This window comes from Actinoallomurus bryophytorum, from assembly GCF_006716425.1.
Classification (GTDB): Bacteria; Actinomycetota; Actinomycetes; order Streptosporangiales; family Streptosporangiaceae; genus Actinoallomurus; species Actinoallomurus bryophytorum.
Genome location: NZ_VFOZ01000001.1, coordinates 2,790,864 through 3,021,549, shown reverse-complemented (window position 1 = coordinate 3,021,549; position 230,686 = coordinate 2,790,864). Strand labels below are relative to the sequence as shown.

General features: G+C 70.6%; 176 protein-coding genes and 1 riboswitch (2 of these 177 only partly in view). Of the genes, 99 read left to right on the top strand and 77 right to left on the bottom strand.

Annotated elements, in window-relative coordinates; translation table 11 throughout:
* Nucleotides 1–331: the beginning of a CTP synthase C-terminal region-related (seleno)protein gene (locus tag FB559_RS13940; protein ID WP_141956013.1), read on the bottom strand. The gene continues 431 nt to the left of window position 1, outside the view; only the first 331 of its 762 coding nucleotides appear in the window; the start codon lies at nt 329–331; the stop codon falls past the left edge of the window.
* 76 nt (nt 332–407) lie between these two features.
* Here FB559_RS13940 and FB559_RS13935 point away from each other — a divergent pair, with 76 nt between their 5' ends.
* Nucleotides 408–1,286 (top strand): LysR family transcriptional regulator, encoded by an 879-nt coding sequence (locus FB559_RS13935; RefSeq protein WP_221640018.1) that lies wholly within the window; start codon nt 408–410, stop codon nt 1,284–1,286.
* Between the two features lie 45 nt (nt 1,287–1,331).
* On the opposite strand, the gene FB559_RS13930 is transcribed toward FB559_RS13935, so the two are convergent.
* A complete protein-coding gene (locus FB559_RS13930) occupies nt 1,332–4,091 on the bottom strand; it encodes a helix-turn-helix transcriptional regulator (RefSeq protein ID WP_141956011.1) in 2,760 nt (919 codons plus the stop codon).
* Nucleotides 4,092–4,376: 285 nt separating this feature from the next.
* Between FB559_RS13930 and FB559_RS13925 the strand changes: the two genes are divergently transcribed.
* Nucleotides 4,377–6,056 carry a PucR family transcriptional regulator gene (locus FB559_RS13925; RefSeq protein WP_141956010.1) on the top strand — a complete coding sequence of 560 codons (1,680 nt, stop codon included), beginning with the start codon at nt 4,377–4,379 and terminating at the stop codon, nt 6,054–6,056.
* A 79-nt stretch (nt 6,057–6,135) separates the two neighbouring features.
* Here the strand turns inward: FB559_RS13925 and FB559_RS13920 are convergent, their stop codons facing one another.
* Nucleotides 6,136–7,419 carry a CU044_5270 family protein gene (locus FB559_RS13920; RefSeq protein ID WP_185792195.1) on the bottom strand — a complete coding sequence of 428 codons (1,284 nt, stop codon included), beginning with the start codon at nt 7,417–7,419 and terminating at the stop codon, nt 6,136–6,138.
* Nucleotides 7,420–7,465: 46 nt separating this feature from the next.
* Between FB559_RS13920 and FB559_RS13915 the strand changes: the two genes are divergently transcribed.
* Nucleotides 7,466–8,431, top strand: coding sequence for a helix-turn-helix transcriptional regulator (locus FB559_RS13915; protein ID WP_141956008.1), 966 nt, complete (start codon nt 7,466–7,468; stop codon nt 8,429–8,431).
* Here the strand turns inward: FB559_RS13915 and FB559_RS13910 are convergent.
* Nucleotides 8,422–9,330, bottom strand: coding sequence for an SDR family oxidoreductase (locus FB559_RS13910; RefSeq protein WP_141956007.1), 909 nt, complete (start codon nt 9,328–9,330; stop codon nt 8,422–8,424). The genes FB559_RS13915 and FB559_RS13910 overlap by 10 nt on opposite strands.
* Nucleotides 9,331–9,373: 43 nt before the next feature.
* A complete protein-coding gene (locus tag FB559_RS13905; protein ID WP_141956006.1) occupies nt 9,374–10,477 on the bottom strand; it encodes a PP2C family protein-serine/threonine phosphatase in 1,104 nt (367 codons plus the stop codon).
* 297 nt (nt 10,478–10,774) lie between these two features.
* Here FB559_RS13905 and FB559_RS13900 point away from each other — a divergent pair, with 297 nt between their 5' ends.
* The 5 genes from FB559_RS13900 to FB559_RS13880 are packed head-to-tail and all read left to right on the top strand — an operon-like array spanning nt 10,775 to nt 14,987.
* The gene (locus tag FB559_RS13900; protein ID WP_141956005.1) at nt 10,775–12,229 is read left to right on the top strand and encodes an ATP-binding protein; all 1,455 of its coding nucleotides are present in this window, start codon (nt 10,775–10,777) and stop codon (nt 12,227–12,229) included.
* Nucleotides 12,226–12,639 (top strand): roadblock/LC7 domain-containing protein, encoded by a 414-nt coding sequence (locus FB559_RS13895; RefSeq protein WP_141956004.1) that lies wholly within the window; start codon nt 12,226–12,228, stop codon nt 12,637–12,639. Before FB559_RS13900 ends, FB559_RS13895 begins: the two co-directional genes overlap by 4 nt.
* Nucleotides 12,636–12,989, top strand: a complete 354-nt coding sequence (locus tag FB559_RS13890; RefSeq protein ID WP_141956003.1) for a DUF742 domain-containing protein — start codon at nt 12,636–12,638, stop codon at nt 12,987–12,989. The genes FB559_RS13895 and FB559_RS13890 overlap by 4 nt, the downstream gene beginning before the upstream one ends.
* Nucleotides 12,967–13,566: a GTP-binding protein gene (locus FB559_RS13885; protein ID WP_141956002.1), complete on the top strand. Its 600-nt coding sequence runs from the start codon at nt 12,967–12,969 to the stop codon at nt 13,564–13,566. Before FB559_RS13890 ends, FB559_RS13885 begins: the two co-directional genes overlap by 23 nt.
* Nucleotides 13,563–14,987: a cytochrome P450 gene (locus tag FB559_RS13880; RefSeq protein ID WP_141956001.1), complete on the top strand. Its 1,425-nt coding sequence runs from the start codon at nt 13,563–13,565 to the stop codon at nt 14,985–14,987. The genes FB559_RS13885 and FB559_RS13880 overlap by 4 nt, the downstream gene beginning before the upstream one ends.
* A 15-nt stretch (nt 14,988–15,002) precedes the next feature.
* Here FB559_RS13880 and FB559_RS13875 read toward each other — a convergent pair whose 3' ends face one another.
* Complete coding sequence (locus FB559_RS13875; RefSeq protein WP_141956000.1) at nt 15,003–15,773, bottom strand: crotonase/enoyl-CoA hydratase family protein; 771 nt, start codon at nt 15,771–15,773, stop codon at nt 15,003–15,005.
* On the bottom strand, nt 15,770–17,305 hold the full coding sequence (locus tag FB559_RS13870) for an AMP-binding protein (protein WP_141955999.1): 1,536 nt from the start codon (nt 17,303–17,305) through the stop codon (nt 15,770–15,772). The genes FB559_RS13875 and FB559_RS13870 overlap by 4 nt, the downstream gene beginning before the upstream one ends.
* Nucleotides 17,306–17,706: 401 nt before the next feature.
* On the opposite strand from FB559_RS13870, the gene FB559_RS13865 reads away from it, so the two are divergent.
* The 4 genes from FB559_RS13865 to FB559_RS13850 all read left to right on the top strand — a co-directional run bounded on the left by FB559_RS13865 (nt 17,707) and on the right by FB559_RS13850 (nt 21,890).
* Nucleotides 17,707–18,708 carry a hypothetical protein gene (locus FB559_RS13865; RefSeq protein WP_141955998.1) on the top strand — a complete coding sequence of 334 codons (1,002 nt, stop codon included), beginning with the start codon at nt 17,707–17,709 and terminating at the stop codon, nt 18,706–18,708.
* 106 nt (nt 18,709–18,814) lie between these two features.
* Complete coding sequence (locus tag FB559_RS13860) at nt 18,815–19,342, top strand: PadR family transcriptional regulator (protein WP_141955997.1); 528 nt, start codon at nt 18,815–18,817, stop codon at nt 19,340–19,342.
* Nucleotides 19,339–20,076, top strand: a complete 738-nt coding sequence (locus tag FB559_RS13855) for an ABC transporter ATP-binding protein (RefSeq protein WP_425455063.1) — start codon at nt 19,339–19,341, stop codon at nt 20,074–20,076. The genes FB559_RS13860 and FB559_RS13855 overlap by 4 nt, the downstream gene beginning before the upstream one ends.
* 5 nt (nt 20,077–20,081) lie before the next feature.
* A complete protein-coding gene (locus FB559_RS13850) occupies nt 20,082–21,890 on the top strand; it encodes an FtsX-like permease family protein (protein ID WP_141955995.1) in 1,809 nt (602 codons plus the stop codon).
* Nucleotides 21,891–21,916: 26 nt separating this feature from the next.
* On the opposite strand, the gene FB559_RS13845 is transcribed toward FB559_RS13850, so the two are convergent.
* Nucleotides 21,917–22,369 carry a DUF5990 family protein gene (locus tag FB559_RS13845; protein ID WP_141955994.1) on the bottom strand — a complete coding sequence of 151 codons (453 nt, stop codon included), beginning with the start codon at nt 22,367–22,369 and terminating at the stop codon, nt 21,917–21,919.
* Between the two features lie 270 nt (nt 22,370–22,639).
* Here FB559_RS13845 and FB559_RS13840 point away from each other — a divergent pair, with 270 nt between their 5' ends.
* The gene (locus FB559_RS13840; RefSeq protein WP_141955993.1) at nt 22,640–23,089 is read left to right on the top strand and encodes a universal stress protein; all 450 of its coding nucleotides are present in this window, start codon (nt 22,640–22,642) and stop codon (nt 23,087–23,089) included.
* A 216-nt stretch (nt 23,090–23,305) separates the two neighbouring features.
* Nucleotides 23,306–23,974, top strand: a complete 669-nt coding sequence (locus FB559_RS13835) for a toxin glutamine deamidase domain-containing protein (protein ID WP_141955992.1) — start codon at nt 23,306–23,308, stop codon at nt 23,972–23,974.
* A gap of 75 nt (nt 23,975–24,049) precedes the next feature.
* Here FB559_RS13835 and FB559_RS13830 read toward each other — a convergent pair whose 3' ends face one another.
* Complete coding sequence (locus FB559_RS13830) at nt 24,050–25,021, bottom strand: aldo/keto reductase (RefSeq protein ID WP_141955991.1); 972 nt, start codon at nt 25,019–25,021, stop codon at nt 24,050–24,052.
* Nucleotides 25,022–25,138: 117 nt separating this feature from the next.
* Nucleotides 25,139–25,999, bottom strand: coding sequence for an aldo/keto reductase (locus tag FB559_RS13825; protein WP_141955990.1), 861 nt, complete (start codon nt 25,997–25,999; stop codon nt 25,139–25,141).
* Nucleotides 26,000–26,235: 236 nt separating this feature from the next.
* Here FB559_RS13825 and FB559_RS13820 point away from each other — a divergent pair, with 236 nt between their 5' ends.
* Nucleotides 26,236–27,159, top strand: a complete 924-nt coding sequence (locus FB559_RS13820; protein ID WP_141955989.1) for a LysR family transcriptional regulator — start codon at nt 26,236–26,238, stop codon at nt 27,157–27,159.
* A gap of 28 nt (nt 27,160–27,187) precedes the next feature.
* Here FB559_RS13820 and FB559_RS13815 read toward each other — a convergent pair whose 3' ends face one another.
* Nucleotides 27,188–27,514 (bottom strand): CGNR zinc finger domain-containing protein, encoded by a 327-nt coding sequence (locus FB559_RS13815; protein WP_281286327.1) that lies wholly within the window; start codon nt 27,512–27,514, stop codon nt 27,188–27,190.
* 47 nt (nt 27,515–27,561) lie between these two features.
* Between FB559_RS13815 and FB559_RS13810 the strand changes: the two genes are divergently transcribed.
* The 4 genes from FB559_RS13810 to FB559_RS13795 all read left to right on the top strand — a co-directional run bounded on the left by FB559_RS13810 (nt 27,562) and on the right by FB559_RS13795 (nt 31,374).
* On the top strand, nt 27,562–28,953 hold the full coding sequence (locus tag FB559_RS13810) for an MFS transporter (protein ID WP_221640017.1): 1,392 nt from the start codon (nt 27,562–27,564) through the stop codon (nt 28,951–28,953).
* Nucleotides 28,854–29,276, top strand: coding sequence for an SRPBCC family protein (locus tag FB559_RS13805; protein ID WP_141955988.1), 423 nt, complete (start codon nt 28,854–28,856; stop codon nt 29,274–29,276). The genes FB559_RS13810 and FB559_RS13805 overlap by 100 nt, the downstream gene beginning before the upstream one ends.
* Before the next feature lie 83 nt (nt 29,277–29,359).
* Complete coding sequence (locus FB559_RS13800; protein WP_141955987.1) at nt 29,360–30,496, top strand: glycosyltransferase; 1,137 nt, start codon at nt 29,360–29,362, stop codon at nt 30,494–30,496.
* Nucleotides 30,493–31,374: an SGNH/GDSL hydrolase family protein gene (locus tag FB559_RS13795; RefSeq protein ID WP_141955986.1), complete on the top strand. Its 882-nt coding sequence runs from the start codon at nt 30,493–30,495 to the stop codon at nt 31,372–31,374. Before FB559_RS13800 ends, FB559_RS13795 begins: the two co-directional genes overlap by 4 nt.
* Here FB559_RS13795 and FB559_RS13790 read toward each other — a convergent pair.
* From FB559_RS13790 to FB559_RS13780, 3 genes are all read right to left on the bottom strand, one after another.
* Nucleotides 31,339–33,063: a class I adenylate-forming enzyme family protein gene (locus FB559_RS13790; protein ID WP_141955985.1), complete on the bottom strand. Its 1,725-nt coding sequence runs from the start codon at nt 33,061–33,063 to the stop codon at nt 31,339–31,341. The genes FB559_RS13795 and FB559_RS13790 overlap by 36 nt on opposite strands.
* Before the next feature lie 317 nt (nt 33,064–33,380).
* Entirely contained in the window at nt 33,381–34,334 is a 954-nt protein-coding gene (locus FB559_RS13785) for a winged helix-turn-helix transcriptional regulator (RefSeq protein WP_185792192.1), read from the bottom strand.
* A 132-nt stretch (nt 34,335–34,466) separates the two neighbouring features.
* Nucleotides 34,467–35,963, bottom strand: a complete 1,497-nt coding sequence (locus FB559_RS13780; RefSeq protein ID WP_141955983.1) for a glycosyltransferase family 39 protein — start codon at nt 35,961–35,963, stop codon at nt 34,467–34,469.
* Nucleotides 35,964–36,091: 128 nt separating this feature from the next.
* On the opposite strand from FB559_RS13780, the gene FB559_RS13775 reads away from it, so the two are divergent.
* Complete coding sequence (locus FB559_RS13775; protein ID WP_141955982.1) at nt 36,092–36,373, top strand: hypothetical protein; 282 nt, start codon at nt 36,092–36,094, stop codon at nt 36,371–36,373.
* Here FB559_RS13775 and FB559_RS13770 read toward each other — a convergent pair.
* The 7 genes from FB559_RS13770 to FB559_RS13740 form a co-directional block, all read right to left on the bottom strand.
* Nucleotides 36,370–36,564, bottom strand: coding sequence for a ferredoxin (locus FB559_RS13770; RefSeq protein ID WP_141955981.1), 195 nt, complete (start codon nt 36,562–36,564; stop codon nt 36,370–36,372). The genes FB559_RS13775 and FB559_RS13770 overlap by 4 nt on opposite strands.
* 12 nt (nt 36,565–36,576) lie before the next feature.
* Nucleotides 36,577–37,770 carry a cytochrome P450 gene (locus FB559_RS13765; RefSeq protein WP_221640016.1) on the bottom strand — a complete coding sequence of 398 codons (1,194 nt, stop codon included), beginning with the start codon at nt 37,768–37,770 and terminating at the stop codon, nt 36,577–36,579.
* A gap of 137 nt (nt 37,771–37,907) precedes the next feature.
* Entirely contained in the window at nt 37,908–38,537 is a 630-nt protein-coding gene (locus tag FB559_RS13760; protein ID WP_246121568.1) for a TetR/AcrR family transcriptional regulator, read from the bottom strand.
* Between the two features lie 72 nt (nt 38,538–38,609).
* On the bottom strand, nt 38,610–41,588 hold the full coding sequence (locus FB559_RS13755; protein WP_141955979.1) for an AfsR/SARP family transcriptional regulator: 2,979 nt from the start codon (nt 41,586–41,588) through the stop codon (nt 38,610–38,612).
* Nucleotides 41,589–41,696: 108 nt separating this feature from the next.
* Nucleotides 41,697–42,302 carry a response regulator transcription factor gene (locus tag FB559_RS13750; protein ID WP_141955978.1) on the bottom strand — a complete coding sequence of 202 codons (606 nt, stop codon included), beginning with the start codon at nt 42,300–42,302 and terminating at the stop codon, nt 41,697–41,699.
* Nucleotides 42,299–43,465, bottom strand: a complete 1,167-nt coding sequence (locus FB559_RS13745) for a sensor histidine kinase (protein ID WP_141955977.1) — start codon at nt 43,463–43,465, stop codon at nt 42,299–42,301. The genes FB559_RS13750 and FB559_RS13745 overlap by 4 nt, the downstream gene beginning before the upstream one ends.
* The gene (locus FB559_RS13740) at nt 43,462–44,403 is read right to left on the bottom strand and encodes a histidine kinase dimerization/phosphoacceptor domain-containing protein (RefSeq protein WP_141955976.1); all 942 of its coding nucleotides are present in this window, start codon (nt 44,401–44,403) and stop codon (nt 43,462–43,464) included. Before FB559_RS13740 ends, FB559_RS13745 begins: the two co-directional genes overlap by 4 nt.
* A 450-nt stretch (nt 44,404–44,853) precedes the next feature.
* Between FB559_RS13740 and FB559_RS13735 the strand changes: the two genes are divergently transcribed.
* The 8 genes from FB559_RS13735 (at nt 44,854) to FB559_RS13700 (ending at nt 56,014) form a co-directional block, all read left to right on the top strand.
* Nucleotides 44,854–46,203, top strand: a complete 1,350-nt coding sequence (locus tag FB559_RS13735) for an FAD-binding oxidoreductase (protein WP_141955975.1) — start codon at nt 44,854–44,856, stop codon at nt 46,201–46,203.
* Nucleotides 46,204–46,229: 26 nt separating this feature from the next.
* The gene (locus tag FB559_RS13730; protein WP_141955974.1) at nt 46,230–46,784 is read left to right on the top strand and encodes a dihydrofolate reductase family protein; all 555 of its coding nucleotides are present in this window, start codon (nt 46,230–46,232) and stop codon (nt 46,782–46,784) included.
* Nucleotides 46,785–47,072: 288 nt separating this feature from the next.
* Nucleotides 47,073–48,296: an MFS transporter gene (locus FB559_RS13725; RefSeq protein ID WP_221640015.1), complete on the top strand. Its 1,224-nt coding sequence runs from the start codon at nt 47,073–47,075 to the stop codon at nt 48,294–48,296.
* A 3-nt stretch (nt 48,297–48,299) separates the two neighbouring features.
* Nucleotides 48,300–49,289 carry a dipeptidase gene (locus tag FB559_RS13720; protein ID WP_221640014.1) on the top strand — a complete coding sequence of 330 codons (990 nt, stop codon included), beginning with the start codon at nt 48,300–48,302 and terminating at the stop codon, nt 49,287–49,289.
* A gap of 92 nt (nt 49,290–49,381) precedes the next feature.
* The gene (locus FB559_RS13715; protein ID WP_141955973.1) at nt 49,382–51,325 is read left to right on the top strand and encodes a potassium transporter Kup; all 1,944 of its coding nucleotides are present in this window, start codon (nt 49,382–49,384) and stop codon (nt 51,323–51,325) included.
* Between the two features lie 24 nt (nt 51,326–51,349).
* Nucleotides 51,350–52,219: an AraC family transcriptional regulator gene (locus tag FB559_RS13710; RefSeq protein ID WP_141955972.1), complete on the top strand. Its 870-nt coding sequence runs from the start codon at nt 51,350–51,352 to the stop codon at nt 52,217–52,219.
* Between the two features lie 111 nt (nt 52,220–52,330).
* Nucleotides 52,331–54,262: a maleylacetate reductase and hydroxyquinol 1,2-dioxygenase domain-containing protein gene (locus FB559_RS45510; RefSeq protein WP_246121566.1), complete on the top strand. Its 1,932-nt coding sequence runs from the start codon at nt 52,331–52,333 to the stop codon at nt 54,260–54,262.
* 3 nt (nt 54,263–54,265) lie between these two features.
* Nucleotides 54,266–56,014 (top strand): FAD-dependent oxidoreductase, encoded by a 1,749-nt coding sequence (locus FB559_RS13700; RefSeq protein WP_141955971.1) that lies wholly within the window; start codon nt 54,266–54,268, stop codon nt 56,012–56,014.
* On the opposite strand, the gene FB559_RS13695 is transcribed toward FB559_RS13700, so the two are convergent.
* The 5 genes from FB559_RS13695 to FB559_RS13675 all read right to left on the bottom strand — a co-directional run bounded on the left by FB559_RS13695 (nt 55,933) and on the right by FB559_RS13675 (nt 59,847).
* Nucleotides 55,933–56,292 (bottom strand): hypothetical protein, encoded by a 360-nt coding sequence (locus tag FB559_RS13695; protein WP_141955970.1) that lies wholly within the window; start codon nt 56,290–56,292, stop codon nt 55,933–55,935. The two genes, FB559_RS13700 and FB559_RS13695, sit on opposite strands and share 82 nt — an antisense overlap.
* A gap of 423 nt (nt 56,293–56,715) precedes the next feature.
* Nucleotides 56,716–57,225, bottom strand: coding sequence for a hypothetical protein (locus FB559_RS13690; RefSeq protein ID WP_141955969.1), 510 nt, complete (start codon nt 57,223–57,225; stop codon nt 56,716–56,718).
* A gap of 30 nt (nt 57,226–57,255) precedes the next feature.
* Nucleotides 57,256–57,810, bottom strand: a complete 555-nt coding sequence (locus FB559_RS13685; RefSeq protein ID WP_141955968.1) for an EF-hand domain-containing protein — start codon at nt 57,808–57,810, stop codon at nt 57,256–57,258.
* A gap of 125 nt (nt 57,811–57,935) precedes the next feature.
* The gene (locus FB559_RS13680; RefSeq protein WP_141955967.1) at nt 57,936–59,234 is read right to left on the bottom strand and encodes an alpha-amylase family glycosyl hydrolase; all 1,299 of its coding nucleotides are present in this window, start codon (nt 59,232–59,234) and stop codon (nt 57,936–57,938) included.
* A gap of 79 nt (nt 59,235–59,313) precedes the next feature.
* The gene (locus FB559_RS13675; protein ID WP_141955966.1) at nt 59,314–59,847 is read right to left on the bottom strand and encodes a hypothetical protein; all 534 of its coding nucleotides are present in this window, start codon (nt 59,845–59,847) and stop codon (nt 59,314–59,316) included.
* A 211-nt stretch (nt 59,848–60,058) separates the two neighbouring features.
* Between FB559_RS13675 and FB559_RS13670 the strand changes: the two genes are divergently transcribed.
* Both FB559_RS13670 and FB559_RS13665 read left to right on the top strand, forming a co-directional pair.
* A complete protein-coding gene (locus tag FB559_RS13670) occupies nt 60,059–61,168 on the top strand; it encodes a carboxylate-amine ligase (RefSeq protein WP_141955965.1) in 1,110 nt (369 codons plus the stop codon).
* Between the two features lie 35 nt (nt 61,169–61,203).
* Nucleotides 61,204–62,241 (top strand): iron-containing redox enzyme family protein, encoded by a 1,038-nt coding sequence (locus FB559_RS13665; RefSeq protein WP_246121564.1) that lies wholly within the window; start codon nt 61,204–61,206, stop codon nt 62,239–62,241.
* A 5-nt stretch (nt 62,242–62,246) separates the two neighbouring features.
* On the opposite strand, the gene FB559_RS13660 is transcribed toward FB559_RS13665, so the two are convergent.
* The 3 genes from FB559_RS13660 to FB559_RS13650 all read right to left on the bottom strand — a co-directional run bounded on the left by FB559_RS13660 (nt 62,247) and on the right by FB559_RS13650 (nt 63,902).
* Nucleotides 62,247–62,465: a CDGSH iron-sulfur domain-containing protein gene (locus tag FB559_RS13660; protein WP_141955964.1), complete on the bottom strand. Its 219-nt coding sequence runs from the start codon at nt 62,463–62,465 to the stop codon at nt 62,247–62,249.
* Nucleotides 62,449–63,093 carry a HemK2/MTQ2 family protein methyltransferase gene (locus FB559_RS13655; protein ID WP_141955963.1) on the bottom strand — a complete coding sequence of 215 codons (645 nt, stop codon included), beginning with the start codon at nt 63,091–63,093 and terminating at the stop codon, nt 62,449–62,451. The genes FB559_RS13660 and FB559_RS13655 overlap by 17 nt, the downstream gene beginning before the upstream one ends.
* Nucleotides 63,094–63,167: 74 nt before the next feature.
* A complete protein-coding gene (locus FB559_RS13650; RefSeq protein WP_141955962.1) occupies nt 63,168–63,902 on the bottom strand; it encodes an ANTAR domain-containing response regulator in 735 nt (244 codons plus the stop codon).
* 137 nt (nt 63,903–64,039) lie between these two features.
* Between FB559_RS13650 and FB559_RS13645 the strand changes: the two genes are divergently transcribed.
* The 3 genes from FB559_RS13645 to FB559_RS13635 all read left to right on the top strand — a co-directional run bounded on the left by FB559_RS13645 (nt 64,040) and on the right by FB559_RS13635 (nt 66,338).
* Nucleotides 64,040–64,753 (top strand): GAF and ANTAR domain-containing protein, encoded by a 714-nt coding sequence (locus tag FB559_RS13645; protein ID WP_141955961.1) that lies wholly within the window; start codon nt 64,040–64,042, stop codon nt 64,751–64,753.
* A 48-nt stretch (nt 64,754–64,801) separates the two neighbouring features.
* Nucleotides 64,802–65,554, top strand: coding sequence for a GAF and ANTAR domain-containing protein (locus tag FB559_RS13640; RefSeq protein WP_246122456.1), 753 nt, complete (start codon nt 64,802–64,804; stop codon nt 65,552–65,554).
* A gap of 133 nt (nt 65,555–65,687) precedes the next feature.
* Nucleotides 65,688–66,338, top strand: a complete 651-nt coding sequence (locus FB559_RS13635; protein WP_185792191.1) for a GAF and ANTAR domain-containing protein — start codon at nt 65,688–65,690, stop codon at nt 66,336–66,338.
* 10 nt (nt 66,339–66,348) lie between these two features.
* On the opposite strand, the gene FB559_RS13630 is transcribed toward FB559_RS13635, so the two are convergent.
* Nucleotides 66,349–67,209: a GNAT family N-acetyltransferase gene (locus FB559_RS13630; RefSeq protein ID WP_141955958.1), complete on the bottom strand. Its 861-nt coding sequence runs from the start codon at nt 67,207–67,209 to the stop codon at nt 66,349–66,351.
* 146 nt (nt 67,210–67,355) lie between these two features.
* Here FB559_RS13630 and mug point away from each other — a divergent pair, with 146 nt between their 5' ends.
* The 3 genes from mug (at nt 67,356) to FB559_RS46195 (ending at nt 69,185) form a co-directional block, all read left to right on the top strand.
* Complete coding sequence (gene mug / locus FB559_RS13625) at nt 67,356–68,000, top strand: G/U mismatch-specific DNA glycosylase (RefSeq protein WP_141955957.1); 645 nt, start codon at nt 67,356–67,358, stop codon at nt 67,998–68,000.
* A 139-nt stretch (nt 68,001–68,139) separates the two neighbouring features.
* Nucleotides 68,140–68,778 carry a CorA family divalent cation transporter gene (locus tag FB559_RS46200; RefSeq protein ID WP_221640013.1) on the top strand — a complete coding sequence of 213 codons (639 nt, stop codon included), beginning with the start codon at nt 68,140–68,142 and terminating at the stop codon, nt 68,776–68,778.
* The gene (locus tag FB559_RS46195) at nt 68,742–69,185 is read left to right on the top strand and encodes a CorA family divalent cation transporter (protein WP_281286263.1); all 444 of its coding nucleotides are present in this window, start codon (nt 68,742–68,744) and stop codon (nt 69,183–69,185) included. Before FB559_RS46200 ends, FB559_RS46195 begins: the two co-directional genes overlap by 37 nt.
* On the opposite strand, the gene FB559_RS46685 is transcribed toward FB559_RS46195, so the two are convergent.
* A complete protein-coding gene (locus FB559_RS46685) occupies nt 69,152–69,385 on the bottom strand; it encodes an STAS domain-containing protein (protein WP_425455113.1) in 234 nt (77 codons plus the stop codon). The two genes, FB559_RS46195 and FB559_RS46685, sit on opposite strands and share 34 nt — an antisense overlap.
* A 118-nt stretch (nt 69,386–69,503) precedes the next feature.
* Nucleotides 69,504–70,121, bottom strand: coding sequence for a TetR/AcrR family transcriptional regulator (locus FB559_RS13615; protein WP_141955956.1), 618 nt, complete (start codon nt 70,119–70,121; stop codon nt 69,504–69,506).
* Between the two features lie 57 nt (nt 70,122–70,178).
* Here FB559_RS13615 and FB559_RS13610 point away from each other — a divergent pair, with 57 nt between their 5' ends.
* Nucleotides 70,179–70,823, top strand: coding sequence for an O-methyltransferase (locus tag FB559_RS13610; protein WP_141955955.1), 645 nt, complete (start codon nt 70,179–70,181; stop codon nt 70,821–70,823).
* Nucleotides 70,824–70,901: 78 nt separating this feature from the next.
* Here FB559_RS13610 and FB559_RS13605 read toward each other — a convergent pair whose 3' ends face one another.
* Nucleotides 70,902–71,522, bottom strand: a complete 621-nt coding sequence (locus FB559_RS13605) for an NlpC/P60 family protein (RefSeq protein ID WP_141955954.1) — start codon at nt 71,520–71,522, stop codon at nt 70,902–70,904.
* Nucleotides 71,523–71,925: 403 nt separating this feature from the next.
* Between FB559_RS13605 and FB559_RS13600 the strand changes: the two genes are divergently transcribed.
* Entirely contained in the window at nt 71,926–73,020 is a 1,095-nt protein-coding gene (locus FB559_RS13600) for a helix-turn-helix domain-containing protein (RefSeq protein WP_141955953.1), read from the top strand.
* Nucleotides 73,021–73,086: 66 nt separating this feature from the next.
* Here FB559_RS13600 and FB559_RS13595 read toward each other — a convergent pair whose 3' ends face one another.
* Nucleotides 73,087–73,587 carry a GtrA family protein gene (locus FB559_RS13595; RefSeq protein WP_221640012.1) on the bottom strand — a complete coding sequence of 167 codons (501 nt, stop codon included), beginning with the start codon at nt 73,585–73,587 and terminating at the stop codon, nt 73,087–73,089.
* Between the two features lie 184 nt (nt 73,588–73,771).
* Complete coding sequence (locus FB559_RS13590; protein ID WP_141955952.1) at nt 73,772–73,990, bottom strand: hypothetical protein; 219 nt, start codon at nt 73,988–73,990, stop codon at nt 73,772–73,774.
* 178 nt (nt 73,991–74,168) lie between these two features.
* Between FB559_RS13590 and FB559_RS13585 the strand changes: the two genes are divergently transcribed.
* Nucleotides 74,169–76,877 (top strand): ATP-binding protein, encoded by a 2,709-nt coding sequence (locus FB559_RS13585; RefSeq protein ID WP_185792190.1) that lies wholly within the window; start codon nt 74,169–74,171, stop codon nt 76,875–76,877.
* A gap of 18 nt (nt 76,878–76,895) precedes the next feature.
* Here FB559_RS13585 and FB559_RS13580 read toward each other — a convergent pair whose 3' ends face one another.
* Both FB559_RS13580 and FB559_RS13575 read right to left on the bottom strand, forming a co-directional pair.
* On the bottom strand, nt 76,896–77,585 hold the full coding sequence (locus tag FB559_RS13580) for a hypothetical protein (protein ID WP_141955950.1): 690 nt from the start codon (nt 77,583–77,585) through the stop codon (nt 76,896–76,898).
* Nucleotides 77,586–77,591: 6 nt separating this feature from the next.
* Complete coding sequence (locus FB559_RS13575; protein ID WP_141955949.1) at nt 77,592–79,043, bottom strand: MFS transporter; 1,452 nt, start codon at nt 79,041–79,043, stop codon at nt 77,592–77,594.
* A gap of 78 nt (nt 79,044–79,121) precedes the next feature.
* Here FB559_RS13575 and FB559_RS13570 point away from each other — a divergent pair, with 78 nt between their 5' ends.
* The 4 genes from FB559_RS13570 to FB559_RS13555 all read left to right on the top strand — a co-directional run bounded on the left by FB559_RS13570 (nt 79,122) and on the right by FB559_RS13555 (nt 82,699).
* Complete coding sequence (locus FB559_RS13570; RefSeq protein ID WP_141955948.1) at nt 79,122–79,760, top strand: TetR/AcrR family transcriptional regulator; 639 nt, start codon at nt 79,122–79,124, stop codon at nt 79,758–79,760.
* Between the two features lie 32 nt (nt 79,761–79,792).
* On the top strand, nt 79,793–80,446 hold the full coding sequence (locus FB559_RS13565) for a sulfotransferase family protein (protein ID WP_221640011.1): 654 nt from the start codon (nt 79,793–79,795) through the stop codon (nt 80,444–80,446).
* Between the two features lie 145 nt (nt 80,447–80,591).
* Nucleotides 80,592–81,881 carry a VWA domain-containing protein gene (locus FB559_RS13560; RefSeq protein ID WP_221640010.1) on the top strand — a complete coding sequence of 430 codons (1,290 nt, stop codon included), beginning with the start codon at nt 80,592–80,594 and terminating at the stop codon, nt 81,879–81,881.
* 2 nt (nt 81,882–81,883) lie between these two features.
* Entirely contained in the window at nt 81,884–82,699 is an 816-nt protein-coding gene (locus FB559_RS13555) for a peptidase (protein ID WP_141955947.1), read from the top strand.
* 43 nt (nt 82,700–82,742) lie between these two features.
* Here FB559_RS13555 and FB559_RS13550 read toward each other — a convergent pair whose 3' ends face one another.
* The 8 genes from FB559_RS13550 to FB559_RS43830 all read right to left on the bottom strand — a co-directional run bounded on the left by FB559_RS13550 (nt 82,743) and on the right by FB559_RS43830 (nt 90,306).
* The gene (locus tag FB559_RS13550; protein ID WP_185792189.1) at nt 82,743–83,981 is read right to left on the bottom strand and encodes an MFS transporter; all 1,239 of its coding nucleotides are present in this window, start codon (nt 83,979–83,981) and stop codon (nt 82,743–82,745) included.
* A gap of 81 nt (nt 83,982–84,062) precedes the next feature.
* A complete protein-coding gene (locus FB559_RS13545) occupies nt 84,063–84,323 on the bottom strand; it encodes a hypothetical protein (protein WP_141955945.1) in 261 nt (86 codons plus the stop codon).
* Nucleotides 84,324–84,462: 139 nt separating this feature from the next.
* Complete coding sequence (locus tag FB559_RS13540) at nt 84,463–85,578, bottom strand: fatty acid desaturase family protein (RefSeq protein WP_141955944.1); 1,116 nt, start codon at nt 85,576–85,578, stop codon at nt 84,463–84,465.
* Nucleotides 85,579–85,592: 14 nt separating this feature from the next.
* Complete coding sequence (locus FB559_RS13535) at nt 85,593–86,684, bottom strand: ferredoxin reductase (protein WP_185792188.1); 1,092 nt, start codon at nt 86,682–86,684, stop codon at nt 85,593–85,595.
* Nucleotides 86,685–86,834: 150 nt separating this feature from the next.
* The gene (locus tag FB559_RS13530; protein WP_141955943.1) at nt 86,835–87,290 is read right to left on the bottom strand and encodes a universal stress protein; all 456 of its coding nucleotides are present in this window, start codon (nt 87,288–87,290) and stop codon (nt 86,835–86,837) included.
* A gap of 47 nt (nt 87,291–87,337) precedes the next feature.
* Nucleotides 87,338–87,796 carry a DUF5994 family protein gene (locus FB559_RS13525; protein ID WP_141955942.1) on the bottom strand — a complete coding sequence of 153 codons (459 nt, stop codon included), beginning with the start codon at nt 87,794–87,796 and terminating at the stop codon, nt 87,338–87,340.
* A gap of 238 nt (nt 87,797–88,034) precedes the next feature.
* Nucleotides 88,035–90,005 carry an ATP-dependent zinc metalloprotease FtsH gene (gene ftsH, locus FB559_RS13520; RefSeq protein ID WP_141955941.1) on the bottom strand — a complete coding sequence of 657 codons (1,971 nt, stop codon included), beginning with the start codon at nt 90,003–90,005 and terminating at the stop codon, nt 88,035–88,037.
* 133 nt (nt 90,006–90,138) lie between these two features.
* Nucleotides 90,139–90,306 (bottom strand): RGCVC family protein, encoded by a 168-nt coding sequence (locus tag FB559_RS43830; protein ID WP_185792187.1) that lies wholly within the window; start codon nt 90,304–90,306, stop codon nt 90,139–90,141.
* A 279-nt stretch (nt 90,307–90,585) separates the two neighbouring features.
* Here FB559_RS43830 and FB559_RS13515 point away from each other — a divergent pair, with 279 nt between their 5' ends.
* The gene (locus FB559_RS13515) at nt 90,586–91,500 is read left to right on the top strand and encodes a LysR family transcriptional regulator (protein WP_141955940.1); all 915 of its coding nucleotides are present in this window, start codon (nt 90,586–90,588) and stop codon (nt 91,498–91,500) included.
* A gap of 55 nt (nt 91,501–91,555) precedes the next feature.
* On the opposite strand, the gene FB559_RS13510 is transcribed toward FB559_RS13515, so the two are convergent.
* On the bottom strand, nt 91,556–91,963 hold the full coding sequence (locus FB559_RS13510; protein WP_246121562.1) for an STAS domain-containing protein: 408 nt from the start codon (nt 91,961–91,963) through the stop codon (nt 91,556–91,558).
* A 444-nt stretch (nt 91,964–92,407) separates the two neighbouring features.
* Between FB559_RS13510 and FB559_RS13505 the strand changes: the two genes are divergently transcribed.
* Nucleotides 92,408–93,271 (top strand): slipin family protein, encoded by an 864-nt coding sequence (locus FB559_RS13505; RefSeq protein WP_141955939.1) that lies wholly within the window; start codon nt 92,408–92,410, stop codon nt 93,269–93,271.
* Nucleotides 93,272–93,334: 63 nt separating this feature from the next.
* Here the strand turns inward: FB559_RS13505 and FB559_RS13500 are convergent, their stop codons facing one another.
* Nucleotides 93,335–94,144, bottom strand: coding sequence for an ice-binding family protein (locus tag FB559_RS13500; protein ID WP_221640009.1), 810 nt, complete (start codon nt 94,142–94,144; stop codon nt 93,335–93,337).
* A 416-nt stretch (nt 94,145–94,560) separates the two neighbouring features.
* Complete coding sequence (locus FB559_RS13495) at nt 94,561–94,812, bottom strand: hypothetical protein (protein ID WP_141955937.1); 252 nt, start codon at nt 94,810–94,812, stop codon at nt 94,561–94,563.
* 301 nt (nt 94,813–95,113) lie between these two features.
* On the opposite strand from FB559_RS13495, the gene FB559_RS13490 reads away from it, so the two are divergent.
* Together FB559_RS13490 and FB559_RS13485 are read left to right on the top strand one after the other, a co-directional pair.
* Nucleotides 95,114–96,469, top strand: coding sequence for a PP2C family protein-serine/threonine phosphatase (locus tag FB559_RS13490; RefSeq protein ID WP_185792186.1), 1,356 nt, complete (start codon nt 95,114–95,116; stop codon nt 96,467–96,469).
* Between the two features lie 140 nt (nt 96,470–96,609).
* Nucleotides 96,610–97,377: a hypothetical protein gene (locus FB559_RS13485; RefSeq protein WP_141955935.1), complete on the top strand. Its 768-nt coding sequence runs from the start codon at nt 96,610–96,612 to the stop codon at nt 97,375–97,377.
* 3 nt (nt 97,378–97,380) lie between these two features.
* Here FB559_RS13485 and FB559_RS13480 read toward each other — a convergent pair whose 3' ends face one another.
* Complete coding sequence (locus FB559_RS13480; protein WP_185792185.1) at nt 97,381–97,797, bottom strand: nuclear transport factor 2 family protein; 417 nt, start codon at nt 97,795–97,797, stop codon at nt 97,381–97,383.
* Between the two features lie 49 nt (nt 97,798–97,846).
* On the opposite strand from FB559_RS13480, the gene FB559_RS13475 reads away from it, so the two are divergent.
* Entirely contained in the window at nt 97,847–98,449 is a 603-nt protein-coding gene (locus FB559_RS13475) for a TetR/AcrR family transcriptional regulator (protein ID WP_141955933.1), read from the top strand.
* Nucleotides 98,450–98,483: 34 nt separating this feature from the next.
* Here the strand turns inward: FB559_RS13475 and FB559_RS13470 are convergent, their stop codons facing one another.
* From FB559_RS13470 to FB559_RS13445, 6 genes are all read right to left on the bottom strand, one after another.
* Complete coding sequence (locus FB559_RS13470) at nt 98,484–99,377, bottom strand: LLM class flavin-dependent oxidoreductase (protein WP_141955932.1); 894 nt, start codon at nt 99,375–99,377, stop codon at nt 98,484–98,486.
* A 236-nt stretch (nt 99,378–99,613) separates the two neighbouring features.
* On the bottom strand, nt 99,614–100,405 hold the full coding sequence (locus tag FB559_RS13465) for an ABC transporter permease (protein WP_141955931.1): 792 nt from the start codon (nt 100,403–100,405) through the stop codon (nt 99,614–99,616).
* On the bottom strand, nt 100,402–101,346 hold the full coding sequence (locus FB559_RS13460; protein WP_141955930.1) for an ATP-binding cassette domain-containing protein: 945 nt from the start codon (nt 101,344–101,346) through the stop codon (nt 100,402–100,404). The genes FB559_RS13465 and FB559_RS13460 overlap by 4 nt, the downstream gene beginning before the upstream one ends.
* 40 nt (nt 101,347–101,386) lie before the next feature.
* Nucleotides 101,387–102,229: a DUF4097 family beta strand repeat-containing protein gene (locus FB559_RS13455; protein WP_141955929.1), complete on the bottom strand. Its 843-nt coding sequence runs from the start codon at nt 102,227–102,229 to the stop codon at nt 101,387–101,389.
* A 64-nt stretch (nt 102,230–102,293) separates the two neighbouring features.
* Entirely contained in the window at nt 102,294–102,851 is a 558-nt protein-coding gene (locus FB559_RS13450; RefSeq protein WP_141955928.1) for a hypothetical protein, read from the bottom strand.
* 220 nt (nt 102,852–103,071) lie between these two features.
* The gene (locus FB559_RS13445) at nt 103,072–104,370 is read right to left on the bottom strand and encodes a S8 family serine peptidase (protein WP_141955927.1); all 1,299 of its coding nucleotides are present in this window, start codon (nt 104,368–104,370) and stop codon (nt 103,072–103,074) included.
* Nucleotides 104,371–104,546: 176 nt separating this feature from the next.
* On the opposite strand from FB559_RS13445, the gene FB559_RS13440 reads away from it, so the two are divergent.
* Nucleotides 104,547–107,867, top strand: coding sequence for a right-handed parallel beta-helix repeat-containing protein (locus tag FB559_RS13440; protein WP_141955926.1), 3,321 nt, complete (start codon nt 104,547–104,549; stop codon nt 107,865–107,867).
* Between the two features lie 148 nt (nt 107,868–108,015).
* Nucleotides 108,016–108,639 (top strand): sigma-70 family RNA polymerase sigma factor, encoded by a 624-nt coding sequence (locus tag FB559_RS13435; RefSeq protein ID WP_141955925.1) that lies wholly within the window; start codon nt 108,016–108,018, stop codon nt 108,637–108,639.
* 16 nt (nt 108,640–108,655) lie between these two features.
* Here FB559_RS13435 and FB559_RS13430 read toward each other — a convergent pair whose 3' ends face one another.
* Nucleotides 108,656–109,591: an EamA family transporter gene (locus tag FB559_RS13430; RefSeq protein WP_141955924.1), complete on the bottom strand. Its 936-nt coding sequence runs from the start codon at nt 109,589–109,591 to the stop codon at nt 108,656–108,658.
* Between the two features lie 107 nt (nt 109,592–109,698).
* Between FB559_RS13430 and FB559_RS13425 the strand changes: the two genes are divergently transcribed.
* A complete protein-coding gene (locus FB559_RS13425; RefSeq protein ID WP_141955923.1) occupies nt 109,699–110,199 on the top strand; it encodes a MarR family winged helix-turn-helix transcriptional regulator in 501 nt (166 codons plus the stop codon).
* 21 nt (nt 110,200–110,220) lie between these two features.
* Here the strand turns inward: FB559_RS13425 and eccCa are convergent, their stop codons facing one another.
* The gene (eccCa, locus tag FB559_RS13420) at nt 110,221–114,168 is read right to left on the bottom strand and encodes a type VII secretion protein EccCa (RefSeq protein ID WP_221640008.1); all 3,948 of its coding nucleotides are present in this window, start codon (nt 114,166–114,168) and stop codon (nt 110,221–110,223) included.
* A 345-nt stretch (nt 114,169–114,513) separates the two neighbouring features.
* Here eccCa and eccD point away from each other — a divergent pair, with 345 nt between their 5' ends.
* From eccD to FB559_RS13350, 14 genes are all read left to right on the top strand, one after another.
* Nucleotides 114,514–115,911, top strand: coding sequence for a type VII secretion integral membrane protein EccD (gene eccD, locus FB559_RS13415; protein ID WP_141955922.1), 1,398 nt, complete (start codon nt 114,514–114,516; stop codon nt 115,909–115,911).
* Between the two features lie 30 nt (nt 115,912–115,941).
* A complete protein-coding gene (eccB, locus tag FB559_RS13410; protein ID WP_141955921.1) occupies nt 115,942–117,432 on the top strand; it encodes a type VII secretion protein EccB in 1,491 nt (496 codons plus the stop codon).
* A gap of 111 nt (nt 117,433–117,543) precedes the next feature.
* A complete protein-coding gene (locus tag FB559_RS13405; RefSeq protein ID WP_141955920.1) occupies nt 117,544–117,885 on the top strand; it encodes a hypothetical protein in 342 nt (113 codons plus the stop codon).
* Between the two features lie 45 nt (nt 117,886–117,930).
* Entirely contained in the window at nt 117,931–118,251 is a 321-nt protein-coding gene (locus tag FB559_RS13400; RefSeq protein ID WP_141955919.1) for a WXG100 family type VII secretion target, read from the top strand.
* 120 nt (nt 118,252–118,371) lie between these two features.
* Complete coding sequence (locus FB559_RS13395) at nt 118,372–118,824, top strand: type VII secretion system-associated protein (protein ID WP_141955918.1); 453 nt, start codon at nt 118,372–118,374, stop codon at nt 118,822–118,824.
* A gap of 53 nt (nt 118,825–118,877) precedes the next feature.
* Nucleotides 118,878–121,895, top strand: coding sequence for an AAWKG family protein (locus FB559_RS43825; protein ID WP_185792184.1), 3,018 nt, complete (start codon nt 118,878–118,880; stop codon nt 121,893–121,895).
* 42 nt (nt 121,896–121,937) lie between these two features.
* The gene (locus FB559_RS13385) at nt 121,938–122,420 is read left to right on the top strand and encodes a YbaB/EbfC family nucleoid-associated protein (protein WP_141955917.1); all 483 of its coding nucleotides are present in this window, start codon (nt 121,938–121,940) and stop codon (nt 122,418–122,420) included.
* 37 nt (nt 122,421–122,457) lie between these two features.
* Nucleotides 122,458–122,775 (top strand): hypothetical protein, encoded by a 318-nt coding sequence (locus tag FB559_RS13380; RefSeq protein ID WP_221640007.1) that lies wholly within the window; start codon nt 122,458–122,460, stop codon nt 122,773–122,775.
* A 16-nt stretch (nt 122,776–122,791) separates the two neighbouring features.
* Nucleotides 122,792–169,114 carry a toxin glutamine deamidase domain-containing protein gene (locus tag FB559_RS13375; RefSeq protein ID WP_141955915.1) on the top strand — a complete coding sequence of 15,441 codons (46,323 nt, stop codon included), beginning with the start codon at nt 122,792–122,794 and terminating at the stop codon, nt 169,112–169,114.
* 257 nt (nt 169,115–169,371) lie between these two features.
* Complete coding sequence (locus FB559_RS13370; protein WP_221640006.1) at nt 169,372–170,094, top strand: type VII secretion system-associated protein; 723 nt, start codon at nt 169,372–169,374, stop codon at nt 170,092–170,094.
* A 233-nt stretch (nt 170,095–170,327) separates the two neighbouring features.
* A complete protein-coding gene (locus FB559_RS13365; RefSeq protein ID WP_141955913.1) occupies nt 170,328–173,099 on the top strand; it encodes a hypothetical protein in 2,772 nt (923 codons plus the stop codon).
* Between the two features lie 70 nt (nt 173,100–173,169).
* The gene (locus FB559_RS13360; protein ID WP_141955912.1) at nt 173,170–174,177 is read left to right on the top strand and encodes a hypothetical protein; all 1,008 of its coding nucleotides are present in this window, start codon (nt 173,170–173,172) and stop codon (nt 174,175–174,177) included.
* A gap of 48 nt (nt 174,178–174,225) precedes the next feature.
* Nucleotides 174,226–175,338 carry an RICIN domain-containing protein gene (locus tag FB559_RS13355; RefSeq protein WP_141955911.1) on the top strand — a complete coding sequence of 371 codons (1,113 nt, stop codon included), beginning with the start codon at nt 174,226–174,228 and terminating at the stop codon, nt 175,336–175,338.
* Between the two features lie 59 nt (nt 175,339–175,397).
* Nucleotides 175,398–176,486: an RICIN domain-containing protein gene (locus FB559_RS13350; protein WP_141955910.1), complete on the top strand. Its 1,089-nt coding sequence runs from the start codon at nt 175,398–175,400 to the stop codon at nt 176,484–176,486.
* A 28-nt stretch (nt 176,487–176,514) separates the two neighbouring features.
* On the opposite strand, the gene FB559_RS13345 is transcribed toward FB559_RS13350, so the two are convergent.
* Complete coding sequence (locus FB559_RS13345; RefSeq protein WP_185792183.1) at nt 176,515–178,713, bottom strand: ATP-binding protein; 2,199 nt, start codon at nt 178,711–178,713, stop codon at nt 176,515–176,517.
* A 304-nt stretch (nt 178,714–179,017) separates the two neighbouring features.
* Here FB559_RS13345 and FB559_RS13340 point away from each other — a divergent pair, with 304 nt between their 5' ends.
* From FB559_RS13340 to FB559_RS13320, 5 genes are all read left to right on the top strand, one after another.
* Nucleotides 179,018–181,048, top strand: coding sequence for an AAA family ATPase (locus FB559_RS13340; RefSeq protein WP_141955908.1), 2,031 nt, complete (start codon nt 179,018–179,020; stop codon nt 181,046–181,048).
* A 197-nt stretch (nt 181,049–181,245) separates the two neighbouring features.
* Nucleotides 181,246–181,830: an RNA polymerase sigma factor gene (locus FB559_RS13335; RefSeq protein WP_141955907.1), complete on the top strand. Its 585-nt coding sequence runs from the start codon at nt 181,246–181,248 to the stop codon at nt 181,828–181,830.
* An 11-nt stretch (nt 181,831–181,841) separates the two neighbouring features.
* On the top strand, nt 181,842–182,885 hold the full coding sequence (locus tag FB559_RS13330) for a CU044_5270 family protein (protein ID WP_141955906.1): 1,044 nt from the start codon (nt 181,842–181,844) through the stop codon (nt 182,883–182,885).
* Nucleotides 182,886–182,950: 65 nt separating this feature from the next.
* The gene (locus FB559_RS13325) at nt 182,951–184,243 is read left to right on the top strand and encodes a M18 family aminopeptidase (protein ID WP_141955905.1); all 1,293 of its coding nucleotides are present in this window, start codon (nt 182,951–182,953) and stop codon (nt 184,241–184,243) included.
* 133 nt (nt 184,244–184,376) lie between these two features.
* Nucleotides 184,377–185,282: an AraC family transcriptional regulator gene (locus FB559_RS13320; RefSeq protein ID WP_141955904.1), complete on the top strand. Its 906-nt coding sequence runs from the start codon at nt 184,377–184,379 to the stop codon at nt 185,280–185,282.
* 109 nt (nt 185,283–185,391) lie between these two features.
* Here the strand turns inward: FB559_RS13320 and FB559_RS13315 are convergent, their stop codons facing one another.
* The gene (locus FB559_RS13315; protein ID WP_246121561.1) at nt 185,392–185,994 is read right to left on the bottom strand and encodes a TetR/AcrR family transcriptional regulator; all 603 of its coding nucleotides are present in this window, start codon (nt 185,992–185,994) and stop codon (nt 185,392–185,394) included.
* Nucleotides 185,995–186,038: 44 nt separating this feature from the next.
* Between FB559_RS13315 and FB559_RS13310 the strand changes: the two genes are divergently transcribed.
* From FB559_RS13310 to FB559_RS13285, 6 genes are all read left to right on the top strand, one after another.
* Complete coding sequence (locus tag FB559_RS13310) at nt 186,039–186,416, top strand: Rossmann-fold NAD(P)-binding domain-containing protein (RefSeq protein ID WP_221640005.1); 378 nt, start codon at nt 186,039–186,041, stop codon at nt 186,414–186,416.
* Between the two features lie 99 nt (nt 186,417–186,515).
* The gene (gene hemE / locus FB559_RS13305) at nt 186,516–187,649 is read left to right on the top strand and encodes a uroporphyrinogen decarboxylase (protein ID WP_141955902.1); all 1,134 of its coding nucleotides are present in this window, start codon (nt 186,516–186,518) and stop codon (nt 187,647–187,649) included.
* Between the two features lie 182 nt (nt 187,650–187,831).
* Nucleotides 187,832–188,047 (top strand): CbtB domain-containing protein, encoded by a 216-nt coding sequence (locus FB559_RS13300; protein WP_221640004.1) that lies wholly within the window; start codon nt 187,832–187,834, stop codon nt 188,045–188,047.
* Nucleotides 188,048–188,072: 25 nt separating this feature from the next.
* Nucleotides 188,073–188,930 (top strand): CbtA family protein, encoded by an 858-nt coding sequence (locus FB559_RS13295; protein ID WP_141955901.1) that lies wholly within the window; start codon nt 188,073–188,075, stop codon nt 188,928–188,930.
* A 124-nt stretch (nt 188,931–189,054) separates the two neighbouring features.
* Nucleotides 189,055–189,270, top strand: a riboswitch (cobalamin riboswitch).
* Nucleotides 189,271–189,367: 97 nt separating this feature from the next.
* Nucleotides 189,368–191,629, top strand: a complete 2,262-nt coding sequence (locus FB559_RS13290; RefSeq protein WP_141955900.1) for a ribonucleoside-diphosphate reductase subunit alpha — start codon at nt 189,368–189,370, stop codon at nt 191,627–191,629.
* A complete protein-coding gene (locus FB559_RS13285; RefSeq protein ID WP_141955899.1) occupies nt 191,626–192,624 on the top strand; it encodes a ribonucleotide-diphosphate reductase subunit beta in 999 nt (332 codons plus the stop codon). The genes FB559_RS13290 and FB559_RS13285 overlap by 4 nt, the downstream gene beginning before the upstream one ends.
* Before the next feature lie 23 nt (nt 192,625–192,647).
* Here the strand turns inward: FB559_RS13285 and FB559_RS13280 are convergent, their stop codons facing one another.
* Entirely contained in the window at nt 192,648–193,910 is a 1,263-nt protein-coding gene (locus FB559_RS13280) for a GAF domain-containing sensor histidine kinase (RefSeq protein WP_185792182.1), read from the bottom strand.
* Between the two features lie 174 nt (nt 193,911–194,084).
* Between FB559_RS13280 and FB559_RS13275 the strand changes: the two genes are divergently transcribed.
* On the top strand, nt 194,085–194,633 hold the full coding sequence (locus tag FB559_RS13275; protein WP_185792181.1) for an RNA polymerase sigma factor: 549 nt from the start codon (nt 194,085–194,087) through the stop codon (nt 194,631–194,633).
* Nucleotides 194,633–195,892: a hypothetical protein gene (locus tag FB559_RS13270; protein WP_141955896.1), complete on the top strand. Its 1,260-nt coding sequence runs from the start codon at nt 194,633–194,635 to the stop codon at nt 195,890–195,892. The genes FB559_RS13275 and FB559_RS13270 overlap by 1 nt, the downstream gene beginning before the upstream one ends.
* 54 nt (nt 195,893–195,946) lie before the next feature.
* On the opposite strand, the gene FB559_RS13265 is transcribed toward FB559_RS13270, so the two are convergent.
* The 5 genes from FB559_RS13265 to FB559_RS13250 all read right to left on the bottom strand — a co-directional run bounded on the left by FB559_RS13265 (nt 195,947) and on the right by FB559_RS13250 (nt 198,932).
* Nucleotides 195,947–196,135, bottom strand: a complete 189-nt coding sequence (locus FB559_RS13265; protein WP_246122454.1) for a response regulator transcription factor — start codon at nt 196,133–196,135, stop codon at nt 195,947–195,949.
* A 125-nt stretch (nt 196,136–196,260) separates the two neighbouring features.
* A complete protein-coding gene (locus FB559_RS13260) occupies nt 196,261–197,985 on the bottom strand; it encodes a DUF4132 domain-containing protein (RefSeq protein WP_141955895.1) in 1,725 nt (574 codons plus the stop codon).
* Nucleotides 197,986–198,094: 109 nt separating this feature from the next.
* On the bottom strand, nt 198,095–198,253 hold the full coding sequence (locus FB559_RS13255; RefSeq protein ID WP_246121559.1) for a TetR-like C-terminal domain-containing protein: 159 nt from the start codon (nt 198,251–198,253) through the stop codon (nt 198,095–198,097).
* Nucleotides 198,208–198,306: a TetR/AcrR family transcriptional regulator gene (locus FB559_RS46445; protein WP_342781022.1), complete on the bottom strand. Its 99-nt coding sequence runs from the start codon at nt 198,304–198,306 to the stop codon at nt 198,208–198,210. The genes FB559_RS13255 and FB559_RS46445 overlap by 46 nt, the downstream gene beginning before the upstream one ends.
* A gap of 95 nt (nt 198,307–198,401) precedes the next feature.
* On the bottom strand, nt 198,402–198,932 hold the full coding sequence (locus tag FB559_RS13250) for a hypothetical protein (protein ID WP_141955894.1): 531 nt from the start codon (nt 198,930–198,932) through the stop codon (nt 198,402–198,404).
* A gap of 132 nt (nt 198,933–199,064) precedes the next feature.
* Between FB559_RS13250 and FB559_RS13245 the strand changes: the two genes are divergently transcribed.
* The 6 genes from FB559_RS13245 (at nt 199,065) to FB559_RS13220 (ending at nt 206,476) form a co-directional block, all read left to right on the top strand.
* Nucleotides 199,065–200,090, top strand: a complete 1,026-nt coding sequence (locus FB559_RS13245) for a helix-turn-helix transcriptional regulator (protein ID WP_141955893.1) — start codon at nt 199,065–199,067, stop codon at nt 200,088–200,090.
* A 215-nt stretch (nt 200,091–200,305) separates the two neighbouring features.
* Complete coding sequence (locus tag FB559_RS13240; RefSeq protein WP_185792180.1) at nt 200,306–200,695, top strand: STAS domain-containing protein; 390 nt, start codon at nt 200,306–200,308, stop codon at nt 200,693–200,695.
* A complete protein-coding gene (locus tag FB559_RS13235; RefSeq protein WP_141955891.1) occupies nt 200,692–201,960 on the top strand; it encodes a PP2C family protein-serine/threonine phosphatase in 1,269 nt (422 codons plus the stop codon). Before FB559_RS13240 ends, FB559_RS13235 begins: the two co-directional genes overlap by 4 nt.
* A gap of 143 nt (nt 201,961–202,103) precedes the next feature.
* Entirely contained in the window at nt 202,104–204,194 is a 2,091-nt protein-coding gene (locus tag FB559_RS13230; RefSeq protein ID WP_141955890.1) for a catalase, read from the top strand.
* Nucleotides 204,195–204,477: 283 nt separating this feature from the next.
* A complete protein-coding gene (locus FB559_RS13225; RefSeq protein WP_141955889.1) occupies nt 204,478–205,251 on the top strand; it encodes a SigB/SigF/SigG family RNA polymerase sigma factor in 774 nt (257 codons plus the stop codon).
* A gap of 202 nt (nt 205,252–205,453) precedes the next feature.
* On the top strand, nt 205,454–206,476 hold the full coding sequence (locus FB559_RS13220; RefSeq protein ID WP_141955888.1) for a DUF4331 family protein: 1,023 nt from the start codon (nt 205,454–205,456) through the stop codon (nt 206,474–206,476).
* A gap of 22 nt (nt 206,477–206,498) precedes the next feature.
* On the opposite strand, the gene FB559_RS13215 is transcribed toward FB559_RS13220, so the two are convergent.
* Nucleotides 206,499–206,852, bottom strand: coding sequence for a VOC family protein (locus tag FB559_RS13215; RefSeq protein WP_141955887.1), 354 nt, complete (start codon nt 206,850–206,852; stop codon nt 206,499–206,501).
* A 45-nt stretch (nt 206,853–206,897) separates the two neighbouring features.
* Nucleotides 206,898–207,779 (bottom strand): helix-turn-helix domain-containing protein, encoded by an 882-nt coding sequence (locus FB559_RS13210; protein ID WP_141955886.1) that lies wholly within the window; start codon nt 207,777–207,779, stop codon nt 206,898–206,900.
* A 140-nt stretch (nt 207,780–207,919) separates the two neighbouring features.
* Between FB559_RS13210 and FB559_RS13205 the strand changes: the two genes are divergently transcribed.
* The 7 genes from FB559_RS13205 to FB559_RS13175 all read left to right on the top strand — a co-directional run bounded on the left by FB559_RS13205 (nt 207,920) and on the right by FB559_RS13175 (nt 214,248).
* Nucleotides 207,920–208,738 carry a phytanoyl-CoA dioxygenase family protein gene (locus FB559_RS13205; protein WP_141955885.1) on the top strand — a complete coding sequence of 273 codons (819 nt, stop codon included), beginning with the start codon at nt 207,920–207,922 and terminating at the stop codon, nt 208,736–208,738.
* A 91-nt stretch (nt 208,739–208,829) separates the two neighbouring features.
* A complete protein-coding gene (locus tag FB559_RS13200) occupies nt 208,830–209,483 on the top strand; it encodes a response regulator transcription factor (RefSeq protein ID WP_141955884.1) in 654 nt (217 codons plus the stop codon).
* Nucleotides 209,484–209,501: 18 nt separating this feature from the next.
* Nucleotides 209,502–210,650: a sensor histidine kinase gene (locus FB559_RS13195; protein ID WP_221640003.1), complete on the top strand. Its 1,149-nt coding sequence runs from the start codon at nt 209,502–209,504 to the stop codon at nt 210,648–210,650.
* Between the two features lie 25 nt (nt 210,651–210,675).
* On the top strand, nt 210,676–211,194 hold the full coding sequence (locus tag FB559_RS13190) for a hypothetical protein (RefSeq protein ID WP_141955883.1): 519 nt from the start codon (nt 210,676–210,678) through the stop codon (nt 211,192–211,194).
* Nucleotides 211,194–212,306, top strand: a complete 1,113-nt coding sequence (locus FB559_RS13185; protein WP_141955882.1) for a peptidoglycan-binding protein — start codon at nt 211,194–211,196, stop codon at nt 212,304–212,306. Before FB559_RS13190 ends, FB559_RS13185 begins: the two co-directional genes overlap by 1 nt.
* Nucleotides 212,303–213,049 carry an ABC transporter ATP-binding protein gene (locus FB559_RS13180; RefSeq protein ID WP_141955881.1) on the top strand — a complete coding sequence of 249 codons (747 nt, stop codon included), beginning with the start codon at nt 212,303–212,305 and terminating at the stop codon, nt 213,047–213,049. The genes FB559_RS13185 and FB559_RS13180 overlap by 4 nt, the downstream gene beginning before the upstream one ends.
* On the top strand, nt 213,046–214,248 hold the full coding sequence (locus FB559_RS13175; RefSeq protein ID WP_141955880.1) for an ABC transporter permease: 1,203 nt from the start codon (nt 213,046–213,048) through the stop codon (nt 214,246–214,248). Before FB559_RS13180 ends, FB559_RS13175 begins: the two co-directional genes overlap by 4 nt.
* A gap of 70 nt (nt 214,249–214,318) precedes the next feature.
* On the opposite strand, the gene FB559_RS13170 is transcribed toward FB559_RS13175, so the two are convergent.
* Genes FB559_RS13170 through FB559_RS13160 form a run of 3 tightly spaced genes read right to left on the bottom strand, consistent with a single transcriptional unit; the run spans nt 214,319 to nt 216,184 of the window.
* Nucleotides 214,319–215,581, bottom strand: coding sequence for a caspase family protein (locus FB559_RS13170; RefSeq protein ID WP_141955879.1), 1,263 nt, complete (start codon nt 215,579–215,581; stop codon nt 214,319–214,321).
* Nucleotides 215,578–215,913, bottom strand: coding sequence for an effector-associated constant component EACC1 (locus FB559_RS13165; protein WP_141955878.1), 336 nt, complete (start codon nt 215,911–215,913; stop codon nt 215,578–215,580). The genes FB559_RS13170 and FB559_RS13165 overlap by 4 nt, the downstream gene beginning before the upstream one ends.
* A 43-nt stretch (nt 215,914–215,956) precedes the next feature.
* Nucleotides 215,957–216,184 carry a hypothetical protein gene (locus FB559_RS13160; RefSeq protein WP_141955877.1) on the bottom strand — a complete coding sequence of 76 codons (228 nt, stop codon included), beginning with the start codon at nt 216,182–216,184 and terminating at the stop codon, nt 215,957–215,959.
* Between the two features lie 160 nt (nt 216,185–216,344).
* Between FB559_RS13160 and FB559_RS13155 the strand changes: the two genes are divergently transcribed.
* From FB559_RS13155 to FB559_RS13130, 6 genes are all read left to right on the top strand, one after another.
* Nucleotides 216,345–217,019: a response regulator transcription factor gene (locus FB559_RS13155; RefSeq protein WP_141955876.1), complete on the top strand. Its 675-nt coding sequence runs from the start codon at nt 216,345–216,347 to the stop codon at nt 217,017–217,019.
* The gene (locus FB559_RS13150; RefSeq protein ID WP_141955875.1) at nt 217,012–218,127 is read left to right on the top strand and encodes a sensor histidine kinase; all 1,116 of its coding nucleotides are present in this window, start codon (nt 217,012–217,014) and stop codon (nt 218,125–218,127) included. Before FB559_RS13155 ends, FB559_RS13150 begins: the two co-directional genes overlap by 8 nt.
* Nucleotides 218,128–218,267: 140 nt before the next feature.
* Nucleotides 218,268–218,765, top strand: coding sequence for a hypothetical protein (locus FB559_RS13145; RefSeq protein WP_141955874.1), 498 nt, complete (start codon nt 218,268–218,270; stop codon nt 218,763–218,765).
* Nucleotides 218,755–219,918 (top strand): peptidoglycan-binding protein, encoded by a 1,164-nt coding sequence (locus tag FB559_RS13140; RefSeq protein ID WP_141955873.1) that lies wholly within the window; start codon nt 218,755–218,757, stop codon nt 219,916–219,918. Before FB559_RS13145 ends, FB559_RS13140 begins: the two co-directional genes overlap by 11 nt.
* Nucleotides 219,915–220,619: an ABC transporter ATP-binding protein gene (locus FB559_RS13135; RefSeq protein ID WP_141955872.1), complete on the top strand. Its 705-nt coding sequence runs from the start codon at nt 219,915–219,917 to the stop codon at nt 220,617–220,619. The genes FB559_RS13140 and FB559_RS13135 overlap by 4 nt, the downstream gene beginning before the upstream one ends.
* The gene (locus FB559_RS13130; RefSeq protein ID WP_141955871.1) at nt 220,616–221,818 is read left to right on the top strand and encodes an ABC transporter permease; all 1,203 of its coding nucleotides are present in this window, start codon (nt 220,616–220,618) and stop codon (nt 221,816–221,818) included. The genes FB559_RS13135 and FB559_RS13130 overlap by 4 nt, the downstream gene beginning before the upstream one ends.
* 76 nt (nt 221,819–221,894) lie before the next feature.
* Here FB559_RS13130 and FB559_RS13125 read toward each other — a convergent pair whose 3' ends face one another.
* The 5 genes from FB559_RS13125 to FB559_RS13105 all read right to left on the bottom strand — a co-directional run bounded on the left by FB559_RS13125 (nt 221,895) and on the right by FB559_RS13105 (nt 227,184).
* Nucleotides 221,895–222,326, bottom strand: a complete 432-nt coding sequence (locus tag FB559_RS13125; protein ID WP_141955870.1) for a roadblock/LC7 domain-containing protein — start codon at nt 222,324–222,326, stop codon at nt 221,895–221,897.
* Nucleotides 222,327–222,342: 16 nt separating this feature from the next.
* Nucleotides 222,343–223,290, bottom strand: coding sequence for an SAM-dependent methyltransferase (locus FB559_RS13120; RefSeq protein WP_141955869.1), 948 nt, complete (start codon nt 223,288–223,290; stop codon nt 222,343–222,345).
* Between the two features lie 79 nt (nt 223,291–223,369).
* Nucleotides 223,370–225,244, bottom strand: coding sequence for a PucR family transcriptional regulator (locus tag FB559_RS13115; protein WP_141955868.1), 1,875 nt, complete (start codon nt 225,242–225,244; stop codon nt 223,370–223,372).
* A gap of 168 nt (nt 225,245–225,412) precedes the next feature.
* The gene (locus tag FB559_RS13110; protein ID WP_141955867.1) at nt 225,413–226,420 is read right to left on the bottom strand and encodes a DUF4331 family protein; all 1,008 of its coding nucleotides are present in this window, start codon (nt 226,418–226,420) and stop codon (nt 225,413–225,415) included.
* 179 nt (nt 226,421–226,599) lie between these two features.
* A complete protein-coding gene (locus FB559_RS13105) occupies nt 226,600–227,184 on the bottom strand; it encodes a GAF domain-containing protein (protein ID WP_141955866.1) in 585 nt (194 codons plus the stop codon).
* Between the two features lie 800 nt (nt 227,185–227,984).
* On the opposite strand from FB559_RS13105, the gene FB559_RS13100 reads away from it, so the two are divergent.
* Both FB559_RS13100 and FB559_RS13095 read left to right on the top strand, forming a co-directional pair.
* The gene (locus FB559_RS13100; protein ID WP_141955865.1) at nt 227,985–229,313 is read left to right on the top strand and encodes an MFS transporter; all 1,329 of its coding nucleotides are present in this window, start codon (nt 227,985–227,987) and stop codon (nt 229,311–229,313) included.
* Entirely contained in the window at nt 229,274–230,113 is an 840-nt protein-coding gene (locus tag FB559_RS13095) for a methyltransferase domain-containing protein (RefSeq protein ID WP_141955864.1), read from the top strand. The genes FB559_RS13100 and FB559_RS13095 overlap by 40 nt, the downstream gene beginning before the upstream one ends.
* Here FB559_RS13095 and FB559_RS13090 read toward each other — a convergent pair.
* Together FB559_RS13090 and FB559_RS13085 are read right to left on the bottom strand one after the other, a co-directional pair.
* The gene (locus tag FB559_RS13090; RefSeq protein ID WP_185792179.1) at nt 230,083–230,382 is read right to left on the bottom strand and encodes a YceI family protein; all 300 of its coding nucleotides are present in this window, start codon (nt 230,380–230,382) and stop codon (nt 230,083–230,085) included. The genes FB559_RS13095 and FB559_RS13090 overlap by 31 nt on opposite strands.
* A 277-nt stretch (nt 230,383–230,659) precedes the next feature.
* Nucleotides 230,660–230,686: the end of a zinc-binding dehydrogenase gene (locus FB559_RS13085; protein ID WP_185792178.1), read on the bottom strand. The gene runs 117 nt beyond the window's last position; 27 of the gene's 144 nt are visible here — the last part of the coding sequence; the start codon falls outside the window, past its right edge; the stop codon is at nt 230,660–230,662.

Below are 230,686 nucleotides of genomic sequence, written 5' to 3'. Positions count from 1 at the left end.
GCCCGCACACGTTCCTCGCGTACTCCAGAAGGGCGTGCTGGAAACCGCCGCAGGTCCCGAGAAACGGGATCCCCCGCTCGCGTGCGGTACGCGCCGCCGTGAGTGCCCCGGCCTCGCTCCGGTACGGACTTCCCGGCACCAGCCAGATCGCGTCGAACCCGGCCAGGGACTCCTCGGACCCCTCGGCCTCCTCGGTCGGGATCCAGTAGGCGTCGAGGACCAGACGCTCACGTTCCGCGAGCGCGGTGAGCAGCGCCGGAATCCGCGTGTGGGCGCGGACGTTCGGTGAGCGGTCGCCGACCAGGGCGACGCGGGGCGCGAAGGAGTTCATGGAGGCATCCTCATGCGGCCGCCGAGTTCAGGTCCAACGATGATTCCTGGCACTTGTATTAGCGATACTTATGGGCGTGGACCCGCATCTGCTCCGTACGTTCGTGGCGGTGGCCCGGTGCGCCTCGTTCTCCGCCGCGGCCGATGAGCTGGGCTACACCCAGTCGGCCGTCTCCCAGCACATCGCCGCGCTCGAAGCCGACCTGCGGACGCCCCTGCTGCACCGCCGGCCGGTCACTCCCACCGAGGCCGGTGCCCGCCTGCTCGAACACGCCGAACCACTGCTGCTGCGCCTCGCCGCCGCGCGCGCCGACGTCACCCGCCTCGCGGAGGTGCCCACCGCCCGCCTTGCCGTGGGCACCTCCGCGCCGGCGGCGCCCGTACTCGCCGCGAAGCTCGCCGACGTTCGCGCGGCACGGCCGCTCGCCTCGGTGACCGTGCGGGTCCTGGAGCGCGAGTCCGTCGTCAGGCAGGTCGCCGACGGCACGCTCGACCTCGGCCTGGTGGACGGCGTCGCGGCCCCGACCGACCCGCTCCGCCTGCCTGACGCCGGGCCGCTGACGACCCACGCGGTGGCCGTGGAGCCACTCGTGGTGCTCCTTCCCACCGGGCACCCGCTTACGGGCAGGGCCGGGCTGGGCCTGGCCGACCTGGCGGACGCACGCTGGATCGACGCACCCGAGACCGCGATGCCCCTGGACCGGCTGCGCGCCGCGACCGGGATCGAGGGCTACCGGCCGTGTCTGCGCTACGAGGGCACCGACGTCCGTGGCCTGATCGCCCTCGCCACGGCCGGGCATGGGCTCGCGCTACTGCCGGAGTCCGCGCTCCACGGCGTCTCGTCCGGGGTCGCGGTGCCGATCATCGCGCCGCGCCTGACCCACCGCACCGAACTCCTGCACCGCGGCCTTCTCGACGGCCCCGCCGCCCTGCTCGCCGCCGCCCTCACCGCTTGACCAGGCTTCGAGCAGGCAGCACGCGACGACGGGCGGGCTCCGTGATCACGCACTCCGCTGCAGGATGAGGCGGGTCAGCTCCACGCGTGAGCCGATCTCCAGCTTGCGGAAGACATGGCGCAGGTGGAACGCGACCGTATGCGCGCTCATGAACAGCTGGTCGGCCACCTGCCGGTTGGTCAGCCCCTGGGCGACCAGCTCGGACACGGCGCGTTCGGTGTCGGTAAGGCTGGCCCAGCCCGACACGGGCCGGTCCGTGTGCGTCCAGTGCCGGCGGCGCACGCCCAGGCGCCGCAGCCGCCGCCGTACCCGTGCCGCGTCGCGGGTGGCGCCCATCGCCTCGTAGGCCGCGAGGGCGGCGTCGAAGGTGGCGACCGTACGCCGCCGCGCGCCGGCGTCCCCGTACGTGACGAGCAGCAGCGCCAGATCCTCGGTGGCCGAAGCGCGCGGCCAGGGGCCGGTGTGGGCGCCGGCGGCGTGTTCCAGCGATCCCGGTGAGCCGTCCAGCAGGCCACGAGCGTGCGCCGCGGCGGCGTGGGCCGCCGGAAAGTCCGGATTGTCCTTGGCGAGGAGCTCCACCGCGGCGACCGTCCTCTCGGCCGACGGCCGGTCGCCCAGGGCACGTGCGGTGCGGACGAGCCATGCCGCGGCGGCCGGGTCGGCGACCAGTGTCCAGCGGTGCCGCAGCACCTCCGCGCACAACGGGCCGAACGTCTCCGCCAGGCTCCGCGCGCCCTCACGCGCCTCGTTGACCTGGGCCGCCACCAGCGCGAACCCCGCCTGCGCATAGGCCGACGCGCGCCTCTCGGTCCCGTCCGCGATCTGATGCGCGGCGTTCACGTCCCCGGTCCGCAGCGTCGCGGCGGCCAGTACCGACGACCCGGACGAGGCGAGCAGTTGTGGCCCCGGTCCGCTGCCGGCCGCCAGACCGGCCTCGGCCTCGGTGGCCGCGTCGCGGAAACGGCCCGCCGCCAGGTGCGCGCGGGCACTCAGGATGGCGGGCGCCCCGGCCCACGCCGGGTGCCCGAGCAGGTCGTCCCCCGCGCTCGCCAGCACCGAACGGGCCGCGCCGTGCCGCTGCGCGTCGGTGAGCAGCATCGCGAGGACCAGCCGCGGACGAACGCGCCGTGCCTCCGCCGAGACCGCGTGGCGTACGGCCTCCCCGGCGAGCGCCAGGCCCTTTCCCAGCCGGCCCGCCTCCCACGCGGCCAGCGCGAGGGCGACGAAGGCCCCCGTGACCAGGGCGTCGCCGTGATCATCGGCGGTCGAGACGATCGCCTCAGCCCGGTCACGTACCCCCGCGCCGATGCCCGTACGAGAGGCCAGGAGTGCCAGCTCGGCGTCGTCGCGGAGCCCGCCGGGCAGGCACGGCTCCGCCAGCGCCTCCGACGCCTCCTCGGCCGCCTCCTCCAGGTCTCCCCGCAGGTAGAGGATCTCCGAGAGCAGACAGCGCAGCCGCGCGCAGGACAGCGCCGGCATCGGCCGGGAGAAGGCGGCACGCGCGAGGCGGGCGGCCTCGTCCGTGCGTCCGGCAGCGCTCAGAGCCCGTACCGCGGTGAGCGTACGCTCCGTGCGGTCGGGCTCGGCCGCTCCGGTGAGCTCCAGAGCGTGCATCGCCAGCTTCGCCGCGCTCGGCGGCGACCTCGGCAGGACCGCCGCGATCACCTGGTCCAGCCGGGCCAGGGCGCGGCCGTCGCCCGCACGGACGCCGTGCACGAGATGGGAGACGGCCGAGGCGATCGCGTCCTGCCGGGTGATCAGCAGCTCGCCGATCTGCCGGTGCAGCGCCTGGCGTACGGGCGCGGGCACCGAGCCGACGATCACCCGCCAGATCAGCTCGTGCCGGAAGTGGATCGCGTCCGGCGTGTCGGCGAGTACCCCCGCCGCCAGGGCCTCGTCCAGGCCGGGCACGATCGTGGCCGGCGGCACGCCCAGGACGTCGGCGGCGTCCTGTGGTGCGAAGGAACGCCCCAGGACGGCGCTCACTGTCAGCAGGTGGCGCGCCCTGGGGCTGAGTCCGTCGAGCCGGTGATCCACGCCGGCGCGGACTCGTTCCGGCAGCCGCGCGGAGGAGAGGCGCGCGCGGCCGCCGGAGATCCTGACCGCACCTTCGTCGCGAAGGCCGGCCAGGAGTTCGGTGAGCAGGTACGGGTTGCCGCCCGCGCCGGCCGCGAGCGCGACCAGGCCGGGATCGGGCATGGCCCCGAGCATGTCGATGGCGATCTCGATCAGCGCGTCATCGCCCAGAGGGCCCAGGGGACAGCGCTCCGCGCCATCGTGTTCCATCAGGTCGAACAGGCGTCCGGCCACATCACCGCGTCCGGTCACGCGACGGGTCAGCAGCCAGGCGACCGGGTGGCGGCCGAGCCCTCCTGACAGGGCCTGCACCGCGGCGAGCGTCGCGTGGTCGGCCCAGTGGAGATCGTCCAGGCACACCAGCACCGGCCCGGCGCCGGCCCGCCTCTCCAGGTTCGAACCCATCCTCTCGACGATCCACGGCCGCTGGGACGCATCGGCCGGTGGCGGTTCTCCGAGGGCGGACAGGAGCGGCTCGGCCGGTGTCAGGCTGAGTTCCCGCGCCCGGCCGGACACGAGTGTCAGGCCACGGGCGGCCGCCGCTCGTGCGGCCTCCTCGATCAGCAGGCTCTTCCCCGTGCCCTGCTCTCCCTCGACCAGCAGGACACGCGGCCGCCCGGTCTCCGCCGCCTTCAGCAGGCCGAGCACGGTGTCCCATTCACGCTCACGGCCGCGCATCGCCCTCGCCGCCGGGGCTGGTTCGCCGGGGCGCGGCACGATTGCGGTCATGCCCCCAAGCGTCCGGCGCCTCCGCCTGCCGGAACAGGTCACCACGGGGCCAAAAGCGCGCTCTCCGGCGGTCCGTGCCCTGTCCGGGCGGACAGCAGGGCCGTACGCGGGTGTCCTGCGGGGCGGAGTCGATCGCCGGATCTGGTCCTGTGAGCCCTAGCCCTCAGATCTGGGTACGTATGCTGGTAAGAGGGGGGAAATGGCTGGTCATCGCGGTTTTTTGGGTCTGCGGCCACGGAGACGGCGGCCGTCCGCGCGGCGTACGGGAGGACCACGCCCGCCCCGATGCCGATTATCCCGGAGTCGCCGCCCGATCCGGCCCTGCGGGACCAACTGTCCGGCATGAGGTCGCTGCTCGCGCTGTCGATGGTGATGGGCGAGAGCGACGACCAGGCCCACATCCTCGATCTCGCGGCGACGGCCGTGCCCTCGCTCGGGTGCTGCCGGCTCGAGGGCGTTCATCTCGGCGACACCGGCTGGCAGGCGGTACAGGGGGGTCACGCGGCGGCCGACGCCCGTAACGACCTCGAAGCGCAGTTCGCGGTGCTGAGCGTGGCCGGGGGACCGGTCGCGGTGCTCGGTCAGGTCTGGGCCTGGGCGTTTCCGCTGCGGAGCCTTGATGGCCATCTGGGTTATCTGGTGGCCAGCGCGGACGGTGAACCACCGTCCTCCGAGCAGTTCCTGCTGCGGGTGCTGGCGCAGCAGGCGGGCATCGCGATCGCCGGCGCGCGCCAGCGGGCCTGTCAGCGGGCGGACGCCGAGCGGTTGCGTGCCGCCAACGTGGCGCTGTCCGAGACGGTCGCCGAGCTGGAGTTCAGCAGCGACGTCCACGAACGGCTCACGCGTGTCGCGGTGGCCGGTGCGGGGCCCGAGGGCATCGCGGCGGCGATGCACGAGCTCACCGGCTATCCCATCGCGATCGAGGACCGGTACGGGAACCTGCGGGCGTGGGCGGGCCCCGGCCGCCCGGAGCCCTATCCCAAGGAGCCGTGGGAGTCACGGGAGAAGATGCTGAACGAGATGTCGCACGAGCCCGGGCCGATCCGCGGGCATGGACGGCTCGTCGTTCCGGCGGGCCCGCGGGAGGACATCCTCGGCGTGCTCGCCCTCATCGACCCGGGCGAGTCGGCGGGCCGCCCGGAACAGCTCGCGCTCGGGCATGCCGCGACCGTCCTCGCCCTGGAGCTCGCCCACCTGCACAATCTCGCCGAGGCCGAGCTTCGCCTCGGCCGCGACCTGGTCGAGGAACTGCTCTCCGGTGCCGCCGAGGAGACCATGCTGGCACGCGCCGACGCGCTCGGGTACGACCTGCGGCGTCCGCACCGGATCGTGGTCGTGATGGGGCCCGGCCACGACGGGTTCGGCCGCGCCGTGGGAAACGCCGTGCGCGAGACCGGGATCGGCACGCTGTTCGCCGTGCGTGGCCGCGAGGTCGTCGTGCTCTCCGACGCCGACCGGCCCTGGTCGCGGTTCTGCACGGCGGTACGCCGCGAGCTGGGGGGTGGCCTGTGCCGGGTGGGCGTCGGCGGTGCGTACGACCGGCCGCTGGACCTGCCACGTTCCTACCACGAGGCACGGCTCGCGCTGCGTCTCCAGACCGCCGTCACGGGTGACCACCAGGCGACGGAGTTCGACCGGCTCGGCGTGTACCGGCTGCTGGCCGACGTGGGAGAGCCCGGCACCGTCGAGCAGTTCGTCCGTGAGTGGCTCGGCGACCTGCTCGACTACGACGCGGCGAAGGGCTCGGGGCTGGTCGACACCCTGAGCCGCTACCTCGAGTGCGGCCGCAGCTACGAGGCGGCCACCTCCGCGCTCGCGATCCACCGCAGCACGCTCAAGTACCGGCTGCGGCGGATCAGGGAGATCTCAGGACACGACCTGGGCGACCCGGACACCTACTTCAACCTCCAGCTGGCCTCCCGCGCCTGGAACACCCTTCTCGCGCTGCGCGCCGACCGTCGTTGACGGGGCAGGAACCGATCACCCCAGGGCGAGTTCCGGGACTGCGCTGGTCCGCAAGATCGCGGCGGCGGGCGAAGAGCGGTCAGGAGGTGCGCTGTCCCGGTTCGCTGACGATCCCGGCGGCGGTGCGCACCGTCAGGTTCTGCAGGATGCCTTTCTTCACGTACTCGGGCATCGCCGTGGGGTTGTCGCCGACCCCCCGGAACGTGTGGCCCTTGATCGAGATGGCTCTTTCCCCCAGGTAGGCGTAGGACTTCGGGTCGAGCAGTACCTCCTCGTGGAGCCGGCCCTCGGTCGTCCGGCCGAGCGCGATGGCCGGTCGGCCGGCGGCGTCTGCGGCGTTGTCCACCAGGGTCACGCCCGGGATCGTCTTCATGGTCCGGAAGATCGCCGCTTCCGTCCGCGGAGGCAGGAGGTTCTCCCTGAGGACCACGTTCAAGGTCTGGAAGGCCATCTCGTACTGCCTCTGCGAGACCGGCGTCGCGCCGCGGCCCTTACCGCCGACAGCACCGGGGCCGGAGTCGTTCTGCGCGTAGACCCACCGGAGCAGCGCGTGAGGGTCGGTAGGAAGCGCCGCCAGCGACGGATAGTCCTCCGGCGGACTCGTCCTGCCGAACTCGTCGAAGACCCTCACCCGACCGCTCACGATCTCCGCGCTCTTCTTACCGTCACCCCGCTCCCAGTGGCGCCGGACGTAGGTCTTGTACGGGCCGCCGGTCACCCCACCGGCCGGCTTGGCGGACGTGCGGATGCGGAGCTCGGTGTAGATCCACTGATCGGGCCGGGGTGGAGTGAACGTGCGGGCGTCGGCGGCCGCGGCGGCCCGGTCCAGCGCCTGCTCCGCGTTGGCGACCGGCCCGGCGGGGATGCCGGGCAGCACCGGGCGCGGCCGCCCCGCCTCCTCGCCGCTCAACCCGGCCCAGGCGACGAGCAAAAGCACGTCCCGGTCTTTGGCGGGGAGCGCCGCCGCCGGCAGTCCTCGGGTGGACTCGGCGTCCACACGTCCCTCGATCTGATCCACATGCCCGTCGGTGGCCTCGTCGACGCCGACCCGAGCGAGCGCTTTGTACTTGCGGGTCTCGGCCCGGTGGTGGCGGGAGACGAGGTTGGAGGCGATTCCGTACAGCCAGGGCCGGGCGAATGGGTGCGCCACGTCGTACCGGTCCCGCCGGTCGAAGGCGATGAGAAAGGTCTCCGCCGCCACATCGTCCGCGAGGCCCGGCCCGAGCCGCCGCGCGACGTAACCGTAAATCTCGGCGTAGTAACGATCGAAGATCTCGGCGAACAGTTCCGGTTCTCGCGCCGAACGCCGGATGATCTCGGCGTCCGTCACTTCGGTGCCGGTTTCGCGGGCGATTCGCGTCACGGCCGCTTTCTGGCGCATTCGGTTCCCATCCCTTGATGATGGGCGGGTGCGGGCGTCCCGGCTGATCTCCCTGATCCTGTTGCTGCAGTCGCGCGGGACGATGACCGCCGGCGAGCTGGCGCGCGAGCTCGAGGTGTCCGAGCGGACCGTCTACCGCGACGTGGTGGCGCTGTCGGCGGCGGGGATACCCGTCTACGCCGACCACGGCCGCCGGGGCGGATACCGGCTGGTCGGCGGCTACCGTACGGGCCTGACCGGGCTGAGCAGGCCCGAGGCGGAGGCGCTGTTCCTGACCGGGCTGCCGGGGCCCGCGGGGCAGCTCGGCCTGGCCGACGAGGTGGCCGCCGCACGGCTCAAGGTGCTCGCCGCGCTGCCGCCGTCGCTGCGGGACGCCTCGGCGCGTACGGGCCGGCGGTTCCATCTCGACGTGCCCGGCTGGTTCGCGAAGGCCGACCCGCCGCCGCTGCTGACCGAGCTGGCCCGCGCGATCTGGGCGGACCAGGTGATCGAGCTGCGGTACCGGAAGGACCGGGAGGTCTCGCGGACCGCCGAGCCGTACGGCCTCGTGCTCAAGGCGGGCACCTGGTACCTCGTGGGCCGGGTCGGCGGCGACCACCGGACCTACCGGGTGGACCGGATCCTGGCCGCCGAGCCCACCGGCGCGACGTTCGAGCGGGACGAGGAGTTCGACCTGCCGGCGTTCTGGGCGGACCGTACGACGCGGTTCGTCGAGTCGCTGTTCACCGAGGAGGTCACCGTACGGCTGAGCCCGGCGGGCATGCACACGCTGTGGACCGCCGTCGAGCCACCGGCGCTCCGCCGGGCGCGCGAGGCGGCCGGCGAGCCCGACGCGGAAGGCTGGGTGGTCACCCGCCTGCCCGTCGAGTCACTGACGATCGGCTTCGCCGTGCTGCTGCGGCTCGGCCCGGAGGTGGAGGTCCTCGGCCCGCCGGAGCTGCGGGAGCGAATGGCCGAGTCGGCCATCCGCCTCGCGGCGCTGTATCAGCGGTAACCGGTCACGTCGGCGGGACGGCCGGCGTCCTGGACCTCGACCACATAGCGCCAGGCGTCGGGCCGGCTGCCGTCGACATCGGTGAAGCCGTACTCCTGGGCGAGCCCTCCGCTGGACAGCGATCGGCCGTTCCAGCGGCTCACCTCCGGGTCGCCGGCCAGCGCCACCACCGCGCGGCCCGTGTAGAAGGGCGTCTCGGAGATGGCGAAGTGCGGTTGTGCCGCCAGGGCGTCGCGCCAGTCGGCCTCGGTGACGCCGAAGTTGTCCAGCATGATCTCCGAGCGGAGCCAGCCCGGCGTCAGGGAGACCGCGGTCCCGCCGAACGGGGCCAGCTCCTCGGCCTGCGCGAACGCCATGCGCGTGACCGACGTCTTGGCGAGGTCGTAGAAGAAGGAGACGCGGTATTTGCCCGCGTTGTAGTCCGCGGTGCCGTCGGTCACCTCGACCACCAGCCCGCCCGGCCGCCTGATCAGGAGCGGGAGCGCGTAGTGGCTGGTGATGATGTGGGTGTCGATCGCCAGCCGCAGGATGCGCAGGCCCGTCTCCAGAGAGTGCTCCCACAGCCGGTCGGTCCAGCTGAACAGGAGCTCGCCGCCCCAGATGTCGTTGACGAGCACGTCGAGCCGTCCCTGCTCCCGGTCGATCCGCTCGACCAGCGCCTCGACCTGCTCGGGTTCGAGGTGGTCGACCCGCACCGGGATGCCACGGCCGCCGGCGGCGGTGACCATCTCGGCGGTCTCCTCGATCGTTTCCGGCCGGTCCATCTCCGAGCGCCGCTCCCGTGTGCTGCGCCCGGTGACGTACACCGTGGCTCCCGTGGCGCCCAGCTCCACGGCGATGCCACGGCCCGCGCCACGCGTCGCCCCCGCCACCAATGCGACCTTCGTCTCCTCGCTCATGGCTTCGATGCTCGCAAGGATGGGTGACACCTTGTGTCAGCCTTTACGCCTGGCGTTCGACCGCCACGATCGCGGCGTCGTCGGGCAGGCGGCCACCGACGTGGGCGAGCAGGTCGTCGCGGATCCAGCGGACGAGCGCGTCGGGGTCCGAGCCCCTCCAGGCCGGCAGCCGCTCGGCGAGCGGGTAGAAGGCGCCGGACCGGTCGCGCGCCTCGATCACCCCGTCGGTGTAGAGGACGAGCCGGTCGCCGGTCGCGAACGGGAAGGTCTCCATGACGTGGCCGGCGGTGGCGACCTCGCCCATGCCCAGTGGCGGTGCGGGGGCGGCGACCTGCAGGGTGAGCACCTGGCCGTCGCGCAGCAACAGCGGCGGCGGATGCCCGCAGGAGACCAGGTGCACCACCGGTTCGTCGTCGGGGACCTCGGCCAGGGCGGCGGTGACGAAGAACTCCGCGGCGTCCTGCTCGGTCTGAGCCCACTCTGCGGCCTCGCGGGCCATGCTGGCCTCGAGACGGCGGGCGAGACCGGGCAGGCCGCTGCGCCGGTGCGCCGCCTCGCGGAAGGCACAGAGCAGTACGGCGGCGTCGCTGATGGCCGCCAGCCCCTTTCCGCGTACGTCGCCGATCAGCAGGCGGGTGGAGCGGTCGATGCGCGCGGCGGCGTACAGGTCGCCGCCGATGCCGGCCCCGGCCGCCGCGGCGAGGTACACCGACGCGAGCCGTAGCGGGCCGATCCGGGGCGGTACCGGGCGGAGCACGACCCGCTGCGCGGCCTCCGCGACCGACCGCACCTGCGCGAGCTGGCGCTGGCCACGCTCGCGCAGGAGGCAGAAGACCACCACGAAGACCGTGATCGCCACGAGTGAGACGATCTGCACCTCGCGGTTGAGCGTGGCCAGCCCACCGCGCAGGCGGCCGGCGAGGACCAGCGCCAGCAGGGCGAGGATCCCGATCGCGGCCGTCATGCGAGGGCCCGCGAACAGCGCCGCGATGGCGGGCGTCACGGCCAGGAGCGGCCCGAGGTGCACGCTGTCCGGCAGGAGGCTGTCGGCGACCATGATCGACGCGATGAGGACCACGACCGGGATCAGCCACAGCGCTTGGCCCTGTCGCCACGGAGGGCGGGAGAGCGGCTCCCGTTGCTGCATTGGGTCTACCTACCCGCCTGGGCCGCCGTGGACCGCCATGGGTGGCCCGGCCGTTTCCGCAGGCCGAGCCCGGTAGGTCCAGAATGCCGCTGATCTCGGCCTGATCCATCTGCGACGGATACGCCCTATGTCGTCCGCAGGCGTCGTAGGATCACGCGGATGTATCACCTCCGTACTTTCCGTTCCGATCAGCTGACCGAGAGTGGGCATGCGCGGCCTGCCACCGGGCCGCCGGGTCCATCACCTGGCACGTGACCTGACAGCCGTCCTATCAATCCCACCCCCCGCGAGGATCTGATGGAGCAAATAATCTTGGCGGTGGCGGTCTGTTGCCTGGCCGTGGCCGCATTCGCCGTCCTGGTCATGCTGTTGCGGCAGCGGCGGATCACCGCCCGCCTGCGCAGCCGGGTCGCCACACTCGAAGGCGGCCAGAGACTCCGTGACGACGAGCTGGCGCATCTGGTCACGACGCGCCTCCCCGTCCTGGTCGAATCGCTGTACGGACGTCCGGTCGACGTGCCCGGTCCGCTCCAGCCACGGCTGAACGAGTTCCCCTACGGGCGCCACCTGGAAAAGGTCACGGAGATGTTCGGCGAGTCCGCCGGCCGGGCCAAGATCCGCGCCGACGAGTCGGCCAAGGCCACGCTGAAGTCCATGATGCGCGGCGTCCAGAGCCTGGCCAACGAGCAGCAGCTCGCGATCTCGCGAATGCAGCTCCGCCACGACGACCCCGACGTGCTCGAGGGTCTCCTCAAGATCGACCACATGAACGCCCAGCTCGGCCGGCGGGCACAGGTCAGCGCCGTGCTCTGCGGGTCCTGGCCGGGCCTGCAGCGTTCGGCCTCACCGCTCACCGACGTCGTACGCGGCGGGACGTCACGGATCCGGGACTACCTGCGCGTCCAGCTCCACTCCCAGGTCAGCGACGCCGTCGTCAGCCGCGCGGTGGAACCCGTCGTCCTCGCGGTCGCTGAGCTGCTCGACAACGCGGCGCGGCACTCGCAGCCGAACACCCCGGTCGAGGTCAACTTCCAGCCGGGGCACAACGGGATGGCCATCGTCATCGACGACGCGGGCGTCGCGATGAACGCCGAGGAGCTGAAGCGCGCCGAGCGCCTCCTCGGCGGGCAGGACGAGGTGGACATCAACCGGCTGGGCGACCCGCCGCAGGTCGGCTTCGCCGTCATCGGCGTGCTCGCGGCGCGGTACGGCTTCAGCGTGTCGGTGGACTCGCGCTCGCCGTACGGCGGAGTGCGGGCCGTGGTCTTCCTGCCCTCCGCACTGCTGACGCGAGCGGACGACCGCGCCAAGGCGGACCGCGCCAAGAGCGAGCGTGCCAAGGCCGAGCGCGCCAAGACCGAGCGGCCCAAGGCCGACCGCGCCGAGACCGCACGCCCGCCCGCGGAGCCGTCCACGGAACCCGCCGAACCCGCGGCAGCCAGTGCGGGGAAGAAGCCGCCACTGACCGCCGGAGGGCTGCCGCGACGCCGCCGCGTCTCGGCGGAGGCCGGTCAGCCGCAGCCCGCGGTCCGCTCCGAGCCGGCCACGCCGCCGGCGGCATCCTCGTCCCCGGCATCCTCGTCCCCGGCGGCCTCGAACACCGAGTTCGACCAGCAGTACCCGGCGGCCCAGGCCGGCGAGGCGGGCAGGTCGGCCCGGCAGACCGCCGGCGACCTCGGAGCCTGGCAGCGGGGTACCCGATCCGGCCGTGCCACCGTCCCGACCGAATCCGAAGGGAAATCGCAGGCATGAACGATGCCGTGACCAACAAGCTCGGCTGGATGCTCGACGATGCCCTGAAGATGCCAGAGACGCGGCACGCCATCCTGCTGTCCGCCGACGGACTGCTCATGGCCCACTCCGAGCGGATCAGCGTGGACGACGCCGAGCGGCACGCCGCCGGGATGTCCGGACTGCAGTCGCTCGCCCGCAGCACGGCCGAGTTCTGCGGTGACCCGCGGACCACGTGGCGGCAGACCGTGAGCGAGTTCGACGACGGATACGTCTTCCTCGTCGCCGCCGGGCCGGGCGCGTACCTGGCCGTGTCGGCCACCGAGAACGTCGACATGGAGGCGGTGTCCTTCCGGCTGCAGGAGCTCGTCCAGCGGCTGGGCAAGGAGCTCAGCACCCCGCCCCGTACCGGTCTGGGTGGCGTGCGGTGAGCCCGAAGCGGCCGGAACGCGCGCTCGTACGGCCTCACGTCGTCACCGGAGGCCGTGCCCATCCGACTCGCAACATCTTCGATCTGGTCACTCTCGTGAGCGCCAGCCGTACGACGGTCACCGGGCTGAACCCGGAGAAACGCCGGGTGATGGAGCTGTGCCGGGGCGGCGCCCTGTCCGTCGCCGAGGTGGCCGCGCATCTGTCGCTGCCCGTCGGCATCGTGAAGGTGCTGCTGTCCGATCTCGTGGACAGCGGGCACATCGTGACCCGCGCGTCCGTTTCCGAGGCCGATCAATCCGAGAATCGGCTGCTCCGGGAGGTGCTGGATGGGCTTCGCGCTCGCCTCTGACCAGATGTACCTGCGGGACACCGTACGCACATCGGTAAAACTCCTGATCGTCGGGCACTTCGCGGTAGGGAAGACCACTCTGGTCGGTGCGCTGTCGGAGATCCGTCCGCTGCGCACCGAGGAACTCATGACGCAGGCCGGGGAGAGCGTGGACGACCTGGCCGGAGTGCCGGCCAAGACCACGACCACCGTCGCGATGGACTTCGGCCGGCTGACCCTCAGCGACGACATGGTGCTGTACCTGTTCGGCGCGCCGGGGCAGGAGCGCTTCACCCCGCTGTGGCACGACCTGGCGCGCGGTGCCCTCGGCGCGCTGGTGCTCGCCGACACCCGGCGCATCGAGGAGTCCTTCGACGTGATGACGCTGCTGGAGGAGCGCGGACTGCGCTACGCGGTGGCCATCAACCAGTTCGACGACGCGCCGGTCTTCCCCGAGGAGGAGTTGCGCGAGGCTCTCGACCTGCTCCCGACCACTCCTCTCATCACCTGTGACGCGCGTGATCGTGGCTCCGCCACCCGTGCGCTGATCGCGCTCGTGGAGTACCTCATCGACAGCCACGACCAGGAGCACGCGTGACCGCCGACCACACCGAGACGGCACCGCCGTCCGAACCACCGGCGGGCTGTCCGGCCCACGGGGACCGTTTCCCGTTGTACGGGCCGGAGCTCGCCATCGACCCGGCCGGCGCCTACGCACGGCTGCGTGAGCACGGGCCGCTCGCTCCGGTCGAGCTGTCCCCTGGCGTGCCCGCCACGCTCGTCACCGGGTACGCGGCCGCCCTCGGCGTGCTGCGCGACCCGAACACCTTCCCCAAGGACCCGCGGGGGTGGCAGCGCACCGTGGCCGCGGACTGCCCGGTGCTGCCGATGATGATGTACCGGCCGAACTGCCGGCACGCCGATGGCTCCGCGCACAGCCGGCTGCGGATGGCGGTGACCGACAGCCTCGCCCGTGTGGACCTGTTCGCGCTGCGCGGCTATGTCGAGGCCAGCGCCGACACGCTCATCGCCCGGTTCGCCGGCAAGGGCGCGGCCGACCTGGTCGCCGACTACGCCAGGGTCCTGCCGCTGCTGGTCTTCAACGAGCTCTTCGGTTGCCCGCCGGACCTCGGCGACAGCCTCGTCATGGGCATGAGCGGCATCTTCGACACGGTCAACGCCAAGCAGTCGAACGAGATCATGCGGGCGGCCGTCCTGGACCTGGTCCAGCTCAAGCGCAGGGATCCCGGGCACGACGTGACGTCGTGGCTCGCGGAGCACCCCGTACGGCTCACGGACGAGGAGATGATGCACCAGATCCTCACCCTCCTCGGCGCCGGCACCGAGCCCACGCAGAACCTCATCGTGAACGGCCTGCGGCTGCTGCTGTCCGACGACCGGTTCGGCGGCGACCTGTCGGGCGGCAACCTGCAGGTCGAGGACGCGATCGACGAGGTCCTGTGGACCGACCCGCCGCTGGCCAACTTCGCGATGACCTACCCCACGCACGACGTGGAGTACGAAGGCGTGGTGCTGCCCAAGGACCAGCCGGTCGTCATCAGCCTCGCCGCCGCGAACACCGACCCGATGCTGACCGCCGAGCACCGGGAGGGCAACCGCGCCCACCTCGCCTGGAGCGCCGGCGCGCACACCTGTCCCGCACAGGGACAGGCGCGGCTCATCACCTCGGTCGCGATCGAGAAGGTCCTGGACGCTCTGCCCGAGATGGAGCTCGCCGTACCGGTCCGCCTGCTGAAGTGGCGGCCGGGTCCGTTCCACCGCGCGCTGACGGCGTTGCCCGTCAACTTCCCGCCGGTGACCGGGCGGATGGCGGGGGACGCCTGGCGTGACAGGCCCGACACCGACACCCGGCCCGATCTGAGGATGCCACCGCAACGTGGTGCCGAGCGGGCGGACGGCCTGGCCGCCGTGCTGTCGGCGGCGCGGGCCCGGCCGGTGCGCAAGAACAGGTACAGGCAGTGGCGCGACTCGGTGCTAAGGCGGCTCCGCCGGCCCTGAGCTTCAGGGGCCGGCTCAGATCACGTCGAAGTCGCCGTGCCGCCCGCCGCCCTTCGCGAACCGCGCCGCGCCACTCTGCGCCTCGGTGTCCAGTGCGACCTCGCCATGCCGCCATTCGTTGTCCATCGCCGCCGTGAGGGACAGGCCGTCCTGCTCGAGCGCCGACAGCCGGTCATGCCGCATGCACAGCTGGGGGAACCTGGCGATCTCGGCGGCCAGCTCCTCCGCCTCACGCCGCGCCTGGCCGGATGGCACGACCCGGTTGGCCAGCCCGAGCCGCGCCGCCTCCTCGGCACCGACCGGACGGCCGGTCAGGATCATGTCCATGGCCGGGCTCAGGCCGATGAGGCGCGGCAGGCGTACGGTCCCGCCGTCGACCAGGGGTACGCCCCACCGCCGGCAGAAGACCCCGAACACCGCGTCCTCCTCGGCGACGCGCAGGTCACACCAGAGCGCCAGCTCCAGGCCCCCCGCCACCGCGTGACCGGCCACGGCGGCGACCACCGGTTTGGACAGCCGCAGCCGCGTCGGGCCCATCGGGCCGAGGTCGGACTCATCCGGCGGGGCGACGTCGAACCCGCCGGCGGAGACCGCCTTCAGGTCGGCACCGGCGCAGAACGTCCCACCCTCGCCGTACAGCACGGCGACGCGCGCCTCGGGGTCCGCGTCGAAGGCGGTGAACGCCTCGTGCAGCCGGGCCGCGTGCTCGGGGTCGACGGCGTTGCGCACCTCGGGCCGGTCGATCACGACGGTGGTTATCGGCCCCGCTCGCTCGACGCGGATCATCGGGCACGCCCCGCGCCGGCCCAGAGCGGATCGCGCAGCTCCCGGCGCAGGATCTTGCCCACCCCGCTCTTGGGGATCGCCGGCACGAACTCCACCCGTTTGGGGACCTTGTAGCCCGCGAGCCGGACGCGTACGTGCTCGGCCAGCTCGGTCCCGGTCACCGCGGCCCCGGGCCGGCGGACCACGAAGGCGACGACGGCCTCCACCCAGCGTTCGTCCGGGGCGCCGACCACGGCGCACTCCGCCACCGCCGGATGTGTGTGCAGCGCGTCCTCGACCTCGCGCGGGTAGACGTTGTACGCCCCGCTCACGATCATGTCCGAGGTGCGGTCGACGAGGTAGAGGAAACCCCGCTCGTCCATGCGCGCGACGTCGCGGGTGCGCAGCCAGCCGTCGCCCAGGAACGTGGCGGCGTTCAGCTCGGGCGCGTCCAGGTACCCCGCCATCGCGAACGGCGCGCGCACCGTCACCTCGCCGGGCTGCCCGGGTGCGACCTCGGCCCCGCGCTCGTCGACCAGCCGGATCTCCGCGTCCACGGACGGCTGCCCGCACGAGCCCAGCGGCGCGTCCGGGCCGACGTGGTCCTCGGCCGCCAGGACCGACAGGCACAGTGGCGCCTCGGTCTGGCCGTAGTACTGGGTGAAGATCGGGCCCCAGGCCCGCATGGCCTTCTCGATCACCGGGCGCGGCATCGGCGAGGCCCCGTAGATCACCGAACGCAGGCGGCCGGGCCGTTCACGTGCGCCACCGGTCGCCAGGAGCATCTGCAGCATGGTCGGCACGAGGTTCGCGTGCGTCACGCCGTAACGGGAGATCGCCGCGAGATAGGTCTCCGGGTCGAAGCCGTCGAGCACCGCGGCCTGCGCGCCGCGTAGCCAGAACGGCAGCACGAACGTGCCGCTCGCATGGATCAGCGGCGCGGCGTGCAGCATCACGTCGTCGCGGCCCGGGCTGAGCAGGTTGGTCAGGATGTTGGACACGATCGCGGCGTAGCTCGCCTGGGTGTGCTGGGCCGCCTTGAGCGTTCCGGTCGTGCCGGAGGTGTACAGGGCGAGGATCACGTCGTCGGGCCGCGCGGGCAGCCGGGGGTCGGCCACCGACGCCGAACGCGCCCGCTCCAGCAGGTCGGGGTCGCCGGTGCGCGCGCCGCCGAGCCCGATCGCGCGTAGACCGTCGAGCCGCTCGGCGAGCTCGGCCGCACGCCCGGCGAGGGCCGACTCGTAGACCAGGGTGCGCACTCCGGCATCGGCCAGCATCCGCGCGTGCTCGTCCGCGGACAGCCGCGCGTTCAGCGGCACGCGGCACGCCCGCGCCTTGAGACAGGCGAAGTCCAGGGGGACCGTCCACGGCCCGTTGCCGATCAGGAGGCCGACGCGCTCACCTGCCTCGACACCGCTTCCTATCAGGGCGTTCGCCAGGCGATTGGCCAGCTCGTCGACCTGGCGGAACGTCAGCGACTGGTCCCGGTACCGGATCGCGACGCGGTCCCGGTGCCGGCGTGCCCCGGCCCTCACCATGTCGACGGTCAGCATCAAGCCCTCCTCAGGCGTCGGGTCGATCTCACATATATCGCCCACGCGTCACGCGTGACACGGCGCCTCCCACCTCTTGACGGAAGTTGTCCGATCTCGCCAAATTAACCGGTTGATCACCGCGGACAAAGGGGCGGTGACCGATTCGGGCGCCCGGGATTGAATTTCGCCATTTGTGGAGCCCCGGTGATCACCTCTGTTGCCGAACCAGGGTCTCCGGATCGCTTCCGGGGTACGTGAGCTGTAGAAACAGCAGGTGAGAGCGCCGTGGGGGCCGGCGAGAGCCGGTCCGCGATGGCCATGCGCCGGAGGTACGTGCCCGGGAGAATCAGATGTCGGAAGCCGCGAACAGGATGATCCTGCGTGTGTCCCGGCCTGTCAGGAGGGTCATATTCCTCTCCGTGCTGGCCGGTGCGGCGGTCAGCGGCCTGTACGCGGCCATGGCGCTGATGAGCTACGGCCTCCGGCTGCTGACACCCGTACTCATCGTCGCGGCGGTCCTGGCGGGCCGGCCGCTGCTCGTGCTCTGTGGCCGTACGTTCGTCGGTGCGGACCGGATCCTCGTGCGGCGGGTACCGATCGGACGGATCGACGTGCCGTTGTCCGAAGTCGGCCTGGTCGAGATCCGCCGTGGGCTCCTCATGGAGTGGCCGGTCCTCTACCTGCGGGACGGCCGCGTGGTCGAGCTCGCCGCGCCGATGCGGTTCTGGTTCCGCCCCGACCTGGACTACGAACGGGACCTGGGCGAGCTGCGCGCCCAGATCCGGCACCCGGTCGCCGGAATCCACCCCCAGTGGAACCTGCTCAGACTGGTCGCCGGGCCCGTGCTCACCCTGACCGCGATCATTCTCATCCTCATCGACCCGCCCTGGGCCAGCGACGTCTGGCCGTTGCGCCCGCACGCGAAACGCCTGCCCGACGCGTGCACGATGCTCGACGCGAAGGCACGCCGGCTGCTCCCAGGCGCGCAGGTGGACCACCTGTTCAGCCGCAACGACGACGCCGACACGCACGTCATGCGGCACACCTGCCAGTGGAACGCCACCCGCCCCGCCCCGGACGGAGCGACGCTGATCGACGTCGGAAGGCTGAGCATCGTGGTCGAGCTCGACCACGGGATCGGCCCGACCAGCGACGCCGACGAGGCTCACCGGGCGTTCCTGCGGGAGACCAAGATCGACATCGGCGGGAACGAGGCGAGGGTTCCCCACATGGGAGACGAGGCGGACCTGATCGTGGAGCATCCCGGGTCGGGTTTCGCCTGGGTCGCGGTCGCCGTGCGCAAGGCCAACGTCGAGGAGAAGATCGACCTCATCTACCAGGGCAGAGCCAGGGAACGCGAGGCGGCGCTGGCCGCGGTCGGCCTGGCGAAACTGGGCATCTCCGAGATCAAGTTCGGCTGACGGGCCGACGGGGTTCGTGTGTTCTCGCCGTGCGGGTCCTGTTCGCCGGACTGGTGCTCCGTGGGGGCTAACCGTTATATTCAGCTAACGGTTAGCTGGGAGGATCATGCAGCAGGAAGTAGTGCTGGCGATGCTGGCCAAGGAGCCCTCGCACGGGTACCAGCTGCGCGCACGGCTACGCGACGCGCTCGGCCCTCTCGGGGACGCGATGAACGCCGGGCACGTCTACGTCACACTGACCCGGCTGGAGAAGGCCGGCCTGCTGGCGGTCGAGAGGTCCGCCGACGGCGCCGACCGGTCGGATCGCAAGGTGTACGCGCTCACCCCCGACGGCCAGCGGCGGGTCGCCGAGTGGATCGCCGAGGTGCGCTGGCCACGACCCGACCTCGCGGAGTTCCATCTCAAGTTGATCGCCGCGGCGGCGGCCGGGCTGGCCGACCCGCTCACCATCGTCGACACGCAGCGCCGCGAGTTGCTGCGCCGGCTGCGTGACGCCCAGCGCGCCGCCATGGCCGAGCCGGCCCGCTCGGACGCGGCCCTGTTGCTGGAGGGCATCGTGCTCCGGCTTCAGGCGGATCTGCGCTGGCTCGAGGCCTGTGAGCAGAACTGGACCCACCGAAGGAGTGGATCGTGAGCAACGCCGCAGTGCTGTGCGTCCGCGGATTGCGAAAGGAGTACGGCAGGGGGGACGGCTTGGTACGCGCCGTCGACGGCGTCGATCTCGACATCGGCGCGGGAGAGACGGTGGCGGTGATGGGGCCCAGCGGCTGCGGGAAGTCCACACTGCTGCACCTGCTCGGGGGGCTGGACCGGCCCTCGGCCGGTGAGGTGTCGCTGAACGGCCGCCGCATCGACGACATCGGTGAGAAGGCCCTGGCGCGGATGCGGCGCACCGACGTCGGCTTCGTCTTCCAGGCCTTCCACCTGATGGAGGAGCTCACCGCCGTCGAGAACGTCGAGCTCCCCGCGCTACTGGCCGGACGCTCGCCGCGGGCGGCCAGACGGCGAGCCGTGGACCTGCTGGAACAGGTCGGGCTCGCCGACCGGGCACGTTTCCTGCCCTCCGCGCTCTCCGGTGGCCAGCGGCAGCGGGTCGCGGTCGCCCGGGCGTTGAGCAACGAACCGCTGGTCGTTCTCGCCGACGAGCCGACCGGAAACCTGGACAGTGCCGCCACCCTGGACGTCCTCCAGCTCTTCGACAGGCTGCACGAGTCCGGGCAGACGCTGGTCATCGTCACCCACGACGCGCGTATCGCGGCCACCGTGGACCGGATGATCTCCATGCGCGACGGTGCGTTCGTGGACGAGACCCGGTTGTCCGGTGGCAGCACCGGGCAGCTCGGCGCCTTCGTCGGGCTGGAGGACTGAGGACGGTGGGCCGAATCCTGCTCGTGGGCCGCCTCGCCGTGCGTGACCTGCGCAGGCACCGCATCGAGGCCGCGCTTCTGCTGCTTGCCATCATGGCGGCCACCACGACGCTGACGCTCGGGCTCGTCCTGCGCGATGCGGCCGCCGACCCGTACCAGAGCACCCGTGCGGCGACCAGGGGACCCGACGTGGTCGCCGGCGCCGCGCGTCCCGCGGGGCTTGCCGGCCTCGAGAAACTGGCCGGCGCTCCCGGCGTCGTCGGCCACAGCGGACCGTACCCGGTCATCCCGGCGAAACTTCAGGTGTCCGGTCGAACGTCAGACGTGCAGGCCGTGGGGCGCGACGCCGCGCCCGCGTCGGTCGACCAGCCCAAGGTGATACAGGGCAGCTGGGTCCGCGGTGGGGGCGTGGTGGTCGAGGCGGCCTTCGCCGGCGCGCTCGGCGTGCGCGTCGGTGATCCGGTCACCCTGGCCGGCCGGTCGTTCGAGGTCGTCGGCGTCGCGGTCACCGCCGCCATGCCGCCGTATCCGGGGTCGTCCTGCATCGTGCCCGCCGGCTGCGTCAGCGGCGCCATCTCCGGCGATCTGGCCGCCCGGCTGCCTCGGGGGTTGTTGCACGATCCCGGCCTGGTCTGGCTCGCCCAGGCGGATGTGCGGAGCCTCGCCACGCCGGCCTATGTGATGAACCTGAAGCTGGCCGACCCGGACAAGGCCCAGGCGTTCGCCGACGCGAACCACGGCGCCATGACCATGCAGCCCTGGGAGAACATCCTCCACGATGCCACCGAGCTGGCCGGAGACTCCCAGATCCTGCTGCTGATCGGAGCCTGGCTGCTCGGCCTGCTCGCCGTGGCCGGCCTTTCGGTGCTGGTCGGCGGCCGGATGGCCGACCAGACCAGACGCGTCGGACTCCTCAAGGCGGTCGGCGGCACACCGAGCCTGGTCGCCGCCGTGCTGCTCGCGGAGTACATCCTCGTGGCGACCGTCGCGGCCGTGGCCGGGTTGGCGGTCGGATCGCTGACCGCTCCGTTGCTCACCGAGTCCAGTGCCGGCCTCGTCGGCAGCGCGGGCACGCCGTCGGTGACCCTGTCCACGGTCGGCGTGGTGACCGCCGTGGCACTCGGAGTCGCGGTCGTCGCGACCGCCGTCCCGGCCGTGCGCGCCGCCCGCTCGAGCACCATCGCGGCGCTGGCCGACTCGCCACGCCCACCCCGCCGCACCGGTTGGCTGATCGCGATCTCCGCACGACTGCCCGTACCGCTGCTTCTCGCCCTGCGGGTCGCCGCCCGCAGACCGCGCCGCGTCGTGCTGGGCGTGGTCAGTATCGCGATCACGGTCAGCGGGATCTACGTCCTCCTGGTACTCAACGCCTTCCTCACCACCCAGCCACTCGCCGGCGGATATGACGATGCCCAGGTGCGGGTGCTGCGCCACGTGCTCCTCGTCTGGACGGTCATTCTGCTGTCCCTGGCGGCGGTCAACGCGCTCGTCATCACCTGGGCGACGGTGCTCGACAACCGGCATTCGTCGGCGCTGGCGCGTGCCCTCGGCGCGACCCCTCGTGAAGTGAGCGCGGCACTGGCCGTCGCCCAGGTGCTCCCCGCGCTCGCCGGCGCCGTCTTGGGCGTCTTCCCCGGAGGCTTCGCCCTGTTCGCCGCCATCAACGCGATCACCGGCGGCGACAGCGACAGGGCCACACTTCCCTCGCTCTGGCAGCTGCTCGCCGTGGTGCCGGCGACCGTGCTCGTGGTGGCGGCGCTCACCGCGGTCCCCGCCCGCCTCGGCGGCCGCCGTCCCGTGACCGAGACGCTCTGAGCCGGACCTGCCGATGTTCGCGGCGGCTAGGCGGCGGACCACTCCACGTACGGTGGCCGCACCCGGGCGCAGAGGGGCTCTCCCTTCGGGTCGGTGAGGCGGACCCGCGCCAGGAGCCGGCCGGAGCGCGCGGCGGCGCCGGCGACGTCCGGGTCGACCGCGTCGAGCATGAGCTTGGCCCGCCGGAACATCGTGAAGGCGCCGTCGTCGCCCACGGTGCCCCAGGACAGGTAGATGAACCGGTCTCCCGGGCGGCCCTGGACGTACCTGCCGGTGATGTCGATGCCGCCCGCGGTGGCGGCGGTGGCGCATTCCAGCGTCCAGGCGGCCGACGCCGCGTCACCCGGATGCAGGTCGAGCAGCTCACCGGGGCGCTCGCGTCGCTGCACGCCGACGTGAACGTTGTCGTGGCGCGGATGGTCGGAGCCGGGCGGGCAGGTACGACCCGGCAGCTCGGTGGCCTCGATACGGATGCGCACGTTCCCATCCTTGCCGGGCCGGACCCGGCCCGCCACCGGGTGACCGCCCGTGTTCCCGGTCTCGTGTCCGCGAAGGTGACCGCCGAGGACTGAAGGCAGTGTCCCCGCAGGACAGGGCGATGCGGCGGGCCCGCCACTCTCTTGCGAAGTGACCGGCCCGCGACGGCGGAACCGGCTACTCCTAGTAGTCGGTGGACGGTCGTCAATTCGGTAGCGGGTCCGCCGGAAGGGGACGGGAAATGCCGGGTACGCCTGCCGGGCCGTACTGAGATGCGTGACGGTGGGGTGGTGCTGGCCGGGGTGGACGGCACCGACTCGGGGCGCGCGGCGTTGCGGACGGCGGCCGATGAGGCGGTGGCGGGCGGCCTCCGGCTCGTGGCGCTGCACGTACGGCGTGTTCCGCGACCGCTGGAGCTGATGGCGTGGGAGGCCTATCCGTTCGCCGAGCAGTGGCGCGACGAACTCGAACTCGAAGCGTGGCTGCAGTGCACCCTCCTGCTCACCGAGCTGCCGGTGGAGTGGGAGTACACCGTCGTGGACGGTGACCCCGTCCACGCCCTGCGGTCCTGCGCGGCGGCGCGCTCGGCGTGCGTGGTCTACGTCGGCTCGCGCATCCGTACGCGCTGGGCGGCGCGTCTGCACCGTTGCCCGGCCGCCGAGCTCGAACGCTGCTCACCGTGCAGGGTACGGGTGGTCCGCTTCCCTGACCTCCCACAATGACGCGGCGCCTCCAGGGCCCGACTCGAAGTCCTCAGGCTGGAGCCCACCCGCCGGAGTGTGCGAGGGACTTGAGTGATCTCGCTGTCCACGGGCGCTCACGCCGGCCTAATGCGCGGCTTTACGCCGCGCCTTTAATTTGATTGTACCGCCATGCTGCTTTCTCGCCCTATGATGGCGGAATGATCGTGCATTACCGGACGAGGGGCGCGAGCGAAAGTGAGTGGCGGCGAGCTTCTGACGGACCTTGGCGTCTTCAGGTCAGCTGCGATGCTATTTCGCGGCGCCCGAACAGGACTGTCAGTGCCAGGTCGAGAATTCCGGCCAACGGGAGTCGAGAATCTGGTCAGCGGAAAGCTCAGTAAACAACAAATACAGGTTCTACAGAAAAGCCGTGCGGAAATTCAGGCCACACTGGAGAGAATGCCGGGAGGCGTTCCGCGCAGCGCTGCCGATGTCGGTAGTCTGCTGCCACATATCAATCCGCTGCGCTTCGAAAACAATTGTCACGAATGCACATTGGCAGTGGATGACGTACTGGCAGGCCGTGCCGCAGTGGCGGGAAATTCGAGGCCCGCAAATGGCTTCGCCCATCTTGGTGTCGGATCGGAGCTCACCGGAAGTGATCCGGACAGTATCGAAAGGGAACTCCTCCAGTCCGGTGATGGCGCCCGCGGTATCGTGTTGATGACTACCAAAGATGGGGATGCGCATTCGGGTAATATTGCCAATCTGCAGGGGAAGGTCTATTGGATGGACGGGCAAATCTCCAACCTCGCCGCGAACCCAGATCGCATACCCATCATCGTTGATAAATATCCCTATTATAAGTTGAAGCCAGGCGTTGAATCTAACGCACTTATTCGTACGGACGGTAGAAGGCCATAATCGGCAAGACCGACTCACGCTTCCATCATGATCAACCGAGGTCCCACCAACGAACCACAAGGTAAAAAGACCAAGCTAGGCGGCGTGAGGACTGGCCGGGCCCTCTCCGGCGCCGGTGCTCTCGATCGCGGCCGCGATCTCCTTCAGGTCGTCCGGCGTCAGTTCGAGGCCGGCGGCCGGCAGCCAGCCGTCGATCTGGTCCGGGCGCCGCGCGCCGACGATGGCGCCGGTCACGCCGTCCCAGGCCAGGGCCCAGGCGACCGCCACCGCGGCGGGACGTACCTCGTGGCGTCGCGCGACGGGCACGAGTGCGTGCGCGAGGGCGAGGTTGGACTCCAGGTTCGTCGTGAAGTCGCGGTGCTTCTTGCGCCAGTCGTTGTCCGGCAGCCGCCCGACCCGGTCGCGGGAGAACGTACCGGTCAGCAGCCCCGCCTGCATCGGCGAATAGACGATCACGCCGGTGTCGTGGGCGGCGCACCAGCCGATCTCGGTGGCGGCCTCACGATGGATCGCGGAGAACGGCGGCTGCAGCGAGTCGACGTGCCCCAGCTTCTCGGCGGCCTCCAACCGGCTCAGGTCGTGGTTGGACAGGCCCGCCGCCCGGATCTTGCCCTCCGCCCTGAGGTCGAGCAGGGCCTGCCAGTACTCCTCCATTGGTGTGCCGTCCTCGGCCGGCCAGTGCACCTGGTAGAGGTCGATGCGCTCGACGCGGAGGCGTCGCAGCGACTCCTCCACCTGGCGCCGGATGCTGTCCGGCGCCCCGACACGGCGCGGCTTCGCGGCGCGGTCCGACGGATCCCAGACGAGGCCGCACTTGGTGAAGACGTAGGGCCGATCGCCGTCGGGGATGCCCTTGAGCGCCCGCCCGACGATCTCTTCTGAGTGCCCGAGGCCGTACGCGGCGGCCGTGTCGACCCAGTTGACGCCCTGCTCGAGCGAGTACCGGATCGCCGCGACCGACTGGGCGTCCTCCTGGTCCCCCCAGCCGAACGCCCAGTCACCGCCGCCGATCGCCCAGGCGCCGAAGCCGACTCTCGTGATGTCCATTCCGGTCGTTCCGAGCGGTCGTGTCGGCAGTGCCATGGGCCGGCCCCTTTCAGGTCGTTTCCGTACGTCCATCCCCACAGACGGACCGCCGAACCTGCCGGCCGGGGACCACGATCCCTAGGCGGCGTCGAGCTGGGCGAACTCCGCCTCGGTGAGCTCGAGGTCGACGGCCTTGGCCGAGTCACGTGCCGTCTCGGGCCGGCTCGATCCGGGGATCGGGATGACGATCGGGGACTTGGCGAGCTGCCAGGCCAGGGCGACCTGCTGCGGGCTGACACCATGCGCCTCCGCGACCTGCGCGAAGGCCGAGTGGGAGGAGCCCAGCTCGCCGGCCTTGGAGCTCCCGCCGAGCGGGCTCCAGGGCAGGAAGGCGATGCCGAGCACGTCGCACAGACGGAGCTCGGTCTCACTGGAGCGGTACGCCGGTGAGAACTGGTTCTGCACCGATGCCAGCCGCCCGCCCAGGATGTCGTTGGCCTCGCGGATCTGCTCCGGGTTCGCGTTGGAGATGCCCGCCATGCGGATCTTCCCCTCGTCCAGCAGGTCGCGGAGCGCGCCCACGGAGTCGCTGTAGGGGACGGTCGGGTCCGGCCGGTGGAACTGGTAGAGGCCGATGGCCTCGACGCCGAGGCGCTTGAGCGACGCCTCGCACGCCTGCTTGAGGTGGGACGGCGAGCCGTCGAGCGTCCACGAGCCGTCGCCGGGACGGATGTGGCCGCCCTTGGTCGCGACGAGTACGTCGGAGGTGTCTCCGCCGTATGTGGCCAGCGCCCTGGCGATGAGCGACTCGTTGTGGCCCTCGTCATCGGCGTACAGGTGGTAGGCGTCCGCGGTGTCGATCAGTGTCACACCCGACTCGAGCGCCGCGTGCACCGCGGCGATGGAACGACTTTCTTCGGGGCGCCCCTCGATCGACATGGGCATGCCCCCCAGCCCGATCGCGCTGACCTGGACGTCACCGATCCGGCGAGTACGCATGAAGTAAGACCTCCGAGATATACGACGTTGGGTCGGGCGGCGAACCGTCCGAAGGGCGGCCACCGCCGGCACGGGTGAGCTCCCCGGCAAACGGGCCTCGAAACGTTGCCGCGGGCCATCGAGGGTCCCGCGCATCCGTCGGCCCGAGGTCGGCGGCCGCTTTCCAGCCTGTATCCGGAGGGCGGTGATGTCCAACAGAAAAAAGCGATGGAATCAAGAAGCTAGGGTGATGAATCGTGGAATTGCGTCATCTGGAGTACTTCATCGCCGTCGCCGAGGAAGAGCACTTCACCCGGGCGGCCGAACGTCTGCACGTCGCCCAGTCGGGCCTGTCGGCGTCGATCCGCGCGCTGGAACGGGAGCTCGGGGCACCGCTGTTCGTCCGCAGTACGCGCCATGTCGGCCTCACCGAGGCGGGCCGCGCGCTCCTCACCGAGGCCCGCCGCACGCTCGCCAGCGTCGCCGCCGCGCGTAACGCGGTCGCCGCCGTGCAGGGGCTGCTGCGCGGCACCGTGTCCATCGGTACCGAGCAGTGCCTGGGCGTGATCGACCTGCCCACGGTCCTGTCGCGGTTCCGTGCGGTGCACCCCGGCGTCGAGATCCGGCTGCGGCAGGCCGGCTCGTCCGGACTGGTGGAGGAGGTCCGTACGGGCGGCCTCGACCTGGCCTTCGTGGCTCTGGCCGGGAGCCGGGCCCCGGCCGGGGTGAGCCTGACGCCGCTGACGACCGAGCCGATGATGCTCGTCTGCCATCCGGACCACCCGCTCGGCCCGCACGAGGCGGTCGACTGGTCCCAGCTGGAGAACGAGATCTTCGTGGACTTCCATCCCGACTGGGGTGCACGTCAGGTCACCGACCGGGCGTTCGGCGCCGCCGGCCTGGACCGTCAGGTGGCCCTGGAGGTGAACGACGTGCACAGCCTGCTCGACTTCGTGGCCGAGGACCTCGGGGTCGCGCTGGTGCCACGGCCGATCGCCCACAAGAAGAACAAGAACATCCGTGCCGTGCCGCTGCGCGCGACGGCCCCCTTCTGGGTGGTCTCGGTCGCGGTGTCGGCGAACGGCCCGGCGAACCCGGCCACCCAGGCCCTGCTGAACATCGTGGAGCAGTCCGCCGCCACTCCGGAGTCCCTGGTGAACGGCGCGGGGGCGCTCGGCTGAGCCCCCGCCAGGGGTCGCGCTCAGACGGTCAGCCGGTGGCGGTCTGGTGCCGTCGCCGGTACGCGGCGGACTTGGACCTGTTCCCGCAGGCGGCCATGCCGCACCAGCGGCGCCGTCCGGCGTGTGAGGCGTCAAGGTAGAGACGGCTGCAGTCCGGATGCGCGCACTCGCGGATCCGCCCCGCGTACGGGCCGTCCACCAGGTCGATCGCGTCACGCGCGACGGTGGACAGCGCCTGGCCCAGGTCGCCTTCGTGGCGCACGCCTCCGCCGGTCAGCCGGGGCACCATCGGCGGCCGTACGGCCGTCGCGTTCAGCAGGCCGAGGTCTCGATGGGCGGGCGCCGATGGGGCGATGGCAAGGTTGCATCACCGGTTGATCTGGTGACGTTGGGGGAGTGACGGTGGCGACCACCGATGGCACCGAGCGGCGGGCCCGGCACGCCGCCGGCGGGCTGGCCCGGTACGTGACGGCGGCGGCCCTGGTCCGTGGCGCGGACTCCGGCGCGGTCGTGGGACTGATCCTGCTGGCCGTCGACCCGGGTTCGCACCTGCGGAACGGCGCCGCGGCGGGCGGTCTGCTGGCGGCCGCACTGAGCGCGCCCCACCTGGTGGGCCCGTTGACGGCGCACCGGCTCGACCGCGCACGTGACACGCGGCGTGCCCTCGCCGTGGCCTACCTCGTCTACGCGGCCGCGCTCGCGGCCGGCGCCACCCTGGTCGGCCGGGTCCCGATCGCCGGTGCCGTCGGGGCGGTGGCCCTGGCCGGCTGCTGTGGCCCGTTGCTGACCGGAGGTCTGAGCAGCCGGCTCGCCGCGATCGCGCGGCCCGGTGATCGCGCACAGCGGCGCGCGCAGGGCTGGGACGCCCTGACCTACAGTGTGGGCGGGACCGCCGGGCCGGCGGTGGTCGCGGGGCTCGCCGCGCTGTTCGGCCCGCTGACGGCCGTCCTCGGTCTCAGCGCCGCGGCGGCGGCCGGCGCCGTGCTGACGCTCACGCTCCCGCCGGACGACTCCCGGGCCGACCTCGACCTCCCCTCGCCCGGCCGCGCGGCGGGCCACCGGAACGCAAGGGCGCCGGGGGTGTGGGACGGGCTGGTGCGGCTCGTCGCGCATCCCTCGCTGCGGCGGGTCACCACGATGACGATGCTGTCCGCGCTGGAGCTCGGCGCCCTTCCCGTCATCGCCGTGATCTTCGGGGCGCGGCTGACCGGCCGGCCCGGTGCGGGTGCGGTGCTGACCGTCGCGTTCGGCGTGGGTGGCCTGGTGGGCGCGCTGCTCGTCACCGTCTTCCCGCTGCGTGGAGAGCCCGAACGGCTGGCGCTGCGCCTCTTCGCCGCGGTGGCGGCGGCGACCGGGCTGTGCGCGTTCGCCCCGGCGTACGGGTTCGCGCTCGCCGGGTTCGCGGTCATCGGCCTCGTCAACGCGGCGGCGTTCACCGCGACTCTGGCGGCGCGCACCAAGTACGCGCCGCCGTACGCACGCGCCCAGGTCTTCGTCACCAGCGCCGGGGTGAAGGTCGCGCTGGCCTCCGTCGGCGCCGCGGTGACCGGAATGGCGGCCGGCCTGGGCGGACGCGTCCTGCTCCTGCTGGCCGCCGGCATCACCATCGCGTCCGTGGTCGCCGCCATCGCGGACCGGATGATCACCGGACAGGACGCGGATGCTGAGAAAGAGGATCCCCTGGGAGGCGACGCATGCACTTCACCACCTCCGTCGACATCGACGCGGACCCCGAGCGCGTGTGGAACGCCCTCGTGGACGTCGAGCGCTGGCCACAGTGGACCGCCTCGATGAGGTCCGTGACCCGCCTCGGCACGGAGCCGTTCGGCCCGGACGGCCGGGTACGGATCGAGCAGCCACGCTTGCCACCCATGATCTGGCAGGTCACGCGGTTCGAGCCGGGGGTCTCGTTCACGTGGGTGAGCGAACGCGGCGGCGTACGCACCGAGGCGTTCCACCGGCTCGTCCAGGGCACGGACGGCCTGAGCGTCGAGCTCGGCACCGCGCAGACCGGCCCGCTCGCCTGGCTGATCGGGATCCTGTACGGACGCCTCACCCGCCGCTACATCGGCATGGAGGCCCAGGGACTCAAGCGGTTCTGCGAGTCACCCGGCTGACGCCGTACGCCCGTCGATGAAGGTTCGCGCGCCGGTCACACGGGGTTGCGGCGCCGGCCGGGCGGTCACGTGATCGTGATCGCGTGGGAGGCGTCAGAGTGGTGCGGCTGGCCAACGCCATCGCACCGCATTCCGGTGGCCTGCGAACGGCCCTGCGCGAGCTCGGCGCGGGCTACGCACGTGCCGGACATGATCCGGTGCTCATCATGCCCGGGCTCAGGGCGACCGACGAGCGGACCGAACAGGGGCGGGTCATCACGGTTCCCGGGCCGCTGGTGCCCGGCACCGGCGGATACCGTGTGATCACGGCGCGGCGCTCGCTGCGGCGGCTGCTGGAGGACCTGGAGCCGGACCGGCTGGAGGTCTCGGACCGTACGACTCTGCGGTGGACGGGAGTCTGGGCGGCCGAGAACGGGGTCCGGTCGATGATGGTCTCCCATGAGGGCCTCGCCGGGCTGCTGCAGCTGTTCGGCCCGCCGGGGCTGCCCTCACAGCGGCTCGCCGACCGGATGAACCGCGCGAGCGCGGACTCCTACGACGTCGTGGTCTGCACGACACAGTGGGCCGCGGCGGAGTTCCGGCGGCTGGGAGTGCCCAACCTGGTACGCGTGCCGCTCGGCGTCGACCTCACCACGTTCTCGCCCGGCCGGTACGACGCGAAGCTGCGGGCCACCCTGGCGGAGTCCGGCGGGCCGCTCCTCGTGCACTGCAGCAGGCTGTCCCCGGAGAAACGCCCCGACCGGCCCATCGAAGCCCTGGCCGAACTGCGCCGCAGGGGCGTTCGGGCCACGCTCGTCGTGGCCGGGGACGGGCCGCGGCGGCGGTCCCTGGAGGCCAAGGCCGAAGGGCTGCCCGTACGGTTCCTCGGCCACGTCGCCGACCGCGGGCTGCTCGCCCGGCTGCTGGCCACCGCCGACGTCGCCATCGCGCCGGGACCGGTCGAGACCTTCGGCCTCGCCGCGCTGGAGGCTCTGGCCAGCGGTACGCCGGTCGTCGTGTGCCGGGAGAGCGCGCTGCCCGAGGTGATCGGATGCGCCGGGCTCGCGGCCGATGACGACGCGGTCTCGTACGCCGACGCGGTGGAGCGGCTCCTCGACCGCGACACCGAGCGGCGCCGGCAGGCCGCACGCGAACAGGCGACCCGGTTCGACTGGCAGACGGCGGTCGACGGCTTCCTGCGGGCGCATGGCACCTCGGCGACCGGAGGGCACCCGCGATGAGCGTCGGCCCGGTGCGCTTCGCCGCGCTCGGCGACTCCGTGACGGTCGGCCTGGGCGACCCGCTGCCGCAGGGCGGTTGGCGCGGCTGGGCGGCGCTGCTGGCCGAGGCGATGGCGCCGGCGGGCAGCCTGGAGCTGGGCAACTTCGCCCGGTCCGGCGCCCTGGTCGAGGACGTCGTCAGCGAGCAACTGCCCCGCGCGCTGGCGCAGCGACCTTCCCACGCCTCCGTCCTGGTCGGCGTCAACGACACGTTGCGCGGCGACTTCGAGCTCGCGCCGATCGCCGCGAGGCTGGAGGAGACCGTCGTCGCGCTGCGGCGGTCCGGGGCGATGGTCCTGACCGCGAACCTGCCCGACCCCGGCCGGATGCTGAAGGTTCCTGCGATCGTCTGCCGTCCGCTGGCGCGGCGGGTCCAGGCGATCAACGCGGTCTTCGACCACCTCGCCGCCGTGCACGGAACGGTCCACCTCGACCTGGCCGGGCATCCGGCCGTCTACGACCCCGAGCTGTGGGGCGTCGACCGCATCCACCCGAGCGAACGCGGGCACCGATTCCTGGCCGGCCTGTTCGCGGCCGGGCTCGCCGAGCGCGGAGTGCCGCTGTGGAGCCGGCCGGACCCGCTGCCGTCCAACCCGCCCCCGAGCGCGTGGGCGCAGGCGTACTGGCTGGCCACGAAGGGGACGGGCTGGGTGTTCCGCCGGTCGCTGGACCTGCTGCCCGGGCTGACCCGGCTGGTGCTCGCCGAGGCGTGGCACGAGATCCGCGACCAGACCGCACGGCTCGACGACCGGCTCCGCTCGGAACTGGCCCAGGTCCTGCCGTGTGGGCAGGCCGAACGGCACTCAGGCGAACTCTGCGGCGAGCCCGTCGGTACGTAGCCGTTCGGACAGCGAGCGCTTGGTGACCTTGCCGACCGGGTTACGGGGCAGGCGGTCGACGAAGACGAAACGTTCGGGCAGCTTGTACGGCGCGATCCGGAATCGGCGCAGATGGTCGAGCAGCTCTTCCGCGTCGACCTCCACCCCGGGACGCACCACGACGACGGCGCAGGCCTTCTCACCGAGCACGGGATCGGGGTAGCCGACCACCGCGGACTCGGCGACCCCGGGATGGCGGGCGAGGAGGCACTCGACCTCCAACGGGGCGACGGTCATGCCGTCGCGGCTGATGAGGTCCTTGCGGCGGTCGACGTAACGGAGATACTGCCGCCGGTCCCCGGCGATCTCGAAGACGTCGCCTGTACGGAGGTATCCCTGGTCGTCGAAGGGCACGTCGTCGGTGGTGCCCGGTAGATAGCCGGCGAACACGGTAGGCCCGTCGACGCGCAGCTCTCCCGGCCGCCCCGGCTCGGTGATCTCCTCTTCCGTCTCGAGATCGACCAGCCGCAGGGACAGCTGGTTCCCGACGCGCGTGGACCAGGTGGCGCCGTCGTGACCGTAGCGCGGGAAGAACCGCGCGCGTACCTCAGGATCGGGGAAGTCGGCCGGCGCGCTCATGAGGCAGACGCCCTCGTTGGAGCCGAACATGTTGATCACGGCGATGCCGAGGCGTTCCTGCCAGCCGCGCACCATCGACGGGACGAGCGGAGCCGACCCGGACGCGATGGCGCGCAGCGAGCGCAGGTCGACGTCTCGCAGCAGCTCCTCGTTGTGCAGCAGCAGGGCGAGCACCGGGGGCGGCGCGACCGTGTAGGTGACCTGCTCTTCGGCGATCTGCCGGACCAGGGTCGGCAGGGTGAACGGGTGGTGCAGCACGTAGGTGGCGCCGACGCGGAGCCACGGAAGCATGGTGCCCGCGATCGATTCGACGTTGACGAGCGGGAACGGGTTGAGGATGACGTCGTCCGCGGTCAGCTCCGGACCGTCCTGTGGCGCCTGCGAGATCGCGAGCCAGTCGTAGTGGCAGCGCGGCACGGCCTTGGGGGCGCTCTCGGTGCCGGAGGTCCAGCAGATGGTCACGCACTCGTTGGGGTCGGTCCGACGGGGCCACTCGGCGACCAGGGCCCGGTCGGCGGGCGTCGCGGGGGCACCGTCCAGGTGGACCACCCCTACCGGCGCGCCGGCGCCGAAGGCGAAGACCGGAAGGTCGGGGAGCACCTCGGCGACGACCAGCGCGTTCTGCCGGTCACGGATGCGCGAGGTGGTGACGAACGCGTCGAACCCGGCCAGCCGGGCGAGCATCTCGAGCTCGTGCTCGCGGTACTGCACGGGAAGCGGCGAGACGACGCCGCCGATCCGGATCACCGCGAGGTACGTCGCGACGAGCTCGGCGATGTTGGGCAGTTGCACGCCGACCACGTCACCGGCCCTGATCCCGGTACGCAGCAGCGAGGCGGCCAAGCGCTCCACCAGCGCGTCCAGCGCGGCCCAGCTGAGCCGGTGCGGAGCGAGCCCGCACAGCGCGGTCTTGCCGCGGGAGTCCACGAGGGCTAGATCATCGGGCCGGCGTGCGACCTGGTCGCGGAAGATCTGGTCGATCGTCTCGTCGGTCCAGTAGCCCAGATCGCGATAGCGAGCGACCTTCTCTGACGGGTGCAAAGTGCGTGCTCGAGCAGCGAAGACAGCCATCGTCTTCCTCCAGGCCGTGGTGGTGCGCCGAAGCTATGGTAAGAGAAGTCAGCAAGTCAACGCAGGCGGCCGACTCTGGCCTAGAGGTGATCGAATCGGGCACGAGCGGTCAATACCTCGGCGTTGTGGTCGTGGACCCGGTGTCAGCAGTGGACATGAAAGTGCCTTCTTTCGAGAACCGTGACCGGTTCACGTACCGACTCAAAACGTGAGAAGTTTTCATATGTTTACGCCGTCTGTGGAGCATCTGGCAACCCGGGCGGCCTCACCGGCCGGCGGCCCGCCTCGATCGCCGAGTCCCTCGCCGCCGGTCTGGTCTAACCGGGCGAAGGGAGGATGCGCACGGAGCCGTCGGGGCTGTCGAAGTGGACGCCGGACCTGGTGAGGCGCTCATGGCAGGAGCGGCAGCGGAGGAACGGGACCAGCGGCCTGCCGCAGCCCTGGTGGGTGATGAGCAGCGTGCTGTCCGGCGGCCCGGTGTACCAGCGCTGTGCCCACTCGACGAGGAACGCGAAGACGCCGAAGAACGCCAGGCCCTTGCCGGTCAGCCGGTACTCGCGGCGACCGGCCGGTCCGTCGACCGGCTTGAGCACCTTCAGCTCGGTGAACCGCCGGAGCCGGTCCGCCAGGATCGACGGTGCCACGCCCAGCTCGGCCTGCAGGTCCGCGAACCTCCGGATCCGCAGGAACGACGCCGCCAGGATCGCCGTGCTCCACCGGTCGCCCAGCAGCTCCAAGGTCTCGGGAAAGTGCGACAGCGGGTCGCGGGGGACCCGGTCGCGTACCGTCCGGCGGTGATGGCGCGGGACGGCGACCTGCGCGAACGTGGCGCTCTGCCCGCGCTCGGCCTCGGTCTCGCGCGCGGTGATCGGAGCCTCGCCGCACGCCGAGCAGCCGACATCGACGCCGGCGTGCTCACCGCACGCGTCGTGGATCAGCACCGGCATGTCCGGGCGGTGAATCCATTCGTACTCCCAGGCCCAGATCACCACCAGCATCGGCCACAGCTCGAGCGCGCGGTCCGTCAGGAGGTACTCGGTGCGGCCGCGGCCCTCCTCGCGGTACGGGCTGGGGCGCAGCAGGTCACCGGCGACCATCTCCTTGAGGCGGCCGGCCAGCACGGACTCGGACATGCCGAGCTGGTCGCGCCAGCCCGCGAAGCGGCGCGTGCGGGTGAGGAACGCCCGCTGGAGCATCAGCAGCGTCCATTGGTCACCGAGCGCCAGCAGTGCCTGCCCGATCGCACTCGGGTGCCGTTCGCTCTTGGCCACCCGGCCTCCTCCTTCCGCACGGCGAGCCCACATGTTACGGCCCATCTAGCTTCGCCTATAGAAGGATCTGCACGCGGAGGAGGTGCGGAGATGGCGACAGACGCCGCTGTTCGACGGTCTGGTGCGCCCTCGTCAGTAGTAGTGGCGCAGGCTCGGCCACAGCGCGGACCACGGCCTGGTCGTCCCCGAACAGAGCGTGACCGGCGCGCCCTGCTCCTGGTTGTCCACGCCCCGCCCGGTGTCGACGTGGCCCACGACGCGGCAGCCCGTGAAGAATCGCCCGATGCTCTGGTCGCCTTCCTGGGCCACCACCACGACCGGCCCGTTGGACGAGTCCGGCGGAGGGCCCCAGTCGGCGTTGCTCATGTGCCCGGAGTACGGCTCGGGCAGGCCGCGGTTCGGCCCGTACCGTGCGATCGCGCCCGCCTCACCGTAGTTCTCGGCGAAGATCACGGCGCGGGACCGCTGCGCGGCAGGGACGGCGGACCACCCCGCCGCCACCGCCGCGGTGAGCCGCTGCCAGCCGATCTGCTCGCCCTGCTCCTCGTTGATCGCGTTGGGTACGGACAGCGAGTCCGCCGGCAGCACGGGCAAGGTGATCACGGCGGACGTGGCGGCCGCGACCAGGCCCGCGACGACCACCGTCGCGACCCGCCACCGGCCCCGCGCCCACCGGACCAGCGGTTCGCAGCCCGCGGCCGTCAGCACGAGGAGCAGTGGAAGCGCGTAGTACGGCTTGCCGCCCGAGGCCAGCACCAGTACGCACAGCACGGGGTACGCGACCGCCATCGACCGCGCCCACCGCAGGCCGGGGTCGCGCCACAGCCGGCGGATGCCCGCGATCCAGACCGGGACGAGCAGCGGCGACAGGAACGCGATCTGCATCGGGACGAACAGCACGCGGTTCTCGGTCCCGTCGTCGGCGCTGATCCCGCCGGCGACGGTCAGCTGTGGCCAGCCGTGCGTGGCCTGCCACCACAGGTTGGGCGCGGCGAGGACGACCGCGATGACCACTCCGGCGACGAGCCACCGGCCGCGCAGCACGTCGCGCGGGCCGACCGCGAGGACGGCGACGACCAGGGCGACCACCAACAGCCCGACCAGGTACTTGTTGAGCGTGCCGACGCCGACGGCGGCTCCCATCGCGAGCCACCAGCGGCCGTCGCCGGTGCGCAGCAGACGCAGCGCCAGCCAGGCGATCAGTACCCAGGCGAGCAGGTCGAACGTCGCGGTGGAGACCATGTGCCCGACCGCGAGGACGAACCCCGACACCGCGGCGGAGAGCGCGGCCAGCACCTGGGCCCCGCGTCCGCCGCCGAGCTCCCTGGCCACCAGTGCGACCACGATGATGGTCGCCGCAGCGGCGAGCGTCGCGGGCACCCGCAGACCGGTGGGAGTGTTCCCGAAGAGCGCGGTGGCCGCCCTCGCCACGATCGGGGTCAGCGGCGGCTGGTCCACATAACCCCAGGCGGGATGGGCGCCGGCGGCCATGAAGTACAGCTCGTCACGGTGGAAGCCGTAGCGGGAGGAGAGCGCGAACAGCGTCACGGCGATCCCGGCGGCGATGATTCCGACCGGTACGGCCGCGAACGCTGGTCGGCCGCCGGTGACCGGCCGTTCGGGGTTCATTGCGCGATCTTCCCAACGCGCTTCTCGCGACGCCACCCTTAATCAGGGTTTACCCGGATTGTCCGCTCGCGGGCCGCATGGTGTCCTCGTAGAGAGAGGGGCAGTGCCGCTGATTCTGGGGAATCGTCATGAGGAGACTCAACGTCGTCACGCGTCTGATCCAACGTGAGCCCGTCGCCTTCCAGGGGTGTGTCCAGGCGACCCTGGCCGCGCTCGTGGGGTTCGGCGTGGTCGACTGGAGCACCGAACAGGTCGGGTTGATGCTGGGCGTGGTCGCGGCCTTCCTCGCCCTGTACACCCGGGCGGTGGTCAGCCCCACGAGCACCCCCGGCACGCAGGCGCCCGCGAGCGCTGTCCCGCGCGAGGACGCGCCGGACGCCCCTGTGCGCGTGGCCGGACGGGTTCCCTAGTCGCCGACGTCGATGGCCAGGCCCGGGCAGACGTGGGCGGCCTCGGTCACGTCGTCGTCCAGCTCGGCGGGCGGGTCGGCGTCCTTGAGCACGACGATGCCGTCCTCGTCGCGCTGGTCGAACACCTCCGGGGCGAGCAGTACGCACTGTCCGGAGCCGATGCACCTGTCCTGATCAACACTGACCTTCATCGTGAGTCCTCCTCACCAGGAGACGGGGAGCTCGTGCACGCCGTACACGAGCATGTCGTGCTTGAACCTGATTTCCTCCAGTGGAACGGCCAGGCGCAGTGTCGGGATGCGGCGGTACAGGGTGCCGTAGACGACCTGGAGCTCGACGCGCGCGAGCGGCTGGCCCAGGCACTGGTGGACGCCGTAGCCGAAGGCCACGTGATGGCGGGCCTGGCGGTGGATGTCCAGGACGTCCGGGTCGGGAAAGGCGCTCGCGTCCCGGTTGCCCGTGTCGGTCGTCACGATCACGCCCTCGCCCGCACGGATCAGCCGGCCGCCGACCTCGACGTCCTCGGTGGCCACCCGGCGCCGTCCGCTGTGCACGATGTTGAGGTAGCGCAGCAGCTCCTCGACGGCGCCCGCGACCACTTTCGGGTCCTCGGTCTCGCGCAGCTCGGCGAGCTGATCGGGATGCCGCAGCAGCGTCAGCGTGCCGAGCCCGATCATGTTCGCGGTGGTCTCGTGCCCGGCGACGAGCAGCAGCAGGGCCATGTCGGCGAGCTGAGAGCGGGTCAGGGTGCCGGACTGTTCGGCGACCAGCCTGCTGAGCAGGTCGTCGGCGGGTTCGGCGCTCTTGCGTTCGAGCAGGCGGGAGAGGTAGTCCTTCAGCTCGTCGGCGGCCGTGGTCGCCTCCAGGGGCGTCGACCTGGTGGAGACGAGGATCCGGCTGCACCGCTGGAAGAAGTCGTGGTCGGCGTACGGGACGCCGAGCAGCTCACAGATCACGAGCGAGGGCACCGGCAGCGCGAAGTTCGCGACGAGATCGGCCGGGGAAGTGCCGGCGAGCAGGGTGTCGATGAGGTCGTCGACGATCCGCTGGATCCTGGGCCGTAGCGCCTCCACCCTCTTGATCATGAAGGTGCCGGTCAGCATCTTGCGGTACATGCCGTGCTCGGGCTCGTCCATGGAGATGAACGCCCGTGAGCGTTTGCGGCGCGCCGCCGAGGCCGCGGTGACATGCGGATAGCCGGGTCTGGTCACGTCGGCACTGAACCGGTGGTCGGCCAGCACCGCGCGCTGGTCGTCATATCCCGTGACCAGCCAGGGGTGGCTGCCGTCCCAGAGTCGCACTCGGGAGACCGGGCATTCGGCACGGATCCGGCTCAGCTCGGGCGGCGGATCGAACGGACAGTCGCGCTCCATGGGGAAGGCGGGTACGTCCGGCATCGGAGCCTCCTCCTAACCACGAACCGTCACCGAACGATCGTTCGGTGACCTGACCAGCATATGTCAGGAGACTTTTCTCGTGGATAGCACGACGATGAGGCGTATGTCACGTTTTACCTGGTTAACCGGTGTTTGTTCTAGTCAAAGACGAGCGAGATCAGCTCGTCGACGAAGGCCAGGATCCGGTCCGCCTCGTCCCCTCCGGGCGCCGAGTGGTAGAGCGCGACCCGGCCGTGGGTGCCGACGAACACCATGACCGCGGCGCGTTCGCTGGGCAGCCGCAGGCGTTCACCGGCGCGGTCGCAGCGCTCGAAGGCCTCGATGACCGCCTCGACGATCGACAGCAGGGGGCCCTGGGGCCGCTGTCCGGGTGTCCGCCCGCTGATGCGGCGGTTCCCCAGCATCAGCCGGTAGTGACCGGGGTTGGCGATGGCGAACCGGCAGTACGCGTGCATCTGCGCCCGCACCCGGCCCACCACGTCGTCCTCGTCGACGCTCTCATCCGCCTCGTGCATGATCGCCGAGAGCCGCTCGTAGTCGTGGTCCACCACACCGCGTACGAGCGCCGCCTTGTCGGCGAAGTGCTGGTAGATGCTGGCCGGCGCGATCCCGGCCGCCCGCGCGACACCGCGGATGGTCAGCGCCTCCTCGCCGTCGAGCTCGGAGAAGAGCCGTACGGCCGCGTCCAGGATCTCGGTACGCAGCCGCTCGCCCTGCCCCCATGGGTTCGGGACGCGCGGCGCCGCCAGATCCCCCTCATCCGCCACCCCACCATCATCCCGCGCCGCCGGCATCAAGGGGCGTCACGGCGGGCTCCGATGTCGCGGGCACCGCCCAGATCATCCGCCGGCTCGCGTGACCGAGGTGTCCTTGACGGTGACCGGCCGCTCTTCGGAGCCGGTGGCCGCCGTGCCTTCCTGGCGGGCGCCGGCCATGCGCAGCGCCCGCAGTGCGCGGCTCTGCCAGAGTGGCGCGTCGAGCCGCCGGAACAGGGCGAGGCTCCGCCGGAGATTGATCGTGGCGGCGTGGGTGTCGCCGGTGGCCGTATACATCTTGCCCAGGCCGAGCAGGGCCCGCGCCTCCAGTGTCACCTGGCCGCAGTGCTCGGCAAGATCCAGAGCCTCGCGCAGACACGACCGGGCGTCCTCGGACCGGCCCTGACCGGCGAGCGCCTCGCCGAGAGCGAGCAGGGCGTGGGTCTCTCCGATGACGTCCAGGTCTTCCCGGACGACGCGGAGAAGCCGCTCGATGACCCGCTCGGCCGAGGTGAAGTCCGACGTGCGCAGATGACATTCGGCGAGCGCGTGCAGGATGAACGCCTCGGCACGGTGGCTCCCTGTCGCCGTCACCGCCGCCAGCCCCGCGTCGACGCATGTACGCGCGGTCTCGTACTCGCCGCGGTCGAGATGTATCAGCGCCATTCCGCGGAGTGCGTAGATCTCCTCGAAACGGTCACCCACGTCGCGGAACACCTGGCAGGCGTTCTGGTAGTGGCCGATCGCCGAGTCCGGGTGTCCGGTCATGTTCTCGACGTAGGCCAGGCGGCACTCGGCGAGTGCCTGACCATGGCGGTCGTGCGCCTCGGCGAACAACCTGCCGGCGCTCTCGCAGAGGGCACGCGCCTCATCGTAGAAGTGCTGGTGATGAAGCAGCCGGCCGGCGAGCGAGAGCATCATGGCCGCCTCGCCTCTGCGGTTGCCCGCCTTGCGGACCGCGGTGAGCGCCTGCTCGTGCGAGGTGCGCCATTCCTCGCCGTAGTTGCGGTGCTCGAACAGCGTCACCGCCGTCCACGCCAGGTCCCAGCAGAGTTCGTCCATGCCGAGCGAGGCACTCTGCCGGATGGTCGCCAGGATCGCGAACCGCTCGCCGTCCAGCCAGGCGAGCGGCCGGTCCCCGACCAGCCGGTCCAGCGCCTCATCGGCGGGCTGCCACCGGTCGGCGTCGCCGTGCACGATGCTGTAGTCGCCGCCGTAGATCGCCTGGTGGGCGTGCTCGGCCAGCCGCAGCCAGCAGCCGAGGGTCCGGGCCAGCGCCGCGTCTCGTACGAGGGCGGTCTCATCGGCCATCGCGCGTTCCCACGCGTAGACCCGGACCAGATCGTGGAACCGGTAACGGAGCGATCCGGCAGCACCACCATCGACGATGTCGAGCAGCCGGGCGTCCACCAGCACCTCGAAGAGGTCCTCGGCCTCCTCGACGCCGATGTCGAGGAGTGCCGCTCCGACCCAGGACGCGAAGTCCGGCGCATCGAGCAGGGCGAGGCGTACGAGCAGGCACTTCTCCTTCGTGCGCAGCCCGTCGTAGCTGAGCGCCATGGTGGCGCGGAGGTCGAGGTCGCCATGGCTGAGCTCGTTGAGCCGCCGCCGGGTGTCGGCGAGCCGCTGCGCGAGCACCTCGACGTTCCAGTGTGGCCGGGCCGCGAGCCGTGCTCCGGCGATACGCAACGCCAGCGGCAGGCCGCCGCAGCGACGGACGATCGACTGCGCGTGCCCTTGTTCGGCCATGAGGCGCTCGTGGCCGACGACGCGCCCGAGCAGGTCCATCGCGTGGTCGTCATCGAAGACGTCGAGATCGATCAATCGCGTGATCGCGAGAGAGGTCAGGCGGGTGCGGCTGGTCACGATCACCGCGCAGCCGGGCCCACCGGGGAGCAACGGCCGTACCTGCCCCTCGCCGGCCGCGTTGTCGAGCAGCACCACCATCCGGCGTTCGGCGACCAGTGACCGGTACAGAGCGGCCTGCTCCTCCATGTTGTCCGGGACGGCGCTGCCGGGCACTCCGAGCGCACGCAGGAACCCCGCGAGCGCGGCGGCGGGATCGACCGGGTGAGCGCCGGCGCCGCGCAGGTCCACGTACAGCTGGCCGCCCCCACGGCCGGTGATGAGCAGGCGGGCGCAGTGAACGGCCAGTGCCGTCTTCCCGATCCCACCCTGGCCGGCCAGCACCACGACCGGAGCGTCACCGGCCTCGAGCACCGCGAGGATCCCGGCGACTTCGGCCTCACGACCGGTGAAGTCGGCGATATCCGGCGGCAGCTGACGCGGAACGACCGTCCTGGTGGACGGTCTCCGCTCGCCCGCTCCGAGCACGTCGGGATCGGCGCGCAGAATGCCCAGATGAAGCTGCTGGAGCGCCTGGCTCGGCTCGATGCCGAGATCCTCGGCCAGGCCGGTGCGCAACACGTCGTACCAGGACAGCGCATCGGCCCGGCGCCCGGCACGTGACAGGGCGGTCATCAACTGGCCGACCAGCCGCTCACGGAACGGATGGGCTCCGATCAGCCCCGGCAGCCTTTCGATGACCGGCGTGAACCGGTCGAGCCGCAGGCACAGGTCCGCCCAGGTCTCGACCGCCGCGAGATGGCGTTCCGTCAGCCGCGGCACGACATCCTGGCTCAGGACGGGCGAATCGAGGTTGCCCAGCAGGGGCTCCCGCCACAGAGCGAGCGCCTCGTCCATCGCGGCGACGGCCCGGTCCGGCGCGTCATCGGCGGCCGCCGCGACCAGCCGATCGAAACGCAGCAGGTCCAGGTGGTCGGCGTCACTGCGGAGCCGGTACGCACCCGGAAGTGTCTCCAGCGCACCGGGGCCCAGCAGACGGCGCAACCGCGACACGGCGTTGTGCAGAGCCGCACGGGGATGCTCCGGCAGGTCCTCGCCCCAGACCAGGTCGGCCAGGCCGTCGACGGTCACCGCCCGGCCTTCGGCCAGGAGCAGCCCGGTGAGGACGGACAGCAGCACGCCCCGGCCGACCACCACCGGACGGCCGTCACGCGACACCTCGACCGGGCCAAGGACGCGAAACTCAAGACCGCTCATGCTCACCCGCCCTCGAGGGAATCGGCGCGAGAACCCTAGTCACCGCATGGCCGCCGGACGGCCGATCTCCGCAAACGTTGAAGTGTCGCCGGGCCGGGCCCACGAGGCTCAGATCCAGCCGGCGTTGCGGGCGATGCGGATGGTGTCGATGCGGTTGCGCCCGCCGACCTTGGTGATCGCGTTCGACAGGTAGTTGCGCACGGTGGTCGGAGACAGCCGCAGCAGGGCACCGATCTGTTCGGTGGAGATGCCGTCGGCCGCCGCACGGAGCACGTCGGACTCCCGGGGAGTGAGCGGGCTGCTGCCGGTCTCCAGGGCGGCGGCGACCAGGTCCGGGTCGACCACCCGCTCGCCTCTGGCGACCCGGCGAATCCCATCGGCAAGGGTCGCCGCGGGCGCGTCCTTGACGATGAACCCGCGTACGTGGACCCGGAGGGCTCGCAGCAGGTTGCCGGGCTGGCTGAGCCCGGTGAGGATGAGCGTCTGGCATTGCGGTACCTGCTCGTGAAGCCGCTCGGCGGCAGTGAGTCCGTCGAGTCCGGGCAGGTCGATGTCGAGCACGGCGACGTCAGGGCGAGTGCGCAGGGCGGTGGGCACGATCTGGTCGCCCCGGTCGAGCTCGGCGACCACCTCGATCCCCTCCTCGAGCGTGAGCAGCGCGACGAGCGCACCGCGGATCATGCCCATGTCCTCGGCGATCAGGACGCGAATCATGACAGGCCCCCCTCCGGCAGCTCGACGCGCAACCGGAACTCGCCGCCGCCGAGGTACTCCCCGGCCGCCGAACCGTTCCGAGCATGGGCCCTCTGCGCCAGACCGGTCAGCCCGCTGCCCGTACTCACCGGCTCTCGCGCTCCGTCGTTGACGATCTCCAGCCGCACGAGTCCCGCTCGCCGTGCCGCGGTGATCGAGCAGGTCGTGGCCTCGCTGTGCCGCATGATGTTGGTGGCACCCTCACGTACCGCCCAGGCTAGGACGGCGTCGAGGGCGGGGGACAGACAGGGCAGCTCCACGGCCACGTGCGTGCGCACGCCCGCCGCGTCGAGGACCGCCGCGGCCGAGTCGATCTCCAGGACCAGCGACACATCGTGCTCGTCCCGCGTGACGGCCCGCATGTCGCGTAGTGCCGAGCGGGCCACACTCGTGAGGTCTTCGATCTCTCGGTGGGCCGCGCCCGGATCAGAGGACAGCAGGCGCATCGCCAGGTCTCCTTTGAGTGACACCGCCGACAGACTCTGACCGAGAAGATCGTGCAGGTCACGGGACACGCGGAACCGTTCTGTGGCCAGAGCCTGCTCGGCGATCTCGGTACGGGCCGCGAACAGGTCGTCGAGGATCCCGACCAGACGCGCCGATCCGTACAGCGCGGTGCTGCCCATGACCATGATCGCCAGGTAGTAGCACATCAAGGTGAGCGTCTTCGGCCAGCTGAACCCGAGCCCGTGCTCGTACAGGCCCTGGACCACGGGAGTGGCGATGAGCAGCGTGACCATGAGGGGCACGGCAGGCCGGCGCGGGAGCAGCATGGCCGCCGATGCGATGACGAACCACTGGACCAGGAGCGCCCAGTCATAGGAAGACCACCACCAGAACGGCACATACGCCAGACCGAGGATCGCGGCGAAGGTCAGCGGCCAGCCGCGTGGCCGTTCGCCACGCGCGGCGGCGAGGCTGTGCCGGAGTTGCAGTCCACCCGCCGCCACACCGACCAGGCCGATGAGCACCACCTCGGGCACGGACGTACCGGGGCGTCGGGTGATCACCACGAAGGGAGGGAAGACGACGAAGGGCAGATGGCTGGCGACCAGGAACCACACCGCTCGTCTGACGGGCCAGCGGGGGAAGACGGCGGGCATGGTGAGCGTCGCGTCGTTCATGATGCCGAGACCACCATCGAGGCCAGATGCCTGTCGTTGAGGTGGATCCGCAGCCGTACCAGCCCGTCGGCGGAGGTGACCGCGATCAGGCACGTACGTGCGGCGTCGTCGCGGAGCAGTCGTGCCGTGATCGAACGCAGCTCGGCCCGGAACTCCGCGCTGATGACGCCCGGGGGTTCACCGGCCGGGAGGGCCAGCCGCGTCTCGACGCCCGCGGCGGCCAGCAGGCCCGCCGCCGTCTCGAGCTCGGCCCACAGCGAGGGCCGGTGGAATCCGCTGAGCAACCGCCGGGTGTCGGCGAGCGCGCCGCGTGAGGTCTCGACCAGAGCCGCCAGTTCCGGCGAGGCCGCGCCAGGATCGCGTTCGAGCAGCGTCGCGGACCTCTGCCCGCGGGCGACGATGGAGGCCAGGGCGGTTCCCACGGTGTTCCGCAGCTCGGACTCGATGCGCAGTCTCGTCCGCAGGACCGCGTCCTCGGCCAGCTCACGCCGTGCCGTCTCCAACTGGCGGACGGCGCCGACCAGCCACAGCGGGAAGAACACGGCCGACGTCCGCCACAGCAACGTGAGCGTGAAGTAGGCGGGCGCCGACGCGATGTCCGATGACAGGGCCAGGGCGAGCGGCACCTGGGCCACGGCCAGGCCGGCCACCGATGGCAGCGACCAGCGCCACGGCAACACGATGAGCGCGGTGACCGCGAGGACGAAGAACGCCGGCAGCCAGTAGGCGCCGGAGAACGGAAGTGCGCCGGTGATGACGACGGTCATCGCCGCGAACGTCCAGCCGGCCGCCGGGGGCCTGACCCCGCGAAGGTAGTAGCGGACGTGGCGGGCGAACAACGGGGTATAGGCCACTGTCGCCGTCAGGGCCCAGAGCGTCGGTCCGATGCCGTCCTCGTCGGCCGCGACCACACCGACCTGGACGACCGGAAAGACCAAGCAGTACGCGACGACCCCCGTGGTGCTGAGCCGCAGGAGCAGGCTGGAGCGCGCACTGTCAGTCAGGCGGACCGCCGAAGAAGAGCAGGGGATCGAAGTTTCGCCACCGTATGGTCCGAAATGGGGCTCGCGCAACCGCCGCCGGCGCTGACCTTCGCTCTCACCGGCCTCCCGGGGCCTGAGTACCTCCGGCGAGGCCGTCATACGCACCCCCTCGGTCTCCGGACCGGCCGGCACCCGCCGGCGCGGCTCATTTACGTGACTCTCGCCGTCGTGGTCCTTTCTCGCCAGATGCCGATGTCGCCACCTCCGGATGACATTTGTCATTTGCCCACCGGACGCAAATGCCATCACGGAGTGAGGACATCGGCATCTGGTGACGCGAGTGCCCGGACCGCAACCCTGTGGACATGGCGCGATCTCGGCATTCGATCGTGAAAGGAGACCGCGATGACGGATTCATCGAACGTCACGGCGATCCACGAACGGCTCGACGGGCGACTGGTCCTGCCGGGCGAGGCGGGCTACGACGAGGCGCGGTCGGTCTGGAACGCGATGGTGGACCGGCGGCCCCGTATGGTCGTCCGCTGCGCGAGCGTCGGCGACGTGGTGGCCGCGGTGCGTACGGCGCGTGAGCTGGATCTGGAGCTCGGCGTACGCTGCGGCGGCCACAGCATCGTCGGGCTGGCCGTCCCCGAGGAGGGTCTGATGGTCGATCTGAGGCCGATGGGCGGGGTGCGGGTCGATCCGGTGCGGCGCCGGGCGTGGGTTCAGGGCGGTGCGCTGCTGGGCGCGCTGGACCGTGAGGTGCAGCGGTACGGCCTGGCGACGACGGCGGGCAACGTCTCCCATACCGGAGTCGGCGGCCTCACTCTGGGTGGCGGCATGGGGTGGCTTGCCCGGCAGTACGGCCTCACCTGCGACAACGTGGTGTCGTTCACCATGGTGACCGCGGACGGCGACGTGGTGCGCGCGAGCCGTACCGAGAACCCGGAGTTGTTCTGGGGGCTGCGCGGCGGAGGCGGCAACTTCGGCATCGTCACCGAGTTCGAGTTCCGGCTGCACCCCGTCGGAACGCGTGCCCTCGTCGCCGAGTACACCTTCCCGCTCGACCGGGCACTGCCCGCGCTGCGCGCGTGGCGGGACCTGAACGCACGGGCGCCACGACAGGCCACCTTCACCGCCTCCGTCGGCGGCGACGGTCTTGTCAGGGCCGGTTTCGTCTGGGTGGGCGACCCCGGACAGGGGCGGCTGCTGTTGCCGGAGATGCGCGCCCTCGGCCGTCCGGTGTCCGAGCGCGTCGCGGAACCGTCCTATCTGGAGCTGCAGCGCGTCGACGACAGCGTCCAGGGCCACACCAGCCGCCGGTACTGGAAGGGGCACTATCTGGGCGGGTTCCCCGACGCGGCGATCGAGGCCTTCCTGCGGCGGGGGGTCGCGGCGGGGGACGCCGGCCTGCCGAGCGTTTCACTCCAGGCCTATGGCGGCGCCATCGCGGACGTGCCCGACCAGGACGCCGCGTTCAGCCACCGGAACACGCTGTTCGAGTACGTATGTGCGGCCAGGTGGAGCGAGCCCGCCGAGGACCGGACGCGCATGGGAGCGGCGCGGCGCGCCGCCGCGGAGCTCGAGCCGTACGCCACCGGCGCCTACGTCAACGTCCTCAGCGACGAAGGAGCCGAGGGGGTCCGCCGCGCGTACCCGCCCGGCAAGCTCGCCCGGCTGACGGTGCTCAAGAACGCCTTCGACCCGCACAACGTGTTCCACCTGAACCACAACATCAGACCCGGCCGCGCATAGCGGACCACCGCACGAGGAGAAACGACATGCGACGCGTTATCAACTCGACCTTCGTCAGTCTCGATGGAGTCATCAACCACATGGAGGCATGGCATTTCAAGTACGTCGATGGCGAAACGGACCGGATCGCCACCGAACAACTGCTCGCGAGTGGCGCCATGCTGATGGGCCGCGGGACCTACGAGGGCTACGCGAACGCGTGGTCCAAGCGCGACGGCACGTACGCCGAGAAGATCAACAGCATGCCGAAATACGTCGTCTCATCCACTCTGGACAAGGCCGAGTGGACCAATTCACAGATCATCGACGGCGACCTGCTGGAGGAGGTCATCAGGCTCAAGAAGGAGCCCGGCGGCGACATCCTGATGCACGGGTTCGGCCCGGTCGCGCGGACCCTGCTGAAGTACGGCCTGCTCGACGAGCTCCACCTGTGGGTGCACCCTGCCTTCGCCGGCGTCGGGACCACCGCGGACATGCTGTTCGGCCAGGGTGAGAGCGCCGAGCTGCGGCTGCTGGACACCCGGGTGCTCGACTCGGGCGTCGTCATCCTCTCCTACCAGCCGGTGGTCCCGGCCGTGTGACAGCGGCCTGACATCGAGGCAACAACATCGCGTGGCAGCGACTCGGTCCGGGCGAGTACTGCGCGGTCGCATGGCAGAGCGGGATGGGCGGTTACACCAACATCGGCGAGCCGTGCGAGTACGTGTACTGAGTTCCATCGCCGGAGTCGAAGGGCACTGAGTCCGGCGAGCTGTGGACGGCCGGCCGCCCCGCCGCTGCGGCCGGCCGGGAGTGTCTCCGAATCGGTCCGCTCGACCGTGCCGAGATTGGACCTCAGCACAGGTCCACCTGGGGCTTACGGTCACAGCATGACCGCATGCATGGACATCACAGCCGACGCGCCGGCGAGCGTCGCGCCCCGGCCACGACTTCTGACACTGCCGCTGGTCCTGGTGTTCCTCACCAACTTCGGCGCGATGACCGGCTTCTACCTCCTGCTCTCCGTGGTGCCGCTGTTCGCCACGTCGATCGGTGTCGGCGGTGTCGGGGCCGGGATGTCCACCGGTGCGCTGATGCTGTCCACGGTGGCCGCTGAGCTGGTCACGCCGGCCCTGGTCGCCCGGTACGGCCGGCGACCGGTGCTGACCACCGGTCTCGTCCTCCTCGGGGCCCCGGCTCTGGCACTGCCGGGCGCCTCGGGCCTGACCGCGATCCTGGTCGTCTGCGTCGTACGCGGCGTGGGTTTCGCGATCATGGTCGTGACCGTCGGCGCACTGGTCGCCGAGCTGGTCCCGGCGTCGCGTCGCGGGGAGGGGCTCGGCCTGTCCGGGGTCGTGGCGACCGTACCGGCGGTGGTCGCGCTTCCCCTGGGCGTCTGGCTCGCGAACCGGGTCGGCTACACGCCGGTCTTCGTCGCGGGAGCCGTGACCACACTGGCCGGCGTCGTCGCGGTGCTCTGCCTGCCACGCGGAGAGGCGAGGCAGGAGCCGGGACGGTCACTCGGGGTCCTCGCAGGGCTGCGGACCCCGGCCCTCGCCCGGCCCTCGGTCGTCTTCTCCGCCACCGCGATGGCGGCCGGAATCGTCACCACGTTCGTCCCCGCCGCGGTGGGCGGTGCCACCGGTGACGTCGCCGTGCTCGCCCTGCTCGTCCAGGCCGTGGCGGCGACCGCGTCCCGCTGGTGGGCCGGCCGGTACGGCGACCGCCACGGCGCGGCCCGGCTGCTGGCGCCCGCCGTACTCGTCGCGGCCGTGGGGATGCTCGCGCTGGTCCTGGTGAGGAACCCGGCCGCGGTGATGGTCGGCATGGTGCTCTTCGGCGCCGGCTTCGGCGCCGCGCAGAGCGCGAGCCTGGCGGCGATGTTCGACCGGGTGCGCCCGACGGGCTACGGCGCGGTGAGTGCCGTGTGGAACATCGCCTACGACTCCGGGTACGGGCTGGGCTCCATCGGCTTCGGCTTGCTCGCGGTCCACACCGGCTACCCCGGCGCCTTCGCGCTGACCGCCCTCGCGACGATCAGCGTCCTCCCGCTCACGCGTGGCGGGGCGCGCGCGGGGAAGAGATCATTCGAATCCGCCCCCTCGGAGGTATGACCGGTGACGCGACCAGACCCCGCCCCCGACCTGCCACCGCTGCTGTGGGACCAGCACTGCGCCCTGCCGCTGACACCCGATGCCGACGTCGGGCGGTTGCTGCGCTTCCGCGACGCCGGGGCGAGCTTCGTCTCGGTCAACGTCGGCTACCGGCCGAACGACACGGACTCGACGCTCCGGGTGCTGGACTCGTTCCGGCGGCAGGTCGCCGCGGACGAGCGTCTTTCGCTCGCGAGCTCGGCGGACGACGTGGACGCGGCGCGTGCGTCCGGCCGGCTGGCCGTGGCCTTCGACCTGGAAGACGCGAACCCGCTGGAGGGGCGTCTCGAACTCGTCGAGCGCTACCACCGCCTCGGAGTGCGGACGCTCCTGCCCACCTACAACTACCGGAACGAGGCGGGCTCGGGGTGTATGGACACCGCCGACGGCGGCCTCACCGCGTACGGACGCGCGCTGGTGCGGGAGATGAACCAGGTCGGCATGGTCGCCGACGGCTCGCACTGCAGCGCGCGTACCGGACTGGACCTGTGTGAGGTCTCCACCCGCCCGGTCATCTACAGCCACACCTGCATGCGGTCGGTGTGGGAGCACGAGCGCAACATCACTGACGAACAGGCGAGGGCCTGCGCCGCGACCGGCGGGGTGATCGGCATCACCGGTGTGGGGATCTTCCTCGGGCCCAACGACGTCAGCGTCGACGCGGTGATCCGCCACATCGACCACGCGGTGGAGATCGTGGGACCGGAGCATGTCGGGATCGGCACCGACTACCCCTTCGATCTCGCCGACTTCAACCAGGAGCTCAGCGACAACCCGGAGCTGTTCCCCGAAAGCTACCGGCGCTGGGGACCGATCCGCTTCGTCGAACCGGAGGCGCTCCCACCCGTCGCGGCCGCTCTCGCCGATCGCGGATACCCCGATGAGGCCATCGCCGGCATCCTCGGCGGTAACTTTCTCAGGATCGCTCGCCAGGGCTGGGACACGGACACCTAGAGCCCGTCCCGTGATCACGTGGCGGGGTCCGAACGGGCGGTCACCGGCCCCGATGTTGGTCGTTGGGGTGCTGTTCCGGTAGGCATGCCGGTATGACAGAGCCCGATGCCGAGACCTCGGCCTCCTCCTCGAGCCCGTCCGCCGGCCGGTCGGCGAGTCTGGCGCTGTTGCTGGGGGCGCTCGGCGTCGTCTACGGCGACATCGGCACCAGCCCGCTGTACGCGCTGCAGACGGTGTTCTCGATCGACAACGGCGCGGTCCGCCCGACGAGCGGTGACGTGTACGGCGTCATCTCGACGGTCTTCTGGACGATCACGCTGGTCGTGTCGGTGAAGTACGTCCTGTTCATCCTGCGCGCCGACAACGACGGTGAGGGTGGCGTGATGGCGCTGGCCGCCCTGGTGCGCAGGGTGCTGGGCGACGTACGCGGCAGGGCGGTCGCGCTGATGGCGCTCGGGGTGTTCGGCGCCTCGCTGTTCTACGGCGACAGCGTGATCACGCCGGCGATCTCGGTGCTGTCCGCGGTGGAAGGACTCAAGGTCGCCGCGCCCAGCCTCTCCCATGTGGTCGTCCCCGTCGCCGCGACGATCCTGACCCTGCTGTTCGTCGCGCAGCGGTGGGGCACGCACCGGGTCGGGAGCCTGTTCGGGCCGGTGATGGTGGTTTGGTTCGCGGCACTCGCAGCCGGGGGACTGAACGAGGTCGTCCGGCAGCCGCGCATCCTGGCCGGGCTGTCACCCACGTACGTCGGCGCCTTCGTGTTCGACCATCCCTACATCGCGTTCATCGCGATGGGCGCGGTCGTGCTGGCGATCACCGGTGCCGAGGCCCTGTACGCCGACATGGGTCACTTCGGCCGCAAGCCCATCCGGCGCGCCTGGTTCGCGGTCGTCTTCCCCGCGCTGACGCTGAACTACCTCGGCCAGGGCGCGCTGATCCTGCGTCACCCGGCGAACCACACGTCACCGTTCTTCCTGCTGTTCCCCGGCTGGGCGCGCCTCCCGATGGTGGTGCTGGCGACGGTCGCGACCGTGATCGCCTCGCAGGCGGTGATCACCGGGGCCTTCTCGGTGTCACGGCAGGCGGTACGCCTGGGATTCCTGCCGTACCTGCGGATCCGGCACACCTCACCGCACGAGGTCGGCCAGGTGTACGTACCCGCCGTCAACTGGATCCTGTACGTCGGCGTGCTGGTGCTGATGCTGGGGTTCCGTTCGTCCGAACGCCTGGCCACGGCGTACGGCGTGGCGGTCACCGGCACGTTCCTCATCACCACCACCCTGTTCCTGACCGTGGCGCGGGTGCACTGGAAGTGGGCCATGTGGAAGGTCGTGCTGGCCGCGGTCGTGATCGGGGGCGCCGAGCTCACCTACTTCGCGGCGAACCTCACCAAGGTCCTGCACGGCGGCTGGCTGCCGTTGCTGATCGCGGTCTCGGTGTTCACGATCATGAAGACCTGGGAGCGGGGCCGTCAGATCGTCACGGCCCGGCGGACGGAGCGCGAAGGGCCGCTGCCGGCGTTCGTGGAGAAGCTGCGCGAGACGAAGGTCACCCGTGTGCCCGGGACCGCGGTCTTCCCCCACCCGACGAAGGAGACCACTCCGCTGGCGCTGCGCGCGAACGTCGAGCACAACCACGTCGTGCACGAGCACGTCGTGATCGTCTCGGCACTCGCGCAGAACGTGCCGCACATCCCGGAGGCGGACCGCATCTCCGTCGACGACCTCGGCTACCGCGACGACGGCATCCTCCACCTCACCGTCCGGTACGGCTTCCAGGACGAGCAGAACCTCGCGTCGGCACTGCGCCAGGCGGCCGCGGCACGGGGAGAGCTCGGTGGCGAGCTCGACCTCGACCCGGACCAGGCCTCCTACTTCGTGTCCCGGGTGACCCTGCGCCTCACCCACGCTCCCGGCATGCGCATGTGGCGCAAGCGGCTGTTCCTCGCGCTGGCCAACAACGCGGCGAGCCCGGCGGAGTACTTCGGCCTTCCTGAGCCGCGTACCGTCGTCATGGGACAGCAGGTCGACATCTGACCGGCGTGGAAGGGGGTCGGAGCGATGGCAGAGCTGGGCCTCCGTGACACGGGCGGCATCCTCCGCCAGCCCTGGATCCATCCGGAGCGGACCAGCGCGGGACTCGGCTGGCAGCAGATGTACGTCTCGACCCAGCACGAGCTTCCGTACCGGGCCGCGTTCGACGCGGCGAGCAGCCATCTGCTGATCCTGCATCTCACCGGGCCGGTCACCGTACGGCGCGGGCGGTACGGCCTGACACGCTCGCGGCGGATTCCCTCCGGCGGGATGTTCGTGCACCCCGCCGGCAAGGACCTGACCGTGGAGCTCGGCGGCGAGCTGGACACCGTCCACGTCTACGTCAGTGACGCGGCCGTGCAGGAGGCGAGCGGCGCGGGCCGTCCCGTCGAGCTCGGCGAGGAGTTCGGGGCCTCCGATCCGCTGCTCGAACAGCTCGTGCTGTCCCTCGACGGGGCTCTGCGCGGCTGGGAGCCCTCCGCGCTGACCTACGTCGACCAGCTCCGCTGCATGCTCGCCGCGCAGCTGGCGCGCCGCTGCTCCGTGGAGCAACGGGAGCCGCCCTCGCCGGCGGGCCTGACCGGGCAGGGGTTCGCCGCGGTACGCGAGTTGCTCGAGGCGCGTCTGGCCGAGCCGATACCGCTGGCGGACATGGCCGCGGTCGCCGGGCTGAGCGTCAGCCAGTTCTCCCGGCGGTTCAAGGCGACGACCGGCCTCAGCCCCCACCGGTTCCTCCTGCGGCTCCGGGTCGAACAGGCCGGGCGGATGCTGCGCACCGGCACGCTGCCCATCGCCGACGTCGCGATCGCGTGCGGTTTCTCGCACCAGGAACACCTGACGCGCGTGATGCGCGCCCACCTCGGCACGACGCCGGCCGCGCTGCGCCGCACCGGCTGACCCCTGCGCCGCGTGCGGGTTTCGTGCAGCCGCGGCAGCACGGACGTGCAGGAAATCCATCCGGGCCGGTCCGATACTTGCCGCAACGGCGTTCCGGCAACAGGACGGGCGATGCGGATGCGGTCCTTCGTCTACACCTCCCACCCGTCACGGGTGGTCTTCGGGGCCGGCACGGCCGGTCAGGTCCGCGACGAGGTCGCGCGGCTGGGCCGTTCACGCGCGCTGGTGCTCAGCGGCCCGCGGCTGGCGGCGGCGGCCGGGCGCGTACGCGAGGCGCTCGGGCCGATGGCCGTGGCCGGGTTCGACGGCGCGGCGATGCACACCCCGGTCGAGGCGACCGAGCGTGCGCTGCGCGTCGCACAGGAGCACGCGGCGGACTGCCTGGTGGCCGTCGGCGGCGGCTCGACCACGGGCCTGGCCAAGGCGCTGGCGCTCCGCACCGATCTCCCGCAGATCGTCCTGCCCACGACGTACGCGGGATCGGAGGTCACCCCGGTCGTCGGGCAGACGGCCGACGGTCGCAAGACCACCCGGTCCTCGCCCTCGGTGCTGCCCGAGACCGTCATCTACGACGTCGACCTGACGCTGGACCTGCCCGTGGCCCTGTCGGTCACCAGCGGCGTCAACGCGCTCGCGCACGCGGTGGAGGCGCTGTACTCACCCCAGGCGGGCCCGCTCACCGACGAGATGGCCGTGGACGCGATCGCCCGGATGGCGCGCGCCCTTCCCCGTATCGCCGCCGATCCGGCGGACCGTGAGGCGCGCGCCGACGCGTTGCAGGCGGCCTGGCAGGCGGGCGTCTGTCTCGGAACGGTGGGCTCGGGGTTGCACCACAAGCTGTGCCACACGCTGGGCGGCTCGTTCGGCCTGCCGCACTCCGAGACGCACACGGTCGTGCTGCCGCACGTCATGGCCTACAACGCGCCCGCGGTCCCGGAGGTCATGGACCGCATCGCCGCCGCGCTCGGCGTCACCGACGCGCCGACCGGGATGTTCGACCTGGTCACCCGGCTGAACGGGCCGACCGCACTGCGGTCACTGGGCATGGCGGAGGCGGACCTGCCCCGCGCGGCCGAACTCGCCACGCCGTACGCGGGCCCACGCGAGGCGACGGCCGAGGAGGTCACGGGCCTGCTGCGCGACGCCTGGGCCGGGCGCCGCCCCGAGCCACGGCGCCCGTCCGGGCTCACCGAACAGGTCGTGGCCACCTTCGACCACGCGCCGGACCCGAGGACCGGGCGGCTGCTGGCCGATCTCGTACGGCACCTGCACCACTTCGTGACCGCCAATGACGTCACCGAGGACGAGTGGCGCCACGCCATCGACTTCCTCACCCGTACCGGCCAGATCTCCAGCGCCACGCGGCAGGAGTTCGTGCTGCTGTCGGACGTCCTGGGCGTGTCCAGCATGGTCGACCAGCTGACCAACTCCCGTACCCCCGACACGACACCGTCGGCGGTGCTCGGGCCGTTCTACGTCGAGGGTCCGCCCGAGATGGCGCAGGGCGCGGACATCTCCGGCGGGCTGCACGGGACGCCGCTGTGGGCCGACATCCGGATCACCGACCTGGACGGAGCCCCGGTCCCGGGTGCCGTGGTCGACGTGTGGCAGTCCAACGAGGACGGCTTCTACGACGTCCAGCTGCCCGACCTGGACGGTCCCGTACTGCGCGCCCGGCTGCGCGGCGACGCCGACGGGCGGCTGAGGTTCTGGTCGATCCTGCCCTCGGAGTACCCGATTCCCGTCGACGGCCCGGTCGGCCGGCTGCTCGAGGCGGCGGGCCGGCACGAGTACCGGGCGCCGCACCTCCACTTCATGATCACGGCGCCCGGCTTCCAGCGGCTGGTCACCCAGCTGTTCGTCGCCGGAGGCGCGTACCTGGACTCCGACGCCGTGTTCGGCGTCAAGGAGGCCCTGGTGGTCGACTACGTCCCGCGGAACGGGCCGGCACCCGACGGGCGCCGCGTGGACGGCGAGTGGCGCTCGCTGGAGTTCACGTTCCGCCTCGCCGGGCACCGTCCGGCGGTGCACACCGAGGAGTGAGCGATGGACGTCGAGACGGATGTTCTGATCGTGGGCAGCGGCCCGGCGGGCGGCGCGGCGGCGCTGCTCCTGAGCACGTACGGCGTCGACAACATCGTCGTCACCAAGTACGGGCGGCTGGCCGACACGCCGCGGGCGCACATCACCAACCAGCGCACGATGGAGGTGCTGCGCGACGCCGGGGTCGAGGACGAGGTCATCGCGCAGGCCACGCCGCAGGAACTGATGGGCGACACGGTGTTCTGCGCGAGCCTGGCCGGTGAGGAGCTCGGCCGGCTGCGGACGTGGTACACCCATCCCGAGCGGCTCGCCGAGCACGTTCTCGCGTCCCCCACGCGGATCTGTGACATGCCCCAGCACCTGATGGAACCCGTGCTCGTGGACAACGCGGTCGCCCGTGGCACGAAGTTCCGGTTCGACACCGAGTACGTGTCGCTGGACCAGGACGACGACGGGGTGACCGCGACGGTACGCGACCGGCTGCGCGGCGACACGTACCGCATCCGGGCGAAGTACCTCATCGGCGCGGACGGCGGCCGCAGCCAGGTGGCCGACGACATCGGCCTGCCGCTGGTCGGCCAGATGGGCGTCGCGGGCAGCATCAACATCGTCTTCGAGGCCGACCTGTCGCACCTGGTGGCCCACCGGCCGAGCATTCTCTACTGGGTGCTGCAGACCGGCTCGGAGGTCGGCGGGATCGGCATGGGCCTGGTCAGGTGCGTACGGCCCTGGCACGAATGGCTGATCGTGTGGGGCTACGACATCAACGGCGACCCGCCCGACCTGACCGAGGAGTACGCGCGGCAGATCGCACACCACCTCATCGGCGACGACACGATCCCGGTCACCATCAAGTCCTCCTCGGCGTGGACGGTCAACCACCTGTACGCCGAGCACTACCAGCGCGGGCGGGTGTTCTGCGCCGGCGACGCCGTACACCGCCATCCGCCGTCCAACGGGCTGGGCTCCAACACCTCGATCCAGGACGCCTACAACCTCGCGTGGAAGCTGGCGCTCGTTCTGAAGGGCACCGCGGGCCCCGCGCTGCTGGAGACCTACTCCACCGAGCGTGCGCCGGTCGGCCGCCAGATCGTCGACCGCGCCAACAAGAGCATCGCCGACACCGCACGGATCTTCGAGGCGCTCGGCCTGCTGTCGACCGAGGACCCGGACCAGATGCGCGCGAACATGGCCGCGCGCAAAGAGGCGACGCCGGAGGCGGAGAAGCAGCGGCAGGCGCTGCGCGATGCCATCGAGTACAAGAACTATGAGTTCAACACCCTCGGCGTGGAGCTGAACCAGCGGTACACCTCGGCGGCGATCGTCGCCGACGGCTCTCCGGATCCCGGGTACGAACGCGACGCCGAGCTGTACCACCAGGCCACCACGCGCCCGGGCGCCAAGCTCCCGCACGCCTGGGTCGGCCGGGACGGTCACCGCGTCTCCACGCTCGACCTGGGCGGTCACGGGCACTTCACCCTGTTCACCGGCATCGGTGGAGACGCCTGGGTGTCGGCCGCGCGTCGTGTCGGCGCCGGGCTCGGCGTCGAGATCACCCCCGTGGTCATCGGGCCCGGCCAGGAGTACGAGGACCTGTACGACGACTGGGCACGTCTTCGGGAAACGGCCGACGCGGGCTGTGTTCTCACCCGGCCCGACAACCACGTCTGCTACCGCCACCAGGACCTGGCCGACGATCCCGCCGGCGCGCTCGAAGAGGCGATGCGCCGGATTCTGGCCCCCATGACGTGACTGATCGCCGTGACCGCCTTCCCGGCGACGGCTTGGGGGACCGTCCCGGCTCGCAGAGCGTCGATCGAGACACCGAACGCCCGGAGCGCCGCATCAGGGGGCGGGAGCGCCAGCACGGGGATCGCCTCGTTCAGTTCGGTGGCGACCTCGGCTGTGGCCTCGGTCTTCACCGCCTTGAGGATCGTCTCGGTCAGCTGCTCGGCGGAGTCGCGTATCCGGCCGGGCGGAGGGCTGTCGGCTCCCCACTCCTCGACCTCGCGAACACTGCCCGACTTCACGAGCTTCCGTCAGGTCGAGCGGTCGCCGGCCATCGCGGCATACGAGGGCGGTTCGGGGGACTCCTGCCTTGGGACTCGCCATCCTTCTGACCTGGGCCTCTCGTCTTGATCGGTGGTCGTCTCGCTCACGATCGGGCCGAGAGACACCGTTTCAGGCTGAGAGAATTCTTCGTCCACCACCGCGGCCAGCGCACCGAAGTCCCCCACGTACCGGCGGATCCTCTGCCGAGGGCTTGTCAGGCACAAATTCGGCCTCGCCCTCCGAAAGGCTCCCATCCTCGGGGAGTAGAGCCTCCTGTACGGGGAGCCCGAAGGGGCCGCGGGCCTGCGCCATCATCTCCTTGTAGCCTTCGGGTTCGGGGACACTCTCGGCAGGGGACTGGCTGTTGTCGTCGCCCGTCTCTATCCCGCGCATATCGTCCTTCAAGAGCCGTGGAGGGCCAGTGAGCCGGTCATCGGGCCGGCGACGAAGCCCTTGATCGCCGCTTCGTCGCAACCGGTCGCGGTTCGGGCGGCGTAGGTCAGAAAGCGGCCGGAGAACGTGCCGTGGCCGGTCGCGCCCGTGAAGGTGCCGCCGGCGCCGGTGACGTTCCAGGTGCCCGCGAGTCCTCCGTGCTGGGTGCAGGTTCTGGGATCCAGTGTGAAAGGCCAGGTGTCGAACGCGCCGTTGAACGACAGGGTGAGGGTTCCGCCGCCGATGACGGCCAGGTCCGTCTCGCGGTAGGTCCGGTCGGAGGGTCGGTAGTCGACCGTCTGGGCCGTCAGGGGTCCGACTCCGTTGATCACGCCGCTCGCGAAGAGCGTGAGTGACGGCGCCTCGACCTGGCCGGACAGCACGAAGCTCTGGTCGTGGGTGGACGACGCACGGGCGGTGCCCGCGGCGGCCGGTAGCGCCAGCAGCGGGCCGAGCAGGACACCGGCGACCTTCTTCACGGCCGTCCCCTTTCTTCGGGCGCTGCGGGATCAGGCCGGTGGAAGGGGCGCCAGCCAGTTTCCCGGCGCCTCCGGATCCTCGCTGTAATAGAACTCCTCGAGGTTCGCCATCCATTCCGCCTTGGAGATGGCCCCGTTGGTGTTCCGGTCGAGGTGCCGAAATGCCTCTCTAGCCTGATCTTCGGAGTGGTTCCAGGCACGGAAATGCATGATCAATTCGTTTTCACCGACACGCCCGTCGCGATCTTGGTCCGCCAGGGCGTAGAAGGCGTCGACCAGCACGTCCATGCTGTTCATAAAAGCGTCTCGCTGATCCAGGAACGCGGCGAAACCCGCGACGTACTCCTCGAGGGTCACCTCGCCGTCGCCGGAGGAGTCGAACTGCTTGAGCTGCGCCCAAACGTCCCTGGTCCGCTGGGCGAGGGCCTCGTACTCGGGCGTGCCCTCGGCGTATCCGTACGCAGTGCCGTGGTTCTTGATGAGGGACTCGATGTCATCGTTGCCGACGCGACCGTCCCCGTCGACGTCCAGTTCGTTGAAACCGGCCGAGAGTTTTCTATGGCGAAATGCGGACAACATGGTCATATCCCCTTCTTGGTACGGACGGACACATGCGGCCTGTGCGGATTTCGTCGGCGCTGGGCATCGTAAGCATGTGTCGGGCGGCCGGTCCAGAAGTAATTCAGGAATTGTTGTCACATAAACGCGCGCTAGCCGGGTTCGGCGATGAGCCAGCCGTTCGCGGGGATCGCGTTGCCGTTGTCCGCGGGCTCCGAGCGGCCGATGACCGTGGCGGAGTCCAGTGAACGGTGGGTGAGTTCGGAGTCGCTCAGGTTGAGCGCCACGATCAGCCGGTCGTCGCCGTCGGCGCTCTCGTAGACCAGGTGCTCGTTCGCCAGGTCGACGACGCGTGTCCGCGCCCGGTGCAGCCAGGGGTGACGGCGGCGCAGGCCGATGAGGTCCTGGTGCAGCCGGAAGGTGGCCGAACCGTCCTCGGGGAGCTGTGCCGGGTCGTCGGGGTAGGCCGGGCGAATGGCGTCGTCCCCGCCGGCGCGTTCCTCCTTGACCCCGCGGAAGGCGTACTCGTCGCCGTAGTAGATCGACGGGGTGCCGCCGGTGGTGAGCAGCACGACCAGGGCGTGGCCGAGGTGGCGTTCGTCGGTGAGCCTGCTGGCCAGACGGGTCACGTCGTGGTTCCCGACGAACGTCTGCGGCGTGAACACGTCCAGGTAGGCGTTGTGGCGCTCGAACGCCCAGGCGAGCTCGAACAGGTTCCGGTCGCTCAGCGAGCTCCAGATGGCCTTCCAGAGTTCGTACTGCGTGACGGAGTCCAGCCCGCTCTCGGCCACGATCGCGCCGTAGTCACCGTGGATGACCTCGCCGACCAGGTACGCCTCGGGATGGGCCTGGCGGACCCGGGGGAGCACGGTGGCCCAGAACTCCGCGGGTACGGCGTAGGCGGCGTCCAGCCGCCAGCCGTCCACGCCGCGTGCCAGCCAGTGGCCCATGACATCGGTGACGTAGTCGGCCACGGCGGGGTTCGCGTGGTCGAGCGTGACCAGCCCCGGGTGGCCCTCGAACGTGTCATAGCGCGCTTCCGGCGCGCCCCAGGAGAAGCGGAACCAGTCCGCCTCCGGGGCGTTCGGACCGTAGCGGAGTGCGCGCTGGAAGGCGGGGAAGTCCCGGCCGACGTGGTTGAAGACGCCGTCCAGCAACACCCGGAGGCCACGGGCGTGCGCGGCGGCCACGAGATCGTCGAAGTCCTTGTCGTCGCCCAGCCGCGGGTCGATCCGCCGATGGTCGATCGTGTCGTAGCCGTGCGTGGAGGAGGTGAAGATCGGGCCGAGTGCCAGGCCGGAGGCGCCGAGCCGTACGGCGTGGTCCAGCCACTTCTCCAGCCGCGGCAGCCGGTGGGTGAGCCCGCGATCGGTGCCGGTGGTGTCGGCCCCGGTGAAACCCAGCGGGTAGACGTGCCACCAGATCGCGTACTGCACCCATTGCGGCTCCATGCCCGCCCACGCTAGCCGGGTGGGCCGGAGGGGAGCGACCCGGCCGGGCCCGGCGGCCTCTCGCCCGGTCGTGCCGGGGCTACAGGGCGCCCGTGAGCTCGGCGGTGACCTCGATCCGCAGATCCTCGAGCGTCTCCGCCTGTTCGTCCGCCCGGCGCAGCAGCTCGTCGAGCCGCTCCCGGTCGAGGCGGTCGTCCCGGTCGGCCAGCACGAGGAGCGTCCGCCAGCAGGCGGCCTTGCCCTCCACACCCAGCCGCATCATCTCGACCTCTTCCAGGCTGCTCAGCGGTGAACGAGCGAGCAGCCGGCCGTTGGGCTTGAACCTGCCGGCCTTCTCCGCCACCCAGCCCAGCACGATCTTGTACTGCCGTACGGGTACGTCCAGGGCCGTCATCAGCTCCATCAGCGCGGCGCGATCTTCGGCGATCTCGTTCGCGAGCCGTTCGAACGTGGCACTCTCCTCCGACTCGCGGTGCGCCCCGGCCAGCCGGAAGGCCAGCTCGGTCCCCAGGGTCGCGCCGGCCAGATGGTCGTTGAGATAGATGCCGAGCAGCGCCAGGCCCGATCGGCCGACGTGCCCTGTGGCGACAGTGCCGCCGCCGTACTGGCCCATGGCTCTCCCTCGGTCTCGTCGCCCGCGAGCTGCGGCGACATACTTCCGGACCTACCCCGGCGCCCCGGCCCAAACTCGGGGCCGGTGGCCGCCACCTCCGCGCGGACCGGCCGAGTCTCGGTATGGGGTCACTGTTCGGCGGGAATGCCCAGGTCAGGGCAGATGACGTTCTGGGGCGGGAGCCGGGGGGCGGTCCGCGAGAGGTGCGCGCATGGTGAGCGTCGGCGCTCTGACGGTGGGGGTCGAAGAGGAGTTCCTCCTCGTCGACGCCGCCACCCGGATCACCTCGCCTCGCGCCGCGGCGGTACTCACCCGGCTCGCGGAGGTTTCTCTGCCGGCGGAGGGGATGAGCTTTCAGGCGGAGCTGGCGGCCACCCAGATCGAGGCGGCCACCGGGGTCTGTCTCGACCTCACGAGCCTGCGGGGCCAGCTGTGGGACGGACGGGCCTGCCTGGCGGCGGCCGCCGAGGCCGAGGGCATGCGGCTGGTCTCGACGGGCAATCCGGTGCTGACCGAGCACCCGGTGCCGTTCATGCCGGGTGACCACTACGCACGGGTGACCGAGATCCTGGCGGGCGCGGTGGCCGGCTATGAGTCGTGCGGATGCCACGTGCACGTCGGAGTGGCCGACCGGGAACTGGCCGTGGGGGTCTCGAACCATCTGCGCCCGTGGCTGCCGACGCTGCTCGCGCTGTCGGTCAACTCCCCGTTCGACCGAGGCCGGGACTCCGGGTACGCGAGCTGGCGCATCCAGGCACAGGCGCGGTTTCCCGGAGCCGGAATACCTCCGTGGTTCCCCTCCGCCGCGGCGTACGACCGGCGGCTCCACCGGCTGGTCGAGCTCGGTGCCCTGGCGGACAGCGGTACGACGTACTGGCTGGCCAGACCCTCGCCATGGCTGCCGACGATCGAGGTCAGGGCGGCGGACGCGGCATCCACGGTCGACGAGGCGGTCCTCCAGGCCGCCATGGTCCGCGCGCTCGTCCAGACCGCGCTCACCGAGCTCGCCGTGGGGAGAGAGGCTCTTCCGGTCGACGATCAGCTGTGTGCGGCCGCTCTGTGGTCGGCGGCCCGCTACGGCCTCGCCGGACCGGGTATTCATCCAGTAAAGGAGCTCCGGGTGGACGCCACGGTCCTGCTGGAGGAACTGCTCCGTCGCGTACGGCCGGCGCTTGAGGAGACCGGCGATCTGGCGACGGTGCGCCGGTCGATCCGCAGGCTCGGTCCCTGCGGCACGGGCGCCGCCCGCCAGCGTGAGGCCGCCGTACACGGCCTGCCGAACGTCGTGGACATGCTCGTTCGCCAGACAGGACGACGCTGATCACCTGGGCGGCCTGTCCTACGGGAGGAAACGCTGTGATCTCGAACATCGACGAAAGGACGGTCGCGCCGGCGTTGCCCGGAACACGCGGCCCGCTGTCGGAGGCGATCATCACCGCCCTGAGAACTGGATCGCTCGATCCACTCTCCGGTGTCGGCCCGGCCCAGGCCGACCCGTTCGGCGAGGACCTGCAGCTCGGCCTGTACGTCTGTTACGAGCTGCACTACCGCGGATTCGACGAGGTCGACTCCGGCTGGGAGTGGGAGCCGGAGCTCCTGCGGGTGCGGCGGCTGCTGGAGAGGCGTTTCCTGTCGGCGATGCGTGCGGCGACCTCTGGCGGGGACGACGCGGACGCCGCCCTGGACCGGGTGGTGCTCGAGACGAGCGATGCCGGTGGGGTGAGCGGTTACCTGAGGGACGAGGGTGAATGGTGGGAGCTGAGGGAGTTCCTGGCGCACCGGTCGCTCTACCACCTCAAGGAGGCCGACCCGCATGCCTGGGTGATACCGCGGCTACACGGCCGGGCGAAGGCCTCGCTGGTGGCCGTGGAGTTCGACGAGTTCGGCGGCGGCCGGGCCGACCGCATGCACTCGCGGCTCTTCGCGGAGCTGATGGACGGGGTCGGGCTCGACCCCGGTTACGGCCGCTACCTGGACGTGGTGCCCGCGGTGACGCTGGCGACGGTGAACATGATGTCCCTGTTCGGCCTGCACCGGGCGCTGCGCGGGGCGCTGGTCGGCCACTTCGCCGCGGCCGAGATCAGTACCCCGCCCAGTGCCCAGCGGATGGTCGAGGCACTGGACCGGATGGGAGCAGACCCTCGCTGCGACGAGTTCTTCACCGAGCACATCGAGGCCGACGCGGTCCACGAGCAGGTGTTGCGCCACGACGTGGTCGGCGATCTCATCGCCCATGAGCCGGACCTGGCGGCCGACGTCGTCCTGGGAGTCCAGGTGACCGAGATGCTGGAGGGACGGCTGGGACGCCATCTGCTGGCCCAATGGTCCGCGGGCCGGTCATCGCTCCGTTCCGCGCTGCCTTCCGCGCGTGCGCCGGGCCCGCGCGACTCCTGACACTCTCAGCCGCGCCGGCGTGGCCGCCTCCGGTGACTGGTGTCGCACAGCGGGAAACGGCGGCTGCGATGGCAGAGGCAGATGGCGACCATGAAACGGTCGGAAACGACCGTCGAGCCGTCGGTGAGCATGATCTCCACGGGCCCCTCGACCAGAGCCGGGCCCCCCGGGACCAGGAAGACGCGGCGCCGGTCCCTGCGACGGCTCTCACCACCGCTCGGCACGGATCACCACCAGGTCCTCGTAGCGCTGCTCGGGACCGATCAGCCCACATCTCTCCAGCTGGGCGGCCCTGGCCCGCATCACCGGGCCGAAGGGCTCCTGACGGCGCGCGACCACCGCCACCCTCAGCCGCTGCGAGCGCAGCCGTTCGACGGTGGTCTGGATCCCGCACAGGGCCGACTGCAGGAGCAGCAGCATTCCCCCGGGCGCCAGCAACGGCGGAGCCGCGGCACAGAGCCGGTCCAGGACCGCGCGTCCGTCGAGGCCCCCGTCCCAGACGTGCGCCGACCTGCCCGCAGAGGAAAGGCCGTCCGAGCACACATAGGGCGGATTGGCGACGATCACGTCGAAGACCTCTCCGGCCACCGCCTCGAACAGATCGCTGTGAACCACACGTACCGGCAGCCTGCGCAGCAACGCGTTGACCCGCGCGGTGAAGACGGCGCGAGCGCAGCTGTCGACCGCGATCACCTGGGCGGCGCCACCGCGGGCGGCGGCCAGGGCGAGCACGCCGGTGCCCGTACCGACGTCGAGCACCCTCGCCCCGACACGCGCGGTACGCAGCGTCTCGGCGAGCAGCCGGGTGTCCCCCTGAGGCCGGTAGACACCTGGCGGTCTGAACAGGAGCACAGAGTGCTCATACCGCAACCAGAGGGATAAGACACCCGTGTGACCTGCTGATCGTGTGGGGCGAGGCTCCGGCCTCAGGTGGGCGGACGGAGAGGAGCGGCCGAATCCAGTATGGAGCGGGCTACATCGCGCAGCTTGGCGTTGGTGTTCTGTGACTGCTGCGACAGCATCGCGAACGCCTCGTCCGCGGTGATCGAGTGCTGGGCCATCAGCAGGCCTTTGGCCTGTTCGATCTGGGCTCGAGAGGTCAGCGCGATCTTCAGGTGATCGGCGAGCTCACGCGCTCGCCGGTAGCGCCGGGAGTTCACGATCGTCGCCGAGGCGGCCACGGTGAACACCTCGATCAGTGCCTCGTCGACGGGCTCGAACGCGTCCGGGAGCCGGGAGTAGAGGGTCAGCGTGCCGAGTACCGGCTCGTCACCCAGCAGCAGCGGCACCGACAGGTACGACCTCAGTCCGGCCTCCCCGGCCGCCCCGGCGAACTCCGGCCAGCGGCCACGGAACCCGTCGATGTCGCCGCAGACCGTACGCCGCGTGCGCGCCGCCTCCAGCCACGGTCCCCGGCCCGCGGCGTACTGATCGCCGTCGAACTCCGTCGATGATCGGCCGGTGGCCGTCGCGGTCCAGCTGGTCCGTCCGTCCTCGGTGAGTACGGTCGCAGTGGCCATGGCGGCCGCAGGGACCGCACGCTCGGCCGTCTCGGCCAGCCATACGAGGGCCTGGTCCCGTTGACCCTCCTCCTCAAGCAGCGTCTGAAGATCCTTCAGCGTGGCCGCGACATCACGTAACCGCACCGTCAAATTGTCCATGCCGTCTCCGCCGCGCGCGCTTATTTGGCCCAGAAGACCGTATGCCCGAAAACAAGCTGCTTAGTCGGCGCCGGTACGGAATAGGTCAGGGACGAATGTCGAGCTCCTGGGCACGCGCGAGTAGAGTTCTGAGGCCCATGGACATTAGCCGCAGGGTTCACGTCTGGAACCTCCTGGCGGATGAGGCGGGCAAGCGCAGAGAGCCCATCTCGATCGCTGTGGCGTGTCACACCGCCGTACGGGTCCTGGCGGTCGACGGGGTCACGGTCGCGGCCATGGGTCACGACGACGTTCACCTCCCGGTCTTTGCCACCAGTGAACTCGGACGACGGCTGGAGGACCTGGAGTTCGCTCTCGGCGAAGGACCCGGCACGCAGGCGCATTCCGATGGCGCGGCGGTCCTGACGTCCGATCTCGAGCGGTGCAGCGCAGGCTGGCCGCTGTTCGGGTCGGACGCGCTCGAAATGGGCATACGGGGGATCTTCGCCTTTCCTCTGCGGTCGGGCACGGTACCGGTCGGCGTATTTCGGGCGTATCGGGCTAATCCCGGTGAATTGACGGCCAGTCAGCTCGGAGACGCACTTGTGCTGGCGGACATCATGTCGGTACTGCTCCTGGGGCCTGAGGGCCAAAGTGGTCAAGGCTTCGTTCAGGACGCGATTTCCTCCGATCACCATGTCGAGGTCTATCAGGCCACGGGCATGGTGTCGGTCCACCTCGGGGTGAGCCTCGCCGATGCGCTCGCTCGGCTGCGCGGCCACGCCTTCGCGCACGGTCAACCTATTTCCGCAGTGGCACGCGAAGTCGTGCAGGGGCGACTGCGTCTTGACGAAGGAGACACCGATGACTGAGACAGCGGATGCACCGGACCGGCCGGTGCGGCAGGAGTCGGTGTGAGCATGCCAGGGGACCAGCGCGGCCTTCCCGATGTCTTCGCCCAGATCATCGGCGCGATCATCGACGGCGATCATGTGGCACGCGTGCTGGAGCTGCTGACCCGTCGAAGCGTCGAGCTGTTCGACGTCACGTCGGCGGGCATCATCGTCGTCGACCCTCGTGGGGGATACCGTGTCGTGGCGGCCTCCGACGAACGCGCGGACCTCGCCGAGCTCTTCCAGTCCTTCGAGGAGGAAGGGCCCGCGCTGGACGTCCTGGCCTCACGCGAGCCACTGACCGTCGACCTCGCCTGCGCCGACGCGCGCTGGCCCGCGTTCGCTCCGGCGGCGCGTGACGTGGACATCCGCTGGGTCCACGCGCTGCCCATCCGGCTCGGCTCGGAGGTCGTCGGCGCCCTCAACCTGTTCCGGTCCGAGGCCGGCGGGGAGGTTCCCGACCCCGGACTCGGCCAGGCGATGTGCGGCCTGGTGTCGATCGCACTGGCCCAGGAACGCCCGGCCCGGCGTACGGAGCGCCTCTCCGAGCACATCCAGCAGATTCTCAACGACCGGGGCCGGGTCGAGCAGGTCAGCGGCATCCTGGCCGCGCACATGGGCATCAGCCCCGGCGACGCCCATGAGGTGCTCGCTCATCACGCCCGCACCAGCGGGGTCACCGTGGTGAAAGTGGCCAACGACGTGATCAACGGCGACGCCGACCCGCGGGCGATCGCCGCCACGTGGCGGCGGGGCACCGAGCCGGACACCGTGCCCTAGGTCTAAAACCGAGCGGGTGGCCGGTATACGTTGAAGACACCGAGAACACCTCGTGAGCCTGGGTCGCCCATGCTCCGTTCCCGGCGTTCGACTACCACCGTCCGGGCCTGGCCCGCTCGGTATGAGGGGCGCCGTGGTCGTGGCCGATACGCCGTCCGACCTCCTCACGCGCATGACCCGCCTGATCTGCCGTACGGTCGACGGGGTCGAAGACTGCGGGATCGCGGTGATGCACCACGGGCGGGCCGTGACCGTGGCGTGCTCCTCGGACCTGGCGGCCCTCAACGACGAGATCCAGTACGCCGCCGAGGCCGGGCCCTGCCTGCAGACGCTGGAGAGCGGCTCGGCCGTGCAGAGCGAGGACCTCACCGACGAGTCCCGCTGGGGCCGCTATCCGGCGGCGGCCGCGGGCGGAGGGATGCGTTCGGTGCTCTCGCTGCCCATTGACGCCGCCGAGGCCGGGCGCGGCGCGCTCAATCTCTACTCCCAGGTCGCCCACGCGTTCGACGAGAACGATCGGCTGGCCTGCACGGAGTTCGCCGGCATCATCGCGGGCGTCGTCGTCGCCACCGCGCACATCGAGGCGAATCCGACGCTGGCCGGGCGATTCCGGCAGACGCTGGTCCACCGCAGTGAGGTGGCCCAGGCCGTCGGCGTCCTGATGGCACGTCACCGGTGCGGGCCGGAACAGGCATTCCCGCTGCTCCTCGCCGGGCGCGAGCGCGGTGAGGATCTCTACGCCGCCGCGGCGCGGATCGGCGCGAGCGCCAGGCCGCAGAGCTGAGACCACGCCGTCACTGGAGCAGCTGCCGGTGGGGTGTCGTGAAGGACAGGACGAGGTAGTCGTCGAGGGGCTGGTAGCCGATTCGCTGGTGAATGACGTTGGTGGCGGGGTTGGCCAGGTCGCTGAAGACGACGACCTCCTGTGCCCCGGCGTCGATGGCGAACTGGCTGACCGCGGCGGTGGCGGCGGCTCCGTATCCGTGGCGCCGGTGTTCCGGCGGGGTGTAGACGGGGGCGATTCGCACCATTCCGGCGACCATGCGGCTCTGGCCGGCGAGGGCGACCGGTACGCCGTCTCTCTCCCACAGCGTGACGCCGCCGTAGCCGATCCGGTCGTCGATCGCGGCACTGTGGTCACCGGGACGTTCGCGTATCTCCTTTTCGGCGGCGTCGTACCAGGAGAGGAGCAGGTCCCGGTCGGAGGGCCCGGCCGCCCGGGCCTGGCCGGGTGCCGCGGGCCGTCGTACCTGGACGAGCCGGAAGAGCCTCCGGCGCTCCCAGACGGTGAAGTCGGCACCGGCCACCATGCGCCAGCGGGCGGCGAAGGCCTCGGCGATCTCGCGGCGCGCTGTGACGCCGGGTGGACGCAGGTCGTGGGCCATCAGTGCCGCCGTAAGCTCCTCGACGGCCTGCTCGGGCATGGTGCTGAGCAGCATGGGGAAGGGCGGCGTGTGCACGAACGCGCCGGCGGCGCAGCCTCCGACGGTCCACGAGCCCAGGATCGCTGGAGCGTTCCCATACGCTGTCAGCCCCCGGGCCTGTAGCGATTCCAGGACCGTCACGAGCACGGTGTTCTCGACCGGCCGCGATCTCAGGAAGTCACCTGCGGCCGTGTCGAATGCGGCGATATCCCCCGTAATGACCCAGCTCATTGGCTCATAGTGCCCACGATCATCGGCGTTTCGCACGGGAGTTGGGAAATATGATCAACTTACGGGTGGTTCAGGGCACTTATGTACGCACTCTCCCGCCGTGGGCGACTCACCCGCAGGACGTGCCCCGGGAAGGTCCGAGGCTGATGGCCCGGACGTCACAGCGCCGTACGGACGACCCCACGTCCGGCACCCCGCGGCGCCGCCGGACGCGTGCCGAGCTGGACACCGCACGCGGCGCGCGGCTGCCGGACCTGATCGCCGATGACCTGGCCGTACTTCTCGTGGGCATCAACCCGGGGCTCTCGTCGGCGGCGGACGGACGTCACTTCGCCACCCCCGGGAACCGCCTGTGGCCCGCCCTCTACCGGGCGGGGTTCACCCCCCGGCTCCTGCGGGCCGAGCAGGGGGATCACCTGCTGGAGTACGGGATCGGCATCACCAGCATCGTGGACAGGCCCACGGTCCGCGCCGCCGAACTGACCAGGAGCGAGTACGCCGAGGGCGGCGTACAGCTGCGCCGCCGCGTGCTCGCCCGCCGCCCGGCCTGGCTCGCGCTGCTGGGCGTGACCGGCTACCGCGCGGCGTTCGACGCGCCCGGCGCCTCGGTCGGCCTTCAGCGGCAGACCATCGGAGAGACGCGCATCTGGGTGCTGCCCAACCCCAGCGGCCTCAACGCGCACTACCCGCCGGCCCTCCTCGCGAGGGAGTTCGCGCGACTGCGGATCGCCGCGGGACTGCCCGACCGCTCCGGCGTCCTGGGCGCCGTCGAGCCACCCGAGCCGGAATAGGAGCCCCTCGCGCCCTTTTCGCGCGGGCTCTGTCGCCTCAACCGCGGCGCTCGGGGCACGATGGAGGGGGACGTGGGGATACTTCAGGCGCCGGGCAGAGCCTGGTCGGAGCTGCCCATAGCCGGTTCGGGGGAGCCGGATGGATGTTCGCCTGGTCACCGATGGGGCGGTCGAGGACCGTTCCGCCGGTGAGCTGGCCGCGCTGCTCGGCCGTGCGGCCGGTTTCGTCTGGGTGGACATCCCGTTCTGTGACGCGGACGCCGAGCGGGTGCTGTCGCAGGTGTTCGGTTTTCATCCGATGGCGGTACGGGACTGCGTGGAGCGCAACCGCGTTCCCAAGGTGCACGCGTACGCGGACCACGTGTTCGTCGTCCTGCACGCTCCGGAGCAAGGGGAGCGCGGGCACGTGCACTACATCGAGCTCGACCAGTTCATCGGGCGGAACTATCTGGTCACCGTCCACGGGCCGGTCAACCCGGTGGTCGAGGCGGGGGGGGCCCAGCGCGAGACCCAGGCGGTGCTCGCGCGGCTCAGGGCGGGCCGCCTGCGCCCGGCGACACCGTTCGAACTGTCCTACGCGATCGTCTCGGCCCTGATCCGCAGCCAGGAGGCGTATGTGGAGACGGTGACGAGTGACGTGTGGCGGCTCGAACAGCGGGTCACCGGTGGGGCATCGGGGATCCGGAGGAGTTCCTCGACGAACTGTTCCGCGCCCGCCACGAGCTCCTGGCCGTACGCACCATGGGCGCGCTGGGCGCGGCGATCTACGGGCGGATGACCACCCTCCCCCGCGTCTCACCTGACGGCCGCCGGTTCGTGGCCGACATCGCGGACCGGCTCGACCGGGTCCGCAGCATCGCGGAGGGCGAAAAGGAGTACCTGCAGGGAGTGATCGAGTTTTACCAGACCACGCTGACCATCAACGCCGCGATCATCGGCCACGCGCAGAACGAGGAGGTCAAGCGACTGACGGAGGCCAGCTACGCCCAGAACGAGGAGATCAAGAAGATCTCCGCCTGGGCAGCGATCTTCTTCGCTCCCACGCTCATCGGCACGGTGTACGGGATGAACTTCACCCACATGCCGGAGCTGCACTGGGTCGTCGGCTACCCGGCCGCGCTGATCTTGATGGTGCTGGCGTCCGTCGCGCTCTACCTGGTCTTCAAGCACCGAGGATGGCTGTGAGCACTGGCCCGGAGGGCCTCCTCGGTCGTGTCGTGGAACGCGAGGTCGTGGGTGAGACAGGCGACATGCAAGATCTTCCGGATCGGCGCTGGCACGCCCGCCAGATCCAGCCGGCCGCCGTGGTCGCGCACCCGCCACCAGGCCCCGATCAGCACGGCCGGCGCGGTGGAGTCCAGGCAGGTGACCCGCTCCATGTTCACCACGAAATGAAGGGACACATCGGGCGGAGGTGAACGGGGCCTTCACGGCCCGGTCCCCATCCTTGACGACGCGTTGACGCGGCCCGGGTGCCGCCTGGTCCGGCCGGCCACCCTCTCGTCAGTCGCGCCGCGTGAGGAACCGGTCGACGAGGGCGTCGGTGAACGCGGGTGGTACGGGCTGGCCGGTGACCAGCACGCGGTAGTAGATGGGGCCGACGAGCTGATCGACGGCGAGGTCGAGATCCAGGTCCGCGGGCAGGTCGCCTCGTTCGACGGCACGCCGTAGCGGCAGGCTGTCCAGGACGCGCTGCTGACTCAGGCACTCGGCGCGGAAGCGGGCGGCCATGTCCGGGTCGTGCTGGGCCTGGCCCGCCAGCGCGCGGAATACGGCACCCGGATCGGTCCTGGTCAGGAAGTCGGCCAGCCGGCTCAGGTGGGTCCGTAGCTCGCTCTCCAGATCGCCCTGGTCGGGCGGGGTCAGATGCTGGGCCATGTCATCGACGAACGCGTCCATCAGGATGTCGACCTTGGAGGGCCACCAGCGGTAGATGGTCTGCTTGGCGACCCCGGCCCTGGCGGCGATCCCCTCGATGGTCACGCCGGCGAACCCGCGCTCGACGAGGAGGTCGTCGACCGCCTCGAGTACGGCCTGACGGGCTCGTTGGCTCCGGCCGTGCCGGTTTCCGTGATGCCCAGTCCGGGGGACGACGACGCCGCCGTCGGAACCTTCACCCATGCCGGACAGCCTAGCGAAGGCTAGACAAGACTCAACGTTGCGTCTAGTTTGGCCCCCATGCCCATTTCTCTGCACGCCCCGCCGGTCCGCGCCACGCTCGACCGGCTGTTCGCCGCGGCGACCCTCGACGACCAGCGGCCGGTACGCACGACCACCGGCACGCCGCAGGAGCTCGCCGACGCGCGGGAGAGCCTCTACCTGCCGATCTCCGCGCGGGGCGGGGAGCTGCTCTACGCGCTGGTCCGGGCATGCCGCCCCGAAACGGTCGTGGAGTTCGGCACCTCGTTCGGCATCTCGACCATCTACCTCGCCGCCGCGGTCACGGACAACGGCACCGGCCGGGTCTTCGGCACCGAGATGAGTACGGCCAAGATCGCTGCGGCGGAGGCCAATCTCGGCGAGGCCGGCCTCGCCGACGTGGTGACCATCCTTGCCGGTGACGCACGGGACACTCTCGCCGATGTTCCCGGGCCGATCGGCCTCGTACTGCTGGATGGATGGAAGGACCTGTGCCTGCCGGTCCTGCGGTCGCTGGAACCCCGGCTCGCCCCTGGCGCGCTGGTCGTGGCGGACGACATCACCATGGCCACCATGGCCGGCTACCTCGACTACGTACGCGACCCGGCGCACGGGTACGTCAGCGTCGCCTTCCCGGTGGAGGACGGCATGGAGGTCAGCTGCCGCGCCGACGCGACGAAGTAGAGGCGTACGGCTCCGGATCCACGCACAAGAGAAGAGGGCGGGGGTGACCCCCGCCCTCTTCGCCGATGAGCCGCCGGATCAGACGAGCTTCTTCGGGTGGTAGGCGTGGTACTGACTGCCGCTGGCCAGGCCGTACGTGCGCGTGCGGTGGTCGGTGCCGTAGGACCCGCGCTGCTCGTACTCCCAGTACGAGCTGTGCGCGCTGTTGGCCCACTTCTCGAAGATGACGACGTGGCGGGTGTTACTCGTGCCGGTGGCGTCGATGATGAGGTCGCCGGGCTTCAGTGCCGACATCGCGATGCGCTTGGTGGTCGCCGAACCGGCCAGGCCGACGGTGTTCAGCCCGGGCTTGCCCAGGGCGAGGGCCATCGAGGCGTAGCCCGAGCAGTCGGTGCGGTATCCGTTGTGCGTCTTCGCCTGGCTGTACGGCACGCGCTGGGCGGTGTGCGGGTGCCAGGTCTTGGCGTTGGCCAGCACCTTGGCCCTGGTGATGGTGGCGAGGGCGGTGACGGTTCCCTGGGCGGCGGCGGCCTTCTGCGGGAGGGCCTTCTGCTGAGCGGCCGCCTGCACGGCGACGTCGGCCTGACGCGTCTGTGAGGGGTGGGCGGAGGGGGTCGCGGTGAATCCGTAGACGGCTGCCGCGGCGCCGGACAGTGCCAGGGCGCCTGCGCCGATACGAACTGCGAGTTGCGTGCGCATGAGACTTCTCCATCTGATCTCGGGGATGCGATATTCCGTCGGGTTGTCGGTATGCCGCAAAGACCGAACGGTGAATAACGTAGATAGACGAGTCCTTCATTGCTAGAGGATTCGCAGGTCCCGGGACGAAAACTTCACCCCTCGCGCGTTCGAACAGGGCATACTCCGGCGACGTGGGACGTCGATGGGACAATGGACTATCTCCTGACCAGCATCAAGGTGTCAGGGAAACCCGCTGGCCGGTGGCTCGACCATTATGACTACTCCGAGTATTCGTCATGGTCGAGATCCGTGAAAACGGACTACCGGGGCACCCGGTCTGGACTAGAAACGTCGCAACGGCAAGCATCGCAAACAGCCTGATCCAGCAATATTGGAGATGTAATAGCGGAAAGGTAGAGAGGTGAGCCGAAGCCGACAACTGAGTCCGCTGCCGGACGACCTTCCCCAGGCGGTTCGAACACTGCTGGGAGAACTCCGTCTCCTGAAGGACCGATCCGGCTACGACCTGCGCGCCCTGGCGATGAAGACCCACGCCAGCCGCTCCTCCTGGGGCCGCTGGCTCTCCGGGGAGACCTGGATTCCGCGTGAGGCCGTGGTGAACATGGCCGAGCTGTGCGCGGGGGACTCCGGCCACCTGAACGCCCTGTGGCAGCGGGCCGAAGACGAGCGGCGGGCACGGCAGTTCGCCGATCCTCCCGATCCGGCAGGGCCATTAGACGCGGCCGGCCCGCCCCACCCGGCCGGCCCGCCCCACCCGGCCGACCACGCGACCAACGGCCACGCGACCAACGGCCACGCGACCAACGGCGAGGCGACCAACGGCGATCCCGCGAGCGCGGCCCGCCCGGCAGGCACGGCCGGCCCCGGCGCCCACGAGCCCCCGGTCCACCCCGGCGGTCCACGCCCGGCCCGGTCGCGACGGGGCCGGACCATCTTCGTGGGAACCCTTCTGGGCTGCGCCATCGCCGCCGGGGCCGCCGGCCTCGTCATCGGGCTCTCGCTCCGCACGACCCCGGCCGAGCCGATACAACCCTCCGCCAAGTGGCTGACCAGGGAGGAGATCCTCGCCCGTGTACGGACGTGGCACCCGCACACCGACCTGCGGATCCCCTACAGCCAGAGCCGCTTCTACCAGGGGTACCGCACGGACGGCTCCGGCTACGCCTCGATGGCCGTCGGACTCCCCACGCCCGGCCCGAACTCCCCGGACCTCGCATCGGGCCAGTACACCCGCAGGATCGCGCCCACCGAGCTCCTGCCCGGTGACCTGGTCATCAACCCGACCGGCGACGCCGGGACCCGCCAGGTCGCGGTGTTCGACCGGTGGGCGGACGCAGCGCACACGCGGTACTGGGTGTACCAGCAACGACGTGGATACGGCACGGATCACCTCGTCCTGGCCTACGCCCTGGACGCTCCCAGCCCGTACCACGCGTACCGTCCGCTGAACATCCACGAGATCGGCACGCTCACGCCTCCCGAGGTGACGCCCTGAACAGGCGACGACCGACCGGCCGCCGCGGTGTGGGCCGGGGCGGTTGCCGTGGCTCACCGAGGCGTCCTACCGGCCGGGCGTCTCCCGCTCCGCGCGGAACACGACCCAGCGCAGCACGCAGTACATGTAGACCGCCTCACACAGGCCGGCGGTGACACGGGCGAGGTGGTACTCCAGGCCCAGCGCGGCCAGCCCTCCGCCGACACCGAGGATGCACACGACGTAGTTGACGCCGATCGCCACCGCGTACGTCGCGGCCTGCGGCCCGACGGGTGCGTGCGAGCGGAAGTTGAACCTGCGGTTCAACAGGAAACTCAGCCCGAACGCCAGCAGGTAGGCGACCGTGATGGCCGGCGGCAACGGCCAGCCCAGGCCACCGCGGAACACCGTCAGCAGCCCGAGGTCGACGGCGAAAGTGAACCCGTTGATGAGGCCGAAGCCCAGGAGACTGGGCGCGACGACACGGGAAAGGCCAAAGGGCAGCCGGCGCACGACCTCGGCCGTGAACGCGTGGAACCGCTCCCGGCGTACCGCCGGGGCCGGGACGGCGACGTCCTCGCCGATCACGTGACCGGCCTGCCCTGCCCGGCAGGCCGGTTCACGGTGGAGACGGTGTCGCTCACGAGGAGGCTCCCTGCCGCAGGCCCTGATGTCCTGTAAGACGGTAGGGGCTGTGGTCCGGCGGCGTGTGACCGGGCCGGTGTCTCGCGCTGACCGCCGTCCCCGGCGGTTCGGCCGGCGCGGGGCGCGGCTACTCCCAGATCTGGAGCAGGTAGACACCACCCGAATAGGGCAGGCAACGGTACGGCCAGCCCTCACGCTCGTACTGCTGGCCGGCGTCGACGCAGAGCTTCTTGCTGCCGTACGCGGGAGTGATCGAGTGCCAGGCCGCGGCGTGTGCCGGGACGGCGAGTCCGCCGACCATCAGGGTGGCCAGTCCGGTTCCGGCGAGTGCGGTACGCAAGCGCATGTGTCTTCCTCTCGTGAACCAGCGGCCCGAGGCTCGTACATCGCAATGCGATGACCTCGGGGAATTCGGCCCGAGCACAACACGCGCGGTGTCGGAGAGGACAGCGTCAAATGACTTAATACTGTTACGCAGAGGGCTACGCGACGTTCACGGGAGGGCCGCGGCGTACGATCAAGGAGTGTTGCTGGGGAGAGGCCCGGAGCTTGAACTCATCGACCAGCTTGTGGACGGAGTAACGCACGGCAAAGGCCGGGCGCTCGTGGTGACGGGCGAGCCGGGAATTGGCAAGACCACGCTGCTACAGCAGGCGACAGAACGCGCCTCACGGGACCTTCGCCTTTTGCAGGTGACGGGCGTCGAGAACGAGGCCGACCTGCCTTATGCCACCCTGCACCTGCTGTTGAGTCCCGTCATCGACCAGATCGGGCTGCTCCCCGCCCCCCAGGCCGCCGCGCTGCACAGCGCCTTCGGCCGCGGGCCCGCGGCGGGCGCCGACCGGTTCCTTGTCGGGCTCGCCACGCTCACGTTGCTGTCCGAGCTGGCCACCGAGACACCGGTGCTGTGCCTGGTCGATGACGGCCAGTGGGTGGACACGGCATCCGTCGAGGCGCTGCGTTTCGTCGGGCGCCGTCTCCGCCACGACCCGGTGGGGCTGGTCGTGGCCGTACGTGAGGAAGGGCGCACGTCCGGGGGGACCCCGCCGTACGCCGACCTGCCGGTCCTGCGGCTCGGTGGCCTCCAGCGGGACGCGGCCGTCGCGCTCCTCGCGGGACGATCGCCCGCACTGCCCCCATGGCTCCAGGACAGGGTGCTGGCCGCGGCGGACGGCAACCCGCTGGCGCTGCAGGAGCTCCCCAAGTCACTCGGTGAGGACGACTCGGCCGCCGGCGATCTCCTGCCGATCACGGACCGGCTGCAACGGGCCTTCGCGGGACAGATCGACCGGCTGGACGAGGCGTGCCGGACGCTCGTTCTGGTGATCGCCGCGGAGGGCACCGGTGACCTCGGCACCGTCCTGCAGGCGGCCGACCGGCTCGGCGTGCCGGCGACCGCCCTGGCCGAGGCCGAGCGAGCGGGACTCGTGGTCGTCTCCGCCGGTTCGGTGCGGTTCCGCCATCCCCTCGTACGGACCGCGGCCTACCAGGGAGCGCTGTTCACCCAGCGGCAGGCCGTTCACCAGGCCCTCGCCGAGACTCTCAAAGGCAGCGATCCGCACCGGTGGCCGTGGCATCTGGCCGCTGCGGCGTTCGGCCCGGACGAGAAGGTGGCCGCTGCCCTCGAACGCGCGGCCGACAGAGCCGTCGAGCGCGACGGCCAGGCCGCGGCGGTGGCGGCGTACGAACGCGCGGCGCGGCTCAGCGAGGACGCGACGGCGCGGGGGCGCCGGCTCGCGGCGGCCGCCGTGGCGGCGGTCGAGCTCGGCCGGTTCCAGCGCGCCGGCGAACTCTGCGCCGCGGCGGAGCCCCTGACCGACGATCCGGCGATTCGATCCAGGCTGGCGGTGACCCGAGCCAGGCTGGAGTTCGAGGGTGGCCACCCACGTGCCGCCGCGCGCACCATGATCGACAGCGCGGCGGAGATCGCCACCGCGATGCCGGCGACCGCCGCCGAGACGCTGGTCCTGGCGGCGTACTACGCCGGGCACGGTGTGGACCTTCCGCTGGCCGGCGAGGCGGTGGCGCTTCTGGAGACGCTGGAGCTGCCCCCCGGCCACGCGCTCCAGCCGTGGGTGCGGTCGACGGTCGAGTACAACCGGCTCATCAGGGGCGAGGTCACGAGCGATGCCCTGCTCAGCGGCCGCAGCCCCGACTCGGTGTGGGAGCAGAGCTGGTCGGCGCGTTCGCTGAACGTCGCCGGGCACGCCTCGGCGGCGCTGGAGACGTCGGAGGCCATGGTCGCCGGCAGCCGGGAGGCCGGGCTCATGGGCCATCTGGCCAACGCGCTGTTCCACCGGGCGTGTGCGCAGGTTCTGCTCGGCCGGCACCGGGCGGCGAGCGTGTCGGCGGAGGAGGCCCTCGCGGTCGCGGTCGACACCCGTCAGGGTTCGGTCGCGACCTATCTGCGCGGGCTGCTGGCCTGGCTGGCGGCACTCGACGGCGACGACGAGCGATGCCGGACGTTCGCCGACGAGGCCATCCAGTACGCCGGCGACCACCGGACCCCGCCGAGTGCGGCGGACGCGACCTGGGCGCTGGCCCTGCTCGACTTCGGAAACGGCCGTTACGAGGCCGCGCTGGGCCGCATGGAGGACCGGTGGAGGTCGTGGCCGCACAGCAGTGCGTGGATCCGGAGCACCGCCGACCACATCGAGGTCGCGGTACGCGCGGGGGAGCCCGGCATCGCGCTCCGGCTGCTCGGCGAGCTGGAGGAGCACGCCGAACAGCTCCTCGACCCGTACGCACCCTCGATCATCGCCCGCTGCCGGGCCCTGGCCGGGGAGGCGGACGAGGCCGAGGAGTACTTCACCGCGGCCCTGGGGCCCGTGCCGAGTGACGACCGCCCGTTCGAACGTGCACGCACCCTGCTCGCGTACGGTCAGTGGCTCCGCCGCGAGCACCGCAAGGCCGAGGCTCGTGTCCGGCTGAGGGCGGCACTGGACATCTTCTCCGGCTCCGGTGCGAAACTCTGGGCGAGCCGCGCCCAGGAGGAGCTACGGGCCACCGGCGACCGATCGGCGGCCCCCGACCCGGGTCCGGGCCCGGCCGCCCGGCTGACCCCGCAGGAGCTCAGGGTCGTGCGGCTCGCCGCCACCGGGGCCACCAACCGGGACATCGCCGCGCAGATGTTCCTCAGCCCGCGTACGGTGGCCCAGCATCTCTACCGCGCGTTCCCCAAGCTCGGCATCGCCACACGCACCGAACTCGCCGCGCTGAACCTCGACCTGTAGACGACCGCGCCTCACCACTCAGCCGGCGGCCTCCGTCGCTTGGACCGTATCGGTCGGCGATCGGCCCAGAAGGATGAAGCCGAGCGCGTACAGCGTGGCGCCACCGACTTCGAAGACCTGGATGAGCGGAAACCGCGGCCCCGAGCTGAAGATGAACAGGCCGCCGAGGGTGTAGAGGACGGCACCCACACTGAGCAGCAAGGGCACCCACGTCATGCCGTGCCGGCGCAGCATCAGCGCCAAAAGCACATAGCCGATCGGAAAAACGAGCAGGCCCGGGAACACGATGATCGCTGCGCCCGCGTCGATGTCGCCCGAGGTGTGCACGAGACTGGGCTCATAGTGCGCACGCACTGGATTGTGGGCGCCGTCGAAGATGATGAGGGCGAACCACAACAGGGTGCCGATCAGGCCGGCGTACCAGCCCACAAGGTCTCGTCGAGAGTGGACTAGGGTGCCCAGCGCGAGCATGCCGGCCAGGCTGAGCGCCTGGAGCAGCAGGCCGGCGGCCTGGATGTCGTGGGTCACCCCGTAGAGCTGCCCGGCCTTCGCCATTCCCCAGCCGTCGCGTGCGGGGTGCAGCACCGTCCCGAGCAGGAACAGCGGCCCTCCGACAGATGCCGTGGTCTTCGCGATCATTCGCAGTCGCCGGCGCGTACCGCTCGTTCGCGCGGTGGCCGCGTCCAGTGGGGTTCCTCGATCACTCATCGCGTGTCACTTCCTCTCGGACAGCCCGCTCGGGGCAGGGGACTCGACGGGGCGGTCCGTCGCCACCGTCCGGATGACCAGAAGGGTCAGGGCCACGCCGAGCAGCGCGACGCCGGCGGCCGTCGCGAAGGCGACTCTCAGGCCGGTGTTGTAGACCGCGAGGTGGGGTCCGGCGTGGTGAGCGGTCCAGGCGGCGATCACGGCGGTGGCTCCTGTCGCTCCGAGCGCGCTGCCGACCCGCTGTGCGGTCTGCACGATTCCTGAGACGACCCCGACGTCGGCCGCGGGCACGGACCTCACCGCGGGGATGGTCGAACCCGCGAACGAGGCGGGCAGCCCGGCGGCGAGCAGGAGGCCGAAGGGCAGGACGTCCCGCAGGTACGAACCGTGCAGGGGCAGCCGGGCGAACCCGGCCAGCGCGCCGGCCAGCAGCAGCATCCCGGCCGCCAGCACCGTACGGGGTCCGTAACGCGCGAGGGCCCGGGGCAGCAGCGTACGTGCGAAGACCAGCGCGCCGGCCGCGACGGGCAGTACGGCGAATCCCGACGCGGTGGGTGCGTATCCCCGTACCTGCTGCAGGTAGAGAGCGAGCAGGAAGAACGCCGGCACGTGGGCGACGCCGATCATGAAGTTGGCCAGCGCCGAGCCGGTCACGTTGCGGACTCGCAACAGGCCCAGCGCCAGCACCGGGGACGCGGTGCGCGCCTCGATGCGGAAGAACACCACGCCCAGGACCAGCCCGGTCGTGGCCGCGGTGAACGCGACGGCGTCCGGCCCCCGTTGGGCGGACGCCGTGATCGCGTACACGATCAGCAGCAACGCGGTGGTGCCCGTCACCACCCCCGGCAGATCCAGCCCGCGCCACCGCGTGCCCGCGGCCGGCTCGAGCTCGTCGGCGGGCAGCAGCCGGCCGCAGAGCAGTAGTGACACCGCTCCGATCGGCAGGTTGACCAGAAAGATCGACTGCCAGCCGAACGCCTGGGTGAGGATTCCGCCGAGCGAGGTCCCGATCGCCGCTCCCGCCGCCCCCATCGCCGACCAGATCCCGAACGCCTTCGCGTGCGCCTTCGGGTCGGTGAAGGTGACGGCGAGCAGCGCGATCTCGGCCGGCACCAACAGTGCCGCGCCGACCCCCTGCAGGGCACGCGCGGCCGGCAACAGCCACGCCCACCGGGCCACCCCGGCCAGCAGCGACGCCACGGTGAACACCGTCAGCCCGGTGACGAACATCCTGCGGCGGCCCAGCAGGTCGGCCGCCCGCCCCCCGACGAGCTGAAACCCGCCGAACGTGAGCTGGTACGCGCCCGTGACCCACGCGAGCCCCGTGACGGACAGCCCCAGCCCGGCCCCGATCGACGGAAGGGCCACGTTCACCACCGAGGTGTCGAGGAAGACCAGCAGCTCGACCACGGTCAGCAACGCCAGCACGGCCCCGGGCCTGCTCCTGGTGCGTGCCATCCCACTCCCCGTTCACTAGAGTCAGCCACTAGAGAGAACCACTAGTGACGTACTCTAGTCAACTGGTACGGTGGTGAGATGAGCGCGACAGCGAAGCGGCCGAACGCCCGAGCCGACAAGGCACGGGCCAACCGGCGCCGGATGCGCGACGCGGCCCTGTCCCTCTTCGTCGACCAGGGATACGTCGCGACGTCCATGCAGGCCATCGCCGACGAAGCGGGAGTCGCGGTGCAGACCCTCTACTTCACCTTCGGCACCAAGCGAAGCCTGCTTTCGGAGATCCTGGACGTCGCGGTGGCCGGCGACGACGAGCCCATCCCGACGCTCGAACGCCCGGCCGTCCTCGCCGCGCTCGCCGACCCGGACCCGAGGCGGCAGCTGCGCACACAGGTGCGGCTCGCACGCGAGATCTACGAGCGCGTCGCACCCGTCCTGCAGGTCGTCGCCGGCGCCGCCTCGGCCGATCCCGACATCGCCGAGCTCTGGGAGATCAACAACACCCAGCGCGCCACCGCCCAGGAACGGCTCATCACCGCGCTCGCGGCCAAGACCCCTCTCCGTGAGGGACTCGACATCGCCACGGCGGTCGACATCACGCTCGCCCTGCAGACCCCCGAGATCTACCAGTACCTCACCCGCCGCCGTGGCTGGAGTCCCGAGCGATGGGAACACTGGACCGCAGACGCCGTGATCGGCGAGCTCCTGCCCGGCCGGTAGAGGGCCATCCGCCCACACGCGCACAGGGAGGGATGATCTTGATGGATGTCATCGGAGTGGGATTCGGGCGTACGGGGACCCTGTCGTTGAAATCGGCGCTCGAACGCGTCGGGTTCGGCCCCTGCCATCACATGGTCGAGCTCATCGGCGACACCGAGCAGATCTTGCTGTGGAAGCGGGTCGCGGACGGCGAGACGCCGGACTGGGACGCGGTCTACCGCGGCTACCGCTCGACGGCCGACTGGCCGGGCGTGCGCTTCTGGCGTCAGATCACCGATCACTTCTCGCAGGCCAAGGTGGTCCTCACGGTCCGCGATCCGCGGCGCTGGTACGACAGCGCGGCCCAGAGCATCCACCTGGCGGCCTGCGGCCCGCCGCCGGCGGACCCGGTCGTGGCACGGATGCGGGAGGTCGTACGCGGCGTGCTGTGGGACGGCGAGTTCGGCGGCCGTTTCGACGACATGGACCACGCCATCAAGGTGTTCAACGAACACAACGAGGCCGTACGCCGCGAGATCTCCCTGGACCGGCTGCTGGTCTTCGAGGTCGGTCAGGGCTGGGGACCGCTGTGCGCGTTCCTCGGCGTGCCCGTCCCGGACGAGCCGTTCCCGCACGCCAATGACCGCCAGGAGTTCGCCCGGCGAGTCCGGTCGAGGAGTCGTGAGCGCGACCACGACTGGCGGTAGAGCGGCGCGTTCGCCGCGCTCACGCGGGAACGGCGGGGGCCGTGTTCCGCCGGGGACGGATCCGTCGCCGACGTGGTCTCGGCGGTAGCGGGAAGGGGCGAACGGCCGGTTAGGCAGTCCAACTCAAGATCATTAAGATCCACGGGTGATCATCAGGAACGGGCCGAAAATCGGTCTGCTCGTCGGCGTGCTGGCCGCTTTGGCGACGCTGAGCGCGCCGCCCGCCTCCGCCGGCGGATCGTCGGACCAGGAGGCCCCGAAGGTCGAGCTGGTGCTGGATTCCAGCGGCTCGATGCGCGCCACCGACATCGACGGCCGCAGCCGTATGTCGGTCGCCCAGCAGTCCTTCGGCGCGGTGGTGGACTCCCTACCCGACGAGACCCAGCTGGGCATCCGGGTCCTGGGCTCCCGTGTCTCCGCCTCCAGCAGCCAGGCCCTCGGCTGCCGGGACACGCAGCAGATCAGCCCCGTCGGCCCGGTCGACAAGGTCAGGGCCAAGGCCGCGATCGCCAGGTTGCGTCCCACCGGCTGGACCCCGATCGGCCTCGCCCTCCGCGGGGCCGCGGCCGACCTGGGCACCGGCGAGACCACCCGGCGGATCGTCCTCATCACCGACGGCGAGGACACCTGCGGGGTGCCCGGCCCCTGTGACGTGGCCAGGGAGCTCGCCGCCCGCGGCACCCACCTCGTGGTGGACACGCTCGGGCTCACCCTGGACGACAAGGTACGACGGCAGCTGACCTGCATCGCCGACGCCACCGGCGGCACCTACACCGCCGTCCAGCACCAGGCCGAGCTCACCGACCGTCTCGACCAGCTGGTCCACCGGGCACACGACACGTACCGCAGGACCCCGCGCCAGGTCGGCGGCAGCGACCGGTGCGCCAACGCTCCCATCCTGGCTCCCGGGGTCTACACCGACCGCGAACGCTTCGCCGAGCACCGCTGGTACCGGGTGGCGGTGTCGCCGGGGCAGGAACTGCGCGCCTCGGTGAGCGTCGCGCTCGACCGGAGCCTGAACCCGGACTACGGGGTGCTGCTGCGCGCGATCTCATCGAGCGGCCAGGAGATGGTGCGCGGAACCGACGCCGGCAGCGGGCGTACCGACGTGCTGTCCACCGGGCTGCGCTGGTCGGACCAGCAGCCGTCGGCATCACCCGAACCCTCGGCGTCGCCGGCGGCGGACGAGTCCGGTACGGGCCTGGTCTGCCTGGTGGTCAGCAACTCCTTCTCCATCCCCGCGGGCGTACGGACCACGCCCGGCATGCCCCTGGAGCTGACCGTCGGCGTGGTGCCCTCCTCGCCTGCGCCGGGCGGCCCGTCGCTGGGACGCGGCTGGTTGCTGTTGCTCGTACTCGCCGGAGCCGGCCTGCTCGGCGGCCTGGTCACCGGCTGGCTGGCCCGCTGGCGGATCGCCATCTGGAAGGACAACTGATCATGCGTGGCATTCTGCTCGCCGGCCTGCCCTTCACCGTGCTGTCCCTGGCCGCGGCGGCTCCGGCCGCCGCGGACGAGACCCCCTCACCGAGTCCCAGCAGTACGGTCAGCACCGCCGGTACGTCCTTCCTGACGGCGACCGCGGTGGAGCCCGGACAGCCCGTACGGGTGTCGGGGTCCACCGGCGACTACCTGTACTGGTCGTTCGACGCGGCGGCCGGCGAGACCGACCGGCTCGCCTTCACCATCACCCTGCCGCCCAGCGGGAGCCGGCACGGCCCGGCCACCTGGACCGTCGACGTCTTCGACGGACTGCGCCGGCGCCAGGCATGCGTGGCGGGCTCGCAGACGGCCACCGCGGCGGCCGGCGACGCGGCGGTCAAGCTCCACTGCCTGCTGCGCCAGGTCCGCTCCTGGGCCGACCCGTGGTCCGACGAGCCCCTGCCGGGCACCTACTACGTACGGCTGTCGGCGACCGGCCTGCCGGAGCAGGACCTCGGCCTGGCGGTCCGGACGGACCTGGCCATCACCGCGCGCAAGGGCGACCCCCAGCCGGACAACGCGAACCTCAAGGCCCCGCTGTCCCCGGCGGTCGATCCCGGAACCACGGTGGCGCCGCAGGCCGCCGGCCCGTCGTCGGATCCCTCGTCCGGCCCGTCGTCGGAGGCGGGGCCGTTGGAGCGGGCGAGTGGCTGGTTCTCCTGGCCGTCCACCCGGTGGTGGTGGACCATCGGCGGCGGCGCACTCGCCGCCGCCATGGGCGTCGCCGGCTACAGCCTGACCCGTCACCCCCGCCGCTGGTTCTCCTCACGCTGACCCGGCACGGCGGGAAGAGCCGCCTCCGGATCTGGCCGCGGTGTCATTCCTTCGCCGGGTCCGGCGCGGCCGAGTACTCGCGTACGTCGCGTACCGCCAGTGGTGCGAGGCTGACCGTCAGGTTCGCGAGCCCGGCGGCCAGCAGGGTGCCGCGCAGCCCCAAGTGCGCCGAGACCGGTCCGGCGAACATCAGCCCGAGGGGTTGTCCGAGGTAGGAACCGAACCACTCGTACGCACTGACCTTGGACAATGCGGTGGCCGGGACCTCTCGCTGAAGCACGGTCTCCCACAGGGGGTCGAAGACCATCAGGCCGACGCCGCCGAGGAACGCGCCCGCGGCGATGGGCACGACGGATGACGCCTGCGACATCACCAGTGAGGGGAGCGCGAACAGCGCTCCCACCAGTACCGCGAACCGCAGGGGCCGGTTCGGCCGCACGTTGAGGGCCACGACGCCGCCGGTGACGGCGCCGGCTCCGAACGCCGTGAGTACCACTCCCCACGCGCTGGCACCCCCGGCCAGGTAGCGCTCGCTGACCACCGGTCCGAGGACGGTGAAGGTCGTGGAGAGCATGTTGCTCACCGACGCCGCCAGGATGAGGCTCCAGGCCCAGGTACGTGCCGTCAGCTCACTCCAGCCCTCCCGCAGGTCCCGTACCAGGTGGAGGACCTCGCGTGGGCCGCGGGAGTCCGATAGCCGCAGCCGCGACAGGCATGCCGCGCTGAGGCCGAAGGTCGCGGCATCGGCCGCGATGGCCCAGGCCGAGCCCACGCTCAGGATCAGCAGCGTCGACACCAGCGGGCCCGCGACCATCGTCGCCGACTGCGACATGCCGCGCAGCGCGTTGGCGGCCTGCCGCAGCTCAGGCGGAGTGGTCTGCTGGACGAGCCCGGACACGGCGGGGGTGAACATCGCGCTCGCCGTGCCGTTCACGACTTGCAGGCACATGAGCTGCCAGACCTGGGAGTGTCCGCCCAGCAGCAGGATCGCCGTGGCGCCCTGACCCGTCAGCCGGGCCAGATCCGCGCCGATCATCACTCGATCGCGGGGCAGCCAGTCGGCGATCACGCCGCCGAGCAGCATGAACACCACGATGGGAACACTCCGCGCGCCCAGGACCAGCCCGATGTCACTCGCCGAGCCGGTCCGGTCGAGCACCGCGATGGAGACTGCGGGTAACGCCAGGTAGTCGCCGAAGGTCGAGAGGGTCTGCCCGGTGAAGAACCAGCGGAAGTCGCGCAGACGCAGGACTCGGAGTCGCGCGGCCGACGCGTCCTTCACCCTGGGGGACGTACGGCGTCTGTTCACCGGTTCAAGGGCGTGGTCCAGACAGTGGGTAATGACAAACGCCGAAATTATAGGTCAGAGATATTGGCCCGTCGCGGTGCCGTCGGTCTTCGACACGCGCATCGAGACGACGTTGGCCAGGTTGACGACGACGCCGTTCTCCTCGGGCTCGCGTTCGTACCTCGCCTCGTTCAGGACAAGGCTGCGGTGCTCGTCGATGGCATGGGCGACGGCTTCCAGCGCCTCGCGCTCCTCGCTGAAGTCTCTGCTCAGCACTGAGACGTCCTCACCGCCCACCGGGTGAAAACGCAAGATCAGTACGGTCTTGTCAGGCACGGCCGGTCCCTCCCTCAGCGGATCCAGGACGGTGCCCGCCGGGCCGGCCTCTGGGACCTGTCCGTGCTGCGTCGCTGTGGACCCGGACACTCCCCAGTCTGCCCCTGACCAGGGTTTCTGGACCAGGCCCGGGGGTGCCTCAGCCGACCGCGTGAAGGTCTGGGGCGGGTGGTGCCGCGCTTTCGGGCCGGTGGCGTCCTGTGCCGGGGAGGGCCAGGCGCAGGATGCGTTTGTAGACCGAGCTCGTCTGGCGGGCCAGTGTGCCGGAGTTGTACGGGAGTTCGAATCGTTCGCACAGGGCACGGACCCGTGAGGCGATCTCGGCGTAGCGGTTGCTCGGCAGGTCGGGGAACAGGTGGTGTTCGATCTGGTGGCTGAGGTTGCCGCTCATGAGATGGAGGAGCCGGCTCCCGTCGATGTTGCAGGAGCCGAGCAACTGGCGGACGTACCACTCGCCGCGGGTCTCGCCGGCGAGCTGGTCCTCGGTGAAGACCTCGGCGCCTTCGGGGAAGTGGCCGCAGAAGATGATCGTGTGCGCCCAGAGGTTGCGGGTCAGGTTCGCGGTGAGGTTGCCGGCCAGGACGGGCAGAAAGGCGGGACCGGCCAGCAGCGGAAACGCGAGGTAGTCCTTGACGATCTGGCGACGCACCTTGCCGGCGATGGCACGCAGCTGGGTCAGGGCCTCTGCCACGCTCTTGTCTCCGGACGGTATGCGTTCGACCTCCAGGTCGTACAGGGCGATGCCGTATTCGAAGGTCAGGGCGAGCAGCAGGTTGTAGATCGGCTGGAGAAGATAAACGGGGTGCCAGCGTTGCTCGGGGCTGACGCGCAGGAGCGAGTAGCCGATGTCGCGGTCCTTGCCGAGCACGTTCGTCCAGGTATGGTGGATGAAGTTGTGCGAGTGCTTCCACTGGTCGGCCGGGGAGGCGGTGTCCCACTCCCACGTCGTGGAGTGGATCTTCGGGTCGCGCATCCAGTCCCACTGCCCGTGCAGGACGTTGTGGCCGATCTCCATGTTCTCGAGGATCTTCGCGGCGGCGAGCGCCGCGGTCCCGGCGGCCCATGCGGGCGGTAGCCAGGAGGCGAACAGCAGCGCGCGGCCGCCCAGCTCCAGCTTCCGCTGGGCCGCGATTACGCCACGGATGTAGGCCGCGTCCCTGTCCCCGAGGCTCGCGGTGATCTCATCGCGGATTCTGTCCAGCTCACGCCCGAACTCCTCGACGTCGGCCCGGCTGGCAAGCGCGGTGGTCGACATGATCCTCCTCTGCGTCAAAGCTCGATCTGGACCGGGCCGGTGGCGGACGACACACAGGTCTGGACAAGGTCCCCCGCATCGCCGTGAACCTGACCGGTGCGCAGGTCACGAACCCTTCCCGCGGCGAGCCGCGCCACGCAGCTGTGGCAGATTCCCATCCGGCAGCCGCTCGGCATGACGACCCCCGCCTCCTCTCCGGCGACCAGCAGCGGCACGCCGCCGCCGGCGTCGGTCTCCCGGCCGCTCTTGGTGAACCGGACCCGGCCGCCGTCGCCCGGTGCCTCCGGTACGGCCGGACGAAAACGCTCGATGTGCAGCCGGTCTTCCAGGCCGGCCCACTGCTTCTGGACCTCCTCGAGCATTCCCGCAGGCCCGCAGACCCATGCCGTACGGTCGGCCCAGTCCGGGCACAAAGCGGGCAGGTCGGCAGGTCTGAGGCGCCCCTCGGCCCGCGTGTGGCGTTCGTACAGCCGCAGACTCGAGAATCGCGCCGCCAGGGCCCGGAGCTCCTCGCCGAAGATGGCCTCACCCGGTGCCGGTGCGGAGTGCAGGAGGACCACATCGGGCAGCGCGCCCTTCGCGGCCCCGCCGGTGAAGAGGGCGTGCAGCATCGCCCGTACGGGGGTGATGCCGCTGCCCGCCGTCAGGAACAGCAGGCGCGGCGGAGGCCGCTTGGGCAGCACGAACTCGCCGTCGGGCCCGGCCAGGCCGACGATCGTGCCAGGCGTGGCCCGGCGTACCAGGTAGCGCGAGACGAGCCCGCCGGGGACCGCCTTGACGGTGATCGTGATCCGCCCGTCGGGCCGCCCCGGCGGACAGGACAGCGAGTACGCCCGCCAGTGGCGTACCCCCTCGATGTCGACGCCGATCCCGGCCCACTGCCCCGGCCGGTGCCCGGCCCATGCGTGGCCGGGACGGATCACCAGCGTCGCCGCGTCCGGGGTCTCCGGGTGGATCGCCTCGATCCGGCCGCGCAGCTCCCGGCCGCACCAGAGCGGATTCACCAGCGCGAGATAGTCATCGGGCAGTAACGGCGTCGTCAACCGTTCGAAGGCGCCCGACAGTCCGCGCAGGACGGTCGTCCGGAGAGCGGAGGGCCCCGTCACCGGGCCGTCCTCCCGCGAAACGCCCGTGACCTGGGCCTCGACCGCCCACGTTCCGAGTCGCTCGGACCAGCCCCCATGATCCGGTGATACCCAGCCCGGAGTCCGCGCACGCGGTTCTCCGCGTGGCGGCGGCGGCCCGGGGCCTGCGTGTCAGGGCACGATGAGGACGGGGCACCTGGCGTGACGGGATACCTCGTCGGCGACGTTGGACCGGAAGAGCACCGACGGTGGGCCATCGCTACGTGAACCCAGGACGACCAGGTCCGCGTCCATCTCCCGTGCCTGGTCCAGTACGGCTCGTGGCACCGATCCCGGAGTGCTCTGCAGAAGGAGGCCCTCGGCGCGTACGCCCGCCGTGGTCAGGACCGCGGTGGCGTCGTCGACCATCCGCCGCGCCACGCTGCTCGCTTCGTTGCCCGCCGGTTCGCCGGCCAGTGCCTGGCTCGCGAGAACGCCCAGTATCGACGGCAGGGACGGGAAGTCCGCGGCCCGCACGTGCACGACGACGACCGCCGCGCCGGTCAGCGACGCCAGTTGCCGGGTCTGGTCCAGCACGTCCTCCGAGCTCGGCGTCCAGTCGATCGCGGCGAGGATTCGCTTGTACACAGGGGGGCCTTTCTCCTCGGACCTCGCGCCGCTCGGGCGTCAGCCGGTCAGTTCGGCAGCTCGATGCCGGCGGCGGCCAGGATCTCTTCGGGCGTGCCGCCGTGCGCGCCGGACGCCGCCCTCGCCAGCGCGGACTTCGCCTCGGCGGTTGATGCCTGGGGTGGCACGACCAGGAGCATGATGTGGTCCTGGGGGCCGCGGGTCGCGATGATCTTGTGGTTCACGTCGGCGAACCGGCCTATCCGCACCACGTGCCCATCGACCGCGATGCGGTGGGGGAGGTCGTCCCAGTCGCGGGCGTCGACGCCGAGCCGTACGATCACGCCGACCCGCGCGTTCAGCAGGGAGAGGAGGACCGGGAGCTCCGTCTCGGCGTCGCGGGAGCTCGGCCACCAGCCGCCGTCGACCACCCCTCGGCGCTTGAGCGTCGGATCCAGGCTGAGCCTCGACGCCGGCGGCAGGGCGGGAGAATGAACGTCCGTCTGAACGGTGACTACTGGTGCCATGACGTCGGCCCCGTCCTCGGCCCGGATAAGGGAACCGAATTTCATGCGCCCAGGACGACGTCAACTTGATCGTTGGCGTGCGAAATATCCTCAGTAATTCCCAGGATACATCAAAAAAGGTGTATTGATGGAGAATCCATTTGCCGCCCTGCCTGCGAGAACGCCTTGATCAATACGTCTATTTACCGCTCAGTGGCAAATGGGCGAAGACTATCCGTAAAACGACGACATCCCCATATCAGTTGCGGATGTTGCCGGTGCCGTCGGTTTCTGTGCGGGTGCTCGTCATCGCCGCGGCTCGCGGCGTACTCGGTCGTTCGTAGCCGTCGACGTGACCCGGGACTCCGATGGCCGTGGCCAGGTCCGAGCCGTCGATCGTCTCGCGTTCGAGGAGCAGGTCGATGACCCGGTGGAGCGCGTCGAGATGCTCGCTGATCAGCCTCGTGGCCGTGGCCTCCGCCTCCCGTAGCAGCCGGGCCACCTCCTGGTCGATGGAGCGTTGGGTCTCCTCGGCGTAGGGGCGGCCGGCGAAGGGGTTGTCGCGGCTCGGACCTTCCGGCCCGTAGCTGATGGGGCCGACCGCGGCCGAGAATCCCCACTCTCGCACCATGCGCGTCGCGAGTTCGGTGGCGGACAGGAGGTCGTTGGCCGCGCCGGTCGACGGCTCGGTGAGAACGACGATCTCCGCGGCGCGGCCACCCAGGCGTATGGCGAGTGAGTCGGTGAGGTGGCTCTCGGGATAGAGGTGGCGCTCGGACTCGGGAAGCTGTTCGGTCACGCCCAGGGCGGCACCGCGGGGGAGGATCGTGACCTTCGCGACGGGATCGGCGCGTGGCGAGAGTACGGCCACGAGCGCGTGGCCGGCCTCGTGGACGGCCACGGCGTGCTTCTCCTCGGGCAGCAACGCGTTGGAGGCGTCACGGCGGCCGATGAGGAGACGATCGCGGGCGGCGTCGAAGTCGGCGGCGCTGAGAACGCTCCGATCGTCTCGTACGGCGTTGATCGCCGCTTCGTTCACGAGGTTGGCGAGGTCGGCACCGGAGAACCCGGGCGTGCCACGGGAGATCACGTCGAGATCGACGTCGGGAGCGAGCGTCTTGCCCTTGCCATGTATGGCGAGGATCGCCGTGCGTTCGACGCGGTTGGGGAGGGGAATCTCCACCGTACGGTCGAAGCGCCCCGGCCGCAGCAGGGCCGCGTCGAGGATCTCGGCCCTGTTGGTCGCCGCCATGACCACGACGCTGGCGCCCGGCTCGAAGCCGTCCATGTCCGACAGCAGTTGGTTGAGGGTCTGCTCGCGTTCGTCGTTCGAGCCGAACCCGCCGGGGCCTCGCCGGCCTCCGATGGCGTCGATCTCGTCGATGAAGATGATCGCCGGGGCGCGTTTGCGTGCCTCGGCGAAGAGGTCGCGGACCCGGGAGGCGCCGACGCCGACGAACATCTCGACGAAGCTGGAGCCGCTGAGGGCGAAGAACGGGACACCGGCCTCGCCGGCGACGGCCCTGGCCAGCAGGGTCTTTCCGGTCCCGGGCGGTCCGACCATGAGCACGCCCTTCGGGCCGACCGCTCCGGCGCGCGCGTACCGCTTCGGATGCTTCAGGAAGTCCACGACCTCCATGACCTCGGCCTTGGAGCCCTCGTAACCGGCGATGTCCGCGAAATGCGTCGAGGGCCGCTCCTCGTCGTACACCTTGGCCTTCGACTTGCCGACGCCCATGATCCCGCCGATTCCGCCCATCTGCCGGGCGCCGCGGCGGCCGATCCAGACGAAGACACCGATGATGAAAAGGAAGGGCAGCAGCGAGAGAAGCACGCTCAGCACCGAGGATTTGGCGGGGCCGGTGCCCCTCACCTGAACCTTGTGCTGAACAAGGAGCGCGGACAGGGCGTCGTCGCCGAGCGCGGTCGGGATCTGGGACGTGTAGGCGACGCCGCCGCGGAGCTTGCCGCTCACCGAGCCCGTGGAGGTGATCGTCGCCGTTGAGACCTTGTCCGTCGTCACCTCGGTGACGAAGGCGGTGTAGGAGAAGTTCTGCGCGGACGTCTTCTTCGTGAGCGGGTTGAAGAAGAGTATGGCCACGAACGCCAGCGCGACCCCGAGCGGCAGGATCCACCTCCGCCAGCCTGGAGGCGAGGGCGGCGCGGGCGGCGGGACGGGTTCCTTCGGGGGACCGGGCCGTGCCGAGGCCGTGCGGTGAGCGACGCTCACGAGCGGTACCTGCTTCCTGGTCGGCCGACTGCCGTGAACGCTGGTTCTGTTGTTCGCCGTGAGGACAGGCTCCGGCGGCGGACCGCGGTGGTCACGTCCCCCGCCGCCGCGCGGTCTCCCTCGGCCGAGACCGTCAACGGGGCGGCGGCCCGGAGGTCACGACGCAGATGCAGCCCCGTTCCAGGTCACTCGAGGCGGTCGCCCGGCAGTAGCGGGCGGCGACAGGGTCGTGTTCGTCCATGGGATGCCCGCATGTGCACAGGGTGGTCAGCGGGGTCTCGAAGCGAGATTCCAATGTCATGAGGTCACCTGTCCAAACGGTCCATGCCCGAGACGCCAGGCGACGCCGCCGAAGATCATCTGCCGGTGGCAGGAGGGCAGGCGCGCACGAAGGTACATGTCAACAGCCAATCGCGATGTGACGCGAACGGAAACCACGAACCTGGTCAAGCCTCATCACGTGGGCTGATGACCGGAGAGACCGGCCGGCCGGCCCGAGAGTACGCAGGCCCTGAGGGTGCCGAACGCGGACCACGGTGGTATACGTGATTCTGGGCGGCGAGAGCGGGGGGTGGTGGGCGTGGAGCTTCGTCAGCTTCGCTACTTCGTGACCCTGGCCGAAGAACTCCACTTCGGCCGCGCGTCCGCGCGCGAGCACATCGTGCAGTCCGCGCTGAGCCAGCAACTACAGCGCCTCGAACGCGAGCTGGGCGTGCGCCTGCTCGAACGCAGCACCCACCACGTCGGCCTGACCACCGCCGGAGCGGCGTTCCTCGTCGAGGCCCGGCAGATCATCGCCCACGTCGACCGCGCCGCACGCGTGGCCCGAAGCGCCGCCGGCACCGCCCCCAGCCTGCGCGTCGGCATCATCGACGCCAGCTACGACTCGATGCCCCTGATCCTGCACGAGGTCCAGGCCCGCTATCCCGATCTGGTCATCCACCAGATCGAGGCCAGCGTCCCCGAGCAGTACCAGCGACTCCTCGACGGCCGCCTCGACGTCGGCATCGGACGAGCCGCACTCGCCCCCGCCGGCGTGGCCTCCCACCTGTTCCGCGATGACCCACTCGGCGTACTCGTCCCCGACGGCCATCGCTTCGCGTCCCTGGACGGCGTACCCGTCGCCACGCTCGCCGAAGAACCCCTCCTGCTCGCCGAAGACGCTCAAGCACCAGAATTCAACCAATTCGTCGTTGAAATGTGCCGGACCGCCGGATTCACCCCTGCCGTCTACGAAGGCACCGTCGAAAGCATCCGCGCCGCCGCCGCCCTCGTCGCCGCAGGACGATGCCTGTACTGCGTGCCCTCCTCCTGCATCTCCGCCCTCCCCGGAACCCTCTGGCGTCCCCTCATCGACCCGCCCTCCCACTACCCCTGGTCGATCCTGTGGCGAGCCACCGACACCACCGACCACGTACGCGCCATCACCACGTGCGCTCGAGCGATGTCACGCCGCCTGGGCTGGCTCGCGACCCCGGACCGGACGGCGGACTGAACGCGGCGGCCGTGGTCGACGGCAGGGAGCGGCGCACGCGGAGTCCCTCGTGTCGCTACCGGCAGGCTCGTACACGTGGCTGCGGCCGCCTGTCACGCGCACCGTGCCAGGTCAGCGGCGCGGGGTAGATCGACAGGACCCGATCCATCCCGTTGATGTAGACCAGCCTGGCGACCCGGGGACGGAGAGCGGTCAGACGGAGGGTGACGCCGAGCGTCGTCGCGTGGCGGTGGCTGCCGACCAGCATGCCCAGTCCTGACGCGTCGCAGAACGGGACGCCGGACAGATCGAGGATGACCAGAGCCGAGCCGCGTCGCAGCAGGCCGAACAGGCGTTCGCGCAGTCCGGGAGCGGTGGCGACGTCGATCTCACCGCGCAGCTTGACGAGTGTGTGGGCCGATCCGTAGAAGACGGACAGCTCCACGTCATCCCGGGAGCCAGTGGGTTCCTCGGTGGTACGCACGGCGGTGATCTCCGATCCTCGATCGTCACCTGATACTCACCGTGCCGTCGCGGCTCCGGCCGTCGGGCCGGAGAAGCCAAGGGGAGCGACCACCCGCGAGGTGCGGGCGCCGGGCTCGGTTGCGGTCACCTATGACCCAACATTCTCCGTGCCGAGGCGGAAACAGCCGATCTGGGAAGGGCCGATCACCATAACCGATAGCCGCCTCGGACCGGCTCGAGGCGCCTGCCTCGCCGGACGCGAGACGGTGATCGGCTGCGGTGATCGGTTCAGCGCGGATCGCCTGTTTCCCCGAGTGGCCCGACAGGGGTTGTCTCAGGGTGCACGAGTACGACGGCTTGGTGCTCCGTTGGGGGGACGGACCTGCGGCGGGCCGGTCCGTGTGGCCGGCCCGCCGCAGGTCCGGTACCGCGCACTCATTCACACGTCGATCGGAGCGTTCCGGTGAAGGTCCTGATAGTTGTCGTCATCATCGCGGCGGTGGTCCTGCTGCTGGTGCTCGCGCTGGCGGTGCGCATCGTCAAGCAGTACGAGCAGGGGGTGTTGTTCCGGCTCGGCCGGGTGCGGGGGGCACGAGAACCCGGTCTGCGGCTGATCATCCCGCTGGTCGACGTCATGCGCCGGGTCTCGATGCGGATCGTCACGATGCCGATCCAGTCCCAGGGGATCATCACCCGCGACAACGTCAGCGTCGACGTGTCCGCGGTGGCCTACTTCCGGGTGGTCGACTCCGTGAAGTCGGTCGTGGCGATCGAGAACGTCCGCGCCGCCATCGACCAGATCGCCCAGACCACCCTGCGGAAGGTGGTCGGTCAGCACACCTTGGACCAGACTCTGTCCGAGACCGACCGCATCAACCTGGACATCCGCGAGATCCTCGACGTGACCACGGTCGGCTGGGGCATCGAGGTCAGCCTGGTGGAGCTGAAGGACATTCAGCTGCCCGAGAGCATGAAGCGCGCCATGGCCCGCCAGGCCGAGGCCGAACGCGAGAAGCGCGCCAAGATCATCAGTGCCGAGGGCGAGTCGATGGCCGCCGCGGCGCTGGGCGACGCCTCGGACACGATGATGGCGCACCCGCTGGCGCTGCAACTGCGCAACCTGCAGAGCCTGGTCGAGATCGGCGTGGACAAGAACACCACGGTGGTCTTCCCCGCGCCGCTGATGACCACGATCGCCGAACTCGGAACCTTCCTGGCTCGCGAGCAGACCGCTGCGGCCCCCTTGATCACGCCCAACGGTGACGGTCCGGGCAACGCGATGCCATCGGCGGACGGACCGCCTCACGCCTCGCCGAACGGTACTTAGCAGCGAAACGCCTCCGTCCGGAACGGGGACGGAGGCGTTCGCGCCGTGAGCGTTGTCAGCCGGTCATCGGATGAACGCGTGCGTCCGGCCGAGCGGCAGGCGCGCGAGCCTGTCGTAGCTGCTGGTGATGTCGCTCGTGTGTCCGTCACTGTTCTGGTTGAGGTTGACGTTCGTGCCGTTGTCCTGGTGGCTGAACGCCTGCTGGTCCTCGTCCTCGTTGTTCGCGACGTTGGCCGTGTTCGTCGGACTCGGTGTGGGGCCGGGCGCGCAGTCCGGCGACCTCGTGATGGTGTCGGTGTCGAGCGTGACCGCCCCGTTGCGGGCCAGCGTCCGTCCGTCGACCGTCACTCCGGTCGTCACGGTGATGGACGTCAGGGCGAGAATGTTGCCGGCGAAGCTGGAGCCGGTGCCCAGAGTGGCGGAGCTCCCGATCTGCCAGAACACGTTGCAGGACCTGGCCCCGTTGATGAGGTTGACGACGCTGCCCGACGCGGTGGTGAGCGCGGAGCCCACCTGGAAGATGAAGACGGCGTTGGGATCACCTTGGGCGTCGAGAGTGACGGTGCCGGTGAGACCAACAGCGGCTGCGGCGTTGTAGACGCCCGGCGTGAACGTCAGCCCGCCGATCGCGGCCGGAAGGGCCCCGGTCGGGGTACGGCCGGCCGCGTCGTTGTAGGCCGCGGTCAGGTCGAGCTGGGCCTGGGCCGCGGTGGCATCTGCCGCGTGAATGGTCCCGATCACCACGCCGGGAGGGAACCCGGTGACCGCACTGCCCGGACTCACCCCCAGGTCCCCGGTCACGACGGTGGGCCCGGTATTGGTGACCGTCGTGCCGGCCAGGACCGCGAAGGCGGCGGCCGTTCCGAGGTTCACCGGCGCCGTTGCGGCACGTGCGGTGGATTGCCTGACGGCAAAGACGGACATTACAGCTATGAGTGCGATAGTAGTCGCAATACCTACCGCAAAAAGTGAATAGCGGACAGTCTTGTTGAAGTCGTTAATGATATTAGATCGCATATCAAGTCTTTTCGTGGTTGTGGCGTCTGTCTGGCTGGTGGTGCCTGGTGATGCTGTTTTGCCCGGCGCGAGGCAGAGACGAATCTCGGGCATTGGCAAAGAACACCGGCTCCGTACACACAGACCGGATTGAGCGCATTCCGCACGTTTAATGCTGACCGATACCGCGATGGGTCACTGGGGATTTGAAACGGCCTTTGGCGAGCCTTTCGCGCACGACGGCGTCTCGGCGATCGGCCGTTGTATCGCCTGAACCGCCTGCACGTCGTCCGTTATTCGTTGCGCAGGGAAATTCCGTCGGTCTCGGCGATGCTGTTCGCCTCGATGGCCCGTAGGCCTTCGCCGAGGCGTTCGCGGGCCTGGCGCAAAAGCATGAGCGAGTTGGTGGACGTGCTCTGCTCGGCAGCGCGTTCCGGGTCGGCCCCATGCTCCTCAACGAGATGTGCCTGCAGGGCCGCGGCGACCTCGTCGACCGCCTTGAGCGCCTGGTAGATGGCTCGTTCCCGCGCACTGTCGTTGACCATGCGGCAAGTATCCCGTGAGCCGGCCGTATCTCCCAGCCCATCCACCCGGTATTCGAACCTCCCGTACCGGGCCGGGCTCACGAGGACCTGGGGTCGCTCGGGTATTTTTCGTGAATACGCCCAGGTCGCGTGACATAGTCGACATTTTCGACACTCACTGTCTGCATGAGAGAGTCTGTGTCGGGCGTTTCACCGCCGCGTGGCGGTCGTCACCGCCTGGCTGTCGCTGAGGCGATCGCCTCGAAAGATCGGGGGCCGCCGTATGGCGGACGGGACGCAACGACATACGTTCATATCCCAGGTGTCGACGGCGATCGGCAGCAGTCTGGACGCGGACAAGGCGTTGCGCCGGCTGGTGCGGCTCATGGTGCCGGCACTGGCGGACTGGTGCGCGGCCGACCTGCTGGAGGGCGGGACCGTACGCCGGGTGAGCGCGGCCGGCCGGAAGGCCGGCCAACCGGCCACCGATCTGCCCTGGGCGCTACCGGTCACGTCGCACGCCCGACTGGCGCGGGTGTTACTGGGGGCCGGTCCGATGCTGCTCACCGGGCTCACCGCTCGCGGCCGGGCAAGGGACGCGACGCATCGGCGGGAGCTCGAGGAGTTCGAGCGGCTGGGTGCCCACACCGCGATCATGGCCTCCGTACGCGCTCGTGGGAACGTGCTGGGGGCGCTGACCCTGGTGACCAATACCCCAGATCGGTCGTTGACCGAGGAGGACCTGCCGTGGGTCGAAGACCTGGCCCATCGCGTGGGTCTCGCGATCGACAACGCGCGTTTGTATCTTCTGCAGAAGCAGATGGCGCAGCGGATGCAGCTGTCGCTCCTTCCCCGGCTGCCCGACATCGCCCCCCTGGGTGTGGCGGCACGGTACGCGCCGGCGCGTGAGTCCTCAGAGGTCGGCGGTGACTGGTACGACTGCTTCCGGCTCGCCGACGGTGCCCCGGCGCTGGTGATCGGGGACATCGCGGGCCACGACCTCAAGGCCGCGGTGCAGATGAGCCAGGTCCGCAACATGACGCGCGCGCTCGCCTGGGACCGGGAGGGGCCGCCGAGCGAGATCGTCGGCAGGCTGGACCAGGCCCTGGACGGGGTCGGCGAGGGCGTGGTGGCGACGATGGTGCTGGCCCGCGTGGAGGTCTCCGCACCGGGTCACTGGCGGCTGCGCTGGACCAACGCCGGTCACCCACCGCCCTTGCTGGTCACCAGAGCCGGCGAGGCCAGGTTCCTCAAGGACGGACACGACCACTTACTCGGCGTCGACGTCGAACGTGCCAGGCCCGACGCCTGCGAACCGCTGCCGCCGGAGTCGACGGTGCTGTTCTACACCGACGGCCTGATCGAACGCCGTACCGAGTCGCTCGACCGGGGGATGACCCGGCTTCGTCAGCAGACCATCGCGCTGTCCGACCTCGACATCGACACCTTCTGCGACAAACTGCTCAGCATGGCCCGCGCGGACCACGAGGACGACATCGCCGTGATCGCCCTACGGCTGCCCCCGGCCACGGCGACGGCGAGGTTCCGGAACGCGCGGCGACCAGGTGGTGCCTGCCGGGAGGCCGTCAACCTCCGGCGGGCCGGTAGTGACGGATGCGGTCGATCATCGCGTCGAGCGCGGCCTCGAGGGCGGCCGAATCTCCCCGAGCCTGGCTGAGCAGCAGACCGCCCCGGATCGCGGCGTGAGCGTCCGGGTCCTATCCCGGCGCCGAACGCCCATGAGCGCGCGTACGGGAGGGCCGCACGCGCCTGGCGTCTGAGACACTCCTCCGGGATCGAGGCGGCTGGGGGGTCATCGTGAGCGAACCGGCGGACCTGTCCTGGTCGCCGGCCCGGGTGCTCCACCCAGGCCGCAGCGAAGGACCGCCTCTCGCGGCCGACCCGCGCCGCCTGTTCCGCGCATCTCACCTGGTGCCCTGCCCGAGGTGCCGTGGCACGGGCACGGTCGGCGGGTACACGGGCGACGACCCTCCCGAATGGGAGGAGGGCGCGTGGACCTGCGGAAACTGCGGCACGTACCGTTCCGTGCCCGCGGACATGCCGATCGTCGACCGGCCGCCGGTGCCCGGACTGCTCTCCGCCGACCCCGAGGGAGTGCTGAGGGCCGAGGCTGCGGCCCGCACGGGTGTCGAGCGCCTCGCTCCCTGGGGAGTCCCCGCCACCGACCGCGTCGTGTGGCGTGTGGGCGGCCCGCCGGCGGAACCGATGAGGGCCACGATGCCCCATCCCCGTGCCGAGGTACTCCGCCGCCTGTTCTTCCACCAGTGGCGCTCCGCGCTGGGCACGGTGCCGCATACCCATGTTCCCGGGCTGGACCTCGTCAGCCTGTTCGCCCGCCGGGCGGCCTGGCACGCGCGGCTGGACCGGGCCTGGCGCCTCGCCGCCGGCCGCGGGCTCGTCGTGCCCTCCTCGGCGGACCGCCCGCAGGCGGCCGGGCGGAGCATGGCCGACCTGGCCAACCCGTTCGCCGCGATCATCGAGGTCTGGGCCACGGGCTATGCCTTCGCGGACGTCACCGGTGACGCGATCCACCTCATCGCCCCGGCTGACGAGGCAGGCGGCTGACCATCAGCTGCCGTCTTCCGCCCAGCCATCGAGGAAGACGCGCGAGTCGAAGAAGTAGTCGCGCGACCAGGTGATCTTGCCGTCCTCCACACGGAAGATCGCCATCAGGTCGAGGTCCGTCAGGACGTCACCGTTCTTGTCCAGCACCTTGTCCGTCCGCTGCATCAGGACGATGTTGCCGTTCGCGGCGATGTGGTGGAGCTCGATGCCGAATCCCTCCGCGCCCATGCCGCTGCGCGCACGTTCGAGATCCGCCAGCAGCTGATCCCGGCTCTCAACCGGATCGCCGGCGGACGTGATGGCCTCCCAGTGCACGTCTTCATGGACCAGCCTTTGACAGGTCGTCACGGCGTCCTCGTACGTGGGTCCGAAGTTCGCGCAGAAATCCCTGGCCACTGCCTCGGGCGAAATGTCACTCATTGAAGAACTCCCTATGTCCACGGCTGTGGACATAACGTAGACTTCCGCCATGAGTCCGCGCAACCCCGCGTCGGGAGCGCCGCCCGCCAGGCGCCGTAACGCCGCCGCGACCAAGGAGGCGCTCAAGCGCGCCGCGCTGGAGGCCTTCACGCGGTCGGGATACGACGGGGTCGGCCTGCGGGAGATCGCCACGGCGGCGGGAGTGGACCCGCGGCTGGTCGGACGCTACTTCGGGTCCAAGGCCGAGCTCTTCGCCGAGACGCTGGAGCTCACCACGGAGTCACGGCCCATGGTCCCGCCGGTCACGGACGACGCGGCGGCGGAGCTGCTCACCCGCCCACGGGCCGAGAATTACCTCAATGGCTATCTCATGACCATCCGGTCGACGTCCAATCCGGAGGCCACGGCGATTCTGAGAGAGGTCATCGAACGCAGTGGTACGCAATCGGTCGCCGCGCGACTCTCCGGCCCTCACCGTGACGGCCGGGCGGCTCTCCTCATCGCCATCAACATGGGAATTCTTCTCATGCGCGACATCCTCGGCACGGCCGCGCTGACGGACGAAGAGGCGGAGGAGCTTGTCCCCTACCTCGAAGCCGCGTACGAGGCGATCGCCGGACCACAGGAAGCGGGCACAGAATCCAACGACTGACCGTCCACCCCGATCAGCCGGGCCTCGTCGTACGTCAGCGTGACCGCTCGGCGGCGACCGTTTCGCGTACCGCAGGCGCGACGTCCTCGGCGAACTCTTTGATCACGTCGGCGGAGCTCACCCGGTAGAGGATGAAGGCGCTGATGCCGTGGACGAGAGCGAGTTCGGTGAGCTGCTCCACCCACACGGCAGGTGGCCCCTGAAGGAAGCCCGCGCCGGTGCCGGAGAAGTTCCCTTCGATGTTGTACCCACGGCGTACGGCCGCGGGGGAGCGACCGGCCTCGGTGGCCGCCTCGTCGATGAGCTTGCCGGCGGCGGCGAGACCCTCCGGGGGCATGGCCGAGGAGCTGGGAAGCCAGCCGTCGGCCGTCCGCCCGGTCCGGCGCAGCATGCGCGGCTGGTAGGCACCGAGCCAGATGGCGATGTCGTGCACTGGTGCGGGGCACGGTTTGGCGCCGCGGAGGTGGTAGTGCTTCCCCTCGAAAGTCACGTCCGCGTCGGAGGCCCACAGCGCGCGGATGATCTGCACGGCTTCCTCGAGCGCCTCGATCGACTCCGCCGCGCTCCTGGCGGGCCCGCCCTCCGCGACGATGGAGTCCCACAGTTGCTGCGCGCCGGTCGCCACGCCGAGGTCGAACCGCCCGTCGCTGAGAATGTCCAGCGTCGTCGCCATGCGGGCCAGCATCGCCGGCGGGCGCAGAGGCAGGTTCATCAGATTCGGCATGACCCGCACCCTGGTGGTCCGCGCCACGATCGCGGACAGCAGCGCGACGGTGTCCAGGCGCTCCGGCCAGTACGGATGGTCGGACAGGGTCACGAGATCGAGACCGACCTGATCGCACAGCTCGGCGAGCTCCACGACATCGTGCGCCCGCTCTGGGGGTTCGAGCAACGTACCGAAGACGAGATCGTGACCGTGGTCAGCCATGTGGACTCCGTTGGGGTGTGCGACGGCCGCGACCCTTTCACGGGTCCATCCGGTCATCGGTGGATGAACGGGTATCCCCGTATCGCGGGTCGACTCTCGCGCACCTCGCGGACGGTGACCAGGGGCAGAGTTTGCCCCGGTTGAGCTCCCGGGCTTCCACGGCCATGGCCCACCGGCCACAGACGCCCGGGTGATGTCACCGCGGTGTGCCTGCCGGTGGGCCTGGTGGCGGGTGTTCAGCGCGAAGGGTCGCGATTGAACAGTTTCTTCGACCAGAGGTAGCCGACCAGGGTGATGGCGGCGCACCAGGCGGTCGCGAGGATGGCGCTGTTGCCGATCGAGGTGCCCAGGAGCAGTCCTCGCAGCGTGTCGATGACGGGAGTGAAGGGCTGGTACTCGGCGAACCAGCGGAGGCCGGTCGGCATGGAGTCGGTGGGGACGAACCCGCTGCCGAGGAACGGCAGGAGCATCAGCGGCATGGGTGCGTTGCTGGCGGACTCGACGGTCTTGCTCACCAGGCCGAGCGCGACCGACAGCCAGGTGAGCGACAGGACGAGCAGAGTGAGCATGCCCGTGGCCTCGACCCACTCCACGGGCCCCGCGGTGGGCCGGAACCCGATCAGCAGGGCGACGCCGACGACGATCGCCATGCTGAGGAGCGTCTGGATCACGCTGCCGACGACGTGCCCGGTCAGCACCGAGGCCCGGGAGATCGCCATGGTGCGGAACCGGCCGACGATCCCTTCGGTCATGTCCATGGCCACCGACACGGCCGTTCCGGTGGCGGCGCCGGCGATGGTCATCAGGACGATTCCGGGAGTCACGTAGTTGACGTACTCGGCGCGGCCGCCCGAAACACCGCCGAGGCCGGCGCCCAGGGTGCCGCCGAAGACGTAGACGAATATCAGCAGGAAGACCACGGGCATGCCGGCGAGCATGAGTGTCATGGACGGGTAGCGCAGCATGTGCCGGAGGTTGCGGCGCAGCATCGTCGCCGAGTCGCGCGTGGCAAAGGAGATGGTGCTCATCGAACGCGTTCCTTCTCGGGTTGGCCGGTGAGGGTGAGGAAGACGTCGTCGAGGTCGGGGGTGTGGACCGACATCTCTTCGACCTCGATCGACTGGTCGTCGAGCTGGGCGAGCAGGGCCCGCAGCGACCGGACGCTGCCGTCGCTGGGGACCTGGAGGGTGAGTTCGTCGTCGTCGCGGGACACCTCGCCGAGAGCGTGGACGGCCGATCGAAGTCCTTCGGCGTCGGTGAACCGCAGGCGGATGTGACCGCCGGGGATCATGCGCTTGAGCTCGTCCGCGGTGCCCTCGGCGATCAGCCTTCCGTGGTCGAGGAGCGCGATGCGGTCGGCGAGCTGGTCGGCCTCGTCCAGGTACTGCGTGGTGAGGAAGATCGTGACCCCGTTCGCGGCAAGGTCGCGGATGATCTGCCACATGGTGCGACGGCTGCGTGGGTCCAGGCCGGTGGTCGGCTCGTCGAGGTAGATGATGCGCGGGTCCCCGACCAGGGTCATCGCGAGATCGAGCCGGCGCCGCATGCCGCCGGAGTAGGTGGCGGCCGTCTTCTTGGCCGCCTCGACCAGGTCGAACCGCTCGAGCAGCGCGGCCGCGCGGCGCCGGCCCTCGGCCCGGCCGAGGTGGTGCAGGTCCGCCATGAGGATGAGGTTCTCCTCGCCGGTGAGGAGCTTGTCGACCGCGGAGTACTGGCCGGTGACGCCGATCGCGGCGCGTACCGCGTCGGGATCGCGCGCCATGTCATGGCCCGCGACACGTATCTCGCCGCCGTCGGCGCCGATGAGCGTGGACAGGATCTGGACCATGGTGGTCTTACCGGCGCCGTTGGGACCGAGCAGCGAGAAGATCGTTCCCTCGGCGACCTCCAGATCGATGCCGTCGAGCACGACCTTGTCGCCGTAGGACTTGCGCAGCCCGGTCGCCACGATCGCTGGGGGGGTGGTCATGTTCCCTCTTTTCGCGCGGTTGGAAGGAGCCGTCCGTTTGTCAGGGGCGGCGGATCACGATGTCGCCGTAGCCGGTGCGAGCACGCACCTCAACGGTGTCGTCGGACGCCGCGGGGTTGTCGCTGGCCTGGAGATCGCTGCGTATGCTGCCGTGCTTGGAGTTGACGTCCAGCCAGGCGGCGGTGCCCTCCCTGACTCCGAGCTCCAGCTCTCCGAAGCTGGTCTCGAGCACGATCGTGCCGCGGACGACCTCGCCGATCCGGACACTGCCGTACGCGGTCTTGGCGCTGACGGCGGCCAGGGCACGGTGGACGCTGATGTCGCCGTTCGCGGTATTGAGCCGCACGTCGTCGGTCACCTCGCCGACGATGATGTCGCCGTTGGCGGTCTTGACCACCGCGCCGCCGTCGACCTCGCCGATCCAGATCTTGCCGGAGGAGGTGCTCACGTCGATGTGACCGCTCGAGCGGCCGACCGAGACGTTGCCCGCGGCGGTGCGCAGCTTCAGCCCGCCGGTCTCCTCGAGGCGGATGGAGCCTGCGGCGGTGTCGAAGGAGGACTCGCCGATGCGGCCCTCGCTGCGGTAGTCCGCCCAGCCCTTCGCGTCGACCCGTGAGTCACTCGGCAGCTCGATCGTCAGCTCGATGGACGGATACCGGCCGAGGAGTGAGCGGAGCTTGTTCTTGGGTGCTCTCACCGAGAGCTGGCCGTTGGAGTACTCGACCTGGGTCTGTTCGGCGGCGTGGACGTCGGCTTCTCTGGTCTCGTCGCGAGGGCGTACCTCCACGACCGTGTCGGCGCGGTCGCTCGCCTTGATCTCAACCCGGCCGGCTGTGATCTCGATGACGGCGGTGATCGGCTCGGGGGTGTCGAAAATCGGCATGGCGATGCCCTCTCAGTGGCTTCGGGTGTCCTGACCTGGTACGGGGTGATGGGGGCGGCTGCGGTCAGCGGACCCAGCCGGTGTAGCTCTGTCCGAGCCGCTGTCCCTGGCTCTGATCGGAGCGGCCACTCTGGTCGCCGGCGTCGAGGGCGGCGGACACCGCGCGGACGAGCCAGGCGTTGACCGAAAGCCCCATGCGGGACGCCGCCTCGTCGATGCGCGGCTTCAGGTGCTCGGGGAGGCGCAGCGTGATCCGCGAGGTGCCGCTGCTCTCGTCGGCGTCCGGAGCCGGCGGCCGTACGCCCATCGTGACCTCGATCGCGCCGGCCAGGGCACTCCGCAGGCTGCCCGCGGGAGCCTCCCCGGGCGCCGGCTCGACCGGCGGTGGTGTCACGACGAAGTCGGGGTCGCGCCCGCGCAGGCGTACCTCGACCGAGCCCGGCGCGAGGTCAGTGGTGATCTCGTCCGCGGCGGCCGACAGCGCCTCCAGCAGGGCGAGCCGCGCGGCCGAGTCGAGGGCGGCGCTGAGCCGCTCGGCCAGTGCGCGAGCGTCATCGCCGCCGGCCTCGGCGGCGACCGCCAGCTCCCGGCGAAGGTTGTCGATGTACGGCGTGAGGTCCATGACGTCATGATGACATCATCGCGACGTCAAACGCAAGCACGAATCCGGTTGATCTGACGTCACGTGGACGCAGCGGCACGTGTACGGGCGTGTGAAATCGCGGTAATGGCCATCTGACCTGGGGTACTTCAGAGTGACGTCAGGCCTGCGTCTGATCGGCCTGATATGAAGTCACTGCGACGTCGTGGTCGACGGCGAGCGGGTCGGCGACCCGGGACGCTCAGTCCGTCTTGCCCCCGGCGGGGCGCCAGCGCCTGGCACGGCCGAGCGGGATGACCACCGCCGCGCCCGCCACCAAAGCCACGATCCCGCCGCCCACGGCGGCGATGGCCAGGGCACGGGTACGCGGGCCGGAGGTCGCGTGCCCGGTCATCCGTACGGGGTCGGCCGGTCCCGGTGCGCCGCCCGCCTCGATGGAGGGCACCGCGGCCACGGCCGCGTACGGGTCCAGGACCGGAATGGCCGCGGGATAGGCGGAGACGACAAGGTCACGCTGGATCTGCGCGGGCGTCAGGTGCGGGTGGTAGGCGAGGACCAGAGCCGCGGTCCCGGCGACGTTGGCCGCCGCCAGGGACGAGCCGGAGCCGATGAAGTTGCCGGTGCCCTTCGGGCCGATGCTCACCACGGCGTCGCCCGGTGCGGCCAGGTCGGCCGCGAAGATGTCCGGCGCGTCCTTGGGACGGCTGCCGTCCGCCCCGAAGTCCTCGACCGAGACCACCTGGGGGATGAACGCGGGAAAGTACGGCCGCGCGGTCGGGTCGAGCGTGTTGCCGCCGGCGACGCTGGGGGCGCTGGGGGCGTTGCCTCCCGCGGCGGGGGGCACGGTGCCGGAGGCCGGCGGCGTGGCGGTGGAGGCGGCGGGCGCGACGTCGGGGGCCGCGGGCGCGACGACCAGGACGTTCTTCTGCGTGGCGTAGGCGACCGCGGCGGTGAGCTCGTCTCTCCCGGTCGTCAGGGCCGCGCCGACGTAGACGACTCCGGCTCCCCGGTCCACGGCGGCGCGGATGCCGGCCGCGACCTTGCCGGGAGTGGCGGTCCCGCGCGCGTCGGTCGCGCGTACGGCGAGGATCCGCGCCTCGGGTGCTACGCCGCCACCGCCGGTGTCGTCGACGGCGGCGGCGATCAGGCCGGCCGCGAAACTGCCGTGTCCCACGCAGTCCTGGCCGGAGCCTGCCGTGGCGGTCACCCGGCCGGCCAGTGCCGGGGCGCTCGTGCCCACCCCGGTATCCACCACGGCGACGGTGATCCCGGCGCCCTGGGTGAGCTGCCGGGCACGGGAGAGGCCCAGGGCCCGCACGGTCCAGGGCTGCGCGTGGGCCTGCGTGGGCGACGTGTCCGTGCACGACCGGCCGGGGGCCAGGGTCGAGGAGATGACGGGCAGGCTGACGGGTCCCGGATCGTCGGCGGACGGGGCACCGGCCATCGTGGCGGCGGCTCCGGGAAGAGCGGAGCACAGCACCGGGATTGTGGCGACGGCCACCGACACTGCGGCGCGCAGGGGACGAGATACACGTCGCATGCGAAGAGGCTACGACGCACGTCTTGTCGTTCTCTTGTCGCGTACGGCAAACGTCGGTGCTGGTCAGAGCCATTGCACGGAAGGGTGCCAAGTGAGACGCGCGCGCGGCATGATGGATGCTGCGACCCCTGCCCCGGCCGTCCCCCGAAATCGGCCCCCCTCAAGGAGAGTCCAGCGTGTCACGGCAGTTGCTCACGGTCTCCCCGGACGAGCCCGGTGGTTTCCGGACGATCGAGGAGGCGCTGGCCGCGGCGCGTACGGGGTCGGTGATCCGTATTCGGCCCGGCCGGTACGCCGAGAGCCTCGTCATCCGGACCCGGGTGACGATCGTCGCCGAGGGCGACCGGGGCAGCGTGGAGATCTGCCCGCGGAGCGGCACCGCGGTGATGCTCCTGACCGACGCCGTGATGCTCACGGACCTCACGCTGCGTGGCGGAGGCGACGACGTTCCGGTGGTGGACGCCGCGCACGGCCAGGTCGCGATGGAGGGCTGCACCGTGGCCGGTTCCGGCTGGACGGCCGTACTCTCCCGCGGATCCGGCTCGCTCGCGATGCGGGGATGCCGGATCACGAACGCCGAGGGCGCGGGGATCGTCGACACCGCCGAGACGGTCAGCGTCATCGAGGACTGCCTGATCGAGAACCTCGGCACGTCCGCCGTCGTCCTCGGCGAGAAGGCGCGGCCCACGATCCGCGGCTGCCGGATGCGGGACGCGCGTGGCAACGGAGTACTCGCCAACGGCGAGGCGCAGGGCACGGTCGAGGACTGCGAGATCACCACGACCTCCAAGCCGGCCATCGCCCTCGAAGGGGACAGCGCCACCCGGATCGCGCGCACCAGCGTGCGCGACTGCGCGGTGGGCGTCTACGTGACCAGCGGGTCGCGCCCGATGCTGGAGGAGGTCTCGGTCACCGACATCACCGCGGGTCCCGGGATCGTGCTGGCCGGCGGTGCGGATCCGCTGCTGCGGCGCTGCCGTACCGCGCGGACCAAGGAGAACGGCCTGGCCGTCACCGAGCGCTCCCGCGGCACGTTCGAGAGCTGTGAGTTCAGCGGCTCGGACGGGCCGGCGATCAGGATCGTGGGGTCAAGCTCGCCGTCGCTCAGTGCGACGAAGGTGCGCGAGTGCGCCGACGCGTCCGCGTCCGTGCTGCTGGCCGAGGACTCCGTGGCGGAGTTCGACCGGCTGGAGGTGGTGGACGTCGCGGGTGCCGCGATCGTCATCCGGTCCGGCGCCAACCCGCTTCTGCGGCACGCGACCGTCACCGCGGCCGGCGGCACCGGAATCGAGATCGCCGAAGACGGGCGCGGGCGGCTGGAGCACTGCGTCGTCGAGCGGGCCGCCGGCGCCGCGGTGCGCATCGGAGCCGGGGCCAACGTCACCCTCCGCGACTGCGACCTGCGCTCGGCGGGTGAGGCGGGCATCGCCGTCGACGCCGCCGGCATGGGCGTGGCCTCGGACTGTGCGGTGTCCGGCAGCGGTGCCTCGGGTGTGGTGGTGCGCGATGGTGGCGACCTGACGCTGACCCGGGCACGGGTCAGCGGCTCGGGCGCCCACGGCGTGCTCCTGTCGGCCGGTGCGCGTGCCACCCTCGACGCCTGCGAACTGACCGGGAGCCTCGGCGACGGCATCCGGGTCGACACCACGGAGGCGGTCTCCGTCCTCGGCTGCACCGTACGCGACAACCGGGGAGCCGGCCTGCGGCAGCCACGCCCCGGCGGGCGGCTGAACGTGCGTGACCTGGAGAGCTCCGGCAACGCCGCGCCCGACTCGTGGGGCGTCGAGGCGGGAGACGAATCCACCTCCGGAGAGCCGGACGAGTCCGCCAAGACCCGCGCGCCCGCGCCCAAGGGACCGATGGAGGAGCTGGACGCCCTCGTCGGCCTCGAGGGGGTCAAACGGCAGGTGCGCACGCTGGTCAACCTCAACCAGATGTCGCAGCGCCGTGCCCGGCTCGGTATGCCCGTGCCGCCGATGAGCCGGCACCTGATCTTCGCCGGCCCTCCCGGCACCGGCAAGACCACGGTCGCCCGGTTGTACGGCGGAATTCTCACCGAGCTCGGCGTGCTGCGCAGCGGGCACCTGGTCGAGGTGTCACGCGCCGACCTGGTCGCCCAGTACGTCGGCGCGACGGCCATCAAGACCACGGAGGCGTTCAACGAGGCGCTGGGCGGCGTGCTGTTCATCGACGAGGCCTACACCCTGGTCTCCGAAAGCAAGGGCGGCAGCGACTTCGGCCGTGAGGCCATCGACACGCTGGTGAAGCTCATGGAGGACCACCGCGACGACGTCGTAGTGGTGGCCGCCGGCTACACCGTCGAGATGCAGTCGTTCCTGTCGGCCAACCCCGGCATGGCCTCGCGGTTCAGCCGGACCATCGAGTTCACCAACTACACGGTCGAGGACCTGGTGACGATCACCGAGGGCATGTGCCGCAACCACCGGTACGAGCTGGGCCCCCTCACCCGGCAGGCGCTCGCCGCGCACTACGAGCGCATGCCGCGCGACGCCACGTTCGGCAACGGCCGCGCGGCGCGCCTCGTTTTCGAGGAGATGGTCGACCGCCAGGCGTTCCGGCTGGCAGCGATGACCGACCCGGCCGAGAGCGACCTGTCCCTGCTCCTGCCCGAGGACGTCAGCGACGAGGCCGCGCAGGTGACGGAGATTTCCGCGGACCGTGAGACGCTGCTGGGCCGCCTCTCCGGCATGATCGGCCTCGGCGCCGTGAAGCGCGAGGTGAGGGACATGGTCGACCTGCTGGCCGCGGCGAAGCAGCGGGAGGCGGCCGGGCTGCCCGCGCCCAACATCAGCCGTCACCTGGTCTTCACCGGCTCGCCCGGCACCGGCAAGACCACCGTGGCACGGCTCTACGCCGAGCTGCTGCGCGCCCTCGGCGTGCTGCGCCGCGGGCAGCTCGTGGAAGTGGCGCGTGCGGACCTGGTCGGCCGGTTCGTCGGCCACACCGCGCAGCTCACCAGAGAGGTGTTCCAGAGTGCGCTGGGCGGCGTGCTGTTCATCGACGAGGCGTACACCCTCACTCCGGAGGGCTCCTCGAACGACTTCGGCCACGAGGCGGTGGAGACGCTCCTGAAGCTGATGGAGGACCATCGCGACGAGGTCGTCGTCATCGTCGCCGGCTACACCGAGGAGATGCGGCGTTTCCTGGGTTCCAACCCGGGCCTGGCCTCGCGGTTCTCCCGGCATGTGGAGTTCGAGGACTACACCACCGACGAGCTGGTCGAGATCATGGGCACCCAGGCCGCCGCCAACGGGTACGAATACCCCCCCGAGACGGTCGAGGCGCTGCGGACGTACGTGGGCGCAATTCCGCGTGACCGCGCCTTCGGCAACGGGCGGCTGGCCCGGCAGCTGCTGGAGAGCATGATGACCCGCCAGGCCCGGCGGCTCGGCGGCATGACTTCGCCTGATGTGTCGGACATGCGCCGGCTGCTGCCCGGGGACCTCCCGACCGCGAACACCCCAAGCACACACTGAACTGCGCGGACGCGGCCCGCGTCATGTCGGCAAGTCGGCGGCAAGCACGCACCAAGAGCACCGCTCGATCATGGAGCCCCCGCGATGACAGCGGCCGCGTCCGTAACCGTCGCGGCCGGTTCCGGACGAGCAGATGAGGTCGCCTCCCATGACGCACAGCCAGGTGCTGGACCGGCCACTGAATCGGACTGCCGTCGTCGCCCGGCCGGTGCCCGTGCCGCGGCACCTCGACGTGCCGGAGCGTACGGTGCCGCGGCCCGACGCCGTACGGGACGACGCGTTCTCCCGCACGCTCTACGAGCGGCATGGCACGGTCCTGCTCAGCTTCGCCGTCCAGCTCTGCGACGGCGACCGGCACCGGGCCGAGGACGTCGTCCAGGAGACCGCCGTACGCGCCTGGCAGCACCAGGGCATCCTGGACCCGACCACCGACGGGGTACGGACGTGGCTGTTCACCGTCGCGCACCGCATCGCCATCGACCACCACCGCGCCCGGCAGGCCCGGCCGAAGGAGGTCAGCGAGGAAGAGCCCGCCGACTCGGCCGCGCCCGACCCCGCCGACCGCGTCGTCACGCTGCGGGTGGTGCTGGAGGCCATGGCCGAGCTCACCGAGGGGCAGCGCGAGGTGCTGATCTACACCCACTACCTCGGCCACAGCGTGGAGCAGACGGCGCGGACGCTCGGCCTCGCGCCCGGCACCGTCAAGTCCCGCGCCCACTACGCCATCCGCGCGCTACGTGAGGAGCTGCGAGACCGCGCGATGATGGACTGAGGAACCGCGCGCCACATCAGCACGCGCGGGCCGGAGCCGGAGCCGGAGCTGGAGCTGGAGCCGGTACGGGCTCGGGCAGCCGACGGGTGCCCGTCCGGACCTGGCCGAGCAGCGTGCCGCCGAAGGCGATCGCCATGCCGAGCACCTGGAGCGGCGTGAGCGCCTGGCCGAGCGCGACCCAGCCGATCACGGCGGCCGACAGCGGGCTCAGCAGGGTGAGGAACGCGACCGAGGCGGCGGGCAGCAGCGCCACGCCGCGGAACCACAGCCAGTACCCGGCGGCCGTGCCGATGACGCCGAGGTAGAGGTAGCCGGCCACCGCGCGGCCGTCGAGTACGGGCGGTGCGCCCTCCGCGAGCAGGCTGACGGGGAGGAGCAGGAACCCGCCGGCGGTGAGCTGCCAGCCGGTGAAGGTGAGCGCGCCGACGCCCGCAGGACGTCCCCAGCGCTTGGTGAGCACCGTGCCGGCCGACATCGCCGCGGCTCCGGCCAGCCCGGCGAGTATGCCGACGGTGTCGAGCCGCGCGCCGGAGCGCAGGACGACCAGGCTCACGCCCAGGACCCCGGCCAGCCCGGCGAGCAGGCGATGTGCGGTCGGACGCTCGGCGAGCAGCATGGCCGCGAAGGCCAGCGCGAAGAGCGGTCCCACCGAGCCCAGCACGGCCGCCACACCGCCTGGCAGCCGATACGCCGCCAGGAACAGCAGGGGGAAGAAAGCGCCGATATTCAGCACACCCAGCACCGCCGCCCGCCAGAACCACGCGCCGCGGGGCAGCGTACGCGTGAGTGCCAGCAGGACCAGCCCGGCCGGCAGCGCCCTCGTCAGCGCGGTGAACAGCGGCCGTCCGGGTGGCAGGAACTCCGTGGTGATCGCGTAGGTCGAGCCCCAGACGATCGGGGTGAGCCCGGTCAGGGCGAGATCACGTGCGGTCGGTGAACCTGAAGGCGTCATGTCGATCTCTCCACATTGATAATCTCAACGTTGAGATAACTGTGAACCCGAAAGAGCTTCAACGTCAAGTAGATGAACGTCAAGATTGTTGGCATGGAGAGGATCACATGAGCGACGCGGTGGACCTGGTGCTGGCCCAGTGGGGGCGGGAACGTCCCGACGTCGACGCGTGGCCGATGGGGATCGTCGGGCGGGTCTCCCGCCTCTCCCGGTTGCTGGACCTCCGGCTGAAGGACTTCTTCGCCGAGCACGGGCTGGAGCGATGGGAGTTCGACGTCCTGGCGACTCTGCGCCGGTCAGGCCCTCCGTACGAGCTGACGGCCGGTGCCCTCAACCGCGCGGCGATGATCACCTCCGGTGCGATCACCAACCGCATCGACCGGATGGCGAAGCGGGGACTCGTCGAACGCCTGCCCGACGAGGAGGACCGCCGCTCCGTGCGCGTACGGCTGACCGAGCACGGCTGGGAGACCATCGAGGGGCTGATCGGTCCCCATACCGAGAACGAGGCGCTTCTCCTGGCCGCGCTGAAGCCGCGCGAGCGTGACCACCTGGCGGGCACGCTGCGCGACCTGCTGGAGTCGCTCGGCGACACGTCACTCGAATAGCGGGCGGCCGCCGTACACGGCTCAGTCCAGCAGCGCCGTCTGCATCTGCACCGTCCTGCGCCGGGCGATCCGCAGTGCCCGACCGGGCGGCAGGATGCGGCCCTTGACGTTGCCGAACAGGAAACCCTCGTCCGGCGGGCAGGACATCAGCAGGGCCGGCGTGTTGACCTCCTGGAGCCGTCGCATCAGGATCTCGTTCAGGCCGCGTCCGGCGCCGGAGGCGGACCGGGCCACGACCATGTGCAGCCCGACCTCGTACCCGAGCGCCAGATGCGGCAGGAGCGGGTCGAACGGGTGCTGCATCGGACCCGCGCCGATCATGTCGTAGTCGTCGACCAGGATGAACAGGCGTGGGCCGCTCCACCAGTCGCACAACCGCATCCGGGCCGGCGCGATGTCGGGTCCGGGCACGCGGGCCTGGATCGCCCGCCCGGCGCCGTCCACGAGGTCCCGTAGCGCGTCTATCGCGACGGCGTGCCCGAGCCGATACTCGTCGGGAATCGCCTCGACCAGCTCACGGCGGTAGTCCACCACCATGATGCGCGCCTCCTCGGGCGTGTAGCGCGAGGTGATGGCCTTGGCGACGAGCCGCAGCAGGTTCGTCTTGCCGCACTCGGTGTCGCCCACCATGACCATGTGGGGGTTCTCGCCGAAGTCGTGCCACACCGTGGAGAGCCGCTCCTCCTCCAGTCCGAGAGGCACGCGGAGGTCGCCGTCGGGTGCGGGCAGGTCGCGTACGTGGAGCGTGGCCGGCAGCATGCGCACCGGCGGCGCGGGCGGACCCGTCCAGCTCTCGGCCACCGCCGCGACCAGCCCGGCGATCCCGTCGGCGAGGTCGCCGGCGCTCTCCACCGAGTCGATGCGCGGCAGCGCGGTGAGGTAGTGCAGCTTGCTGTCGCGGGTGATGCCGCGTCCGGGGTTGCGCGGGACGGAGGCCGCGCTGCGGGCGTTGATCTCCGAGTCCATCGGATCGCCCATCCGCAGCTCCAGGTGCGTCGCGGCCTGGTCGCGTACGGCCGCCGTCACCTCCACCCAGCGAGCGGTGGTGACGATGAGGTGGATCCCGTAGTTGAGGCCACGAGCGGCGATCGCGTTGAACGTCGGAATGTACCGGTCGAAGTCCTGACGCAGAGTCGACCATCCGTCCACCACCAGGAAGACGTCGCCGTGGGGCTGGTCGGCGAACTCCCCGGCCGCCCGGCGCCGCCGGTAGGTGGGCATGGAGTCGATGCCGTAGGTGAGGAAGAACTGTTCGCGGTCGGCGAGCAGAGCGGTGACCTCGGCGATCGTCCGGCCGACGCGTTCGGGGTCCATGCGCGCGGCGATGCCGGCGACGTGTGGCAGGCCGGCGAGCCCGACCAGTGAGCCGCCGCCGAAGTCGAGGCAGTAGAACTGCACCTCACGCGGGGTGTGGGTGAGCGCCAGCGCGGCGATTATGGTCCGGAGGAGCGTGCTCTTGCCACTCTGCGGGCCACCGGCGATGGCGACGTGCCCGCCGGCCCCGGACACGTCGATGACCAGCAGATCGCGGATCTGCTCGAACGGCCGGTCGACGATGCCCACCGGTATCGTCAGCGCACCGCGCAGGTCCGACTCCACGGTCGTCAGGCCGAGCGCGTCATCGGGTTCGAGCGGTGGGAGGATCTGGTCGAGCGTCGGCGGCAGGTCCAGGGGCGGCAGCCACACCTGGTGGGCCGGCGGCCCGGCGTGGCGCATCCGGTCGACCGCGACCGACAACAGCGTCTCGCCGGTCTCCTCGGGCTCCTCCTCGATCTCCACGGGCTCGAGCGGCTCGACCGGCGCCACCCGTGACGCGGACCACGGCACGACCTGGCTCGCGACCCGTTCCTGGTCGGCCCTGCCACGCGCCCGGTACGAGCCGGAGGAGTAGGCCGCGCGGAACCTCGTCAGCGCCTCGACGCCGGTCTTGAGGAAGCCGCTGCCGGGCTGTGGCGGCAGCGTGTGGGCGTCCGGTACGCCGAGCACGCCACGACTTTCCATGGCCGAGAAGGTCCGCAGGCCGATCCGGTACGACAGGTGGCTCTCCAACTGGTGCATCCGGCCCTCGTCCAGCCGTTGCGAGGCGAGCAGCAGGTGGACACCGAGGCTGCGGCCGAGGCGGCCGATCATGACGAACAGCTCCATGAAGTCGCGGTGGGCGGCGAGCAGCTCGCTGAACTCGTCCACCACGACGAACAGGCTCGGCAGAGGCTCCAGCGGTGTGCCGGAGGCGCGTGCCTTCTCGTACTCCAGCACGGAGACGTAGTTGCCCGCGGCGCGCAGCAGCTCCTGACGCCGCATCAGCTCGCCGTGCAGCGCGTCGCGCATGCGGGAGACCAGGGACGCCTCGTCGGCCAGGTTGGTGATCACCGCGGAGACGTGCGGCAGCTCGTCCAGGCCGAGGAAGGTCGCGCCGCCCTTGAAGTCGACCAGGACGAAGTTGAGCGTCTCGGAGGAGTTGGTCAGCGCCATCGCCAGCACGAGCGTGCGCAGCAGCTCGCTCTTGCCCGAGCCGGTGGCACCGATCAGCATGCCGTGCGGTCCGGTGCCGCCTTGCGCCGACTCCTTGATGTCCAACTCCACCGGTGTGCCGTCGACGCCGACCGCGATCGGCACCCGCAGCCGGTCGGTGGGGGTGCGCCTGCGCCACAGCGTGGCCGGGTCGTGCCGATGCAGGTCGGAGATGCCCAGCAGCGTGGCCAGGTCGATGGTGGACGACAGAGGCTCGGTGCTCTCGCCGCCGACGCCCAGCCGGTACGGCGCGAGCCGTTTGGCCAGCGCGGCCGCGCCCCGCACGCCCAGCTCGTCAGGCCGCCCGAGCAAGGTTATCTGCTCCTTGCGGTCGCGGTCGGTGCGCACCAGCCCGAGTTCGCCGTCCCCGATGGTGAGGCGCAGGGTCGTACGGCCGGGCCGCCAGGTCAGCGCCCCGCTCAGGTCGATGACGGTGGCGTTGCGCATCCCCGGGCCGTCCAGCGCATGACCGGACGGAATGGTGGCGCCGTCCACCACGATGAGGGTGTAGGGCTCCTCGCGGCCGGTCTGCGCCTCCGGGTCGTACTGCGGGCGCTCCCAGAACTCCGCGCCGAGCATTCCCTCGAGCTCCGGGAAGTCGGTCGCGACCATGCGGACCGGCCCGGCGCCGTCGCTGTCGTGCGGGTTCAGGTTGTGCGGCAGCCACTTGACCCACTCCCACTCTTCGCGGCGGTCGGGTGCGACGCACAGCGCGAGCCACAGGTCCTCCGGGCAGTGGAAGACGGCGAGCTGGGCGATCATCGCCCGCACCATCGCGCGGACGGGCTGTTCGTCCCCGCGTATCAGCAGCCGGGCCCAGGAGCGCAGGTAGACGGCCGTGGGCTGCTCGGGCACAGTGGCGTACGCGCGGATGAAGCTGCGCAGCGCGTGCGCGGTGAGGGGTTCGAGGTCCTCGACCGGCTTGGTGGACATCGGCGACAGCCGCAGCCCCAGCTTCTGCTCACCGATCGCGAGCCGCGCCTCGGCGAAGTCCGGGTCCGTCGGGCGGCGCTCCCACATCCGGGTGGTGCCGACCATGGACCACAGCGTCTGCGGTGCCGGGTGCCGCCAGGCCAGGGACTTCTGCTGGTCGCTCACCGCCTTGCGGACCTTGCGGCGGGTCTGGGTGAGGTAGCGCAGGTAGTCGCGGCGCGCGCCCTTCAGCTTCTGCTTGCGTTCGCCGCCGCGGCGCATGGTGTTGCCCAGCAGCATGGCACCGGCGGCGCCGACCATCATGACCATCGCGATCGGCATGAAGCCATTGGCCGCGCCCCCGCCGCGCGTCATGTACATCATCATCATGGCGCCGGACATCAGTGCCATCGGCAGGTACGTCCACACGGCGGACGAGTCGGGCACGGTCTCCGGGAGCGTGGGCGGCTCCTGGAGGTTGATCTCTCCGTCGGGCATCTCCGGAGCGCGTCGGCGCACCGGCCTGCGGAAAAGCACGAAACTCAACGACGGCCTCCTGGCGTGTACGGCACGGCACCGGCGGACGAGGGTCGGCGGTGTGCGGAGAGCGGCCGAGGAGAGCGAGAAGACGCGTTGGCACGATCGTACAGCGGCCGCCCGGCGACCGGACCTTCCAAACTCGTATGAACCGGAAGTGATCCGCGTACGTATGCCTGAGCGGAGAGCTACTGACGAGACCGAACCGAACAACAGAACACGCCGACCTTCACGTCCCTCCGCCCGGCGAAGGCGGGTGGAGCCCGCGGAAAGACGAGCACGCCTCATGAGCGAACGCAGTGAGCGAATCGAACAGCCCCGCGCCCTGGGCACTTCCGCGATGGGGGAGGGCTCGTGAGCGGCGGCACGATGACGGGACTGTGTCGGCTGACGGTACGCGCGCCCACCAAGGTCATCGACCTCGCCGTCCCCGCCGACGTCCCGGTCGCCGACCTGCTTCCCGCCGTACTCGGTTACGGAGGTGACGACCTCGGCGAGGCCGGCCTCGAACACGAGGGCTGGGTGCTCCAGCGGCTGGGCGGCGCGCCGCTCGACCACGAGGCCAGCCTGGAGTCGCTCGGCCTGCGCGACGGAGACACGGTCTACCTGCGGCCACGTACCGAGGCACTGCCCGAGGTGCGGCTGGACGACATCGTCCACGGCATCTCGACCACCATGAAGGAGAGCCCGCACGGCTGGAGCCCGCTGGCGAGCCGGCGGGTGCTGCGCGGGCTGACGCTGGTGGCCCTCATCGGCGCGCTCGTCATCATCGCCCTGCCGGGCGGCCCGGCCGCGCAGCGAGAGATCGCGGCGGGCGCGTTCGCGCTGCTCCTGCTGGCGGGCGCCGCCGCCGCGAGCCGCGCCGTCGGCGACGCCGCCTCGGCCGCTCTCCTGGGCGCGATGGCCGGCCCCTACCTCGTGCTGGCCGGCTGGCTGCTGCCTGGTGGTGCGCTGAGCGGCCCGGACCACTACCAGACGTTCGGCGCCCGGCTGCTGGCCGCGTCCGCGGCGGAGGCGGGCGGCTCGGTGCTCGCGCTGGCCGTGGTGGCCTCCTACACGGCGTTCTTCGTCGGCGCGACCGTGTTCTCGGTGGCGGGCGCGCTCGGCGGTGTCCTGTTGATGGTCGGGGGAATGCCGCCCGAGCACGCGGCCGGCATCGTCGCACTGGCGGCGGTCGTCTTCGGCGCGTTCGTGCCGTCTCTGTCGTTCCGGCTGTCGGGGTTGCGGACACCGCCGCTGCCGACCAACGCCGAACAACTCCAGGAGGGCATCGAACCTCGCTCGCCGGCGGCCGTGGCCGCCCGTGCGATCCTCGCCGACATCTGGATGACCGCCATGTACGCGACGGTCGGCCTGACCTGCGCCCTCTGCGTCACGGCTCTGGCTCACAACGACAGCCTCAGCCAGCTCCTGCTGGCGGCGGCGCTGTCCGTGCTCCTGGTGTTGCACAGCCGGGACATGGGCAACGTCTGGCAGCGCCTGTCCCTCGTCGCTCCGGGGGTCTGGGGCGCCATCGCGATGATCACCGTCGAGGTGGCCGGGACCGAGCCGTCCGGCCGGATACTGCCGGCCGTCGGCGTGGCATCGGCCGGCGCGGCGTTCATTATCGCCGGATGGATCGTGCCGGGCCGCCGGCTCGTGCCGTACTGGGGCCGGGCCGCGGAGCTCCTGCACAGCCTCGTGGCGATCAGCCTGCTGCCGCTGGTCCTCTGGGTCCTCGGCGTGTACGGCGAGCTACGGGCCATCGGCTGACCGGGTACAGGAGAGGACGGGCAGGAGACGATGCAGTCCCGCCGCGACCAGGTCCAGGCCCACCTTTTCGTCATGGGCCGGATCACATCCGGGATGCTGCGCGCCGACCCGGACGCGCCCGAGAGCCCGCAGGGCCGGACGAACCGCGGCACGGCAGCCGGGATCGTCGTCGCCGTGCTGCTGTGCGCCGCGGCGTTCGTCTGGGGGTTGATCTCCCCGGGCAAGTCCAACAGCTGGCGTGACTCCCAGAGTCTGATCGTCAACCAGGACACCGGTGCCGCCTATCTCTATGTGGGCGGCCGGCTGCGTCCGGTCCGCAACTACGCGTCGGCGCGCCTGATCGGCGGCGCCCAGATGAAGACGAAGAAGGTGCGCACGAAGTCACTGGCCGGTGCGCCGCACGGGCAGCCGGTCGGCATCGTCGGCGCGCCGGACTCGCTGCCGGCGCCGGGGGACCTCAGCCGGAACCCCTGGGCGGTGTGCTCCGGCACCGCCGGCACGGGGACGCCCGCGCCGGTCACCACGCTCGCCGTGGGCGCGAGCACCGCGGGCGACGCCCCGTTGACCACGGGCGAGGGGATGCTGGTCACCGCGCCCGACTCCACGGTGTACCTCGTGTGGCAGGGCAGCCGGCTGCGGGTGAACCAGAAGGGCGGCGCGATGTCCGCGCTCGGCTACGCGGGGCGGATCGCGGTGCCCGTCTCGGCGGCGTTCCTCGACGCGCTGCCGGCCGGACCGGACCTGACAGCGCCGATGGTGCCCGGCATGGGCACCGCCGGACCGGCTCTCGACGGGCACGCGACCCGCGTCGGGCAGGTGTTCCGCGTCGGTGTGATCGGCTCCGACCCGCGCTACTACCAGCTTCGCCAGAGCGGTCTGGCCGAGGTCAGCGCCACGGCCGCCGGCCTGCTGCTGGGCGATCCGGAGGTCCGCCGCCTGGCGTACCGGGGCCAGACCGCGACCGCGGCCCCCTTGCCGCCCGACGTGCTGAACGCCCACCTCGCCCCGGCGGACCCGGCGACGTCGGCCGCGGGCGCGCTGCCGGAGACGCCACCCCGGCTGGTGGAGCGCGCGACGGACCAGGACGCCTGCGTACGGATCGCGCCGAGCGGCGCGGGGCCCCGGGTGAGCGTGGCGCTGACGAACCGCGCCACGCTCGGCATGCTCGCCCAGGCCGCCACCGCGACCGCCTGCGTGCCGGTGGAACGGATCACCGTGGCGCCGGGCGGCGGCGCCCTCGTACGGGTGCTGGCGGCGGACGGCAATTCGGGCGGCGGCGCCACCTACCTCGTGACCGACGTGGGCACCAAGTACCGCGTGCCGAGCGCCGACGACCTCGCGGCGCTCGGCTACTCGGCAGGTGAGGCGGTGGCGCTGCCGTCACCGCTGCTCGCGATGGTGCCGACCGGCCCGGAGCTGAGCGGGGCGGCCGCGACGTCGGCAACCTCATCGGCGGCGACGGAGGCGTGCGGAGGCACCGGACAAGGCGGTGACAAGTTCACGACAAGTCACACCCGATAAAGAAAGTGGAGAGCGTGGGGCGACGAATCGGATGGTGGGACGCGCCGGCCGGATGAGCGTTCACCGTCCTGCCCCCGTTCCCGTGCACCGAACCAGAGAGGAAGGCGAACGGTGGCAGGCAGCGGAATGCAACAGTCGCAAGTATCGGCGACCAAGAACGGTGTCAACGCCCTCGAACAGGCTTTCAGCGGCATCACCAAGATCAGGCAGGACGTCGAGTCGACGCGCTACAACCTCGCCTCCGGCTACAAGGGCTCGGATGGCGGGAAGTTCGGCGACCTCGTCAACAACTGGGAACAGCAGTGCGACGTCATCCTCGGCAACCTGCGGGACATGGTCGACAAGCTCAACCAGACCCTCGCCTCGCAGCACCAGCAGCAGGGTTCGAGCAACGACCAGATCAACCAGGCGTACAACCAGTCGCAGTCCGTCTTCGACGCCCTGCACGGCTGAGCGCGGCCTCCCCTTTCCTTCCGCTGACGAGAAACGAGGACACCGATGAGCGAGGACTTCACCGACGGCTACATCTACGTCGACTACTCGCACATGAACAACGCGGCCGACGACCTGGTCTCCCAGACCAAGGCCATCGCTCAGACGATCTCCAACATGGAGATGGAGCTCTCCGAGCTCAAGAAGACCTGGGTCGGTGACGACGCGCAGACCTACGACAAGAAGCAGCAGGCCTGGGACGCCGCGATCAAGTCGATGGAAGACATGCTCACCAGCCACTCGCAGCTTCTGGACGACATCTCCGGCAGCTACAAGTACAACGAGAACAACCTCAGCCAGATGTGGTCCGAGGTGCGCATCGGTTGATCTTCGGACCTCCGGCCGCCTCCGACCTCGGCGGCCGGAGGTCCGAAGCCTTGCTGACCACTATGACCGGCGAGCGCACGCGAGCGTGCCGGCGCAGACCAAGCCAAGGAGCGTGAACCAATGGCAGAGCCGCTGAAGATGGACAAGGCCGGGCTGCAGGGTTTCGTGGACAACCAGATCGCCCCCTTCGAAAAGGGCCTGAAGCACGTCGCGGACGACGACGACGAATTCGGTGTGACGATGGACAGCCTCTTGGGGACGGGGCACGTCAACAGCGCCGACAGGGATATTTACCAGTTCCAGGCGCCGTTGCCGATCGGCCACCTCAGGAGCGACAAAGGCTCGGGCGGCACCATCCTCATCGGCAAGATCACCGATTCCGCGCAGTCCATCTCAGACGTGTTCGTCAAGCAGGTCAAGCTCTTCGGTGATCTGCATACGAATCTGAACAACACGATCACCAAGCTCATGAACGGCCAGCACGACTCACTGGAAAAGATCGACGGAAAGATCTTCCTGGACGGCCTGGGCACGGTCCCCGGAGATTTCCAAGGCCCCAACTCCAGCAGTTGACCCTCAAGTAGCCCTTGGCCCCCAGCTCATCAGCATTTTTCCTGGAGCGCGATATGGATGACGGATCGAACGCGTCTGGCGACGACTGGTGGGACGCCGTATCCAAGCTCACCGGCTACGAGCCTGAGGCGCGGGACAAACTGTTCGACCCCAGCCTCCTGGGCAACAACAAGATTCCGCTGATGAAGCTGGAGATCGACGACTATGACGTAGAGCCGGAGGACGCGGAGCTGGCGGCCATCAACGACCTGGGCCAATGGCGTATGCAGAACTCGGGCTGGCGCGTCCAGAACACCGACTTCGTCGTGCCATTCTACAGCGGCGACACGGGCGTCGGCTCGATCGTGACGATGCGCAGGGCCCGCATCACGCTCCTGGGGACCACCGGCGTCAACGAGGAGTACGGTCCGAACGGCGGGGTCAACATGGGGGCGACGTTCACCGAGCACGGCAGCAAACTCATGGGTGACAACTTCGGCGGCTGGGACTCCCGGCCGCTGGCCCGGTACAGCTTCGGCGGCGGCATGGCCCTGAACGCGCTCCTGAACGATCCGTACTCCACGTGGCGGTTCAACTGGAACGACAAGCAGGTCGGGGATGACAACGCCATCGACCTCACGGGGTTCGACCGTGTCGCCAAGGCGTTCGACCGGGTGGCGCAGTTCTTCCACACCAGCAGGGCGACGATCCAGGGCTGGGAGGACGAACTCGGCAACGAAGAGACCGCGGCGTGGCGGGGCCAGGCGGCCGGTGTCTTCTGGGACATCGTCCACCAGCTCGGTGTGATGTACCAGGGCTACACCGACACACTGCCGACCGTGAACGGCGCCTCCAAGGTGGGGGATGAGCTGCGGCAGGTGAGGTTGGACATCTACAACGCGTTGTCGCGGCTGCACTCGACATGGAATACATGGTCGCTGGGGTTCTTCAGTAATCCGCTGCGCGTGCTGCACGACGTCCTACTCGAAGTGACAGATGACCTTTGGTACAACAACATTACGAAGGTCCGCACTCATTGGTATTACACCGAAGGTGGCAGTTACACCGAAAACGAGGTGGAGTACGACGGGTTCCGCACCAGCGCCCACGACAAAAACGGCAATGTCTACGGCGACATGAACAGTATGGACACCTGGCATGCCATCGGGGCCGAGGCGGTCAAGCGCTGGCAGAAGGGTGTGGACGACAATCTGGGGAAGGCCGGACACCAAGCGCTGGTCGACGTGCACAATTCCTGGGTCGACGTCAGCAAGATAATCCAGAAGCTGACCACTCCGAGCATCAGCCTCCAGTCCGACTACCAGATGGACAAGGCCGCCGCCGCACAGGACAAGGCGGATGCGGACGCCGCGGCCGCGGCGGCGCACCAGAAGGAGATGGAGGACAAGGCGGCCGCGGACGCGGCGGCCGCGGCGGCGCACCAGAAGGAGATGGAGGACAAGGCCGACAAGGAGCGCGCGGAGGACCTCGCGCACCAGAAGGAGATGGAGGACAAGGCCGAGAAGGAACGCGAGGAGCAGGAACAGCACCAGAAGGAGCAGGAGGACAAGGCCGAGAAAGAGCGCGAGGAGCAGGAACAGCACCAGAAGGAGCAGGAGGACAAGCAGGAGGCGCTGCAGGCCCAGCAGCAGGCGCAGGCCCAGGCCCAGTACGCGCAGCAGCGAAAGGACCAGGAAGAACAGGAGAAGAAGCAGGAGGCGCTGCAGAAGCAGCAACAGGAGCAGGCCCAGCAGCAGTACCAGGAGCAGATGGCCCAGCAGCAGGCCTTGCAGAAACAGCAGGAGAAGAAGCAGGAGGAACAGGAGAAGAAGCAGGAGCAGTTGCAGGCCGAGCAGGAGAAAAAGCAGGAGCAGCTGCAGGCCGAACAAGAGAAGAAGCAGGACGAGCAGGAGAAGAAGCAGGAGCAGCAGCAGGCCGAACAAGAGAAGAAGCAGGACGAGCAGGAGAAGAAGCAGGAGCAGCAGCAGAAACACCAGGAGGAGCTGGCCCAGCAGCAGTACAAGCAGCAGCAGCAGACGCAGGCCGACTACCAGAAGCAGCAGCAGGAACTCCAGCAGAAGCAGCAGGACCAGGCGGAGAAGCAGTACGAGCAGCAGCAGAAGCAGTACGAACAGGTCTCGGGCGGCGGCGGCAGCGCGCAGCAGTACCAGCAGCAGCTCCAGCAGCAGCAGGACCAGTTCCAGCACCAGCTTGAGAGCCTCGCGCACAACCAGATCGGCAGCCAGACCCATGTCAACCCCGACGGGTCCGTCACCACTGACTACAGCGACGGCAGCTCGACGACATTCAACCCGCACACGGGGCAGGAGACGACGACCCTCCCGAACGGGCATGTCAGCACCGAGCACGTGGCCAACGGCCACTCGTTCACGAACCCCGACGGCAGCACCACGACGGTCAACAGCGACGGGACCCTCACGACGCACTACCCGGACGGCAGCACCACCACGGTCAACCCGAAGACGGGCATGGCGACCACACACGAGCCGGACGGGCGGACGATCACCACGAACCTCAGCGGGGGCTCCACCCTGCCGCACGTCCCGTACGAGGCCGAACTGCACGACCTGCCGTTCGACGGATCGCTGGGCTCGGCCGTTCTGCCGGCCGGCCAGCAGATGCCCACCAGCGCGGCCAGCCCGGCCGGGAACTACCTCCCGCCGGGCACCTATATGGACGGCACCACGACCGGCGGAATGCCACCGGCAGGCACCCCGATGACCGGCGGTATGCCCATGGGCGGCGGTGGGATGCCGATGGGCGGCATGGGCGGCATGGGCGGAGGCGAGAAGGGCGGCGGAGGCGAGCGCGTCCGCCAGGTCTATGAGGACGACGACATCGTCACCACGGATGGTGGGTCGCTCGGACGCCGGAGCCGTCGCGGTATCGAGTACGAGAGGGAGACCGCGGCGGGCCGGCGCACGTCCACCGCCAGCGGATACGACCCGTACGCGGCAGGCTCCGAGCGCGAGCAGACGGAGAGCGGCGAGCGGGAACGCGAGACATGGGTGCCCGAGGAGGAGGACGTCTGGGGCACCGACGAGGGCGGCTCGCCCGCCGTCATCGGATGACGTACCCGGCTGTCACCTAGTGCGAGGGAGAGAGTAGCGGAGATGGATCTGAACGAAGAGCTGGATGCTCGTGTGGCCGAGGCGCGCGAGCGTCTCGAGTCGACCAAGGCCGCCGTGGCCCGCGCGCGGGCCGAGCTGAGCGAGGCGTCCACGACCGCACGGTCCAAGGACCGCTCCGTCGAGGTGACCGTCGGCCCGCAGGGCGAGCTGAAGCGGGTGAAGTTCCTCGATGAGAAGTACCGGACGATGGAGGCGGCAGAGCTCTCCGCCGCCATCGTCGAGGCGGCGGGGAAAGGGCGGGCGGTGATGGCCCGGCGGGTGATCGACACCTTCTCGGCGATCAGCCCGGCCGGCCAGGGCGAGGGGGGCGTGCCCGGATACACGCCCGACTGGGAGCAGATCTTCGGGTCGGCGCTGAAGGCCGGCGGACGGGGCGGCCGGCCGGCCGCGTCGCGTGAGGCTCGTCGCGGCCGCCCGGCCGCGAAACTGCATGACGAGATCGTGGAGGACGGTAACGATGTCTGAGAAGTTCCGGGCCGACCCAGGCCGCGCCAACGCGGCCGTGGCGAAGATCGACAGCCTGAGCGAGATGATCATCGGGTGGGGTGATGAGTTCTTTGACAGCCTGAGCAATGCCGGAGAGATCCTCGGCCATGACGAGTTCGGTCGCGAAGCCGGGCGCCAGCTCTACAACCAGGGGCTTCAGATCCATGACGGGGTCCTGGCGTTCGGCCAGGTCACCGACTCGGTTCCGGTCATGCTCAGGTCGCAGCAGGCGAAGGTCGGCAAGGCCCAGACGGACGTCATCGGCGCCATCAGCGAGGTCGGCGCACACCAGGGTGAGGGCTTGCCGGGGAAGGGCGGATTCCACGGCAAGTAAACGGGGGTGAACGATCGTGGGTGACGCACCGGAAGGGCTTGTCTTCGACGAAGACGAACGCAAGCTCTTCCTGTTCCTGATGGGGACCGAGCCTCCCGAGGCCGTTCCCCAGAGGGTGTATGGGCTCAAAGAGCCGTTCGACACGCTCGACCACAAACTGAGCACGCTCCCGGTGCACTACGACGAGACCGTCAACGGCATCAACGGAGCACTGCCCGACGAGGTCATCGAGCAGTTCAAGCAGACGTTCGGCTCGTTGCTCGGCGCCGACGGCGGCGTCAACCACATCGATCAGGTCAGACAGGCCGCCCAGCTCATGAGCGAGCAGGTCGGTGAATGGTCCCGGAGCCTCCTGGAGGCCCAGGTCCAGATCATCTCGATGCTCATCGCGCTGATGGTGCAGCTCGCGATCATGGCGGCGCTGGCCGCCTTCACCGGCGGTGGCTCGCTCGGTGAGGAGGCGATCGCCCAGGAGACCACGCGTCTGGGTCTCATGACGATCATGCGTGGGCTGCTCTCGTTGGTGAAGTTCGTCATGCCGACGGCGATCCAGGCGGCCATCGGCGCGTTGTTGATGATGGCGGCGAGCCTGATCGCGAGCGCGATCGACGGCGACCCGCAGGGTCCCCACATCAACTGGAAGTGGGTCGGCGAGGGCGCACTCGGCGGCGCGCTCGCCGACCTCGGAATCCGGGGGATCGGGGGCGTCTTCGACAAGGTGATCCTCAACAACGTCAAGAACCTGGAAAAGCCGTTCCTCACCGAGCTGACGAACATCGGCGGCGACTTCATCAAGATGGGTGGCGGCGGCGCGATCGCCGGCACCTTCACCCAGGGGCTCATCGACGGCCACTGGCAGGTCCTGCCGATGATGTTCGTCGGCGGCGGTATCGGCGGTATCGCCTTCGGCGCGGCCGTGCGGGGCGCCAAGCTCGGCGGCATCAAGTACCGCATGTCGAAGCTGGACATCAACCCGGACCTCATCCGGACGCTGGACAAGCCCGACCTGCTGGCCGACCCGCCGGGCCGGCGTCCGGGTGACGATCCCGACGGCCCTGGCGGCAGCAGGAACATCGACACGTCCCCTCCGCAGAAGACGATCGCCTCGCCGCCGCCGAGGCAGCCTCCCCCCGGTCTCAACGGGCCACGGGGCGGTGGCCCCCAGCGGACCGGGCCGAACCTCACGGAACCGCTGCCGCGGGAGACGTTGGAGGACGGGCAGTTCACCGACCCCGGCCTGGAGAACCCGGCCGCGGTGCTCCGCGGGAACCCCCCACCGCTCGATTCTTCGTTCACCGAGGTCCCGCCGCTGGTGGACGAGAACGGTGTACCGCTCGTGGAGCCGCCACCGGTCCCGCCGCGCATGACCCCGCCTCCCGGCCCGCTCTCCACGACCCGGCCCGCGGTGGGCACGGAGGGCGGGCCGCTGATCCGCGAGAACGTCCCGCCGCTCCTGGACGAGAACGGGATACCGCTCGTGGAGCGGCCGCCGGTCACGTCCTCCACGCCTCCGCCCCCGGTGACCCGGCCGGCCGAGTCCATGCCGCCCCCGGACGTCGAACACGAGGCTCCCCCGGCCCCGCACGACACCCTGTCGCAGAATCCGCCGCCCGACACCACCTCACACGACACCACGTCACACGGCCCGCCGTCGCACGACACCACGCCGCTGGGGCACGACCCGATCCCGCCCGTGCACCTGGTGTCCGAGCATGAGAACGTCACGCCGAACTTCGTTTTCGACTCCGCCGACCACGTCATCCACCAGCAGCTGCGGAACGGCCAGGACGCACAGGTCAGGCGCTACACCGAGCGGCTGGAGAACGAAGACCGCCGGTACTGGCGGCAGCAGGAGGCCGACCGGTACGTCGACGGCGCGGTCGCAGCGCACCTGGCGTCCAGTACGCACGGTGTTCCCCCAGAGGGGCCAAGGCCCGATCCGATGGCGCGCGTCCGCGGGACGGACCTGCCCGAGCACCTGCGCGGACCCGTCGTCTCGGCGTACCACGCCGCCGTAGGCGAGCACGAGGCGAGCCTGCGTGGTCCGGGCGGCCAGGACCACGCGCCCGAACGGCAGCCCCTGTCCCAGCGGCTGCGCACCAAGCTGGAGACGGTGTTCGCGGACACCGGCTACGCCGGGTCGCCGGACCGGACGGCCGAGACACTGCTACGGCCGGACACGCGCTTCGAGCCGGAGGCGCTGGCCCGCGGGGCCGGCGTCCCGGACCATCTCGTCGGCCCGGTCGCCGACGGCTACCGTGCGGTCCACGCCGAGGTCGAGCAGCCGAACGACCCGGCCGTCACCACGCGACTGGCCAGGGCACTGGAGTCCCGGCTGTCGGAGTTCGACCACGACCTGGACGTCTCCGTAGTGGCCGACCGGATGGTACGAGAGCAGGCCCGGATCGACACCGACGGGTCGCGGCCATGGACCGACGACGTGCGGGAGCGATTCGACGCCCGCTGGCGGCCGCTGTACGAGCAGCACCTGGACGGCACGCTCTCCCGGCAGCAGTTCGAGCGCCGCTTCCAGGACCTGGCCGACGGGTTGCCCGACGAGCTGGAGCTGGAGGCCGCGGTCCGCCTGGCACGGGCGAGCGCCGAGACCGCGTTCGACGCGAGCGACCTCGGCGAGCGCTTCGCTCCGTCCGCCGAGGCGCGGTCGCGAACCCGCTTCCTCGCCGAGGTCGAGTCGGACGTACGCGGGATCGCGGACCGGCTCGGCATGCGGGGAGAGCGGGTCGACCCGAGCGTGTGGGACCGGTTCCACACTGAGGCGAACGCGCGGATCAACGAGCTGACACGGGGCCTGCGCACCCGCACGGAGCTCGAGCGCGAGGCGGACCTGACCTTCGGCCGCCTCCTTGACCAGGCGGGCCTGGACCATGCCTCCGCCGACGCCCGCACTCTGCGCGCGAACTACGACGCGGAGTTCGCGGCCCGTACGCGGACCCTGCCGGGCGGCGAGGAGACACGGACGCTAACTCACCAGGACTGGGAGGGCCGGCGCTCCGAGCTGACCGACGAACTGCGCGACCTGGACGACCGCTGGGCGGGCCGGCTGCGCGCCAAGGCCGCCGAGACCGCTCTGCTGACCCGCGCGGGCGACGAGATGGAGCGCCAGGAGAGCGTCTGGCGTGAGCAGGCCGGGCCGGAGCGGAGCGGCGATCTCGATCACGACGCGGTGCTGGCGGAGCTGCGCGACGACCTGCGCGCGGAGGACACGCGGCTCCTCGGTGGCCGTGACGCCTCGGAGCTGACCGCGGACGAATGGGGCGAGCACGTCGCCGAGCTGACCGCCGCTTACGAACGGCTGAACGAGGGAATCGCCGCGCGGTTCGACGAGCACGCCTCCCGTACCGCGGTGCTGCGCCGGGCCGACCAGGCGCTGTCGGGCCTGGTCGGCCCGGCCGAGCACGTCGAACGGGTCGGCACGGACTTCCACGCGGCGATGACCGAGGCGCACAAGGCGGTGGTAGGGCGCCCTGAGACCGGCGTCTTCTCCCGTGCCGAGCTGGCGCGGCGCGAGGCCGCCTTCGATCGGGAGTACTTCCAGCCGTACCGGGCCTCCCTGCAGGACCGGCTGGCCTTCGAGGCGCACCTCGACCGCGTGCTCGCCGAGAGCGGGGAGCGGTTCCACGAGCTGACCAGCGAGGTGAGCGAGCTCACCGGCCGCGCCCGTCGCCGGTACGCCATGACGGACCAGACGTTCGAGGAGACGTCGAAGGACTTCCGGGCGGAGTCGGCGGAGATCTTCCACCAGGCCCACGGAGTGGCGCGCGACCTTCCCGCCATGCTGGAGCAGGAGCGGACCCAGGGCGACGTCTTCGGCACCACGCTGCGGGAGACCTGGACGAACTTCCGCGCCCAGGTCGACGCGACGCGGGTGGCGGGTCTGCGCGCGCGGGCCGAGACGGACTACGACACCGGTCATCCGTCCCTGACCTCCCTCCGCGCGCGGCAGGAGTACGAGGAGGGGCTCAAGGCGCTCCGGCAGGGCCTGGCCGACGGCTGGGACCGGGTGATGACCCCGGATGAGCAGACGGCGCTGCTCGGCACGGCGCGCTCCGATCTCGCCGCGCTGCGTGCGCGGGTGTCGGCGCGGGACGCGGTGTACCAGCGGTCGGGTGAGGACCCCGAATGGACCCTGGACTTCGGGAAGCTGGACGTCACCCGCGCTCCGGCCGAGGAGCACGGGCGTCTGCCGGAGACGGAGGAGAGCTCGCGTCCCTCGACCGTCTCCGAGGGGCCGCCGCGCGACTCCGAGAACCGCCGGGCGTACGTCGAGGACGTCCCGGACGAGGGAGAGCCGGTCGAGACGGCGCTCCTCGAAACCGTGCACGTGTCCGTGCCCGAGATCGAGACCGTGACCGAGCCTCCTCCCGCGCCCCGCTCGACCAGGATGGTCGAGGCGGAGAGCCGCATGAGGGAGGAGCTCGACGGGCTGCGCGCCGAGATCGCCCAGCGCGACGAGGCGTACGTCGCGTTCGAACGGCAGGTGGCCGACCACCCGCGTGACGCCGCCCGCCTTCCCGCCTCCGGCGTCGGGGCGCTGCGCCGGCGGTTCGCCGAGCGATGGGCCGCCGATCCCGGCCGCCGGACCGCCCTGGGTGAGGAGCTCACCCGGTGGCTGGACGAGGCCCACACGGTCGCCGACGCGCACGAGGTGTTCGACCGTGAGGTGATCCGCACCCGGCGGACGCTGTTCGGGGAGCGGGACGCCGGCTTCCGCGACGACCCCCGCGTGGTGGCGCTGCGGGAACGCTTCGTCCGTGAGCTGACCGGCTCCGCGCGGGGCGACGCCGAACGGGCCCGCCTGGTCGAGGAGCTGCGCGGGGAGTACGTACAGGCCCGTACGGAGTGGCGGCAGCGGGCCGCCGCGAACCGCGCGTTCGAGGCGGCGCTCGCCGTCGACGGGCCCGAGGGCCGCCTCGACCTGGGCCGGGGCACGCACGAGTGGGACAACGCGACGCGCCGCTGGCACGAGGAGGAGCTCACCCGGCTCCGCACGCGCTACACCGAGGAGCAGGCGGCGCTCACGGACCAGGCGGCGCCGGAGGCGGCCCAGCTCACCGAGAGCGTCCGGCACGAGGCGCTGCGGCTGAACGCCCAGGCCAGGCCGATCGCCGAACTCGGCCGCCGCCTGGAGCAGGCGGCGGAGAGCCACGGCCCGGACCGCGAATGGGCGCCCGAGACCCAGTCCTGGTACCGGGACGAGCAGACCGAGCTCACCCGGCAGACGATGGAACTGGCGCGTGCCCGGCCGTTCGACACGCAGCTGAGGTCCCGCCTGGAAGCGGACTACGAACGCCGGCTCACCGCCCTGGAGGAGGTCGCCCACAACCGGGACCTCGCCCGGCAGGAGTTCGCGCGCGTCTCGGCCGGCCAGGTGACCGGTCAGGCGCGGCTCAGGTCCCGTGAGACGGTCGAGTGGGCGAACGGGCGGATCGAGGAGATCCGCCAGAAGTACGTCGACGAACAGCTCACCGACACCGCCATCCGGGAGGCCGAGAGCAGCGGCCGGGAGTTCGTCCCCGCCCCGGAGGGGATCGCGCCCGGTGACTGGCGCGTCCACGCGCTGTGGGCGGCGGAGACGCGGCAGCACGGCAGGTACAAGGAACTGTTCGCCCAGCGCGACGCCGAGCTCGCGGAATTCGCCGAGTTCGAGGTGACCCCGGAGGAACGGGCGGCCTTCGAGGAGACCGTCGAGTCCTGGGCGCGGGAGCACCCCGAGGCGCGGAACGACCCGTCCTTCAACGAGATCAAGGAGCGGATGGGCCGGGAGTTCGAGCGCCGGCTCCTGGCCGGCGACCGGGACCGGCAGGAACTCATCGACGAGCTCCCCGCCGAGCTGGATCTGGAGGCCGCCCGGCAGATCGCGATCTTCCGCGGTCATCGCGCATTCGAGCAGTGGCGGGTCGACGCCTGGCACCGCCGGGCCGACTTCCAGGAGGAGGGTTCCGGACAGGGGCTGACCCGGCCCGTCCCGGACGATGCGTACGAGGCCGAGCGCACGGAGTTCACTCGGCGCTGGGACGACGCCGTACGGGAGATCTTCACGCAGTCCTCCGACATCCACGAGAACATCGCGGCGACCCGTCGTACGGCCGAGACCCGGTTGACCGAGCTGCTCGACGACATGCGGGTGGACGTCGACCGCCGGGCGCGCCTGGTCCCCGAACAGGAGCGTTTCGCCGAGATCCTCAAGGACACGGCGACCTCGTACAAGAGCCACCTCTCCGAGGAGGACGGCGCTCTCCTGGAGGGTTTCACCGCACGCGAGGGCAACCCGTCCGAGGCGGGGCTCCGGCAGGTGCTGACCGACAACCTGAAGGAGCTGGAGACCGCATTCGACGAGCACTTCCCGCGCGGTGAGGAGGTCACCCCGGAGCACGAGGCGCGATGGCAGGAGACGTTCGCGAAGAAGGTCGGCGCGCTGCCGTCCCGTCTCGCGGAGCAGACCGCGCGTGAGGGCGCGCTGAGCCGCGTCGTGGAGGACTTCGAGACCAGGTACACCTCGTGGGAGGCCGACCCGCGGCTGAGCGAGGGGTTCCGCGAGCGGTTCGGCCTCCAGTACAGCACCGCGCTGGCCCAGGGGACGCGCTCGTCGATGCAGACCGCCATCGGGCGCTCGGTCAACGACCGGTTCGGCGAGCTGTTCACGGGCGAGCAGGAACGCCCCCTGGCCGAGCGGCTCGAAGAGTGGCGCACCTGGTACGACGAGACCGTCGGCACGGACCGGATGCACGTGTGGTTCGGCGTGGAGGCGGGGCGCCAGAGCGTGAGCGCCAGGACCGAGCAGATCTTCCGCGACGAGACCGCGCGCCGGCCTCCGGACCGGATGCCGTCCGGGGACGGCCTCACACGGGCGCAGTCGGGCCTCGTGGAGCGCGCGCTCGGCGCCTACGACGAGGTCTTCGGTTCCGCCGCGCGCAGGCCGGAGGACCTGGGCGGCCGGGTGGAGGTGTGGGACGAGCGGATGGAGCGGCTCACCGCCGAACTGCCCGCCCACCTCGACTTCGAGGCGACGGCCTCGGACGCCCTGAGGGGCATGGGCCGCTCGTTCCACGGCCTGAGCGAGGGCCACCGTTCGGACGACGAGGCATGGCTGAACCGGACCGGCGAGACGTTCCGCGAGGAGGCGTTCGAGGACGTCCGCGTCCTGCTGGCGCCGCGGGACCTGTCCACGACCTGGTCCGAGCACGAGGCGGGCACCGACGACGCGTTCTCGGCCGGCCGTACGGAGGCCGCCGGGGAACGGACGCTCACCGAGCCGGAGCCGCCCGTCGAGACGCCGCCCGTCACCGAGACGGCCGAGACGTCGCTGACCGAGCCCGGCACCGACCCCGTCACCGAACCGCGCGCCCTCACCCCGCCCCCGCGCGGCGAACGGCCGCTCCTGGACGACGCGGCGACCGAGACGCTGTGGGACGCGGTACAGCGGGAGCTGGCGGAGACGGCCCCCGACCGGCCGGTGACGGGTCAGGAGGCGGCGAGTCTGCGGGCGGAGCTGGCCGAGCGGTACGAGCGGCTGGACTCCTCGTTCCGGCGCACGCTCGGGCAGGCCGGTGGGGAGATCGCGCGGACCTACCTCAACGGCGGCGAGCCGGTCCGCATGCGCGGCCAGGGCTCGGGCAAGGAGAAAGAGTACTGGGCCACCCTCTCGCCGCCCGCGAACTGGACGGCGACCAAACCGCTGCGGAACGTCGTGCTGGCGGAGGGCCCGGACGGCGCCGCGCTGACCGTGGAGACCAAGAAGGTCTTCCAGATACCGGACGGGCGCTCCTTCGTCTCCGAGGACGACGCCGTCGCCGCCCTCGCGGAGACGGCTCCGGCGGGCCTGCCCGCCGGCGGGTCGAAGCCGGCCGTGCGGATCATCATGGTCCCCGAAGTGATCTTCGGAGTGCTGCGGGACCTTCCGCAGGAGACCGAGTACGCCGATCCGGATGTGGCCTTCGAGGCCGAGGCGAGACTTGAGAGTGCGATCGACCGGGTATCCGGCGGATCCACCGGATCCGCCGGGCCGTCCAACCGCGCGCTCGAACACACCCTCCCCAAGGACTGGAGGATCACCGAGGAGGGGAAGGGCTGGCTGATCGGGCCGCGGCCGATCGGTGCTCCGGCGGGCTCCCACGACCATCTCAACATCGGCGTGCCGCCCGCGGTGGGCCACTCGTTCCTCAGCGGTCTCGTCGAGCAGAGCTGGCGGGACGAGAGCGTCGGTTCCCTCGCCAACCTCCACCTGACCGACGCGCTGGACTTCGGCGACTACATCGCCGCGCGCTTCCTGTCCTGGGACCACCTGGGCCACATGGCCGAGAACCCCAGGGACCTGTACCCGTGGCTGGACATCAACGACGTCGCGGTGCAGGAACTCCGGCTCCAGGCGGCCAAGCTCTACCTTCACACCGCCGCGCGGCTCACCGGCTTCATCCGGACCGGCAACGAGAAGTCCAACGCCAACGCCCTGATCCGCCGCGACCCCGGCCTCGGCTTCCGTGACCTGCCGGAGCGCGCCCGCGCCTTCCTGAGCGCCGACCGGGAGGCGTTCCTGGACGCGTTCGAGATGTCGTATCTGACCCGGGTCCCGGATTACTACGACCACTTCGCCCAGCAGCAGGGAGCGGAGGTCCCGAACGGCGATCTGCTGAGTCTCGTCGCGAACCACAAACCGGTCAGTGTCAAGGACTACCTGGTCGCCGGGGTCACCGGCGACCTGAGCGTCCGCCTGGACGCGTTCCTCGACCTCACCACGGTGAACCGGCTCGACACCAGCGGCGGCACGCTTGGCAAGGTCGTGGTGGAGGCGCGTGCCGTCGGGAAGCCACAGGTCAATGCGGTCAAGTCGCGAGAACTGCATAAGAGCGTCACGAGCCTGGCGCTGAAGCTCTATCCGCGGGCCGAGCGGCTGTACCGCCCCACCCCCGAGGACATCGAGCAGTTCGAAGAGGCGATCGCGGCGCTACGGGCGCAGGCCCCGGCGCCGGGCGAACCCCTTCCCGCGGCGGCGCCCGCACCCCTCGACCTTCTCTACCGCGAGACGTCGCCGGAGGCGCGTGCCCGTTACGACGAGGCCGTCGCGACGCTGCTCGCGAGCTACGAGGACACCCACGCCGCCGCCCAGAACGCGGTCGGCCGGCTCGGCGCCGACGGCTCGGGGCGGAACCTGGCCGAGACGATGAGGCTGTTCGAGGAGACGGCGGCCCAGCGGTACGGCACGAGGATCGACCGGATCGGGCCCCACGACCCCGGACCGCGCAGGGCCTGGTGGCGGCAGCGCATGGAGGCGAGCGGCTATCGCCTGGCGGAGGCTCCCCTCGGCCACGTCGAGAAGATGTTCGCCGTCCACGCCGACCTGAACCCCGCCTCTGACGGCATGGACTTCCTCGCGGCGATGATCGCCTGGCGGGTGCCCATGGGCGAGCCTGTGTACGACATCGTGCTCGCCTGGCACCGGGCCGGCTACGGCGGCGAGCCCGTACGCCACGCGCTGGCGACCGAGGCGTCGGAGCTGGCCGGCTGGCTCGACAACGGTTTCGACCTCATCGAGAACGCCGCGAACCCGGAGAACGCGGCCGAGCTGACGCCGCCCCACCTTCTCGCCTACGACCGGCTGAGCGGGACCCTCCCCGCCGAGTTCGGGGCCGCCGCCGAAGAGGCGGGGCTCACCTCACGGGGCGCCGCCGCTCTGCTGGCCCTGCCCCATCTGCCGCCCGAGGGCACGGACCCCGTGGCCGACCTGCACTGGACGATGGCCCGCCGGGCGGTCGTACGGCTCCCGCAGGAGCAGCGGACGGTGTGGGCCGCGTGGTGGCACACGGGTACGGGTACGGCCGATCCGGCGGCCGGCGAGAAGCTCCCGGCTCCCGGCATCTGGCGCGTCTGGGGATCGGCCGAGGAGGCCCTGGCGCAGGTCCAGCGCGGCCCGGGGCCCGGCCGGGTGGTCCTGACGAGCGTCAGCGAGATCGTCCATGCCACGGGAACGTTCGGGCGGGCGTCCGGTCAGGGCGAGCTGTACTACGCCCTGGACACCGAGGAGCACCAGGTCGCCGACGTCCGCGTCGTAACCGACCCGTCCACCGGCGAGCCGCGCGTCGAGCTGACGCTCGAGACCCCCGCCGTACACGCCGGGACCGTCGACACGGAGACCGGAGTCTTCGCCCACCACCACGAGCCTGCCCACGAGGAACTCCGGGACCCGGACGAGGTGCGGACCCGCGACATCGTCCGCGACGGCAACCTCGTCTTCGGCCGTGCCGACCTCAGCGACAGAGAGTGGGCGCGGTGGGAACGGCTGCTCACCCACCTGCCGCAGACGTTCGTGGCCTGGCGCCTCGGCCCTCAGGGCGAGCTGCTCATGGCCACGGGAGCCCTGCCGCTGGCGAACCCGAGCCGGACGTTCGTCTACGCCGGTGACCTGAGCCGGATCGGCACGCCGGAGGGCTTCGCGGCGGACGTCATGCCGCGGCTGGGCGAACTCGGCGCCACCGACCTGCTGATCCTCGCCTCGGAGGAGCACTCCGAGGCGACGGTGCTCGGGCTGCGGCTGCTCGCCGACCTGCACGACGTCCGGATCCACACCGCCCCGCTGGCGCTGGAGCCCGGGCACGGCGGCGCGCCGGCGACGTTCTGGCTTCCGCTGGACGCGCAGGGCCGGCCGACGTCCTGGGTGACCTACCTGCCAGGCGGCGGCGTCCTCCGGCCGGCCGACCAGGCGGCCCAGTGGCACCTGGCCGACGGCGTCGAGGCGAGGGAGATCGAGCTCAACCGCGTGGGCGGCCTGCGCGGCGGGTCGCGGGACACCGGGGTCGACCCGCTGGCGGCGAGCTGGCCGATCGGGCGGGAGCTGACGGTCGGAGTCCGTCGTTTCGGCGACGTCACGACCGTGCCGGCCCATGAGGTGCCGGTGCCGGCGGCGGGCAAGTCGGCGGAGCAGTGGTTCACCTTCTCGCGTGCCCTGGAGTCCCACTCCGCGCCGGCGACCTACGCGGTCAGCGAGCTGGGCTCTATCAGACTCCCCGACGGGCGGACGCTCTCGCCGGACGGCTGGCGGCGGTTCGGCGACGACTTCTTCCACGAGCCGAGCGGTGCCTTCCTGCGGGCCGACAGCGGCTGGATCGGCCAGGCCGACAACGCGGAGCAACTGCGTGACGCGCCGCGTGAGCCGGCGGAGATCGCGCCGTACACCCTCGTCGCCGGGCCGTCGGGCCTGTACCTCGCGCCGGCCGGATCCGAACGCGGACCCGCGGTGCACATCCCGCTGGCCGAGAGCGCCGCTCCGCACGCCATGGAGCTGTCCACCGACCCGGCACCCTCCGAACGCGCCGTCGGCGGCGGCGAGCAGGGCCGCGACGAGGTCGTCGCGTATCACGAGGAGCTCCTGCGGCGGTTGTCCTTCGAGCCGATGCGGGACGAGCCGGCCGACGCGCTCATGTCCTCCGTCCACTCCCTGGCCTCGGCCCACGGCGCCTACGAACGCGCCGTGGGCCGGGTGCCGGCGGCGGACCCGGAGGTGGTCCGGGCCGCCCGGGAGGCCGCTCACCGTCTGTACACCACTCTCGCCCCGCACCTGGGGGCGGAGGAGGCCGCGACCGGCTTCTCCACATACCCGGCCGAGGAGCTGGAGCGGCTGCTCGGCGAGCGCTCGGAGTGGAGCCTGCACGAGGTCATGACGGCGTTCCACCAGGCGGTTCACCACTACCACGACACGCTGATCGAGATGGTGGAGGAGCCTCCTTCGGACCTCGACCAGACCGAGTGGATGTTCCGGGTCTACGGAGGACTCGGTCTCGGCCCCGAGGAGAGCCGGCTGTTCTTCCAGGCGGCGATGGCCTGGGCCGCGACGGTGTCCCGGCCGCTGTCCGACATGGTGCGGGCCTGGCACACGGCCGGCCTCGGCGACCAGGGCTTCGCGGTGCCGGAGCACGTCCTGACCGGCGAGGCGAGGGACCTCCACACCTGGATCGACACCGAGTTCACCCCGCGCGACCGCACCCTGAACCCGCGCCTGCACGCCGAGCTGACCCCGCCCCACCTGCGCGGTGACGGCGAACCCGCACCGGTCTCCCGGCCTGCCGAGGGCACCGACGAGTATTTCTCCGAGATCGCGCGGAGGCTCACCTGGGACGAGGAGTCGGCCCGTGGCCCGGCGACGGTCGCCCCGAGCGGCCTGGAGGAGACGGCGCCGGCGCTGCCCAGACCACCGGCCTGGCCGCAGCGGGCGGCGAGCGCACCACACGCCGACGGCGCTCCCGTGCTGCCGGTGACGCACGGACACGTGTACGCACGTGGCTCCTGGCCCGCGACGCGTGCCGCGTACGAGCACGCCATGGGACGGGTCGCGGCGACCGACCCCGCGGTGTCGCGGATGGCCCGCGAGGTCACGCGCCGGGTGTTCGACACGCTCGCCGGCCGGATGGGCGAGGAGGAGGCCGCGGCCGGTTTCTCGTCGTATCCGGCGGAGGAGCTGACGCGGCGGCTCGACGGCGAGGGGGAATGGAGCCTTCACGAGGTCATGACCGCGCTCAACCGGGCGGTCGACCTGCACGCGGAGGCACTGCGCGACGCGTGGGACGTGCATCCCCAGGCCCGGGGCCCGCGTGAGGAAGAGTGGCTCGCCGAGATGCGGGACGTGCGCGGCTACCGCGTGCACTTCCTGCCGCCGGACCAGACCGAGTGGCTGTTCCAGGTCTACGGGAAGCTCGGGTTCGGGCCGGAGGAGGACCGGCTGTTCCTCCAGGCGGCGATCTCCTGGAGCACGGCGATGTCCCAGCCGGTGTTCGACACGCTGCGGGCCTGGGGCGGGGCGGCGCCGAACGACGGCCCGGGCTTCGTGGTGCCGGAAGAGATCCTGGCCGGCGAGGCGACGGACCTGTACTCCTGGCTGGAGTCGGAGTTCACCCCGTGGGACCGTACGCGCGACCCGGAGCTCCTCGCCGCCCTGACCCCGCCCGACCTGGGAGAGCACGAGGAAGTGGCGCTCAGCCCGGTCGACGCCCGCAGCGTCCCGCCCGTCGGGCCGTGGGCGCCGCCGGCCCTCACCCGGCGAGTCTCCACCGACGTCGCCGCGCCGGAGCGGCAACTCCAGCGGACCGATCCGGCCGAGGCCCCGGAGCCGGTCACCCACCTCACGTCAGCGCCCGATCGGGCGCTCACGTGGTCGCAGTTCAAGCTCGGATCCGAGGAGACCGGCCGGGCGTTCCCGTGGCTGGGCAAGATCAACCCGTTGGCCGAGCTGGGCGGAGACTACCTGACGAACTGCCTGCTCATCGGGATCGCCATGCACCTCACGCTGGAAGAGGCGCGGTTGGATCCGGCCGAGGATCCGGAGCTGCTGGCCTACTTCCAGGTGCCACCCGACGCCCGGTCGCCGTACGAGTATCTGGCCAACCTCGACAAGGGCGAACCGGTGGACGTGCCCGGGTTCTGGGCGATCGAGGACGCGCTGATCGCGGCCGGCCCCGGCGCGCACGGAATGGTGCTCATCGGCCCGCACGGCACGGACGTGGACCACATCGTCGCCGCGGTCAACCGGAACGGCCGGGTCGTCTACCTCGACGGCCAGTCGCGTGATGAGGCGGACCTGCCCCACGACTTCCGCAGCCTCCAGTTCCTGCCGGTCAGCGGAGGCTTCCCGCGCGCGGCGATCGTGGCGCGTACGGAGCCGTGGCCGCACGGACAGTGGCTCGGAGCCGGGGGCAGGGACCACGGGGCGGCCGAGGCGGAGACCGCCCTGGTCCCGAGCCGGTCGACGCCCGCGTACGGGACGGACATCATCGGGACCTGGCAGTACCGGGCCACGCTCGACGGCACGTCTCGTTCTTCGGCGCTGCGCGACCTCGACGCCGCGGTGGTGAGACTGGCGAACGACCGGACGAACGTCAAGGCGATGCGCGCCGTGCTCTACGCGATCGACGAGTGGCGGACGCCCAAGGCCGGCGCCAGCAGCCGGGACGTGGCCGTCGGGCGGCTCCAGTCCGCGGTCGAGGCGGATCTGGCCGACCTCCGGGACACCGCCGGATCGAACCGCCCGGGGCCGGCCACCCAGCTCTCCTCGGACGCCGCTCTCCACGACCAGGATCCGGCCGCCCTCACCAAGCTGGAGGACCGGTTCTTCCCGCCCACACTGGGGCTGGGCGCCGCGCACCTGGCCGACACCGTCATCACCCCCCACGTCGACGGCGGCCCGTATTTCGGGGCGATCGCCAAGGTCCTCGACACATTGCACGGCCCGGGCGACCGCCTGTACATCAACTCCTGGTACTTCAACCTCGCCACCCGGCTGCGTACGGGCCCCGGCGAGATGAATCTGGGCGAGCGGCTGGTGGCCCTTGCCGAGGCCGGCGTCGACGTACGGGTGGTCGTCGCGATCCCCCGGCACTCCCTCGGCCTGTCCACGAGGCCGCTGACGCATCCGGACCTCCGGCACGCGCCGTACGCGACGATGATCGGCGGTTTCGCGAAGACCAACCTGCATTCGGTGGAGACGCTGCGCGGCGCGGGCAGCAACGGCCGGACCCCGCTCGCCGACCGCGTCCTCATCGACTGGGGCGGTGGGTTCGACTCACGGCACGAGAAGACGACGGTCGCCTACAGCGCGTCGACCGGTGAGCTGCACGCGTTCGTCGGGGGGATCGACTACGCGCCGAACCGGTTCACCGACGTCCGGCACGACGGAGCCCCGGAGCACAACTACACGCACGACGCGGGGGTGCAGCTGCAGGGCGGTGCCGCGGAGGAGGTGCTGCGGAACTTCTGGACGCGCTGGGACGAGGCCGCGACGCTGCCGAGCCGGAACTACTGGTCGGGCGGCCAGAACAAGCCGTACAACCCCTCCATCATCGCCAAGCCCGGCGAACTCGTGCCGGCGTCCGCACCGAAGCCGGTGCGGACGTCGAGCGGGTCGTACGGCGACGCCGGAACACGGGTCTGGCGGAGCTACGGCCCGCAGCGGATCACTCCTCTGGGCGACTCCCTCCAGCTCGGCTGGCACACGCTGCCGGCCGGCGGGGTGAAGGAGATCGTCACCGGCCTGACGAGGGCGATCGACACCGCCAAGAGGTACATCTACGTCGAAGACCAGACGCTCAACCCGTCTCACGTCGGGAACGTCTTCAACAAGCACGAGATCCTGTTCCCGGCGGTCTCCAGGGCGCTGGCCCGGGGCGTCAAGGTGATCTTCGTGACGCAGGGCTTCCCCGGCCGGGGCGCCAAGTCGTCGGCGGACGCGACGCCCAAGGTGTCGGCGGAGATCGACACGTTCGTGCTGCAGGGGCTGAGCCCGGCACAGCGAAGGAACTTCGCCCTGTTCACCTTGCGGGACACCAAGGTGCACACGAAGGTCGTCCTGGTCGACGACGAGTTCGCCTCCATCGGGTCGGCCAACTTCTGGGACCGCTCGATGGTCGGGGACGAGTCCGAGGTGACGGTGGCCATGGTCCACCCGGGCGGCTCACGCTCGCTCGTGGCCGACCTGCGGGTGCGGCTGTGGCGCGAGCACCTGCGCCTGCCGGAGTCGGCGTCGGTCGACGCCGGCCTCCGTGACCTGGACAACAGCCTCGGCTACTTCCGCCGCCAGTGGGGCACGGGGACGACCTCCACGATTCCGCACAGCGCGCTGGACGAAGTACGCGGCAGCGGCCTGATGAGCAAGCTCCTCGGCCGCGCGCCCTGGACCGAGAGCGCTGGTCCGGCCTCCCCGGTCTCCCGTTCGGAGCTCGCCACGAGGGTCACCGCCGCCACTCCCGCCGGCGGCGAGAAGGGCAAGGGGAAGGCCGTCGTCACGGTCCCCGAGTCCTCGGGCCTTCTCCAGGGCGAGTCCGGCGGCGCGCTCACCCACGATCCGGACGAGTCGATGAGCACCATGCCCGACCGGCTGGAGCGGGCGCTCACGGAGGCGGGCGTCGACGACCGTGTGCACGCGCTGAGCACCGACAACCTGATCCGGCTCGTCCAGACGCCCGACATGTGGGGCGTCTCCATGGACAAGGACGAGATCGCGGCGTTCGGCACCCGGGCCGTCGACGAACTGGCCCGAACCGTGGGCGGGATCATCGGCCGGGGTACGCGGCTGGTCGACGTCGTCAGCCTCCTGCCGCCGACCGGGCGCATCCTCGAGGCGACGAAGGACGCGCTTCTCGAGGTCGCCTCTCGCGACGGAGCAGAGCCCGTCGTCGTGCGCTTCCTGTTCGGCAACGTCCCCATGCGCGACACCTTCGCCGAGTTCGTGAAGGACCTGGGGAGCTTCCTCAAGAAGAACAAGGTGCCGATGGCGCGGATGACCGTCCTCGCCGGGCAGTTGTCCAAGGTCCTCAAGGGCCTCTGGAATCACTCGAAGATCGTCGCCGCCGACGGGGCGGTGGGCCTGGTCGGCGGGCACAATCTCTGGGCGGAGACGTACGGCGGATATCCGCCGGTCCACGACGTCTCCGTGGAAATGATCGGCGAGGGTGTCCGGCACGCCCACGCCTTCGCGGACTACCTGTGGACGAACGGCGGCGGTGACCTCACGGTCCGGCAGATCGGCGCGGACTACGGGACGAAGACCCTGCCGCCCGGCCCGGCGCGGAACCGGCTCGCCCTGGTCCGGCTGGACGAGGACCTGCCCCGCCCCGATCCGTCGGAACTGGAGAGAGGCGAGGGGGCTCAGTGGCGTCCCGGCCGGGCCCTGTCGCTCGGCCGCGCCGGATTCCTCGGCGACGACGCCAGCGACGTCGCCAAGGAAGCGGTCATCAAGGGCGCACGCCACAGCTTGAAGATCAGCCAGCAGGACCTGGCGTTCACCGGCTTCACCGATGAGAAGGACCACCACGTCATCCGGTGGATCGCCGAGGCGCTGGTGGGGAACCCGGAGCTCGAGGTCAGTATCGTCGTGTCCTCGGCCAACGCGGGCGCGGTGAACGGGGCCTACAGCTGGGGGTTCGGCGCCCCCGGCACGTACGCCATGATCAAGCGGTTCGTCCGCACCGTCGTCGCCGAGTCCCGGGGGCCGGGAGACCACGACGACCTCGTCGACGGCGCCCTGGGGCGGCTGAAGGTCGCGCCCTTCGTCTTCACCGAACTCGACGGCAGCGCGCACGGGTACGCCTGGCCGAACCCGCCGGAGAAGACCATCGCGCGCCGATACAAGCCCGGCTCCTGGACCGCGACCTCGAAGAAGACCGTTCCGGAGCCGGCGAACCACGCCAAGGTCTACATCGCGGACGACACCGTCTACTACGTCGGGTCGGACAACCTGTACCCGCACAAGCTCGCGGAGTTCGGCTACCTCATCGAGGGCGAGGCCGTACGGGACGTCGTAACCGGCTACTGGGACAAGCTGTGGCACTACGCCGAGCCGCACGCCACGGACCTGCAGCGGGACGTCATCGAGGACTGGGAGACGGAGTCGCGCCTGGGCGGGCTCCGGCCTCGCTCGGTGGCCATGGAGGCCATCGACATGGCGATTCGCCGCTGGCAACAGGGAGGGCGCCCGAACCCCGGCAGGCTCGACCAGAACGATCAGCAGCTCCAGAACATCCTGACGGCGATCCAGCGGTGGCGACTCTCCAAACAGGGTCTCCCGAGCGCCAGGAGCGCCGCCGTCGACCGTCTCCAGGAGAGCGTCAAGCGCGAGATCGACCTCGTGGCCGCCCGGCGGCTGACGGGCACGCCGAGCACCGCGACCCCGCCGGACGCCGAGATCGCCCAGGTGACGGACCTCGCGCAGGACTCCGCCGGGAGCTACGAGCTCGTCCGGAGCTCCGGCCCGGACCTCGAGAACGAGTTCCGTCTCGCCGAGGTGGACGCCTCCGGCAGGACCAACGACTTCGCGCGGTGGATCGTCCACGGCGGGCCCGAGCCCACGTCGTCCGGGTCGATGGACTTCCAGCAGGCGATACTGCTCACGGCGTTCCGGGCCGGGGCGGTGAGCCGTACGTGGCTGGCCGGCCTGGACGTCGCGGCGGCCGACGCGGCCCGCGTCGCGTTCGAGGAGGCCACGGCGGCCGAGCTCGACGACGGCGCGCTCGCGGCGGCCAACGACGCCTACGACCGTACGCTCATGGATCTCACCAGCGCGGGTGAGCCGGCCGAGCACCGTCTCTCCGCGGACCTGAGGGTCGAACCGCCGGTGCCACGCGGGCACTGGGTGTCGATCGGCGACGCTCACCATGTCGCCTTCGCCCTGGGCACACGCGATGAGTCCGGCCGGCAGCAGGTGCTCAGCAACACCCCGGACCTGTCGGCGGACGGAGAGGCGTCCGGCACCCTGGGGCGGACCACGCTCGAGGAGTTGCTGGAGGAGTACGGCCCGGAGAACACGGTCCTCTCCCAGGCTCCGGTCTGGGCGACGGCCGGCGGCCAGGGCGGCATCATGTTCGCTCCCGGTTCCGGCGCCGGCACCCCGGCGGTCAAGGCGCCGCCGAGCTGGTCGGGCCCGCCGGGGTCGACGCCCGCGAACCCCGGCTACCGGTTCCCCACGGTGTCGGACTGGCCCGCCTCCCTCCCCGTCGAGGCGGACCGGCTGGCGAGCCTGTCCATGAGCGCTCGAAGGGACGCGCTGGCCGGCCTGACGCAACCGCAGCGGGAGACGCTGGCCTCGAGCAGTGACTTCGTGGACCGACTGGCCACCCTGATGAAGGGCAAGGACGAGGAGTTCGCGGAGACGGCGGCCCGGCTGATGCTCCAGGTGCCGCTGGAGACGCAGATGCGGGGCACGAGCCGGGAGCTGGCCGTACGGTTCATGACCCGGATGCTGCGGCACGCCCCGGAGTCGGCCCGGACGATGCTCAACCAGGGCGCGCGGATGATGATCACCCCGAGGGGTGAGAGCCTGACGAACCGCGAGCCCTGGACGGCCGACGCCGGCGAGTACGTCGGCGGCGGGGCCATGGACATCCAGCGCGGCGTGCGGTTCGGTACGGTCGCCGCGTCGCCCGAGGAGAACCTCACCGGCGAGGCGGTCCTCGTCGGAAGCGATCTGGGCCACGGCACCAACGGCGTGGTGCACGAGTTCACCCACCTGTTCCACGCGTACGGGCTGAGCGCGAAGGACCGGGACTGGCTCCAGGCCCACTTCGACGCGCGGTACGGCGAGCCGACGGGCTGGCCGGACGGAGACCTGACGAACCCGGCCCGGCCCGGGCGGCAGAACTACTCCTCCACGGACGTGTACGAGTACTTCGCCCAGGCGGTGTCCACCTTCTTCGAGGTGAACCCCGGCGTCGACCTGGACACCAAGCTGGAGCGTCTCCACGACGCGGAGGCCCTGAGGGCGCATGATCCGGAGATCGTGCAGCTCTTGGAGAGGTACTTCGGGAAGCCGGAGCGCCTCGCGGGCAACCCGCTGGAGCAGACCCAGGCCGAGAACACCGCGCTCCAGGGGCTCCGGTCGTTCCAGCGGTTCGCCGAAGACGGAGGACAGGTCCGGTTCTCCCACTTCTACGATGACGTGAAGTGGGACGTCGCGATCGATCGTTACCACCGGGCGCTGTCCGCCGCGCTGGCCACCGACCGGCGGCTGATCGGCCCCGTCCGCCGGGCCCTCCAGGCGCTGGACCGGAAGCTCCCGAACGGCAGGGCGGGCACGTCCCCGGTCCTGAAGGAGCTCGACTCGTCCGGGACGCTTTCCCCGGACGAGGTACGGCGACGGCTCGACGACGACGCCGGCTGGACGCTCGACGTGCTCATGTCCGCGTACCGCAGGGTCGTCTCGGCCGACCGCAACCTGCTCGGCTGGCACTCGATCGTCCGTCCGTTCCCCCGATACGAGGAACGCTGGCTCGACGAGATGATCGAGCGTGGCTACCGGCCCGGCCGCCGCATGTCCGACCAGACGGAGTTCGTTTTCCGGGTCCTCGGCTCCCTCGGGCTCACTCTGGAGGACAACGCCTCCTTCCTGCGCGCCGAGATCGCCACCAGCTCGGTGTCGCTGTACGGAGCCCTGTCCACGTTCCGGTTCGCCGGGCTCGGCGACGAACCCGGCCACGAGGTACCCGAGGAGATCCTCGACGGCGAGGCGGCCGACCTCCACGACTGGGTCGACGCGCGGTTCGCCCCGCGCGGCCTGACGAACGACCCGGCCCTGCTCGCCGACCTGATTCCGCCGCACCGTCCGCCGAGCGGTCGTCTCCTCGGCGGTTCACCGGACACCGGGATCGAGCCGCTCGCCGCGCACTGGACGATCGGCCATGAGCTGACCGTCGGGGAGCCCCGCCACGGCGAGCCGGGCGACGGCGAGCTCGCCATGCGTCCCGCCGACGAGGTAGCCGCGTACAAGGGAAAGACCGCCGAGCGCTGGCTCACGTGGACGCGCACGCTCGAGTCGAGCTCCACGCCGCTGCGCTACGAGGTCAGTGAGACCGGCCTGATCATGCTTTCCGACGGCCGGCTGCTGTCCGCGGACGGCTGGGTGCGGTTCGGCGACGACTTCGTGCACACCCCGACCGGCGCGTTCCTGCGGGGCGACAGCGGCTGGATCGGGCAGGTCCGCAACATCGAGACCCTGCGGGAGCTGCTGGAGTCACCGGACGTGGAGGCCGCGCCGTACACGATCTCCGCGGGGGAGTCGGGCATCTACCTCAGGCCCACCTGGGCCGAAGGCGAAGAAGCGGTCCACATCCCCTTGACCGACCCTGCCACGCCGGCCACCGATGACCCGCTGGGCCTGACGGCCGAGAGTGACTGGCAGCAGCACTCCTTCTCCTTCGACAAGACGTTCGTCAGGCTGGAGTTCTCTCCCGAGGATCGCTATTTCGGCAGGTACGAGCCGCCCAGCGTGGAAGACGTGGGGGAGGGCTGGGAACCGGAGCCGGTCGAGAAGGACGTCCAGAAGCCACCAGCGAGCGAGACGAACGGTCAGACCTCGCGTACCGAGCCGGTCCGGGTGCCCCCGGCGGCCGCGCGGCGTACGGGCAAGGGCTTCGGCGGGGTCCCCATGACCCTCAGCGACCTTTCCGAGGGGGAGGGCGCGGCACGCCCGGGTCCGGGACCACGCCGGGGTACGGGCAGCGATCCGATGACCATCGACCACCTTCCCGAAGGAGAGGAGTCGGAGTCGTCACGTCCGGGTCGAGGCACGGGCAACTCCCCGATGACCATCAACGACCTTCCGGAAGGGGAGGGCTCGTCGCGTCCGGGTCGGGGGACAGGCAACGCCCCGATGACCATCCACGATCCGCCGACCCCTGAGCGTCCGGCGGCGGTCGTCAAACCGTTCGACCGTTCCGGTCACGTGCTCGGTGCGGGCGACGGTGAGGGCCGGGGGATCCCCGGGCTGAGCAACAAGGATCGCGAGGCCGCCAGGGCGGCGCGTGCCAAGCTCGGGCCGTCGAAGTTCCGGATCACTCAGACACGCTCGGGGCCCAAGGTGGTCCGCCTCAGCGATGTCACCGGGATGACGTCGGGAACGGGAGCAGGCACCCGCCCGTCCGGCGGCACGCTTCAGAACCGGTCCGGCGACGGCTCCGCCACCCTTCTCGAACAGCCCGTACGCGACAGCGGCGAGTCCACGACGAACACCGACTCCGTCGGCCTCGAACCTGAGTCGCCGACGTCCACCGAGACGACGCCCACGTCCAGCCTGACCTCCACGCCTGACACGACTCCGCCCGAGTCGCCGGTCACCGAGGTGTCGACGCCTCCGGAGTCTCCGCCCGATTCGCCGGTTCTCGAGCCGCTCGAACCTGCGGACTCTCCGCTCGAGCCGCGGCCTGGCGAGGACGAGACCGTCGTCACCACCCCTGCGGACACTCCCACGATCCCGCCGGAGCCCCCGCAGCCGAGGACGGTCCGCCAGGCGCGTACGGAGCTGAACGAGCTGCCGGAGGACCGCCGTACCCAGGCCATGCGCGACGCGGACATCATGTTGCGGCACATCGTCGGCCGCGCGCCGTCAGAGGAGCCGGGCGGGCTGCTCGCGACGCCTCTCGGCCGGGCCCGGGTGCTGGTGGCGGCCGAGGTCGGCGCCTCGGGCAGGGCGGCGGGGTACCGCCTGGCGGAGCGGCTGACGCGCGACCCCGCGGTACGAGACCCGGGCAGCGCGCGGTCGCTGCCGGTGCTGAGGCTCCGGCCGGAGACCGTGGCCGGCCGGGTACGGGCGACGCTGGACCGGCTGCCGGAGGAGCGCCGCGCGAAGGCCATGTCGGACGCGGACGTGCTCCTGGGCGATCTCATCGGGCGGCTGCCGTCCGGGGAGCCGGGCGGACGGCTGGGTTCATCGTTGGGGCGGGCGCGGATGCTGCTGGCGGCCGAGCTCGCCTTGGCGGGGCGCCCGGCGGGTGAGGCGCTGGCACGGCGGCTGGCGCGGGACCCGGCCCTGCGGGAACCGGCTCCGGCCCCGCCCGTGCTCCGGCTGGGGCCGGACGCGGTGTTCGACCGGGCGCAGACCACGCTGAGCGGGTTGACGGAGAAACGCCGCGCCGAAGTCTCGGCCGAGGCGGATGGAATCATGGGTGACCTGGTCGGCCTGGTGCCCTCGCCTCACGAGAGCGGCCCGCACGGCACTCCGCTGTCCGAGGCCAGGGACCTGGTGGCGGCCGAGATCTCTCGTTCCGGCCGGGCCGCGGGCGAGGCGCTCGCGCGCCGGCTGGCGCCCGATCTGAACACGTCGGTCATCCCGTTCCAGCCGGACATGCGCATCCTCGCGGACAACAGCCGGCTGGAGCTCGCGCGGTCCACGCTGGAGACGATGCGGAGTGGCGAAGGCGACCACTACCAGCGGATCCTCGACGAGGCCCGGCTGATCATCCACGAACTGACCGGAGCCTTTCCCTCGCCGACCGCCCAGCGGGGGCAGGCCCGGATACTGCGAGCCGCCCTGACACTGACGGCCGCGGAGATCCCCTGGTCCGGGCACCTGGGCGCCCGGCGGCTCGCCGCCGACATCCTCGGCGTTCCGCGTGCGGTGCGGCCCGGTGCCAACACCCGGATCGTGGCCGCGTTCGCGAAGCTCGCCCGGCACGACCCGGACCGGGCCCGCCTCACGCTCAGCCTGCTGTCCGACGTCCGGCGTGAGCAACTCCTCCCGGAGACGGATCGCATCGTCCGGGAGGCCATCACCCACCCGCTCACCGGGCCGCCACGCGAGAAGGCACCGCGCGAGTGGCGGTGGCTCGTCGCCGCCGAGATCGCCCGGTCCGGCACCGCGGCGGGGCAGAAGCTCGCGCGCGGCCTGGTCGCGGACACGCCACCGCCGCCCCCGGCCGACGTGGCCGCGCCGAAGCGAGTGCGCTTCGCCGACGACCTCCCCGCCGACGAGAAGCCCGAGTCCGACATCGTGTCGGAGTCGGACCTCATATCCGAGTCGGACCTCATGTCAGAGCGCGACCTGGGGTCCGACCTCGGCTTCGAGTCCGACCTGGAGTCCGAGACCGAAACCGTGTCCGAGGCCGGGTCCGAGACCAAGCCGGAGCCCGTGCTGGACCCGGCCGGTCATGGCGACACGGCGAGGACGGGCCCCCTGTCCCGTATGCCGGTCGAGGAAGTGATCGAGAAGACCGGCGTGGGCGTCGTCGACGGCCGCGTGGTGGCGGTCTGGCTGCCGGGCGCGCTGGAGAGCGGACTGAAGCTCGACCTCGAGATGCTCCTCCGTCTGGACAAGCTACGCCTCGACGGCACCGTGTTCGTCTTCGCCGCCACGCGGGACGGTCACGTCATGTACGAGAACCGGGAGATCACGACGGCCAGGATGGCCGCGGCCATCACGAGCAAGGCCCCCGGCCTGTCGCCGTTCCTGTTGATGAAGGACGGCACGTCGATCGCCGAGTCGCTGACAAACGCGATGGAAGAGCCCGTGCTGGCCTCCCGGCACGAGGCCGTGCTGGACGAGAAGACCGGTGACCTGCGGCCACGCCGCCCTGGCGAAACCGAGACCGGACCGCTCCCCGAGGAGGAGTGGTTCCACATGTACGCACCCGGAGAGGAGGAGTCGCGGCCGTTCACCAACGGGCTGTTCGCTCCCACCCGCGACACGCCACCGGGCGACGTGGTCAAGTCCGCGTCGGACGGCGAGACGCCACCGGGCGATGTGGTCAAGCCCGTCTCGGACGACAAGATCACACCACCGGGCGACGAGGCCAAGCCCGTCTCGGACCCCTCGCCGCCCGACGTCGTCTCGGACCCGCCGGCCGGGCACGAGAAACCGCCGTTCCCGCCCGTACCCCCGGAGGTCCCGGAGCCGCCCGCGCAGGCGATGACGCCGATCGCCCTCAACCCGATGATCCGTTCGATCGGGGTGCCGCGCACGGGCCTGCCCCAGATGGCGGCGCTCATGGGCCGGATCCGGCAGGAGCTGGTCCAGGCCGGCGCGCGCTTCACCGAGAGCGACTTCAACCTGCTGCCGCACCGGCTGCTGTCCAACTACCCGTACCTGATCGGCACCGACGCCGAGGACGGCACCCAAGGCCTGCAGATACCGATCGGCAACGGCGAACTGCTCGTCAGCCTCGATCCCGTCGACCCGCACACGGTGAACAACCCGGCGGGTTCGACGCTCGCGCCGTCGGCCCTGCCGAAGGTCGAGGGCGATCACAAGGCCACGGGCACCGTCAACTCGGTCTTCGCGACCGGCGCGCACGTGCAGGTCCACTCAGGGCAGACGGGGGCGACCCGCGGCGCGATAGCACTGACCTTCGGCATCGGCGCGACGCCGTTCGTCCTCCAGATGGTGAAGGTCGGCGGGGCTCTGTCCGGCACCACCAACCAGTCGAACAGGTCCAGCGTCCTCATCACCGACGCGGAGGGCGGCCGCGTCGAGGACAACCGGGCCGAGTCGAAGCTGATCTCCTACACCGGGCGCTGGTCGTTCAAGGTCCGCGTCGACCCGGAGCAGGGCTGGGAGACGACGCCGGTCCACAAGATCAAGGCCTCGACCAGCGAACGGCTGCTCCTGTGGATTCCGGACCACTATCTGGAGAACGCGCCGGACCAGATCACCGCGACCGGCCCAAGGGTCAAGGACACGAAGCTGCCGGCGTTCTTCTTCGCCTCCGGGATGACCAACCTGCCCCGCCTGTTCGACGAGATCGTCGCGACGCTCCGTAACAACGGGCTGAAGCTGCCGATGGGCAGCCTGACCCGCAGGGAGCTGCTCCAGAAGCTGTGGAACCTGAACATGCATCTGGACGCCGCCGTCAACCAGCGGACCGGCTACCACTTCGAGCTGCACAACAGGTACGGGCGGCCGGTGGCCATGGTGACGGTGCGCTCCCGGCGGCTCGCCGCCGCGCCGCGGGTCGGCACGACGAGCGACCTGTCGCACATCGAGAACGTACGGACCGCCATCGACGGCATCAGCGGCAGTCACACTCTCACCAACACCAGCACCCTGACGCTCCCCAGCGTGGAGTTCGACCTGATGCCGGTGCCGGGGAACCCCGACCCCGGCCTCGGCGTCATGGGCTCCCTCTCGTACACGTCCACGAACGCCAGCACGACCTCGGCGGGCAGGACCGGCCTCAACGTCGTCGTACCGCGCGACACCTCGAATACCGCCGCGTACGAGATGACGTTCGAGCACCGGGGCACGGTCAGCGTGCGCGGCAGCAAGAACACGACGGCGAGCCGGTCGACCCCCCGGATCCGAGGCAAGGCGCTGGTCCGGACGCCGGAGGCGGCCGCCTACGAGCACGGCCTCCCCGTCGACCGCGCGGCGCTGAAGCAGCCGCCGAAGAAGGGCCGGACCCAGGAGTACGCCGACGACGCGATCCGGACCACCAGCAGGCAGGAGACCGACCCCGCCAAGAGGAAGATGCCGAAGTGGCTCATGGAGGGCAACTTCGTCGGCACGGGCCGGCCGAGCGTGTCTCTGGACACCGTCCAGAACATCGACGACGCGATCAGGCCGACGCTGCGCCAGATGGGCTTCCTGCCGGAGAACGACGACCATCCCTTCGACGGGTACACGTGGTACGGCCACGGCAACAAGACGGACAGCCAGGTCGACAACCTCCGGCTGTTCGACAAGATGGTCTCCAGCCGCGGCATGGACTCTCACTACGACCAGGTCCACCAGGACGGCATGACCTTCACGCTCCGCAAGCGGCGCGGCGGCGTGGGAGTGGACTGGGACGTCGACTCCGTCGAGGTCCGCATCGTCGGGCGGCAGACCGCCGGCCGCGCGCCGGAGTTCCTCCGGACCACGAAGGACTTCCACACGGTCAACCTCGCGATGGGCATGGACAGCGCCGGCATGTCCGTCAGCCACTCGCGGAAGGTCGCCATCGGCGTCAAGATGAAGGGGCTCTTCCAGGTACTCAAGGCCGCCGTCATGGGCATCGAGTATCAGCGGATCGTCGGCGCCACGGACGCGTTGAACTACCTCACCAACCTTCCCGACCTCCGGGAGACCGGAGAGCGCGTCATCGTGGCCCGGACGCACAGCGACTACACGATCCACCTCTCGTTCCAGCACTCCGGCCGCCAGGGCCGGGTGAGCAAGGGCAAGCGCGACCCGGCGCCGATCCAGGTCAAGAACGGGACCGCCGAGCTGTACGTGCTGCCGCTCGGCACCGAGCCGGGCGACACGAAGCCCGGCCGGGCGCCGGCCACCGTGCTCGACCAGGGCACCGTCTACTTCCTCGACACCACCGGCGTGCACGACGCCGTCCAGGCGCTCGGCCGCCTCGTCGACCCGGCCGGGTCGGCGGCCGCGGACCGGAACACCTTCACGAGCAACATCGAGATGCGGGCGCACGCGAAGGAGATCTTCAACCACGAGTACACGACGGACCGGCCGTTCGAGTCCGGAGTGTTCCGCGACCGGTTCGGCGCGATGGACATCCGCGGTGAGATCAACGACGTCACCTTCGGCGGGATCTCGGCCGACCCGGGCGTCCTGGGCAAGATCACTCTTGGGCTGGCCGAGAGCCGCATCACCGACAGCAGCTCGCACGGCTGGACCTGGGACCAGCTCGACCTCGCCCTGGGCGGTGACGCGGGGCCCGCCCATCTGACCGGAGAGACCGACGTCAACCGGCACTGGCAGCACAACCGGTCCCGTACGAAGGGCACGGTCGGCGGCGACGAGCGTCTGCAGCTCAGCTTCGACCGGTGGGTGGTCTTCCTGGCCAAGGCGACGTTCGAGGTCACCAGCCGCATGGAGAAGCACGCCAAGCTGGTGCCCACCGGCAGCCCGGAGCACAGCACGGTGCGCGTCGGGCCCCGGACGATGGCGTTCGTCCTGCCCGAGACCGAGGCCATGGAGCAGTACGCGGAAGGCGACCTGCCGCTGTCCGACCGGTACCTCAGGGACGCCATGCGCCGCTGGCAGGCCGGCAGCCTCGTGCTGGAGGGGAACCTCGTCGCGAGGGTCCTGACGCGCTGGAACGGGGAGCTCGCCGGGAAGCTCCGGACCACCCGGTTCGCCGACACGCTGTCCCACACGCACCGCACCGGCATGGCCGAGATCGAGGACCAGCGGATCCGGAACGACTTCAACCGGGTCTTCGGGCAGCGGCTCGCCGCACCGCGCGATCCGTCCGCCTGGCCCGCGGCGCCGGCCGACGTCGTCGACTACAACCGGCACCGCGCGTCGCTGACGGACCAGCGGCTGGTCGAGGTGCTGAGGGAGTGGCAGGCCGGCGACCTGCGGCTGCGCGGCGACGTGGTGGCGCGGGTGCTGACGCGCTGGCACGAGGAGGCGCCCACCCTGCCGAAGAACATGCGGGTCTGGCGGGACAGGTTCGTCCGCGCGCTGGCCCGCATGCACGACACCGGTGCGGCACGGGTCCGGACCGCACGGACACGGAACGGCTTCCACGCGGCCTTCGGGGTGCGGCTCGACGCCCGGCCCGGGCCGGCCCGGCCCGCGGCGCCGGCGGACATCGTCGGGTACGCCAACGGCCGCGGCGGGGCCCTGCCGGACCGGCGGCTGGCCGAGGTGCTGGACGCGTGGCGCAAGGGCGACCAGCGGTACAGCGGCGACCTGATAGCGCAGATCCTGGTGCGCCGGCAGGAGCAGGTGCCCGACGTACGGGTACGGCCGGCCAGGTTCGCCGAGACGCTCACCCGCATGCACCGCGCCGGCACGACCCAGATCCGCGACGACGGCGTACGGGACGCCTTCAACGCCGCGTTCGGCAGGACTCTCGGCGCCCCGCACGACACGTACGCGACGCCCGCGATGCCGGCGGACGTCATCGCGTACGCCGAGGGCCGTGAGCCGCTCACGGACGAGCGGCTGGGCGAGGTGTTCCGGGCCTGGCTGGACGGCGACCAGCTGCTGAGCGGCGACGTGGCGGCGCGGGCCCTCATGCGCTGGCACCGGGACGTCCCCGAGCCGCCGGTGGGGCTGCCGGTGAACCGCGCACCGCTGGTGGGCGTCCTGGCCGAGCGGCATGCCGACGGCGCGGTGCCGATCACCTCCCTTCAGGTACGGGACGAGTTCAACACGGCCTTCCAGCAGAAGCTGTCCCAGCCGAGGCTCTCCCCGGACCGGGTCGTGCTGCCGGAGTACCTCACCAGGACGGATCCGGAAGGCCGCCTCCTCGGACACTCCGGAATCGAGTATCTGGACTGGGACAACGGCCGGAGCACCTACCAGAACATCCGGGCCATGGTCGAGCAGGTGGCACCGGGCCTGCTGGCGGCCGGCGCGGAGATCTGGGACGGCAGGGGCCGGCGGATCGGCCGGATGCAGGGCAACGTGGACGCGCTGCAGGCGATCATGGCGCGCGGGCGCGACCAGGCGATCTGGAACGACGTGCTCGGCGGGAAGTCCCTGTACCTGGTCGCTCCCGTCGGCTGGCTCCTGACGGGTTACGTCGAGATCAACCTGAAGGCACTGCTGACGTCGCAGCCGAAGGTGCTCTTCCGCCGGCGGAAACATGGTCTGCTGGTCTACTCACACGGCTACATCGGCACCGCCGAGTCCAGGTCGAGAGACGGGTCGCAGGCGTGGATGTACGCCAAGTTCTCCCCGGGCGGCGACCGAGCCGGCGGTCCGCTCGATCTCAAGGCCTCCGACGGACACCACCGTGGCACGACGCACGCGGAGAACGCGGTCAAAGAACAGACCGTCTTCCACTTCAAAGAGGTCGACGTCGTGCGGTACCGGCAGAGCCTGCAGGCGAACGCCCGGTGGGTCAAGACGTCCGGCCGTCCGCTGAACAACCTGCTGCTGTCCGCGACCAAGAGTGTGACGAACCACGGTAAGACCGCCCAGACCACCTTCCACGGCAAGCTGGACGTTCAGATACCGGCCCCGCTGAGCGAGGCGGGCGTGATCCACGGCCCGGAGCAGCTGCCCGACGTCCTCCCGATGCCGAAGCTCCCCTCCAACGTCTACGTCACCGGTGTGCTCGCGGACGACGTGCCGATCGCCGCCAAGGCGGCGATCGCCAAGAAGTTCGGCCCGAAGTGGTACGAGAAGGTGCTCGGCGCCAAGACCGGCGATCCCGACAGGCTGAGGAGCCTCGCGCTGTCGACGGTGTTCTCGCGAGCGCACCTGGCGAACCACCTGCATGAGGCGACGGGCGGCGACCGGTACGAGCTTCCCCCGGACCTGTTCGGCTTCGGTGACTCCAGCGAGCGCGCGGCGATGGCGCTCGAGATGGAGCTCTTCGACCCGCAGATCATCGGACGGGTGGTCGAGGACACCGGCACCGGCCGCTACATCAAACACCAGAGCGGCACCACCGCGAACAACAGCTCGGACGGGATCCGCACCACTGGCGAGTACGCCATAGCCGGCAACGACCTGATCAACCCGCTTCCCCAGCCCGAGGGAGACAACCCGCCACCGCAGCGCCCCGACCACACGTGGGAGTTCAAGGACTCGGGCAGCCGCACCACGTCGGCGAACCAGAACAGCGCGGGCACCGAGAACTACCGGCGCGAGCAGGACGCCAAGGAACTCGGTGCGCTGCTGGAGATCCGCGTGCGCACCCTGAGCTGGCTGCACACGCAGAAGATGCACCATCACCTCCTGCGTAAGCCGACGAAGGCCGGTGACCCGGCGCGCGACGCCCCGATTCTCGGCACCACGTACTTCAAGATCTACGAGGCGCAGTACGAGACGTGGCTCAAGGAGCACCGCGAGAACCTGCAGAAGGCCCAGCTGGCGCTGGCGAGCCGGGTGGACCCGCTCGAGTGGACCAGGCTGCGCACCGCGCCCCGGCGCGACCTGGCCCCGCTGCTCGTCCGGGCGGCGGAGCTCGAATACACCGCCTCCCGCGCCCACCACCATCTCGTCCGCCACCTCCGGGCGCAGGGCGACGCCGGTCGTCCGCTGGTACTCACCCACGGTGCGAGCGTGCGGGCCGCGAATTACCGGGCGATTCTCAACTGGGCGGCCACGTCCATCACCGAGGACCTGAGAGCCGCGGGCATGAGCGCCTCGGTCCCCAGGAGCGTCACGACGTACCGGAACCGCGCCGCGCTGCCGGACAGCACGTTGTACGCCGACCTGAACGGCGTCCCCGTCGACCACGAGATCACCCAGATCATCCACGAGGTCAACCAGGTGCACGCGCTGCGCCCGGACAACGCGGTCGGCGCTCCGGCCGCTCTGCCGCCAGAGGTGGCGCTGCTCGGCCTGGACCCGGTCCACCTCGCCCGCGACATCGCGCGCGAGCTGGTCTCGCACGTCCGGGTGGACGTCGAACAGCCGGACGGGACCGTGCGCAGCCACTGGGCCGACCCGAGCGGCCGCATCCACGCCTTCGATCCTGCGACCTTCGACGACTCCACGCTGAGCGCCCGCGACGCTTCGGCCGCCGGGCTCTGGCCGGACGGTGTCCGCGAGCTCGCCGCCGATCACGCGTTCAGCGACGCCGACCTGGGCCGGCTTTACCGCACCTCCTGGTCCAACCAGAAGACCTTCGAGCAGGCCGTGCTGGCCGAGGCCGCCGAACGGTCGGGACGGATGGCAACGGCCCACGCGGCGTTGCCCGGCCTGTTCGACCGGGCCGTGGGCGCCGCCGCCGCGTGGCGGGCGGTGATCGCCCGGATCACGCCCGAGCACGCGAGGGTGACCGCGAACACCACCGGGCCGCGGCGGGAGATCAGCCGCATCAAGGCCGAGCTGACCACGCTGAAGCGACAGGAAAATCTCCTGAACCAGGCCGAGGAGCCGGACTCGGGTGCGTTGGCCTCGGTGCGCACAAGAATCTCGGCTCTGGAGGAGCAGCGGGTCGCGCAGCGCGCGCTGCTCACGCCGCACGAGCAGGCGCTCCGGCCACTCGCCCGGTCCCTGGGCGAGGCGCGCCGGCGGGCCGGTGAGGCGGAGACCCTGCTCACCGAGCTGCGCGCCACCGGGCGGGACACCCGGCGGGCGCCGTGGACGAGCCGGGAGGTAGAGCGGGCCGATCGACGCCTACGGGCCTCGGAGGGCCGCCTGGACCTGCGGCGGACCGACCTCGCGTACCGGCCCCGGGCCGCGCCGACGACACGCCAGGCGATCGACGATCTGCACCGCACGCTCGACACCGCCGGTCAGGGCGCGGTCGCGCTCGTCGTGACCACGGACGGCGCGGGTACCGGCGGACGGTTCATCGTCGTGAACCACGGGCGGCGAAACCGGTGGTTCGAGTCCGAGACCGGGCTGCCGGTCGTGGCCCCGGAGAACGCCACGGGGTTGAGCTCGCTGGACCTGGGCGCCGACGGCATGCTGCTCCACCCGCCCGCCGAACTGGTCGCGGCGCCCGCGCGGACGCGGTCGTTCCGCCAGGTACGCGACCTGGCGCTCGCCACCGTCGCGCACCACCTGGACCCCGCCCTGGCCAGGCAGGCCGTACGGGACCCGAACGCGCGTGTGCGGTCCACGCTGTACCAGTCCGTGCTCGCGTTCGAGCACCGGATCACCGACCGGGGCCAGCTCGTGGCCGGGCTGACGGGTGCGCCGGCGCGGCGCATCGTGAGCCTGGCAACGGCGGAGCGCGGCGAGGTGCCGGCCGACGCGCAGGTCTACCGCAACGACGAGGGGCAGCACGGGATCGGACCGGACGGGCTGACCGTACGGGGCTGGACCAGACTGGGTGCGCTGTCGGACTTCCGCCCGGTGCTCTGGCTCATGACGGGCGGGCCGAAACGGGCCACCACCGTCCAGGACGTCGCACGCGGCGCCCTCGGCGCGGCGGTGCGTTACCTGACCGGGTCCGCCCGGACACCGGAGGAGCGCGTCCGGGCGGCGTTCGGCGAGAACCCCGGCATGCTGGTCGAGTCGGTCGACCGGCTCCCTGCCGATCTGCCCGCCGACACGTGGATCTGGTTCTCCGGGCCGACCGGCACCGGGACCGCGCTCGCGACCGCCCACGGATACCGCATCTTCCTGCCCAGGGAGGGCGCCACCTTCGGCGTGTCACGCCGGAACCTGTCGGCGGCGCTGGACGGCGAGCCCCACACCATCGTCATCGGCCGTACGCCGGTGGGCCGCGACGAACAGGCCCCGGCCTGGGGGCCGATCCGTACTACCAAGATCGTCGGCAGTGGCAAGTCCGCCGGCATCGGAAAGACGGTCGGGGACACCAAGGGCAAGGGCACGGAAACGCAGCTCACCAAGGGGAAGGAGGGAACCCTACCGCCCGTGCGGCTACGGAACGTCACCGTGGACAGCCCGTCGCTGGCGGATCCGCACCTGTACGTCAACGCGGCCGGACGGCACCGGATCGCCCGCGCCGACCTGGCCGAGGAGGGCTGGCACGGCCAGGGCGCACTCGCCTCGTACGCACCCGTCTCGTGGCTTCTCCACACCGGACCGGCGCAGCCCACGACCGCGGCCGGCGTCCTGCGGACCGCCCCGGAAGCGGCGATCGCGTTCCTCACCGAGGTCGCGGTGTTGAGAGAGCCGGTGGAGACGGTCCGCTCGATCCTGGCGGCGCAGTTCGGGCGTCAGGCCGAGCGGACGGACACGCTTCCCGCGACGCTTCCCGCCGGCACGATGATCTACTTCACCGGCCCTGAGCACACGGGTGCCGCGGTGGTGCTGCCGGGCGGCCGTTACCGCCGTATGGACGCCGACGGCACGATCCGCGTCTCGGAGGACCGGGACGGCCTGGCGGACGTCGACGACGGCCGGCACACCTTCGTCCTGGCCAGGCCGGTCGCGAGTGCGAAGGGCAAGGGCCGGCCGCGGTTCCCCGGCGACTCGTCCGTGGAGGACGCGGCGGAGAGGGCCCTGCTCGGGGAGGCGCTGACGTTCGACGAGAACCGCCTGCAGGCGGCCCTCCGCGCCCGGCACCTCGAGGAGATCGACGTTCCCGCGGACCGGAACTGTTTCTACAACAGCATGATCGTCATCGCCGGGCGGTACCTGGAGCGGCACATTCCCGGGGTGCGTCGTGCCGTCACCCGCAGGGAAGCGGTGCAGGCGCTGCGAGACTGCCTGGCGGACCGGCTGGAGGCCGACTTCGCGGTGGGGGCCGCGGGCCTGCCGTCGCGGTACGCGAACTTCTTCCACGTGGCCGATGACGGGACGACGATCCAGGAACAGCAGGCCCGGCTGGTGGACCAGATCAGGCGGATGGACTCCTGGCGCAACGAAGCGGGTGACCTCGTCGCGCACCTGGCCGGGTACGAACTCGGCCTGCGTCTCACGCTCATCCAGGACCGTTATGTCACCACGCTCGGCCCGGACGGGGGAGCCGAGCTCAGCTTCATCCGCCGGCCCGGCCATTTCCAGGGGACACGGAGCACACGCCCCGACGCGCCGGCGAACATCAGGGTGCGGTCCGTTCCGGCGCCGGAGACGTCCGCGGCCACGGCACGTGCGCAGTTCGACCGCCACGTCGGATGGCTGGACCGGCGGCAGGCGCGCGCGGCCGCCGAGCTGACCAGGATCGCGGGCGGGCTCGCTCCGCACGCCGCCCGTGACCTCAACGCCCAGGTCGACCAGATCCGCGCCCGCTTCCGCCGTGGGTTCGTGGCGAACGGCCTACGTGACACGCCGGCGCACGTGCGGGCACAAGAACGGCTCGACGTCATGGGCCGCGAGGCCAGGAACCTGGAGAACCTGCTCCGCGCGTACGGCGGGACCCAGCGACCGGGCTCCTCTGCCCAGGCGTCACCGGCCCAGGGCGCGTGGGCCGGCACTCCGGTGCCGGACCGCTTCGTCGCGGACGTCAACGCGCGGCTGCTCGGCTTCGGCGGGCGCTGGCTCGGCGGCGAGGTCGACCGTGGACAGATCGAGGAGGCGCTGCGCGACCTGCCTCAGGACACGAGCCCCCGATACCTGGTCACCGCCGTCGCCCATCTGATGGTCGACGGCGTGGTCCCCCCACCGCCGGCCGAGCGCCATGCGGAGGGCGGCGATCAGGAGACAGAGGGCGGTAACGGAGACGAGCACGAGACCGTCAATGTGACCTCGAGCGTCACGTTGACCACGAGCGCGGGCGGGTCGGGCGCGATCGGCATGTCTTTCGCCGCACCGCCCGGGGAGGTCATCCGGTACCACTGGACCAAGCTGAAGGGCCGGCTGAGGCGGGTCGGTGACCGTGGATCCTCCGCGTGGGGAGCCGTGGGCCGGTCGGTGCGATCCGAACCGTCGACGACCACTCCGGCCGGTCCCTCCACGGCTCCCGAGCCCCCGTCCGTGGTGTCGCCGTCTCCCCGCGCGTCCTCTCCGGTGGAGGAGCTCGGTACCGGGCTGGATTCGGTTCCCTCCCCCGCGGAGGAGTCGGCGCGGCTGGCGGCGATGCCGGCCGAAGCGCGCGAGTCGGAGCTGGCGTCCATGCCGGCGGCGGACCGCGAGCGGCTGGCGTCGGACCCGGACTTCGTCCGCGGCCTCCGCGACGCCCTGTCCCGTACGGAGGACGGCCTGTCCCGTACGGAGGACGCCCTGTTCCGAACGGAGTTCGCGTCCGCCGTGGCGCAGCTGATGATCCAGATGCCGCCGGAGGTCGAACGGCCGGTGACGGCACGGCATCGGCTGCAGGCGCTGCTCACCCCGATGCTGCACGATCCCAAGGTGGCGGAACAGCTGATCCTCGCCGGTTCGCGAGTGATCGTCCTGCCGAGGGGAGAGCGGCTGACGTCCCTGGCACCGTGGCGTCACCTGGCCGGCAAGGCGGTCCACGGACCGGCGGTCCGGGTCTGGGACGACGTGCGCGGAGCCGGTGGCATCGTCCAGAAGGCCGTCGCGGTCCCGGAGGAGAACATCCTCGGGGAGACGGCCCTGATCGGGGACCGGTTCATGGCGGAGGGCTATTCCACCGCCACGCACGAGTTCGCGCACCTCATCCACTACCACGCGTTGACCGCCGGAGATCGGTTGCTCATCACGCAGGCGTTCACCGCGAAGGCACGCGCGGACTCCTTCAACCGTCCCGTGGAGTGGCCGGACGGTCCTCGGACGAACCCGGAGCGCCCCGGCCGGATCAACTATTCGGCCCAGGACGAGGACGAGTACTTCGCGCAGGTGACGAACGCCTACCTGGGCCTGAACGCCGGGCCCGACCCGTTCACCGGGCTGGAGCGTCACAACGGTGCGGCCTGGGCCCGCGTGCAGGAGATCCTCCTGCTGCCCCTGCTGGAGCGCCTCTACGGACGAGACCCTGTGATCACCGAGCGCGCCAACCCCGTCACCGAGACGCGGGCCGAGAACGAGGTATACGCCGCTCACCGCGAGTTCTGGGCCGGCCATGAGCTGCGGGAGGCCGAGCAGGAGGCCCTGTCCCGCTCGGCCGGGGAACGCCTCATCCTGGCCGCCGCGCTGGAGACGCGGCTGGGCAGGGTGCTGCCGCCGTACGACGGAACGTCGGCGGACTGCGTCTACCGGCTGGATGCGGTGCGGCGGGAGTTCTACGGCGGCTCGGCGGTGTCCCGCGACGACTTCACGGTCGGATCCCGGCGGCCCGAGCAGGAACTGGCCGCGGCCACGGGCGGGGAATGGCGTCCGCTGGACGGGCCGCCGAAGAGCGTCGCGTCCCTGCTGAGGCGGCTGGGACCGGGCTCGATGGCGTTCGAGCTGACCTCGATGGAGACGGGGCCGGGCCACGCGTTCGCGATGCGGAACGAGGGCGGCCACCTGTTCTGGCTGGAGACGCAGGAGGGGCCCGGGCTGCGGGTGTACCCCGTCGAGGACGACGCGCCGTCGCCCGGCGGGAACACGCGCTTCATCGTGACGGACGCGACCGGCCATGCCGTGGATCCGGACTCCCTGCCGGCGGGGCCGTACGACGTGGACGCGCTACGGCTCGCGCCGGAGGACCTGAGTTATGCCGCGCAGGGGCGTGAGCACGAGTTCCAGCACGTCGTCCACGGCCACGGCGCGACCACGTTCCGTGGCACCGAGGAGACTCTCGTCTTCAACCGCGCGACCGGCGTGGTGGTGGAGACCGACACGACCCACCTCTGGGTCGCCCGCGGACGCTACTACGCGACGCAACGGGCCGCGCAGGCGTCACGGCGGGGCAAGGTCAGGCGCGTCTCCGTCAACATCGTCGAGGTGGTCTCCCGGCGCGAGCGGGTACTGCCGTCCGGTGAGGAGCAGCTTTACGACCCCGCGGTGGTCCAGGCCGGGATCCGCGACGCGAGGCGGCGCCTGAACAACGCGGTGCGGCTGCGGGACGGCGAGGCCGGGCCCGGCTTCCGCGGCACCTCGCTGCGGGAGCTGTTCGGCGACGATCCCAACTACGAGTTCGGGCCGGACGCCGATGACCTGTCGATCCTCCTGCCGCCCGGCTTCGACGACTCGGTCTACACGCACATCAGCGAGGGAACGCCGCTGACGTTCACGCTGGCGTTCCTCCGGGCCATCGAAGGGTTCGCCGACGCCAGCGACGTCAAGAGGTACTTCCAGGCCGGGGTGCGGTTCGGCGACGAGCAGGTGCTGACGTACCTGGACGACCTGCTGGACCTGCGCGTCGGCCGGTTCGCCGGGCCGGCGATGGAGCACTATCCGGGCGTCGCCGAGGCGCGTACCTCGCTGACGTTCATGAACACGCACACCTACGCCGCCGCCCGCTCGTTCGTCCGCGGCGACGAGCACCTGGCGAAGAACCTCATCCACGGGACGCTGCGCACCTCGTTCGCCGCCGTTCGCGAGTCATTGTCGGGAGACGTCCGGGAGTTCCTGGAGCGCCACCGCGCCGACCTCCGGGAGTCACTGCGCGCCGACATCGCCGATCGGCTCGCCGACTCCATCAGGACCTACCAGCGGCACCCGCGCCGGCACCGGCGCTGGCGCGAGGCCGGCCCCCGGGCGCGTCCCGTGCTCGAGTACCCGCTGAGGAACCGGGGCATGACCCTCGGCGAGTACGCCGACAACATGCTGCTGCCCCGGGGCCTGCTGAGGCGCTACGTCGACCAGAACGACGCGATGAACGTCCGGACCAACTTCCGGCAGCTCGACCGCGATCTGGTCGTGACCGAGATCCGCGACGTCGGCCCGCAGCGGCAGAGCCTGCTGAGGTCGGAGCAGACGGCGGACTCGTTCGCCCGGATCGCGCGGCAGGTGTACGCGCAGGCCCAGCGGGTGGCCCGGAACAACGGCACCGCGGAGGGACGGGAGTTCAACGAGACGCTGGCCGACGCGGTGGAGACGCTCACCATGTACGAGCCGCCCCGCGCCGACCTGGCCACCGACGTCCGTGACCTGCTCAGCTCCGTCGCGCGGGAGGCTACGGACGCGGTCCGTGACCCGATCTTCCGGGGGAACGTGACGTCGAACCTCCAGGCCGACGCCGTCGTCGCGCTGAAGGAGTTCGTCGAAGACGCCGGCCGGGACACCGCCCGTACCCTGAGGCACGCCATCGCGGCCATCCGCGACGCTCTGCGCGACGTGCCCGGCGTCAACCGGGCCGCGCGCGGCCGGATTCGCAACGTGAGCGGTCAGGCCGATCGGCTGATCAGGGAGCTGGCCCGGCACTCGGATCGCCGGTATCCCGACCCGGAGTACATCAACGACGCCGGGGCGACGCTCTCGCCGGCCCGGCCGCGCTGGCACGACGTTCACTCGTCGGACGGGCACAAGGTCGGACAGGCGTTCTTCGACGACGCGGGCTGGCGGCTGCGCTCCCCGTTCTACGGCGACCTGGCGAAGGCGGAGTTCCGCTCCTGGTCGGGCAAGCCGGGCCAGGAGGTCAGCGCGCCGCTGGAGGTGCCGCTCGGCGACCGAAGCCGAGTGTACGTCCTCTCCGGGCACGGGTCGGAGCTGGGCGACCTGCCGCACCTCACCACGCTCACCGCCAAGGAGATCATGCGGCGGGGGTTCACGACCCTCCTGCTCGTCCGCTGTGCCACCGGCACGGCGGAGCCGTCATCGGCAGGGCTGCGGAACGTCGCACGGGACACGGGCCTGACCATCGTCGAGGAGACCGGCAAGGTCGCGCCGACGCCCGGTGTGATCAACCTTCTGCCCGACGCCGGCGGGCGGCCCACCCAGGTCCGGGTCCACCGCCCCGACGGGACCGTCGACCACTACGGTGTCGCGCCGGAAGACGCGACGGCGCCCTCCCTGGTGGAGCTGCCGGTCGTGCCGGAGGCGGGCGAACCGTTCGGGCGGGCGCTCGCCCGGGCCCTGGACCGTGACCCGTCCCTCCTGCCGGACACCGGCGAGGGCGGCGCGGGCGGCGGCTACGACCGGCTCATCGCGTCGCTGGCGGAGGAGGACCTGCCCGCCGCCGAGTCGTTCGGCGATCTCGACCGGCAGGTCGACGTCCACGACCTCGAACGCGCCGGCGTGGTGCTGACCTCCGTGCAACGGACCCAGGCGGTCCTGCGGGGCGGCCGGCTACCGCTCGCGACACTGGAGCTCACCCGCGTCCAGTCGTTGCGGCTGGCCCTGGAGACCGAACCCGCCACCGCGCCGCCGCGGGCGGAGCTTGCGGCGGTCCTCACCGCTGCCGTCCGGCCGCTGGGTATCAAGATCGTCTTCGGGGACACGCTCGCCGAGCCCCCCGCCCTGCCGCCCCGGACCGAGGAGTCCCCGGCCCCGGGCGCCGTCGAGAGTGACGCCGCGAGCACGCCGCACCCGCACCGGACCTACCAGCGTCAGGTCAGCACCGGCGACGGGCGGGACGTCGGCGACGCGTACTTCAACGACACGGACCGGCCCGTACGTGCGGGGTTCTACGACGGCCTGCCGAGGACGGCGTTCCGGTCCTGGTCGGACCTGCAAGGCCGGCCGGACACCACCCGGGTGGAATCGCCGGACGGGGACCCGGGGACGGCGAAGGCCCCCGAGCCGTCCGGTGCCGCGCGTCAGGTCCGGACCAGGGCGCGGGAGCTGGCCGGGCGGGGCCTCCCGGCCCTCCACCTCCAGCGCTCCGTCCCCGAGGCCGGGCCGGACGTCGGCGCCCCGCGTCAGGGATCCCGGGACCTGACGATCGACGAGGAGACCGGTCCGGCCGCGCCCACGCCCGATGAGATCCGCCCCGTGCCGGACGCCGCCGACCGGCCCGGCCACGTCGCCACGCGTACCGAGGAGATCGAGGCCGAGAACGGCCCGGTCGAGGAGAGGAACGGCCACGACGAGAGCCGGGCGCACCCGGCCGTCCCGCCGCCTCGGCCGGCGCGGGACTCCGCGTGGCACGCCGACATCGTCCTGCACGAGATCCGGGACGAGGACGGGAGGTTCGGCGGCCTCGCCTCGTACGGGCCGAAGGACATGGAGGCCCGCGCCGGCGCCCTCGCACGTGCCTCCTCGCTGAAGACCTACACGGCCTGGCACGTCAACGCCGAGGGCGAGACCGTGCCGATCACGCGGCCCATGCCGGCCGGGGAGAAGACCTTCCACTGGTTCTCCCACGGCGCCGCCGGCCGGGTCACCGCCGCGACACACGACGGCGGCACCCGACCACTGGACGTTGACGACCTCATCGACCTGATCGAGAACCGCCTGGGGGACGCCACCGACATCGTGGTGTGGTCCTGCCAGACCGAGACGGCCGTCGACCGCCGCGCCACTCTCGAACTCGCGACCCGCGTGAGCGAGCGAACCGGCCGCCGCGCGCACGTGCCCGAGTGGGAGACCGCCCTCGACCACGACCCGGAGACGGAGAACGCGAGCGCCCACACGTACGCCGACCCCGCGGGCGGGGAGACCGGCTGGACCTCCGTGTCGCCGCGTCCCGCGACCTCGTCGGAGCCCGGAGGTGTGCTCGTCGAGCTGCCGGTGTTGCCCGGAGAGGGCGAGACGTTCGGCAGTGCGCTGGCGCGGGCCCTGGACCGGAGCGCGACGCCGCTGCCCGAAGCGGACGGCACCACCCCGTACGACCGGTTCTTCGCCGCGCTGACCGAGGACGACCTGCCCGAGTCCGCGCCGCTCGCCGAGGAGTCCGCGCTGGTCGGTACCGAGGTCTTCCGGCAAGCCGGGATCACGCTGTCGGCCGGGATCCAGGCGCAGGCGATCCTTCAGCAGGGCCGGCTCTCGATCGGGTCGCTGAACCTCGACCGCGTGCAACGGCTCCGGCTCGCGATGGAGATGGAGTCGGCGGCCTCGGCGGAGATGTGGGCGGCGATGACGACCGCTCTGGAGGCCGCCGCCTTCCGCCTGGGCCTGCGGATCGTCCTCGGCGAGCCGGTGAGCGCCGGGGACCACCGGCCCGTCCTGCCCTCGCCGGAACTCCGCAACTCCGCGGTCGCCGGGAAGCGCGTGCGGTGGGCGGACGAGGACGGCGCGGACCTGGCGACCGACCTCGGCCCCGAGGCGGCCGGCGAGACTCCCGAGGAGCCGGAGCCCGCCGAGCGGCGGAGCCCGTGGTACCTGGAGTTCGACGCGCTCGGCGAGGCGTCCGTACGCGGGGTGGACCGGTGGCCGGAGGAGGAGGTCCGGCTCTGGGCCCACCACGTCGCGAGCGGCTCCCGGCACACGGACGACACCTCGGAGCTGAGCACCGGCATCCAGAGCGGGCTGCGGGAGATGCTGCGGACCGCCGACCCGGCCGGATGGGACGCACTGCTCCAGCGCGGCCACCTGCTCGTCGCCGACGGCCGTCTCGTGTGGCTGCGGCCCGTGCTGCGCGACGTGACGGTCGGAGCGCAGCCGACGGGGACGGTCCGCGAGTACGACGTGTCCTTCGCCTCGATGGCAGCTGGAGGAAAGAAGGAACGCGAGGTCTGGGCCGGGCTGGACGGCACCCTGCTGACGTTCTTCTCCCTCGGCCTGCGGACGGCCTCGGCGCTCATCCCCGGAGTGCCGGCGCTGGGCATGAGCTCGGCGGACAAGCAGGGCGAGGAGTGGGAGGTCCAGGTCATCGCGGGGCGCAAGCTGTTCGTGGGCGGGTACGCCCGCTTCCGCGGCGGCATCGCGGTACGCGTGTTCGTCGACGGACGAGAGCGCCCGAACGACGTCGTGCTCCCCGCGCGGTTCGACCTCGACCTGCCGAATGAGTTCACCGTCCCGGATGCGCCGCGGCCGAAGACGACGGCGCGGACGGTCGGCGAGACGAGAACGGGACGGCGACCCTCGCAGTCCGCGGAGTCGCTCAACGCGGTCGACCTGATCCCGACGGCGGCGGAGCTGCAGAGACGGCTCCTCGACGCCGGGCTGCCGGCCGGGTCGGCGCTCACCGTGATGGATGAGGCGCTGGAGCACCTGACCGAGAAGTCGGCGCGCAACCGCAGCCGGCTGCTGCTCAGCAGCGGCGTTCCGACGAAGAGACTCCGGGTGTCCACGGGCCGCACGAGCTCCTTCGAGGGGCATTTCCTCATCAGCGCGGACATCGAGACGCTCCAGTACTTCGGCGACAGCGACGTGTCCGTGCGAGAGGACACCGGCAGCGGCCTGACCGACAAGCCGGGGCGGGGCAAGGACAGCGGCGCGTCCCTGGGGCTTGGCTTCAACGCGGCCGGGCTCACCCACCCGGACCACCACGACGACGCGGGCAAGGGGTTCGCGCACGGGCCGGGGCTTACGCTCGGCTTCTCCCGCGCGGCGGGTCACGGGATGGCCGAGCAGGCCCTCGGCCACACCGTTCTCAACCGGAAGATGACGCAGGCCCGCTACCGGTCCGGGCTGCGGGTGAACGTGGACATCCGTTCGACCACACACGACATCCCACGGGTCTCGGGTGTGGCCGAGTCGGAGGTCGGGGTGCCCAAGGGCGAGGCCGCCGACTTCGAACGCCGGCTGACCGGCTCGACCCTGCCCGCGGGGGGCGCGTTCGCGCAGCGCCTGGTGCGGACGCTGCTGCGCGGCCCGTACGGCGTCGTGCCCAAGGAGGCGTACCGCCGGCCGCCGCGCCTCGACCGGGCCATGCCGGTGGACCCCCGTCACCACGAACCGCTGGCGCTCGCCGCGCGCCGGGGCCTCGGCTTCGGCACGGCCGCCACACTGCCCGGCGCGGAGCTCGTGCACGAGCAGCTCCGTACGGTCATGGAGCGGTGGCACAACACGCTGTCGAAGGGCGCGAAGGCCGACTGGTCGGAGGCGGACCTGCAGCTGGCCGCCTGGTACAGCCGTCCGGCGCTGGAGGCGGACCCGTCGACCACCATGGCCGGGATCGAGCGGACGGTGTCGGTCGGCGGGCGGAAGTACCGGCTGTACGCCCGCGCGTATCTGATGGAGCGGCTGAACCGCGGCACCACCTACTCCATGACCGTCAACCTGCGGGCGCTGGCGGCCGCGTCGTCGAATGGACACCGCGCCACGGAGCTGGGCATCCGGCTGGGGGCCGGGCTCGGCGCGCGGGTCACGGCGTTCTCGTGGCTACGGTTCGCGCTCGGTGCCGTCGGCGCGCAGGGCGGGTACTCCTACTCGCCCAAGCGCCAGCTCACAGGGGGCGTCAAGTCCTACCGCCGCACCGAGACGACCGGCGAGGTGGACGAGCACCCGTACAACGTGATCTATGGGCTGTCGGTGCGGTCGCCCGGCGGGCAGGCCGACATCTGGTGGATCGACCAGCGTGGGGACGTCACCGGCCGGTTCGTCCTGCCCCGCGAGCACCGTCCGGTGATACCGCCGACGCCGGAGCAGATCGCTGCGGCGCGGCAGACCTCCGAGTCCTGGCAGTGGCCGCAGGGCACGGGCGTCGCCCTCACGCGCGGGGTCTCGGGCCTGTACCCGACGTTCTTCGTCCTGCCGGAGCTGTGGCGGCTGGCCGCACGCATGTACGCGCGGGCGAACGACCTGCCGGACGCCTGGCTGGATGACTCGGGCGAATGGCCCGAAGCCATCAAGAACGCGACGCGTCCTGGTGGACTCGCCGCCCACTTCGCGTCTTTGACGAGCCGGACAGGGCGGTACGTCCGTCTGCCGCGGGGCAAGGACGGCCGCAAGCAGGCGCTGCGCGTCCGGTTGCGCGGGTACCGGCCGCGTCACCTGTACGCCGGCGACGACACCGAGATCGAGCAGTACGCCCAGAGCAACGCCGCGTACAAGGACGAGATCAAGCACAAGTGGGAGGCCGGGCCGACGTTCTCGGCCGGACCACAGTTCCGCCTGGGAGGCGAGGCGGAGGCCCCCCACTCGCTGAGCCCGGAGGACGGCGACTTCGGCGGCCATTCGCCGGAGAGCGCGAAGAACACCGGGCCGGGCGGGCGGATCCAGCTCACCGTCCACGGCGAGGCGCGCTGGGAGCACAAGAGCGAACACGGCCAGGAGCAGGGCCCGGTGGACATCACCCGCGCCACGTACGGCGGGCGGACGCACACGTATCGGATGGACCCGGTCTTCGAGGTGACCCTCATCCGCTGGAAGGGCGACTCGGTCACCTGGCAGTCACGTCACCTGCGTGCGACGGACGCGCTCGACGTCGTGATCCCCGAGCGGCGGATCTTCGACCTCGGGCTGACCGCGCCAGGGGTGACGCCACCGGTTCCGCGGACCCCGACACGTCACGTGCCGCCCGGCCTGCTGCAGGGGATGTCGTACCCGGAGACGATGGACGCCGCGGACGTCCTGCCCAGGATCGAGAGCTGGCTGCGCGACGAGAAGGTACTGCGTCCGCTGCCCGGCCACGGGGACCGGCCGAACCTGCTGACGCAGGAGCTGGAGGCGGCGTACTCCTCCGACGCGTTACGCAACCAGTACATCGCTCTCACCGGCTCGGGGGTGATCCGCTGGATTCCGCTGCCGCGTGCGTTCGGCGCCGTTCGTTACGTGTGGGTCCGGGTCACCGGGCGCGTCGCCGCCGCCGACGAACAACTGGCGCGGCCCGAGGTGAAGCTGACGCTGCGGGACGAGGGGCAGCGGAAGAAGACCGTCACGAAGTCGTCGGGGTCCGGGTACGGGGGCGGTTTCAACCTGCGGACCCGCGCCGGGAAGGAGGGGCACGACGGCGACCACGGCGGGATCGAGGGGAGCGGAGGGTTCAACCGGTCCTCCGCCCGGGGTGTGGAGAAGACCGAGAAGACGCTGGAGATCTACCGCGCCGGCACGCGGGAGGGGTCGCAGGAGTACGGGCACCCGTTGGCGTTCCGGATCGAGATGGGGCTGAGCGGTGAGCTCCCGGAGATCCTCAACGTGCCGGCCCGTGGCCTCGGGCTCACGGCCGTCGGCCTCGGCCGCCTCACGCGTGCCCGAGGCCTCGGCAGGCTCTGGTACGCCCATGGGATCTTCCTGCGGCACCATGTCGTCGAACCCGGCCCCGTGACGGGCCGGCTCCGGCTGCTCGTCCCCGACCACATCGCGCTCCTGGACGCGCCGGCCGACGGGCTCGAACCCGTGCTCGGGAAGAACCCGGTCTGGGACACCCGCCTGCCCTGGGGCGGCCGCGACCCGGAGGCGGTCGAGACGCTCATCGAGAACCTCCACCCGTGGGGCGTCCCGTTCGCGGACGCGGTGGAGCGATGGGCGGGGCTGCCCTCCTCTCCGTTCGGCCGGCCGAAGAACCTGAACGCACCGCGCGCCTGGTACGTCCCAGGCCTGGACTTCACCACCTGGCCGGGCGTGCGGTACCTGCACTTCACCGCGCAGAACACCATCCGGCCGGGCATCAAGGACGTGCTGCGGAACGCGTACGAGGTGCCGGTCGGCGGCCGGAAGACGATCGTCGGCGCGGAGATCGTGGGCGCGGAGGTGATCGGCCCGGCCGACGGGACGAACTTCAAGGGCCGCAACTACACGCAGGAGTCGGAGGCGGACAAGGACACCTCCGAGAACTCCGGCGGATGGCACCTGTCCTTCGGTCCCGAGGCGGGCGGCGAGATGGGCGCGGCCCGTGCGCTGGGAATCGGCGGTTTCGAGTACGCCCGCGAGCATGCCGAGGAGCTGTCCGGCGAGCTGGGCGGGACGGACGAGAAGAACAAGGAGGCCACCCGCCGGTACCGGCACTACCGGTTCGCCCTCGACCTCGTCATGCGCGGACACCACGGCACCCTGCGAGTGCGCGCGCCCCGTGGCCTGTACGGGATGATCCCGATCGAGGAGAACCCCGCAGGCGGGTACCGGCTGGTCGGCGGCCTGGAGGAGTCGCTGCCCGACCTGTTCGCCCGACCCCGCCGCCGCGACGCCGAGCACCCCGGCTGGCATGACGACATCGTCCTGCACCAGGTACGTGACGTGGACGGGCGGTTCCACGGCCTGGCCTCCTACCCGGCTCCGGACCTGGCCGCGCGCGGGCCGGCGCTTTCCGGCGCGGCTTCGCTGACCTCCTACACGGCCTGGCACACCGGTGCGGACGGCGCGCCGGCACCGGTCGTGCGTCCACTGCCCATCGGACCCGGCGCCACAGCATTCCACTGGTTCTCCCCTGGTCGGGCGGGGCGGGCCGTCGCGGCCGTGCACGGCGCGGACGGCCGATCACTGGACGGCGACGAGTTCGCCGGTCTGGTCGGTGACTGGCTGGACGGGTTCTCCGACATCGTGGTGTGGCCGTGCCAGAGCGGTCCGGCCGTGAACCGCCGCGCCACATTGGCGTTCGCCGCTCGTGTCGGCGAGCTGACCGGCCGCCGCGTTCATCTGCCGGAGTGGGAGACCGCCCTCGACCGTGACCAGCCGACGGGGGAGGTGAGCGCCCACACGTATCCCGATCCGGATGGGAGCGAGACCGGCTGGATCTCCGTGGCACCCCGGCCCAGGCCCTCGCCCGAGGCCCGCGGTGTTCTGGTCGAGCTGCCGATCCTGCCGGAGGAGGGTGAGTCGTTCGGCCGGGCGCTCGCGCGGGCCCTCGACCGGAGAGCCTCGCTCCTGGCGGATCAGGATGGTTCGGGCGAGGGCGTCACCCCGTACGAGCGGTTCGTCGCGGGGCTGAAGGAGGAGGATCTCCCCGTCTCCGCGCCGCTCGCCGACGAGGCGGCGCAGGTGCCTGTCGATGACCTCGAGCGTGCGGGGATCACCCTGTCCGCGGAGCAGCGGGGGCAGGCGACTCTGTCGGTCGGGTCACTGGGTCTTGGCCGTGTGCAGCGTTTCCGGCTCGCGTTGGAGACGACGCCGGCGACCGGGGAGACGATGGCGGAGATGGTCGCGGTTCTGGATGCCGCCGCCGGGCGGCTGGGCGTACGGCTCGTCCCCGGCCGGAACATCTCGGCCTACCCGAGGAGCTGAGCACCGATGAGTTGTCGTCCCTTTTGTCCCACTACATCACCTTCGCTAACCCGGCCATCCGGGAGTGGGAGTGCGGCGTTAGCGGAACATGACATGGCCATGACAATCAAGATAAATGGGCTTAGGCGGGGTCGACAGTGCATATCCGCATTGGTAGCTTCAGCGTGATCTTCATGGACGAATGCGAAGGTCAGCCGCTCGTTGTACTCACCAGGGCCGCCTAACCGCCGGGTCCGGCGGGCATGGATCGAGGGAAAGTGACTGCCGAGCAGGGCGATGCGCGTCAACGGTCGTCGGCCGCGGCCGGTGACGAGCCGATCGATGAGGTGGGCGGGACGATGCCCGCCATCCCGGACTCGATCCGTGAGGCCGGCCGGCTCGCGCCCGACCACTGGCTCGGCATGGTCGACCCCGCCTGGACCGGCGAGGGCACCCCGCCGGGCTGGGCGCTGGTCGGGCAGTGGCGGTCGAGCCCGGAGGGCGAGATCGTCGAGTGGCGCGACAACAAGGAGTACCGGCCGTCGCCGTCGGCGCTCGGCTGGCCCGAGCCGGCCGATGACGTCGACGCCGCGGTACAGCTCGCGGCGTCCGGCTACGGCCCCGGCGAGGCCGTGACCGACGCGCTGGCCGCCCTGCCGGAGGCGGCGGTCTTCGTCACGCCCGAAGGTGACCTGCTGCCCGCCACCGCGCCGGATGGCACGACGCGCGTGATCCCGGTCTTCACCTCACCCGGCTACCTCCACGCCGCGGGCCGGCTGGCGTTCACGCTGATGAGCGTGCGTGAACTCGCCGAACGGATTCCCGCCGACCACCTCGTCTATCTCAACCCCTCGGCCCCGGTGAGCATGACGGTGGAGACCGGCATGCTCCGCGAGGCACTCGAGCGCGTGCCGGAGAGCACCCCCGGGGAAGGCCGCGATGCCGCGCCGCGTCCCGCCACCGTCAGCGGGAATGTCCCGGCGGCTGCGGAAACCACCTAAAGCACTGTAGAACCACTGAAAGAAAGAAAAACCGGAAAAGACACCACCCGGCGTTGAACCTGAGCACCCTGGGGTGCGTATGCCTGACTGTGGCCACCTCTCGCCGGGTCACCCCGTACCGGTCGAGGAGTGGTTCGAACCGCCGTGCGGTCGCGTGAAAGGGCGTACCGGTGCCGGATCCGGCGACCGGCCACTCCCTCGCCGGGGCCGAAGCCGTCACCGGAGGTTAGATCGTGTGGAAAAGGGCGCAGTACCGCCGGCCGGGGCGGGACGGATCCAACGCGTCCGCCTCGATCGGGGCCGGGTCCCGCGGCGCCGCCCGCGCCGAGAGCAGAGCCGCGGTGGTGGTCGACGAGTACGACGGTCTGACCCTGCTGCGCTCCTCCCCGGACGCACTGCCGAAACCGGACGGCGTCGCCGAGCTGGCCCGCTTCCTCGGCGGCGAGAAGGCGAACGACGTCTTCACGGTGGTGGTCGGCGCGGACGACGCGACCGCCGGACTCTGGGCCCGGCTCGGCACCGTACTCGACTCCGCACGTGAGCAGGGCGCGACGACCGTACGCCTCGCGCTGTCGGGTGCGGGCCGCCCGCGCCCGGACCGGCCCGCCCTGGCGCAGCGGATCGCCGACGCCTGGAGTATCGAGGTGATCGCGCCCGACGCGGGCGTGGTGATCGTGCCCGGTGGCTCGTTGTTCGCCATCGGCGCCGGCGCGCCCGTCCGCGGCTGGCGGTCGTTCACCCCCGGCGCGGAACCGACGCCGCTGGGCCGGCGCAGCCCCGAGCCGCACTGGCAGCCCGCGCTCGCCCGGCTCCCCGCCGGCACCGTCGGCGGATGTGTGGTCGAGCAGATCCCCGCCGGGCTCCTGGTGCGGTCGGCGCGGGTGCCGCGAGCGCGCGCCGCGGACCTCTGCTACGCCGTGCCGGTCGACAACGACCACTTGACCGTTCTCGTCGGTGCCGCCGACGGCGACCCCGGTATCCCGGCCGCGGACCTCGCCGCCGTGCTGGCCGCGCTGCCCGAGACGATCCGTGCGGCGGCCCGTCTCGCCCCGTGCGGCCCCATCGACCTGCTGGCCGTCGGTCAGGACACCGCCGAGATCCTGGGCGCCGACGTGGAGGTGCTCACCGGGCTCCCGCTCGTCGTCGGCACCGACACCGAGCCTGTCGTCCGGCCCGTCCTGATCGGTGCCGACGCGGAACCGACCTGGGTGCCCTTCGTCGAGGCCGTCCTCTGCCGGCCGTACGGTGCCGAGGGGGCGGACCGCGTCCCCGCGCCCCAACTGGCCCGCTGGCGCTCGCCCGTGGTCGGTACCGACCATCCGGAACCGGGCGCCATCGCGCTCTCGGACCGGTGGCAGGTCTCCGTGACGAGAGCCGGGCTGGCGGTGGGGCCACGAGGAGAGGCGCCCGCCTTCGCGGGGCGCCCGGTGTCGCCCGAACAACTGGCCATTGAGGTGAACCTCCGAGGGGAGGCGGCCGACGACGTGCTCTTCGCCGATCTGTCCCGCCTGCTCACCGAACTCGGAAGCGGGGTGCGTGGCTTCGTCACCCTCCACCGGGTCGTGCCGGCACACGCGTCCGGCGAGGAGGACTTTCGGCTGCTCCGGCTGGCGATCGAGCACGGCGTGTCCCTGGTGGAGCCGCAGCCCGTGGAGACGCCGGCCGCTCCCGTGGCATCGATCGTACGGACCGTCGCGATCCCACGGGCCTCGCGTCCGCAGGGTGCCACCGCCGAGTCGTCCGCGCGTCCGGCAGCGGCAGGACCCGACTCGGCGGCGCGCAGGACCGACGAGCCCGCGGTGCCTCAGACCACCGGCTCCGCACACCGGCCGGAGCCGGCCGGGCCACCGTCGTCCCCGGACGCGCCTCCCGTCCGTGCGCACGAGGCCGCCCCGTCCGGGCCGCCCCGCGAGCGAGGCGGCGCGGAACCGCTCCCGCCGAGCCTGGGGAGGATTCCGCGGACACCCGTCTTGGGAAGGCCTCCGGAGCCCGTGCCGTCGTCCGGTACGGCCGCGGAGAGCGCGCTCCCTCCGGTGTCCCCGCCCGCGACGCCCGCCACGCCCCCGACACCCGTGGAGCCCGCAAAGCCTGCGGAGCCCGTGGCGCCGGCGGCCGCAGCGTCGCCCGACGGCGCCGCCCCGATGGACCGGCCCGATGCCGCCGAACCGCCGCCCGCGCCTCTCGCTCCGGTCGGTCCGGCCCCGGCCGCCGCCCCGGCACCCCCGGTGCGGCCCCGTACGAAACCCGTGCCCGGCCCCGCCCGGCGCAGTTCGGAGAAGGAACGGGCCGAGTTCCGGTCACTCGCCCAGCCGGTCTGGGAGCGGTACAGCGCCACGGTCAACCGGGCGATGACGAGGATGCCCGCGCTCCGCGGACCCCAGGTGGACGCCGCGCGTACCGATCTCGTCGCGGTGCACGTCTACCTGTCGGACACCCACGGCGAGCTGGCCCCGCCCGGAGAGGAGACGCCGGACGACACCGGCCTCCCCGGTTGCTACACCGCCTGTCTGTCCTCGGGGCTGTGCCGGCTGCCCTCGTATCGGGGGGTCGCCGTACGCGGTGGGCTTCCCGCCGAGGGAGGCATCGAGCGGTTCGTGCCGGGGAGCGTACTGCGCCGGCCGGGGGCGGTCAGCGCGCTCCCGATCGGGGTTGCCGGCGGGCTGTCCGCCACGGCGGGCGGCTTCGTCATCTGGTCCTCCACCGGCCGGCGAGTCCGTCCGTTGCTCGGGTCCGTGCCCGGTCTCGCCGCCGACGAGGTGGTCTTCCCGCCCGGTACCGGTCTTCGGGTGCTGGACGTACGGTCCGCGGGCCCGGCGCCGATCGTCCTGCTGAGCGAAGTGCTCGGCGCGGATCCGGCGGCTGATGACCGGACCGGCGGCCTGGACGAGGCCGACCGGGCCAACCTGGAACGGCTCGACGAGGCGCTACGCCGGCAGACGTCCACGTCAGGAGGAACATCTCCCGCCGCTTGGCCGGCGCGCTGCGCCACGCCGCTGGACGGCTAGATGGGGCACACACCGCCGTCCCGGCACCGGCGCCTTTTGCGCTCCGATTCGGACCTCGAAGGAGAATGGTTTGGCTTCCAAGTCAGAGTCAGGCGACCGTATGGACTCGCTCGGCGTCCGCCGGCCGGTCGAGCTGCCGAACGCGGACGTCGACGCGGCCGGTGACCTGGCACCGGCGTTAGAGCCGGCGCAGGAGGACGCACAGTCCGCATCCGTCGACCAGGAGGCCGCCGGGGCGAGCTCCGGTTCGGCTTCGCCCGACGCGACGGGCGACACCACGGAGACCTCGGCGGACCCGGCGAGGGCGGCGGCGAAGGAGGAAGAGCGGAAGACCGCCGCGGCTCTCGAGGCCGCAGCGACGACACCACCGGTGAACAGCTCCGCCGCCGGGGCCGACGGTATGCCGCCGGACCGGCCGAAGAAGACGGTGCTGGCCGCCGTGGCGATCGGCGGTGCCGTGGTGCTGGCGATTCCGCTTCTGCTGATCGGGACGGGCTCGCACGACGACAAGAAACAGGAGACCGCCGCCGCGGCCAACACGGTCCTGCCTGATGACGGTCAGCGGCCCGGTGCGTTCATCTCGGCCACGCCGACGGCCACCCCGTCACCGTCGGCGTCGGCGAAAAAGAAGAAGGCCAAGCCGAAGGCCTCGAAGAGCGCCAAGCCCACGCCCTCCACCAAGGCCGCCGCACCCGCCCACAAGACCCGGAGGGTGTCGAGCCAGAGGCCGCTGGCGAGTGGGCCGGCGTCCCTCAAACTCCACTCCCCGCGCGATATCTACCCGGGCAAGACCGTGCGGACGAACCGCATCGCGCTGACCATGCAGACCGGCGGCAACCTCGTGTTGCGCGACAGGCACAACAAGATCATCTGGTCCACCGGGACCCACACGGCCGGGGTCTACGCGGAGCTGCAGACCGACGGCAATCTGGTCCTCTACGCGGGCGACAGACATGCGGTGTGGGCGGCGGGATGCTTCGGCCACAAGAACCCGACGATGGTGCTGCAGAGCGACAGCAACATGGTGATCCTCGACAGCGGCGGCCACCCGATATGGGCGACCGGCACCAACAGATGACTCGGTGACCGAGCGTGTCGGCGCCGGTCGGACGGCAAGGAGAAGGTCGTGGCCAACAGCGAGTCCGGCGGAAACGCGGAACCCCGTGGCGTCCGCCGGCAGGTCGAACTACCCGAAGTGAACACCGAGACCGCCGGCGACCTGACGCCGACCTCGGAGCCCCGGCCGACGACGGTGACCGGCGGGCCCGAGACCGGATCGGCCGCGGTGGGCACCGGGGATTCGCGGCCGGAAGGCGCCACGGCATCATCGGAGAAGGAAGAACAGCCCACCCTGGCAGCGGGCATCACCGCCCCGGCGCCGCCAAGCGGTGTCCAGAGCGACGGGATGCCACCGGACCGGCCGAAGAAGCCGGTCCTGGCCGCCGTCGCGATCGGTGGCGCCGTGTTACTCGCCGTTCCGCTTCTGCTGATCGGGACGGGCTCGCGCGACCACGAGAGGCAGCGGACCACTGCCGCGGCGGCCACGATCCTGCCGGACAATCGGCTGCCCATGGGCACGTTCACGTCCGCTTCGCCGACGGTGACCCCGACACCGTCGGCCTCCAAGAGCCCCGAGGCCAAGAAGTCCGACAAGCCCAAGAAGTCGGAGGAGCCAAAGAAGCCGAAGAAGAAGGACAAGAAAGGCGCGGTCCCGGCTTCCAGACGGCACGCCGCCGTGGTGTCGGGGCCGCCGACCGGACCCAGGTTCGCGACCGTCACGCGTCTCCTTCTCAAGAACGTGATGACCGGCCTGTGCGCCGACATTCCCGGGTACGGCGACGGGCACATGAAGACCCCGCTCCAGCAGTTCACCTGCAGCGGATCGAGCCATGACAACCAGCAGTGGGACCTGGTGGTCAATGACAAGGGCGGCGGCCCGAACGGGGTCGATCTCTTCACGATCCGCAACAGCAAGGACGACCACTGCGCCGATCTGCCCGGCAACGGAGCGGTCGACCACGGCACCCACGTGACGGAGTGGGCGTGCTATCCGGGTCGCACGGACAACCAGATGTGGTACCTCGTCAAGAAGGCGAAGAACCGCTTCTGGATTCGTAACTACGCCAGCCACAAGGACTGCCTGGACGTGCTGGGAACCGCTGGTTCCGGGGGCAAGGACGCCGCGCTCACCGTCTGGCCGTGCAGTTCCAAGGATGACCACCTGTGGGCCTTCAAGTAAGCGCTCACGGTGGGTCGGCGCCATCCGCGATGTGACATCTACGTCTAAGGAGAATTGTCGTGTCTTCCCAGTCAGAGTCCGGCGACCGCGCGAAGTCGCTCGGGGTGCGCCGGTCCGTCGAGTTGCCGGAGACGGACGTCACCGCGGCCGGGGACCTGGCACCGGCCGCCGACGCGGAGCCGGCGGGGGAAAGCGACGGGTCCGGCCTCGCCGATGAGGCCGCCGGCTCCACCGAGGCCGATCGGACCTCGGTGGAGGAGACCGGCCAAGCCGCGGAGTCGCCGGCGGACGCGGCCGAGAAGGAGAAGAAGGCGGTTCCGGCCGCCGAGGTGGCAGTGACGCCGCCGGCGGTGAGCGGTGCCGCCGCAGGTGACGGGATGCCACCGGACCGGCCGAAGAAGACCGTTCTCGCGGCGGTGGCGATCGGTGGGGCCGTGGTGCTCGCGATTCCGCTTCTGTTGATCGGAACAGGGGCGCATCACGAGAAGAAACAGCGGACCGCCGCCGCGGCCAACACCGTGCTGCCCGGTGACGGTCAGCAGCCCGGTGCGTTCACCTCGGCGTCGCCGACGGCCACTCCGTCGCCGTCCGCCTCGGCGAAGAAGAAGGCCAAGCCCAAGGAGAGCAAGAAGGCCGGCGCGGCGAAGAAGAAGGTGGCCGCGAGCGCGAAGAAGTCCGGGTTCGCGGGCGTCTCCAACGTGCTGTTGAAGAACGCCGCGAGCGGGCTGTGCGCCGACGTGCCGGGGTACGGGAAAGGGTCGACCGACGGCCCCGTCGCCCAGTACTACTGTGCGCTCGGCGACGCCGACAACCAGGTCTGGTCGCTCGGCGTGATGCGCGACATGAAGGGTCCGCACGGTACCGCCCTCTTCACGATCCGCAACACCAAGGACGACTACTGCATGGACCTGCCCGGTTACAGCGGTGTGTCGGCCGGTACGAAGGTGACCGAGTACTACTGCCGGCCCAAGGGCGACAACCAGCTCTGGTACCGGTCGCACACCCGCGGGCACCTCTACCGCCTCCGTAGCTACTCGAGCCACGGGCTGTGCCTGGGCTCGACCGGGCGCTCGCACGCCAGGGACAAGCAACTCGAGATCCACAAGTGTGGAAGCGGAGACGAGTGGTCGTGGCCGAGCGGCGAATGATCACGGGCGCCCCGCTCACCGTACGGGGTCAGCTCACTCGTGGTTCGGAGTCCTCCGGCCAGGTGTCGTCGGGCACGGGGTCGCACGGATGCCCGTTCCACTGCTGGAGGCGGTCGAGCTGGTCCAGGTGGCGCCGGGCCGCGTCCGCCGCGTGCTGGGCCTCCGCGCGTACGCAGGGGTCGTCCGCCATCGCGGACGCGTGGTCGAACCAGAGCGCCGCCTCGGCGTGCTGGTCGTCCTCGGCACAGCGGTTGCCGGCCCGGAGCGCCGCATCGATCAGCTCGTCCCGCGCGACCAGGGGTCCCGCGGCCATCAGGTGGCGAGCGATCTGTACGGGGTGGCGGTTCCGCAGCTCGCCCAGCCCGCGTGCCGCCGCCGCGTGCAGGACCTGGCGCCGGGCGGGGGTGAGGTCGTGCAACACCAGATCGCGGGCGAGATCGGGCATGAGGTAACGCCCCGGCCGACCGGGCGCGGTGCCGTCCTCCCAGTTCAGCACCCGGGCGATGACGGCCGCGTCGAGAATGGACAGGAGTTCCTCGCGCGTGATCGTCCGGATCTGCAGGAGGAGTTCGATGTCGAGTTCCCCGCCGGTGACCGCGATCGCCTCCAGCATCCTGCGCACCCGTTCGTCCAGCAGGTCCATCCGCGCGCGCAGCACCCTGCTGACGGAGGCGGGGAGCTGCGCGTCGGGACCGGTGCGCCGGTCGCTGGGCAGCTCGAGGATCTCGGTGATCAGGAAGGGGTTGCCCTCGCCGCGCCGGTGCAGTGCCGCCGCCTCACGCTGGTGGAGCTCGGTGCCCGGGATCCCCGGGGTGAACGGGGTGGAGTGCCGCTTCATCAAATCGTGGACGTCCGCGACGGTGAGCGGTCCCAGCGGCAGCAGGGTGGCGCGGCACTGCCGGACGAGCAGCGCCAGCAGCTCGCGCAGGCCCACGTCGTCGGTGTCCTGCGTCGTGCAGACCACGACCATCGGCACGTCGCGCAGCAACCTGGCGTACATGCCGAGCATGCGCCGGAAACGAGGGTCGGCGCGGTGCAGGTCCTCGATCAGGCAGATGGTGGGCTGCTCGGCGAGCCGCTCCGCCAGGTCGCGGGCGACCGCCTCGGGCCCTCCCTCCATACGGAGATCCGGGTACAGCGCCGACAGCAGCTGACCGAGGGGGTTGAACCGTTCGTCACGCGCCTCCTCCTCCGCCGCGATGTCGAGGCCGCAGCGGACCCACACGACACGGAACGCGGCGTCCGCGGAGCGCGACGCGAACTCCTCGGCGAGCCGGGTCTTGCCGATGCCCGCCTCTCCGGAGAGCAGGACCCAGCGGATGTTCCCCTGAGTCGCGTCGTGCAGGAGTTCGTCGAACCGGGCCAGCTCATCCGCCCGGCCGACGAGCGGGCCTGCCGCGCCCGCGGGCTGCCGGGGAGGCGCGGCGGGTGCGGCGCGGGACGGGAAGGAGGCCGGTGCGGGCAGATCCTGGCGAAGAACCCCCAGGTGGACGGCGCTCAGTTCGGGGCCGGGTACGGCGCCCAGCTCGTCGGCGAGCAGCGCGCGGATCGTCTCGAAGCTCCGCAGCGCCTCCGCGGACCGGCCCGCCAGGTAGAGGGCACGCATCAGCAGGGCCCATGCCGCCTCGCGCAGCGGAGCCCGCGTCGCGAGCTCCTCGGCGATGAGCACGGCCTTCTCCGGTTCACCCTGCTGGAGGAGGATGGCGACCTTGAGCTCGCCGGCGGCCATCCGGATCTCTTCGAGCCGCGCGATCTCGCGGGCCGCGAACGCGAGGTCCACGGCGTCGGCCAAGGGCGTCCCGCGCCACAGGCGCAGACCGCGCTCGACCTCGCGATGAGCGTCCTCGAGCCGCCCTCGGGCCAGCAGCCCGCGGCCGCGGTTGATCGCCTCTTCGAAGCGGTTCGTGTCGCGGGTGTCGGGCGGTGCCGTGAGCGTGTAGCCGGCCGGCCCGCTGACCAGCACGGTTCCCTGTCCGCGCAGCGCACGCTCCGGTTCCAGCACGTCGCGCAACCGGCTGATGTGGGAGTGGATGGAAGAGATGGCGCCGGCGGGCGGATGCCCTTCCCACAGGTCGTCGCACAGGCGATCCGCCGAGACCGGGTGGCCCTGCTCGACCAGGAGCCGAAGAAGCAGCACCCGGCGTTTGGGCGGGCCGAGGTTCAGCCGGACCTTACCGGACCATGCCTCCAGTGGGCCCAGCAGCCCGAACCTGACATGGTCGCTCAACCGTTCGCCTTCCGCGGGGTGGATATGACGACGTCGCGAGTCTCGTTTCCGCCGGCGGCTGAAGGGGGATCCTCGATGTCCTTTGACCCCTGGGGACATCGTGCACCTCTTGACTATCCACCTGACAGGTCGATGGCTGTTCATTCTTCGGTGCCGTCGGCGGCCGTAAGGCGACGAACAGGGATGGGACAAAGCCCGTTGTTCACGAGATTGCTCACAAGCGACGCAAGGTTGCCATAACGTTACGGATGATCAAGAGGAGGAGGGCGAAGCGGGGGACAGGCCCGCCTCGACCGACGCCGACATGAACCCTGAAACCCGTCGATTCACCAGCCTCGCCGAACGACTGCGTGCCGCGCGGCAGAGGACCTTTGTCGGGCGAGCCGCGGAGCTGGATCTGTTCCGCGCGGCATTGGACGATGCCGCGGAGTCTTTCGCGGTGCAGTTCCTGACCGGGCCGGGAGGGATCGGCAAGTCGACGCTGCTGCGTCGCTTCGCTGAGGAGGCCGCCGCGGCCGGGCGGACCGTCGTCGAGATCGACGGACATCAGGGTTCCCGAACCCCGGAGGCGTTCGAGGCCGACGCGGCCACGATGTTCACCCACGTCGGCGCGGTGCTGCTGGTCGACGACTTCGAGGCGTTCGAGCCGATCGAAGACTGGCTGAGAGAGCGCTTCCTGCCCCGGCTGCCCGCGGGTGCCCTGGTGGTCCTCGCGGGCCGGCGACCCCCGGATGCGATGTGGTTATCCGATCCTGGATGGGAGGACGTCCTGCGGGTCATCGCCGTGGGGGACCTACCGCGTGCCGACGCGGTCGCGCTGCTGACCGCACGCGGGGTGCCGTCCGCCCTGCACCCGGCGCTGCTCACCTTCGCGGGCGGCCATCCGCTGGCGCTCTCTCTGGCCGCGTCGGCGGAGCGGAACGGCGAGGGCGAGGACGCCGCGTGGACACCGCCCCAGGACGTGGTCGGGGCGTTGCTGACGCGGCTGGTCGGCCAGGTGCCGTCGCCGGTCCACCGGCAGGCCCTGGAGGTCAGCGCCCACGTACGGACGACCACCGAGGGGCTGCTGCGCGATGTGCTGCCGGAGGCCGACGCGGCCGCCCTGTTCGCCTGGCTGCGGCAACTGTCGTTCATGGAGCCGGCTTCCTCGGGGATCCGCCCGCATGACGTGATCCGCGAGATTCTCGACATCGATCTGTCCTGGCGCGACCCGCAGCGATACGAGGACATGCACCGCGGGCTCATCCGTCATTTCGTCGCCGAGGTGCGGGCCGGTTCCGACCCGGTCGGCTTCGCCCAGATGGAAGCGCTGCTCTACCTCCTGTGGGACGGCTCGAGCCTGTTCAGCGAACGTGACGCACCCCACGTACACGAAGACGTGCTCCGGTCGGGCGACCGGGACACGATTCTGGAGATCGCGGCCAAGAGGACCAACGAGGAGACGGCCGCCATCGTGGGGTTCTGGCTGGAGCGGCGGCCCGAGACGTTCGCCGTCTTCCGGGATTCGGTCACCGGGGAGCCGGCCGGGTACATGGTGTCGCTCCGGCTCACCGCGCCCGATGACGAGGAGAACTCCGTCGACCCGGTCGTGGCGGAGGCGTGGTCGTACGTCCGCCGGATGAGCCCTCTGCGCGACGGGGAGCATCTCGCGATCGTTCGGTGCATGCTGTCACGCGACTCTTTCCCCTCACCGGTCGGTGATCTCATCGCGGCACGGGTCGCGACCATCGCGATCAGGTCCGAGGGCGTGGCCTGGATCTGTCTCGTGCTGTCGGACCCGGACAGGTGGAAGCGGTTCGCCGTCTTCGGCGAACAGGACGCCCTGCTCGTCTCGGTCGGAGACCGGACCTTCGGCCTGCTCTGCCGGAACTGGCAGGAGACAAGCCCGGAGGCCTGGCTCGAACAGCTCAAACCGCGCAGGACGTCCCAGCCGGTCAGGATGCCGCACGACCGCTTCGTGCGCAGATACGAGGTTCTCTCGCGCGCCGAGTTCGACGCGGCGGTCCGCGGCGCGTTGCGCTCGTGGAACCGGCCGGACGCCCTCGCGAACAGCCCGCTGATCCCGACGCGCGTGGTCGCCGAGGCGGGTCCTGAACCCGTCGACGCACTGCGAAGGGTGCTGCGGGAGACGGTCGAGCGGCTCGACGCCGACCCGCGCGACGCGAAACTGCACCGGGCGATCACGATGACGTTCATGCAGAACACCCCGACCCAGCAGGCCGCGGCGGACCGGCTGGGCCTGCCGTTCAGCACCTACCGCCGGCACCTGACCCGTGGCCTGGACCGCGTCTGCGAACTCCTGTGGCGCCGCGAGCTCCTGGGCGAGCGCCGATGATCCGTCGTTCCCACCCTCCGATCACCGGGGCCGGCCTTTCCCGCGTACGCGAGGTCCTCTCCGGCGGCATTTGATCCCCGGGATCGGGAACCGCCCGGCGTGGTTCGGTCGAGTAGGGGTGAGCCCTGCCGGACACCGAGAGGATGCCCCGATGAACGGACGCTGTTTCCACGCCCCCGAGCGGCTCGGGTGACGGCGTGACCGAACCCGAGCCTGTGTCCGATCGCGTGCTCATCGAGCGGTCGCTCACCGAACCCGAGCGTTTCGCCGCGGTGTTCGACCGCCACTGCACCGAGATATTCCGCTATCTGGCGCGCCGCCTGGGACCCGACCTCGCCGAGGACGCGACGGCGGAGACGTTCCTGACCGCGTTCCGCAAGCGCGGCGGTTTCTCCGCGGAGCGGCAGGACGCCCGGCCGTGGCTGTACGGCATCGCGACGAGGACCGTCGGCGAGCATCGTCGCGCCGAGCGCCGTCGCCGGAAGGCGCTCGGCCGTGTGGACCTGCCGGCCACGGCCGAGCCGTTCGAGGAGGGGGTGGCGGGGCGGGTGACCGCCCAGCAACTGGGCGGGCGGCTCACCGGGGCCCTCGGCGGGCTGTCCACGGCCGAGCGTGACCTCCTGCTCCTGATCGCCTGGGCGGACCTGACGTACGAGGAGGCGGCCGAGGCCCTGGGCGTACCCGTCGGCACGGTCCGCTCCCGGCTGCACCGCGCCCGCAAGAAGGCGCGCAAGGCCCTCGGCGGTATCGATCCGCTGTCCATCACCGAGACGCTTGCATGAGGAGACAGGACATGGACGAGATCGAACTCCTGCGGGCGGCACGCCCCGACGTGCCGGCCTACCCGGACGAGGCGCGGGAGACGGCCCGTGCGGCGCTGGCCACGGCCGCCGTGCCCGCCGCGCGCCCGTGGTCGCAGCGGTGGCGACGGGCCTGGCGGCTCCGGTGGGGCCTGGCGGCCACCGCGGCCGGCCTGGCGGTCGCGGTCGGCGCGGCAGCCGTCCTCCAGCAGACCGGCACGCATGGGACCGGCGGCCACGCACCGCGCCCGGACCGTACCGGCACGGTGGTCGACGCGGCTCAGGTGCTGTCCCTCGCCGCGAACACCGTCGAGACGCGCCCGGCGATACGCCCGCGAGCCCACCAGTGGGCCTACGTCGAACGGATGGACCTTTCGAGCCAGCGGCACGTGGAGATCAACGGCGTGCCCCCCGGCAAGCCGATGGTCGCGGAGATCTGGACGCGGTTCGACGGCACACGGGAGGCGTCGCTGGGTGACAACATCATCGGCGTCGATCCCCACCGTCTCCACATGAGCAAGCTCGATCACGACGCCGACGAGACGACCCCGCTGCAGGACTACGCTCACCTCGCCTCCCTGCCGACCGATCCCCAGGCACTCGTGAAGAAGCTCTGCCACGGTGGCCCGGCCACCGCCGACCAGACCTCGTGCGTCTTCCCCATCGCGGTCAAGCTTCTGGCCAACGTGGCGATGCCGCCGAAGCTCCAGGCCACCTTCTATCGGGTACTCGCGACCCTTCCGCACATCGTCGTGAAACGGGACGTGGTCGACCTGGCCGGACGCCACGACATCGCGGTGGCCGAGGCGTATCCCGACGACTTCCAGAGCGAGGCGATCCTGCTCGACCCGCACACCTATGAGTACCGCGGCGAACGCCTGGACTGGACGGTGGACCCGAACGAGGCACCCCCCGCACCGGGCCGGACGCCGCCGCGGGTGCTCCACTCGCCCACGGAGGCCCGGGCCCGGCACGAGTTCACCGAGACCATCCGGATCGCGTCGGGTGTCGTCGACCGGCCAGGAACCCGCCCCTGACGGCCCGGCCGGTCTGCCGGAGGGCTGTTGGACAACGAGGGCCGCCGCGTCTCTACTCTTGCCCTATGAACGCGCAGCCTCACTTCGACCGCGGGCACACCGACGACCTGGCGGCCTTCATCGCGGCCTGCCCATCGCCGTACCACGTGGTGGCGACGGTCGCCGAGCGTCTGGAGAAGGCGGGATTCGCGCAGGTCGCGGAGACCGACGCCTGGGGCGGTGAGTCCGGTGGACGCTTCGTCGTACGCGGCGGGGCGATCGTCGCCTGGTTCGTTCCGGAGGGGGCGACACCGGCGACACCGTTCCGGATCGTCGGGGCGCACACCGACTCGCCCAACCTGCGCGTCAAGCCGCGTCCGGACTCGGGTGCACACGGCTGGCGGCAGGTCGCGGTCGAGATCTATGGCGGGCCGCTGCTCAACAGCTGGCTCGACCGCGACCTCGGGCTGTCCGGCCGGCTCGTGCTGCGGGACGGCGGTACGCGTCTGATCGCCGTCGACCGGCCCCTGCTGAGAGTGCCGCAGCTCGCGATCCACCTCGACGGAAAGGTCAACGAGCAGGGGCTCGTACTCGACCGGCAGCGGCACATGCAGCCTGTGTGGGGTCTCGGTGCGGTCGACGAGGGCGCGCTGATCCGGTTCGCCGCCGGGGAGGCGGGCGTCGAGGCATCGGAGGTGGTCGGCTGGGACCTCATGGTCCACGACGTCCAGCCTCCCGCGTACCTGGGACGTGACCGGGAGTTCCTCGCCGCCGCACGGCTGGACAACCAGCTGTCCGTGCATGCCGCCACCGCCGCGCTCGCGGCTGCCGCCGGATCCTCCGATCTTCCGTACGTGCCGGTGCTGGCCGCCTTCGACCATGAGGAGACCGGCAGCGAGTCCGACACCGGCGCCGGAGGGCCGCTGCTCGGCAGGATCCTGGAACGGTCGGTCTCCGTGCGCGGCGGATCGTATGAGGACCGGGCGCGGGCCTTCGCCGGGACCATCTGCGTGTCCGCCGACACCGGCCACGCCGTGCACCCGAACTACGCGGAGAGGCACGACCCGACGCACCGGCCGATGCCGGGCGGAGGCCCCATTCTCAAGGTCAACGTCAACCAGCGGTACGCGACCGACGGTGTGGGCCGTGGTGTCTTCGCCGAGGCCTGCGACCGGGCCGGTGTGCCGCTCCAGGAGTTCGTCTCCAACAACGCGATGCCGTGTGGCACGACGATCGGCCCGATCACGGCGGCCCGGTACGGCATCACCACGGTGGACGTGGGCGTACCGATGCTGTCCATGCACTCGGCACGTGAGCTGTGCGGCGCGGACGATCCGTTCCTGCTGGCGAACGCGCTGAAGGCCTTTCTGGAGGCCTGAGCGGTCTTGCGCTCCGGGGATATCGACAACTCGATATAAAACATCGCCACCAGCGGAAACGTTGGAATGAGGACCTTGACTCTTGCCTGATCCTCCCGTTGTGGCGACTATCGGCCGGTGCTTCAATCGGGTCGTGGACCTTGATGAGCTGCGTACCCTGCTCGCCCGCCATGCCCGATCCGACGCGACCACCGCCATCGACGGCGTCCTGGTCTCCAAGGTCGAGCAGGCGACCGCGCCGTCGCCGGCGATGTCGGGGACGGTCCTGGCGCTGATAGCGCAGGGCGCGAAACGGATCGCGCTGGGCGACCGCGTGTACGAGTACCGCGCCGGGCAGTACCTCGTCGCGTCGGTCGACCTGCCGATCACCGGTCACTACACCGAGGCCGGCCCCGAGCGGCCTGCACTGGGCTTCGGGCTCACCCTGCACCCGGCCGCCATCGCCGAGCTGCTGCTGGAGGCGGACCCCGGAGACCTCCCGCCCGCCGGCGGCGGGGCGCCGTCCGGCATGGCCGTCAGTGACGCGCCCGGCGAACTCGTCGACGCGGTGATCCGGCTGCTGCGTCTGCTCGACCGGCCACGCGACATGACGGTGCTCGCACCGATGATCAAACGGGAGATCCTCTGGCGGCTCATCGCCGGCGAGCAGGGCGCCGTCGTCCGCCATCTGGGCCTCGCCGACAGCAGCCTCACCCACATCGCCCGAGCGGTCCGGTGGATCCGCGAGCACTACCCGCAGTCCTTCCGCGTGGAGGACCTGGCGCGGCTCTGCGGGATGAGCCTGTCGGCGTTCTACCGCAACTTCCACGCCGTGACCGCGATGAGCCCGATCCAGTTCCAGAAACAGATCCGGCTGCAGGAGGCCCGGCTCCTGCTCGCCACGCATCCGGGCGACGTCACCGGGATCGGCTACCGCGTCGGCTACGACAGCCCGTCACAGTTCAGCCGCGAATACCGCCGCCGGTTCGGCGTCCCACCGAGCCAGGACGCCGCACACCTGCGCGGCTCGACGCTCCACCCCGCGCCGACTCTCGCATAACACCAGGATTCCCGCCGGCCGCGGTGTCAGCCCTGCGGCGGATTCCGACCTGATGCATGAGAAGAGCCACCTTTCTCGACCGGTTCCTGTGCCCGCCGCCGGCGCCGTATCAGCTTCCGGGGCAGGCCTTCGTCGACGGGACGGCCGCGGAGAGGGTGCGCAGATCCTCGAAGGTCCGGGAGAGATGCGCGTCCAGGCTATGTGAGGGGTCATCGATCCAGGCCTGGACCGCCTGGTGGAAGACGGCCCAGCCGGTCTGCGCGGCCAGGCCCGCCAGCCGGTCGTCAACATCGCGCTGCCGCAGCGCCTGGGTCAGGGCTTCGGTGAGCGACGCGGCCTTGGCCAACTCGCGTTCGCGCAGCGCCGGCGTCACGGCGATGACTTCCAGTCGTGGCTCGGAGAACGGGCGGTTCTCCTCGAGGATCCGTCCGGCCTTACGGAAGGCGCAGAGCAGTATTTCGAATGGCCGCAGACCATCGGGCGACTCGGCCACCGCCTCCACCAGTGCGGCGCGCACGGCGGCCTGGCCGTCGAAGAGCACCTCTCGCTTGTCCGGGAAGTGCCGGAAGAACGTGCGCTCGTTGACGCCGGCCCGGGCGGCGATCTCAGCCGTGGTGGTCTGGTCGAATCCGCGTTCCCGGTACAGCTCCGTGGTCCGGCTCGCTCCTACCGTCCACGGCCCCCGGGACCACGGCTTCGTCGGCATGCTCATCGCCACCGCACGAAAGAGCGGGATGTCGGCCTACGTCGGCGACGGTGGCAACCGGTGGCAACCGGTGGCCTGCGGTACACCGGCTCGACGCGGCGGTCTTGTTCCGCCTGGCACTGGAGAAGGCTCCTGCGGGCAGCGTGCTGCACGGAGCGGCCGAAAGCGGAGTCACCCTGAAGAGCGTCGCGGAGACGATCGCTCGAGGCCTCGATCTGCCCGCGGTCTCGCTGACCCCGGACGAGGCCGCCACGCACTTCGTCAGCCCGTTCATGGCCGTCGTCTACGGCTTCGACGCACCCGTCTCCAGCTCTCACACGCAGGAGCTGCTCGGCTGGTCGCCCACCCACCCGTCGCTGCTCGACGACCTGGAGCACGGCGACTACCTCGCCACGCCGACCCGACGGCCGGGGTCGGCGTGGTCATGACGGTGGGCGTGGGTAGGTTGGTCGCGCACCTTCACTTGTAGGGGGTGCGTGTGCCGATCGGGCTGGCCGGGCCCGCGTGTCTGGGCAGGACGGAAGAGCGTGGGCGTCGATATGCGGGAAGAGCCGGACGTCGATCACGTGGCGGGCGAGGCGCGGCCGAAGAAGCTGCTGTTGCGCGCGCTCGCGGGCGAGCGCACCGAGCGGCCACCGATCTGGCTCATGCGGCAGGCCGGGCGCTATCTGCCGGAGTACCACGACGTCCGCGAGGCCGCGGGCGGGATGGTGGGGCTGTGCAATTCGCCCGAGCACGCGGTCGAGGTCACCTTGCAACCGCTCCGGCGCTTCACGCTCGACGCCGCGATCCTGTTCGCGGACCTTCCCCAGATCGCGGCGGCGTTGGGGCAGACCCTGGAGTACCGGGTCGGTGACGGCCCCGTCCTCACGCCCCCGATCCGTTCGGCTTCGGACATCACCGAGATTTTGAGCGCGTCCCGTCTGCACGAACAACTGGCCCCGATCTATGAGACCGTCAGACGACTCACTCGCGCGCTGCCCGACGAGGTCACGTTGATCGGCTATGCCGGTGCGCCGTGGACGGTCGCGACCTACATGGTCGAAGGGCGCGGCGCCGGCGCCTCAGAGCACTCCGTCGTCAAGCAGTGGGCGCTGCGCGATCCAGACGGGTTCCAACCCCTGATCGACCTGCTCACGGCGGCCACCATCGAGTTCCTGGACCGTCAGATCCAGGCCGGTGCCGAAGCGATCCAGCTGTTCGAGAGCTGGGCCGGAATACTCCCCGACCCGCTGTTCCGGCGTTGGTGCGTCACGCCGGTCGCCGCCATCGTCGCGGCGCTGAAGGCGAAGCATCCGCGTGTTCCCATCATCGCCTTTCCGCGCGGCGCGGGGCTTGCCTACAACGGCTTCGCCGAGGCGACCGGCGTGGACTGCGTCGGGCTCGACTCGACGGTGCCTGTGGAGTGGGCCGCACAGAAGGTGCAGCACGAGCTCGGCCGATGCGTGCAGGGCAACCTCGACCCCCAGCTCCTGGTCGCAGGCGGGCCCGCACTCCACGCGGAGACAGACCGCATCCTGAACGCGCTCAGCGGCGGCCCGTTCGTGTTCAACCTCGGACACGGCATCGTCAAGACCACACCCCCCGAGCATGTGGCCGCTCTCGCCCGGCAGGTACGGACCTCGCCGGGCACGGGCCACCTGCGGCGTGGCCTGCTGTGACGTTGACCGCGAGGAGACGTGGCCGTACGATCCGGACGAAAGCGACGGTCGGAGGAAGCCGGTGAAAAGCCGGGCGGTCGCGCCACTGTGTTCCATCCCCGCGGGGATGGAGAGTCAGACCCTCCACTGTCGATCGCGCTCCACCCGTACGAGGGACGCAGGATCCCTGAGGAGGCATTGACATGAGCATGTCCACGCTGCCCACCACCCGCACCACGCCCGTCGTGCTGCCCGGCACCCGGGCGGCCCTGTGGCTGTTCGGCACCGTCGCGTTGTGCCTGGCCGCCTACTACTTCATCGGCGTCGACCAGGGTGCGACCTCGGTGTTCGGCAACAGCATGTACATCCACGAGTTCGTCCACGACGCCCGGCACTTCCTCGGCTTCCCCTGCCACTGATCCGATCAGAGACTGAGGAGTAGCCGTGGAACGGCGATTCATCGTGCGTGGGCTGCTGGTCGGGGCGATCGGAGGACTCCTGGCGTTCGTTTTCGCCAGGATCTTCGCCGAGCCGCAGATCCAGCGGGCCATCGATTATGAGAGCGGTCGTGATGCCGCCCAGGCCGTCCTGGACAAGGCGGCCGGTCTGACCGCTGAGACGGCCGGACCGGACCTGTTCAGCCGGACGATCCAGGCCAACGTCGGCATCGGCGTGGGCATGATCGCGTTCGGTGCGGCGATGGGCGGTCTGTACGCGGTCGCCTATGCCCTGGCCTGCGGCCGTACCGGGAAGCTGCGGCCACGGAACCTGGCGCTGCTGGTCGCGCTCGGCGGGTTCCTGGGGTTCTACCTGATCCCGTTCATCAAGTACCCGGCCAACCCGCCCGCCATCGGCCATGAGGAGACCATCCGCGATCGGAGCGGCCTGTATCTGGTGATGGTCGTGAGCTCGATCGCCTTCCTGGTGCTGGCGGTCTGGCTGGGCCAGCGGCTCAAACCGCGATTCGGGAACTGGAACGCGACCCTGCTCGCCGCGCTGGCGTGCGCGGTCGCGATAGGGATCGTGATGGCGCTGCTGCCCTCGCTCGGGCATCTGCACGCCAACGTCGAGCAGTTCGGCAGGCATCCCACCGAGACACCCCTGCCGCTGAAGGACCCCCAGGGCCGCATCGTCTACCCGGGCTTCCCGGCGGACGTGCTGTTCAATTTCCGCTTCTACTCGGTGGCCGCGCAGGCCATCCTGTGGGCGGCGATCGGCCTGTGCTTCGCACCCCTGGCCGAGCGGCTGTTCGCCGAGACCGCGCAGGCGCCCGGCACCGCACCCGAGCCGGTCACGGCCTGACGAACCGCCACACCGTCCCCGCTCCGGTCCTCCGGAGCGGGGATTCGTCATGCGGTTCAGGGCTCTCCTCGGCCGCGACACACGCAACATCTTGTAGTCCTACCTCCGGGTGGCCACTACATGTATGGTTCTCGGTGTTGCTGGTGCACCCGCGCCTCGTGTGGCGGGTGTCGTAAGAGGGAACCCGGTGTGAGTCCGGGACTGCCCCGCAGCGGTGAGCAGGAACGACCGCCGTCAACAGCACTGGGCCCCGGCCTGGGAAGCGACGGCCAGTAGGACACACCCGATCCGGGGTGTGGCGCCCGCGAGTCCGAAGACCTGCCAGTGACCCGTGCGCGGGAGCGCGCGGTCGTCCAGGCCTCGCGGGAGGGCCGGCGGCGGGGTCGTGTTCTCCGTGCGCGCCTTTCGTGAGGTGAAGCTCGCGAGGGAGAGAGCACGTGACACAACAGCTCATCGCGCCGCACACCACCATCACCAGCGCCGAACCCGCGCTCAAAGCCGAGGTCGAGCGCGCCTGCGCCGGGCTGCCGGACACCGATCCGAGGCGTATCGGCCTCACCGGTGATCTGGCCGAGGCCGTACGGCAGGCCGCTGCTCTGGTGGTCGCCGAGCCCGCCTACTCCACGGTGGCGGCCCGGTTGCTGGCCCGGCTGATCGCCGGCGAGACGGGCCCGTTGACGTTCGGCGCTTCGGTCGCGGCGGCACATGCGCAGGGTCTGCTCAATGACGAGACCGCCGCGTTCGTGGCCCGCAACGCGCCGGCCCTGGACGCGCTGGCCGACCATGACGCCGACGACCGGTTCACCTACTTCGGGCTGCGGACCGTCCATGACCGTTACCTGCTGCGGCACCCGGTGACGCGGCGGGTGCTGGAACGCCCGCAGTTCTTCTTCCTGCGCGTGGCGTGCGGGCTGGCCGAGACCGTCGCCGAGGCCGCGGAGCTGTACGGGCTGATGTCGCGCCTCGCGTACCTGCCCAGCTCGCCCACCCTGTTCAACTCGGGCGCCGCCCGCCCGCAGCTGTCCTCGTGCTTCCTGCTGGACTCGCCGCGCGACGAGCTGGAGGCGATCTACGAGCGGTACGGGCAGGTCGCGCGCCTCAGCAAGTACGCCGGCGGCATCGGGATCTCCTGGACCCGCGTACGCAGCCGAGGCTCGCTGATCCGCGGCACGAACGGGCACTCCAACGGCATCGTGCCGTGGCTGCGTACGCTCGACGCCAGCGTCGCGGCGGTCAACCAGGGCGGGCGGCGCAAGGGCGCGGCGTGCGTCTATCTCGAGCCGTGGCACGCCGACGTCGAGGAGTTCCTCGAACTGCGGGACAACACGGGGGAGGACGCCCGGCGTACGCACAACCTCAACCTGGCCAACTGGGTGCCGGATGAGTTCATGCGCCGCGTCGAGGCCGACGCGACCTGGTCGCTGTTCGACCCCAAGCAGGTGCCCGAGCTGGCCGACCTGTGGGGAGAGGAGTTCGACGCGGCCTACCGCGGGGCCGAGGCCGACGGCCGGTTCGTGCGCCAGGTCCCCGCGCGGCAACTGTACGGCGCGATGATGCGCACCCTCGCGCAGACCGGCAACGGGTGGATGACGTTCAAGGACGCCGCCAACCGTGCCTGCAACCAGACCGCCGAGCCCGGCAACGTCGTGCACCTGTCCAACCTGTGCACCGAGATCCTGGAGGTCACCGGCGACGCCGAGACCGCGGTGTGCAACCTCGGCTCGATCAACCTCGCCGCGCACGTGACCGACGACGGGCTGGACTGGACGCGGCTGCGTGCCACGGCCCGTACGGCCGTGCGGTTCCTGGACCGCACCATCGACCGCGGTTTCTATCCCACGCCGGAGGCGGCCGCGGCCAACCGGCGGTGGCGCCCGGTCGGCCTGGGCGTGATGGGCCTGGCCGACGTGTTCTTCCGGCTGCGGCTGGCGTTCGACTCGCCCGAGGCCCTGGAGCTGTCCACGCGCATCGCCGAGGAGATCGCGCTGGCCGCGTACGGCGAGTCGGCGGCGCTGGCGGCCGCGAACGGCCCGCACCCCTCCTATGACCGGACACGTGCCGCCCGCGGCGTGCTGCACCCGGACCACTGGCCGGACGCCACGCCGGTGCACGCCGCCGAGTGGGAGGCACTGCGCACGCGTATCGGTGAGGCCGGGCTGCGGAACTCGCTGCTGGTGGCGATCGCGCCGACGGCGACCATCGCCTCGATCGCCGGCTGTTTCGAGTGCATCGAGCCGCAGGTGTCCAACGTCTTCAAGCGCGAGACGCTGTCGGGGGAGTTCCTGCAGATCAACACCTACCTGGTCGCGGACCTGAAGAAGCGCGGGCTGTGGACGCCGCGCGTCCGCGACGCGATCAAACGCGCCGACGGCTCCGTGGCCGGCGTCGCGGAACTGCCCGCCGACCTGCGCACGCTTTACCGCACCGCATGGGAGCTGCCGCAGAAGGCGCTGATCGACCTGGCCGCCGCGCGCACGCCGTACGTCGACCAGTCCCAGTCGCTGAACCTGTTCATGGCCGCCCCGACCATCGGGAAGCTGTCCTCGATGTACGCCTACGCGTGGCGGTCGGGTCTGAAGACGACCTATTACCTGCGTTCGCGTCCGGCCACCCGCATCACCCAGACCACCGTCACGCCCGCCGCCGACGCCGTGGCGTGCTCCCTGGAGAACCCCGAGACCTGCGAGGCGTGCCAATGAGCCTGCTCGACCCCGGTATGGACCTGACGCTGCGCCCGATGCGCTACCCGGCCTTCTACGACCGGTTCCGCGCCGCGATCCGCAACACCTGGACGGTCGAGGAAGTCGACCTGCACTCCGACCTCGCCGACCTGGCCCGCCTCACGCCCGGCGAGGTGCACCTGGTCAACCGGCTGGTGGCCTTCTTCGCGACCGGCGACACCATCGTCGCCAACAACCTGGTGCTGAACCTCTACACCCACCTCAACGCGCCCGAGGCCCGGTTGTACCTGTCCCGGCAGCTGTACGAGGAGGCCGTGCACGTTCAGTTCTACCTGACCCTGCTCGACACCTACCTGCCCGACCATGACGAGCGGGTCAGGGCGTTCGCCGCCGTGGAGAACATCCCCTCCATCCGGGACAAGGCCGAGTTCTGCTTCCGCTGGATCGACTCCCTCGGCGCGATGGACCGGCTGCACAGCCGGGAGGACCGGCGGGCGTTCCTGCTCAACCTGGTCTGCTTCGCGGCCTGCATCGAGGGCCTGTTCTTCTACGGCGCCTTCGCCTACGTGTACTGGCTGCGCTCCCGCGGTCTGCTGGGCGGCCTCGCCTCGGGGACCAACTGGGTCTTCCGCGACGAGTCGATGCACATGGAGTTCGCGTTCAGCGTCGTGGACACCGTACGGGCCGAGGAGCCGGACCTGTTCGACGACGACCTGACCGCGCAGGTCACGCGGATGCTGGAGGAGGCGGTCGAGGCCGAGCTGGCCTTCGCCCGCGACCTGTGCGGCGAGGGACTGCCCGGCATGACCGCCACCGACATGCGCGCCTACCTGGAGAACGTCGCGGACCAGCGGCTGGCCCGGCTGGGCCTGCCGATCCGGTACGGCACCGCCAACCCGTTCGCGTTCATGGAGCTGCAGGACGTGCAGGAACTGTCCAACTTCTTCGAACGCCGCGTCTCGGCCTACCAGGTCGCCGTCGAAGGGACCGTCAGCCTCGACGAGACCTTCTGAGACCGGAACCGTGCGGGCCCGGTCTACGGACGGCCTTGAGGATCATCGAGGGCGGAAGACGGGATGCCGACGACGACCGACGTACCGCCGCCGACCGGGCTGGACACCTCCATCGTGCCCCCGACGGTGTCCACCCGGTCCTGGAGACCGATCAGGCCCGTGCCGCGCCGCAGGTCGGCGCCGCCGACGCCGTCGTCGCGGATCGTGAGCCGAAGATCGTCCCCGCTCGTGGCCACCAGGTCGATGTGCACGACGGAGGCGTTCGCGTGTTTGAGTACGTTCGCCAGCACCTCGGAGACGACGTAGTAGACGGTGATCTCGGCCGGCTCGGGCAGTCGCCGGTCGATGCGGATGTGGAGGTCGGTGCGTACGGGGCAGTGGCGCACGAGGGATTTGATCGCCCCCTTGAGCCCCATCTGCGTCAGGGTCGTGGGGTAGATGCCGCAGGAGATCTGCTGGATCTGGGCGACGACGTCCGACTGGCACTTGGCCGCGCTCGAGAGTGACCGCCGGAGCGCCTCGTTCTCGTCCGAGGCGTTCGTCTCCGCCTCCCGCAAGTAGAGCCCGAGCGCGATGAGGCGTTGCTGTGCTCCGTCGTGCAGGTCACGTTCGATACGGCGCTGCGCCGCGTCGGCCGCCGTGACCAGGCGGGCTCGTGAGGCGATGAGTTCCGCACGGTACTCCGCCTGCGCGATGGTGCAGGCGACGAGCTCGACGAAGTCCCCCATCCGCCTCTCGGTGTCCGCCGGCGCCGGCCGCGAGCCGAGGAACCGCAGCGCCAATTCGCCCCAGAGGCGGTTGTGCACGATGACCGGGCAGGACACCACCTGACTGACCCCATGTGACCTGAGCCATTCCCCGAGTTCGCCGGCGGTCGACCCCGACGCGCGGCGGGCCGACCGGCCGGTCTCGTACACCGCGGCGGCGGCGGTGTCGCCCATCGGCCAGCGTCCCCCGAACGGCACGCCCATCGCGGGGACACTCGGGTCGTTCCATTCGGCCAGGTGGCACATCATGCGCTCGGGCTCAAAACGGGCAATGGCGGCGTAGTCCGCGTCGAGGAGACCACCGAGCTCGCGGCATACGACCCAGAAGGTCTCCGAGGGCGGCGTCGTACCATGCGCCACGAGCATCGCCACGCGTCGCAGCGCTTCTTGTTTCGCCAGGGCCGTGCGAAGCCGGGTCCTGGTGGAGTCGGGGCAGTTCGCCCGTACGAAGGTCGTCGCGGCGTCCAGACCGTGCCGCAGTCGTCTTCGCAGCGTGGGGCGTAGGGACCAGATGCCCACCACAGAGCCCAGGGGCCAGCCGAAATTGGAATAAGGGACATCGCCCACATTACATCGGGAGGTCGACCCGCCCCAGGGTGCGTGGAGGCGAGTGGCACAGGCCCGCGCTTGAGCCGGTCGGGGGTTCTCTCGCGAAGAGTTGTGAACGAGGCGCGTTGGGAGGGACTTCTTGGTGTGAACGATCCCGAAGAACGGTTCACCGCCCTCTACGACCGGCACTATCGCCGGGTTCTCGCGTACGTCCTGCTCCGTGCCGAGCATGGCGTGGCCGAGGACGTGTCCAGCGAGACGTTCCTGGTCGCCTGGAGGCGGCTCGACGAGATGCCCGAGCAGACACTGCCGTGGCTGCTCGGAGTGGCACGCAACCTGCTCGCCAAACAGCGTGATTCGCGGCAGCGGAGGAAGGCGCTGCTCGACCGCATCACGGCCGGAGCGGTGGCGCAGGAGCAGCTGAATTGGGACGTCGCCGAACAGGTCGTCGACAAGGACGCAGCGCTCACCGCGCTGGCGTCGATGCCGGAAAAGGACCTGGAGGCGATGGCCCTGGCGACCTGGCACGGTCTTGATCCACAGGAGTCGGCCGCCGTGATGGGCTGCTCGGTCCGCGCGTACCACGCGCGGCTGCATCGTGCTCGCAAGCGCCTCGCCGCCGCCTTTTCCGCGGAGCCGGAGAGCCGTTCCTCCGTACGAAACGCCCATCACCGTCCCGTGAGGGAGATCTGATGCCGTACTCACCCCGATCCGGCGACGAGGACCACATGATCGACCGGATGTTCGCCCGGTTGGAGCCCGACGTGGGCGAGACGGTCGAGCAGACGTACGAGCGCCGCCGCTCGGCGGACCTCGACCGCGCCCTCCGCATGCCACACGCCCCCTCATCTCGCCTCTCCTCGCTCAGGAGCACTCTGATGACACGCCGTACCCGTCTCCTGATCTCCGGTGGGACCGCCGTGGCCGGCCTGGCGGCCGCCGCGATCATCGTTCCCGGTGCCGTCTCCGGGCACGCGGCCCGCGGCAAGGCGCCGGTCACGGCCTCCGGCGCGGCTGCCGGTACGACCGTGGACGCCCACTCGTTCCTGCTGACGGCGGCCGAGACCGCCGTACAGGAGCCCGCGCGGTCCGGCGAGTTCTGGTACACCGAGACCCGCACCACCTCGTTGATCAGAAGCATCCCGAGCGTCTACCAGGCCAAGATCGAAGCCCTCCGCAAAGAGCTGACGGCGAAGGAGACCGCGGCCCACGGCGATGCCGCCGCCCTACGGCGCGCTCGGCGGGAGACCGACGAGAAGGTGCGGCAGGTCAAACTGCACAGCGATCCGCCGTTCTCGGCGACCTCGTCCGAGACCGGCGAGACCTGGCGGGCCCGGCAGGCCGGAGGCGCCAACCGCAACGTGACCCGCCCCGACACCAAGGTCGCCTTCGGCTCGGCCCAGGACGAGGCCAGCTGGAAGGCCATGGGCTCGCCGGCACTGGTGAACGGCGGGCAGCGGACGTCCGAGGACCACCTCGACCGGGTCCTCTCGATCCCGAACCCGAGCCTGACCATCAGGAACGTCTCCGCGCTCCCCACCTCCGAGACCAAGCTCAAGAGCCGCCTCGAAGGGTTGTACAAGGAACGGTCGGGCGCCCAGCCGACCGACACGTTCGCCACCTACCTGTGGCAGACGGGGACCGACCTCCTCACCGCCCCGATCACTCCCGGCACCCGGGCCGCCCTGTTCCGTGTCCTTGCCGAACAGCACGGGCTGGAGGCCACGAGCCAGGTCCGCGACGCCGCCGGTCGCCGGGGAGTCGCCCTGAGCCTGACCGCACCCGGCGACGAGTCCACACGCGGCGACGTCGCGTACCGCATGATCATCGACCCGAGGACCGCCGAACTGCTGCAGATCGAGGTCAAGGACCAGCGCCCGGTCGCGCTGCTGACCCAGACGTTCGAGCGGATGGGCTGGGTCGACCGCCTCGGGCGGCAGCCGCAGGGCTGACCTCCGAGCCGGCCGGGGAGCCTCGCCAGACGCGAGGTTCCCCGGCTCGGCGTCTCACTCGGGGCGGTCGGCAGGAGCGTGGCGGAACTCCGCCGGTTGGTGCACTCGCAGGTCGCGCAGTTGCCGGCGGGAGTTCAGGCCGAGCTTCTTGAAGATGCTGCGCAGGTGAGCTTCGACCGCGCGCGGGCTGAGGAACAGCTGCCCGGCCGCCTCCTTGGAGGTGGCGCCATCGGCGACGAGCAGCGCGATCTGGCGTTCCTGCGCGGTGAGCAGGTCGAGCGGCGTGGAGGCCGGCTTGCGGGCACGCTCCCCAGGTCACGAGCCGTTCCTTTTGTCCTTGAGCCTGGACACAAAGTCCAGGCGTGAACCTAGGACGCGCTGCGGAGGAGGTCGTGGACGGCCTCGCTCATCGTGACCGGGTCGACCTCGCCGAGCGGCACCGAGTCCTTCGGCGAGGAGTCCGGGGCCGGGCCCGCCCACAGAGTGTTGATCTTCTGGTCCTCGCCTTCGCCGTACATGTAGTGGTGGAGACCGGGGCTCAGATCCGCCACGACGTACAGGCCCGCGGGGTCGCGCCGGGCGAGCCACCCGCCCGCGAAGTCGCCGTTGGCGTCCAAGGACTCCCAGCGTCCCTGGGAATGACCCTTGGCCTTGCCGTAGGGCAGTACGAGTCCCTCGACCCGGGCGAGCCGGTGCGCGGTGCGCTCGTCATCCGTGAGCCGGTAGACGGGGCGGCCGAGCTGGTCGAACGGCTGCAGGATCTCGTAGTCGGCGAGGAGTTCCGCCCAGGCGCCGAGGTCGTCGTCCAGCAGGATCGGGTGGCCGATGCTGACGCGGGCGCCTGGCGCCGGGGTGAACGGGGAGTCGTCGACGTCGGCGTACGTGTGGTCCTCGGCGACGCGGAAGGAGGTGCCACCGTCGGTGATCCACACGAGGCGGCGGACGATGTGCCCGAGCAGCGGGTGGGTGACGAACAGGGCATGGAAGTCGTCCGGCGTCCAGCTCCGCCGGGTGATCATGGCCAGTTCGAGCCGCTTGATCTCCCGATCGGCGATGGTCCGCAGATCCTTTTTGAGCCCGGTGAACAGGGCGTACGCGGCCGGAGCCAGGGCCGGGTCGTCCTTGGGGCCGGGCTTGGGCGCGCTCTTGCGCACCTTGCCGTTCGGCTCCACGACCAACGGGAGGAGCTGCCGGTCGAAGGTCACGGTGAAGCGGCGCGGGCCGTAGTCCAGGACGAGGGTGCCCTGGGCGTCCAGGCCGAAGTCCGGGACGGCGTGGTCGGCCAGCGCGTCCGGCGTGATGCCGCGCGCGGCGGCGATCTCGTCGATCTTCTGGATCGCCTTGGCCTTGAGGCCCTTGTAGTTGCCCCGGCGGGCCAGCTCGAACAGGTGGGTGAGGGCGACGTCGGAGCCGATCCCGCCGAGGACGTCCAGCGCGACGGCGGCCCGGCCGGTGCCGCCCTCGCCCGGCCAGACTCTGATCAGCGGGCTGAGTCGCCGTACCGTCGTGTCGTCGCCGATCAGGCCGAGCTGTGCCAGCGCCCAGTTGTGTCGGGTGGGCGCGCCCAGCGCGTACCAGCGCTGGAACAGAGCCCAGGAGAACTCGGCCAGCGAGTGCCGGTCGCAGAAATCGCGGACGGCGGCGACCTCGGGGGCCTTCTTGGCGAGCAGGTTCAGCAGGCACTTGGTCGCGTTCGCCGGCAGTGCACGGTCGCGGCCACGCGTGAGGACCTGCGGAAGCAGCGCCGGGTCGGCCCAGTCCACCTTCGTGCTGCGGGCGGGCTTGCCCGTGAGCACGTCGGGCAGGTCGTCACCGTCCGGTACGGCCGGCCGTGGCAGAAAGGCCTCGACGGCCACGGACGGCAGCGCCTCGGCCAGGCCGGGCTCCGCGTACAGCATCGCCCGCAGCAGCCCGGCCGCTCGGAGGCCACGGGTCGTGTCGTTGCCGGCCAAGGGTGCCAGCACCCGGAGCGCGTGCACCGGGTCGCGTTCGGCCGCCTCCTGCAAAGCGGCGGCTCCGTCTTTGGCGCCCACGTTGTCGAGCAGGACGGGGAGGGCGCGTCCGTCGGCGATCTCCAAAAGGGCCTCCGGCATTGTCGTAGGGGGTAGCTGAGTGCCTTGTCGAGCAGGGGGAGACGCGCACCGTCTCGACCATGGCACCGCAATTTAGCGGCGACGGCCGACAGTTCCGTTAGGTCTGCCGCTATGGCCGCAGACCGGAGAAGGCGAGGTCGACGATGTCGGCGGCCTGCTGCTCGGTGATCGGCCTGTTGCGGAGCAGAAAGCGGTAGTACAGAGGGCCGTAGAGCTGCTCGATCACGTCGTCGAGGTCGACGTCGGGCCGGAGCCCTTGGAGGGCCACCAGCGGTAGATCGTCTGCTTGCCCACCCCCGCGCGCTTCGCGATCGCCTCGATCGAGGTGGCCTGGAGGCCGGGATCCCCGCCTATTCGTGACCGCGGCCCGGCCGGCGCCTCGGACCTGCCAGGTTCGAGGCGCCGGCCGGGTCCGGCTAACTCAGATCGGGGCAGAGGTTATGGATGGTTCCGTGGGTGAGGGTGATGGTCTTGAAACCGGCCGGGCTGAACGCGATCCGGTAGATCCCGTTGATGGTGTAGAGGCCGCGCGGGAGGTTGCTGGTGCCTTCGCCGAGCCGGGCGATGACAGGTCCGGCGACGTGCCAGAGCATCGAACCGTCCGTGCCGTAGTCGATCGCCGCGCTGCCGCTGGCGTCCACCACGGTGCTGGCGCCCGTGTCGGTGTTGCTGACATTCAGGAACAGCGCACCGGCGGCCAGCTGCCGCTTGGGAGTGCCGTCCGGGTACGTCTTCAGCACCTTCGTACGGACCTGGTTCACCAGGACGTCGTAGTGCACGGGAAAGTCACACAGGACGCCCGCGGCGGCGTCGAACGGCGGGATCGGTTCGGGCACCCAGCCGTCATGCGATGTCGTGGACGTGTGGGTGGTGCTCGCGGTCGCCGGCACCGCGCCGCCGGCGAGCATGGCGGCAACGGCCGGGGCGATCAGTAGGGTTCTGCGCACGATCATTCCTTCCTGCACAACTCACCGGCACGAACGCGGTGCTGTTGTTCTCAACCGCGTCTCATTGTCCGAGGGCCGGTACGCCGCAGATATCCCTAGACCTGGGGGGTTGCGGGTCGCCACACTTGTCGGGTGGTCACCGCGCTGGAGTCCGTTGCCCGCACCGCACCGCAGGCCGCGGCGCAGGCCGATACCCTGCCCGAACTCGGCGGTGAGCTGTCCCGTCAACTCCACCGGCTCGTTCCGCACGACGGGCACATGCTCTCCGGCACGGATCCGGTCACCGGCGCGGGATGCTTTCTCACCGAGCACAACGGCTACGGCTGCGATCATTACCGGCGGGTGAAAGCCGATGGCCTGCTCTCCCGCGGCCCTTCCGGGCAGGTCGCCCGCCGCCCGCTTGTCGCGGTGCTGGGTGCCGGTGTCCCCGCGCCACCGGGAAGTGCGCCACTGCTGGACCTCATGGCCGGCGAAGGCTGGGGTGGTGAGATGCGACTCGCCCTGGTCGATCGCGGCGTCCTCTGGGGCACGCTCACCCTCCTCCGGGAGCGGGGACGTCCGGCGTTCACGCCGGCCGACATCCAAAGTGCCCAGCGGATCGTGGCTCCGCTGGCACTGTCGCTCAGGCGGTACGTGACCCGTGCGACACCGCATCCGGTGCGCGGCACGATGCCACCCGGTGTGCTGATCGTCGACGAGGCCGACACCATCACGTCCGTGACCCCGACCGGGCGCGACTGGCTTCGCGTGTGCTTTCCCAACCTGGCGCTCGACAACGACGACGATCTGTCGATCACCCTCTGGAACTTCGCCTCCGCCGCCCGGCGGAAGAACGGCGCGGTGCTCAGCCGCATCCCGACCTCCCATGGCTGGGTCGCGCTGGAGGCCCAGCATCTGGCCGGCACCCGTCGCGGCGAGGTGGCCGTCACCGTCCAGCCGGCCACGGCCGGCCAGCTGCTGCCCGCGGTGACGGCGTGGTACGGCATCACCCCCAGAGAACGCACCGTGATCGACCAGGTCCTCGAAGGTCGCTCCGGCAAACAGATCTCCCGCAGCCTCAACCTGTCGCCGCACACGACCAACGACCACCTCAAGGCCATCTATCGCAAGATCCAAGTGAGCGGCCGCAGCGAGCTCACCGCGGCCCTCTCCCGCTGACCGAAAGTTCCCTCCCATCATCGTTCGCACCTTGTCTGGTGTATTCGCGTCATATGTCGGGGATGACACTTAGGGGGAGGGCCGCCGGGGTGAACGCAGGCCAGGGGCCGGTGTCACACGCGTTCGCCGTCGGTGACCAGGCGTCTCGTAGCTGATCCGAGGCCGCCCACCTCGCCATTCGGGATGCCAGAGGGGGGATCTGGATGGTCAGGGCCATGGCTTCTGGTCTGCCGGTCACGCGCACCATGCTCTACACCGTTGTCCAACTACCCGATCAGATCGACACGTCCAATGCCGATGAGGTACGGGAACAGCTCCTGGCGCTGCTCAACGCCGGCGCCGGTCCACTCATCGTCGACCTGACCGGAACGACGTTCTGCGACTCTTCGGCGGTCAACGCCCTGCTGCGCACGCATACCCGAGCGGGTGCCCTGGGGTGCCGGCTGCACGTGGCGGTGACGCCCGGCGGGATCGTCCGCAAGGTCTTCGACATCACCGCCGTCTCCCGCGTGATCTCCCTGGCCGACGATGTCGGCTCGGCGATCGCCATGGCCATGCACATGACACTGGAGGACGCCGGGAGCGGCCGACCAGAGGGCACGTGAGACATCCTGTCGATGACGGACCGGCGGGACGGATGCTCGCCGACCTGTTGCAGCGGTCGCATCTGATGGCACCGGCGGACCTGGCCGACTACCTGACCGAGGCCGCACAGCCCCTGGGCATCTCCGGGGTCAGGATCTTCCTGGTCGATCTCCAGCAACATCGGCTCAACGCGCTGCCGGGCGGCTCCGGACGGGCGCCGTCATCGCTGGTGATCGACTCGACGCTGGCCGGCCGTGCCTTCCAGACCATCACCGTCCAGCAGGCCGGGGAACATCCCGACGGGCACAGGCTGTGGGTCCCGCTCGTGGACGGTACCGAGCGGCTCGGCGTGATGGAGGTGTCTCTCGCCGCGGAGAGCGGACCGGTGGAAGCCCTGGGCGACGACGGCACGCGGACCCTGCTGGAACGGTGCCGGATGCTCGGCTCGTTCGCCGGGCTGGTGGTCGCGGCCAAGAGTGTTTACAGCGACTCGTTCGCCCTCGTCCAACGCAGCAGGGAGATGGCCCTGCAGGCCGAGATGGTCTGGGCCTTCATGGCGCCGCGCACGTTCGCGACCAGCAAGGTCCTGCTGGCCGCCGCCCTGGAGCCGGCGTACGAGGTCGGCGGTGACGCCTTCGACTACTCACTGCTCGGGGAACACCTGCATGTGTCGATCTTCGATTCCGTCGGTCACGACCTGACCGCAGGCCTGATCTCCAGCGTGGCGATGGCCGCCTGCCGTTGCGTCCGGCGTTCCGGCGGTGACCTCACCGCGCTCGCGACACGGGCCGACCAGGCGATCGCCGACCAGTTCGGCGCCTCGCGGTTCTGCACCGCGCTGCTGTGCGACCTGGACACCCTCACCGGAACGTTCACCTGGATCCCGTGCGGCCACCCGCCCCCGCTGCTCATCCGGGACAGCAAAGTGATCAAAGAGCTCCTCCGCGAACCGCGCCTGCCCCTGGGACTGACCGAAGACCGCGTCGGGCCGGCGGTCACCGCGGCGTCTCCGGTGTACACCGAACAGCTCCAGCCCCGTGACCGGCTCCTGCTCTACACCGACGGCGTCACCGATGCCCGCGCCGCCGACGACCGGATGTTCGGCCTGGCGCGCCTCGCCGACTTCGTCATCCGCCACAGCGCCGAGGGCCTGCCCGCGCCCGAAACGCTACGCCGCCTCAACCGGGAGATCGTGAACTACCAGCACGAACGCGTACGCGACGACGCGACCGTCGTCCTGCTGGAATGGATGCCCCGACGCCCCGAAGCCCAGCTCACGGCCTGACGCATGCCCCATCGCCGGCCGGGATCGCCCTGCTCAGCGGCCTGCCCGAACACACTGAGTCATTGCGGGCCACGATCTGTTTATGGCGTCGCGCGCGGGTAGGGCGGTTCAGAGACGTACGAGAGACACCGACGGAGGAACCCATGGCAGGCGATGACAGGACGGCCAAGGACCGGCAGCTCGACGCCGATCGAGTCGACCCGGACGACTCCGTTCTGACCACCGACCAGGGGATCCCGATCGGTGAGACGGACAACTCGCTACGGGCCGGTGAGCGCGGGCCGACCCTCATGGAGGACTTCCACTTCCGCGAGAAGATCACACATTTCGACCACGAGCGGATTCCCGAGCGGGTCGTGCACGCTCGCGGCGCCGGCGCGTACGGATACTTCGAGCCCTATGACGACGTGCTCGCCGGAGTGACGGCGGCGGAGTTCCTGACCACGCCCGGGACGCGGACGCCTGTCTTCGTGCGGTTCTCGACCGTGGCGGGCTCGCGCGGGTCGGCCGACACGGTACGGGACGTACGCGGCTTCGCGACCAAGTTCTACACCGCCCAGGGCAATTTCGACCTGGTCGGCAACAACATGCCGGTCTTCTTCATCCAGGACGGCATCAAGTTCCCCGACTTCGTCCACGCCGTGAAGCCCGAGCCGCATCGGGAGATCCCGCAGGCGTCCTCGGCCCACGACACGCTGTGGGACTTCGTGCAGCTCCAGCCCGAGACCACGCACATGATGATGTGGCTGATGTCGGACCGCGCGCTGCCGCGCAGCTACCGCATGATGCAGGGCTTCGGCGTGCACACCTTCCGGTTCGTCGACGGCGACGGTGCGGGCACCTTCGTGAAGTTCCACTGGAAACCCAAGCTCGGCACCCACTCGCTGGTCTGGGACGAGACGCAGAAGATCGCCGGAAAGGACCCGGACTTCAACCGCCGCGACCTCTGGGACGCCATCGAGGGCGGTGACCTCCCCGAGTGGGAGCTGGGAGTTCAGCTGGTATCCGAGGCCGACGAGCACAAGTTCGACTTCGACCTGCTGGACGCGACCAAGATCATCCCGGAGGAGGAGGTCCCGGTACAACCGGTCGGCCGCATGGTCCTGGACCGCAACCCGGACAACTTCTTCGCCGAGACCGAACAGGTGGCCTTCCACACCGCCAACGTCGTCCCCGGCATCGACTTCACCAACGACCCGCTCCTGCAGGCCCGGCTGTTCTCCTACCTCGACACGCAGCTGATCCGCCTGGGCGGCCCCAACTTCGCTCAGCTTCCCGTCAACCGGCCGCTGAACGAGGTACGCAACCATCACCGCGACGGCTACCACCAGACCACGGTGCACCAGGGCAAGGCCGCGTACCACCCCAACACCGTCGGCGGCGGCTGCCCGGCCCTGGCCCCGGACGGCTACGTCCACTACCAGGAGCGCGTCGACGGCAGCAAGATCCGTAAGCGTAGTGAGAGCTTCGCCGACCACTACTCCCAGGCGACCCTGTTCTGGAACAGCATGGCCGACTGGGAAAAGGACCACATCGTGGCCGCTTTCCGGTTCGAGCTCGGCAAGGTCGGCGAGATGGCCATCCGCGAAGGCGTCCTGCGCAACCTCGCGAACGTCGACCACGAGCTGGCGACTCGGGTCGCCGCGGGAGTCGGTGTCGCACCACCGGAAAAGCCGGCCAGCCGCGCCGGCGACCGGCGTTCACCGGCACTCAGCCAGGACAACAGCCCCAAGGACAGCGTCGCCACCCGCCAGATCGCGATCCTCGCCGCCGACGGCGTCGACGCCGGCCACATCCGTTCGGTCACCGAGGCCCTGACCGGGGCCGGAGCGAAATGGGAGGTGCTGGCGGCCGTGGACGGGTCCGTCCAGGCGGCGTCCGGAGACGACGTAGCGGTGACCCGTGCGCTGACCACGGTCGCGTCCGTTCTGTACGACGCCGTGGTGATACCCGGCGGAGAGCAGAGCGTGCAGAACCTCGCCGGCGACGGGGACGCCGTCCACTTCGTCAGCGAGGCCTTCAAGCACGGCAAGGCCGTCGGAGCGCTGGGAGAGGGCGTCTCCCTGCTCGAGACGGCCAGGATCACAGCCGTACGGCACAGCGACGGGGACGCCGTATCCGACCAGGGCGTGGTGACCGCCGGCACGGCGACCGGGGAGTTCACCGAGGCGCTCGTCGAGGCCATCGCGGCCCACCGCCATCCCGAACGGGACCTCGGCCCGATCCCGGCCTGACCTCGACCCCGGTGCCGCCGTACGGGTCCGCCCGCTCACGGTCCACCTGATCTCGGGCCGTACGTACGGAAAGGACGGCACCGGGGACGTCTTCCGCGTCCCTGGTGCCGTCGATCCCGGCCGTCCGCGTACCGCGCGATCGGAGCGAGACAGGCAGGCCCGGTTCCGGCCGGTTGCGTTATCCGACTCGCTCGTCGATCATGTAGCCCGCTGGGCAAAGACGCCGCCCTCCTGTCAGCAGGTCGAAACGACCTGCCTTCCGCAACTGACGAGGGATACCGGCATGCCTACACACGACGGCTACGACGACGGTCACACCGAGGAACTCCTCGCGGAACTCGCCGCCACCTCCGCGGCCGACCCGCGCTGGGAGCAGATCCGTTCCGAGCTCGTACGGATCCATGTTCCGCTGGTCCGGCATATCGTCCGCCGCTACACGCAGCGCAGCGAGGCCAGAGAGGACATCGAGCAGGCCGCCATGGTGGGCCTGGTAAAGGCGATCAACCGGTACGACGCGACGTACGGCGGACGGTTCCTGTCGTTCGCCGTGCCCACCGTGACCGGCGAGGTCAAACGCCATTTCCGCGACCACACCTGGGCCGTTCGCGTGCCACGGCATCTCCAGGAACTGTCGCTCGCCCTACGCAACGCCCGGCGGGACTTCCTCCAGGAACACGGCCGGCCGCCGAGCGTCCGGGAGATCTCGGCGATCCTGGGCGTGACCGAGGAAGAGACCATCGAGGCGCTCGGCGCCGCCGACGCGTACCAGAGCGTGTCGCTCGACACCCCGGTCAGCGACGACCAGGACACCACGCCGCTCGGTGAGCTGATCGGTGACGTGGACCCCGACCTGGAGATGGTCGTGGACCGCAACACGCTGCGTCCGCTGCTGGAACAACTGCCGGCGCGAGAGCGGACGATCCTGATGCACCGGTTCTACGGGAACAAGACGCAGGCCGAGATCGCCGAACTCCTCGGCCTCTCCCAGATGCACGTCTCCCGCCTCATCACCAAGACCTTGGCCCGGCTGCGCCACCAGCTCCTCCAGGACGCCTGAGGCCGCCCGCCGGTGGACCTGGGCTTCCGGTCCCGTGCGGGTTTCTCCTCTACCCCCGTCCCGGTTTCCATGCGCGCCTGCCGAAATACCGTCCGGCGCCGTTCGGGCCCTGCGGACCTGGTCATCGGCGACGGCCGGTATTCGGACCATGCCGATGGGTAGGCTCACTTCGAGAGCTGTTCCAACGGCTTAGGACCGTGCCATGTCCCATCACCTTGATACGCCGCTCGCGAGTCAGAACGGTCAGCTGTACATCGATGACCTCTACGTCTTTCCCGGCGAGGGCAGCACGGTGTTCGTCATGGACGTCAACTCCACGATCACCGGAGTCCACGTGAAGCCGGGCTTCCACCCGGAGGCACGCTATGAGTTCAAGGTGCACTTCGACGGGGCCGATTTCGAAGCCCTGACCTACCGGGTGTCCTTCGGAGAGGTGGACTCGGACGGCCGGCAGGCCCTGCGGTTGCACGCTCTCCACGGCGACGAGGCGCGCGAGGACTCCGCGGCCGGCACGCCGGTGCTGGAAGGCCGGACCGGCGAGCAGACCGGGGGGAGTGACGCCCGGATCTGGGCAGGCCGCATCGCGGACTCCTTCTACATCGACCTGTCGCTGCTGGAGGTGGTCAACGCGGCAGTGAGAAACGGCACGGCCGTGGACCTGTCGGGATGGCGCTCGGAAGAGGCGCAGAACAGCTTCGCCGACACGACGGTCGAATCGATCGTCCTCGAAATCCCCCACCGGCATCCACAGCTACGCCCCGGCGCTCGCATCGGCGTCTGGTGCGCCACCAAGCTCGCCACGGACGCGGGCGGCTGGCGGCAGGTCAACCGCGCCGGACACCCCATGATGTGGCCCATTTTTTGGTTCGACGACACCGACTTCTCCAACCCCGCCAACACCCGGCACCCCTCCGAGGACTTCGCCGCCGAAGGAGGGCACATCGCCGACCTCGTGGCCGCCGCCGTAGCCGCCGGCGGGACCTCCGCCGACCCCGACGGCTACGGCCGGACCGTGGCGCGGGAGCTGTTCCCCGACGTCCTGTCCTACGTAGTGGGAACACCCGCGACATACGGATTCGCCGTACGCAACGGCCGCACGCCGGGGGACAACGCACCCGAGGCGATGCTGTCCCTCGTCTCCGGCATGGCCGTACCCTCGGGCCTGAAGCCGTCCGTCTCCGAACACCTGAGGGACACGCATTTCCCGTACGTCGTACCGGCGTGACGGCGGGTGCGTGAGGAGACGGTCAGGCGGGCTGCCACAGCTCGATCCGGTTGCCCTCAGGATCGGTGACCCAGCCGAATCGGCCGACCCCTTCCATGTCCTGTGTCTCTTCCGCCACGTCCGCTCCCTTGGCGCGCAGTTGCGCGAGCATCGCGTCCAGGTCGCGGACCCGGAAGTTGAGCATGGCCTGCTGGGCGCGGGATCCGAGGTAGTCGGTCTCGGACTCGAACGTAGCGAAGACCGTCGGCCCGGTTTCCTGACGCCACAGGCCGTTCTCGTCGGCGTCCAGGCCCAGGCAGTCGCGGTACCAAGCGCCCAGGGCCACCGGGTCGGCGGCACGCATGAAATATCCACCGATACCAACCACACGTTCCATGCCGCCATCCTGCCAGTGCGGTGGCGGGCCGGTGCCCGCCACCGCCTACTCGTTCTTCGCCCGCGCCGCGGCACGGTCTCCCGGCCTTCGGTGTGCGGCCCGGTACTCCGTCGGCCGCAGTCCCTTCAGCTCGCGGAAGCGGCGGTTGAAGTTCGAGAGGTTCCGATATCCGCTGCGGGCGGCGACCTCCGTGACCGGCAGGGAGGTGGCGGTCAGCAGGGAACACGCCGTCTCCACCCGGAGCTGGTTGACGTAGTCGGTGAGCGTACGGCCCATGGCGCGGCGGAAGAAGCGGCTGAAGGACGTCGGCGGCATGTGCACCAGTGCCGCCACCTCCGCCTGGTTCACGGGCTCGGTGTGGGTCTGCTGGAGGTGGCGGCACACGGCGTCGATGCGGTCGCGCACGGCGGTGCTCGGGGCGGGGGCGTATCCGGGGCCGGTGATCGGCGTGGCCGCGGCGTCGGTGGCGAAGCGGCGTAGCACGTCGAGGAGCGCCACGGTCTGGGCCGCGGCGTCGAGGCGGGGCAGCCGGGTCAGGAGCGCCCGCACCTCGCCCTGGGCCTGCCCGAAGCGCAGGCCGCGGGTGGACCGGGACAGCAGGCCGTCGACCGTGCGGAACTGGGGCAGGGTGAAGAACTCCGGCCCGAGGAAGTCGTGCCGGAACTGCGCGACCACCGCCTCGGCCATCCCCTCGTACGGCTCGGAGACGTAGGTGTGCGGCAGATCCGGGCCGAGCAGGACCAGGTCACCGGGGTGGTAACGCTCCACGGTGGTACCCACATAGCGGGTGCCCGTACCCCCGGTGACGAGCGTGAGCTCGTACTCCCGGTGGTAGTGCCAGGCGAAGTCGAAGGCGCTCTGGCGGCGGACGAAGCAAGTGAAAGTACTTCCGTCAGGTATGCCCGGCTGCTCGTAGCGCGGCTTCACGCAGGCATCCTAGTCGCGGCTCCGCTACAGGCATGAGTGTCAACTGAGTACCGGAAGTGGGTAACAGCGATGTGGCATGCGCAGGTCCCGCCCTGCGACGGTGGAGACTCCGCCCCCGGACGTATGAGGAGCATGGCGACATGACCGCGATGCCGGAAACACCAGCCTGCGAGTTGGACATCCCGTACGAGGGACTGGCCCCGACAGCGAACGCCGACTTCAACCGCGACGGCTTCATCCACCTCTCCGGCGTGCTGGGTCCGGAGACGATCGCACGGTACGAGCCGACGATCACCTCCGAGGTGATCCGGCTGAACACCCAGCACCTGCCGCTGGCCGAGCGCGACACGTACGGCAGGGCGTTCTTGCAGGTGACGAATCTGTGGCGGGAGAACGCGAGGGTCAAGCGCCTGGTGTTCTCGCGCCGGCTCGCCGGCATCGCGGCCGCGCTCCTCGGCGTGCACGCCGTGCGCCTCTACCACGACCAGGCCCTGTACAAGGAGCCCAGCGGCGGCATCACCCCCTGGCACGCCGACCAGTACTACTGGCCGCTGTCGTCCGACCGCTGCGTAACGATCTGGCTGCCGCTCCAGGAGACCCCGCTCGACATGGGACCGCTGGCCTTCGCCCGCGGCAGCCACAACTATTCCTGCGGCCGCGACCTCCCCATCTCGGATGAGTCCGAGGCACGGCTGAGGCAGGCCGTGGCCGAGCAGGACTTCGAGGACGTCGTCGAGCCGTTCGCCCTCGGCGACGCCAGTTTCCACCGTGGCTGGACCTTCCACCACGCGGGCCCGAACCGCGGCACGGCGCCGCGCCGCGTGATGACAGTGATCTACATGGACGCCGACATCCGGGTCGCCGAGCCCGCCAACGACCGCCAGGCCGGCGATCGCGACTGGATGCCCGGCGCTGAGGTCGGCCGGATCCCCCGGACGCCACTGAACCCCGTGCTGTAGGCGGCCGGACCGCCGTACAGCCGGGTGTGTCGCTGTGACGGCCATGTGACCATCTCATTCGTAGGCTGTCCCGGATGCCGGGGGGAGACGGATGAGAGTCCTGGTGGTCGAAGATCACGCCCGGCTCGCCGATTCGGTGGCGCGGGTTCTGCGGCGCGAGGGCATGGCGGTCGACGTCGCGTACGACGGGAGGACGGCGCTCGACCGCACCGCCGAGGTGGACTACGACGTGGTCGTCCTCGACCGGGATCTGCCGGGTGTGCCAGGCGACGAGGTGTGCCGCCTGCTGATGCGGGAGCCGCTGCGCACGCGGGTGCTCATGCTGACCGCGGCCGGCACCATCGCCGACCGGGTGCAGGGCCTCACCATCGGCGCGGACGACTACCTGCCGAAGCCGTTCGCCTATCCCGAGCTGGTGGCCCGCGTCCGCGCGCTCGGCCGGCGTACCCAGCCCGCCGTACCGCCCGTCCTGGCCCACGGTGACCTGGCGCTGGACCCGGCCCAGCGGGTCGCCACCAGGGCCGGGGCGCGGCTGGCGCTCAACCCGAAGGAGCTGGCCGTCCTCGAGTACCTGCTCGCCGCGCAGGGGCGGGTGGTCTCCGCCGAGGAACTGCTGGAACGCGTGTGGGACGAGGCCACCGACCCGTTCACGACGACGGTGAAGGCCACCATGAACCGCCTGCGGTCCAAACTCGGCGAGCCGCCCGTCATCGAGACCGTTCCCCGGGCCGGTTACCGGATCTGAGTGGAAAGAGGAATCCTCATGGGCCTGACGTCCCGGCTCTCCGGCATGCGGGTCCGGCTGCGGCTCACCCTCCTGTACGGCGTGCTCTTCCTGCTCTCCGGCGCCGGTCTGCTGGCCATCACCTATCTTCTGGTCGGGAACAGCGGGACGAACACCGTGTCCTCCACACACCGGATCTCGCCGTCCGGCGAACAGAGCGTCAGCGTCTTCCAGCAGCACGCCGTCCAGCAGCAGGTCATGCATCAGCTGCTCGTGCAGTCGTGTGTGGCGCTCGCCCTCACGGCGGTCATCGCGACCGCGCTCGGCTGGCTGGTGGCCGGGCGCGTGCTGCGGCCGCTGCAGACCATGACGGACAGCGTCCAGCGCATCTCGGCGCGCAATGTGCACGAGCGACTGGCCGTCACCGGGCCGCGCGACGAGCTCAAGAACCTCTCGGACACCATCGACGGGCTGCTCGGCCGCCTGGAGGCGGCGCTCGACTCGCACAAGCGGTTCGTCGCCAACGCGGCGCACGAGTTGCGTACGCCGCTGACGCTGGAGCACGCCCTGCTGGAGGAGGCCGTCATCGACCCGGACGCGACGGCGAACTCGTTCCGTGCGCAGTTCGAACAGCTGATGGTCGTCAGTGAGCAGCAGGCCCGGCTCCTCGAATCGCTGCTCGTCCTGGCGACCAGCGAGCGCGGCCTGGACGACGACCTGGAGAACGTCGACCTGTCCGGGCTGACCGTCGACGTGCTGCGAGCCGCCGAGCCGGAAGCCCGACGACAGGACCTGGCCGTCGCGGCGGAGGTACGGCCCGCGCGGGTCACCGGCGCCGCCGCTCTGGTCGAGTGCCTGGTGACCAACCTTGTCGACAACGCGATGAGTTACAACGTCCCCGACGGCCGGGTGGAGGTGACGACGGGTACGGAGGGCGCGCGCGCCTTTCTGTCGGTGACCAACACCGGGCCGTCCGTCCCGCCGGAGATGGTGGACCGGCTGCTCAGCCCCTTCCAGCGGCTCGACCGTACGGCCGACGACGGTCATCACGGCCTCGGGCTGTCCATTGTCCAGTCGATCGCCGCAGCCCATTCGGCGGACCTGACCGTACGCGCCCTGCCGGCGGGCGGTCTCGCGATCAGGGTGCTCTTCCCGGCTGAAGAGGCGTTTTCTGTGCCCGTCGTGTGACCGGTCGAAGCGTAGAACAGAACGCATGTCGACGAATACGAAGAAGCGACGCCCGGTGTTCATCATCTGCGCATTCCTGCTCGGTTCCCTGATCGCCGGATGCGGCCATGAATCCCCGGCAAAACCCTCGTCCAACGGAGGGGCCTTCGAGCAGGCGCTGGTCTACTCAAAATGCATGCGGGCGAACGGTGTGCCGAACTTCCCCGATCCACAGCGGCAGGGCGACGGCGTCAGGGTCGACGTCGGGAAGAACATGAACACGCCGGAGATGAAGAAGGCACAGGAGGCATGCCGCGACAAGATGCCACAGGGCGACGCGGACGGCCCGAACGGCGGCAGCATCGATTCGGCGAAGCTCGCGGACTGGACGAAATGCATGCGCGCGAAACTGCCGGCATTCCCCGACCCTGATGTGAGCGGAAATACCATCACGGTCACGCTGCAGGGTACGGGAATCAAGGGGGACTCCACGGAGTTCGACAATGCCCGGCGGGCCTGCCAGTCCCGTCTCCCGAGCGGTTCTCTGCGGGTCGTGAACCAGTAATGAGAGCCCAGACCTCGGCGGCGGAGACGGAGGAGGACGAGGCCGTACGTGCGCATCGCCGCCGCCGGTCGCGCCGCGTGCTGGTCCTGCTCCCGGCCCTGGTGATCACTGCGGCCGCCGTGGCCGTGGCCACCGGGCTGCTGAGCCGCCACGGCACGAGCCCGGCGAGCGTCGCGCTCACCGGCCCCCCGGCCACCATCACGGTGGAGAAGAGGACCCTGACCCGTACCCAGCGGGTCGACGGAGACCTGGGCTACGGCGACCTCTCCGCGGTGCAGGCACCGCCGGGCGGCGGGGGCATGGTCACCTGGCTGCCGGACGAGGGCGACGTCATCAAGCGCGGCGACACCGTCTACCGCCTCGACCAGGAGAAGGTCCCCCTGCTCTACGGGTCCATCCCGCTCTACCGCACCCTGTCGGTCGGCAGCGAGGGCGGCGACGTGAGGCAACTCGAACGGAACCTGCGCGCCCTCGGCTACACCGGCGTCACGGTCGACGACGTGTACACGTCGGCCACGTCCGTCGCGGTGGAGAGATGGCAGGACGATCTGGGCCGGAGCGAGACCGGCGTGGTGAGGCCGGGCGACGCCGTGGTGGCCTCGGCGGCCCGTCGCGTCGCGGAGCTCACCGGTGCGCCCGGCGCTCCGGCGTCCCGGGGCCTGCTGAAGTGGACCGGCACCACCCGGGTCGTCAAGGTCGACCTGGACACCGACTACGCCGACCTGGTCAAGCCGGGCACCACGGCGACCGTGGAGCTGCCCGACGGCACCGACGTGGCGGCGCGGGTCACCGACATCGGCACGCCGACCTCGAAGGAGAAGGGTGACGGCGCGACTCTGCCGGTGCAGCTGACGGTGACCGACCAGAAGAAACTGGGGCGCTACCAGGTGGCCAAGGTCGAGGTCGACCTCGCCGCCGAGGCACGTAAGGGCGTGCTCGCCGTACCGATCAACGCCCTGGTCGCGCGGCCGGGCGGCGGCTACGCGGTGATGGCGGTCAGTGCCACCGGCACCGGCTATCTGCCGGTGAAGACGGGCATGTTCACCGGCAGCTACGTGGAGGTCTCGGGCGCCGGTGTCGCCGCGGGACTGACCGTGGGGGTTCCGAAGTGACCGGGCCCATCGTTCACCTCGCCGGAGTGTCCAAGCGGTACGGCGACGTGCCGGCCCTGCGGTCCGCGGACCTGCTGATCGAGCGCGGCGAGATGCTCGCCATCGTCGGCCCGTCGGGCTCCGGCAAGTCGACCATGCTCAACATCATGGGCACCCTCGACCGGCCGACGTCGGGGACCCTGCGCATCGACGGGTACGACGTCGGCGCCCTCGGCGACCGGGAGCTGTCGGCGTTGCGGGCCAGGACCATCGGGTTCGTCTTCCAGCAGTTCCACCTCGCGCGGGGTGTGCCCGCGATCGACATCGTGGCGGACGGCCTGCTCTACAGCGGTAAGCCGCGCGCCCACCGCCGCCAGGCGGCCGAGCGGGCGCTGCGCCGGGTCGGCCTCGGGCACCGGATGCTGCACCTGCAGCACCAGCTCTCCGGCGGCGAGCAGCAGCGGGTGGCCATCGCGCGGGCGGTGCTCGGCGACCCGCCGCTGCTGATGGCCGACGAGCCGACCGGCAACCTCGACTCGGGGTCCGGCACGATCGTCATGGAGTTGCTGCGCGAGCTGCACGAGGGCGGAACGACGGTCGTGGTCATCACGCATGACCGGGACATCGCGGCCTCCCTGCCCCGCGAGGTCCGGCTCAAGGACGGCCGCGTCGAGCACGACACGGCCGCGCCACGAGTCGGAGAGGTGGGGCGGATCGAAAGTACGGCGCGTTCGGTCCCTCCTGCGACGAAGGAGGCCTCATGAGCGAGCGGCGACTCAAGCCGGCCCGGATGTGGCCGGCGGACGTCGTACGGGTGGGCGGGTACGGCCTGCGGTCGCGGCCCGTGCGGGTGTTCCTGTCGGCGCTGGGCATCGCCATCGGCATCGCGGCGATGGTCGGCGTGGTGGGCATCTCCGCGTCGTCGACGAACGAGCTGGACCGGCAGCTCAGCGCACTCGGCACCAACCTGCTGACCGTGGCGCCCGGCCAGTCGCTCGGCGACCAGAGCGTGCACCTGCCGGCCACCGCGGTCGGCATGATCGCCGCGATGCCCGGCGTCGAGACGGTCTCCGCCGTCGGCAGGACGGACGCCCGGGTCTACCGCAACGATCACATAGCGGCGGAGCAGACCGGCGGCATCGTGGTCTACGCGGCCCGTACGGATCTGCCGGCGGTGGTCAGGTCGCGGGTGGTCACGGGCGGCTGGCTCACCGCGGCGAACGAACGCTACCCGGCCGTCGTGCTCGGCTGGGCGGCGGCGAACCGCCTGGCCGTGTCCCAGGCCGGCACCGACTCGCTGGTGTGGCTCGGCGGCCGGTGGTTCACGGTGGTGGGCATCCTCGCTCCCAGCGAGCTCGTCCCCGATCTGGACAACGGCGCCATCGTCGGGTGGCCGGTGGCGGAGGCGGACCTGAACTTCGACGGCTACCCGACGACCATCTACACCCGTGCCCACGAGAGTGCCGTGACGACCGTGCAACCGCTGCTCGGCCCCACCGCCAACCCAGAAGACCCCGGCGAGGTCGACGTCTCGCGGCCTTCGGACGCGCTGGCGGCGAAGCAGGAGACCGAGAAGACGCTCAGCGGCCTGCTGCTCGGCCTCGGCGCCGTGGCGCTGCTGGTCGGCGGGGTCGGGGTGGCCAACACGATGGTCATCTCGGTGCTGGAGCGCCGGTCGGAGATCGGCCTGCGCCGCTCGCTCGGCGCCACCCGCGGCCAGATCCGCACGCAGTTCCTGTCCGAGGCGCTGCTGCTCTCGTTGCTCGGCGGGGTGGGCGGTGTCGTCCTCGGCGTCGGCATCACCGCGGTCTTCGCGACCTACCAGGACTGGACGACCGTGGTGCCGTTCTGGGCGATGGCCGGCGGGGTGGGCGCCACCCTGGTCATCGGCGGCCTGGCCGGGTTCTATCCCGCCATGCGGGCCGCCGGGATGCCGCCCACCGAGGCGCTCGCGAACGCGTAGCCGTTCCCTGCTCGGCGGGTCCATGACCTGCCGAGCAGGCCGGTTGAGCCCGGCTCCTGCCCCGGCCTGTTCATCGTCGTGTCTTTCGCAGACGTACCACCGCATCGATCGCCATGATGATGGCCACCACGGCGAACATCGAGCCGAACGCCATACCGACGGCGATCTCGAACGCCGACGGTTCGGCATTGCGATACGGATCGGTGAAGCTCAGCCAGGTCATGATGGCCAGCACCACGCCGGCGGCGATCTCGATGACGGCCCTGAGCACCAATGGCCATCGTCTTCGTTCCGAAGGCGCGAAGTCCCCATCACGAGCCTTGCCGGCCTGTCGCCGGGGCCGGCGCTCTGTGGTGGTGGGGGTGTTGATACCGGCGAAGGTTTCGGGGCTGACCTTTCCGGTCGCGACCTCGTTGATCAGCGCGCGGTAAGCGCGAGTTCTGTCCTTGGGCCGTGCGCTCTGGGAAAGCCGCGCCAGTTCGTCGACTTTCAGGATCGGCTCGTCGTCCGGCGGAGGCTGGAGAGGTTCGGGCGGTGTGTCAGGCTCTGTGGGAGGGTCCGTCGTCAGTGCCGCGGCGTTGCGGGCGAAGGCGAACTCCTCGGCGGTGTCCACGACCAGCACGCTCGGCTCGGGCCGGATCTGGTGATCGGGGAAGTCCAGACGCAGAAAGCGGGTGCTGACCTCCTTGTGGATGTCCTTCAGAGTCAGCTCTGCGCCTTTGCCGGGGATGCCGTCGCGCACCACGTCGGTGAATACCTTGGTGAAATAGGTCAGCCCGGCCGGGCCATCCTCATAGATCGCCTGTTGTGATGCGCGCGAGGCGGTGAGGGTGTAGGCACCTTCGACTTTGGAGGCGATCTGGACCTGGTCGGCCAGGCCTGTCCCCTGGGTGTTCCTGGTCGCCAGACCGGAGTAACAGCAGTCCAGAATGACGAGCTTCACCCGAGCCGTGCACCGGTGCTTGAGTTGGGTGCGCACGTCATCCAAACGCAGGGACGTGGAGGAGCGCATGTAAGGGGTGGGGAGGGTGTCGACCAGGGCCAGCCCCAGATGCTCGCCGTCGAGGAGTTGCCCGTGCCCGACGTAGTAGAACAACAGTACGTCTTTGGTGTCGTGGATGAGCTCGGCGATTTCTGCGGTGAGGCCGTCGCGGGTGGTCTTGTTCTTGAATACGGTGATGCGAGAAGGCGGCCAGCCGCACAAAGGCCCGGTCAGTCGATTCCACATGGCGTTAAGACTGTTGAGCGCCGCCGGCATCTCGGTGAGGCCGCGGTCGTAGTGGGCGGTACCGACGAGGATCGCCCGCGATCGAGAAAAGTCGATGGTGCTCATGTTTCGTTCTGGGCCGCCGGGTTGATCGCTTCCATCATGCGCGCGATCGCCTCGGAGTCGGGCCCGCGCAACTTGATCTCAATGTCGCCATGCTTTACCCGAGCGGAGGTTTCTTTCGACTCTATCCAGGTGGTCAGCGCTTGGAGGGCGAAGTGGACCGCGCCGTTGGTGCCGCACAGCACCATGAGGAAGTCCCACGCCCCACCCTGCTCGCCCGGTTGCGGCGGCCGGGCCACCGGCTCGGTGGTGACACTGGGTATGTCGCCCAGCCATGCACGCAACGAGTCGATGTCGCTGCCGTCGGCAAGGTAGATCCGCAACTCAGTGCTCATCAAGGCGCTCCTTGGCTCTCTTGCCCGAGGTCTCATTGTGGCGTTAAAACGCTCGGGGCCGCGCCCGAGCGTGCGCGTTGTCCGGGTCCTTCCCCAGGGTCTCCTCGTAACCACGCGCGGCCTCGTCGAACCGGCCGGCCTTCAACAGCGCATCCGGGTCGCCGGCCTCCGCCGCCGCGCCTGCCGAGGCACCCAGCAGCGGCGCCACCGCGGCCGTTCCTGCCGCCAGGCCGATCCCCGCGATGACCCTCCGCCGGTTGAGCTCCACCATGGACATCCACCTTTTCCGCGAGTGGGTTTCCGTTGGGCCACCCGTCCTATCCACCGGCCCATATCCCCGGCATATCGAAAACCGCATACGTGCCGGCAACACCGCGGGACCGTGCGGTTTGCATACGCCGGCGATATGCCGTGCTGCCTAGGCTTCGGGTATGCGCGTGCTGATCGTGGAGGACGAGCCCTACCTGGCCGAAGCCGTACGTGACGGTCTCCGGCTGGAAGCGATCGCCGCCGACATCGCCGGCGACGGCGACACCGCCCTGGAGCTGCTCGGCATCAACTCCTACGACCTCGCGGTCCTCGACCGCGACATCCCCGGCCCCTCCGGCGACGAGGTCGCCCGGCGAATCGTCGCCACCGGCAGCGGCATCCCGATCCTCATGCTCACCGCCGCCGACCGGATCGACGACAAGGCTTCCGGGTTCGAACTCGGCGCCGACGACTACCTCACCAAACCGTTCGAGCTACGGGAGCTCGTCATGCGGCTGCGGGCTCTCGACCGCAGACGCGCGTACGCCCGGCCTCCGGTCAGCGAGATCGCGAGCCTGCGGCTGGACCCCTTCCGCCGGGAGGTCTTCCGCGACGGACGCTACGTCGCGCTCACCCGTAAGCAGTTCGCCGTGCTCGAAGTGCTCGTCGCCGCTCGAGGCGGTGTCCTCAGCGCCGAAGAACTCCTGGAGCGGGCCTGGGACGAGAACGCCGACCCCTTCACCAACGCCGTCCGCATCACCGTCTCGGCCCTGCGCAAACGACTCGGTGAACCCTGGCTCATCGCCACGGTGCCCGGCGTCGGCTACCGGATCGACACCGGCAGCACTCATGAATAGACGCCCAGGACTCAGCGCCCGACTGAAACTCACCATCAGCTACGCCGGATTCCTCCTCATCGCCGGCGCTCTCCTGCTTGCCGTGATGTGGATATTCGTGCTGCGCTGGGTGCCGACCGACGATCCCGGATCCATCCGGAAGTCGTTCGGCGGCGTGATCATCATCGGGCCCAGCCGCTCCGAGCTGCTGCGCGGCTTCGCCCCCGCCGCGGCCACGGCACTGGCCTTCCTCCTGGTGTTCGGACTCCTGGGAGGATGGATCCTGGCCGGCCGGATGCTCGCGCCACTCACCCGGATCGCGGACGCGGCACGCATGGCCTCGAACGGATCACTGTCCCACCGGATCCGGCTACAGGGCCGCGCAGATGAGTTCCGCGAGCTCGCCGACGTGTTCGACATCATGCTCGAACAACTCGAATCCCACGTCGCCGAACACCAGCGGTTCGCCGCGAACGCCTCCCACGAACTGCGCACCCCGCTGGCGATCTCGCGGACACTTCTCGACGTCGCCCGCAACGACCCCGCACGGGACCAGGGCGAACTCATCGAACGCCTCCACACCGTCAACGCGCGGGCGATCGACCTCACCGAGACCCTCCTGCTGCTCAGCCGCGGCGACCGCGGGAACTTCACCCGCGAGCCCGTCGACCTGTCCCTCATCGCCGAAGAGGCCACCGAGACGTTGCTTCCCCTCGCCGAAAAGCGCCAGATCACGCTCGACGTCGGCGGCGAGCGGGCACAGACCGCCGGCTCCGCGACGCTCATCCTGCGGATGGTGACGAACCTCGTCCAGAACGCCATCGTCCACAACCTCCCCGCCGGCGGCACGGTGACGGTTTACACCGAATCGCGGCACGACACGAGCGTGCTGCGGGTGGAGAACACAGGCCACCCGCTCCCGCCGGTACTGGTGCCGACCCTCACCGAGCCCTTCCAACGCGGAACAGAACGCATACGCACAGACGAGCATGCGGGCGTCGGCCTCGGGCTGGCCATCGTGGCCAGCATCGTCCGCGCACACGACGGGACCCTCGACCTCACGCCCCGCCCCACCGGCGGACTCCTCGTCACGATCCGCCTCCCCGGGGTGTGTCCGGCAGACGGCTGATCCCGGTTGCCGGGGTGAGGCGTGCTCGATGGCGTATCGCGGGCGTATCGAAAATCGCATACGCCGCGGCAACGGCGTTCCGTCTTCAGTGGAGGCATGGACCACAGCGCAATCAGCCACCGGCTTCGGGAAGGGGACCGATGAACAGGACCCGTCTGTCGCTGGCCGCCTCGGCCGCCGCCCTCGCCCTGACCGTCACGGGATGCGGCGGCTCAGGCGCCGCGGAATCCCACTCGAACGCGAACCCCGCTTTGGAGCAGGCGGTCAAGTACGCGCAGTGCATGCGCGAGAACGGCGTGACCGACTTCCCCGACCCCGACAAGAACGGCAAGTTCGTGATCGCGGCGGGCGGGCCGAACAGAAACTCACCGCAGTTCAAGAAGGCACAGCAGGCGTGCAAGTCGCAGGAGCCGCCCGGGATCAAGGACGACCCCGCGAGTATCGCCAAAGCGCAGAAGGAATGGCTTGAGTTCGCGCGGTGCATGCGCAAGAACGGCATCGCGAACTTCCCGGACCCGCAGGACGGGCGCCTTCTGGTGCCGAGGGACAAGATCAACACCAACTCACCGCAGTTCAAGAACGCGCTGAACGCATGCCGCGACGTGAACGGCGGAGGAGGTTCTGAGAATGACGGCTGAGACCGGGACTCCGGCGAGCACCGGCACTCTCCCTGAGGCATCCGGCCGACCGCGGCGTAGGCGGCGCGGACTACTCGGCGGCGGTGTCGTGGTCCTGGTCGCGGGCGGCGGGGTGGTTCTCGCCGTGACGGGCCTGTACGGCGACGACGGCAAGCCCGCCGCGAGGGCCGGCGGCGGGACGTCGCTGGCGGCGGTCCAGGAGGGCCCGCTGTCCTCGCAGGTCGACCAGAGCGGGACGCTCTCGTACGCGGCCGCCGACGGGGTGCCGTACTCGGTGGTCAACCGGGCGAGCGGGACGTACACCTGGGTGCCGGCGGCGGGCACCCGGATCGACTGCGGCGAGACGCTTTACAGGGTCGGCGAGAAGCCGGTGATCCTGATCTGCGGAAGCACGCCCGCGTACCGGGACCTGGGCGAGGGCGACGGCGGCAAGGACGTGCGGGCGCTGAACAAGACCCTGGTGAGCGAGGGGTACGCCGACAAGTCCGAGCTCGATCCCGGCTCGGGCCATTTCGGCTGGGGGACCGCGGACGCACTGGAGAAGCTCCAGGGCGAACGTGGCGCCGACGTGACGGGCAGGCTGGACCTCGGTCAGGCGGTGTTCCTGCCCGGCCCGTTGCGGATCAGCAAGGTGATGGTCAAGAACGGCACCAGCGCCGGCACGGGCCGTCCGATCATGGAGGCGTCGTCGGACCGGCGCGAGGTGACAGTGAAGCTGGACGCCTCCCAGCAGTCCGAGGTCAAGAAGGGCGACCGCGCGCAGATCACGCTGCCCGACAACCGGATCACGTCGGGTGTTGTCAGCCGGATCGGCAAGGTCGTGACATCCTCGGGCAAGAACGACTCCGGCTCGGCGTCGGCCACGCTTCCGGTCTCCATCACGCTCGAGCACCCGAAGGACGCCGGGACCCTTGAGCAGGCACCGGTCCAGGTGCAGATCACCACGGGCGGCGTCGACCACGCGCTGATCGTCCCGGTGACCGCGCTCATCGGCCAGGCCGGCGGGGGATACGCGGTCGAGGCCGCGGCGGCGGACGGCGGCCGGACCCGGATCGTACCCGTCACGCTGGGACTGTTCGACGACGCCAACGGACGCGTGCAGGTCTCCGGCGCCCTGTCGGTCGATGACCGAGTGGTGGTGCCGTCGACATGAGCCAGACGAACGTCCTCGAACTGGAGCGGGTCACCAAGACGTACGGCACGCAGCCCCCCGTCCACGCGCTGCGCGGCGTGAGCTTCACCGTACGGAGCGGAGAACTCGTCGCGATCGCCGGACCGTCGGGATCGGGCAAGTCCACGCTGCTGCACATCCTCGGCACGCTCGACCGGCCCAGCAGCGGCACGGTACGCATCGACGGGGAAGACGTCGCGACGCTCACCGACCGCCGGCTCGCCGCCCTGCGGGCGCGCAGCATCGGCTTCGTCTTCCAGCAGTTCCACCTGTCCGAGCACACCACCGTCCTGGAGAACGTCGCCGACGGCCTGCTGTACGGCGGCGCGAGCCTCGCCGAGCGGCGCGAGCGCGCCGCCGAGGCGCTCATCCGGGTCGGGCTGGAGGACCGGGCGGGCTTCCGTCCGGGCAGGCTCTCGGGCGGGCAGCGTCAGCGCGTGGCGATCGCCCGCGCCCTGGTCGGCCGCCCGGCGATCGTGCTCGCCGACGAGCCGACCGGCAATCTCGACAGCAGGACGGGGGCGGCCATCATCGAGCTGCTGCATGAGCTCAACGCGGACGGGGCGACCATTCTCATGATCACGCACGACGGCGGGCTGGCGGCCCAGATGCCCCGCCGGTTGCACGTCCTCGACGGGCAGATCGTCGCCGACAGCGCGGCGCGTTCGATGGAGGGCGTATGAGGCTGTCCGACCAGATGCGGGTGGCCGGGATCGGGATCCGGGCTCGCCGCATGCGGGCCGCCCTGTCCGCGCTCGGGATAGCGATCGGCACCGCGGCGATCGTGGCGGTGCTCGGCCTGTCCGCGTCCTCCCAGGCCGGGCTCCTGGCCGAGATCGACCAGCTCGGCACGAACCTGCTGACCGCGAACACCGGCCAGTCGTTCACCGGCGGGGCGGCACAGCTCCCGGTCGCCGCGCCGCAGCGGATCTCCCACCTGCCCGACGTCGAGCACGTGGCGCACGTCGGTGCCATCGAGAACACGAACGTGTACCGCAGCCCGCTGATCCCGGTGGTCAACACCAACGCCCTGAAGGTACGGGCCGCCAGCCTCAACCTTCCCGAAGTGATCGGAACCAGCGTGGCTCAGGGTCGCTGGCTGGACCCGGCGACCGAGCGTGAGCCGGTCACCGTGCTCGGCGCCCTCGCCGCGCAGCGCCTTGGGATCGACCGCGTCTATCCGGGGCAACGGATCTGGCTGAAGAACCAGTGGTTCTACGTCGCCGGCATCCTGAGGCCCGCGACGCTGTCGGCCGACATCGACACCAGTGCCTTGATCGGCTACCCGGCCGCCGAGCGCTACCTCAGCTACGCGACCGTCGACAGGGGCAGGACGGTGACCGGACCTCCGACGACGGTGTACGTGCGGACCCGTACGGACAAGGTCGAGTCGGTGCAGGAAGTGCTCGCGCGGACCGCGAACCCCGAGTCGCCCAGCGACGTCGACGTCAGCCAGCCCTCCGACGCGCTCACCGCACGAGCCGCGGCGAAGGGCGCGTTCAACAGCCTGTTCCTCGGGCTCGGGCTGGTGGCACTCATCGTGGGCGCGATAGGGGTCGCGAACATCATGGTCATCTCGGTGCTCGAACGGCGATCGGAGATCGGGCTGCGCCGGGCACTCGGCGCCACCCGAGGACAGATCCGCACCCAGTTCCTGTCCGAAGCGGTCATGCTCGCGGTGCTCGGCGGGGTGGCGGGAGTGGCGGCCGGAGCGCTGACCACCGCGATCTACGCGAACACGAAGGGCTGGGCGGTGGTCGTCCCGGTCCAGGCGTGGGCCGGCGGAATCGCCGCCGCGATCGTGATCGGTGCGATCGCGGGCCTGCTGCCGGCCCTTCGAGCCGCCCGCCTCTCACCCACCGACGCGCTGCGTACGCTGTGAGCGCCTGATGACGCCCGGACAGCGAGACGCACCTGACGATCGCCGGCACGCCGAACGCGGTCGGAAGCCGCCACGCTCACGGTTTCGGGGGATAGTGGGCCGCCTGTCTGGCCGGCGTGGCCAGGAACGGGCGGACGCTCTTGATCAACTGAGACATCTCGTATCCCACGACACCGGGGTCGGCGTCCCGCTCGGCCAGCACCGTCAGCACCGAGCCCAAGCCGGCCGACGAGACGAACAACACGGTGTCGTCGAGTTCCGCCACGACCTGCCGGACCCTATCGCTGCTGCCGAACCTCACTCCGGTGCTCCGTGCGAGAGCGACGAATCCGGAAGCGATCGCTGCCAGCTGGTCCGCTTCGTCCGGTCCCAGACCATGAATGGATTTGGTCAGCCCGTCAGAGGAGAGCAATACGGCACCGCGGACGTGGGGGACCCGCTCGACGAGGCTCCTCAGCAGCCAAGCAACCCCGGTTGATGCCTGACCGGGGGGCACAGTACTCACCATGATGGGTGATTTCTCCTTAGTGGGACATCGGGGTTGTTTCCCTGGGCCGAAGTGCGCCGAGACCCGCATAGAGCCACACGTCGCGCTCATCGGCCTCCGCTGTTCCCGGCCGCCACCGGGACACCGAGGCGAGTCCGGGCGGCTCCAGTACGAAGCCGTCGAGGAAGGCCCTGATCTCCTCCTTCTCGCGGACGAACCCCCGTGCGAGGGATCGATGGGCCAGCTGGGCGCCGCGGATCGTCTCAGGGCGAGCCACAAGATGCGAGATGGCCAGGTAGCTGCCCGGCGCCATCATGTCCCGGATATGCGCGACGATCCCGTGCGGATCGTCGTCGGAGTGCAGGAAGTGCAGAACGCCGATCGCCAGCACCGCGACCGGCTCGGAGAAGTCGATGAGACGGCGGGTCGCCTCATGCTGGAGGAACCCGTCGGGAGTCCGCAGATCACCCTCCACCACCGCCACTCGATGATCGCCGCCCAGGATGGCACGAGCATGCGTCAGCACCATCGGGTCGTTGTCGACGTAGACGACGCGAGCGTCGGCGTTGACCTCGTGCGCCACCTGCTGGACGTTCTTCTCGTCCGGAAGGCCCGTGCCGATGTCGATGAACTGCGCGATCCCGCAGGTCCCCGCGAGGTGGCGTACCACCCGTCTCATGTAGTCACGGTCGGCGCGCAACACCGCCGGTGCGCTCGGCGCGAGCTCGAGCAGCCGGTGCGCGAACTCACGATCAGCGAGGAAGTTGTCCTTGCCGCCGAGAAGATAGTTGTGGACGCGCGCGACGCTCGGTGTGGCATCCAGACTCGGCCGACGGGGCGGTCGGATGCCGAGGGTGTGCGGCGTCGCGCTCGGGCCGGTCTCGTGGCGCAGTGCCAGCACCTGCAGATTGCCCTGCGGCGATGAGGTCTGTCGCTGGTTCACGTCCATCCCGTCAGCCGTGGCGCGTACGCCACGGAGGGTCATCGAGCGCCTGAGAACTGCCTCGTCGACAGTAAGCGCGGCCCCTCGTACGCAGCGAGGTTCACCTTGCACAGTGAGATGGTCACCGGGTAACGGAATGCTGACCCGGCTCGGATGACGCGTCGTGAACTCTCAGGGCGAACCACAGCTCGTAGCGCGCCGACGGGCCACTCAGGAGTGAGCGTCCGAGAACCTCCTCGATGCGCGTCAGCCGCTTGCGCGTGCCCGGGACCGAGATGCCGAGTGCCGACGCGGTCGCCTCGATGCGGGCGTTCTTACCCAGCCACACGCGCAACGTGTTCATGAAGAGCTCCGGATCCCGGCTGAGCAGCGGCATCATCTGCATCTCTGCCCATCGGCGCACGTCGGGATCATCGAGAACCGCCTCCAGGGTCGCGGGGCCGTCGTCTGCCTCCGGGCCATCGAGGATGCGCAGGGCCAGATGCAGTCTCGACTGCGTCTCGAGGTCATCCAATGGATGACCGAAAAGTTGCTCGATGTGCCGTAGCCGTGCTGCCAGGGTGTTGCGGTGGATCTTCAGCTGCCGCGCGGCGCCGCCGTAGAAGTCCAGCCAGGAACGCAGAGTGACGATCAACTCGGCGGCGTCGGGATCCTGGCCGCGCTGGGGCCGGTAGCGGGTCAGCGGTTCGAGCGTAGAGGTCGCCCACTTGTGTCCCCGTGGGCGTACCAAGGCCGTCATGTCTCCGCGCGGGCTGAACCGGGCGTAGTGCTCAGTGCCTCCCCTCGCCACCGCGAGCGCGTGGATCGCCTGGGAGTATCCCGACACCATCTCCCGGAGCGCCACCGGGGTACTGCCGCCGACGTCGACGCCGTTCACCCGGCCGGCGTAGTCGCGCAGAGCGTCTTCCACCTCGTTCTCATCGTCGGTGACCGGGGCCAGGATGATGACGTGGCCGATGTAAACGGGGCACCGTACGATCCATGCCCGGCCGCCCGACATCCGCTGGCAGTAGGCCACGGCCTGTTCCCTGCCCTCGGCCGGACCCGCCATCACGTAGACGCGGATCTGTTCGGCCAGGCTCGGGCCGAGCGCACCGGCCACCCGCCGGGCGGCCTGGACGTTGGCCGTCATCAGCAGGTGGAGCACCACTTCCCTGGTGCGTGTCTCGACGAGGTCGGCACGCCTTTGCCGGCGGGTGAGGCCGTCCACGCGCCAGCGCAGTGCCAGGAGCCGCGAGGCGTCCGTGATGAGGTCCTGTGCGGTCGGAGAGAACCGTTCCTTCCGTACCACGATCAGCGTGGTACGCGTCTGTTCGGCGCCGATCGACTGGATGCGAACGGCGCCGTCGCCGATGTCGACCGCCGCGGCCCGTATCTCGCCGGTCATGACCCGCTCGATGTCGGTCGCCACGTGCTTGAGAACGTCACGGGGGAGCTCCGGGAAGGCATGCAGCGGCGCGCCGTCCCGGTCGAGCAGTACGACGCTTCCGCCGACCTGCCGTGCCAGCCGCCGCAGGAGGCGCTTCAGGCCGTCGGGCCGGGTCGACTCACGGTGCATCTCGCGCAGTTCGTTGCCGGTGCGCTCCAGAGCGTGGTTCCGCTCGTCCCGAATGATCGTCACCATGCGCGCCCACACCCGGGACGGGTCATCCGGTGCGACCAGCAGCGGCATCCGATGGTGACGTGCCAGTGCGGCCAGGGATTCGAGATCGAGCGAGCCTGCTCCTGTGGAGCCCGTGACGAGGAGCACGCCCGCAGCACGGCCGGCGCCGACACGTCGTACGGTGGTCTCGACCCGATCCTGGGGCGGCTCCACGGACAACGGCAGGATCACCAGCATCCGCCGGAGGGCCTCCACATCGGTGTCGGACCAGCCGGCCAGATCCCCGTCGGGGACGATGACCGCCGACTCGACCTCCATCGAGTCGGAGATCTCTTCCGTGAGGGACCGCGCTCCAGGCACGGTCCGGTTCACGAGCGCGCTGACCGTAGGCACGTCACCGTCACCTCTTCTTCCGTACCGCCCATGCAAGGTCGTCGAATATTACGTCTCGACGACGAAGACCATCCCTAGATCGGCGTGAATGTTACGGACGTCGGCATTCGTGGCGAATTGGCCTGTTCGCGCGGCGTTCGGACCTGGAGCTCGCGCGGACGGCCGGCGTCACATCGGCGAAGCGAGGTACGGGAAGTCGGGACGTAGAGCGCCGGTGGCCGAGCTGCTGTCCAGGCCGAGGGGTACGGCCTTGTTGAGCACGAGCGCGAACATCACCTCGGGTGCGCAGTGGGTGAGCCCGCGACCGTTACGGACGGCGAACCCGAACTCCGCCGGGGTTCCGATCTGGTAGGTAAGGATGTCCGGGAAGAGCTCGTCGACCACCCGCCGCGCATGCGCCGCCGGGTCGTCGCTGCTACCGGTGGCCGCCACGACCTTGGTGACCAGGTCGCTGACGATCGGGCCGTACAGCGCACGGTCCCTGCTCGGGTGGGTCGTGTTGTACTCGCTGGACCGATCTGAGTCATCCGGATTGAAAATCGTGTTGATGAGCGGCGTCGCGCAGCGATTGATCTGCCGCCAGCCACCGGAGTCGGTCGCCAGAGCCGTGGTCCCCCAAAGGCCGATCTTGGTGACCCCAAAAACCTCATCGGGGATTTCCAGCACGATCGCGCTCACGTTCGTCCCGGCGAAGAGGTTCGCCGGATCGCGGTAGTCCACGGCGGAGAGATCGAAGGGCGTGCCGTTCGCGACCGCCTCCTTGACCGCGCCGACGACGGCGCCGTTGATGAAGAACGGATCCGCCGCGGGGCCCGCCCAGACCCGTACGCCACCGGCACCGGCGATCTCCTGACCGGTCCTGCCCCGTGCCAGCAGGATTCCGACCGCCTCACGGTCCAGCGCGTCGGGACCGCCAGACCATCGCACCTCCAAGGACTGACCACCGTCGGCGTCGTACTCGCCGAAGGTGAGCACATAGATGTGGTCCTCGACCGCGTCACCGTCGGTGTCAACGCGAAACTCATACCGTCCTTCCGGGTGAAAACCTCCAGCCCCGGAAAGAGGGTTGACATTCATGATGAACACGGTTGCCGCAGCGCCACGGAAAACATAGACATCGCTGATGTCCAGACGTGGGTCCTGCCGCGCAAGTGGCGAATCAAGATGATGAGACATACGTGTACTCCGTCGCGGAAAGTAGGGCCAGAATGATCGGCGTCAGATCGCCCGAGCGTAGGGGCCACAATGGACGTCAACCAGAATCACCCTGCACAGCGACACGGGTCACCCGGTTTCGGAATGCTGAGTCAGGCCTTCGATACGGAATAACAGGTCGGTGATTGGACCGGGCCCTCTCAAATCCTCAGGGAAGCGGCACCGGAAGGATATTGGGGCTCCTTCAGGAGCCTCGCTCGCCGCTCGATCCGTTCTACAAGCTCCGCAGCCTGAGCCTTGATGAATGCGATCCCACCGTGGCCCCAGTCGTGGGGTTTGGTGTCCAGAATGCAGATGGTGCCGAGGGTCCCCGTCGGGTGGATCAGTGGGGCGCCCAGATAAGCGCGGATCCCGATCTTGTCCACCACTGGATTGCCGGCGAAGAGGTGGTAGTCCATCACCTCGTCGAGTGCCATCGCGTGCTGCCGCGTCACCACGTACATGCAATAACCATGGTCGCAGGCCATTGCCCGGAACGGGTCCACCTCCGGGGCGACCCCCCGGTCCCGAGAGGAGGGGTACAACCCGGCGAAATACTGCCGTTCTGCGCCAATGATATTGACCATGGCGAACGGTGCGTCCAGCGTCTGGGCCAGGTGCCGGGCGAACTCGTCGAACTCAGGGTCGGGCTCCTCCTTGATGCCCAGCTCCCGCAGCCGGGCAGCGCGGTGAAACGCGTCTCTGTCGATCGGAGTCACCAGCCGGTGGTCGGGTCGGAAACCCATCACAGACTCCTCGCGGTCACGATGACTCCTGTCTGGCGCAGTGCTGACCTGCATACTCCGCGTGCCGAAATGGCCCGCACATAGGTGGACGCTAGGAGCGCCTGTGGCCAGTGGCCAGGTTCAATTTGCACACCGAGGACGGCAGCCTGTTGCGAAATGCTGTGTCATCGACGCTTGCGGCTGGTCGTAGGTCCGGTCTCGGCAGTCGCGGCAGTGTCGAGACACTCAACGGTCATGAGCGCAGCACCAGGAATGGAGTGGCCCGACCACAGACCGCGATCGGAATGATGCGCTATGAAATGTGGAAACGGACTAGTGATCAACCCGACCTCTGTGCAGTACGGTGAGCGCCGAGCACCCTTCGAGGGAGGTGACTGTTGGATCTCATCTGGGAGTAAGGTCGTCTCGGCACGACGAAAATGGCGTGCCCATCGTGCGGCGATTAGACGCCACGAACCCCTCGAGGGGAGGATAGCAATGAACACTGTCGACTGGGACTAATGCTGATCCGGCACGGCGAGAATGACGTGCCTGTCATTCGGTGATGAGACACCGAACCCTTCGAAGAGAGGAGGGCGATGAACACCGTCGAGTGGGACTAACGCCGGCCCGGCACGGCAATAACGACGTGCCCGCCGTACGGCGTTGAGACTTCATGGGCCCCTCGAACGAGGAGACCCGTGCGAAGCATCATTAATTGGACCTGATCCGACCTCTGCGCTGCGGTGACAGCGTGCCGCAGACCGGCCGGTGGGCATGCCATGATGCCCACCGGCCCCCCTTAATGTCCCGGGAGATTCATGGTCCGGTACCGCGACCTGTTCACGGTGCGCGAATTTCGCTACCTGTATCTCGGCCTAATCGTTTCGCTCGTCGGTGACCAGCTGGCCGCCGTGGCGGTGGCCGTACTGGTATTCAACCGAACGAACTCGGCTCTGCTGACCGGCCTGGCGTACGCCTCGGCGTTTCTTCCCGCATTGGCCGGCCCCGTACTGGGCGCCTACGCCGACCGGTTGCCTCGCCGGGCGCTCATGATCTGCTGCGACCTGATGCGTGCGCTGATCGTGGCCGCGCTGGTCATTCCAGGAATGCCGATCTGGCTGATGATCGTGCTCCTGTTCGCCGGCCACACGTTCACCCCGCTCTTCGTCGCGGCGCGCTCGGCGATCCTGCCAGAGGTCCTCGACGGCGAGCAGTACGTCGCCGGCAACGGTCTGCGCACCATCACGACCCAGCTCTGCCAGGTCGTCGGCGCCGCCGGCGGTGGCGCGCTCATCGCGCTCGTCGGACCCGTCACCGCGCTGGCCATCGACGCAGCCACCTTCGCCGCGTCGGCCGCCATCACCGTCTACGGCGTCCGCTCCCGCCCCGTCGCCGTACGCCACGACCCGGCGAAGACGGTCGTGGGCGACTCGCGTGACGGGCTCCGGTACGTCTTCGGTGATCCCTGGCTGCGTGCGTGCCTGCTCCTGGTCTGGTTCGTGCCCATGTTCGCCTTCGCGCCAGAGGCGATCATCTACCCCTACGCCCGGTCACTGCACGGCGGCGCGACCTTGGCGGGGCTGATACTCGCCGCCTCTGCCTTCGGCTTCGCCTCCGGAGCCGTACTGATGACCTCCACCCTGGCACCACCGCTCCGGCTACGGCTCGTCACGCCGTTCGCGGTACTGACCGGAGCGGCTCTGGTGCCGCTGGCCTTGCGGCCCCCGCTGCCGGTCGTGCTGGTGTTGTTCGCCGTCTCCGGAGCCGGCGCCGCCTTCGCCGCCCCGCTCAACGCGCTTTTCGTCCAGCGGGCCGACAAGGAATATCGCGGCCGTGCCATGGGGGTCGCGATCACCGGCATCACCGCCGGCCAGGGATGCGGTTTCCTCATCTCCGGTGCGCTCGCCGACACCGACATGGGGCCGGCGTACGCCATCGCACTCCTGGGCACGGCCGCCATGGCGGCGGCGATCTCAGCGGCTCCGGCGTGGAGACGCGCCCAGACGGTCCCCTCCTCGCCCTCGCCGCGCCTACCGCACCGCGCGGTGCCTTCGACCGAAGACCCACCCGGGAACATTTCAATCACCCATCTGGCAATGGAGACGCGATGGACACCCCCACGGTCCGTACCCTCACAGAAGTCGTAGGAGATGAGCCCGGCGAGGACCAGGTAAGTAAAGGCGACGGACCGGACCGGCTCGGTCCTCGCATCGGTGATGCCATCGGTGAGTCGCTGCGTGCCGCCTACCAGGTGTCGCGGGAACCGAACGCCGCCCCGGTGTCCCAGATCGTGGAACGCGATGACGGCGTCGTGAAAGCCGCCCTGGTCACGAACTGGATCGCGGCGATCGACCAATGGCCGGAGGAGGATCGCCGGGCACTGGACCTGCTCAAGGGCAAGGTCTTGGACATCGGCGCCGGCGGAGGACGAGCGGCACACGCACTCCAGGACCGTGGCCACCCCGTCACCGCGATGGACGTCTCTGCCGGTGCGGTGGACGTGTGCAGGCAGCAGGGGATACGAAGTGTCTTTCACGGCACGGTGGACGAGCACGCCGCGACCGGAGCGCGATACGACAGCTTCCTGCTCCTGGGCGCCAACTTCGGCCTGCTGGACAGCCGCGAACGGGCACCGGAGTTCCTGCGGGCCCTAGCCGCGATGGCCGAACCCGGCGCCGTCATCGTGGGCCAGGGAAACAACCGCACCGACTCGACGGACCCCGAACATCTTGCCTACAACCGGCGAAACCTCCAAGCGGGGCGCATCGCCGGACAGCGCACCATGCGAATTCGCTATCGAGACATGGCAACGCCCTGGTTCCACTACCTGTGCCTCGCACCGCGCGAACTCGCTCAGCTCGCGACCGGCGCCGGCTGGGAACTCATCGACGTCGTCGACTCCAAGAACTCCACGGCCTACTTCGCCACCCTCCAGCTGAAGAGTTGACCGGCGAAACGGCACCCGCGTCCGACATCCAGTGACCGTATGGCCACGGCGGCCGCCCGCCGGCCGGCGTCCTGGCGCTCGAGGAAATGGGGAGGCTCCCGTACACCTTTGATCGCCATCTCGCCGGCCAGTTCGAGTGCCGTGCCGGAGGTCCGCGCGGACTGCACCGTCATGACGATGCTGGGATACTTCTCGACGTCCAGGAACCTGCGACCGCGCAGATGTGTGTCGCGTTTCCCGTGCCCGGTGTCGATCGATGCCGCACCCACGGTATGACGTCTGTGACGGAATGGTCGGATCTGATCTCGCCGCCACCCTGCACGTCGGCGAACGCCGCCTTCACGGTCCCCATGCCCCAGAAGGTCTTGTGGGTGATGCGGACCGTCGTGCGAGCGGGGTCAAGCGTCCAAAAGCCGACAGCGGTGTCGGACTGGAGCAGGCGCTGAGTAAGGACAGGGGTCATCGGAAGCTCCTCAGGCAATGCGTGAAACAAGTGAAGACGGGCACGTTGGCTATGCGTCGAGGGACGTCATCAGGCGCACAGGATCAGGGGATGAGCACGAGCTTGCCGCG

Coding starts and splice junctions, on each gene's coding strand:
- FB559_RS13735 (WP_141955975.1), top strand. CDS start 44,854: ATGACGGATTCATCGAACGTCACGGCGATCCACGAACGGCTCGACGGG.
- eccB (WP_141955921.1), top strand. CDS start 115,942: ATGCAGTCCCGCCGCGACCAGGTCCAGGCCCACCTTTTCGTCATGGGC.
- FB559_RS13580 (WP_141955950.1), bottom strand. CDS start 77,585: ATGAGTGATCGAGGAACCCCACTGGACGCGGCCACCGCGCGAACGAGC.
- FB559_RS13185 (WP_141955882.1), top strand. CDS start 211,194: ATGAGAGCCCAGACCTCGGCGGCGGAGACGGAGGAGGACGAGGCCGTA.
- FB559_RS13540 (WP_141955944.1), bottom strand. CDS start 85,578: ATGTCGACCACCGCGCTTGCCAGCCGGGCCGACGTCGAGGAGTTCGGG.
- FB559_RS13455 (WP_141955929.1), bottom strand. CDS start 102,229: ATGCCGATTTTCGACACCCCCGAGCCGATCACCGCCGTCATCGAGATC.
- FB559_RS13285 (WP_141955899.1), top strand. CDS start 191,626: ATGAGCCTGCTCGACCCCGGTATGGACCTGACGCTGCGCCCGATGCGC.
- FB559_RS13885 (WP_141956002.1), top strand. CDS start 12,967: ATGGGCTTCGCGCTCGCCTCTGACCAGATGTACCTGCGGGACACCGTA.
- FB559_RS13905 (WP_141956006.1), bottom strand. CDS start 10,477: ATGCAGCAACGGGAGCCGCTCTCCCGCCCTCCGTGGCGACAGGGCCAA.
- FB559_RS13395 (WP_141955918.1), top strand. CDS start 118,372: ATGGCAGAGCCGCTGAAGATGGACAAGGCCGGGCTGCAGGGTTTCGTG.
- FB559_RS13605 (WP_141955954.1), bottom strand. CDS start 71,522: ATGCGCACGCAACTCGCAGTTCGTATCGGCGCAGGCGCCCTGGCACTG.
- FB559_RS13525 (WP_141955942.1), bottom strand. CDS start 87,796: ATGGCACCAGTAGTCACCGTTCAGACGGACGTTCATTCTCCCGCCCTG.
- FB559_RS13215 (WP_141955887.1), bottom strand. CDS start 206,852: ATGGAACGTGTGGTTGGTATCGGTGGATATTTCATGCGTGCCGCCGAC.
- FB559_RS13675 (WP_141955966.1), bottom strand. CDS start 59,847: ATGGGCCAGTACGGCGGCGGCACTGTCGCCACAGGGCACGTCGGCCGA.
- FB559_RS13755 (WP_141955979.1), bottom strand. CDS start 41,588: ATGAGCGGTCTTGAGTTTCGCGTCCTTGGCCCGGTCGAGGTGTCGCGT.
- FB559_RS13750 (WP_141955978.1), bottom strand. CDS start 42,302: ATGATTCGCGTCCTGATCGCCGAGGACATGGGCATGATCCGCGGTGCG.
- FB559_RS13645 (WP_141955961.1), top strand. CDS start 64,040: ATGGACATTAGCCGCAGGGTTCACGTCTGGAACCTCCTGGCGGATGAG.
- FB559_RS43830 (WP_185792187.1), bottom strand. CDS start 90,306: ATGACATTGGAATCTCGCTTCGAGACCCCGCTGACCACCCTGTGCACA.
- FB559_RS13725 (WP_221640015.1), top strand. CDS start 47,073: ATGACCGCATGCATGGACATCACAGCCGACGCGCCGGCGAGCGTCGCG.
- FB559_RS13190 (WP_141955883.1), top strand. CDS start 210,676: ATGTCGACGAATACGAAGAAGCGACGCCCGGTGTTCATCATCTGCGCA.
- FB559_RS13460 (WP_141955930.1), bottom strand. CDS start 101,346: ATGACCACCCCCCCAGCGATCGTGGCGACCGGGCTGCGCAAGTCCTAC.
- FB559_RS13325 (WP_141955905.1), top strand. CDS start 182,951: ATGAACGCGCAGCCTCACTTCGACCGCGGGCACACCGACGACCTGGCG.
- FB559_RS13565 (WP_221640011.1), top strand. CDS start 79,793: ATGATCTTGATGGATGTCATCGGAGTGGGATTCGGGCGTACGGGGACC.
- FB559_RS13270 (WP_141955896.1), top strand. CDS start 194,633: ATGCCGTACTCACCCCGATCCGGCGACGAGGACCACATGATCGACCGG.
- FB559_RS13385 (WP_141955917.1), top strand. CDS start 121,938: ATGGATCTGAACGAAGAGCTGGATGCTCGTGTGGCCGAGGCGCGCGAG.
- FB559_RS13775 (WP_141955982.1), top strand. CDS start 36,092: ATGAGGAGACTCAACGTCGTCACGCGTCTGATCCAACGTGAGCCCGTC.
- FB559_RS13095 (WP_141955864.1), top strand. CDS start 229,274: ATGGACACCCCCACGGTCCGTACCCTCACAGAAGTCGTAGGAGATGAG.
- FB559_RS13790 (WP_141955985.1), bottom strand. CDS start 33,063: ATGGCTGTCTTCGCTGCTCGAGCACGCACTTTGCACCCGTCAGAGAAG.
- FB559_RS13795 (WP_141955986.1), top strand. CDS start 30,493: ATGAGCGTCGGCCCGGTGCGCTTCGCCGCGCTCGGCGACTCCGTGACG.
- FB559_RS13870 (WP_141955999.1), bottom strand. CDS start 17,305: ATGCTGACCGTCGACATGGTGAGGGCCGGGGCACGCCGGCACCGGGAC.
- FB559_RS13160 (WP_141955877.1), bottom strand. CDS start 216,184: ATGGTGGAGCTCAACCGGCGGAGGGTCATCGCGGGGATCGGCCTGGCG.
- FB559_RS13640 (WP_246122456.1), top strand. CDS start 64,802: ATGCCAGGGGACCAGCGCGGCCTTCCCGATGTCTTCGCCCAGATCATC.
- FB559_RS13610 (WP_141955955.1), top strand. CDS start 70,179: ATGCCCATTTCTCTGCACGCCCCGCCGGTCCGCGCCACGCTCGACCGG.
- FB559_RS13765 (WP_221640016.1), bottom strand. CDS start 37,770: ATGCCGGACGTACCCGCCTTCCCCATGGAGCGCGACTGTCCGTTCGAT.
- FB559_RS13230 (WP_141955890.1), top strand. CDS start 202,104: ATGGCAGGCGATGACAGGACGGCCAAGGACCGGCAGCTCGACGCCGAT.
- FB559_RS13240 (WP_185792180.1), top strand. CDS start 200,306: ATGGCTTCTGGTCTGCCGGTCACGCGCACCATGCTCTACACCGTTGTC.
- FB559_RS13105 (WP_141955866.1), bottom strand. CDS start 227,184: ATGGGTTTCCGACCCGACCACCGGCTGGTGACTCCGATCGACAGAGAC.
- FB559_RS13670 (WP_141955965.1), top strand. CDS start 60,059: ATGGTGAGCGTCGGCGCTCTGACGGTGGGGGTCGAAGAGGAGTTCCTC.
- FB559_RS13730 (WP_141955974.1), top strand. CDS start 46,230: ATGCGACGCGTTATCAACTCGACCTTCGTCAGTCTCGATGGAGTCATC.
- FB559_RS13715 (WP_141955973.1), top strand. CDS start 49,382: ATGACAGAGCCCGATGCCGAGACCTCGGCCTCCTCCTCGAGCCCGTCC.
- FB559_RS13830 (WP_141955991.1), bottom strand. CDS start 25,021: ATGGACATCACGAGAGTCGGCTTCGGCGCCTGGGCGATCGGCGGCGGT.
- FB559_RS13225 (WP_141955889.1), top strand. CDS start 204,478: ATGCCTACACACGACGGCTACGACGACGGTCACACCGAGGAACTCCTC.
- FB559_RS13315 (WP_246121561.1), bottom strand. CDS start 185,994: ATGAGCATGCCGACGAAGCCGTGGTCCCGGGGGCCGTGGACGGTAGGA.
- FB559_RS13155 (WP_141955876.1), top strand. CDS start 216,345: ATGCGCGTGCTGATCGTGGAGGACGAGCCCTACCTGGCCGAAGCCGTA.
- FB559_RS13925 (WP_141956010.1), top strand. CDS start 4,377: ATGCCGATTATCCCGGAGTCGCCGCCCGATCCGGCCCTGCGGGACCAA.
- FB559_RS13570 (WP_141955948.1), top strand. CDS start 79,122: ATGAGCGCGACAGCGAAGCGGCCGAACGCCCGAGCCGACAAGGCACGG.
- FB559_RS13260 (WP_141955895.1), bottom strand. CDS start 197,985: ATGCCGGAGGCCCTTTTGGAGATCGCCGACGGACGCGCCCTCCCCGTC.
- FB559_RS13430 (WP_141955924.1), bottom strand. CDS start 109,591: ATGACGCCTTCAGGTTCACCGACCGCACGTGATCTCGCCCTGACCGGG.
- FB559_RS45510 (WP_246121566.1), top strand. CDS start 52,331: ATGCGGATGCGGTCCTTCGTCTACACCTCCCACCCGTCACGGGTGGTC.
- FB559_RS13100 (WP_141955865.1), top strand. CDS start 227,985: ATGGTCCGGTACCGCGACCTGTTCACGGTGCGCGAATTTCGCTACCTG.
- FB559_RS13910 (WP_141956007.1), bottom strand. CDS start 9,330: ATGAGCGAGGAGACGAAGGTCGCATTGGTGGCGGGGGCGACGCGTGGC.
- FB559_RS13200 (WP_141955884.1), top strand. CDS start 208,830: ATGAGAGTCCTGGTGGTCGAAGATCACGCCCGGCTCGCCGATTCGGTG.
- FB559_RS46200 (WP_221640013.1), top strand. CDS start 68,140: ATGGATGTTCGCCTGGTCACCGATGGGGCGGTCGAGGACCGTTCCGCC.
- FB559_RS13465 (WP_141955931.1), bottom strand. CDS start 100,405: ATGAGCACCATCTCCTTTGCCACGCGCGACTCGGCGACGATGCTGCGC.
- FB559_RS13125 (WP_141955870.1), bottom strand. CDS start 222,326: ATGGTGAGTACTGTGCCCCCCGGTCAGGCATCAACCGGGGTTGCTTGG.
- FB559_RS13300 (WP_221640004.1), top strand. CDS start 187,832: ATGAGCATGTCCACGCTGCCCACCACCCGCACCACGCCCGTCGTGCTG.
- FB559_RS13930 (WP_141956011.1), bottom strand. CDS start 4,091: ATGACCGCAATCGTGCCGCGCCCCGGCGAACCAGCCCCGGCGGCGAGG.
- FB559_RS13425 (WP_141955923.1), top strand. CDS start 109,699: ATGAGCGACGCGGTGGACCTGGTGCTGGCCCAGTGGGGGCGGGAACGT.
- FB559_RS13495 (WP_141955937.1), bottom strand. CDS start 94,812: ATGGTCAACGACAGTGCGCGGGAACGAGCCATCTACCAGGCGCTCAAG.
- FB559_RS13165 (WP_141955878.1), bottom strand. CDS start 215,913: ATGAGCACTGAGTTGCGGATCTACCTTGCCGACGGCAGCGACATCGAC.
- FB559_RS13685 (WP_141955968.1), bottom strand. CDS start 57,810: ATGACCATGTTGTCCGCATTTCGCCATAGAAAACTCTCGGCCGGTTTC.
- FB559_RS13480 (WP_185792185.1), bottom strand. CDS start 97,797: ATGAGTGACATTTCGCCCGAGGCAGTGGCCAGGGATTTCTGCGCGAAC.
- FB559_RS13770 (WP_141955981.1), bottom strand. CDS start 36,564: ATGAAGGTCAGTGTTGATCAGGACAGGTGCATCGGCTCCGGACAGTGC.
- FB559_RS13895 (WP_141956004.1), top strand. CDS start 12,226: ATGAACGATGCCGTGACCAACAAGCTCGGCTGGATGCTCGACGATGCC.
- FB559_RS13840 (WP_141955993.1), top strand. CDS start 22,640: ATGCGTGACGGTGGGGTGGTGCTGGCCGGGGTGGACGGCACCGACTCG.
- FB559_RS13435 (WP_141955925.1), top strand. CDS start 108,016: ATGACGCACAGCCAGGTGCTGGACCGGCCACTGAATCGGACTGCCGTC.
- FB559_RS13150 (WP_141955875.1), top strand. CDS start 217,012: ATGAATAGACGCCCAGGACTCAGCGCCCGACTGAAACTCACCATCAGC.
- FB559_RS43825 (WP_185792184.1), top strand. CDS start 118,878: ATGGATGACGGATCGAACGCGTCTGGCGACGACTGGTGGGACGCCGTA.
- FB559_RS13175 (WP_141955880.1), top strand. CDS start 213,046: ATGAGCGAGCGGCGACTCAAGCCGGCCCGGATGTGGCCGGCGGACGTC.
- FB559_RS13615 (WP_141955956.1), bottom strand. CDS start 70,121: ATGGGTGAAGGTTCCGACGGCGGCGTCGTCGTCCCCCGGACTGGGCAT.
- FB559_RS13110 (WP_141955867.1), bottom strand. CDS start 226,420: ATGTCTCATCATCTTGATTCGCCACTTGCGCGGCAGGACCCACGTCTG.
- FB559_RS13875 (WP_141956000.1), bottom strand. CDS start 15,773: ATGATCCGCGTCGAGCGAGCGGGGCCGATAACCACCGTCGTGATCGAC.
- FB559_RS13475 (WP_141955933.1), top strand. CDS start 97,847: ATGAGTCCGCGCAACCCCGCGTCGGGAGCGCCGCCCGCCAGGCGCCGT.
- FB559_RS13130 (WP_141955871.1), top strand. CDS start 220,616: ATGAGGCTGTCCGACCAGATGCGGGTGGCCGGGATCGGGATCCGGGCT.
- FB559_RS13650 (WP_141955962.1), bottom strand. CDS start 63,902: ATGGACAATTTGACGGTGCGGTTACGTGATGTCGCGGCCACGCTGAAG.
- FB559_RS13700 (WP_141955971.1), top strand. CDS start 54,266: ATGGACGTCGAGACGGATGTTCTGATCGTGGGCAGCGGCCCGGCGGGC.
- FB559_RS13400 (WP_141955919.1), top strand. CDS start 117,931: ATGAGCGAGGACTTCACCGACGGCTACATCTACGTCGACTACTCGCAC.
- FB559_RS13470 (WP_141955932.1), bottom strand. CDS start 99,377: ATGGCTGACCACGGTCACGATCTCGTCTTCGGTACGTTGCTCGAACCC.
- FB559_RS13575 (WP_141955949.1), bottom strand. CDS start 79,043: ATGGCACGCACCAGGAGCAGGCCCGGGGCCGTGCTGGCGTTGCTGACC.
- FB559_RS13825 (WP_141955990.1), bottom strand. CDS start 25,999: ATGCGTACTCGCCGGATCGGTGACGTCCAGGTCAGCGCGATCGGGCTG.
- FB559_RS13680 (WP_141955967.1), bottom strand. CDS start 59,234: ATGGAGCCGCAATGGGTGCAGTACGCGATCTGGTGGCACGTCTACCCG.
- FB559_RS46195 (WP_281286263.1), top strand. CDS start 68,742: ATGGGCGCGCTGGGCGCGGCGATCTACGGGCGGATGACCACCCTCCCC.
- FB559_RS13805 (WP_141955988.1), top strand. CDS start 28,854: ATGCACTTCACCACCTCCGTCGACATCGACGCGGACCCCGAGCGCGTG.
- FB559_RS13745 (WP_141955977.1), bottom strand. CDS start 43,465: ATGAACGACGCGACGCTCACCATGCCCGCCGTCTTCCCCCGCTGGCCC.
- FB559_RS13590 (WP_141955952.1), bottom strand. CDS start 73,990: ATGCGCTTGCGTACCGCACTCGCCGGAACCGGACTGGCCACCCTGATG.
- FB559_RS13450 (WP_141955928.1), bottom strand. CDS start 102,851: ATGGACCTCACGCCGTACATCGACAACCTTCGCCGGGAGCTGGCGGTC.
- FB559_RS13780 (WP_141955983.1), bottom strand. CDS start 35,963: ATGAACCCCGAACGGCCGGTCACCGGCGGCCGACCAGCGTTCGCGGCC.
- FB559_RS13330 (WP_141955906.1), top strand. CDS start 181,842: ATGGACGAGATCGAACTCCTGCGGGCGGCACGCCCCGACGTGCCGGCC.
- FB559_RS13140 (WP_141955873.1), top strand. CDS start 218,755: ATGACGGCTGAGACCGGGACTCCGGCGAGCACCGGCACTCTCCCTGAG.
- FB559_RS13205 (WP_141955885.1), top strand. CDS start 207,920: ATGACCGCGATGCCGGAAACACCAGCCTGCGAGTTGGACATCCCGTAC.
- FB559_RS13135 (WP_141955872.1), top strand. CDS start 219,915: ATGAGCCAGACGAACGTCCTCGAACTGGAGCGGGTCACCAAGACGTAC.
- FB559_RS13630 (WP_141955958.1), bottom strand. CDS start 67,209: ATGAGCTGGGTCATTACGGGGGATATCGCCGCATTCGACACGGCCGCA.
- FB559_RS13145 (WP_141955874.1), top strand. CDS start 218,268: ATGAACAGGACCCGTCTGTCGCTGGCCGCCTCGGCCGCCGCCCTCGCC.
- FB559_RS13195 (WP_221640003.1), top strand. CDS start 209,502: ATGGGCCTGACGTCCCGGCTCTCCGGCATGCGGGTCCGGCTGCGGCTC.
- FB559_RS13710 (WP_141955972.1), top strand. CDS start 51,350: ATGGCAGAGCTGGGCCTCCGTGACACGGGCGGCATCCTCCGCCAGCCC.
- FB559_RS13120 (WP_141955869.1), bottom strand. CDS start 223,290: ATGACCCTCCGTGGCGTACGCGCCACGGCTGACGGGATGGACGTGAAC.
- FB559_RS13900 (WP_141956005.1), top strand. CDS start 10,775: ATGGAGCAAATAATCTTGGCGGTGGCGGTCTGTTGCCTGGCCGTGGCC.
- FB559_RS13170 (WP_141955879.1), bottom strand. CDS start 215,581: ATGAGCACCATCGACTTTTCTCGATCGCGGGCGATCCTCGTCGGTACC.
- FB559_RS13555 (WP_141955947.1), top strand. CDS start 81,884: ATGCGTGGCATTCTGCTCGCCGGCCTGCCCTTCACCGTGCTGTCCCTG.
- mug (WP_141955957.1), top strand. CDS start 67,356: ATGGCCCGGACGTCACAGCGCCGTACGGACGACCCCACGTCCGGCACC.
- FB559_RS13220 (WP_141955888.1), top strand. CDS start 205,454: ATGTCCCATCACCTTGATACGCCGCTCGCGAGTCAGAACGGTCAGCTG.
- FB559_RS13445 (WP_141955927.1), bottom strand. CDS start 104,370: ATGCGACGTGTATCTCGTCCCCTGCGCGCCGCAGTGTCGGTGGCCGTC.
- FB559_RS13860 (WP_141955997.1), top strand. CDS start 18,815: ATGCAGCAGGAAGTAGTGCTGGCGATGCTGGCCAAGGAGCCCTCGCAC.
- FB559_RS13340 (WP_141955908.1), top strand. CDS start 179,018: ATGAACCCTGAAACCCGTCGATTCACCAGCCTCGCCGAACGACTGCGT.